Source organism: Hymenobacter crusticola (assembly GCF_002154225.1).
GTDB classification, from domain to species: domain Bacteria; phylum Bacteroidota; class Bacteroidia; order Cytophagales; family Hymenobacteraceae; genus Hymenobacter; species Hymenobacter crusticola.
The window spans coordinates 57,672-288,357 of sequence record NZ_MTSE01000005.1 but is presented as its reverse complement, the minus strand read 5'-3'; the positions used below and the strand labels follow the sequence as shown (position 1 = coordinate 288,357).

Genomic DNA, 230,686 nt, shown 5'->3' with positions numbered 1-230,686 from the left:
GCTGTGCCTTCTGCCTCAACATGCACACCCGCGACGCCCGCAAAATGGGCGAGACCGAACAGCGCCTGTACCTCGTATCGGCCTGGCGCGAAACCACCCTGTTTACGCCCGAAGAGTGCGCCCTGCTTGCCCTCACGGAAGAAGTGACGCTCATTGGCCAGCACCACGTGTCGGATGCTGCGTATGCACAAGCCGCTGCGGTATTCGATGAGCACACGTTGGCACAAGCCATTATGGCCATTGTGGTGATTAATGCTTGGAACCGGATTGCTATTACGACGGAGATGCCCGTTGAGGCCTAGGTCGTCGGTTAACGAAAGACTTGGAAGACTTGGAACACCACAAAAAAGCGCCGCAGCTGACTAGCTACAGCGCTTTTGGGTATTACGCTCTCGGTCTACGGTTTAAAAACCTAGGCCTAGGGCAAAACCGGTGGCTGAGGCGTTGAAGTCACCGACGGCCGTGGCCGCGCCGGTGTTAAGATTAATGCGGTAAAGCTTGGTGCTGCCACCCGACGTGAGCAGCGCATACGGCGTACCGCTGGCGCCACCGATGTCGAAGCCCGTAGCGGCTTCCACGTTCACCCCTAGGTTGCCTACTTCCACCAGCGTGCCGTTGTTCGGCGGGTTCTGGGTGTAGAGCTTGTCGGTGTTCACGTCGAGGTCATACAAGGTCGTGCTGGTGGCGCCCGCAAAGTTGTTGGTATAAGCTGCGCCCGTCACGGCCGGGGTGCCGGGGTTCAGAGCGCCATCGACGGTGGTTACGCCGTCGGCGGGGTTCACGCGCAGGTTTTGGCCGGTGTTGCTCACAATGCGGATGCGGTCAACGGTAGGGTTGAAGTCGACGCCGAAAGAGGTGCCCACCAGCGGTGTGCTCAGCGTGGCCACCACGGCCGCCGCCCCCGACGACGTGTTGAGGGTAAGCACGCGGCTGTTGCTGCTCACGGCGTACAGCTGGCCATTTACGGGGCGGAAGTCGATGCCGACGATGGTTTCGCCAGAAGCTAGGCCCGTGATAGGCTTAGCAATAGCTGTGGCAGGCTTCTCAGGATTGAAGATCAGCAGGTTGTTGGTCGCGCTAACGGCGTAAGCTACTGGCTGCGTCGGGATGGCAATGCCGGTGTACGCTTTGTTGTACACGGAAATGATGCTCGCCTTGCCCGTCGCTAGGTCCACGGAGAAGAGCGTCGCCTTTCCCCCTACGTTATAAAGAGCAAGCGCCTTATCGGTGTCGGGCGCAATATCAAAGCCACCGTCGCCGGAAATAGCTAGGTTCAGCGAGCCAACTTCTACCAGCGTGCCGTCGTTGGGCGGCATTTGCTTGTAGAGCTTTTGCGAGGTGGCATCAATGTCGTAGAGCGTAGTCGTGGTAGACCCCGACACATTGCCGGTGTAGGCAACAGCAGTGATGCTTGCCCCCGCAGCGCCGTTGATGTTGCCATCGGTAGCTGCTACAGTGCCTGTTTCGGGGTTGAGGCGCAGATTCTGGCCAGTGCTCGTTACCAAGCGGATACGGTCAACGGTAGGGTTGAAGTCGAAGCCAGCGAGGGTGCCCGCCAAGGCTGGGGTAAAGGGACCCGCGCCTACTGGGCGGGCCGCACCTGTTTTCGGGTCGAGTACATACAAGCGGCTCGTGCTACCTAGGCCATAGAGCTGGCCCGTAGCCGGGCGGAAGTCAATGGCTAGAATGGTTTCGCCGGTTTGCAAGCCTGTGATGGCAGCAGCGCTAGCCGGCGTCTGTGGATTGCCCGCCGAAAAAGCCGTCAGGCGCACGCCATCTTCCAATGCATAGAAGGGCACGTCGAGGCTGCCATTGTAGCCCGGGAAATCGCCGTCGTCATCGCAGCTCGTTAGCGCGAAGAAAAGTGCAGCGAAGAAAGCTAGCTTTCTGAGGCGAAAAAGATTTTTCATTTAATCTGGTTTTAATGTGAAAAAATCAAGGTGCTCAGGAGCTACGCAGTTACCCCGGCAACTGGATTTGACAGATTTGTGAATTTCTCATGAAGCCAAAATTGTGTTGGTCAGAAGCTTGCCGTTTTGAGCCAGCGAAGCAGCTAGCAAAAGGAAAGAATTGCCTAGCTGGCCGGTTCTGCTGAACTCCGCGAGCCACTTCTTCACAGTGACTAGAGCTGCCTTGGCAGGAGGTATGCTTTGTAGAACTCAGCGAACTGGCCGAAATACCTGACAGCAATTCGACAGGTTGTAATGCCTGCTAGTTGTGCGCTGAGCAGGGAGTACTAATAGGCTAGCAAGAATAGCCTAGCTCAAAATGGAGAAGGGGTGGCTAGGCAAACTGTCGGCAAGCGCGTGGCGCTGCTCAGTACTTCTGCTGACTCTTGAGTATGCGAATGATTTCGCGGCGCATAAAGACCAGGCGGCCGAGCATGACGCCCGCCGTGAAGCTCATGGCAACGACCGAGAGCTCCGTACCAGCAAACCAGTGCCCGAGGATCCAGCGCCGGGAAAAGGCAAACGCTAGGTAGCACACCAACACCAGGATACCTAGCTTATCCATTTTGGCTACTACTTGGCTGGCTTCTTCATGCCATTTGATATTGGCAATGCGCGCCAGCAGCATCCCAACCACAAGGCCACCCAGCCCCGCGCCAATAGCGGGCGGTACCTGCGTATCGAACTTCACCAAATCGTAGGTCACGATGCTGAGCATAACCAGAAATACCAGCGCGAACATGCGCAAGCGCATCTGGAGGCGGCGGTGAACGAATTGACGACGCGCTTTGCGGGTACCGGAGGGACTAAGCATGTAATCTTACGGGTAAATCTAAGATGCGCACTTGTAGAACTTTACGAGGAAAAACTGTGGACTAAACATAGTAATTTAACTATGTTTATATGAAATATAATATTTAAATATTATGATTATTGGATTTATTATTTACATTTGAAGCGAAGTAAGGGGGAGGCTGCTAACAAAAGGTTCTGGCAGGCACGAAACAAGCGCAGGCTACCAACGTGCAACAATATGTGGAGCAGAGTAGAAGCAGGTTGGCTAAATCAGTCAAGTAGAACTACGCCAGCGTGTAAGCTAGGCAGCGCAAGAGGTATATACTAATTCTTTAACACCTAAATAGTACGGCATGATAAAAACACGCTGAAACAGTGAAAGGAAATTTATTGCCTTTACAGTACTGGTATTCATCTATAAAATATAATAGATGCCAATGGCAGTACAGGCAATTAGTTACTGCGCCATACTCGCTTAAAATTGAAGCGAGAAGAAATACCTATGCACTTGCTACAGTATACACGAACGAGCACGCACTATTTATCTGCGTTTGGGCTCCGGGACTAACACACCTACTAAGCGAACTTACATGAAAACTACATCTAAACTAGAGAGAAGTCATCAGCTGGATTTTTTCAGAGGAATTCTTTTGATTCTGATAACAATAGACCACGCGCTAGCTTACAATAACATCATAAAGCGATTTACATACGAGTTCTTTGGCTGGGTATCAGGAGCAGAAGGATTTGTGTTTTTGTCTGGCCTGACGGCTGGACTTATTTACACGTACAAGTTTTTGGAAAAAGGAAATGCCTTTGTGCTCGATACATCATTTCGTAGAGTGCAAAAAATATACACCAATCACATTCTACTGTTGCTGTTTGCTTTTGCAATGGTACTTGCCTTTACGTTTTTCGTTTCCAGCGACTGGATGACGCGGTACTGGATGAGTACCTATCCCTTCTTCTTCGCGGAGCCAGCCAAGGCCATCGTTCTGGGGTTGTTATTGCTCTATCAGCCTACGTATCTGGATATTCTGCCGATGTACGCCGTATTCATTCTGTTTGTACCGTTCCTGGTCAAGTCGTTGCAGAAGAAGGCTATGTGGCTTGTATTACTTGTGTCTTTTTTGCTGTACGTAGTAGGCAGTGCAAGTTCTTTTTACCCGTTCTTAGACAACATAATACAAAGCCCGTTGCTTAAGATGAGGTATTTTAATTTGTTGTGCTGGCAGTTTTTGTTTGTTATAGGATTGGTGTCTGGTTTTTTGTTTTACCATGGCAAAACGAAAGAATGGCAGCGTAACAAATATTTATTCGGGCTGGCTATTTGTGTTAGTGTGTTGTTCTTTGGGTTAAAGAATGCGCACGTAGAAATAGCTGGAATTAATCTTGAATACCTGACGGATAAGGCAAACCTAGGTCCTTTGCGCTTATTAAATTTCTTGGCGCTCTGCTATACGCTTACTTTTATTGCCTCAAAAAAGGGAAACTGGTTTGCTTCTAGGCCGATCTGCTACCTAGGTCGTAACTCGCTGGAAGTATTCACACTGCATATTGCACTGATAATTGTCTTTATGCCGATTTTGTATTACTTGAACAAAGAATCCTCTATTGATGTGTATAACGAGTTCAAGTTCTATCCGCTAGAAACGGCTTTGGTATTTTTTGTAATAATTCCGGCCCTTTTCCTAGCACCATTTCTACTGAACGAGAAATACCGCGTTGCGCTAATCAACAGAAGCTTGCGCGCAATAGAGCCAGAGAAGATAAGAGAGGTTGCGTAGCTCCCGGTAACCCGCCTTGCCTACCTTTTCAGAAGTATCGTCTACACACAACGGGCTGGCCCGAAAGAGCCAGCCCGTTGTGTGTAGACGATAGCGAGAGTGGGCTTTAGTTAGTAGCGGCTGGGTACTTCACGCCCATGTTATAAAACATGAAGGCCCATTTATCCGTCTGCTCGCCGATAACCTGTGCCGTGGAGCGGCCGGCTCCGTGGCCCGCTTTGGTTTCGATGCGGATGAGCACCGGCGCGGCGCCCTGTTGGCTTTCCTGCAAGCGCGTGCCGAACTTGAAGGAGTGTGCAGGCACCACCCGGTCGTCGTGGTCGGCGGTGGTGACGAGGGTGGCGGGGTAGGAGGCCGGCTTGATGGCGTGGTAGGGTGAGTACTTGTAGAGGTACTCAAACATCTCCTTGGAGTCTTCGGCGGTGCCGTAGTCGTAGGCCCAGCCGGCGCCGGCCGTAAACTTATTATAGCGAAGCATGTCCATCACGCCCACCGCTGGGAAAGCCACCTTGAACATCTCGGGATGCTGGGTCATGGTGGCGCCCACAAGCAGGCCGCCATTCGAGCCACCCGAAATAGCTAGGTAGTCTTTTGAGGTGTAGTTGTTTTTTACCAAGTACTCGGCGGCGGCTAGGTAGTCGTCGAACACGTTCTGCTTCTTGAGCTTAGTGCCGGCCAGGTGCCAGGTTTCCCCGTATTCGCCGCCGCCACGCAGGTTCGGCACCGCGTAGATGCCGCCATTTTCCAGCAGCACAATGTTGGAGGTGCTGAAGCTAGGTGTCACGCTCACGCCGAAGCCGCCGTAGGCGTAGAGCAGCGTGGGATTCTTGCCGTTCATCGCCAAGCCTTTCTTGTAGGTGATGATCATCGGAATCTTGGTACCATCCTTCGACGTGTAGAACACCTGCTTCGACTCGAATTTGGTCGGGTCGAACTGCACGTTAGGCTTCTTGAACACCGTTGACTTGCCGGTAGCTAGGTCGTACTTAAAGATGGTAGGCGGGTAGATGTATGACGTAAACGTGTAATACGTCTCCTTCTCGTCTTTTTTTCCACCGAAGCCGCTAGCCGAGCCCACGGAAGGCAGCTCGACAGTGCGCTCTTTCTTGCCGCTCATGTCGTACTGCTCCACCAGCGACGTGGCATCTTTCAGGTATTTAGCGAAAATTTTTCCGCCGACCGTCGACACACTCAGCACGTTCTTCGTTTCCGGAATCAGGTCTTTCCAGTTGGCGGACTTGGGGCTGGCTGCATCCACGGTCACCACCCGAAAGTTGGGCGCGTTCAGGTTGGTGAAGAGGTAGAGCTTGCCGCTGACATTGCTAAACACTTGATTTTCACTGTCAAAATTATCGACCACCTGCGTGATGGCACTGCCGGGCTTGCTTAGGTCTTGCACGTACAGCTCATTGCCGGTTGTGGTGTTAGCCGCCGTAATCACCAGGAAGCGCTGGTCTTCGGTTAGGTAGGCGCCAACGTAACGCCGGGGTGTTTGCTCGCCGCCGAAAATGAGCTTGTCAGCACTCTGTGGTGTACCTAGCTTATGATAATACAGCTTGTGGTGCTGCGTCAGCCCGGCGAGTTGGCTGCCAACCTTAGGCTTATCGTAGCTGCTGTAGTAGAAGCCGTCGTTGCCTTTCCAGGCGATGCCCGAGAACTTCACGTCCTTCAGCGTGTCGCCCACCATGGCCTTATCCGCCGTCTTCAGCACGATGACTTTGCGCCAATCGGAGCCGCCTTCCGAAATCAGGTACGCGGCCATGCTGCCATCCTTGGTGAAGTCGATACCAGCCAGCGAAGTGGTACCGTCTTTCGAGAACGTGTTGGGATCTAGGAACAGCTCAGGCGCCCCGTTGCCTACCTGCCGGTACAAGGCCGACTGGCTCTGCAAGCCGGTGTTTTTGGAGAAGTATGTGTACTTGCCTTCTTTGAAAGGCGCCCCGTACTTTTCGTAGTTCCACAGCGTTTCGAGGCGCTTGCGGATGTTCTCGCGGTACGGAATCTGGGCTAGGTAACCTTGGGTCACTTTGTTTTCTTCCTGCACCCACGCTTTGGTGTCGGCGGCTTGGTCGTTTTCGAGCCAACGATAGGGGTCAGGTACTTTCGTGCCGAAGTAAGTAGTCACGGTGTCTACCTTCTTGGCCTTTGGGTAAGGCAGTGGCTTAATCGCCGTTTGGGTGTACTGAGCGTAGGCTTGGCTGCTCAGCAACAGCGCCGCCAACGCGACAAAGCGTCTTTTCATGTATTTGGTGGTGTAGGGTGACAAGGTAAAGTCTGGGTTAAAGCAAGGAAGTTGCACATAATAACGGCAAAAGCCACTCAAGCGAGAAGTTGAATATAGGACGCCGCAGCTAGCTGTTATCTTTACCCAGGGCCCACCTCGTTGGTAGTAGGCCACACCTAGGTTTGAAATAATGAAAAACGCGCTACGTTTCGGAAGGGGCTGCCCAAATAAAAAGCAGTTGATGCTAGGGTTGGCTCTGGCCAGTGGGTTCTTCCCACAAGCAGCTACTGCCTCAGGGTTCACGCAGGGGCAATCTGTTCGTGAGGAGCCGCCGACCGAAAAGAAGGCGGTGCGGTTTGGAGCCAAGCTAGGGGTGAATTTCGCCAATATGAACTTCAACCAAGGCTTTCCAAAGCCCGTGACTCCCATCGAAACGACGTGGAAGACGGGCGCGGTGGCGGGGTTTTTCCTGCAAATACCGTTGCTTCCGAAGCTGTCTTTGCAGCAGGAATACTTGTTTTCCCAGTTGGGCGCGGCCAGGACGAGCACAGCTACCACGTACCGACTACGGTATTTGTCACTGCCTTTGCTCTTGCAATACAAGGTGCTCCCGAAGCTAGCCTTCGTCGCCGGGCCGCAATTTGACTTACTGCTGCAAGCCACCGCGCGAACCAATGGCGCTACTACCACCATCACGCACGACACGGAGGAGCGTAGCATTGGCGCAACGGCAGGCCTGTCGTTTTACATCACCGACCACATCAGCCTGGATGCCCGCTACCTGCAAGGGCTCAACCACATCGGGATCGGGCAGCGCTCTGACGTACTGGAGTTTAAGCACCAGATGGTGCAGGTAGCTGCCGCCGTGCGCTTTTAAGGCAAGCGGCTCAGCTAGCAAACACAAAGACGGGCATCGATTGCCTAAGTGAGACCTAGGTGCGTAGAAAGGTTCGTACCGCTACGCTTCTCCATTATGCCCACTTACTACATCGGCTGCTCCGGCTTTTCGTACCGCGACTGGAAGGGCGTGCTGTACCCGGAAGGATTGCCGCCGCGCAAATGGTTTGAGTACTACACCCAGCGCTTCAACACGCTGGAAGTAAACGTGACCTTCTACCGCATGCCGGAGTTGAAGGTGTTCGAGGACTGGTACGCCAAAAGCCCCGCCGATTATCGTTTTGCCGTGAAAGCTCCACGCCAAGTCACACACTACAAGAAATTCAACGCGGAAGCTCAAGCTATTCTGGCCGATTTCTACGGCGTGGTGCAAGAAGGCTTGCGCGAAAAGCTAGGTCCAGTGTTGTTCCAGCTGCCGCCCAAAGCCGCTTACACCGACGAACTGCTTCAGCGCATCCTAGGTAGCCTCGACCCCGCCTTCACGAACGTGGTAGAATTTCGCCACCCAAGCTGGTGGGAGGGCGAAGTGTACCGCGAGCTAGCCCGCCAGCACATTAGCTTCGTGGGGCAAAGCCATCCGCAGCCACTCCCCGACGAAGTAGTAGCTAATACCGGCGTATTGTACTATCGTTTTCACGGCGTGCCTGAGCTATACACCACGCCATACACCACCAAGTTCTTACAGCGCGTAGCCGACGAAGTACGGGCTGCGCCGCAGATAAAGGAAGTGTATCTGTACTTTAATAATGGCATTGGCGGAGCCGGCGTCCATAATGCCCGGGAAATGCAGCGGTTGCTGAGCAGGACCTAGGTGCGTGTAACCTAAGTCAAAGAGGCGTCTTTTATTCCGGTTGTACTCGAAAGAAAAGATGACCTAGCGCTGGCGCAAGAAACGCAACACGGAAACGTCACTGGCCGCAGCGAGTAACAAACCAAAATAGAGCGGCTACAAAAGCAATACCTGCAAAACGGATAAGCAGAAAGACCCACGCAGGGAGTTCAGGCTTGTCGGAGTTTTTGATCATACGCTCTATACGAGCTTCTTGACTTTGCAGTAGCTCTTTCTGTGTGAAGCCGAGAGGAAAGAGTACCCCATTGCGGGAACAACAAAGGGCATCCCGAAAGATGCCCTTTGTTACGTATGGAAGGATGTAAAAAGCTAGCTACCAATTGCCACTGGCGCCACCTCCGCCGGAGTTGCCCCCGCCGAAGCCGCCAAAGCCCCCGCCGCCACCTCCGCCGAAGCCACCCCCGCCACCAAACACGCCACGGCCGCCACTGAAGTCGCCGAAGATGATGGGTGGAATAAAGGCGCCTCCGAAACCACGGTTGCGCCGTCCGCCGCCGCCACCGCCGCCGCCCCCGCGTGAGCGCAGCAGCACGAAGAGAATCAGCATGCCGATGATCAGCCAGAACGTCCAGCCGGAGCCGCTGGTGTCGCCGTTGTCGGCAGAGCGCTGCGCTTGCGGCGGCGCTTTATACTCGCCTTTGGCCAGAGCAATTAGCTCGTCGGTGGCGGTATTGAGCCCTTCGTAGTAGCGTTGCTCCCGAAAAGCCGGAACGATGGTACTAGAGATAATGCGCTTCGCCAGCGCATCGGGGATGGCGCCTTCCAGGCCGTAGCCGGTCTGGATGCGGGCCGCCCGCTCTTGCTTCGCCACTAGCACCAAAATGCCGTTGTCTTTGCCTTTTTGCCCAATGCCCCAGCTTTCATAAAGCCGTTGGGCGTAGTCCGCAATTTCGTCGTCGCCGAGTGTGGGCACCGTCACAACGGAAATCTGGGAGGACGTCGAGTCATTATAAGCGACCAGCTTACGCTCCAATGCCTCGGCCTCATCGGGGCGTAGCATGTTGGCTAGGTCATTGACGAGGCGAGGCGGCGAGGGGCGCGGTGGCACATTCTGCGCGCAAACTGGCTGCAATAGGCCAGCGACGAGCAGCAAAAAAGCTAGCAGCGGCCTAAGCCAGCGGTTCGCGGAAGGAGAAAGAAACGTTTTACTGCTCATGCATGTGGCGGCGTGGAGTCGCCAAACGAGATGGAGTCGTCGAGTTCGTTGCGGTCAGTGGCCGCGTCGTATGGGAAATAGCGCCGAAGCTGCTCGCCCACCAGCCGGATGCCTTTGTCCAGCCCATTCACGTAGTCGTGGTTGTGGAAGTAGCTGAGCACGGCTTCTTTGGTTATTTCCCAAAAGTCGTCGGGCACGGCGGAGTTGATACCCGAATCACCGATAACCGCAAACTGACGCGTTTTCCAGGCTAGGTAGAACAGCACGCCGTTGCGCTGGGCCGTGCGGTGCATACCTAGCTCGGCAAACACCTGGGCAGCGCGGTCGAGGGGCTCGGGTGTGGGGCAGGTGTCTTCCAGGTGAACCCGGATTTCCCCAGAGGTAGTGATTTCGGCCTGCCGGATTGCGGCCACAAGCGCAGCCTCTTGTTCCGGCGTAAGAGGGCTTTTCATGGGATAGGGCTTAGTGCTTGATGCTTAGCGCCAAGTGCTTGGCTTCTAGTTTTTGGTAGCTGCTTTTTGGGTCTTAAACAAATTTGTTTTGACGACCAAAAACCAAAAACAACCAACTAAAAACCAAGCACCAGGCACTAAGCACTAGGCACTAAAATTAAAACTGAACGGTAGGCGCTTTCTGGGCACTAGCGTCGGCTTCGAAGTAGGGCTTTTCCTTAAACCCAAACATGCCCGCGAAGATGTTGTTGGGGAACGACTTCACGTAACTGTTGTAGTCGTTGGTCACGTCGTTGAAGCGGTTGCGTTCCACGTTGATGCGGTTTTCGGTGCCCTCAATCTGGGCTTGCAGTTCCTGAAAGTTGGCGTTGGCTTTCAAATCGGGGTAATTTTCCGATACGGCCAGCAAACGACCTAGGCCGGAACTCACTTGGCTTTGAGCCTCCTGGAAGCGCTTGATGTTTTCGGGGGTCAGATCATCACCCGACAGCTGCACGCTGGTGGCTTTGGCGCGGGCATTAACAACGTCGGTTAGGGTGCTTTTTTCGAAATTAGCTGCCCCTTTTACGGTGTTTACTAGGTTCGGAATCAGGTCGTTGCGACGCTGGTAGCTGCTTTGGACTTTGGCCCATTGACCTTTTACAGCTTGGTCGCGCTCGACCATGCCATTGTAGCCGCAAGACGACTGCGTAAGCAGAATCACCAAGCCAAAGAAGTACAGAACGAATCGTTTCATGGAGAGAGAAAAATTAAAAAGTGGAAGAGAGAGAAAGACATTCGAAACCTGAAGCGGGGCAACGTGGTTAGCGTCGGCAGGCACTGGTGCGCTGAAAAGTACGAATTAAGGCGTTGGCGGTTGTGTTAGCGTCCGGCGCTCCGGTGCCGATTCACTATTTTGCGTGCTTACGCCACGCCTTTTATTCATGAAAGCTGTCATTCCCGTTGCCGGCATCGGCTCTCGCCTACGGCCGCATACGCATACTCAGCCCAAGTCGCTGGTTCCTGTGGCTGGTAATACCATCCTGGGGCACATCATTGACCGGCTTCTAAGCGCTGGCGTTCAAGACTTTGTCTTCATTATTGGCTACCTAGGTGAAAAGGTAGAAAGTTATGTACGTCGTCACTACCCGCAAATAAAATCCACCTTCGTGGTGCAGGAGCCCCGCGAGGGTATCGGCCACGCCTTGTGGATTGCGCGGGAAGAGTTTCGCCAAGAATCGCAGGGTATGCTGATTTTACTTGGTGATACTATTGTAGACGTGGACCTAGGTGCCGTGCTGCAAATGCCTGGCACCGTGCTGGGCGTAAAAGAAGTGAAAACGCCGACTCTGTTCGGCTTGGTAGAAACCGCACCGGGTGGCCGCGTCACGAAAGTGATGGAAAAGCCTAAAATCCCGAAGTCGAACTACGCGATGGTGGGTCTGTACAAGATTGCGCATCCCGAGAAGCTGGTGGATGCCCTCGGCCGGCTCATCGAGCAGGACCATCGCACGCACGGCGAGTTTCAGCTGACGGACGCCCTGATGATGCTGATTCAGGAAGGGGAGGAGATGACCACCGTGACGGTGGACAACTGGTTTGACTGCGGCCGCAAAGACACGCTGCTCGAAGCCAACGCGCGTCTGCTAAACCGGCCGGAGTTTTTGAGTGCGTCGTCGCTGCCCGAGTTTCCGAACACGATTATTATTCCGCCCGTCAGCATTGGCAAAAACTGCCAGATTTCGTGCTCCATCATCGGCCCTAACGTGGCCATTGGCGACCGGACCATTGTGGAGAATACGATTCTGGCCGATTCTATTATCGGCTCCTACAGCGAGCTGCGCCAAGCCGTGCTCCACGATTGTATTGTGGGTTCGGATGCGTCGTTCCGTGGCCTGAACCACAGCCTGAACATCGGCGATAACACGGAGATTGATTATAGCTAGGGTAAGACGTCTGCCGGTCGGACGCCTAGGGCGTCCGACCGGTTGCCGCCTGCCAACATCTGCACGGCCGTTGTTTGCACGTTTCGTTCTAGCCACAACTGGTCGGACGCCTAGGGCGTCGGACCGGCAAACGACGCCTTGCGTAAAATATTCCTTCTTCTATATCGTTCCTACACAACCTGCTGGGCACCCCGGCAGTAGGTAAGGTTGCGGCTTCAGCCGTCAACCTGTACATTGGTTCGATGCAACGTTCTCCCTTCTCTCAACTACTGCCAGGGCTATTGGCAGTGGCCTTATTACTTCCCGGCTGCTACTCCCGCGACGACCTCAAATCGGATGCGGGCAACACCAAAGCTGCCGAAACAATCGAAGCTGCCGCAGGAAAAGCGCCTGCTGCTTCGCCAGAAGCCGAACCTAGCGCTACTACGGCCGCAACGGGGCCGCTAAAACAAGTAAACGTGTTTTTAGAAGTATCGGGCTCGATGGAAGGCTTCATGCCTAAAACGGGGGCTGATGCGCAAAACACCCGCTTTCAGCAGCACGTAGCGCAGTTCCTTTCCGATGTGAACCGGAGCGCCAGCGTTCAACGCAAAACGTTCTACCGCATCAAGGACAAGCCCTATCGCGATTCGTATCAGCAGCTAGAAACTACTGTGCGCGAGGGCATTCGGGAGCCAGCTAGCAGCACCAGCATTCCGGCTATTCTGGATACGCTGGTAAGTCACTACTACCAGCCCAACGCCGTGAGCGTGCTGATTTCGGACTTTATCTACGCCCCGCGCAACGCGGGTGCCGTGCCGTACATCAAAACGGACATCACCGACGCCCTGAACGCTGCCGGTCGCTCCGACCTAGCGGTGTCGGTTTATGGGCATACGTCGGATTTCAAAGGCGCTTTTTACCCGGCCATGAAAACGGCTGCCAAGCGCATCAACCGCTGCTGCGACACCGACATACCTTATTATGTGTGGGTAATCGGTCCGGCCGACGCCGTACGGCGCTTTGATGCTGCGTTGCTAAAAAAGGCGCCGGGCGAACAAGCACACTTCGGCGTGAAGTACTCGGCGCCGCCTTCTTCCCTGCTAAACAAGTTTCAGAACCAAGGCGCGTGGTACTATGGCGAGAAAGACGCCAGCAAGCGCGCTGCCGGTGCTACTTATCATACCGTAGCTGTGAGCGAAGTATCCGCACAACAACCTGTGGAGTTCGTGCTCGGGATGAATCTGCAAGCGCTGCCCACTTTGTACCAAGACCTAGGTCACCTGAAAGCGAACTTGCAACTAACTGGGCAAGACACCGATGCGAAGATCGTGAATGTGTTTGGCGCTACCGATCAGACCCGCGCTAGCAGCGGACCCGAGGCGCAATACACGCATTTTGTCAAAATTCGCGTTACCAAGATGGGCAAAGCGGCCCGCCCCTTGCAAGTTATCCTCCAAGACAAGCGCCCGATGTGGATAACTCAGTGGACAACTAAGAATGACAGCAACATCAACCAAGTCGGCGCCAAAACTTTCGCCTTAAGCAGTCTGATCGACGGCGTGGCGGCCGTCACGACGGATGAGCAGAATCAAGCGCCTATCTTTCAGGTTCCGCTCACGCTGCAACCCGCTGACTAACGCTAGCTTTTAGCTGGCACCTTCTTCGTAGTATCCCTATTCCAACGCATTTCGTGTACCGCTCTACCAACTAAACGTTGGCGTTTCCTTTCCTTCTATGCAAAGCTTCTTCCGCTTCCTCTACGAACTCATCGGCACACCTCAGCCCCCGGCCGATACGCCCGTATACCGCCAAATCGTGTTCCCGAATATCGGTCTGCTGAACCTAGGTATCTCGCTGGCCTTGGTGCTGATATTCTACTATGTCATCAATAAGGCCATGGGCGTGGCCACTTTCAACAAGCTGCGCCACTGGACGCTGTTCCTCGTTCTGAACGCTCTCATTGCGTTTATCGTGGTGGTGTGGCAGGCCAAAGCCCAGCAAGTAACTGACCACAGCTACATCTACTGGCTCGCCACGCTGAACGCGGTATATGGCCTCTTGTTTTATTTCCTGTTTTCCGTCATTCTGCGCAAAGGCTCGACTAATGCCAGCACCACACCTTTCTAAAATTAAGACTAAAACTAGTTCCCCTCCTTTTTTCAAGGAGGGGTTAGGGGTGGTTAGACTAGTGTTAAAAAGCTAAAAGCTAGCTTCCAGTATCGTTCAACGATTTTAACCACCCCGCCCTTCGGGCACCCCTCCTTGAAAAAAGGAGGGGAACTTGACTAACAGTAGCAAAGCACATGGCTAAACTCTTTTTATTCGGTATTGGCGGCACTGGTTCCCGCGTTATTCGCTCGCTCACGATGTTGCTGGCGGCGGGCGTGGAGCTTCCTAACTGCGACCGGGTGGTGCCCATCATCATTGACCCCGATGCCCACAACGGCGACATGAACCGTACGGTAGCCCTATTGCAGAGCTACCAGCAGATTTACAAAAAGCTAGGTCCGCGCGAAGAAGGCTTCTTTAAAACCGACATCAGCACGCTCAGCGGCATCAGCCAGGACGTGAATGGCTCGGTGAAGGATACGTTCATCTTCGACTTTGGCGGCATTAACCAGAGCTTCCGCCAATACCTCAGCTACGATGGTCTGTCGGTTGACTCCAAAGGACTGGTGGATTTGCTGTTCACGCAGGATAACCTCGAAAGCCCACTGACCATTGGTTTCCGCGGCTCGCCCAATGTGGGCAGTATTGTACTGAACAAGCTCGTGGAGTCTCCCGAAATCCGCTTTTTCGCCGATAACTTCCAGGAAGGTGACCGGGTATTTTTCGTGTCGAGCATCTTCGGCGGAACGGGCGCGGCGGGTTTCCCGCTTATGCTCAAGAACCTGAAGGACACCAACACGCGCCTGAGCAACGCCCGCTACCTGCGCGACGCGCCCACCGGCGCCGTGACGGTGATGCCGTACTTCGCGCTGCAATCGGAGGACAACTCGGTTATTGACTCCAACAGCTTCCTTACCAAAACCAAGGCGGCGCTCAGCTACTACGAGCACAACTTGCAAGGTCTGAACGCCTTGTACTACCTAGCCGACACGCCCGATACGCCCTACGAAAACCAGCCCGGCGGCACCCAGCAGCGCAACAAAGCGCATCTTATCGAGCTGCTAGCCGCACTTAGCATCGTAGACTTCATGAAGTACTCGGCGGCGGAGCTGCGCACCGGCGGACCGCACTTCCACGAGTACGGCCTTGCTACCGACGCGCCCGAGGTGCAGTTCAACCACCTACCCGACGAGTCGCGCGAGCTGATGGCCAAGCACCTCACGCAGTTGCTCTACTTCACGCGCTACCACCGGCAGTTCCTCGCCACCGACAAGGCGCCGTACCACGACAACCTAAAGCTGGATTACGCCCTGCGCAACGAGCCCATTTTCCGAGAGCTGCAAAATATCCTGCACAGCCCAGAGTTTGGCGTGGATGAATGGCTGAAAGAGCTAGGCCAAAACCGCCGGGCCTTCCGTCCCTTCGATCTAGCCACCGACGACTTCAACGCCATGATTGCCGGCAAACCCGTGGAAAAGAAGTGGACTGATTTCTTTAACAAAGGCATCAACCACAACTACTTCCTCGACTCGCTCAACAAAACCGAGAAGACTATTGCCGAACCCGACAACTTCAAGAAGCTCATCGAGCTGTTCTATGACGTGACGGATAAGGCGTTTGAGGAAAAAGTGAAAGTGGTGTAAGAACAACAGCTCCCCTCCTCAGATGAGGAGGGGACGCGGCAGCTTTAGCGCCGCTGGGGTGGTTGAGGTCGTTGTTTACCGCGCACGATACAATTTGAACAGCCTAGGTCCGCATCGTTCAACGTTAACCACCCCGCCCTTCGGGCACCCCTCCTTAAAAAAGGAGGGGAGTTGATTACCATTCAATAGATACTAAAGGAATGCCTAAAGTCCTTCGCTTACATAACAACGGTTCCCAGCAGGTGCAAGGCTGGCAGAAAACCGCGCCCGTTACCAGCACCGAAATCAACACCGTGACCGACCCGGCGGGGGGCAAGGCCAAGAACGTGGCCGTGTCCATCCCGACGCCGTTTGCGCGAATGCACCTTTTCGAAACCGCCTTTGATTTTCTGGCGCGGGAAGGGCAGCGCAATCCGGGGTCGGTGTACCACGAGCTCGTGACGCACTTCTGGGATTTGTTTGAGTTGCTGTATAACTACCACTTGTATTCGCAGGCGGGGCGTAAAATCACGCTGCGGCGCTGGAATGCGGAAACGGAAATCCGCAAGATGCGGCAGCAGGAAGGCACGCGTCTGCTCGGCGAAACCTTGCAGCTGTTCTTGCAAGACGAACGGTTCCGCGACTTCTCCGATATGTACCTCGTGTACTACGAGTCGCCGGAGCTGCCGGGCGGACCTAGGTTGCTCGGCGGCACCTCGCCGCTCACGCTGCTCTTCACCGGCCCGGAAGTGAAGCCGTTGGACCTAGAGCGCCCTCAAGCGCGCGGCCATTACTTCGACAACCAAACCGTGCTGCTCGAAGACCGCGACCCGCAGTTCCGCGAATTTGTCTACGAGCTGTTCCTGGCCTACCCAGCCTTGCAGCGCCGCGACTTCGCTGGCAGCGTTTTCGCCGGCTTAGATCGGAGCAAGATCAACCAGCTCCAAATGCAGGGCGACCGGACGGCTCAGCAATTCGCCGCTCGTTACCCCGCGCTGCCCGACATTCAGGGCAACCTAGCTAGCGTGAAAAGTGTGCCGCTGCCCGGCCGCGCCGACCAGTCGGCCGTGACTAGCTCCGACCTGTTCATTCAGCCGACCCGCGCCAACGAAAGCGGTCGGCCGCGCCCATTGGTGTTGCGCCCGAACCTTACCATGCAGGGTGCCAACTACCTCAACGGCCAGCCCTGGGACGACCGCACGCCCGTGCCGTATCACGATGAGCTAGCCCTAGAAAACCGCGTGCTGCCCGGCAAAGGCTTTAAGTACCCGTACCTTACCGTCGGCGACTTTCTGGAAGATTCGCTGGTGGAGCTGCCGTACGACTTGAACACCCAGCGCTTCCACACCGGCAAAGTGTCGTTTCAGTACGGCGCCGATGGGCAGGGGCGAGCTAGGTTCCCGTATCTGCTGCCACTGCGCCAGGCCTTCTTCGACTACTTCACCGAGAACGAGCTAGCCGAGCTGCTGCACTTCACCATCGACCTGAACCACGTGCGCGTGACGCTGCGGGTGCCGGTGCAAGCGGGTCGCTTTATCTCGTTTGAACGTAGCTATTACCACAATCCGCAGAACCCGAAGGACGCGCAAGGCCGCGAAATTTTGGAGAAAGGCCGTATTGTGCGGGCCAATGTGGACCTAGGCGTGTTCCCGTTCTACAAAGTGCGCCACCAGCCCCAGTATAACGATTTGTACAAAGTGATGCTGGTGGACGCCGACAACTCGCCCACCATGCTCAGCCGCCGCTACGACCTCACGTTCTTCGTGGGCGGCGAACGACTCACCGAGCAGGGAGCAGCCCGCCGTGCCGTTCGCCACGAGCGCACGCAGAAGAGCATGGCTACCGCGGGTAGCACCTACTACGAAATCACCGGCACGCACTTCGATGTGGCCGAGCTGACGTGTCCGCCCGCTAGCATTGGTGGCGAGCCGGCCCGCGGCCTCTTAGTGCCACGCTGGCGCGAGCTCGACCGCGGCACGCGTCGCTTCACCTTCGCCGTCGACTTCGGCACCACCAATACGCACATCGCTTACGCCGATGGTCCCTCGGCCCACCCGCGTCCGCTCACCATTGGCGAGGCGGATGTGCAAGTGGAATGGCTGCACGCGCCGGTTGCCGATATGGGCTTGTCGGCAGCGCAACGCTACCGCACGGGCGCTGGTCAGATGTGGGATTCGGTAGCGACGCTGCAAAACCGTGAGTTCGTACCTAGCTTCGTCGGAGACGGTGGCTCGGTGTATGAATTCCCGATCCGGACGGCGGTTTGTGAAACGCTGTCGTTTGCCAACGAGCCAGCCAAGGTGCTAAGCAATATCAACATTGGCTTTAGCATCAACACCGAAACGCTAGCCGAGCTGCCGCAGAACCGTTTCGTGACGAACCTGAAATGGTCGGCGGAGCTAGATCCGCAGGGCGTGAGTCGCATTGAAGCATTCTTCCGCGAAATCCTGTTGTTGCTCAAGCACAAAGCGGCGTTGCACGGCGGCATCCTAGAAGATACCCGCGTGGTGTGGTTTGCGCCGCTGAGCTTCGATGGCTTCCTGCGCAACCAGTTCCAGCAGGTGTGGGACGAGGCTTTCCAACAAGTATTCAAGACGCGCCAAAACACGGTTTGCCTCACCGAATCGGTGGCGCCGTACTATTATCTCACGGCCACGAACCAAGTGGTGCCCAACCGCGACGAGAACGTTATCAACATCGACATCGGCGGCGGCACGACCGACTTGCTCATCTTCGCGGAGCAAAAACCGGCCTTTAGTTCGTCCTTCCGCTTCGCCGGCGACGACCTGTGGGGCGATGGCTATGCCCGCGTGCAAGGCGCGCCCAAGCAAAACGGCCTTCTGCGCCTAGGGGTCAACCACGCCGACGCGCTACCCAGCAGCGAGCAAAACCAGGAGTATAAAGGCTACCTGAGCGCCGCCCTGAAAAACGCGGACTTCGGTTCGGCCGACGTAACCAGCTTGCTCTTTAAGTACGACGACGCGCTACGCTTCTCCCAGAGCCTGACCCTAGGCAAGGGCCGACAGTTGCGGGTGCTGTTCTACCTGCACTACACGTCCATCATCTACCACACGGCCCAGCTCGTGCAGCAGCTAGGTCTGAAGACGCCGCGCTACCTGTGCTTCTCGGGCAAAGGCAGCTTGTACCTGCGTTTGCTGGCCGGTGGCAGCAGCTTGGTAGCCATTGAGAAAATTACGAAAGCCGTCTTCAAAGCCGTAACAGGCACTGAGCCGCCACAAAACTTCCGCGTCATTCTGGCCGATAACCCCAAGGAAGCTACCACCAACGGCGGTGTGCTGTTTGAGGAAAAATCGTCCACTTCTGATTACAACCAGATCAAGCACGTGAAGCTCACCGGCACGGCGCAATCGGCGGAAATCGGGACAGCCCGCCTCAAATTGCAGCAGGTAGACGCTGACCTCAAGCAGCAGGTACTCGACAACGTGCGCAACTTCCTAACCCTCGTGTTGGAAGGCGACGAAGTAGCGCCGCTCCTGCGCGAAGTAGGCGTCGACGTAGACCGCCAACGGGTGCGCGACATTCTGCTCCGCGAAATTGAAGACAGCCTGAGTCTAGGTCTGCACCAGCTCCAGCGCCAACTCAGCAACGACGAAACGCTGCCGGAAACGCTGTTCTTCTATCCGCTGAAGCAGGCGTTGTATAACCTGAGCCGGGAATTGCAGGCGTAGACCTAACCTTCCCAGGGTTGAAACCCTGGGCTATTCAGCGGTGAAACAAGGTCCGCTCCGTAGCCCAGGGTTTCAACCCTGGGACGGCTCTTCTTTATTGATGTGCTTCGCTTGATGCCAGATGATGCTTCTGTCGTGTTGTACTCTACCGAAGAAGAAATTTTGAAGGCAATAAAGAAAATGGTTTCATCGGCTACTATTGATCGATCCGAGGTAATCATGCCACTAACAAGCCGAAAAGACCTAATCAGAACGCTTGTTTGTTCTGATGTTCTGCCTCACATAATTCATGTCACCATCCTTAAAGCTGAGAAAGAGTTCTATAATTCTTACGACCGTATGATGGGCTGCTATCTACATAAGCCAGTGTTACTTTCACCTCATTTTATTCAGAAGTACTCCCTACTAGAGTATGAAACCGGATGGGAGTTTTGCGGTGAAGAATGGGATGGTATAGAACAACACGTTCTCCTATTATAGCCGTCGATTTGACACTCGTTCAGCTCTAATTTTTAATTATTGCCCTAACTCATGACCTCTCTCCGCCGCGCAACTTCCTTATTCTTTGGCTTGCTTCTAACTGCCGCTGCCCACGCCCAAACGCCCCTAGGCAAGCCCACGCTCGACGAGCAAAAGGTGCAGATTTGGTGCGCCACGGTGAAATTCGTGTACAACGACAACCACCGGCCAAACCTTAAAAGCAAGCTCAATTGCGGCGGCACGCTGAAGCAGTTTGAAACCAGCATCAAGCCCGACAGTCAGAAGGTGTACAGCTTGCTCTACCAACCCTTGGAAGGCCGTGGCACGATGTACAAAGGCCTAGGTACTGACCAAGCGCGCAGCGAAAAACTTGTAACTGAGATTATCAATCGCCTGAAAGCATCGACGGCTCGCAAGGCGAGCCCCGCCCGGATGCAAGCGGTAGAGGCGCTGAACACGTCGCTCAGAGGCTACGTCGAGAATGGTACGCCGCCCGGCGACATCGGGGCCAATGACGTGGCCAGCGCTGAATTCACCGATACAACCACCTCTACGGATGAAGCTACAGCGTCGGCGTCGCCTGATGCGGGACCGGCTACCATTGGCGATGCTGCCACCACGCGTTCATCGGGGGAAAGCTTCATGAGTAAGTTTTTTAGTCCGTTGGCACTCATTCTGTCCTTATTGAGCTTGGTGCTTTATGCGCTGCTACGCGGTCAGATCGGCAAACTAGTGGAGAAAGTTGACCGCTACGGCCGGGAAACGAAAGGCGTGCGGGGCAATACAAGCGACTTTGCCGCCTCCAGTCCAGCTAGCACCAATAAGCTGACACCTGAGCTGCAACGCGAGGTAGAAAAGCTAGTGCAACAACGCGTTGCGGAAGAACTCCGGAAACAAGCTGCTCCCGCATCCGTTGCAGCGCCGCAGCCCGTAACGCCGGCACCCGTGGCTGCGACACCTGGCCCGAAGCCGATTGTGCCGGCTCCTGTGGCTCCCGCTCCAATAGCTGCGCCTCCTACGTCTCCAGCCCCAGCTGCCCCGCTAGTTGCGGACCCGCCCGTGGCTCCTGCTCCGGCCCCGGTTACCTACGAGGCACCAGCTTCCATGTCGGAGACTTCACCAGTACCGCCGGTTATACCAGCAGGCTCGCCAGCTTCGGCACCTACGGAGGAATTTGATAGCTTGGTACCGCCCGTACAATTTCCAGTTTCTGAAAATCAGGTAACGGAGGAGGCAGGCGATGCACTCGCAACGGATTACACCCGCTACGTGAAGGTGCCCGTGAACGGTGGTTTCAACATCTACGACCTGTCAGAAGAGCCGCAGCACGACAGCATCTACGAAATCATTCTTGACACGCAGTTTCCCGAAGTCGGCATCTTCCAGGTGAATCCCGACCCGGCGGTGCACGCCTACGCCATCCAAAGCGCCCAGTACTCGTTGCGCGAAGCCTGCCGCTACGAGCAGCCTACTGGCCCCGTGTCGCGAATCGTGACGGATGAGGAAGGGACGCTGCGTAAAGTGGGCGGCGTGTGGCAGATTGAGTCGAAAGCGCTGATTCATTTCGAGTAACAACAAGTGCGGTCGGAACGCGCTACGTGTGTTCTCGTTGAGCGAAGCAGAACGTTTCCAGGTGTCTCAACGCATTTAGAGTATGGAACGTCATGCTGAGCTTGCCGAAGCATCTCTATCGCAGTGGTAATTAGATTACTTTGGCGGGAGAGATGCTTCGGCAAGCTCAGCATGACGTTCTTTTATGTTTGCCCTATGTTCGAAATCATTCTTGAAGTACTGGTCGTGACGGTGGTTGTGGGCTTGCAGGTGCGCACGTTCCTGCAAACCCGTGCCCGTACGTTGCGGCTCGCTCAGCTATACCCGCGCAAGGAAGAACTCCGCGTTGAGCGGCGCCTCGTGACGCCCGCCGGGCTCGACATGCCCGACTATGCCGCCGACGCGCCCGCCGATGCTTTCCCGGCCGACATCATCCGGGCCGACGCCACCTCGAAAGACTTTCAAGACATTCTCGTTGACACCAACGCGTACCTGCGCCACAACAAAGGCGCCGCGGCCGACTTCAACATCTTGAAAGACATTGCCGAACGTCAGAGCCAAGTAGTAGCCAACGAAGCGCAGGCCGACGTAGCTACGCCGCTCTACCTAGGTCTGCTCGGCACGTTCCTAGGCGTGATTCTAGGTTTGGTGGGCATCGCCCGCAACGGCGTCTCCGACGATAACGCCCTGACGCCCTTCCTCACCGGCGTGCTCATTGCCATGACGGGCAGCTTCGTGGGGCTGCTGCTCACGCTGCTCGGTAACGGTCTGCTGCGTAGTGCCCGCCAACAGCTCGATGTGCTGCAAAACAGTTACTACACCTTTCTGCAAGCTAGGTTGCTGCCCATTCTGCACAGCGATATGGCCGGCAGCCTGAGCAACCTGAAGTCGGTGCTGGATGCGTTTAATCAGGATTTTGTGGGTAAAGTGACGCTGTTTGAGCCCATTATGGACAAGCTCACCGACAACATTCGGGTGCAGAGCCGTTTCCTGGAAGCACTGGACAAGATCGGCTACGACCAGATGGCGAAGGCTAATATTGCCGTGTTTGAAAAGGTGCGCGAGTCAGCGGACCTATTTGGGCAGTTCACGGGCTACCAGCAGAAGCTGAATCAGATGCTGGAAGCGGGCTACCACTCGGCACAGAGCGTGAACAGCATTTTGGACCGGCTGCGTGGCTTTGAGAAGGGTATCAACGACCTAGGGCAGTACATCGGCAAGAACGACAACGTCATTCAGCACCAGCTCGACTTCTTCCAGCGCCACCAGAAGGAAATGGACGCGCTGCGTTCCCGCACCGAGCAGTACTTCGACCAAGCCAGCCTCTCGCTCACTGACCTCATGCAGAAGCGCCTGCAATTCCACGAGCGCGACGCCCAGCAAGCCTACGAGAAGTGGGGTCAATACTTCCAAAAGCTCAACAACGACAACGTGTTCGAGCGCATCATGCGTCAGCTCGACCCGCTCAAAAACGTGGAGGCCAGCCAGCAAGCCCTGGCCCGCGACGTGACAGCCACCCAGCGCGAGCTACTCCGCAAAATCGAACTCGACTCGCAGATTCAAGCCAAGGTGCTGACGGAGCTAGGTGATCTGAACAAGATCCTAGTGAAAGCTACCGCCAAGAACCGATTGCAGCGAGCGATGGACAGTGTGTTCGGCGGCGTGAAGCCACAGTAGCGCGGACTCTGTAGTCCGCGCCAGGAAGATGAGGAGTAATGCTAACTCAATATTGTTGCTTACTTCTTTGCGATGCGCAGACTACAAAGTCCGCGCTACAGAACGTCCTCGAACTTCTCTTCAACATTCGCTAGAACCTCACAGTCACAATAACCGCCATGATCGCCGAGCCATTCTGTGACTGTCGTTACTGGTAAATTGCGCTTTTGCAGAAACTGTTTAGTCAGTAGCAGCGTGTCATCACAATCCGTTTCACTTAATTCTTCGTCCAGGTAATCGAACAAAGCTTTTAACTCTGTTAAAGGCAATGGTAAGCCGGCTAGCTTTTCGTCACGCTGTTGCTGCTTGAATGAATTTAAGAGGGCTTTGCGTTTCTGCTTTTCGTCTTTAGCGGACATAAAAATTAGCTAGCAATCAGTTAAAAATATCGGTGCAGTAAAATACTTCAAGTTCTAACATTTTTATGCAAACCAACTCTCAAAACCGCGAATCTTCCGACTTCTTCTGGCCTAGCTACGTGGACCTGATGACGTCGCTGTTTGTGGTGATGTTGGTGCTGTTCGTGTATAGCTTCAAGCTGTTTAAGGACAGGGAAGGGGAGCTAAAGCGGGCCAACGGCGAGCTGAAGGTGAAAGCCGCCGAACTAGAGCAGATCACCAAAATTCGGCGCTCTTTGCAGCAGCTCGAAGGCAAGTACTTCAAATATGACCCCGCCAACGAGCGTCACGAGTTGCTGGTACCGGTTCAGTTCAAATCGGGTCGCGACGAAATTCAGGATGCGTACAAACCGGCCTTGCTCCAAGCAGGCCGCCGACTGCGCACGGTGCTCAAAAGCATCAAAACTGATCAGCCGGTGCGCTACTTGGTTATTGTGGAAGGAATGGCGGCGCGCTACCCCCAAGGTGATCCACGCAATGACTACGAGCAGCAGGCCACCTACCAACTCAGCTACCGCCGCGCCCTGAACCTGCTGAACCTCTGGAAGCAGAACAATCTCGACTTTACCCAAGACCGAAGCATTGAGCTAATTATCGGCGGCAGCGGCTTCTTCGGAACCGGGCGCTACGCCGGCTCGCGGGAAGGACAGAACAAGCGGTTTCTAATTCAGGTGATTCCGAAAGTAGGCCGCATAAGCAACAGGTAAGAGCCGTTGGAAGACGCCTGCCGGCCGGCGCCCTAGGCAGGCGTCCGACCGGTTGTTGTTAGAACGAGCTTTGTGCTGTCGTTGCAAGCCTGTCAGGATTATCGAAGAACGTGCACCTAGCTTTTGCCGCTGTCCGCAGCCGACAACCGGTCGGACACCTAGGGCGTTGGACCGGCAGGCGTACACTGGCTTGGAAAATTAGCGTCAGAAGTTAGGTCGAAGCCATAAGCCCCGATGGGCACCCACGTGGAAGCTAGCTTAGCACCTAAACAATCCGGAGGGTACGTCGGATGTATAGAGGTCAGCGCATATCTTCGCTAGTTCGCTGCTCCCACCTATTCTTTTTATGCGCACCTTTTCATTTGCCCTACTGGCGCTGACAGCGCTGGCAGCTTCTTGTCGCTCGGCTGCTTCTGAAGCCGAGCGTGAAACCAGCGCGGCTGGCAACCGTTCTACTTTCTCGACTCGCCGCAACGGCTCCGACTTACCCCGTTTCACTGTGCAATACCCACAAGCTCATAAAGTTGATGTAGTCGACGACTACTTTGGTACTCCCGTCGCCGATCCGTACCGCTGGCTCGAAGACCCTGATTCGCCCGAAACGAAAGCGTGGGTAGAGGAAGAAAACAAGGTGACCTTCGGCTACCTAGAGAAGATTCCGTTCCGCAACCAGATTCGCGACCGGCTCACCAAAATCTGGAACTACGAACGCTACAGCGTGCCCCAACAGGAAGGCAACCAGCTGTACTTCTCCAAAAACGACGGCTTACAAAACCAAGCCGTGCTGTACGTGCAGCCGAACACCGACGGCGCCCAGCCTGAAGTGCTGCTCGACCCCAACAAGTTTTCGGCCGATGGCACGACGGCGTTGGCGGGCACCTATTTCTCCAACGACCACCGCTACCTAGCCTACGCCACCAGCGGCGGCGGCTCCGATTGGCACCAGCTAAAAGTGCTCGACCTCAAAAACCGTCAGCCGCTAAAAGATGAGCTGAATTGGGTGAAAGTGTCGGGCGCTTCGTGGTACAAAGACGGTTTTTTCTACAGCCGCTACGACGCCCCGAAGAAGGGCGAACACAGCCTGGCTGGCAAGAATGAGTTTCACAAAGTCTACTACCACAAGCTAGGTACCGCCCAAAGTGCCGACAAGCTGGTGTACGAAGACAAGAAGATGCCCCTCGGCTTCCGCATGGCGGGCGCTACGGAAGACGAGCGTTTCCTGGTGCTCTACCTCACCGACGGCAAAAACGACGGCAACCGCCTCTCGGTGCGCGACCTCACCGACCCCAAGCAGGAGCACAGCTTCACGACGCTCATCACCAGCTACGCGCACAACAACTCCGTGATTGGCAACGTGGGCGGGCAGCTTTTGGTGATGACCAACTACAAAGCCCCGCGCTACCGCCTCGTGGCCATCGACCCCAAGAAACCGCAGGAAAAGAACTGGAAGACGATTCTGCCCGAATCAGAAAACACGCTGGAAGGCGTGAGCCAGGTAGGAGGGAAGCTCATTGCCAACTACCTCAAGGATGCTAGCTCCTTGGTAAAAGTGTATGATGAGAAAGGCACATTTCTGCACGATGTGGCGCTGCCGGCCATTGGCACGGCGGCCGGCTTCGGCGGGCGGCACGATGCGAAGGAGGTATACTATGCCTTCACCTCGTTCACGTACCCGACCACCATCTACAAGTACGACCTAGCCTCGAACACCAGCACCGTCTTTCGAGCCCCAAAAGTCGATGTGAACCCCGAGGATTACATGACCAATCAGGTGTTCTTCGCCAGCAAAGACGGTACGAAGATTCCGATGTTCATTGTGCGGAAGAAAGGGGTAAAGCTGAACGGCCAAAACCCGACGTACCTCTATGCGTACGGCGGCTTCAACGTATCGTTGACGCCGGGCTTCAGCGTAGCGCGTATGCTGTGGCTGGAAAATGGCGGCATTCTCGCTATTCCAAACCTACGCGGCGGCGGCGAGTATGGCGAAGAGTGGCACAAAGCCGGTATGACCCCGCACAAGCAAAACGTGTTCGACGACTTCATTGCCGCCGCCGAATACCTCACGGTGCAGGAATACACCAACCCCAACCGCCTCGCCATTGCCGGCGGCTCCAACGGCGGCTTGCTCGTGGGCGCCATCATGACCCAGCGCCCCGACCTAGCTCACGTGGCTTTCCCTGCAGTAGGCGTGATGGACATGCTGCGCTACCAAAAGTTCACGATTGGCTGGAACTGGGCCCCCGAGTACGGCACCTCCGACAACTACAACCAATTTCAGAACCTCTACCGGTTCTCGCCCTTGCACAACCTGAAAGCGGGCACGACCTACCCCGCCACCATGATTACCACCGCAGACCACGACGACCGGGTGGTACCGGCGCACTCGTTCAAGTTTGCTGCTACGCTTCAGGAAAAAAATGCTGGTCCGTACCCGCAGCTTATCCGCGTGGATGTGAATGCCGGGCACGGCGCGGGCAAAAGCACCGCCCTTCAGATCCAAGAATGGGCCGACGTGTGGGCTTTTGCGTATTACAACATGGGCCTCAACCCATACAGCAACTGAGGAGGTGAGTAACTGAGTAGCAGCATACCTAGGTAATGCACTCAAGAACGACTTTACTCAATTACTCAGCTACTCAGTTACCAAATTGCCTATCTTGCGGCCCGAAACCCCAATGCCCGTTTATTTCGGCTTACTTATGAAGAAAACGCTTCTGCTCGGTCTGTTCGCCGCTGCTTCGCTGACGCTGTCCTTATCGTCGTGCAACAATCCTGATATCCGCAAGGATGAAGATGTGGCCACCCGGCCGCTGCCACCCATTCCTGCTGCAGCCGATACGACCGGTGGCAAGCCCGATACCAACGTGCCGCGCGAAATCAACGCGGTGAACGCTACCCAGGATATTAAGCAAATGCAGCCGCAGATGTAATTCTGAGGAGCACTTCTCAATGAACAATGAGCAATTGCCCTGCGTGGCGTTGCTCATTGTTCATTTAAGGCCATGCGCTACACCGCTTGCCGCTCTCAACGGCCTATTCATCACTCTTCTTATTCATTGACTGATGCCAACCATTCGTCGCGGCGTTGAAGCCGATCTGCCCCAAGTGCTAGGTCTTATTCAGGAGCTAGCCGAATACGAGCGCGCACCACAAGAAGTCACCAATACGCTAGCTGATATGCAGCGTGACGGTTTCGGACCCGAGTCCATCTTTAAGTTTTTCGTGGCCGAAAGCACGGAGGGCACTATCCTAGGCATCGCACTATACTACACCGCCTATTCTACCTGGAAAGGCCGCATGCTTTACCTCGAAGACTTGGTTGTGACCGAAGCGGCCCGCGGTACAGGCATTGGGAAGTTGCTGTTTGATGCCGTTGTGCACGAAGCACGCACTACCAGCGCCAACCGCATGAAATGGCAAGTGCTCGAATGGAATGAACCTGCCATCGGCTTCTACAAAAAAATAGGCGCCAACCTAGACTCTGAGTGGCACAATGGCAACCTTACCCATGAGCAGCTAGCAGCTTACCGCTGCAACGAAGCCGTGCTGAGCTTATAACAGGCAAAGTGCCAGAAAGAGAAACGCCATGCTGACTTGTGTTCAACATGGCGTTTCTTGCTTCAAGTTAGTACGGAGGTGGAAATCTACTCTACTATTTCCAGCATCGTGCTGAACGACACGTATTGTCCTGGAAAGCGAGTCGTCAGGTTGGCACTCAAACCAGGATCGAAAAGGTTCTGGTAGTCTTCGAGCTGATCTAGGTCGAGGCAGTAGAACTGCGCGGCGTACGTGACGCCGCCTTCCTCCTCGTTGAGGAGACGGCAGAGCTGGCTTTTAACAAAAAAACCCGTGGCCATTACTTCCGGCAAGTGCACGTCGCGCATGTACGCGACCCACTCGTCGGCAATATCCGGGTCGATGCTGCTGGTGATGTTGTACAGAATCATTCAGGTGAAGGTAAAAAACCGGCGGCACGACGCTAGCTAAGCAGGCTTTCAAAGCCAGGCGCCGTGCGCGACAAAGTGAATTCAATAAGATCGTAGTGGGCCACGCCTGCTTCCAGAAAAGGATCTGTAGCGGCCACTGCCTCCAAGCTCGCCCGGTCGGTAGCGCGAGCTAGGATGATGCCGCCCGTGCGCGGCACCCGCCGACCCGAGGCTACGAAAGTACCGTTTTGGTACTGCGCGTCGACCCAGGCCATGTGTGTTGTCATGAAGGGCTCAACCTCCTCCAAGGGTTTAGAATACGTAAGAACAAGCAGAAACATAGCCGCAAAGGTACGCCTCAGACGCGCATCGTGTCGAATTGAAAGTCCTGAATACGCGCCTGAATATCCTTCGGAGCTAGCTTTTCCTGTATAGCGGCTTGCACCAAACCAGGCAACTCTTGGTCGCCAGCAAGGCGCAACGACAGAATTTGCTTTAGGGTGAACTGGTCTTCCAGAGGCCGCAGGCTCTTGCCCGTTATTTCAAAGTAGCGCTGGCGCACCTCTAGGCGGGCAATGCGGTCTTGCAACATCAGCGCGTAGTGCTGCCGCAGCATCACCAAGCCAACGAACACGACGATGGCTAGCACCATAACCGAAAACCAGATCCGTGACACTTCAGAATCATCGCCCGCCACGGAGATGTAGCGACGGATAGCATAAATCGCGATGACAAGCGCAGCAGGTAATACCACGAAGTGATGCAATGGATAATACTTCGTGGTGTTTTTGGTAGGCGTGGTCATGGGGCTTAAGAAAAGAGTGGCAAAAAAGAGAATACAAAAAACTCCAGCCGCCTTGGGCTGGAGTTTTGATGGGTAGGCATAGCGAACTGAGAAAGAGAAGGCTAGCTTTTCGCTGCTTTCTTCTCCATGCGCAGCCGCTGCTTATCAAGTTTTGCCTGCTCCTTGGCCAGTTTGGCTTGCTGCTGCGCTTGCTTGTCGGCTAGCTTCTGTTGCTTCAGCACGTTCTGCTGATTTTTCAGGGCTAGCTTCTGCTGCTTCAACTCGGCCTTGCTGTCCTTAAGCGACCGACGGCTGGCGTCAGCTTGATCCTTTTGAGAATCGTAGAGAGCTTTTGAGTTAGCCGTTTGTTGTTGTACGCTGTCAACTCTCGTCGTTTGGGCACGAGCGATAGTGCTGAGAGAGGTGAGGGCAGCAACTGTCAGTAACAGAGTTATCTTTTTCATGAGTGCAGGTCAAATCTAGGTTATTGGTCCTGATACGGCCTGCTCGGGTATGAGGTTGGGGTGTACTAGTTATAGCTCCTGAAAATCAAGGTCTTTGCCGTAGCTCTCTGACAAAGTACTAGCGCTCCACAGGGCTAGCAGCAGCAACACAGCACCGATAATAACGGCTGCGCCCACGATGCTGAATGAGCCTTGCAAAGCTTTAAAGGTTGGGTTAATCAGCACGATGGCGCCACGGGCAAAGTTGGGGGCCGTGGTAGCAACTGTAGCGCGCAGATTGGTGCCAAACTGCTCGGCCGACACCGTTACGAACAAAGCCCAGAAGCCACCAGCAAGACCTAGCAAAAAGCAGACGGTGTAAAACGTGCTGGTAGTAGCCCCGTGCAGCCCAAACAAATACACCCCCACCATCGTGAGCGACGCCAGAATGAATACCTGGAGCGTACGGTTGCGGCTATGCAGCACTTGGCTCAGGCTACCACTCACAAAGTCGCCGACGGTGAGACCTAGGTAGCACCAGAAGATGCTTAGCCCGCCGGTTACGGGGCCTTGCAGGTTGAAGTGCTTGCCGAACTCCGGCGCCAACGTAATCAAGATGCCGACGATAAACCAAAAGGGTGAGCCAATAAGCAGGCAGCGGACGTACCGCCCGAGCCGTTCGCTGTTGGTGAACAAGCTGAAAAAGTTGCCCCGCGCTACCTCCTCGCGCTTGGCTTGCTCAAACATTCCTGACTCGAATACGCCCACGCGCAACGCCAGCAGTGCTAGACCAAGTCCGCCCCCGATGAAGTAGCTGTTGCGCCAGCCAAATCGCTCACCCACCCAATACGCCACCATCGCCCCCGATACGCCCACAGTCGCCACGATCATGGTTCCGTAGCCACGCTTTTCCTTGGGCAAGCTCTCGGCTACCAGCGTAATACCTGCTCCTAGCTCCCCAGCCAAGCCCACTCCAGCAATAAACCGGAGCCACGCGTACTGGTCAACGGTCTGCACGAAGCCGTTGGCAATATTTGCTAGCGAATACATCAGAATGGAGCCAAATAGCACCGACAGGCGGCCGCGCTTGTCACCCAAGATTCCCCACAGAATACCGCCTATCAGCATGCCTCCCATCTGCATGTCAATCAGGTAAATGCCTTGCTCCGTAACCTGCCCGGGGTCAAGCACTCCTAGCCCATTTAAGCTTTTCACCCGCACGATGCTGAATAGCACTAAGTCGTAGATATCCACGAAATAGCCGAGTGAGGCAACAATAACAACGGCACTCAGCAAAGAGGCTGTTTTGGGTGGCGGAGGGGTAATGGAGGAAGCCATACGCTAGAGCAAAAGGAGGTGAGAGGCATTTGTACGCATATTCGACAGTTTTTGCCTTTTTCAAAATACTAGGACGCAACCTAGCTTCTAGTAAAGCAACAGACCGCACGGAGTAGCATGCGGTCTGTTGCTTTACTAGAAGCTAGGTTGTTTTCTGGCGTACGCGGTATCAGCTACAGCCGCACGACTCCTCTAGTACCGGCGCGCGTTCTTCTATTTGTACGGTGCAATGGCAGATGCTAAACTCTTCTTGCATAATCTTCTGCAGATGCGACAGAAAGTTTTGGTCGCCGTTGTAGCCCGGCCGCACCAGGTGCACCGTGAGGGCAGTATCGCGAGTGCTCATGGGCCACACATGCAGGTCGTGTACTTGGGTCACGCCGGGTTGGGCAAGCAGACGCTGCCGTACTTGTTGCAAATCAATGCTTTCCGGAACGGCGAGCATTGTGAGCTGCACCGTTTCGCGTAGCAGCCCCCAGGAGCTATAGGAAATAATAGCTAGGATGATGAAGCTAATGGCTGGGTCGAGCCACTGCCAGCCCGTCCAGATGACCAAGCCGCCGCCTACCACCACGCCCAACGACACGAGCGCATCGGTAAGCATGTGTAGGTAGGCGCCCCGCAGATTTACGTCGCCGTGCTGCCCTTTTCGGAATAAGTAAGCCGTCAGGCCGTTCACTGCAATGCCAATACCTGCCAGCAGCATCACCAAGAAGCCATTGACTGGGGCCGGGTGGCGTAAGTGCTCAATCGTGTCCCAGAGAATGAAGCCCAGCGCGGCGTAAAGCAAAGCAGCGTTGATAAGCGCTGCCTGAATGGTAGCGCTTTTGAACCCGTACGTGTAGCGCTCCGAGGAAGGCCGGCTGGCTAGTTGCGTAGCGCCCCAAGCTAGGGCTAGGCTCAGCACGTCGCTCAGGTTGTGCCCTGCGTCGGAGAGCAAAGCCGAGGAGTTCGACCAGAAACCGCCGATAGTCTCGGCCACTACAAAAACTAGGTTCAGACCGATGCCTATACCGAACGCCCGCCCAAAATGCATCTCGGAAGCCGCGGCAATGCCATGGTGATGGTCGTGGCTGTGACTATGATCATGGTCATGATGGTCGTGAGAATGCGCCATGAGGTATACAGAAAGTTGCTATGTAAGCTGTAACGACTGGTGAGCGGCGCAGTTCCTTAAAGAGGCAACAACCCCAATAATTTGGGGACTCTAGGTCTGGCCACCAGCTTTGGTCAAGGTACAGAAGAATCGGCCGCGCCCGACAAACTTAGGCTGGTATACAAGAGAAAAACAGCGAGCAGACCTAGGTAGTACTCCAGCGGCGCTAATTAAAACGCAACGGTACCACTACTTTCACGCTTACATTGCGACCCATGTTGAAAATGCCTGTGCGGCCATTGCTAGTATTATAATCTGCGTACTTCAAACGGCTCAAATGACTTTGGTAAGCAACATCAAATAGGTTGTTGCCCGTTAGAAAGATTGAAAAAAGCGTCTGGGCTTTCGCATTTACCCAGTCAGTGCCTATACCTGCGTTGACGAGGGTGTAGCCTGGCGTGCGCGTCTCGGTTTGGTAAGCCGCAAAAAAGCGGTTTTGCGCAAATGTGTGTTCCACATTGATGCGAGCGTACAGGTTCGCTAACCGCGTATTCTTCACCTTCCGGAAGTTGACGCGCAACTCCGATTGCAATCGGTCGGCCGGAATGAAGGGCAAGTTGCGCAGGGAGTCAGTAGGCTGGTTGAGCTGGCGAGCCCGCACCATCGAGAAGCTATTTTCGAAGTGCAACCAATCCAGGGGGTGCGGGTGAATATCAAGGCTGACTTCTCCACCAACGAGGCGGGCGTTGCCTTGGTCGTAGAGAAACACCGGATTGCCAGTCGAGGCAATGGAGTCGGAGCCCGCCGCATTCAGAATATGACGCGGGAAGATGTAGTTCTGGATGCGGTTCTCGAAGGCATCCACATTAAGGCTCACATGGTCTGTCACGTAGCTGATGCCCGCGTCATACTGCAAACTGGTTTCCGCTTTGAGCGTCGGGTCGCCGATTTCGTAGCGGATCGTGCCTTCGTGCTGCCCGTTGGAACCTAGCTCGGAGATATTAGGTGCCCGGAAGCCCCGTGACAGGTTGGCTTTTACTAGTAGCTTCTCCGTGATGCTATAAGCGACGCCGATACTACCCGAAACATTGCGAAATGTAGATTTGAAACCCGCAAATTTCTGCTCTGCTCCTGGCGCAGGCACCGGGCGCTCCTCGGCGTCGAGGTAAAGCGCGTCGGCGTTGATGCGACGAATGTCGTAGCGTAAACCGCCACTCACATCCAGCTTGCCAAAGGTTTTCTTCGTTACCCCAAACACGCCGCCATCAAGTAGGTGGTAGGCTGGTATTAGAAATTCCGCGCCCTTATTGACGTTCTGCTGTTGCATGCCACTCACGCCAAGCGTCGTGTTCCAGCCCTGCATTTCGGGCAGGAAATACCGCACGGCATAGTCGAACGTGCGCAGCTGGAAGTATAGCTCTGGCGTATCTGGGTCGAGTACGTCGCCGAACTCACGGCGTAGGTTTTGCTGCCAGCTAGCATTCACCGTCAGCCGGCTCTGGCCGAAAACGAAGTTGTTTTCGGTGCCAATACGCAAATGGTTAACCCGTTGTCGCGGTACAGCTAAGCTATAGCCCCGTAAGTCAGCGTTAGTCACAGGCACAGCTTCGGTCGCGGTGTCACTCACCGCCACGTCTTTCAAAAACCGGCCTGTTCTTGGGTCTCGGTCACCTTCCGTCAAGCCTAGCTGTTGGTTAAAGGTGTTGAACGTCAGGTGCGAGTAGCCCCAGCTCTTGTTGATGCCTACGTACCCGTTGGCATCTAGCTCGCGGAAGCCGGAGTTGAACACGCGGCCATCGTAGCGGTTCCGGTAGCTACCTGCTAGCTTGCTGCTTCCACGTACCAGCCAGTTGAAGCCATTCTTGTTGCCTGCATTCATTACCGAATAGCCCTGCAACGCATTGTTAGTTTGGTAATTGGCAGCGGCTGAGCCGATGATCTTTCCTTCTTCCACCGGGTCAGGAGCCAGAAAGTTGATTACGCCCGCCATGCCATCGGAGCCGTAAAGCAAGCTGCCAGGGCCTTTGATCACCTCTGCGCGGTCAATCGAATACTCGTCGATTTCGATACCGTGTTCGTCGCCCCACTGCTGGCCTTCTTGCTTAGAGCCGTTGTTGAGGGTAATAACGCGGTTGAAGCCTAGCCCACGAATGATCGGTTTGCTGATGGCTGCGCCTGTGGTAATCTGCGATAAGCCGGGAGTGTGCGCTATGGCATCTATTGCATTCGTTGCGGCGGCTTGCTGCAAGCGAGTGTGGTCGATGACAGTAGTCGGAATAGGCGAACGGCGCATTTCCGTAGCGGCCGATACGCCAGTCACCACGACTTGGCCTATTTCAGTGGCCGTTGAGGTTAGCGCTACATTGATGGGCTGGCCGGTACCCGTGTCGACCGTCCGAGCAACGCTGGTGTAGCCTAGGGAGCGAACTTGCATCAAAAAACGGCCGCGCGGTAGGCTCGCAAAGCGGAAAGTGCCATCAAGACCAGTTGCCGTAGCTTGGCGCAAGTCAGAAAACAAGATAGTGGCTCCCGGAATGGGCTCTTGCGTTAGAGCATCCAGCACGCGCCCTGTAACAGGAGTGCCGGGGGCCACCCGCTGTGTTGTGAGCGACGTAGAGGTGGGAGCGACTTGTGCAAAAGTGCTGACAGTAAGCAGCAGCAAGCCCATCACTAGAAAGTAACGTGACATAGGTTGGAAGCTAGAACCTAGCGAATAAGTCAAAAAGAAAAGGGGGTAAGCTAGCAGCGAAGGCTAGCTTACAGAAGCAATAGCTTCTAAAGTGCAAGCAAATCACCTAGTAACTAGAGAGCATTGCCTGCATCCGTGTGGCCGTCATATGCGCGGCACGGGTAAAAGTCAATAGAATGGCAGAGCGAGTCTAGCTCCTAGGTGGCCCGCGTAAGTATCCGGTAGCTACTACCGCGCGAGGCCACGCTGCGCAAACCCTTTGGCTGACAGCAAGTGAAAAATATGCTGTGACGTTAATCTCCAGTGGCGAAGCTAACTGGAAAGAAGCGTGGCTAAAATGGTCAGTCTGGCAATGTTGGTGTTTGGGCGTGAGCAGTAACTGCGCCTTACCTGGTTTGTGTAACGGTATACTGTGCGCAGGCTCTTCGCTTGTATGCTGGTGCTGGTGCAACGCTAAAATCCAGGTGTCTGGCAGTAGCATCCGCGTGAAGCACAACAGAAGCAAAAACGCCAGATGAAGCCGAAGAGCACGCATTATGCAACAATATGGCGTATATACTTGCCAAATGTATAGGTATTTTACTTAACCAAAATACTTAGGCTATGAGTATATTACTAAAATGCACTTTTAGAATACAAACGACTTTATTAAAATAGTACAAATATTTGTGGCCTGCTGAAAAGTTACTAGATTCTTTTTAAAATGACCTTTCAGCTAAATCCTGGCTGTTTTCAGATTCCGGCGTATAGCTCCGGCGAGTTTTGTGTTCTATTTAGCGAGCAATTTTACAAAGTCAACGTGTATGTACATGTAATTAAAAATATACTATATAGATTTGTAATAGTGTAACGATAAAAATTACCGATTTTAGTATTGTCATTAGTATATGATCTGCTCCCTCCACGAGTCACTCCTACTGCAACACGATCCTCAATTACAATTAGTCCGTTGGCAGTGGAACGGTCCCCTAAGCTTGCTGCGCTTTCAGATGGCCCTGGAGCGACTACTGCTCTTTTCGCGTCAGTACAAAATTCGCCAGTGGCTGGTCGATATATCTCAGATGCCGCCACTCGGTAATGATGAACAAGCCTGGGTAAGTCAGCGCTGGGTAGCGCAGTTTGCTCGCATTGGCGTATCAAACCTCGCCTTAATGCTGCCAGATGATCTGCATAATCAACTGGCAATGGAGCACATACTCGATAGTGGCCGCTGCTACACCCAGCTTAATGTGCAGTTCTTTGCTGATTTTCCAGCCGCACTAGATTGGTTGTCTAAGACGCCCGAAGATGTACAACGCCTAGAAAAAGAGTGGTTTGTCGCTGCCAATACCGCTCCACAGCCGAGCATACAGAATCTATCCTTGGACAAGCTCCTCGACTAGTGGCCACTGGTGCTGTCAAACTGGCAGCGCTGAAGGCGTGGAACACCTTTTGAAACCAACGACCGGACGACGCTATACTGATGAGGGACTAGCGTTTTGTCCGGTTTTTTGTTTCACTGCTTCTGCCAATACGTTATGCAAGAGAAAGGTAGCATCTCGATTCATACCGAGAATATCTTCCCCATTATCAAGAAATTCTTGTACTCTGACCACGAAATCTTCCTGCGGGAATTGGTCTCGAATGCGGTTGACGCCACGCAAAAGCTCAAGAGCCTAGCGCAGTTAGGGGAGTTCAAAGGAGAGCTAGGTGAGCTGAAGGTGCGCGTGACGGTGGATAAGGAAGCGCGCAAAATTACTATCTCCGACCGCGGCCTGGGTATGACGGCTGAGGAGATTAAAAAATACATCAACCAGATTGCCTTCTCTGGCGCCACCGAGTTTGTGGAGCAGTATAAGGAGAAGGATGCCAGCACCAAAGACCAAATTATTGGGCAATTTGGCCTCGGTTTTTACTCTGCTTTTATGGTGGCAGAGCAAGTGGAAATTTGGTCGAAGTCGTACAAGGAGAACACGTTAACGGCTCATTGGACGTGCGACGGTAGCACTGAGTTTACGCTTGATGAGCCCACGGGTGAGCATGAGAAAGCCGAACGTGGTACCGACGTTGTGCTACATGTAGCCGCCGACTCAGACGAATTTCTCGAGGAAGCTAGGTTGCGGAATATCTTAACGAAGTACTGCAAATTCCTGCCCATCGAAATTGAGTTTGAGGGCGAGGTTATCAACCAAACGCAGCCCATCTGGACAAAGCAGCCTGCTGAGCTCACCGACGAGGACTACACCAAGTTTTACCAGGAGTTGTATCCGCTTTCGGAGCCGCCGCTGTTCTGGATTCACCTCAACGTCGATTATCCTTTCAACCTAACGGGTATCTTGTATTTCCCCAAGGTGAAAGACGAGCTGCAACTACAGCGCAATAAGATTCAGCTTTACTCACGGCAGGTGTTCATCACCGACGAAGTGAAGGACGTAGTACCCGAGTTCCTAATGCTGTTGCACGGCGTACTCGATTCCCCCGATATCCCGCTGAACGTGTCGCGCAGCTTCTTGCAAGCTGATGCTAACGTTAAGAAGATCAACACCTATGTTACCCGCAAAGTAGCTGATAAGCTCAGCGAGTTATACAAGAAAGATCGGGCAGGCTACGAGGAGAAATGGTCAGATATCGGCCTGTTTGTGAAGTATGGTATGTTGTCGGACGAGAAGTTCTACGATAAAGCCAAAGACTTTGCGCTTGTACAGAACACGGTCGGCAAATACTTCACTCTGACCGAATACCAAGAGTTTATCCAAGCCAACCAAAAAGATAAGCAGGAACAGCTCGTCGTGCTGTACACGTCTGATCCGGAGGCCCAGCATGCTTATGTGGCTGCTGCCCTCGACCGGGGCTATGATGTGCTGAAGCTTGATGGCGTACTTGACCCGCACTTCATTGGGCAGCTTGAGCAGAAACTCGAAAAGGTAACCTTCAAGCGAGTAGATGCGGATACCGTTGGCAAGCTCATCGAGAAAGATGACGCTACCGAGAGCGTGCTGAGCGACGAAGACAAAACACGTTTGCAAGAGCTGTTCGCGAAGGCCATCAGCAATGAGCACATGCACGTGCAGGTAGAAGCTCTGTCACCGCAAGATTCGCCTGTTATTATCACGTTGCCCGAGTTTATGCGGCGGATGAAGGATATGCAGCGCACGGGAGGTGGCGGTGGCATGGCTTTCATGGGTAGCTTGCCCGATAGCTATACTGTTAGCGTCAATGCCAACCACCCGGTAAGTCAGCGTATTCTTAATGCTGACGAAGAAGCTGGCCGTAAGCTAGCTCGTCAAGCCTTCGACCTAGGTCTGTTGGCGCAAAACATGCTGAAAGGAGAAGCGCTGACTGCTTTCGTGAAGCGTAGCGCTGACCTGCTGACGGCGGAATAGGTTTGTAACTGTGTAAGGAACGCGGACCCCAGCAGCGAAAGTTGTTGGGGTCTTGTCTTTTCGGCAAGGCTTACTTAGGTTCGGCAAGGAAGTCCTGCGTCAGTGGCCTAGGTCGTGGGCACCAAATCACTGTACCTTTACGTTTACTGCTGCGAATTTTGCTTGCTCTTTTATGCCATTCTCTCGTTTGCAATTCTTGCTGTTTGCTTTACTGCTACTAATCGGGGCGTGTTCTAAAAACACCGTTTCCTTCAATAGTAAGCCTGATCAGGTCATAGGAGCGCTAGCCGTCAATGACAGCTTGACGCAGAACAGCGATACCACAAACTTGCTCAAGACGAAGCGAGTGGCGATGACGAAAGAAGAGGAGCAGCAGGCGAAAGACAAAGACAAGAAGTCTAAGCGTAAACCAAAGAAGAAAAAGAACGTCTTCCTCGGCGAGCCTATCAAGAAAGCCTATACCAAATCAGGACCTAAAGGCCGTAACCAAGTGGTAGAGATCTTCTACTACATGCGTAATCCGCAGAAAACAGATCCATTCGCGCCCGTGCGTTATTATTATGATGCCCATAAGCGTCGCATCTTGCAGGATCGGGCTGGCCTAGATCCAGGCGCTAATAAGATCCTGCATGGCCCTTATAAAAAGATGCAGGGTGGAAAAGTCGTTGAAACGGGTTTCTATGCCGTTGGAACACGCCATCTGCGTTGGGAGCGGCTTAGTAAGGATAATATCTTAGTTACTAAAGTGCACTACGAGCGAGGCTTCCCTCGCGACGCCAATGTAACGTACTACGACGGCGAGCAGAAGCAAGTGAAAGAAGTAGTGCCTTACGTTGATGGGAAACTAGAAGGCGAGTACGTACGCTATCTTGAAAATGGCAAACGCGACTGGGATGGGCAGTTTGAAAACGGTAAGAAAGTAGGGTTATGGAACAAGTATTGGGGCTTCCGTAACCTGCCCAACAGACTGCATTACGTCTATCAGTACCCAGAAAGTGGCTATGAGCCCGCCGCAGAACCCATCTTGCTACGGGAATACAACCGTAATGGCGTGCTCGTCTATGAAAAAGATAAGCTTGACCGCCGCGATGCTGTAACGGATCGGCCCGGTACAAATCGGCCTGGTGCGAGCCGGCCAGGAAGTAGAAAATAAGGCAACTAGGGAAAAGTTAGTAGTTAATCAGTAGAAAGCATCCTCAAAGTGTTCAATTTGAAAGCCATTATTAGTTGGGGTAAGGGCTAGAATATCGAAGCGAATGTCGCCTTGCCAGTTGACTTCCTCTTGGTATTGGTCGGCGGCCAAGCGAAAGAGCTGGCGCTTTCGCTCAGTCACAAAAGTCTCCGGGTAGCCGAACTGAGAAGAAGAACGCGTTTTTACTTCAACAAAAATCAGTAATTCGGTACCACACCGTACGATAAGATCTACTTCGGCACGCTGGTAGCGGTAGTTTTGATAGTCTACCGTAAATCCGTGCGCAAGGAAGTAATCAGTAGCAGCGGTTTCGCCCGCGTGACCAAGTTGATGAGCAGCGTAGGACATAGGGTAGAGGCAGTTGCGAGAGGTGGTACAATTGGCTTTGGAGTGAATCTACGTACCTTTGCCATGGCACTGGCAGCAGATACTGGCCCGCTGGAACCTAAATGCTAAAACAGTTGCTATGGTGCACAACTGTTCTGCATCACATATCCCACCACTAGAGCTGTTTATTGATGGATTCCCTATATAGTCAGTGCAGTGTACCTGTTGCCGCAACTTCTGTTGCGGCTCCACTAGCGCCAATTTCAGCGAAGGAAAGTCAGAACCACCGAATAGCAGTACAACGGCTAGGTCTCGTAGATTACGAAACTGCTTGGGCTTATCAAGAAGAACTACTAGCAGCAACGCTCGCCATTAAAGCCCAAAACCGCGAAGCAATTGAGGCTGGTACGCCCGTAGCAGCAACGCCTAATCACCTTTTGCTTTGTCAGCATCCGCACGTTTATACGCTGGGAAAAAGTGGTAAGCCTGAGCATCTATTGCTCGATGCGGCCGCTTTAGTTGAACACCAAGCTACTTTTCACCGCATCAATCGGGGAGGGGATATAACGTACCACGGACCAGGTCAGTTGGTGGGATACCCCATTTTAGATCTTGATAACTTCTTTACCGATATCCACCGGTATCTGCGCGTACTAGAAGAAGCTGTAATCCATACCTTATTAGAGTACGACCTACGAGCCGGGCGCATTCCGGGTCTTACGGGTGTGTGGTTAGATTTCGAAGAAGGAGCAAGTAATCCGCGTAAGATTTGTGCCCTGGGTGTTAAGTGCAGCCGCTGGGTTACTATGCACGGCTTCGCGCTCAACGTCAATACCGATTTGTCTTACTTTGGTCATATTGTGCCGTGTGGTATCAGCGATAAGGCTGTTACTTCTTTGCAGCAGGAGCTAGGTCGGGCTGTGTCGCTCACCGAAGTCGAAGACCGACTGCTAGTGCATCTGGCCGAAATGTTAGCCGCTGAACTTACGTTTGAGGAAGAATGAAAGAGCATATTCCATTTGACCCAGTTGAAGGCGTTTCGATAGCTGTAGTGCCCGACGATAACGCTGCTACGGATGAAGGCAAAGCTGGCTGGCAGGTGTATTTGCTTAACCACAATAATTTCTCCTTGCAGAACGTCATTGTCAGTTCCAACGGTTACGGAACCAAGGAAGATGGTGAGCGGGTGCGTACCTCAACGCTACGTCATGTGTTTGTAGAGGTAGCCCCGCATAGCGCAGTGCCCGTCGAGCCCATCGATCCTGACTTATTTCATCTCAACAATCAGTATTGGGTAAGCTACTATCGTGGCGCACAAATCTTTGATAAGAAGTTCATATTCGTGCCTGACTCTATTATTGAGGCTAACCTGATTTCTATAGCGCTCCTCGGACGGCCAGGAGTGCTGCACAGTTAAATGGATTCTATAGCTAGTTATTGCCTTCAATAGCTAGCTTGTGCTTTTAAGCGTTGAACAGGGGATGAATGCACTCGGTATTTCGTTGAGTTTATCATTTATGTGGGCCTTCTGGGTAGCGCTCTTTGCGGTACCCTCCATTATCTATATTGCTCATCTCAAAAACATGCTGGATACGCCCAATGTGCGAACTGTGCATGAGTCGCTCACACCTAGGTTAGGCGGAGTAGCAGTGTTTGCTGGCTTCATGTCGGCACTTACCATTTTCGCCGACCTGAATAATGGAATTCAGCAGTTGTTGGCGGGTTGTATTGTTCTGTTCTTTGTTGGACTGAAAGATGATCTAGTGACGATATCAGTCACTAAAAAATTTGTTGGACAACTGTTAGCCACAGGCATCGTCATGATTATGGCCCAGCCTGAAATCCGTATCACTAGCTTTCAGGGCATCCTAGGTATTCATGAACTACCAGTTGGTATTAGTTACGCCTTTACCTTTTTGGTAATTGTTGGTATTACAAACGCAATCAACCTCATTGATGGCCTCGATGGTCTAGCAGGTACCATCGTTATTATCATTGCTAGCACGTTTGGCTATTATTTTTACCGTTACGGAGGTACCAGCTACAGTAACTATGTATATGTCTCTGTCTGCGTTGTGGGCGGGATATTGGGTTTTTTACGATACAACTTCCATCGTGCTAGCATCTTCATGGGAGATACCGGCTCATTGGTCTGTGGCTTCATCGTTTCAGTTCTTACTATTCAGTTTATTGAAATGGGGCTGAGAGTAGGGCAACCTTTCGCCTCTTCGGCGCCCTCCGTCGCCGTTGGAATCTTGTTCGTGCCCCTTTTTGATACGGTGCGCGTTTTTCTGGTGCGCATGCTGGCTGGCCGTTCGCCGTTTTCACCCGACAAAAATCATATCCATCACCGCATCCTCGCCATGGGCTTTCAACAAATAAGCACTGTGTTGCTGTTGAGCTTGCTTAATTTGGTAGTCATTCTATTCGTCATCAATTTTGCTGAGCTAGGTAATACGATACTGATTGGAGCATTGGTGGCTTTTTCTGTGCTCCTCAGCGTCTTCCTAGGTGTGTATCGTAGCCGTAGTGCGCAACAACGAGTAGCTTCTTAAGAAGCGAGTATAAGAATAGTGAGAAATATAACTGGGCAGCTAGCGAGTAAGGTAGTTTTATGTATATGGCTGGCGCTGCATACTGTAGCCGGACAGGCGACAGAGTATCGACCATTACCACCAGCGCCGAAAATAGGCATTTCTGATGAGTGGCTCATCTACGATGAAGCTGCAAACCGGTTGATCTTGTACCTACCTGGGTATCATAGTCCTGCCCGAGCTTACTATCAGTGGGTGAGTATTCGGCAAAAGCAAGCATTTCCTATTACGTTCACAGCACGTAAGGATCAAAGCTTATTTCTAGACAACCGGCTCATCTTTACGGCGCCTGGGCCAGCCTCTTACTCACTTGACCTAGCTCAGTTGTTGCCGCCTGGTATGGCTACTGGCTCACATCTCCTATGCGTATGGCATCCTGAAACGGCACCTGATATCTCTTCTTTTGCGAATAGTAGTCTAGTGCTTAAAGTTAAAGTTGGTAAGGCACCTAGTGCGACCCTCTTTGCCGCGCAAACACGTGCACATGGTCATCAGGGTGAAAACGTGTTTTTGTGTTTCTTACTCCTCATTGGGTTGTTTTACGGCGGAATACGGGCCACGTACCAGCCTAGCTTCGCTCGTATTTACCAGTTTGAGAATTGGTGGGGGAAAGGAAAAGATCAAGAGTTTTTAACCAAGCCAACAGCTACGTGGCTGAATATCTTGCTGATACTCGTATTTTCCTTGTCATTGGCGTTGCTGCTTGTTGCTATTCATACCAATATACAGACCATCGTTATCCTACGTCGTTTATTTGATGTGCCTGAATCAGCTATTATGGTACGCGTGCTCCTATACACGGGACTGATAGCAGGATTTGTGCTAGGTAAGTATCTGTTTCTGGAACTGATGGGTTATATCTTCGATGTGACAGAGCTAGTGATGATGCAGTATCGGGAATTCGTCCGTACTTTTCTGTTTATGGGATTGTTTCTCCCCGTAGTAATGGTCTTGTATCTAAGTTTAAATCAAACCTTGCCAGAAGCAGTGTTGTGGGCGTCTAATGGGGTCGTTTCCTTGATGTTGGTTGGTACAGTGGTTCGCATTGCACGCACGTTAAGCCGGCGCGTGTCCCTGCTGAATCTGCATTTGTTTTCGTACCTTTGCGCCACAGAAGTCATCCCCCTTTTGGTGCTTTTGAAGTTGATTGTGTTCACTTATTAGCATCCTGCGACACTGAGCATTTGGCTAGTGTTTTTAAGTCACTTATTTGCTTTAGACTTACCCATTCCTTTTACCTTATGGCCGAGAGCACAGACAAACCGGGGACAGGCCGGCACGCCAAGCGCATCTCCAGCATTCTGGTCACCCAGCCTAAGCCGACGAACGACGTATCTCCTTACTTTGCTATTGCTGAGAAGTACGGTATCAAAGTTGATTTTCGCGAGTTCATCCAGGTGGAACCGGTTTCTTACAAAGATTTCCGGAAAGAGAAGATAAACATTGCTGAGCATACAGCTATTATTTTCACTAGCCGAAATGCTGTAGATCACTTCTTCCGTATTTGTCAGGAAGCTAAGTTAGAAATGCCCGCAGAAATGAAGTATTTCTGCATTTCTGAGCAGACTGCTAACTATTTGCAAAAGTATATCGTATTACGTAAGCGCAAGTTGTTTGTAGGCCAACGTACTGCAGCTGACTTATTTGATGTTATCAAAAAGCACAAGAGTGAAAAGTTCTTGTACCCTTGCTCTGACATCCGCAAAGATGATATTCCTGAATTTATGCGGGCAAATAACTTCAAGTTTACTGAAGCTGTAATTTACCGTACAGTAGCTAGTGACTTATCTGATTTGTCCGACGTGAAGTACGATTGCATCGCTTTCTTCAGTCCATCAGGGATAAGTTCGTTATTCGTCAACTTTCCTGACTTTGAGCAAGACGGCACTCGCATTGCTGCTTTTGGACCTACTACGGCGAAGGCAGTTCTAGATGCGGGCTTAGAACTGGACATCGAAGCGCCTCAACCGAACGCGCCGTCTATGACTGGTGCTATAGAAGCGTACATACGGCTACATTACGGAGCGGATGCAGGGAAAGAGAAGAATAAGAGCGGCAAACAAAATGCCTAACTAGCATAAATGGAAGCAAATAATAACGATTTCCCTTCGTTATTTAGTCTAACTTAGTAGTAGGGCTTGTTGTATAAATCAACAAGCTCTCTCAGTTTATTATTCTTACTCTCAGCCAACACCGTTGCTTCCATGAAGGGAACTTTAATTGCCACTCTCCTGCTGTCGGCAGTTACCGGCACCGCGTTAGCGCAGCAGCAGCCTCAGTTCAGCCATTATGGATTCAATGGCATGTACTTGAACCCAGCGTATGCTGGCATAAAGGGGCAGGGAGAGATTACTACTATTGGTCGTGACCAATATGTTGGCTATAATGCTTCTTTTGATGATGGTGGTTCTCCTTTAACATTTATGCTTAGCGCCTCATTACCGGTGCAAGTTCTTGGTGGGGGAATAGGGGTGGTTGCTTATCGAGATAAGATAGCGCAGTGGAGTACTACAAATACACAACTCTCTTACTCTAAGCATATCAAAGTAGGAGAAGGAAAGCTAGGCATTGGAGTACAGGGTATATTCAACTACATATCTCAAGGGTCTTACCGTCCGAATGAAGAAGGCGATCCTAACGTTCCACAGCAAGGATCAGATCACAAATTCGATGCTGGAGCAGGCGTGTGGTATGAGTCGGATAAGCTTTATGCGGGGCTAAGTGTAAATAATTTGCTTCGTACGGGTTATAGCTTCAACAGCGTCCTGAATACTTCGTCTGCTTCCATCCTCAATGAGAACCATGCTTACTTTACTGCTGGTTACAATATCGAAGCAACTTCTTCCGTTGTAATCACTCCAACTGTGTTGGTGAAAATGGTGATGCCTGGCAAATTTGGGGATGATGGAAAATTTACGTTCAAGAACAACTCCTATGAGGGCGGAGTACGTGCAACATTTAATGATCGTTTTTGGGGCGGTTTAGCATATCGCTATGACGAATCAATCACAGGGTTGGCGGGATTAAGCTTCGCAAAGGACAATGCATTTAGGTTGGGATTAGCTTACGACTTTATTGCATTTAATCAAGATGCTCGTGCTTTGAGCTCATATGAAGTAATGCTTTCTTATCGCCTTCCTAAGCCTGGAATGGCCACACGACCCGCAATTCGTACGCCGCGCTACAGTTTTTAATACTGTAACTAATAATGGCCTGCTTATTGCCTTGAGGTTTTCAAGCAACTAATAAAGTGCTTTTTAAGTACTAACGAGCTGCCCAACATCGTTTAGTAGATTCTTAGTCGTGCACGTAAGTGTATCGTCTAGTTTTGGCAACTCATTTGTGTGCAAGTTGAGGAACCATTAAATTTGCTGACTCAGCGAAATTGTAATCTTTGAATATTGCCGCCTAACAGACTTTTTTTCTTAATATGAACAAGTTTCTCGGATTGCCTCTCGTAGCCCTTTCGGCATTGATATTGGGAGGCTGTGGTTTTGGCAAAGGACCTCAGGGGGACCTAGTCGGGGCGGAGGATCGGCCAGAGTTTAATCCCCAAGAAGTTCCTTTTGGGATGGTGCCTTGTCCAGGTGGAACATTTCACATGGGGCAAACTGACCAGGATATTTCAGCCTCTATGGTTAACATGAACAAGCAGGTAACAATCGCCGGCTTCTACATGGATGAGACTGAAATTACAAATAACGAGTATCGGCAATTCATGAATGCAATTCGCCAAGACTCTATCGATGTATTAGGCGAAGAATATGTGATGACGGAGCTTTATCCAGACACAACAGTTTGGGTACGTGACTTCACTTATCACATGGGTGACCCATTGATGGAGTATTACTATACTCATCCTGCTTTCGACGATTATCCGGTAGTAGGTGTTGACTGGTTTGCCGCCAAATACTTCTGCAATTGGCGTACTAAAAATAAAAATGCTGCTAACGCAGAAGCGGGGCTTGCGCCAACGCCAAACTTTCGTCTGCCTTCTGAAGCTGAATGGGAGTATGCTGCACGCGGTGGCCGCGACCTAGCTACTTATCCTTGGGGTGGGCCTTATCTACGCAACTCTAAAGGGTGTATGCTAGCGAACTTCAAACCAGGTCGTGGAGATTATGCTTCGGATGGGTATGCATATACGTCTCCAGTAGGTGCTTTTTTTCCGAACGACTTCGGATTGTATGATATGTCCGGTAACGTAGCAGAGTGGTGCGATGATGCCTTCATGGAAGCTTCAGTACCAGTTGTATGGGATATGAATCCTACTAATCCTGATGATAATGAACCTCGCAAAGTAGTGCGTGGCGGTTCTTGGAAAGACATAGCTTATTTCCTTGAAACAGGAACTCGTAGTTTCGAATACCAAGACTCTGCACGCTCTTATATAGGCTTCCGTACGTCTATGATTCAAATTGGTATGGGCACAAATAGTAAGTTGAACTAAACAGACTTTACAACACTTTCAATTTTTAACTCTTTTATAATCACTTTCACTTTCCTCTCTTTAAGTAAAATGGCAGCAAAAGGTAACTTCATGTATGACTCAGTAATGCCCAAAGTTTATGGTATTGGGGCAGCTGTAGTAATCATCGGCGCTTTGTTTAAGATTCTACACTGGAATGGCGCTGACGTTATGTTGATGGTAGGTCTAGGTACCGAAGCCTTGATCTTCTTTTTAAGTGCTTTTCAACCTAATGCAAAGGAAGTAGACTGGTCGCTAGTGTATCCAGAACTCAGCGAAGGCTATGATCCTTCAACCAATAGCAACAAACTGACGGCTACTACTAACAACGGCACTGGCTTAACTCGTAAGCTAGACGATATGTTGAAAGATGCCAACGTTACACCTGAAGCTATTGCTTCGTTAGGACAAGGTTTGAACCGTTTGAGCACAACCACGCAACAGCTAGCTGGCTTGGGTGAAGCTACTAACGCTACCGACGAGTATACCACTAAAGTACGCTCAGCTGCTCAGTCACTCGAGCGTATTAACCAGGCATATGCTAATACTGCTCAAGCTATGCAGGCTATGTCAGATGCTACTTCTGATGCCAAAGAATACCACGTGCAGGTTCAAAACGTAACCAAAAATTTGGGCGCGCTGAATGCTGTATATGAAATGGAACTTCAAGATGCTAACACTCATTTGAAGTCTATGAACAAGTTCTACGGTACTTTAAGCCAGGCCATGGAGAACCTGACTGAAGCCGGTAAAGAAACTGACCAGTTTAAGCAAGAAGTAACGAGCTTGACGACGAACCTGAACTCTTTGAACCGTGTGTATGGCAATATGCTAAACGCAATGCGCGCTAGCAGCTAGTAAAGCCGGCACTATTAGAGTTCTGTTCTATAAAACTATTGATTAGATAACATACCACAGCAATGGCAGGAGGAGCAAAGGAGTCTCCACGGCAGAAGATGATTGGCATGATGTACTTGGTACTGACTGCTCTTCTAGCCCTACAAGTAAACTCGGCAATTCTGCTCAAGTTTAAGTTTCTGGATGATAGTCTTTCTACTATCAACCAAAAGGTATCAACGGCAAACGATGGTACAATTAAAGGGATTGCGGCTCAAGTTGAGAAAAACCGCAACACAGCTAGTGATGTAGCTGTACTTAAGCAGAGCGAAGAAATACGTGAGCGTACCAAACAGATGATTGCTTATCTGCAAGGTGTACGTGACAAACTCTTGACGGCCACAGAAAATAAAGGCAAGAATGAGTTCAAGAATATGAGTGCTGAAGATAAAGTCGCCATTACCATGCTAGGTGGTAAAAAGGATGGCGCTGGTTATGCTCTCAAAGATGAGCTAAACAAGTACTCTGGCTACATTCAGAAGTTCGTACCTAATGCCTCTCCTCTTGCTCTTGATGCGAAAGAAGATCCGATGGTTACAGAGAAAGAGCAGAAGAACAAGAATTTTGCTGAGCTCAACTTCGAAAATACTCCTCTAGTAGCAGCTCTAGCTGTGCTGTCACAGAAAGAGGCTGAAGTCTTAAAGTACGAGTCAGATGCACTTGCAGCTCAATCAGCTAAGGTTGGCGGTAACATCATTGTATTCGATAAAGTAGGTGCTTTTGCTAGCGCAGAGTCAAATACAGTAGCTGCTGGTACCAAATACAAAGCTGAACTGTTCCTAACTGCATCAGCAACGGGTCTTCGTCCAACGATGACATTGAACGGTAGCCCTTTGCAAGTAGGAGGCGATGGCAAAGGCAAGATTGAATTCACTGCTACCCCTGGTGGCTTCGACGCTGCTGGTAATGCTAAAAAGCAGTGGACTGGTACGATTCGTTTCAAACAAAATGGCCGTGACACAACCTTCAAGGTAAACGTCCCTTACACGGTCACTAAGCCAGTAATGCAGGTTCAATCTGCTTCGGTACAAGCACTGTACTTCAAGTGTGGTAACAAACTGAACGTACAAGTTCCTGCTCTAGGAGCTCAATACAAACCAGGTTTCTCTGCTTCAGGTGCTTCTGTTATCCCAGGTTCGAAGACGGGTGAAGTGACACTAGTACCTAATTCGAAAGAAGTGACTTTGAACGTAAGCAGCGGTGGCAATGCAATCGGCTCGCAGACTTTCCTAGTTCGTCCAATCCCAAAGCCTGAAATCCACTGTGTGGTAGGCGGCCGCGAGGCTAATGACAAACAAGGTACCCCTATCACTGCCGTTCGTAACATGAGCCTAAAGGCCGTCGCTGATCCTAGCTTCGCCAACTTCCTCCCCGAAGATGCTCGTTACCGGGTAACTCGCTACGAAGTAACGCTAGTACGTGGAAAGCGCCCTGCTATTCCAACGCGTACTATCAGTGGTCCGGATGCTAACCTAAACGATGTTGTGAACTCAGCCCGCGAAGGTGACCGTCTGTTCGTTGAAGTAAAAGAAGTTCAGCGCATGAACTTCCAAGGCAACACAGAGTCAGTGAATGTCTCCAAGACAATCAACATACCGCTGCTCTAAACCATCTTAAATTAACCGCAGCTTTCCAGTACTTCGGTATGAACAAATTCCTTTCCTTAGCCGTGCTAACGGCAGGTCTGACGCTGTCGGTGGCGGCTTCAGCTCAAGAGCAAGCTACCACCGCGAGCAGCAACGGCTCCAACCGTCCGATCCCGAATTCAGATATTATGTTTAGCAAAACGATCTGGCGGGCAGTCGACCTTCGGGAAAAGCAGAACAAGCCTATGTTCTCGGAAGGTAAAGAAATCAGCCGAGTGATTATTGAAGCTGTGAAGCGTGGTGAATTGCAAGCATACAGCAATGATTCTTTGACTCGGACTATTACTCCAGCAGAGATGACTTCTAATATGTCATATGCTGAAGCTTCTGCTGGTCTTTCAGATGAGGAAAAAGCAGCTGGTTTCAGCGAGCAAGATGCCGGTGGTGCATGGGGAGCTGCTAGCGATGATGGCTGGGGAACACCCAAGAAAAAAGCCACTAATAGTAAAACAAAAGGTAAGACGAAAGCAGTTGCTGCGAAGCCAGCCACACCTCCACCTCCGCCTAGCTATGAGTATCGTCCTAAAGACTTATACCAAATGGAGGTGAAAGAAGATATGATCTTCGACAAGAAACGGTCGCGGATGTATCATGACATCAAGTGCATTGGGTTGCTAGTTCCTGCTACATTGTCTGCGAATACTTCAGGCATCGAGAAAACAATTGGTTACTTCAAATACTCGGATCTAGTTCGTGTGTTTCGCAACAATCCTGATAAAGCCATTTGGTTTAACTCGCAGAATGATGCTCAACACAAGAATCTAGCTGATGCCTTTGAGCTGTGGTTATTTAACTCTTACATCGTAAAAGTTTCTAATCCGAACGATGCTCGTCTAGACGAAATATATGGTGGTCAACAGCAAGGGGTACTAGCTTCTCAGCAAGCAGCTTCTGACTTGATCGAGTACGAATACAATCTTTGGAGCTTCTAATCAGTCTCCTCTAATAAAAGAAAGGCCCTCGCTATGTAGCGAGGGCCTTTCTTTTATTAGAGGAGACTAGCCTATTATGCCGTTGTTGCAGGCCCTGTTTGGGTAGCTTGCTGTTCTTGCTGTTCAAAATGATTGAGCAAAATGCGAGCCTTTGCTTTACCAACTTCAGTGATCAATTCTGCTTCAGACAGTTCGCGAATCTTCTTCACAGATTTAAATTTACTTAGTAGCTTTTCAGCCGTTGTTGGTCCTAGGCCTTTAATATCAGTTAGTTCAGTTTTAAGCGTAGACGCATCACGGCGGTTACGGTGAAATGTAATACCAAAGCGATGCGCTTCATCACGCATACGTTGAATCAGACGCAGGGTCTCCGACTTTTTATCAATGTAGAGTGGAAGAGGATCATTAGGAACATAGATCTCCTCTAAGCGCTTAGCAATACCGACCACTGGAATCTTGCCCCACAAGTCAAGGTCGCGTAAGGCTTTGACAGCCATACCTAGCTGCCCTTTCCCTCCATCTACGACAACTAGTTGTGGTAAAGAGGCTCCTTCATCTAGTAAACGACGGTATCGGCGAGTAACAATTTCGTACATCGAGTCAAAATCGTTTGGTCCCACGACTGTCTTAATATGGAAGTGACGATAATCTTTCTTGCTCGGTTTCGCATTACGAAAGCAGACCATCGCAGCAACTGGGTTGTCACCTTGAAAATTCGAGTTATCGAAGCATTCAATGTGTTTAGGTAGTTCAGTCAAGCGTAAGTCGCGCTTTATGCCTTCCATAATGCGAACTTCATTTACGTCTTTTGACCGATCATTCATACTCTCCTTTTCTTTGCGCAAATAGAGGACGTTCTTGATAGAAAGCTCTAGCAACTTACGTTTGTCACCGATTTGCGGTACGGTAAGCACGACTCCTGGCAACGGTAATGGTGATAGTGACACGTTGGTAAGAATCTCTTTGGATTCGCTTTCGAACTCTTCGCGCATCTGCATGATCAACGGAGACAGAATATCTGCATCCACCTCATCAAGTTTTTTCTGTACTTCCAATGACTGAGTTTGGATAATTGCGCCATTCATTACCTTCAAATAGTTGATAAAGGCGCTCTTTTCATTGGATGCTATGCTGAATACGTCAATGTTTGAAAGTGACGCGTTGACAACGGTTGACTTCGCTTGAAAATCATCTAAGCGGTCAAGCTTTTGCTTCAAAGTATGAGCTAGCTCAAATTGTTGCTCTTGAGCTGCCTGCATCATTCGCTCCCGGAAATAAGCTTTAGGGACGGAAAGATTGCCGCTCAGAATATTACGGATCTGCTGGATATATTGCGCGTACGTTTCTTCATCTTGTAGCCCCTCGCATGGTCCTTTGCAGTTACCTAGATGATATTCTAGGCATACTTTAAACTTGCCAGCTTCTATATTATCTGATGATAAATTATAAGTGCAGGTACGAAGCGGGTAAAGCGCCCGAATCAGCTCCAATACGATGTTCATTGCCGTGAGATTCGCATATGGGCCATAGTATTTAGAGCCGTTTTCAATTTTATTACGCGTAGGCAGCAGCCGCGGGAATCGCTCATTTGTCAAGCACAAATACGGATACGTTTTGCCGTCCTTGAGCAAAATATTGTACTTGGGTTGGTGCTGTTTGATTAAGTTATTCTCTAGTAAGAACGCTTCAGATTCATTGTCAACAATTGTGAATTCAATACGCTTAATATTCTTAACTAGCTGCTGAGTCTTCTTGTTGTGGTCTTGCTTAGTAAAGTAACTGCTGACACGTTTGCGAATGTCTATGGCTTTACCAACGTAAATAATGCCCTCATCATCGAAGTATTTATAGATACCTGGGCGATGAGGAAGATGACGAATCTGCTCTTGTAAATGGGCGTTAGCAGCCATACAGCGTAAATTGGAAAAGAAGTAAGCGGTGGAGCATACAATGGTACGCAGAGTGATAACGCAGAGGTTCACGTAGGAATTTCCGCAAGAGCGCTTTATAAACAAAGACGTGACAAATGCTTCGCACTTGCCACGTCTTCGAAAGGATAACAACCAACTACTGGAGGATCTGACAGGCTAGATATCCTTGTCATCTAAGTCATCTAGCTCAGCTTGATTGAGCTTCTGATCGTACGGAATTGTGTCACGCTGTCCGCCATTATAACGACTGCAATCTGTCTCAATCGAAAGATTAGCCGGTTTGGGGAAAGGATTAGTATCAATGCCAACTTTATCCTTGTTCGCGTAAACCTTACGCATGAACAAACCATAGATGGGGAGAGCTAACCGTGCTCCTTGGCCATAGGCTCCTGTGCGGAAGTGGATACTTCGATCTTCCCCACCGACCCACATACCACACACAAGGTTAGGCGTGATGCCCATAAACCAAGCGTCAGAGTAATTGCTGGTAGTACCGGTTTTTGCCCCCATTTCATAAGGAAACTTAAACCCAGTTTTGAGGATAGTAGAAGTGCCACCTTGTTCTGTTGTAGAAGCCTGTAGCATATAAGTCATCAGGTAAGCTGTTTCCTCATTCAAGGCGTCCCGTGTCTGCGGCACGAACTCACGCAAGACGTTACCATTCTTGTCGGCAATGCTTGTTACCATCATTGGTGAGGTCCACACACCTTTGTTCACAAAAGTGCTGTAAGCGCCGCATAGCTCGTAGATACTCACGTCGCTCGAGCCGAAGCCTACGGCTGGTACTGCTTCAATGGGGGAGGTAATGCCTAGTTGTTTAGCATATTTTACTACATCTTCGGGTCCTACTTCCTTTACTAGCCACGCCGTAATGGAGTTCATGGAACGAGCTAAGGCTTGCCGCAGGGTAAAAGTGCGACCAGAAAAGCCACCCTCAAAATTCTTCGGCGTGTATGCTGGCCGGCCAGCGACTGCTGGGAATGTTGTAGCTATGTCTGGCCGTTGGAGACAAGGCGAATAGCCACGGTCGATGGCTACTGTGTACACGATCGGCTTGAACGTTGAGCCAGGTTGACGCTTGCCTTGCTTCACGTGGTCGTATTTAAAAAATTTGAAATTAGTGCCGCCTACCCAAGCTAGAATATGACCATTGAGCGGGTTCATCGCCATAAAGCCAGCGTGTAGGTAGCGTTTATAGTAAGCCAAAGAGTCCATTGGCGACATTACTACTTCTTTCTCCCCTTGCCACGAAAAAACCGTCATCTTATACTTCTTATTCAGATAGTAATTGATGGAGTCCTTGTTGCCCTCAAAACGATTATAAAGCGACTTGTAGCGCTCAGTACGTTTGATAGAGGTTTGCAAAAAGTTGGGAATAACGCGCCCGTTCTCGTCACGCCATGGTAATTGCCCTTTCCAATGCTGGGTAAACCATTTTTGCTGCAGTTGCATATGGTCTGCAACTGCAGACTCCGCATAGCCTTGCATCCTCGAGTCGATGGTTGTATATATTTTTAAGCCATCGGCATAAAGGTCATGATCGGTTTCCTTAGCCCATTTTAATAGAGACTTGGCGATTTCTGTGCGGAAATAAGGAGCAATGCCTTTGTTGGCATTTTCCACATTATAGTGCAAGACAATTGATTTGCCTGTCGCCTTTTCGTAGGTCGGCTGATCAATGTAGCCATACTTGTACATCTGGTTCAAAACCCAATCGCGACGCTTCCTGGATCGTTCGGGGTTGCGTACGGGGTTAAACCACGAGGGCCCATTCACTAGGCCTGCTAGCAAAGCAGATTCCTCTATCGTTAGTGCTTTGGGCTTTTTGTTGAAGAAGGTTTTGGCAGCTACGTTGATGCCGTACGCATTGGAGCCAAACTCAGCAGTGTTGAGATACATGCGCAAAATTTCCCGCTTCGTGTAGTTGCGTTCTAAGCGCACTGACATGATCCACTCCTTCGTCTTGACGATTAGCATTCGTAGGCCTGGTACATGACTCAACACGCCATCATTTAGGTCTTCGCGGGTACGGAAAAGTAGCTTGGCCAGCTGTTGCGTCAAGGTTGAGCCGCCGCCGCCTTTGCTGCCAGTGACGATGCCTGTTACTACCCGGCCCATAGCCTTCAAATCAATACCAGAATGATGCTCAAAGCGCACATCTTCGGTCGCGATAAGCGCATCGATTAAGTTTTGAGGAAGGTCTTCGTAATCGGCTGGCGTACGGTTTTCCCGAAAAAACTTACCCATCAGCACGCCGTCGGCAGAGTAGATCTCAGAAGCTAGCTCACTTTTGGGGTTCTCTAACGTCTTAAGATTCGGCATCCGCCCGAACAGATTCAAAAAGTTGATGCTGACGGCGAAAATGTACAGGATAAATAAGACGAACCCGCCGCCAAACAGCCACCATAGCGCACGTGTAATACGGGCAAAGCGGCCAGAGTGCTGAGGTTTGCGAAGCGAGGGTTTATTTTTAGTGGCAGGATAAGCCATATTTTCTAAAACTGAATTATGGAATCTGACGCCAGAAGAAAGCTAGCTCCTCACCCCTTAAATCCTATAGGGGGAACAGCAGCTTGCCATAGCGTTACAATGACAACAGGTTACTTGGTATAAGTCTGTTGATAGAAACGCTGATACTCTTCTACGTCCTTGCTTTGAAGCAAAAGTGGTAAGTTATCAATACCAACAACCAAGGTTTGGTAACCCACGCCGCGCAAACGACTTAAGGGAGATTGAGGACCGCGTAATTTTAAGGCGTAACTCTGGGCCACTTTCGCATTTGGTAACGGCTGAATAACAACCATGTCTAATGCATCATTCAAACTCGATTCCTGAGTGGTAAGATTGTTAGCTCGGAAAAACCGGCCGTTGTAGGCACCTAGCAAGCTAGGTATGTCTTTTAAAGGAGGATTGCCTTTGGGAAAAGCTAGCACGACAACATGCTGAACATTCGGGTTTGGAATGAAGGCCGTGGCAGGTTTGGTAGGGAGGATTGGCGCTGGAGTTTCTTTGTTATTCGCCAAGGCCGGCGCCGGTGAAGCTGGCGGTGTGCTCGCCGCAGGATTCGATGCAGGGACTGGGGCGGTAGAAGTAGGAGGCGTTGCTGGGGCTGAAGTAACGGCAACGGTCGTCGGATTGGACGAAGAAGCAGGCGTGGGAACAGTTGGTATAGCAGGGCTAGGTGCTGTAGGCGCATCTGCTGGATTGATAATGGGCCGAGGGACTTGCGGCTTACGAGGAAGGGGTTTACCTGAACGAGCAGAAGCGGTAGTAGGTTGATTCTCTGCGTAAATGACGCGAAGCCGGCTTTCCACCTCACCAGGCTTGAATAGTGAAACCACAGGCTTATCAGTAGAGGCTAGGGCACCTGTTATCTTACCAGCTTCGTATTCTTTATACGTGTTCAGCATGGTCAGGGCTTGGCTACTTAGTTGGCTATCGGGGAAGTCCTTATAGAACTTTTCGACCGAAGCTTTTGCCGTAAGTGGCGGCTGGGTTCGGATAGTAAGCAGTGTATTTAGGAAAGCCAACCGATCATTCAGATCGTTTTCAGGATATTGTTGCTTGGTAAGGTCTACCAACTCCGCTGCCTTCTTGAACTCCTGTCTTTTATACAGAGCAAAAGCGGAGTCTATTTGCACAGCTACTTTTGCATTCGCAATGGAAGTGCGGCGCAAGTACTCCGGATCAGCTACCAACTTTGCATACGAAGAGTTCGGAAATTCTTGTCGGAGGCGCTGAGCATACACATCCGCTTTCGGGGCATCAGGCTGCTCTTTGTAGATAAGATAAAGGCTGTAATACGTTTCGGGACGGTGTTTACTTTGCGGAAAACGCGCTACTACTTTCTCGTAGGTTTCGGCAGCTCGCACAGGCTCTCGCAACTGCTGGCTGTAGATGGTACCTAGGGTAAATAATGCTTCTTCCACTTGTTTTTGTGAAGCCTGCATTTGGGCTTCCGTAAGCGGGATGGCCTGCCGGTATTTTGCTACCAATGCTTCTTGCTGAGCTGCCGGATCCGTAGGGGCAGGAGTAGCAGATGCTTCTCCTGGGTTCACGTTCGTGTTGCTAGCGCCGGCAATAGTAACGGGTACATTCCCACCGCGGCTAGTCACGGCTGAGCCGCTAGCTTGACTGGTTACACGCCAGTTATCCTGTAGCTGTCGGTCGCCCCAGCGGCGAATAAATTCGCTACGTGCAGTTGCCAGTGCCGTAGGATTGTCGAAATACCACTGTGCGCCAGTACTAGTTGCCGCAAATGTGTTAGGGTCGATATTGGGGTCTCCTGTCCGCAGGGAGCTGACACCGGAAATAGACTCCTGTTGGCGAGCTTGCTTTTCCTGTTGCGCAAGCAAGCGTTCTTGTTCCTTCTTCTGGGCTTCCAACTCAGCAGTTGCGTAAGTGGTTAAGCGAGTTTGTAAGGTAGAAGGGTCTAGCTTGGCAAGCGCTTGCAGACTATCCTGTGTTTCAACAATCGTGATTTGTTGGGCAAACTCCTTCAAAATAGCGCTTCGCTCCGCCGTTGCTTCATACTCTAGCGCCGTTTTGGGCATGTTCTGCACGGTGCTGTCGTAGTAGGCAGCAGCTAAGCGGTATTTCTGCAAATTCTCGTAATAGATTCGCCCCGCCAGTAAATATGTGTACGACTTCTGCGCCTTGTTGGGTCCAGGTGTCCGAGCCGATTTTTGTAACAGAGCGAGGGCCTGATCATACCGTTGCTGACGGTAATTGAGCCGCGCCATCTCGTAGTAGATCTTGTCGCGATATTCTTTGTTTTTCGCGTCTTTTAACAGCTTCGTAAAGTACTTGTCTAAGCGGGCCCGGTCGGTAGTATTTAAGTCAGATACTTGGCCTAGCATCAGCTTCGAGAAAAAGTCAAGCTCGTACGGCGGATTGCGCTTCAGTATTTTGTTGAGCTCGGCATAGGCTTTCTTGTCTTCATTATTAGCCTGGTACAACTGCGCTAGGATATAGCGAGTGCGCGATTGCTCGTTTTTTTCCTCGATGTAAGGAATCGCCTGCTCTAGCTGCTCGATAGCTAGCTTTTGGTTACCTGTAAGCAAATAGTATTGGGCACGCGTCAGGAACAACTCACGAGCGTTTTGCTCCTGGCCTTGCTCTTTGTCTAAGATATTAGAAACCAAGAGCGCGCTTTCGTAGTCCTTGTCGGCCAAAAAAGCGCGCATAAGCCAAATCAAAGACTCATGCTTTGCATTGGGGTCTTGACTAGTGGTGTTGATGTACTTAAAGGTCTTGATGGCATCTTCTAGCTCAAGCTTATAATAACGAGCCTTTCCAATAAGCACGTAGCTATCATCTGTCCAATCGCTACCAGGCCGGTGTTGAATCGGTAAGGAAGCCTTTTTTACCACGTCGTCTAAGTCAGCCGTGATCTTCGTAACGGTGGCTTCATCGAGCGTCGGAAAAAGAGGTAAGATTTGATTATAATCGTTTACCCGATTTTTATAAAGCGTAGCCTCAAGTGCACGCATCTTCTCCCGTGCAAGAAAATAAGCGTTGTCGCGAGCTACTACATTGTCGTATGCTTTACCAACGACTGAGCGCTCTGACGAACAAGCACTGATGCCTACTGCAATAACCGGTAATGCTACAAAGGCAAGAAGCAGACGAGAAGCTAAAGAATGGATCAAGGTAGATGAGATCGGAACAGTAATGGGCAGAAACAAACGTGTGCCGGGTCTTGGTTCGTTCGAAGGCAAGCACACCTGCTGCACAACGTAGCACGTTGAGTAAAATTACGATTTTCTCGGCGCGGATTTGATTTCACCGCATGAAGCGGGCTTTGATAGACACTGCTACATCGAAAAGTAATACTTTTGCCATTCTAAGTCCAGCGAAGTATGTCCATCCCTCCTGAATCTGATAAAAAATCTGCCAATTCTGGAGCCGACCGTATGCGCAGCTTTGCTCAGTATTCAGGGCTAGCTTTTCAGATGTTAGCTACCATTGGCTTGTGTGCATGGGCAGGGATAAAGCTCGATGCACATTTTCAAAACAAAAATCCGTGGTTTACCATCGGGCTCATGTTGCTTGGAGTATTAGGTGCTATGTATCAAGTTATACGATCTATCACTCGTAAGTCGTGAAGTATAAAGCGACCTTTTAATAAGTATAAGTTCATACGCCCTCAGCCTAGCTATAGCTACAATGAAGCGATTTAGCCGCGACCTTTTTTTATTCTGTATTTTATTGGGAAGTGTAATCTACGCTATCAGTAGTCAATTTGGTCCGCGTATAATCCATCCCCTAACTTTTTACATTCTAGGCTTCTTCGCAATCCTTTCAGCAATAACTTACTGGATCACGGCCCGACTGGTACGTGTCAACCCTAATAATTTCATGGCTGCCTACTTCGGGTCGGTAGTAGCACGATTATTAGTATCCGTAGGATTTGTGCTTGTCTACTTCTATAAAGGTGGCGCTAAAGAAGGTGCAGGCACTTGGGCTTTCCTAGGTAGTTTCTTTCTCCTGTATTTTCTATTTGCTGGGTTTGAAATCTGGAGCGTGCTGAGTAACTTGCGCCCGTTTTCAAAACGGGGTTAATCAAATCTTCATCTTTCCTCTGATAGCCCTATAACATGCTCTTAATGAAGCGTTTATTAATAGCTCTCTTCTGCATTCTTTCGCTTCCTGTTTTCGCAAACGAACCAGCTGCGACCCAGGCTGAAGCTACCGAAAAGGAAGCTTTCAACCCGGGCGAGATGATTCTGCACCACATTGGCGACTCGCATGAGTGGCACTGGTTCTCGACTGATAATAATCATCTAACGACTTACCTGCCGATTATTGCCTACCGGCCAGGACAAGGATTAACGGTTTTCTCGTCCAAGCGAATTGCTGAAGGAGAGGCCTACGAAGGCTTGAAGCTAGAGCACGAACATCTTGTTGCTGAAGACGGCGGCAAGGTATACGATTTCTCACTTACCAAGAATGCCTTTGCGTTACTGCTTAGCAGCATTATGATGCTGGTCGTGTTCAGCATTGTTGCCAACGGCTACAAGAAACGCCAAGGTAGTGCCCCAAAGGGCCTGCAGTCCTTCATGGAACCAATCATTATGTTCATCCGTGATGAAATAGCGAAGAAGTCTATCGGGCCAAAATATGAGCGTTACATGCCGTACTTGCTCACGGTCTTCTTCTTTATCTGGTTCAATAACTTACTAGGTCTTACTCCTGGTGCAGCTAACCTGACAGGTAATATCGCAGTGACCTTAACCCTAGCTATGCTAACACTACTTATCACGCTATTCAGCAGCAATAAGTATTACTGGGGTCACATTTTCGCTACCCCAGGTGTGCCGATGTGGCTGCGACCTATCATGATTCCGGTAGAATTGATTGGTGTTATCACCAAGCCTTTCTCTCTAATGGTTCGTCTTTTCGCCAACATCACAGCAGGTCACATTGTAATTTTAAGCTTCATCAGCCTGATTTTTATCTTCCGTAGCATAGCAGTAGCGCCTGTTTCATTAGCTTTTGGTTTGTTCATCAACGTGCTAGAGCTGTTGGTCGCTATTCTGCAAGCCTATATCTTCACACTACTGACGGCTATGTACATTGGTGGTGCAGTGGAAGAGCATCACGATGCTGACTTGCAAATTGGTGGCGGCGATGGCGCTGCTCCAGCCCACGGCCACGGTCACTAACACGTTTTCACCCAGCTTTTCATTTCATTCTCTTTAAAACTCCCTTTTTATGCTTCTTTCTCTGTTGTTGCAGGTTGCTAATTCCGCTGGTCTGGCCGTATTCGGCGCCGCAATTGGTGCTGGTCTGGTTGCACTAGGCGCTGGTCTAGGCATCGGCCGCATCGGTGGTAGCGCTATGGAGGCTATCGGTCGTCAACCCGAAGCTTCTGGCCGTATTCAAACCGCAATGCTAATTGTTGCTGCGCTTATCGAAGGTCTGGCACTATTCGCAGTCGTAGTCTGCTTGCTTATTTCCTTCAAGCTCTAATAGGGTAGAAGTATCATAGCAGCAGCCCGTTGCGCGTCGCTTCGGCGCACGGCGCAACGGGCTGCTCGTGGTTTTGTGGTACGAGTGTTTTAGCCATTGTTGGCTAACTCGCCCTCTAGGCTGCAACCTTGTCCGCTAACTTATTACCATCAGTACGAACGCTTTACTGACTACCCTCTTATGCAAATCGTAACGCCTGAATTCGGCCTGATTTTCTGGCAACTGGTCATCTTCTTGGTCGTGTTGTTTCTGCTGGCCAAGTTTGCTTGGAAGCCTATCCTCTCCTCTCTTAAAGAACGCGAAGACTCTATCGAAACAGCTCTGCGCATGGCTGACCAAGCTAAGCTAGAGATGCAACTGTTGAAAGCTAGCAATGAGAAGCTTCTTGCTGAGGCACGCCAAGAGCGTGACCGCATGCTGCATGAGGCTACCCAAATGGCTACTCAACTGATAGACCAAGCCAAGAATAAAGCTACCGAAGAAGGTGGCCGCATGATTGTGCAAGCCCGCGAAGCCATTCAGAACGAGAAGAACGCGGCTTTGGCCGAAGTAAAGAACACTGCTGCTCAGCTGTCCATCGACATTGCTGAGCGTATCCTGCGTCGTGAGTTGACAGATAGCGCTGCCCAGCAGCAGCTAGTAGATTCTTACTTAAAGGATGTTAAATTGAATTAGTAGTGAGTATCAAGTATTGAGTAGTGAGTTTCGGGTGACCGATACGATACTAGCTCAATACTCACTACCAACTACTCAATACTAAAATCAATGTCTGAACAACGCGCTGCCTCGCGCTATGCCAAGTCGATGCTCGACTTGGCGCAGGAGCGGGGAAACTTGGAACAAGTGAAAGAGGACATGGATCTGTTCGCCAAAACATTGGAACAGAACCGTGACCTTCGTTTGTTGCTACGTAACCCAATTGTGAAGCACGATAAAAAGCTGTCTATTCTGCGCGCTATCTTCGGAGGCAAGGTGTCGGAAGTGACGGAGAAGTTCTTCACTATTATTACGCAACATAATCGTGAGAGTGCACTCGAATGGGTAGCCATCGAGTTCCAAAGTCAATACGAAGCGCTACGTGGTATCCAAGTAGCTCAGGTAACCACAGCTACGCCTCTCAATGCCATTCTGCGGCATGAAGTCACAAAGCTTGTACGTGAGCAGACTGGCCATCAGAGTGTAACGCTTAGCGAGAAAGTTGATCCAGAACTCATTGGTGGCTTTGTGCTACGTGTGGGTGATCGGCAAATCGACGACTCAGTACGTAGCCGCTTAAACCGGTTGCGCAATACTCTTAAAGAGACCTCCCACCAATCTCAATTATAAAAAAGCATCATGGCAGAAGTACGTCCGGATGAAGTATCCGCCATCCTGCGGGAGCAGTTATCCAACTTCAAAACCGAAGCCGAACTCGAAGAAGTTGGCACGGTGCTACAGGTTGGCGACGGGGTAGCTCGCATCTACGGATTGGGTCAAGCTCAATCGGGGGAGCTGCTCGAATTCGAAAATGGCCTACAAGCGTTGGTGCTCAACCTGGAAGAAGACAACGTAGGCGCCGTAATGCTCGGTGACTACAGCGACATCCGGGAAGGAGCTACTGTACGCCGTACCAATAAGATTGCCTCTATCAAAGTTGGCGACGGCATCATTGGCCGCGTTGTCAATACCCTAGGTCAACCAATTGATGGACGTGGTCCTATCAAAGGGGAAACCTACGATATGCCCTTGGAGCGAAAAGCTCCTGGTGTAATTTATCGTCAGCCAGTAAACGAACCGCTGCAAACGGGTATCAAAGCTATCGACGCTATGATTCCGATTGGCCGTGGTCAGCGTGAATTGATCATTGGTGACCGTCAGACGGGTAAATCGACGGTAGCACTCGATACCATTCTAAACCAGCGTGAGTATTTCGAGCGTGGTGAGCCCGTGTTCTGTATCTACGTAGCCGTAGGGCAGAAAGCTTCTACCGTTGCACAGGTAGTGAATGCCTTGACGCGCGGTGGTGCCATGGACTACACGGTTGTAGTAGCCGCTTCGGCTTCTGATCCAGCGCCAATGCAGTTCTTTGCGCCGTTCACGGGTGCTGCTATCGGTGAGTTCTTCCGCGATACGGGCCGTCCGGCTCTCGTGGTTTATGATGACTTGTCGAAGCAGGCTGTGGCGTATCGTGAAGTGTCGTTGCTGTTGCGTCGTCCTCCAGGACGTGAGGCTTATCCTGGCGACGTATTCTATCTGCACAGCCGTTTGTTGGAGCGTGCCGCGAAGATCAACGCTTCCGACGTAATTGCGCGCGACATGAACGACTTGCCTGATAGCATCAAGCATCTGGTGAAAGGTGGTGGCTCGCTAACGGCACTTCCCCTAATCGAAACGCAGGCAGGTGACGTGTCAGCCTACATTCCGACGAACGTAATTTCGATTACAGATGGTCAGATCTTCCTAGAGACTAACCTGTTTAACTCAGGTGTGCGTCCGGCTATCAACGTGGGTATCTCAGTAAGCCGCGTAGGAGGTAATGCTCAGATCAAGTCGATGAAGAAAGTGGCTGGTACGCTAAAGCTAGACCAGGCACAATTCCGCGAATTGGAAGCGTTTGCTAAGTTTGGCTCTGACCTAGATGCCTCGACTAAGCTGACGATCGAGCGGGGACGTCGCAACCTCGAAATTTTGAAGCAGCCACAGTTCTCACCGGTAAAAGTAGAAGACCAAGTGGCTATCATTTACGCGGCTACCAACGGTTTGCTCGATAAAGTACCCGTTGACAAAGTGCGTACGTTTGAGACTGAATTTCGCCAAGTGATGCAGTCACGCCATCCAGAAGCGCTGAAGGCGCTGAAAGCTGGTAAACTAGATGACAGCATTACAAATGCAATTCGGGAGGTAGCTAAAGATCTTTCGGCTGCTTACACGAAGTAAATGGTCAAATGGCTGAGTAGCTAAACGGTTGATCTTTCTTAACTCAACCAACTAGTTATTCAGCCATTTAACAATTCAACCATTCAATAAATGGCTAGCTTAAAAGAAGTCCGCAACCGCATTACTTCCGTGCAAAGCACGCAGCAAATCACCAAAGCCATGAAAATGGTAGCGGCGGCGAAGCTGCGTCGGGCTCAGGATAACATCCTGCGGATGCGCCCTTACGCGCAGCGCCTCAACAGTATTCTGAGCAACCTGACTAACCTAGCCGGTGACAATCTGGTAAGCGAGTACGGTGCGCAGCGTGAAGTAAACCGGGTGCTCATCATTGCCGTCTCCTCTGATCGGGGCCTCGCAGGAGCATTTAATAGTAATATATTCAAAGGTGTAAACCAGCTCATTGCAGAGCGTTATGCAACGCAAGCTGCTGCTGGCAACATCACGGTATTGGCTATTGGCAAACGGGCACATGATTACTTTTCAAAGCGTGGCCCGCTCTTAGGTGATTACACGCACGTTTTTGGCCAGCTATCTTTCGATACGGTACGCGTTGCCGCTGAACAAGCGATGGAAGGTTTCCGTACGGGCGAGTTCGACGAAGTAACCATGGTTTACAACGAGTTCAAAAACGTTGCAACCCAGATTGTTCGCTTCGAACAGCTGCTGCCCTTGGTGCCTGCTGAAGCTCCTGTCGAAGCTGCTGCGATGTCGAATGTTGACTACATCTTTGAGCCTTCGAAAGAAGAGATTGTGCAGACGCTGATTCCGCAGTCGTTGAAGATTCAGCTGTATAAGGCTGTATTGGAAAGCAATGCTTCGGAGCACGGCGCCCGTATGACGGCGATGGATAAGGCTACCGAGAATGCTGGTGAACTGCTCAAATCGCTTAAGCTTACTTATAACCGCACACGCCAAGCGGCTATCACGACCGAGATTCTCGAAATCGTGGGTGGCGCCGAGGCGTTAGCATCGAGTCGCTAGCACAGCCACCTAGCTTTACAAAAAAGCCCGCTTCTATGCAGAAGCGGGCTTTTTTGTAAAGCTAGGTGGCTGTATTTTACGACAACTTCATATACTGCCGCTGAGCCCGTTGCTTATCGGGTTTGGGTACCGCTGGCTGTTGCTCTAGCAATGTAAAGATGTCTTGGGGCTCTATTTCTGTAAAGTCCTTGATGATTTTCATCGGGCTCTGAAATTTGCTGGCTTCAACTGAAGTAGCTAGACAAACGCAACGCATGCCCGCACGGTAGGCTGCTTGCTCACCAAGTACTGCATCTTCAAAGACCACGCAACGCTCGGGTGGGATGCCTAGCTTTTGCGCCACCACCGTAAATGTATCAGCGTGCGGCTTGCCTTTTTCTACGTCGTCAGCACCTGTAATTATATCAAAGAAAGAGCGTAAGTGTAGATGGTCGATGATGTAGCCGATGGTTTCGGATGCGGAGCCGGTACCAAGCGCAATCTTGAAGCCGGCCTGTCGGGCAGCACGCAAGAAGTCAGTGAGGCCTGCTATTTCTTGGCGCTTTTCCCAATAGATAACGCGGTAGAGGAATTCACGCTGATCGGCGTAGCGTTTGAGGTCTTTCTCGGGTACTGGATGGTGAAAAACCGTTTTTAGAATGGCAGTGGCCGGCATGCCATTCAAGCGCTCAAGTAGGTGACGGGCGTTGGTTGTCAGCCCATGTTCGCGGAATAGTAGTTGGAAGGCTTCTGCTTGGTAGTCCGTATTATCGACAATTACGCCATCCATGTCGAAGATGAGCGCGTGCGGTTGGTCAGTAGGCATTAGAGCTTTGAAGAGCGTGTAACAAAAAAGTAATAGCTCTTACCTACGCAAGACACCTAGCTTTGGCCGCTAGAGTTGAGATTCAACTTGTGAATCTATCTTTGGGAAATTGATTGGGCTAGGCCTAAGCCTGTTTTACTTAATTCTTTGCGTTTGAAAAAGACCCTACTTCTGCTGATGACCGCCGCACTGGCGGGCGCTGCATTTGGTCAAAAGAAAGGGAAACCGCTGGAGCGGCCCAAACTGGTAGTTGGAATTGTGGTAGACCAGATGCGCTACGATTATCTCTACCGGTACTGGGATAAGTTTGGCAGTGGCGGTTTTCGGCGGTTGCTAGGGGAGGGGTTCAGCTACGAGAACACACACTACAACTACGTACCCACGTATACTGGTCCTGGCCACGCTAGCATCTATACTGGCACTACACCGTCGGTGCACGGCATTGTGGGCAACAACTGGTGGGTGCGTGAGGAAGGCAAAGCAACGTACGTCACCGAAGACAAAACTGTGCAGTCGGTAGGAGGTACGGTGGCAGCGGGGCAACAGTCGCCCCGCCACATGCTGACGTCTACCATTACGGATGAGCTGCGCCTCGCCACAAACTTCCAAGCGAAGGTCATTGGCTTAAGCATGAAAGACCGTGGGTCTATTTTGCCGGCTGGGCATGCCGCCAATGCTGCTTATTGGTACGATGGGATAAACGGCGCTTTTATCAGCAGCACCTTCTACCAGCAGGCGTTGCCCGAGTGGGTAACACAGTTCAACAATCGTAAGCTGCCCGAGCAATATCTATCGAAGCCCTGGGAGACGCTGTTGCCCATCGCGCAGTACATAGAAAGCACCGCCGACGATGTGCCGTGGGAAGGAGCGTTCAAAGGTGAGAGTAAGCCCGTTTTTCCGCATAATCTACCGCAGTTGAGTGGCATCGACATTGCGGCCTCACGATCGGGTCAGCGGGCTGGTACGGATGCTTCGGTGGCTACCAAGTCGGCTAACTATGATTTGATTCGCTCCACTCCTTTTGGCAATTCCCTCACGGCGGATTTTGCGCTTGAAGCTGTGCGTGCCGAGCAGCTAGGTCAACGCGGCATCACCGATTTCCTAGCCGTCAGCTTTTCGTGTACCGACTATGTGGGGCACCAATTTGGCCCGAATGCTATAGAGACAGAGGACACATACCTGCGGCTAGACCAAGACTTAGAGCGCCTGCTGGCTTACCTCGACAAAACGCTAGGAAAGGGGCAAGCCCTCGTATTTCTGAGTGCTGACCACGGCGCGGCTCACTCACCCGACTTCTTACGTGATAAGCGCATTCCGGCGGGCTCAGTGGGGCCTACTCTTATGCGTGACTCCTTGCAGCATGAGCTAGTGCGCCGACACGGCGCCGGCAACTGGGTGCTTACGTACGAAAACCAACAGGTGTATTTGAACCGACCCCTGATTGCGCAGAAGAAGCTAGACTTGCACAATTTCCAAGTAGAAGTAGCCGACGTGATGCTGAAGTTCGCGGGCGTCACCCGGGCTATCACCGCCGACGACGTGCAGAAGTCTCATTGGGAAAGCGGCATGCTGATGTACCTGGAAAATGGCTATTTCCCCAAGCGTAGCGGCGACGTATTAGTGGTACTGGAACCCGGCTGGCTGGAATCGTATTCTTTCCCCATCAACCGCGGCACTACGCACGGCAGTGCTTCCGCCTACGATACACACGTTCCGTTGCTATTTTGGGGTTGGCACGTCCGTAAGGGCGAATCATATGTGCCCGCCAAGATTACCGACATTGCCGCAACCGTAGCACGCTTCCTGCATATTCAAGAACCAGACGGCTGCACGGGTACTCCTTTGGTAGAGGTATTAGCTAAGTAAAGGACAATCGGGGCTAGTAGCTAGGCACATACAAATAGTTCAACTTTATGGGGTGCCGCTACGTAGATAGGCATCTACTTTCTTAAGGTTGTGAAGTATAGCAAAAAGCTGATTTTTTCTGGTATTTTTGTAACATTACTGCTCACTCCTTCCTATTTTTGAAGTAACCGCCAGGTCTCGCTTCCTAGGCCAAACCATCTTATTCTCTCAGAAAATGAACCATTTTAACCCCTGGCACGACGTTGAGCGTGGCGAGAAGACGCCAAGCATTGTAAACGGCATCATCGAAATCCCAAAAGGATCGAAAGGTAAATATGAGCTCGACAAAACAAGTGGTCTGCTCAAATTAGATCGAGTACTATTCTCGGCTGTGCACTATCCAGCTGCTTATGGCTTTATTCCCCAAACGTACTGCGACGACAAAGACCCGCTGGATATTCTTGTTATCTGCTCAGTCGACGTGGTACCGATGTGCATTATCGAAGCCAAAGTAATTGGCGTAATGCAGATGGTGGACCAAAACGAAGAAGATGACAAGATCATTGCAGTTGCTGCCAATGACGTGTCGGTAAACCACTTCAACGACATCAGTGATTTGCCGCCGCACACGCTGCTAGAAATGCGCCGCTTCTTTGAAGATTACAAAGCACTAGAGCACAAGCAAGTGACGGTAGAGCGCTTCATGGGGCGGGAAGATGCATACCGCATCATCGAGGAAAGCATTAAGCTTTACAACGAAACGTTCCCGATGGGAAGCGCTACGCCAGAGCCCACAAAACAGGCCGCTAACATCGAGTTATAAGTCACTTGCATACCTCGTGCTGAGCGCCTGCCAGCTACCTAGCAAAAACCTTCTGCGCCAAAGCGCAGAAGGTTTTTGTCGTTTACGGTGTAGTGGCGAGCTATTCGTCTTCATCATCGGTTTATATACCAGAACTTATTTAGCGCTTCTTTAAATAGAGTGTTTGTCACTCACGTATACGCTTCGATATGCGGAACCCCAACCAACCTGCACCTTCCTCCACGACTGCTTCCTTTGCTGGGCTGAAGCGCTGGGTGGATGCTGTTTTGTACAGCAGTGCGTGGTTGTCGGCCGCAGCCGTTGGGCTCATGTGGGCAACGTTCTTATTCTGGCGGGCTGACGTGCCACCTCGCCTCGCCATCATGATTTTCACCGCTACATTGTTTCTCTACAACATTGATAGCGTGTTGCCATACAAATACGGCCAGCGCCTGGTTCTATCGGAGCGCAAGCTATGGATGATCCATCACCGGCGGGAGCTGTTTTTGCTGGCGCTAGGATCTTTGGCCATAGCGGGTGTATTGTTTTGGCTGGATGGCTGGCAGCACTTGCTAGGTTTTCTGGGCCATCTGACTGCCATTTCGTTGCTTTACTCCTTGCCGGTAATACGTATAGGCGGACGATGGCGGGCGTTGCGGGATTTTCCCCTGTTGAAGGTATTCCTCATTGCGTATGTGTGGGCTGCCGTTACCGTCTGGATTCCTGCCTTTTACCTGAATAAGCCATTGCTTTCACCTGTCGTGTTGGTATTATTTAGCCGGCGCTTTCTCTTTATCCTAGCCCTAGCGTTTGTATTTGACATCCGCGACTATACTAAGGACCGACTCACGGGTACGCGCACCTTTCCGGGCGTATTTGGGGTGCGTGCTACGAAGGTGGTGGCACTAGTCGCACTGGTACTTTCAAATTTTCTGATTCCGCAAGGCGCTGCTTTTCAGCATGTGTTCATGCTGTCGTTGCCTACGTTGCTAGCTGGTTCTATTATCTGGTTTGCCGACGAAACGCGCCCCGATTATTACTTTGCACTACTAGCCGATGGCGTGCTGCTGGCGCAGTTTTTCGCCGTATACCTAGCTTCCTAGCCGCAGTTCGAGCAGTAAGCTCCGGACGAGCAATGCAATTCAGAAAGGTTCGGTCGTTGTCAGTTCTTGAAAGGCAGGGCCCAAAAAGCGCGTAATAGCACTAGCACTCAGGCCGGCTTCACCTGTATGCTGGGCAGCAAGGTCGCCGGCGCGGCCATGTGCATACACGCCGAGCAGTGCCGCATCCAGCGCTGACAGGAACGAGTGACCTCGCAAAGCCGTGAGTACTCCCGTGAGCACGTCGCCGCTACCACCGGTGCCCATACCGGGGTTGCCTGTGCTGTTGAAATAGAAGCGGCCATCGGGAGCACCTAGGCAGGTGTAGGCGCCCTTCAGCACGACATAGCACTGGTGCTGCTGACAGAAAGCCCGCAGCAGTTCTAACCGGTGATAATCATCGCGGGCAGGCTCCGTGAGGCGTTCAAATTCTTTGGGGTGGGGCGTCAGAATTGTATCGGGTGGGAGGAGCGCCAGCAGCTCCCGCTGTTGGCCGAGCAGGTTCAGCGCATCCGCATCCAGCACTAGCGGCATTTTCGCTTCGCGGAGCAGTTGGGCCAATACCTCTTGTGTAGCCGTTTGCTGACCAATGCCAGGACCCATGCCGACAGCCGAGTATGATTTCAGGTCGGGTAGCTCCGTCAAGAAATCCTGGTGCGGATCGACCAAGGCCATGGCTTCAGGCACGGCCGTTTGCACCACGTCGTAGCCCACCGCGGGGGTGCGTAGTGTGAGTAGCCCAACGCCACTGTGCAAGCACGCCTTAGTAGCTAATACAGCGGCTCCTATTTTGCCTTTGCTGCCAGCCAAGAGCAGCGCATGCCCATAAGTGCCCTTGTGCCCAAACTTGGCTCGTTTCGGAAGCTTGCCTGCCAAGGTAGGTACGTCCACAAAGTACATAGGCGTCTCTAGTTGCTCAATGACTTCCCGATTCAGGCCAATTGGAAGTAAATGCCAATCACCAATAAATGCGGCATTCTGTGGCAGCAGGAAAGCTAGCTTAGGCAGTTCAAAGCTAATAGTATGACGAGCGTGTACTACCGCGCTATCTTTCGGCTGAGGCGCGTCCGTCAGCAGCCCCGATGGCATATCAATAGCGACTACCCGAGCATGCGCAGCATTGAGATGCTGTACGACACTAGCCGCAATGCCTTCCAAAGGTCGGCTTAGGCCAGTACCAAACAACGCATCGATGACTAAAGTATTGGTAGTAAGAGTTGGTAACTGCTCGGAGGCTAGCTCTGCTACTGGCACAACTGCTGGCAAACGCTGTCGGTTAACCGTAAAATCGGCGGAGTACTTTTCGGCAGGCAACACCCACACCCGCACCGAGTAGCCCCGTTGATGGAGCAGGCGCGCCGCCACCAAACCATCACCGCCATTGTTACCAGGACCGGCTAGCACCAGCACCTCGCCGGCTTCCGCGGGCGACTGCCGAGCAGTGAGCCAATCGGTAAAGGCCGTGGCTGCGCGCTCCATGAGCACATCAGAGCTGCTATTTTCAGCTTGAATAGTGGCTTGGTCTACTTGTTTGGTTTGCGCGGCGGTCAGGATCTTCATAAAACGTATGGCAGGGCGTATGAGTAGGAAAAGCTTGCGTAGGCTTTTTTACGTAGCCTCGGCGCAGTTGGCTGGTCAAGTAGGAGGGAACAACTCTGTGACGGAAGTACTTGACCACAACACGCGAGCTTAAACCGCTGTTGACGATCATTGCGCTAACCTAGGTACGGCACCACGTTCGCGACGCGCAAGCTAGGTCCGGCATACGTTGTTGCGTAGCACCCTACAGTTCTGGTTAAACTTAGCGGCCACCGACTGCGTTTGCAGGTAGAGAATACTTTTGATTTGACTTCGTAACCCGAATACTATGCAAACCTGGAATGATGTCATCCGCCTGGCTAATCACGGCAGTCCCGCGCCCGATCATCGGGTGGAGAAAACCGATGCAGAGTGGAAAGCACAGCTCACTCCCGAGCAATATTACGTAACCCGCCAACACGGCACCGAGCGGGCCTTTACTGGCGAATACTGCGAAGCGCACGAGCCCGGCTTGTACGCGTGCGTGTGCTGCGGCACGCCCCTTTACGACTCGCGCACCAAGTTCGAGTCGGGTACGGGCTGGCCTAGCTTTACGCAGCCCGTGCAGGAAGATGCCGTGAAATACAAGAAAGACACCAGCTATGGCATGACGCGCGTGGAAGTGCTCTGCAACGTCTGCGACGCGCACCAGGGCCACGTTTTCCCCGACGGGCCACCCCCAAGTGGCTTGCGCTTGTGCATCAACTCGGCTTCAATTAAGCTAGTGAAAGCGCAACAAGAAGCGGTATAAGCTGACGCACACCATCCAAACAAAACGAAAAGCGGCTGACCTGATCAGCCGCTTTTCGTTTGTGGAAAAGGCCACTCCTAGGTGGCACCTAGGCTAATGAATACGTGTTCTACGATAGAGCTACCCGCCGCGCAGCACCGGCCTAGCTTGCAGAACGCACCCAATGCTGCCGAACTTACCGTAACTTACTGACTACACGCTAAGCCTTTTTTCTATGTCTCTGCTTTTCACGGATTTTGCTAGCTGGCAAGCGCATTGCGCTCAAACGGGTGAGCCTTTGCACCAGCCAGTGCTCGATTATGAGATTGAGCAGAAAGGTCGTACCGAAGTGGAAATATGGGCGGGCTTGCAACGCGCGTATGATGTGATGCGCGATGCGGTGCACACCGGCCTAACTGAAAATATGACTTCGCGCTCGGGCATGATCAACAACGGCGCGAAGAAGATAGCGGCTTCGCCTGTCACCGTGCTGTCGCCCGAATTCAAGCAGCTTGTCACGCGTGCCCTTGGGGCAAAGGAGGTGAACTCGTGTATGGGTAGGGTGGTAGCGGCCCCGACGGCTGGCGCTTCGGGTATTCTGCCTGGCGTGCTCGTTACGTTGCAAGACCTGCATAAACTCGAAGACCGAACCATCTTGGAGGGGCTGTTGGTAGCAGCGGGCATTGCCCTGATTATTGAACAAAATGCCTCTCTAGCGGGCGCAGTCGGGGGCTGTCAGGCCGAGACCGGTAGTGCTGCCGCTATGGGTAGTGGGGCTATTGTGTACTGCCTAGGAGGTAGTGTGGAGCAAACCTTTGCCGCCGTTGCCATCACCATTCAGTGTATGCTAGGCTTGGTGTGCGACCCCGTAGCCGGGTTGGTAGAAGTGCCGTGTGTGGTACGCAATGCGTCGGCCGCCGCTATTGCTTTTTCCTCGGCGCAAATTGCCATTGCTGGCGTCGACCCTGTTATTCCGGTTGATGAATGCGTCGCTGCCTTGGGCGAAGTAGGGCAAAGCATGGAAACGCGTTACAAGGAAACAGCCCTAGGTGGATTGGCCAATACGCCTAGAGGTCGCCAGATAGAGCAGCGCGTATTGGTGCAAGACATCAACATTCTGCCCGACGAAGCTGCTGAATAGGATGAATAGGGTTGAAGCGATAGGCACACCAAACCATTTAACGGCGCGGTAAAAACAGCAACACTTGAAAACAAAAAAGCCGACCTAGCTAGGTCGGCTTTTTTGTTGTTTAATAGAAGACGTGCTATTGCTTCAACACCTTGAGGCGCTGTACCTGACCGTTTGGCAACGTAAGCTGCATGAAGTACATGCCGCCCTTCAAGCCATCTAGGTTAGACACAGGCAGTGTTGATACTCCTTTGTCGATGCTTAGTGCCTGCTCCCGCACCGTGCGGCCGTTGATGTCAGTGAGGCGGATAGTGGCTGCACCGGCGACGCTAGTTTGCGCGGTGAGCATCACTTCCGAAGTGAATGGGTTAGGCGCGGCCGAAAAAGCTACGGCGGCATCACCGAACTCAACTGCTTGCGGGCCATAAAACGACTCTTTGCCATCTACATCCACCTGCCGCAAGCGGTAGTAGCGGATGCCATTCTTACCTAGCTCCTGGTCAGCATACTTGTAGGTAGAGCCAACAGTACTGTTCGGTGAATTCGGCGTGATGGTCGTGAGCGTACGGAACGACTCTCCGTTTGTTGACACCTGCACATCGAAGCCGGCGTTGTTCTCCTCCTGCGCGGTTGCCCAGGTCAGAATTGCGTCGGAACCTTGGCGTGCGGCAGTGAAGCTAATGAGGGCTACAGGTAGTGGGGCTCTTTGCTGACTTAGAACAAAGAAACCATTACCTGGTACCTGTCCTTTGGTTACAAAGTTAAAGCGTGTGTCTTGACCATCCTTGCCAAGTTGGTCGAATGTTGTCGCGCTATTAGTAGAACGATACATTACCAAGTTATTTTCGTTCTGATTGCTAGTACCTAGCTCATTGTCTAGGTAGTTAATCGTTATCTGAGCCGTAATGTTGTTAGCAGGTGTAATATTGAAAGCGCGTCTAACACTCTGGCCCGTATTGCTAGCGGAAGTGTAAGAGACATTACTACGTGTTACTTGAGTGGTACCAGGATCACCAGAAAAATTCTCATAACGTAAGCCTATGCCTCCGAATGTAGCAACATCACCCATAGTGACTATTTGAACAGCTTTAAGTGTCCCTGATAGATAGGTGTCATTAGATTCGCCTAGCATAACAGCATTGTTAGTCAAATTCACGTAGCTAGTCTTCTCGAGGGTTGGGTCCATATATAGGATACCTCCTTGAAAGCGCAGCTCACCACGCACACTCATGATACCATTCAACTTTTTGATTCCACTTCCGCTAACCTCAAAATTGAAAAAGTCGGAGCCATCAAAAGTCTGATTCCCATTCGCGGCTAGCTGAAACACACCACCGGCTTGATCGAGGTTACCTAGATTGGTAAAATTGCCATAGACTTCCAAACGGCCGTTTGTGAGTTTTATTAATGCTTTTCTCTCAGGGCTATCACCTGCAATTACTAAGTTGCGCACTTGGGCCTGACCCGCGATAATTTCTGGGTACCTAGTAAGGCCTGTGGGAATTATAGCGTCGTTAGTGGTAGTAGGTTTGCTGTTAGTCCAGTTACCATCATCGCCCCATTCGGTACTATTTCTACCGGTCCAAGTAGTGGGTAGCGTACCGCTTACTGCAAATGTAGCTTTGTAGTTCTGAGAAGAGTTGCTATCGTAAATAGAGGGCTTGTCGCTGTTGTTGACGTTACCTTCGAAATATACTTCTAATACATAAGTGCCATTAGTGCCTGCAAGGCTAAGTAAATCGATACCCTGCGTCGTTTGATCCCATAGCTTATTATTGCCGTTCCTGTTGCGATATCCTAGCTCGATGAAACTGAACGCACCAGGCGCTGCGGTTTCCAGATAAACGCGGTAGCCCATCCTGGCCGCTGTAACATCGCTACCATAGTTGTATGTATTAGCTTCCGCACCATTGAGTAAAAGGGTAGAAGAACTGCGTGAGAAGTTACCTAGGTTTCTTCCACCAAATGGCCCATTGGGAACTGGGTCACCAGAGTAAGTCGTATAGTATTGGTTTGAGCTTCCATTTCCATAATTGATAATTACAAAATCCTTGAAGAAGCCAGATTGCGCTTTTACGGACTGTGTAAAACCCGTTACAAATAAAAGTAAACCTGCTAGCAGCAGGGCCCGGTGCAGAAGAGAAAAATCCTTCCTAAGTGCAGCTAGAGATAAGGAAGAATAACGTTGGTGAAAATGTACAGTTTTTTGCATGTTACCACTAACTAATTGGATGAGTGACGGCAAATATACGATAGAAGTAAATTTTAGATTGTTTTTATACCAAAGATCCAACTATGCGCAATATTATTTATATAATAAAATATTGATAAAATTAAACGTCGTTATGGTACTTGAATTGATTTAAATTGAATTGATGAATAGATATTTTTTATTTAATATTTAAATAAGTCAACTAATCGAATTGTGTAAATTCTATTTATAAGCCATAAGATAGGTAACGGCGGAAGGTAATATTACGAGTAGGGTCCGTTGCCTATTGGCCCAGAACGCTCAGGTCGGGGGACATTGTAAGCTTGGCTAGGTAGTCGATAGCCTGCACGTAGCGGCTGCGCAGTTGGTGGTATTCTTGCCAAGCTTTCTCGCGGTCGGGTTTGAGTGTCAAACCTAGGTTGCCGAGCTGCTCAAAAGCGGCAAAAAAGGTTTCCCGGTCAGGATGATCAATGGGATTTTCATCTTCCGGTACATCAGGTGCTTCGGCGTGGGCTTGATGATCAAAGAAGCGGGACACGCGGTTTATGGACAGGCAGCCCGCTTTAAAGCACAGCTGCAGGTGCGGATCGTCTTTTTGATCTACTGTGCTGATGATCAGCGCTGCCGTGTCGAGGATGATGCTAGCTGCCGTTACCCAAGAGCGACCGGGCTGCGGCGAGCGGAAGAAAGACAGAATTGGGAGTGAGGTATGGGTTTCTTCAATCTCGACAAACCATTCTTCCCACTTCTCCCACTGCTCCCGGTCGTCTTGCAAACTGCCGCTACGGTTAAGCCACCCAATGAGCTCCGGGGCTGAGCGGTTGAGCCCCGCCCGCAATTCCAAGCGGGAAACAACCAACTCGCGCCGCGAAAAAGCTTGGTATATCGTTGGCAGGTAGGAAATCAGCAGGGTGATGAGCAACAGGCCTAGGCCAGCTTCGGAGTAGGAAAAGGCACTTATCCAAACTGATTCGGCATTTTCGGCGCCTAGGGTAAGAAGGGCACTGCTGCTCAGGCGGTAGCACTGCACCCAGCTTTCCTCACCTAAGGCCCAGAAAATGAGCATGTATCCGAAGCTCGCCAAGGCCAGCCACACAATGGGCAGCGATACTAAGCTCAACGGCGCATACAAGGCCATGAGCCGGTCGCGCCGCGCGTACGTTTTTTTGGTGGCTGCTAATTGGTTGAAAACAAACCGGATGGACATGAACGTCCAGTTGTTGATCAGCACAGATTCATTGCGCGGCAGCACAAATGAGCGCACCGCAGCCAACACCGAGCTGATGATGAGAACAGAGCCACCTACGAACGCTAGGACATGCAGCAAATAGTACTCGAACATAAACAGCTAACTAGGTGGTGTGTCGCTGTTGTACTAAGCTCTACCTGGAATAGTTAGCTTTAATCTGTTTATTCAAATGCAGCCTCTAGAAAATCAACCCTAAAGTAGCTCCTCAATAAGTCGGCGGAAGCAACACGCAAATCACTTCCGCTCCCGCCACATGCGATTAAACGACTTAGGGGCAACTGCCAGCGTGCCGCGCCGCTTATTCCAGGATAAGTCGAGCAGGCGCGTCAGTACGTAGTTCTTTGCTCGCGCTGGTAGTAGGTTCAGCAATGTGCGGCTGAGCATGGCTCGCATCCAAAGCTTCACGGCTAAGCGCTCTTCTTTGTCGGCGAGGCCTTCTTGTACGCTTTGCTGCCGGTTCTTGAGCAGAATGCCATGAATGTTGATCTTCACTGGGCACACGCTCGTGCAGGCGCCGCACAGCGAGGAGGCGTAGCTTAGGTGCTTGTGCTCGGGTAGGCCCGATAGATGGGGCGTGATGACGGAGCCAATCGGGCCAGAGTAAGTAGCCTCGTAGGTGTGGCCGCCAATGTTTTTGTACACAGGGCACACGTTCAGGCAAGCGCCACAACGAATGCAATGCAGGGCTTCGCGCTTATCAGGCTGAGCGAGCAGGTTCGTGCGGCCGTTATCGAGTAATACCACGTACATCTCATCGGGGCCGTCTTTTTCCAAGGGCTGGCGCGGACCGGTATAAATGGTATTGTAGACGGTGACCTGCTGGCCCGTGCCGCTCGTGCTCAGCAAGGGCCAGAATAACGCGAGGTCTTCCAGCTTCGGAATTACTTTCTCAATGCCGACAATGGCAATATGCGTGCGGGGAAACGTGGCAGACAAACGGGCATTGCCTTCGTTTTCCGTGACGGCTACCGCTCCGGTGTCCGCAATCAGGAAGTTGCCGCCGGTGATGCCAACTTCGGCAGTTGTGTATTTGTCGCGCAGCAGGTGGCGGGCCGTGAGCACAAGCTTCTGCGCGTCATCGGTGTATTCAATACCTAGGTGTTTGACGAAGATGTTGGCAATGTCGTGCTTGTTCAGGTGCATGGCCGGCGTCACAATGTGGTAGGGCCGTTCGCCATTCAGCTGCACAATGTACTCACCTAGGTCGGTTTCGATAGAGTCAATGCCGTTCTGACCGAGGAAATGGTTCAGGTGAATTTCCTCAGTGGTCATACTCTTGGCTTTTACTACAGTGCGAGCTTTGCGCCGCGCCATGATCTTGCCGATTTCCCGCAGCGCATCATTCGCGTCCTGAGCCCAGATCACCTTGCCGCCGCGCGCCGTGAAATTCCGCTCAAATTCCAGCAAGTACTGATCTAGGTTGTTGATCACCTTGGACTTCAGGTACGACGCTCTTTCGCGCGCTAGTTCGTGGTCGTCGTACCAGGTGAGGCCGGTTTGCACGGCCGCGTTGTACTTGCCAATGTTGAAGCGAATCTTGCGTCGGTGCTCTAAGTCAAAGGCCTTTTGTTCGGCATCGGCGAGAAATTGCAGGACTTTGGTCATGAGAGTAACTGAGTGGCGGAGTGGCTGAGCGAGACAAAAGATAAGTTAGTTATTCATACCCAGTCACTCAGCCACTCCGTCGCGCTTTAGGGTTTGTTGGAATCCACTACAATTCGGTTGTCGCGGTTGGTCAGTTCCCAGGCGGTGTGAAACACCAGGCGGGCGCGGGTCTCCATCAGCGGAAACTCAATCTTATCAACCTCGTCGGTTTCTTTGTGGTAATCTTCGTGCTCACCAGTGGTGTAGAAGATTACCGGGATGCCATTCTTCGCAAAGTTGTAGTGGTCGGAGCGGTAGTAGATGCGCTCGGGCTCATTGGGCACGTTGTAGCGGTAGTCGAGGTCCAAGTGCGTGTACTTGGTGTTGTTGGCCTCGTTGATGGCGTGCAGCTCCGACGACAGCTTATCCGACCCTACCAAGCCCACATAGTTGTCGCCCTTCTTGTGGTTGTAGTCGATGCGGCCGATCATGTCAATGTTCAAGTCGGCGATGGTGCTAGCCAGCGGGAACACCGGGTGCTCCGTGTAGTATTCCGAGCCGAGCAGGCCTTTTTCTTCGCCCGTCACGGTGATAAACAGGATGCTGCGCCGCGGGCCGTGACCATCTTTCTTGGCCTGGACAAATGCCTGCGCTAGCTCCAGCACCGAGACTGTGCCCGAGCCATCGTCGTCGGCGCCGTTGTTTACCTTGCCGTCCGTGATACCGATGTGGTCGTAGTGGGCAGAGCACACCAGCAGTTCGTCTTTCTTATCGGTACCCTCCAAGTAGCCCATCACGTTTTCAGTCGTGACGTTCTCCTTGATAACGGGAGCTTTCAACTTAGCTGAGCTAGCTTTCCACTTCACAGCTACCGGCTTGCCAGCTTGCGCAGCATCGGTCTGGTACTGCAGAAGCGCGGCAGGGGTGGTGCCTACCAGCTGGGCACCTAGGGTCGGCGAAACCGAGAAAACCGGGTAGGAGGTAGGACGCGCTTCCGCATTCTCCGCTTTGGGCAAGCCCATTTGCGCCTCTTGCAGATACGGTTTGAGGCGGTTGATATTGGTGGTGAAGAGGGCCGCGTCGGGGTTGATGGTAATCACGCTCCGGGCGCCTTTCTGCATGGCGGCCGTCATTTTGGCGCTGCGGTCGGTGCTCCACTTGCTGGGCTTGCCATCAGCGCCGAGCACGAATTTGCCCTCTTTGGTTTTGGGCTCCCCACCAAGCATTACTACATCTTTGCCCTTCACGTCCTTGCCGGCGTAGTCGGAGTAGCCCTCCTGCTCGATGCCGTAGCCCACAAACACCGGTTGCAAGGTAGTCTCTTCTTGAAAGGGCGTTTTGCCATAAATGAAGAAGTCCTCCAACCACTTAAAGGACTGCTTGCCAACCATGAACGTCACGTCGCCCCAGCGCGTGCGCTCCAGCTGAAAGTGCTGCACGTAGGGGTTGTCGGAGCCTTGTACGGGGCCTGTTAGGCCTAGGTCCTGGAAGTACTTCGCAATGTATTCGGCCGCCATCTTTTGGCCTTTCTCACCCGTCTCACGGCCTTCGTAGGCATCAGAAGCTAGGATGGTGAGGTGCTTACGCAAATCTTCCTGCGTGATGGAATTGGCGTACGTCACCGACAAATCCGGTTCGGGTGCCGTTGCGGCAGCCGTTTTAGCCGCTTTCGATTTCTTTACTTTCTGCGCCGTCGCCGGCGCGGATATACTACAAGCTGCCGCAAAAAGCAGCGCGTAAAAAGAGCGTTTGTTCATCAAAAAGTACCTGAGCAAATGAGTAACGGAGTAGCTGGGTCAGCGTAACGAAGCAAATGAGTAACGAAGTAAAGTCGTTCAACGCTTTACTTCGTTACTCATTTGCTTCGCTGCTCGACGAAGTTACTTTTTATTGTTTGTTTGAATCGACTACAATGCGGGTGTCGCGGTTCGCTAGGTCCCAGGCCGTGTAGAAAATGAGGTGCACCCGTTTCTCCATCTGCGGAAACTCGATTTTGCTTACTTCGTCGCCGGCGCCGTGGTAGTCGGCGTGCACGCCATTAAAGAAGAAAGCCACCGGAATCTTGTGCTTGGCGAAGTTATAGTGGTCGGAGCGGTAGTAGAAGCGATTCGGGTCCTGTGGGTCGTTGAAGCGGAAGTCGAGGTCGATGTTGGTATGCTGCTTGTTCTCGTTTTGCACGATGGTATGCAGTTCCGACGAAAGCTTGTCGGAGCCAATCACGTACACGTAGTCGCCCTTGCCTTCGTGGTCTTTATCGGTGCGGCCCACCATGTCGGTGTTTAAGTCGGCAATGGTTTGAGCCAGCGGTAGCACCGGATGATCGGTGTAGTACTCTGAGCCGAGCAAGCCTTTTTCTTCGCCCGTCACGGTGAGAAACAGGATGCTACGGCGCGGGCCGTGCCCTTCTTTCTTGGCTTTGGCAAATGCCTCGGCCATTTCTAGCACCGAGACCGTGCCCGAGCCATCGTCGTCGGCGCCGTTGTACACCTCGCCTTTGATCACGCCTACGTGGTCGTAGTGGGCCGAGCATACCAAGTACTCGTCCTTTTTGTCGGTGCCTTCCAGCAAGCCCATCACGTTTTCAGTGACAAACTCCTGCTGGTTTTGCGGGGTCTTGATGCGGAAGCTAGCTGGCTTGAATGAGGCCGCTGGCTGGCTGCCACTCTTCGCGGCAGCTAGGTACTTCGTTATGCCGGCTTCGTTGGTGCCGAGCATTTTGTAGCCTACCGCCGGTGTCACGATAAACGCTGCTGCCCGCCCGCCGCTTTGCTGCGGGGCATCCTTGAACATGATAGTCGGCCGGCTCACGTACGCCGCGATGGGTGCGGTAGTAGCTGTGAACGAAGCCCCTGGGGTGAAGTTGACCAGGAAAATGCTGCGCACTCCCTTGCTGCTGGCCGTAGCAATCTTGGAGCGGTACTCGTTCATGCCCGGCTCGCTGATGAGCATGATAACGTCCTTCCCCTTTAGCTCTTTGCCAGCGTAGTCGGCCTCGAGGCCATACCCCACGAACACGGGTTGTACAGTAGTTTCGGTGGCGAAGGGCGTGCGGCCGTAGCCCAGAAAGTCTGTTGTCCACTTGTACGTTTGCTTGCCAATGGCCAGCGTGGCGTCGTTGCCCCAAGTTGAGCGCACCATGGTGAAGTGCTGCACGTAGGGGTTATCAGAGCCTTGCACGGGGCCCACCAGACCTAGGTCTTTGAACTGCTTGGCAATGTATTCGGCGGCCATCTTTTGGCCTTTTTCACCTGTTTCGCGGCCTTCGTACTCGTCGGAGGCAATGATGGAGAGGTGCTTGCGCAAATCTTCCTGCGTGATAGAACTGGCGTACGCAGTAGCTAGGTCTGCCGCCGAAGGTGCCGGCGCTGGCGTCATGGTAGGCTGTACCGGTGAGGTCGTCACGTCGCCTCGTTTCGCTTTGGTTTTGCCCTTGGCCGGCGCCTGTTGCGCCACGGCGGAAGTAGCACAGCACGCCGCCAATAGCAGCGCGTAAAAGGTGTTGTTGTGCATGATGAGAATGAGGGAATGAAATAGCAAGGCAAAGACACAAGCCACGGCAAAAGCTTGCATCGCACCGCCAAAACGTGCGCGAGGGTTGCGCCTTGGCTTATGGCTTGGTGATGAGCACGCTCGCGTAAGCGGCGACGCCCTCCCGCCGGCCGACGAAACCTAGCTTTTCGGTGGTGGTGGCTTTAATAGAAATGTCTTCCGCCGGAATGCGTAGCACAGCCGCCAACGTTTCCTGCATGGCCGGAATGTGCGGATTGACCTTAGGTGCTTCCAGGCAAACCGTCGAGTCGATGTTGGAGATGGCGTAGCCACGCTCTTCTAGCAAGCGCACGACCTCGGCCAGCAAGCGCTTCGAGTCGATGCCTTTGTACTGCGGATCGGTGTCGGGAAAGTGAAAGCCAATGTCGCGCAGGTTGGCGGCGCCCAGCAGCGCATCACAAATAACGTGGATGAGTACATCGGCGTCGGAGTGGCCGAGGGCGCCGTGAGTGTGCGGAATCTGGATACCGCCGAGCCAAAAGGGGAGCCCCTCACGGAGCTGGTGCACGTCGTAGCCGAAGCCGGTGCGGATTTTCATAAAGCGGGAGCTAGGTAAAAAAGACTGCTCCAAGGTACAACACGCTCGGTATTAGTCTGCGCTCAGATTATGGTAAGGTTATTTATCCTGTTGGCTATCAATAAGATGGTCTAATTGCTGTTGCTTAGACACCGCGAAAAAATATTTTCTCAACTGTAAAGTATCGGGTGCGGCTCCTCGTCTTAGAGGGGGAATACACTAGCGGCTATGATGTATCATCAGAAAATTTTAATGGAAACTTTGGAAATGAAAAAAGTTTCCGGTGTATCTTTGTCCCAGAATTATGGAAATCAAAGATCGGATTCTACAATCAGCCAGGACGCTGTTCTCGCAACGAGGCTTGAAAAGCGTCTCCATGGATGATATCGCGGCCCACTTGGCCGTGTCGAAAAAGACATTGTACAAGTGGTTCGAAAACAAAGACCAGATTGTGCAAGCTAGTCTGGAGCAATACCTCACCAATAACCAGTGTGAAGGCCAGCAACTACTCAACGGAGCAGCTAATGCCATTGATGAGTTCTTTCTGATGCTGGAATGGATTCGGAGCCATTTCGCCGACATCGTTCCGGGTATATTCTACGACATGCAGAAGTACTACCCAGGAGCTTGGCAGCTGTGGCTAGAGCACAAGAACACGTTCATTCTAGCGCAGATCAAGGCCAATCTGGAACGCGGAATTGCTGAGGGGCTTTACCGCCCCGAACTGGATGTGGAAGTCATTGCTCGCATGCGCCTAGCCCTGATCGAGCTGCTGCTAAATGCAGAAGTTTATCCGCCCCGGCAGTTTAGTCCGCAACGCGTGCAAACCTGCATTCTAGAGCACTTTATGCTCGGTATTGCGAGCCTCAAAGGGTACAAGCTTATCAATAAATACCGTCATGTGACGGAGGAAGAATAACCTAGCTTATTCCGTACACTCTCCTTTCTATCGTATGAAAAACTCGCTTCGCCTCCTGCTTCTTCTGGCAGCGCTAAGCTTTCTGGGACTGCAAAAGTTGCTCGCCCAGACGCCTTCCACCGGTCAGCCCGTAGCTACCTCGACGCCAATGGCTTTGTCGTTGCAACAAGCTGTTGATTACTCTATTAAGAATAAGTCGACCCTGCAGGCTACGCGCATCAATGAGCAGTTAGCTGCCAGCCAAATTGGGCAGATCAAGTCACAAGGCTTGCCGCAGCTGAATGGTGCTGCAACCGTTACGGATAACTACAAACTACAAAGGTCGCTTGTTGATTTCGGCGCATTTAGTGGTGGACAAGGCCCTTTGCTCGGAGCTACCCTTACTCCGGGAGACATAACCGCCGCCCAAGGTGGGCAACCTGTAACGCTGCAACCTGCGTACGAACCATTTGTGCCAAGTCCGCCACAGCCGTTGGCGTTTGGCTTGCAGTACCAGGGTAATGCTTCAGTTTCGGCTTCGCAACAGTTATTCAACGGTTCGTACTTGCTAGGATTGAAAGCTGCCAAAGTGTACCAGCAGCTCTCAGTGAAGCAAACGGTGCAGAGCGAAATTGATGTTGTAGAGCAAGTTTCGAAGGCTTATTACAGCACATTAGTCGCTCGTGAGCGGCTGAAGCTGCTAGCGCGTAACGTACAACGCCTTGACACACTGCTTTACCAAACCCAGCAGACGTTCAAAGAAGGCTTCGCCGAAAAGCTTGACGTGCAGCGCCTGCAGGTGCAGCGCAATAACCTGAACATAGAGCAGCAGAATGCACAGCGTTTGATTGAGTTGAGCGTGGCCTTGCTTAAGTTTCAGATGGGGCTTGATCAGCGCCAGCCCGTGCAGCTAACCGATTCGCTCAATGTGGCCGTGCTGGATGCTGAACGCTTGAAACAAAGCCTAGGTACCGCTGACGCTAGCTTCAACTACCAGGATCGAATTGAATATTCAGTGCTGGAAACTCAGCGCGACCTGGCGGCTCTCGATGTGCGGAACCAACGGGCTGGCTACCTTCCCACACTTAATTTAGTCGGTGCCTATGGCTTCATCGGTTCGGCTGGCTCGCTGCCGACGTTGCTGAAGTTCCGTGGCCCAAACTCGATAGACGAGCGTACGCGCTTCCCTAACCAGAAATGGTTTGGCTTCGGTAACGTAGGCTTGCAGTTGCAAATCCCGGTTTTCGATGGCTTCCGCAAAAAGTACTTAGTGCAAAGTGCTAAGCTGACATTGGAACAAGTGAACAAAGGCTTTACCACACTTCAGCAGAGCATCGACCTGCAACGGACCCAAAGTCAGACGACGCTGCAGAACGACCTGGATGTGTTAGTTAACCAGAAAGCGAACCTAGACTTAGCTACCGAAGTGGCCCGGGTAGCTAAAGTAAAGTTTCAAGAGGGTGTGGGCTCCAACGTGGAGCTGGTGACGGCGGAAACGGATTTGCGTCAGGCGCAAACCAACTACTACTCCGCGCTTTACGACGCGCTGGTAGCCAAAGTAGACTACGACAAAGCAGCTGGTACACTGTATAAAAAATAAACGGCTCGCGCACCTTCTTCTATGAATTCCTTGAATCGCTTTTTCCCAATGAAACATACTACTTCTACCGCGCTGTTAGCCCTCGCTTTCCTAGCCGCTTGTGGCGACGGCAAGAAAGATCCGGCCGCTGAACTAGCGGCCCTGAAGAAAGAACAGGCAAGCAACCAAGCCAAGATTTCGGAGCTGGAAGCCAAAGTTGGTGGCGGCAAAAGCAACGCCGCGGCTAATGCCGTACCGGTATCGGTGGTCAACGTGCAGCCAGAAGACTTTCGCAGCTACTTGGAAGTACAAGGCCGTGCTGACTTCGATCAGAACGCCAACGTATCGGCACGGGCATCCGGGACCATCACCAACCTGCGGGTGCAGCGCGGCGACCGGGTAAGCCGAGGACAAATCCTGGCCACGCTCGACGCCGCCGTACTGGAATCGGGCATTGCCGAGTTGCGCACTCGCCTTGACCTAGCGCGCGTGCTCTATGACAAGCAGAACCGGTTGTGGCAACAGCAGATCGGCACGGAGGTGCAGTACCTGCAAGCCAAAAACAACTACGAAGCCTTGCAGCGCAACCTCGCCACCCAGCAGCAGCAGCGCGACCTCTATAACGTGCGGGCACCCTTTGCCGGTACCGTTGATGATGTGCCGGCCAAAGTAGGCGAGCTAGCTTCGCCGGGTGTGCCGATCGTGCGCATCCTGAGCGGCTCGGCGGGCAAAATCGTGGCCGACGTTTCGGAAGCATACGCTAATAGCATCAAAGCCGGCGACAAAGCGCTAGTGAGCGTGCCAGACCTAGGCAAAGAAAACATGCCTTCTACCGTCCGCACGGTTAGCCGCATCATCAACCCCACGAGCCGCACCTTCACCATTGAGCTGCGCCTCAACGGAAAAGAAGCTACGCAGCTTCGCCCCAACATGGTAGCCTCAGTACGCATCCAGAACTACAACCGCAACAACGCTACGGTAGTACCCGTGGACATTGTGCAGAAGGATGAGGAAAACAGCTACGTGTTTGTCGTGGAGCAGAAAGGCAATCAGAAAATTGCTGCTAAGCGCGTTATTACAACCGGTGCCACTTACAACGGGAAAGTGGAGGTTACAAAAGGCCTAGCCGCCAACGACCAAGTTATTACAGCCGGCTATCAGAACGTGAACGAAGGGCAAGTCGTGACCTTATAGGTTGAGGCTAGTCGTTGAACGACAACTAAATCGACTATGCAGGACATCGAGAGAGAGTTTAAGCCGACCAGCTGGTCGATCGATAATAAGACCAGCATTTACATCATCACGCTCATTCTGTGCGTGGCGGGGATTTTTGCCTACATCAAGCTAGGCAAAGAGAAATTCCCCGACATCGTGATTCCGCGGATTATCGTGGCCACGATTTACCCCGGTACCTCACCGGCCGACATCGAGAACCTGGTAACGCGCCAGCTCGAAAAGGAAATCAAGTCGGTGAACGGGGTGAAAAAGATCAACTCCACCTCTAACCAGGACTATTGCATTGTCGACGTGGAGTTTAACTCCGGTGTGGATGTGCAGTACGCCAAGCAGCTCATCAAGGACGCCGTCGATAAGGCTAGCTCGGAGCTGCCGAACGACTTGCCCACGCCGCCTACGGTGCAGGAAGTCAACCTGTCGGAGGTGCCGATCATGAACATCAACCTCGCCGGTAACTTGCCCTTGAGCCAGCTCAAGAAGTACGCCGACGACTTCCAAGATCGGATTGAGGCGCTGCCCGAAATCACCCGCGTCGACATCATTGGTGCCCTAGAGCAACAAGTGAACGTAGACGTAGACCTGAACAAGCTCCGCGCCTCGCGCCTAGGTTTCACCGACATTGAAGGCGCCATTGCCCGCGAAAACATCACCATCTCGGGCGGTTCCATCGACGTGGGCCAGCAGAAGCGGGCCGTGCGCGTAGCTGGTCAGTACGCCAACGCCGCCGATATTGCCGACATTCAGGTGAAGAACCTGAACGGTGCTGCCGTGCGCCTAGGCGACATTGCCACGGTGCAAGACGCCTTCAAAGACCGCGAATCGTACGCTCGCCTCGACGGCAAGCAGGCCATTACCCTGAACGTGATTAAGCGCCAGGGCGAAAACCTAATCGACGCTTCCGACAAGATTCAGGCAATCATCAAGGATGCCAAGCAAACCTTACCCAAGGAGCTGACCATCACCGTGACGGGCGACACCTCGAACGACACGCGCGTAACGCTGAATGACCTGATTAACACCATCATCATCGGCTTCGTCCTGGTGACGTTGATCCTGATGTTCTTCATGGGGACCACCAACGCCCTATTCGTGGGTCTGTCGGTGCCGATTTCCATGTTCCTAGCCTTCGTGATGCTGCCCACGCTGGACTTCTCGCTGAACATGATCGTGCTGTTCGCCTTCCTGCTTGCCCTCGGTATTGTGGTCGACGACGCCATTGTGGTTATCGAGAACACCCACCGCTTGCTGCACGAACACCCCAACCTGACCACCGCTCAAGCAGCCAAATACGCTGCTGGCGAGGTGTTCATCCCGGTGCTAGCCGGTACGCTCACCACGGTAGCGCCGTTCGTGCCGCTGATGTTCTGGCCGGGCATTGTGGGTAGCTTTATGTTCTACCTGCCTGTTACGCTGATCCTAACGCTGATGTCGTCACTGCTGGTAGCGTTCATCATGAACCCGGTGTTTGCCGTGTCGTTCATGGAGCGCGAAGATCACCACAGCGGTGAAAAGCCCAAGCTGACCAAAGGCTTCCTCGTTGCCATGGGCGTGCTATTGCTTATTGCCATCATCGGCTACGTGTCTGGCTCGCCGTTCACCGGCAACTTGATGATGTTCGTCATCCTCTTCTGCGTGCTCGATAAGTTTGTATTCGTTCACCTGATTGCGGCCTTCCAGACTAAAGTGCTACCCCGCTTCCAAAACGGCTACGCCCGCTTGGTGGGAGTTGCCGTGGGCGGCTCGCTCTGGCGCCAAGCCGGTATCATGGTGAGCATGCTGGTGCTGTTCGTACTTTCCATCTTCGCGGTGGGTGCTCGTCAGCCCAAGGTTGACTTTTTCCCGAAAGGCGATCCTAAATTCATCTACACCTACCTGAAGATGCCGGTTGGCACGCGGGTGGAAGTAACCGACTCGATAGCTCGGGTGCTGGAGAAACGCGTGTACGGAGTCATTGGTGACCACAACCACGACGTAGAATCGATAATCACCAACGTAGCTATTGGCGCCACCGACCCCGGCGAAGCTACCGCTACGGGTACTTCGCAGTCGAACCTAGCCAAGATTGCCGTGGCCTTCAAGGAAAGCGGCGAGCGGACGGGTAAGCCCACCCGCGAGTACATGGACCAGATCCGCGAAGCGGTGAAGGGCATTCCCGGCGCGGAAATCTCCGTCGACCAAGAAGCTAGTGGCCCGCCCACGGGTAAGGAAATTGCCATCGAAGTAGCCGGCGACGACTACCCAACCCTGGCCAAGCTGTCGAAGAAAGTAACGCGCTACGTCGATTCGCTCAAGATTGGTGGTATCGAGCAGTTGCGTTCTAACCTAGAAGACCGCAACCCCGAAATTGCCGTCAACATCGACCGGGTACGGGCCAACCGCGAAGGCATTAGCACGGCGCAGATTGGTTCGGAAGTACGCACGGCTATCTATGGTTTCGAGGCTAGCAAATTCAAGACGGCTGATGATGAGTACCCGATTCAGGTGCGCTACGCCAAGCCGTACCGCGAAGATGTGGATGCCATCCTGAACTCGCCGCTCACGTTCCGCGACGCTACCGGCCAGGTGCGCCAAGTGCCTATCTCGTCGATTGCCAGCGTGAACTATGGCACGACCTACGGCGGTATCAAGCGCAAGGACACCAAGCGCGTTATCACGATTTCGTCGAACGTGCTCAGTGGCTTCACCGGCCCCGACGTAGTGCGCAACATCGACCAGGCGCTGAAATCCTTCCGCATGCCGCCCGGCTACACCGTGCGCATGGGTGGTGCCCAGGAAGACCAGCAGGAGACTAGCTCCTTCCTTGGGGTGGCAGCCATCGGCGCTATCGGCCTGATCTTCCTCGTACTAGTTACGCAGTTCAACTCGGTGAGCAAGCCGCTTATCATCCTCTCCGAGATTATCTTCTCGGTAATTGGGGTAATGCTAGGTTTGGCCATCACGGGCATGAACATCAGTATCGTAATGACCGGGGTAGGGATTATCGCCCTAGCGGGTATTGTGGTGAAGAACGGTATCCTGCTGGTAGAATTCACCGATATGCTCCGTTCGCAAGGTATGCCGCTCCGCGAAGCCATTGTGCTGGCCGGCCGTACGCGTCTGAACCCGGTAATCCTGACGGCTACGGCCGCCACCCTAGGTCTGATTCCGCTGGCTATCGGCTTGAACATCGACTTCTACGAGCTGTTCAACTCCTTCCATCCGCACTTCTTCATCGGGGGCGAATCGGTAACGTTCTGGGGGCCGCTGGCTTGGACGATTATTTTCGGGTTGGTGTTTGCAACCCTTATCACCCTATTGATAGTCCCAGTAATGTACTTATTGAACGAAACCCTTCGTTCTAAAATCACTGGTGTCCACCCGGACGCTCCGCAGACGCCGCCCGCCGACGCGGAAGAAGTTCGGGCCGCCCGGCCACCAGTGCTAGCCGAAGCGTAAGTCGGCTGCTGTTTCCTGCTTGTCTGTTACTAGTTGCCCGTTGTCTATTACCAAAGTCTGTTGCCGAAACTCGTGTGTTACTTGCTGCCCACAACGATTTCACTTCGGTAAGCAGATCCTGCCTAATAAGACAGCGGGCAGCTAGCTTAAATAGTTGCTTTCCCCTATTTCTCTGTCGTTCCCCTATGATCACCTCAACGACCTCCGTTCCCAAATCAATTGAGCAGCAAGTGCTGCGAATCATCAGCAAGCGCAAGGCTATCAAGCCTCGCCGCCTGCGTATCGGTAGCAACCTAAGCCGCGAGCTAGGTTTTGATACCGTCGATGTGGTCGATATTATTCTCGAGCTTGAGCGTAACTTCCACATCATTATTCCCGATGAGGTGCCCCTAGCAACGGTGGGCGATTTTGTAACCTACGTAGCCTCGCATACGCCCGAGGCGGCGCAAGTCGCATAAACGTTCTACCATTCGCGAGTCACCTACTAAGTTGGGCAGCAAAAAAGCCGCCCGGCGTCATCCTAATGACGCCGGGCGGCTTTTTTATGAACAGTTTTATTGCGGCTGTTTAGCGTACGTTGCCGCCCGCGTCATTGGAACCGTCATTATGGGTGCGGCTACCGTCGGTGTTGTATGTATCGTCGGCGTGCAACTTTGGGTTAGTGGGCGGCTCCGTATCATCTGGCCCCGTGAGGCTAGGGTTTGGGTTGCTGCTGTCGGGCGAAGAAATACCAGAGTCGGTGTTGGATACGGGGCCCTCAGCTGGCTTCAAGTCAGTGGTGCCTGCGCGCTTAGCCGATTCCGAAGATACTTTCCCGTGCGAAGGGCTGTAAAGTGGCGCTGGGCTAGGCTCATGCGGCTGCGGACCCGACGTAGACGTGCTACCGTCTTGACCAGTATTCAACACTACAGCGGCGCTAGGTTGTATGTCACTGGGCTCCATCACCGTCGGACGGGTCTTTTCCCACTCCGCAAATTTGTCGAGCTCCTCTTTGATGGAAGTGCTGAACCAGGCTACCAACGCTACATCATCGAGCAAGCCAAGTACCGGAATAAAGTCCGGAATCAGGTCAATTGGGAACAGGAAGTAGATGGTGACGGCTACCGCGGCCACGACTGTAGACGCCGGCAAACCCGTATACTCCCCCGACGCGGACATTTTGATCAAGCGGAAGAGGGTCTGCATCGTCTCCCAGGCTTCCTGGGCGATGGTGCCCACGTCCTTTTTTTCGCTGGCCTTCTCATAGGCGTCGCTCAGGAGTTGCTTAATGCGCGTTGGTTTCTTAAGGTATTCTTCCGCTTTGCCCAAGAACTTCTTGAATAGCGGTGAAGAAGCAATGTGTTCGCCTTTAGGGTTTTGCGTAGCCATATGAAAGAGGAGAGAGTGGTGAATAAAATGGAATAAGCAGCCGGCTAAAAAAGGAGAAGCGAGCTACTAAACTAGGCGCGAAAACGCAACTATAGCCTGCCTGCTATACTGCTTTAGAGCAAAATAGTTTTCTGCGTAATTGTCTTTGCCAGTCCTTCTCAAGGCATAAAAAAAGCCCCGCTCGGTTGGAACGGGGCTTGTGCGTAGCAAGGGGCAGATTACTCGTTTTCGATACGACCGGCCGCGTAGAAATTACGGTGGTAGTATGGCTGATTAAGCGAGCTAATCATGACGCCACCATTGGTAGCGGAGTGGGCAAACTTACCATCTTTAATGTAGATGCCCACGTGATAAATAGGCTGACCCGGACCGCGACGGAAGAATACCAAGTCGCCGGCCTCCATTTGGTCTTTGTTCACGCGCTTCACGTTCTCGAACATGGAGCGGGAACTGCGCTTGAGCGTAATGCCATATACCTCCTGAAACACGCGCGTCACGAAGCCGGAGCAGTCAGTGCCTTTTTTGGAGTTGCTGCCGTAGCGGTAGGGGGTCCCGATCCAGTCGGTGACGGTGCGCAGCAGGTCTTTGTTTTCGTTGAAAGCTAGGTCTACGCCGAGTGTTTGGGCGTAGTAGTGGTAAGCTAGCGAGTCGCGGGAAGCCGTGGTGGCGTCAGCCGGCGTGCTGCCGTCTAGGAAGCTCGGCAGCAGGGAGGCTTCCGCTATAACGGGAGCCGAAGAAGAGGTAGTAGCGTCAGGTGTGCGCTCGAAGAAAAAGGAAAGCGTAGTGGAAGCAGCGGCGAGGCAATACAGGATGGTGTTTTTCATTGTCCGTCGTAGGGTGGCAAAATCGGATTCCTAGGTGGCTGGTGAGCCAGAGCGTACGTTCTTTTACTCGATAATTCAGTTGCTAAAAGCAGTAGAAAACAAGCCGTAAATGAGCCGCGCAAGACGGCAAAACGAGCGGATATTTCTTCCGCCGATGTCTAAAGCTAAACCATAATTTCGGTGACATCCAAATTTGGCGTATCAAAACGGAGAAATTTCTTGATTTAGGAATACTTTTTTCCTGAATATCCCTGCCCGGAAGAAAACCTAAATGCGTCGCTTGGCGTATATGGCGCCTGCTGTTTTTTACCTATGAAGCCTCCTCGTATTATCACCAACTCACCCTTGGCGCGCGTCGCGCGCCAGGTACTCGGCTCCTCGAGCGTAGCGATGGTGCTCGGCAACACCATTCACTTGAGCGGCGCCACGCAAGAGGAGTTTTTGCGCGACCCTTACTGGGTTGCGCACGAGATGTGTCATATCCGACAATTCCGGGAGCATGGCTACCTGCCTTTTCTCTGGAAATACTTAGTGGAGTCGGCGCGGGTAGGCTACTACAACAATAAGTATGAGGCGGAAGCCCGCGTGGCTGGTCAGCGCGATGCTTCGCTCTACGCGCGCAATGGGGTGCTACCCGACCCCGCTACCATGCACCGTGGCGCTGGCGAACCTAGCTAGGTGTCATAGTCAACCCTAGAACTAGCCCCCACGACAAAGGCCGCTCCTGAGATCAGGAGCGGCCTTTGTCGTGGGGGCTAGTTCTAGGGTTGACTTTACTCAGCAGGCTCGAAGCTTTTCTTGCTGCTAGCAGCCAGCCAGCTGTCCGGAATGATGTTGGTTAGCGTGGCCAGCAACTTATTGTTGATACCAGAGATAACGCGGGGCTCGCCATTCATGAGCGCCTCGTAGCCGTCCTTGGCTACATCTTTCGGGTCGGCCTTCTTGCTCTGGCCTTCTTTGGTGTCTTGGGCACCAGCCGTTTCGAAGAACTCCGTCTCGGTGGCACCGGGGCAAAGCGCCGTTACCGTTACGCCCGAATCCTTCAGCTCTTCAATGATGGCTTCCGTGAAAGACAAAACGAATGCCTTGGAGGCGCCATACACCGCTAGGTTAGCATTGGGTTGAAACGAAGCCAGAGAAGCTAGCTGCAAAATGCGGCCCTTACCGCGCTGCTTCATGTCGCGTCCGAAAAGGTAAGTTAGCTCCGTCAAGGCCGTAATGTTGGTGTTGATCAGGGCCACGTTGCGGTTTAGATCAGCCTCCAGAAACGGTCCTGCCACGCCAAAACCGGCGTCGTTGATGAGAATGTCGACTTGCAGGCCTTTGCTCTGTACCTCATCGTACACCTTTTGGGCCGCGCCGGGCTCACCTAGGTCTTGGGTAATAAGCGTGGGGGTGATATGGTGCACACTCTGTAAGTGATCGGCAAAGCCTTGCAGGCCACCAGGGTTTTGGTCGACGAGAATGAGCTGATATTGGTCTTTCGCCAACAAGTGGGCTAGCTCTTGACCAATGCCACTAGCGGCGCCTGTTACAAGAGCAACGGAAAGATTTGAATCACGTGCCATGGGAATAGTTGCGTTAGGATGGGGGTGAGGGGAGGGCAATAAACTGCCTTATCGTACTGACTACCTGAACAGAAGGTTACGGGCGGTGAATAAAAAGCCGAAGTCAACTGCAACCTCATTCCGCTGGTTTACGAATAGACGGAAGCCACCTGGCTTCCCACGCGGCTATCACTTTGCACCCAAACCCTTTGAAACTCATGGAAAGCAAAAAAAACCAACCCGCCCAAGATCCGGACCTAGCTTCTACGAATACCACTGACTCCACCTCGGGGGCAACTGATTTAGGCTCAGCCGCTACCGCTGATAGCAGCTACGATAATCCTTCGCTCAACCTAGGAGATGAAAGCGCGCAGCCAGCACCACAGGCCGCGCAAGCTGATCAGCAGCCAGGCAACTTGTTTGATAGCGCCATTGACGCTCTTAACCTAGGTACGGTAGGTGATACGGCTAAGAAGCTGCTGGACCAATCGAACCTGAAAAGCACAGTAAATCAGCTACCCCAAAACTTAAAAGACCTCGGTACGAAAGCTACCGCCCAAGTAAATAAGCTGACCACAACACAGAAAATTGTGGGTGGGGCTCTGCTACTAGGCGGCATCGGCTGGTTGTCTCTGCGCTCAAAGGGCGGCAAAAAGTCTTTTAGCAAGAGCTCTAAGGAAGCGTACCGGGGCAGCTCGGCAGGCTACTCCACAGCCGGCAAGTATACCACCGGCGACAGCTACGGCTCCCGCTATGGCTCTACCAGCAGCTATTCGTCGCCGGGTTCGGTGAACGAAGCTAGCTACCGTGGCACCTCGCAGAAGGGCTCTAGCACTGGTCACACTTTGTAAAACAAGTTGATAAGAATAAACGCAAAAGGACCGAAGCTCATGCTTCGGTCCTTTTGCGTTTGGTAGCTAGCTTATTATAAGTTGCTTAGTTAGCATCCGATGCGCGAAATTTAGCTAGGAAGAAATCCTGGTTGAAATTTAGGTACACGCCTAAAGAGAAATCGAGCAGGTGGGCGTTAAAATCATATACCGGCTCCAGGCGCGTGGTGAGCACCACGTGGCCTGGCAGGCGAAAGTCGCGTAAGAAGCGCACGATCAGAAGCTGGCGGTTGGGGTCTGTAAACTGCGGATTGGCAACCGTAGTCGACACAGATTGGTAGAGCCGGCCACCTAGGGGCGCGATGAAGTGGTGCCCTTGCCAGTAGCTGACCAGCACGTTCAAGAAGCGCGTATCGGCGCCGACGTTTGCGTACAGGCCAGTGCCTTGGCTGTAAGGATAGACTTTCGTAAACGAACGATCATTGAAGAAGGTCCCATGCACTTCGGCGCGGAGGCGTGGCACCGTGCGGGAAGCGAGCTGCCGGGCTACACGCAACCCTAGGCTGTAGTTGAACAGCGTTTGCAGGGGCTTGTCCAGCGTATCGATTTGGCCACCGTAATGTTGCGCCGTGAACTGAGCGGGGATGCTCAAGCGCCAGTTGCGGGTGGAGTCGGGGGTAAGAATAAACTCAGAAGCTAGGCCGCCCGTGATTTGCTCCTGGTAATTGCTGTAGCGGTATTGTTGCCGCTGCCAGTCGACCCATGTATCAAGGCGCACGCGGCGGGTTTGGAGTTGGTACTGCAAGCCTTCTTCCAGCCGCTTCAGCATCACCCGCTCGAAGTCGAACAGCGGCTCGATATAGCCGTGGTGCAGGTGGCTTTCGATGTTGCCGAACAGCACACGATGACGACCGTTGGGGCTCTGGTACACGCCCGTGAACGTCGGGCGTACTTGTTGTAAGCGCGGATTGCCGTAGTCCTTCCACAAGAAAATGCCGGCTTCCAGGCGCAGGTTTGGGCTAGGGTAGTATGTCAGGCGCGGGTTGAACTGCGTACCAAACAGCGTATATCCGTCGGCAATCTTGTTGAAGTACTCGTTGTCTTTAAAAAACTGAAAGGCATTAACGCTCAACCGCAACTGGTGGTCGTAGGCGGGCCGCACGGTGAGCGGGTACAGAAAAGCGCGGTTGTCGAGCTGGGCCTGGGCGGCAGGCGCGGCGCCCAGCGCTAAGCACAGACTGATTAAAAAGCTAGCACGGGTAACGAAAGGGGCCACGAGCGGGAGGCTATAATTGAGTTTCCCAAACCTAGGCAATCAAGTTGTTATTCCGTGCTGAGCACGCCAGCTAACCGGCCGCACCAGTCAATTTAGTAACCTGCTTCAGCTACCAGCTACCTTAAAAGGCAACGTGCGCCCGCACGGCTACCACATGCACCGGGCCACGGTCACGGTTGTAGCCTGGGTCGACCACAAATTGATAATCAGGGCTGATGGTGAGGAAGTACTTCGGGATGTTGAAGCTGTAGTAGACCTCGCCAATTAGCTCGGGCGCGTATTTCAAGTAGCCGTCGCCGATGATAAAGCCGTGCCCGCCCGCCGCCAGAAAGTCGCGGTGCGGTTGTGAGATGCCATTGCCCACAAACGCCAAACCTAGGCGGTCGTCGGGGCGGTGCCAACGGGTACCGCCGCTGCTCGCGCCCACACTCACCGACTGATCAATTTCGGTGAACGCCCACGTCTCGTGCCGGCCGTCGTTGAAGCTAGCCCGTGCAAATACCCCCAGCTGATCGGTAAGGGCCTGCTCTACGTTCGCCGAAAGGCCATACTTAGTGCGCCCCAGCGCCCGAGTAGCGGTTAGGTCTAGGTCGGGGCGTTGGGTTGCTAAGCGGTAGTCGCCCATATTGGCGTGCGTAATGAACCCTAACAGGCGTACGGCACCCGGTCGGCTGTGCAGAGACGTCGTCTTCGTAAGCTCCAGCGTTTCGGAGTGCGAGCGACCATAGTTCTTTTCTAGGGTTGGCCCGTTGGCTTCACGCGGCACCAACGTGCTAGCCACACGCAAGGCAAAAGCGGGCGTTACGTACTCGCCCACCGCACCTACGGTGTAGCCGCGGGTATTGGCCGGGTAGTCCCAGGCTCCCGTGCTCATCAAGCTCCAATTGAAAAACTGGGTGCGTGGGTCGTGGCTATAGCTGTTTAAATCGAAGTAGTCGGAGAGGCTAAACTTGCCCACATTAAGCGCCACGTAGTGCGTGGGCGCGGGGCCGCTTAGTTGGTTTGGCGCATCGGCGGCCGTTGTTTGCTCAGTACCTAGGTTCCACACCTGCCGCAGGAACAAGCGGGCTAGGTAGAGCTGCGGCGCCGGGTTCCCGATGCGAAACGTTTCGCCGTTCACGAATCCAGCTATGCCGCGGGCCCCGCTCAGGCCGCTGCCGCCCGCTACCTCTGGGTTGAAGTACAGCGAGGCGCCGTGCCACAAACGTCGGCCGACGAACAGGGTAGTCGTAAGAGAAAGTTTGGCTTTCTCCACCGGCTGCAAACTGTAGCTCCCCGTGCGTGGGGCCGCAAACTTGTTGTGCCACTGCTGAATGACAGTCTGCTGGAAATGCAGGCTCCAGGGTTGCAGTGTTGTTGTATCGGGGGGCAGCGGCTGCGTAGGAGGCGTGGCGGGCGCTGCCGCAGGCGTTGAAACAGGCGGCGCCGGCTGCGGCGACGCTGGTGAGGTTTGAGCCCGCGCAGCAACGGCGCTAATCATGCCGAGTAATACGAAGGCAGCGTGCCTAGGGCGCGTAACAAAACGCATCAGAGAAGTGAATTGAGCAGTAGGGGAGAGAGGAATACCAGCTAGGTGGGGGTACTGGTCAGGGGAAGAGCTACGTGTCGCTAAGCAATGGCGCGTCGAGCAACCGACTAATTTTTACCGTTGCTCAAACTAAATTCGACAACTTAGGCTTCTACTAGGGCTCAGTACCCAGACCGCAGCCCGGCACAAGAATGGCTTGCAAGCTAGCGGGCGCCTCATGAAGAAATCATGTTGAACGTATTATTTGCTCAACGACAAAAAATAGGTGGCTTTTTTTAAAGGAATTGCCTTATTCTTGTCGGCCCAATTTGTTATCACCCCCTCATCTATCTGGCACCATGCCTTCTCAGTCTGCTACATTCACGCTTGTCAACACGCTTGAGCCGCACCGAGGACGCGGTCGGCAGCTCCTCAAGACGCACCCCGAAGCCCGGCGCCTGATTACCAAGGAGCCTAAAACATTCGCCATTATCTTGGCCTGTGTGGGCGCCCAAGTATTCTTGGCGTATCTGGTGGCCGACCTAGCTTGGTACTGGAGCCTGCTGGTGGCGTACTTCGTGGGGGCGTTTTTTTCGCACACACTTTTTGTCACCATTCACGAAGCGGCGCACAACCTGATCTTTAAGAAAACGTGGCAGAACACGGCCGCTGGCATTTTCGCCAATTTCCCAACGGTGGTGCCGACGGCTATTTCTTTCAAAAACTTTCACCTGCAACACCACGTGCACCAAGGCGTGCACGAGTTGGATGCCGATTTGCCTGATTGGTATGAAGCCAAACTGATCCGCAATTACTCCATCGGCAAGGCGATTTGGCTGTTTTTCTTTCCGTTGTTTCAAGTGATTCGCACGCTGCGCTGCCGCGAAGTAGCTGCCGTCGACCGTTTTGTGGTAGCTAATATTGTAGCACAGCTCGCCTTCGATGCGGTAATTGTTTACTTCTTTGGCTGGACGGCGCTGCTGTATCTGTTCATGAGCTTCTGGTTCTCCGTTGGTTTTCACCCGCTGGGCGCCCGCTGGATTCAGGAGCACTACCTAACCCTCGACCCGGAGCAGGAAACCTACAGCTACTATGGTCGCCTAAATGGTATCAACCTCAACGTAGGCTTTCACAACGAGCACCACGATCTGCCTTCTGTGCCGTGGACGAAGCTGCCAGAATTAAAAGCATTGGCCCCCGAGTTTTACGAGCCGCTGCTGCATCATACATCTTACACGCGGCTATTTTTCCGCTTTCTGTTTGATCAGGAAATCAGTTTGTTCTCCCGCGTCACGCGTCCTCGGCGCGAGCAGCGCGAGCCAACGTCAGCTGCTCACTAGAGACCTAGGTTGGTAATTTCAAAAGCCTCGTCAGCTCACGCTGGGGAGGCTTTTTTCATAAATAGCACCAGGCTGCTTGCAACGAACAAACACCTAAAAGCGGCGCTCGTGCTTTGCGCGTCGGACTGTAGCAGCCTCTATCGCGGAAAGCACTTAGCGTCCTGACTGATTGATTTGAGCAAGCGCGACCGAAGTAAGAGGATTGTGGCTATATTTAGTTATTCCTCAACTACTTATTGTCCACCCAAACCTACTTCCTATGAGTCATGCTGATTCCTTGATGGCGCCTATGCTGGGCACTGAGCACCGCGAAGTTGGTGGCGTGCAGTTGGATTTTATGCGCGCTGGTGCGGCTCGTATCAAGCGCGTTGTATACCCAGCCGACTTTCGTTGGTCACGCAACATGAAGCCGCTCGTTGGGACGGAGTACTGCCAGCATGCACATGTTGGTTTCCTCGCCCAGGGCCAGTTGCACATTCAATACGCTGACGGGACCAGCGAAACGTTCACGGCCCCTCAGATGGTCGTGATCACGCCGGGGCACGACGGTTGGGTGCTTGGCAACGAACCCGCCGTGATGATTGAGTTTGACTTTGAAGGCGAAACTATGCAGCGTTTAGGGTTAAACAACCTACGCCAGCAGGCCTAGGGCCATTAACTTTAAACGCAAAAAGGCCCGAAAAACGCGTTTGCGTTATCGGGCCTTTTTGAGCCTTCTACGGGACTCGAACCTGCGACCTGCTCATTACGAATGAGCTGCTCTACCAACTGAGCTAAGAAGGCTACTAGCTAAGCAGCCGGCGCTACTTAGGGCTGCAAAGATAGAAAAGCTAGATAAACCAGCACAAGCTTACCCCCTAAAAATTTCGGGCGAGTTATTCCGCTACTACGCGCAACGCCATGCCGCGCTTGCTCGTTTGGGAACCTAGGCCCGACGAACAAGCGGCCTTACGCATCATTACTCATGGGAAAAAAATCATCGACCAAGTTACCGCAAGCCTTATTTAGTGGTTTCGCGGGCTCTGTTGTCCTCACCCTTTTGCACGAAAATGCCCGGCGCATTGCCCCCGAGGTAGCTCCGCGTATGGATGTGCTCGGCATGCGGGCGCTGCGCAAAATGCTGAACACCGCAGAGGCTCCTCAGCCCGACCACGATACCTTGTTCAACGTGACAATGGCGGGTGATATTTTAGTCAATGGGTTGTATTACAGCTTTGTAGGCAAAGGCAAGAAGGCGTGGGGACGTGGCGCTTTGCTAGGCCTAGCGGCTGGCGTGGGAGGCGTGGTGCTGCCAGGTCCGTTGGGGCTAGGAAAAGCGCCAAGTAATCGCACTCCCCAAACGAAGCTCATGACGGTGGCCTGGTACCTCGTAGGTGGCCTAGCGGCGGCGGGCGCTTCACGGCTGTGGAGCAAAGCGCGCAAGTAGCACGTCGTTGGCCCGGTTCGGCGTATTACCTTTGGGGCTACCATGAAAGAACTCCGCAAACTGCTGGTCCGGGCACTTGGCTTCGAACGTTACATCCGCTTAGTGAGCCGTGTGTACTTGCGCTTGGTGGGGGCAGGTTGGGGTAAGGACAAATACCCGGAGTTGTTTTTTCTGGCTAAGCTCGTCAAGCCGGGTTTTGTGTGTCTGGATATCGGCGCCAACCTAGGGTATTACTCCGTGGCGCTGTCGCGGCTGGCTGGGCCACAGGGCAAAGTGCTGGCGGTGGAGCCCATCCCCATATTCCAGAATATTTGGAAAGACAACGTACGCCTGAGTGGCTACAACAACGTACAATTGTTGCCTTACGCCCTAGGTGGTGAGAATACTACTGTGCAGATGGGCACACCCGAACGCAACGGCCTGCTCCACCACGGCATGACCAAAATTGCGGCCAGCAATACCCAAGAACATTACGCCCGCACCTACGACGTGCCCATGCGCGTGCCGGACGAACTGCTAACTGACCTAGCTCGCCTCGACTTCGTGAAGTGTGACGTCGAAGGATTTGAGTACGAAGTGTTTCGGCACATGCAACTCACCTTGCGCCGTTTTCGGCCGCTCATCCAAACGGAGCTCAATGGCCTGGAGAACCGACGGAACGTGGTTGAGCTATTAGAAAAGCTAGGTTACAAACCATTTGTGCTGTCGGAGCGTTCTGAACTTGTGCCGTGTACTATGGCGCAGCTGGAAAGTGCCGTCACGGCCGATTTTTATTTTCAACCTATTACTGCCCCCCTTCCTGTCAACTGATGGTCAAATTCCTGCTCACGCTCCTTGTCATTTCGTTTATCATTCGCTTTGTAGTGCCGGTGGTGCTGCGGCTGCTTGTGGGGAACCTTGTGCAAAAGCACACGCGTCGCTTTGAGCAGCAGTTTGGCGGGTCGCCTTTTAATCCACCACCTACGTCGCCTCCCCCCGGCGAAGTACGCGTTGAGTACGTGCCCCCCAAGCAAAAGCCAACGCCGTCGAAGGAATTCAGAGGTGGGGAGTACGTTGACTATGAAGAAGTGAAGTAGTGTATCGCTTCTGTGTATTATAACGAAAAGCCTGTTGCTGCCCAGCAACAGGCTTTTTTAATTTTTAATGACACTATTTGAATACAGCATGAAGCACCCAGCACCAGCACAAGCTAGGCTTTGTGAGCAGAACGCTTCGAGCAGCTAGAAAATAGAGTCCGGTATCCTATATTTTGACATGTTTATGGGATTGCGCTGTGCAGCAGTCCTCCTCAATTTTGAACCTGCTTAGCCCTGTGGTGCTGGCCAGCCTAGCTAGCACCTCGCTTGTCCACGCTATTTGTATCTTCTATTGTTGATTGTTGTTGCTTATGGAGCCGTTCTACCAAGTTCGTACTGCCGAGTTCACAGATAATTGCCAAACTACGCTGCACCAACAGACCGGCTTGATGCATGCTACGACTACTTGGCAAAGTGGGGGCAACGAAGCCACTTTCTCAGATTACTTTTTAGAGGGATTTCAGCTTACCACGTTGACCGGGCACCTAGCTCAGCCGCTGCAGCTTGAGCTAGCCGTCGAGAAGCCGTGGCTAGCTATGCTGTATCAACTGGACGGGCAGATCGACTCGAAAGCCTGCGCGCTGAGCCCTTTGCGCTTCGAGCGAGGCCATCAGAATATGATGGCAGACGAAGCGCCCGTGAACTTCTACACTTTTCAGGGACGGCAGCATACGAGCTTCTCTATCCACCTCACCCGAAATCTGTTTGAGCAGCTAGTGACCAGTAACGAAGAGTGGCTAGGCTTACACGGACAACAGCTAAATCGCCCCAAACCCTTCGTGATGCTGCCAGAGGGCATGGCTATTTCTCCTCAGCAACGCACGCTCATCCAACAGATTATCAACTGCCCGTATAGCGGTTCCCTGAAAAAGATGTTTCTGGAAGCCCGCTTTCTGGACCTATTTATTGAGCAACAAACGCAGCTTATGCAGTTGCGCGTCCGTGGCACCTCTCGCGACCGAGAAATGTTGCACGCCGTTCGCGACTTTTTAGATAGTAACTACGCCGAACCACCGAGCCTGCTTGCCTTGGCGCGCCAGTTCGGCACGAACGACTTCAAACTCAAAAAGGGTTTCCGCGAGCTATTTGGTACCACTGTGTTTGGGTACATTGCCGAGCGCCGCCTGACTGTGGCGCACCAGTTGCTCTCCCTCACCGATCAGCCCGTGCAGGAGGTAGCGGAGGTCGTTGGCTTTGCAAATCCAGCGCACTTTTCCACGGTCTTCCGGCGCAAGTTTGGCCTGCGGCCTACCCAAGTACGTCGCGCCCCCCAACGGCTCCAAGCCGGTGCACTGCTCTCCGCAATAGCTGCCTGATTAATAAGCGCTTCCAACAACAGTAGATGCAGTTGACCAAGCTCGATGACGACTAAGTCATTAAGCTTGTCTGTTGGTGGCAGCCTGCGTAGAAATGTTATTTGTCCTGGTTGCCTTGGCTCACCAAGTACTACCTAAGGTGCACAAAGGCCGCTGTAAGAATCCGGATTAGACAAGTAGAAATCCGTTTCACAAAAACGCTTGGCATAGGCGCCCGCTAGTTTTGCAAGACCAATCCTTCGTAAGGATAATCGCTTGATCAGCAAGGAGAAGCTAGGTGCCTAGCTTTGCTACAGCTAAGCTAGCGGTGGCATCCGAGCGGGTTATTCTACTTCCTACCGACATGTTTCATTCTGTTATTAGGCGGCTGCTGTGCTCAACGGGTATCACACTGCTCATGCATTCTGCCGCCATAGGGCAAACCGCGCCGCTTGTGGCAGCGGATAGCTCTTCCCGCGTTTTGCTCAAAGGCAGCACGGGCTTCGCGCGAGGCTTCACCATCGGCGCACCAGCGGGTTTGGCGCTACCTCTTATCCTTGGTGCTGAGCTTCAACTAGCACCTCACTGGACCGTTTACACGGACGGATTCAGTGGAATGCTCCTAAAAGTCAACCGGCAGGAAGAACACGACATCACCAAGTACATCAACTTGTACAATGTGGGGGCCGACTTTGGTATCCGACATTACTATAACCAAAGCAAACGCCAGCGGCGCGGCCTAGCAACGGGCGCTTTCGTTGGCAACTACCTAGCCCTACAATCGACGAGCAGCTGGTGGAATCCGCGCAACGCTGGCCGGCACTTGCGTTACGATTTCACTACTGTGGCGGTGCTCTGGGGACTGCAACGCCGGTTCGGCAACCACGGCCTCGTAGAAGCCTACGCTGGCCTAGGCTTATCCAACGATATTCGAGCGCGGTACACCGATACCGGATATGAACTCCAACGCCGCTTTGCCACGGTAAAGCCAGAAGCCGGTATCAAGCTAGGGTTTGTCTTATAAGCTCCTCCCGAGTAGTCTAAGTCTTTTCGTAGCTGAAAGCCGGCGTGAATTATATCGTATCTCGCTATTCCTCGTCCGACAATTCTGGCGATAAAACCCAAGCTAGCCGGAGCGGTGCCGATTATTGGGTGGTCAAGCTGGACGGGCAAGGTACCAAGCAATGGGACCGTACGCTCGGCGGCGACGCCAACGACCACTGCCGCGAGTTGCATCTCCCCGCCGATGGGAGCGCACTGCTGGCAGGTTCTTCCCTCTCAGGCGCTAGCGGTGATAAAAGCCAGCCAAACCTAGGCTTGCGCGACTACTGGCTCGTGCAGATAGATGCGCAAGGCAATAAAGAGTGGGACCGATCGTACGGCACGGTCAAGGAAGAACAGCTGGCAAGCGTGGTGCTTACCCCAGATGATGGCTGCCTGGTAGGAGGAGATAACATTAACACGTACGCGGTTCTCAAGCTCGATGCGCGCGGGACCAAGCAATGGGAGCAGACGCTCCACGCAGGTGATGGCTACACGCAGCTCGTGCAGATGCGTAGCGCAGCCGATGGTGGCTATCTGCTCGCCGGAATGTCTACGGGCGATGCCGTGGGCGATAAGAGTGAACCGAGCCGCGGCGGCGAGCTTTATGGAGATTACTGGCTGGTTTGGCTCACAAGTACCGTGTTAGCCAATCATCCACCAGCCGTCCCTATTGCTTGGCAAGTATACCCCAACCCGCTCAAGGTTCTTTCACGGTGCAATTGCCCGCCGATGCACCGGCAGCTGGCTTGCAGCTACAACGCATAGATGCGCTAGGCCGCTCGGTGTGGCATCAAGAACGGCCCGCCGCCTTGGTAAACGTGTCAGCGAGGGGAGTGCCAGCGGGACTGTACTGGCTGCATATAAGCGGGCCGGCGAATTATAAGTCTACTAAACGGATTGCGCTGGAATAAGCTAAAGTGCTGGTGGGGTAGCTAGGTCATTGCCTTATACAGGCAACGCAGTTAATACTGCCTTTATCATTGATGTGGTAACTCTTATGAAGGTGCTAGTAGCCCGAGCTTGCCTCAAGAAAAGCTCGAGCTACTAACCACGGTTACGGCATAGCGTTCTGTATTTTGAACACGTACGCGAACGGGGAAGGGATCTGCGCTGGGGTAAGGGCAGGTGGCTGAATGGTAAGCTGGCCTTTGCGACGAGTATACTTGACGGGCACTTGGCTACCTAGCAGCGTCACTGTCAGGTTGCTTGTGGCACGGAGGCCGTCCACCACAAAGGGCGTCGTGGGCCAACTTGTGGCTAGCACGTACACGTCGCGGCCTTTGGCGGTATAATAGCGCGTCTTCGGCTGCTGACTCGGTGCTTGGGCTGGCGCCCAAGCTGTCGTGCCATAAATAGCTTCTCCGTTGATGGCCAGCCACTTTCCGATATCCACGAGCCGCTCTTGCATGAGCACAGGAATGGTACCGTCGGCGGCTGGTCCGATGTTGAGCAGTAGGTTGCCGCCCCGACTAACGATGTCGATAAGTTGATGCACGAGTTGAGCGGAGGAGCTGTAGTCTTCTAGGTTTTCGGCGCGGTTAAAGCCGTAGGATTGCCCCATGCCGCGGCTTTCCTCCCACGGATGTTGCGTCCCTACTTTGTCGTTGTCGCTGGCGTACTCACTGGTGTAGTAGCCACCATGCTGCCCCCGAGTTCCTTGGCCCCAACGGTCATTCACCACGACTTCCTCCTTATTAGGCGCGTGATTATACAACCAGGCCAGAAACGCAGGGCTTTTCCAGTACGTGGCCGTTCGGTCCCACTCGCCATCGGCAAAAAGTAGCGCGGGCTGGTAGCGGTTTACTAGCTCTTTCAATTGCCACAGCGAGTTCTGCTCCACATACGCCGAGTCGGGAATCCGGTACTTGTTGATGTCAGCCAGCGGTAAATAGTAGCCGCTAGGTCGGCTTGGAGTGCTCGTGCTTTCCCACTCCATCAACGAGTAATAGAACCCCATCTTAAGCCCTCGGGCGCGTACCGCCTGGGCTAGCTCGCCAACTAAGTCGCGCTTGGGGCCAACCGCGCCACTATTCCACTGCTGCTTGTAGGGTGCGGTGGTAGGCCACAGGCAGTAGCCGTCATGGTGCTTGGTTGTGAGCACCACATAGCGGGCGCCAGCGCGGACAAACAAGTCTGCCCAGCGCACGGGGTCGAATAGCTCGGCCCGAAACAGCGGCCCAAAGTCGCGGTACGTGAAGGTGGGCCCGTAGTTTTTATTGTGGAAGCTCTGACGCAGCGCGGGGTTGCCATACATATCGGCCCCGTACCACTCGGCGTAGGTTTCGTACATCCGAGGACTAACGGGCCGGTAAGCTGGCACCGAATACACGCCCCAGTGAATAAAAATGCCAAACTTAGCGTCAGTAAACCACTGCGGTACGGGGCGCTGGTCGAGCGAGGACCAGGTAGGCTCGTAGGAGGGTTGGGCCTGCGCCCGTAGTCCGGCGGCTAAACCAGCCAGTAACAGCAGCCGACTCATACAGTGTGTAAACAACATGCGGTACCAGCTTACGGGGACTTGGCAAAGCTAAGATTTCTCCTCATACGGCTTGAGCACCCGCCGCAAACGGCGCTTATGGGCGAACCCTAGAAGCCTAGACCAACTCGGAAGCCAGAATCCAACTTGCGCCCAGACTGCAAAGCCGTATAAAAATCGACGCGCAGCAAGGTGAAGATGTGTTCAATACCGACCCCTAGCTCCACGTAATGACCAGCAACGGGGGTATGCAAGTAATTGAACGAAGCCACTTCCTGCCACTTTAGGCGACGCAGCAACGGAATATTGTTCAGGAAAAAGCCGTTGAAATGGTGATTATAGTGCGCTTCCACGTACCGTTGCCGCGTGCTGAATCGGTAATAGTCGAGCAGTTGAAACTGAGCAAAATTGCTGGCAAATAGCGTTTGGTTGCCGGAGAAGTGGCGGTAATCCATGAAGGACAGTCGGGACTGCCCGAGGAAGCCACCAACGGCCACGTTGTAACTACCATTGCCCAGCAACCCCATGCTGATGTTCTGATTTAAGCCCGCGGCAAGCAGGGCGTACCGTACGTCGGAGCCGAATACGTCGGGAATGCCTTGGCGGTATGTAAAGCGAAGCGTCGGGTACTTAGAGCGGAAATTATACTTACCTGTGGGGCGCGTTATGTAGCGCTGACCAGGTGTGAACGAGCTAGTTAGCTCAAACGCAAGCGCCTGGTTCCGGCCAAAGCTGGTAGTAGGCGCCTCGTCGTTTAGGGGCTGATTAGGAGTAAAAGCTCGGCCCGAAACATCGCGCAGCAAATCGATGGTGGCATTTTGTAATTCGCGGCGGTCATAATAGCTGAGGTTGCCTTGCAGCGTCAACCCATTAACAACTTCGCGGCTGTAGCCAACTGTAGCCCCATCGCGACGGTAGTACTTGGCGTAGTTGCGGTTATCGAGCAGCGTATACACCGTGTTGATGAATGGCGTGAGCTGGCTGGCACGGTCGAAATTCTCGATGGTGCGACCGGCGCTAAACGTCACGCGTGCTAGCTTCACCGGATCGTGCTGCCAGCTAGCTACCAAGCTAGGGCTGAGTAGCTTATTCGCAAAGCCGTAGCGCACAGTAGGTGTAATGGAAAACGTACGCCGATCGTCCGTATCCTTGGTGTACGTGGCGTGCGGATTAGCGACAATGCCCTCTACTGTGTTGTATTGTAGGATGTTAAAGATGGGCGCCACGTACCACTGCTGCTTGCGGAAGGTGTTGGAGTAGGTATAACCACCTAGCAGTAGCTTTTGGGGCTCAAATACATTGCGCTTGCGGTCCAGCGAATCTTGGTAGGCGCGCGAGTTGCGGATAGTTTCAGTGCTGTCTTTTACATGGTAATCTACCTTTTCCTCGGCCGTAAGCGGAATGGGACGTACTTCGGTCCAGTAGCTGGAGTCGCGCTCATTCACGCCTTTGTCCACCCGCATCACCTCGCCCCGCCGCAAGCCAATGGCGTTGCTGCTCAGGCTGTCTTGCTCGGCGCGCCGAATGCCTTTGCGCACTTGCTTGGCCAAACCACGCAAGCTAGGTTTGGGCTTCTTCACGTCTGCTACGGGCTCGGCAGCAATAGCAGGAGCAGTAGGCTGCGTAGCGGGAGCAGCTGGCGCGGCCGTAGGGGCCGGCCGATTAGGAAAGGTAGGTGTCACTTGGTAGTTCGAGAGCACCGCTGTGATGTAGCCATTGCCTTTAAAACCTAGGCCCGAAAGCGCCAGTGTGGCTTTCTGCGATTGCATCACCCATACGTCGGAGGGGCCTGGAGCAGGGGCGAAGATTTGCTCCAAGTGAAAGCTATCTAGGTAATCAAGCTGGGCATCTTTGGTGAGGTCGAGGGCCAGTGAGTGCAGCCGCCAGGTGCCGTCTACGATGTAGATATAACCAGAAAAAACGGGGTCAGTGCGCCGGCGCGGAATCACCCGAATTTTGTGCACCAGTACGCCACCTTGTTGGCTGCTACCCGTGAGCTCAAACTTATAGTAAAACAGGGCGTTGGCCGCAATCGGCGACACAAAGCGCCGTTCCGAAAATCCACTGTTGACTACGTTGTTATAAAAGTTTAGGTCGCGGGCCGAACCCGCCCGGTTGAAGCTGATGCCTCGGGAGTCGCCGCTCACACGCGACGAAATCATCCGCTCTCGTATCACATTTGGCTGCTGAAACGTCATTTCCGACACCGATTCTGATAAATAGAAAATGCCGGGCTTCAGGTCAGGACCTACTTTCACCAAACCCAAGATCTTGCCGGGCACATCGGTGAGCCGACCTAGGGCTTTGATGTACACGCGGGCTTTGAAGGCAGCTACTTCGCGCTGGTGGTAGCGGCGCCACTGAATAGCTTGTTGCACAATGGCATACGCCGGGTCGCGGTCGGTGGCGCGCACCACTACTTCGTTCAGCTGGTAGCTTTCGGGCTTCAAGGCTACGTTGAGCACGGTGGCCGTGTCGCCGCCCGCTACTTGCACCGTTTCGGTGTGCGGCCGGTACCCTACGTATTGAAACACCAACTCGTACCGGCCTGGGCTGAGGCGGAGCTGGTAGTTGCCCTGCTCGTTGGTGGCGGTGCTAGAGGATGTAGCGCGCACGGCCACGTTCGCGAAAGCCAGGCCTTCGCCATCAGGGTTCGTGATCCGGCCCCGTACGATACCGGCCTGCGCCGTCGAGGCAGCTAGCAACAGTAGAAAATAGAGTAAGCAAATACGCGGCATACGGATAATAAAATAAACGAACTCAAGCTTCGTGAAGGTAAAGAGAAACAGCAAGCTGATGTTTGCTAACCTAAGTGCTTTCTGGTGGGTAAAGGCCCCTTTTTTCTGAGAATTGCCTACCGAAAGGCCCTGCGATAGAAGCACAACGTTAGAACCTAGGTTCTGAGTCTTGGTGAGTTGTTTGGGAGCACGCTCGTTGCATAGGTTTCTTGAGAAAAATAGTGTAGGCGCTCAACACACGCGTCGCCTAGGTAAGGCTTGTTACTCACCTTATGTAGATGCTACGCAAACAAAAAAGGCAGCCCACGGGCTGCCTTTTTTGTTTGTGCAACTAGCGACTCTTAGGTGAACAGTGTAGAGCTAGCCGCAACGAAGTTGCGCGCAATGGTTTTAACAGTAGCCGCATCCAGGGGCTCATCAAACGCTTCGGAGGCGGCAGCATCGTTGATGCCGCTATCAGTGGTGATGGTCCGACCGGCTTGGGCTATGTTGTTTTCAGCTGGATAATCGGTGGCTGGAGCGCCAGCGCCGTAAATAGGCGTTGTGGAAACCGAAGTGGTCGGTGAAGCGCCGCCGTTGTCGGTGCCGGAAATCCAGCTTTTGGGAGCCGTGTTGAGTGAGCCAACCGTAGCTTGTGCCGCAGGCGGACCATCTACGCCCGCTGCTTTGCCACGTCGCAGCGTGCGCAAGTGCGATGAGTGCCGGGCTTCTACGGAGTGAATATTTAAAGCAGCCTCTAGTAGATCTTTGTTGTTGAACAAAACAGGCGCGCCACCTTTATAAGCCCGCACGCCTGTATCAACGAATGACTGCGCCACTCTATAAAAGGTAGCAGAGCTAGTGAATACGTCAGCGAATGGACCTTTGAAGCCACCTTTGCCGCCGCTGTAGTCAAAAACAGCACGCGCTGGCTCCGGAATAGCCGCCGGACCTAGGGCGGCCCGTAGGGTTTTGATGTGGCCTTCCTCGTCGTTGCGAATCAGGACGATGCCTTGGCGCTCACTGGTAGCTGCGGCGGGAGTCGTCGTAAATAAAGAAGCACTAGTAGGCAAACCGTAAGTGGGGCGGTTCAGGGCCGTATCGTAGAAGTAGAACTCTAAGTACTCTAGGCTCAGAGCTAGGTTCAGCACGTTTACCACATCGGCAGGCAGCGTGGTGGTTTGTCCGTAGGCTTTGCTGAATAGGCCACTTACCAGCCCTGGCATTGCGGCAGCCGTCAGCTTTTTGCCCATGGTGCCAAAGTGCTTGAACACGCGCCGACGCGCGTCGAAACGCTCGTAGACTTCGGGGTCTACTTTTTCGATATCAGAAAGGAGTTGAAAAAAATCCATAGAAAACGGAGTGTAGGGAAGACAAGAAACCGGAGCGACCTAGCTAGACGAACTTGCTGACGTTGAGCTTCGAGCCCTCTTTCAAGTATTGATTAACAGCGTTGACCACAAGCGCCGGGCGCATCGACTTTTCCAAGCCAGAGCCCGCACCAGCTCCGATAGCGCCACCTGTGAGCGGCGTGTACAGATCCACGACATCCGCGGCAACGAATGCATTGAAGGTGATAATATCGCGGATGAGGGCTGCGTGCCTAGCTTCCACCGACACGATTTTGCCAGCTAACGGCAAGTAAGTGGGGGTTTCGAGGTAGCGGGCGGCCCCATTGTAAGCAGCAACGCCTGTGTCTTCGAACGTCTTAGCCGTGCCGAGCACAATGGCTCGATCATCAAAGTTGATCGTGGAAAAGTCTGGCTCCAAATCCTTAATGGCATTAGAGCCCAGCGCGTTCCGGAACAAATCGACGTGAGCTTTCTCATGGACTAGCAAGTCGTCCAGAATTTGTTTTTCGGCGCTGGTAGGTGCTAGTCCCTTGTAGTAAGCGCCACCCTGAACCTGCGAGTAAAAGGCGTACTCCAACTGCTCTAGGGCGTAGGCGTAGTTGAGCACCCCTAGGTCGCCACTGCCTACGTCCACGAAGGCGCTGTTGTTGGAGCTCTCATCGTCGTCGTCGCAGCCCGTTAGTAGCAAGCCGGTTAGGGCTAGGCCAGCACCTGAGTAGCGTAAAAAGTTGCGTCGCTGGATGGAATGAGTGGGTAAAGGGGTAGTCGTATGATCAGAATTCAACGCTGAAGGTGGTTGTTGGCTCATTGCTAGCTAGGCGTAAATTGAGTGGGAAAGCAGAATGCTAGGATGAGGACAATGTAGCCGAGCGATTTAGAAATATACACCTGTACTCACCTGCTTAGTTTAGTGAAATAAGCAGACCTAGGCTGAGGCTTTTACTACGCAAGAACTCGCCTCGCCTTGCTAGCGCTGAATAATGGTCGCGCGCAGGTACCACAGGCCTCACCCCAATAGCTGCGCAGCGCGTAGCTTGCTAAAAGGGAACGAAACGGCGACCAGCAACGTCGTTTCTTTGCTACTCATTACACCTCAGAACGCACGTCGCGGACGATGAATCAACCTCCCAAAAAATTCTATACCCCGCCCGAAGCGCTGCAAAAAATAGCTGCTTTTTGCGCTTATCAGGACCGCAACCAGAAAGAAGTAGAGGAGAAGCTGCGCAGCTATGGCCTCGACGAAGACGAAGCAGGCGAAATTATCATTCGGCTGAGTCGGGAGAAGCTGCTCGACGAGGAGCGCTACGCGAAGAGTTTTGTACGGGGAAAGTACCGGCTCAAGAAGTGGGGGCGTCGGCGCATTGTGCAGGACCTCAAGTTCAAGGGCATTTCGGAGTACTGCATCAAACAGGGCTTAAAAGAAATCGACGGCGACGAGTACTACCAAAACTTGGTGGAGCTGCTGGAGAAAAAAGATCGGCAGGAAAAGGAGAAGAACCCGCGTGCCCGGCGTCAGAAACTCCAGCTCTTTCTCACGGCCAAAGGCTACGAAGCTGACCTCATCAAGATAGCCCTCGACGACCTAGGCAAAGTGCCTGAGGAAGAAGACTAACCTAGCGCTTCGCGGGTAGTTGGGGCGGGGTCATTTGGCGCGTCAGGACCACACGCCGTCCGGTCATTGTTTCGAGCATCGGCCGCAGGATTTGCTGGGCATTTTGTTCTGTTTGGGCCAATATGCCTGATTGCAGCGCCGCTCGGCGCACATTTTTCTCGGCGTACTTGTAGCTTTCGTCGACTAAGGCTGCATCCTGAAAAAAGCCGTTTTCCACGCTATACACGCGGCTTTGCCGGTGGTCGACTTGCCAAGTGCAGAGCTCGGCAGCGGGTAATGCAATGCGCATGACAGAGTCGCCTTCAAAGACCACGTCTTGCTCCCGAACTTTGCGTAAGTCCAGGCAGCCGATGGCGTCGCCGGCTACGATGAGGGCTACTTTAGAATCAGGTAAAAAGCGGTAGGTACTTTTCTTGTACTCCACAATGTCCTTGAAATGATAGCGCACCAGCTCCAGCCGACCTAGCCCTTCTATTTTGGTCAGCACAGTGTTGTGGCTTACGGTAATACGTGGTTCAGCCCGTAGCGGGTTATCCAGCTCAGATAGAGTAGGTTGTATTTTCTTCCAAAGAAACCAACCTAGCCCAACCAGAAAAAGCAGGGGCAACAGGCGACGTAGCAAGCGAGCAAGGGGCATACATAAAGCAGGAATAGACCTGTATTGGGCAAGTACGAACCGGAACAAAGTTTGGCTAAACTCAACCTTACTGCTGTGCCGCACGAGTTGTAAGTAGAAGCAAGCTAGAGCAAGTGCATTCCATAGGGCTTGGCTAGGGAAGCACTGGCCACCAATTACTTCGGGTCTCATAGCGCTGCCGAAAGCCCTGCCAGCCTTGCAAACCGCCGGTGTGCACTGCTACTACCGTGCTACCAGCGGCAAAGTAGCCCTGTTCGATCAACGTCAAAACGCCAAACAGCAGCTTGCTCGTGTACAGCGGGTCTAGCAGCACGCCGTGCCTCGCCTGGAACTGGCGGATGAACAGTAGAAGCTCCGGCGAGAAGCTAGCATAGCCCCCAAAATGATAGTCAGTCTGCAACGACCAATTGGAGTAGAGGGTGCCCGTGGCTGCCTGAGTCAGAGCATCAATATCTTGCTGCAAAAAGCTACCTCCTTTTAGCACGGCGATGCCTACTGCATGGCGGGTGCCGGCGAGGCCAGTGAGCAAGCCGGCTAGTGTGCCGCCAGTGCCGCAAGCCACACAAAGCGCATCGAAATTAGTTTGGGTAGCTAGCTCAGTCACTAGTTCCGCGCAGCCAGGTAGAGCTAAGGTGTTGGAGCCACCTTCGGGCACTACGTAGGCCGGTCCGGTTGCGCGTTGTAGCGTCGCGAGGAAGGCGGGCTCCTGCTTGCGGCGGTACGCGTCGCGGTCGAGGTAGCGCAGCTCCATGCCATCGGCGGCAGCTTGGGCTAGGGTAGAGTTAAGCGGCGAATGTTCTTCCCCGCGCACTACCCCAATCGTACGGAAGCCATAAAGCCGGCCGGTGGCGGCCACGGCTGCCAAGTGATTAGAGTAAGCGCCGCCAAACGTGAGCAACGTGGTATGACCTTGCGCACGAGCCGCTAACAAGTTGTACTTGAGTTTACGCCACTTATTGCCGGGTAGCTCAGGGTGCGCTAGGTCGTCGCGCAGGAGAAGCAGCCGAACGCCACGCTGGCGGGCAACGGGTTCAGCTAGTTCTTGCAAAAGGGGAGGAGGCATCATAAAAAAGCTGCCTGCCATCCTGCGCTGGGCACAGAATAGCAGGCAGATGAAAGCTAGGTTTCAGGCTTGGTTACGCTGCCAGCTTAACTTCTTCCGCTTGCACCGGCTCAGGCTTGCGCTTAGCTGCATAATATAAGGCAGCAAGAAGCGCCAATATCAGCACCACAGAAGAAACCAGCGACACGGTATTTCCCACGGCGTATTCCTTCGGCTCAAATTTGAAGTCGATGGTGTGTTGGCCAGTCGGCACAGGCAACGCGCGCAGCACATAGTCGGCGCGCATATGCGGCGTCAGCTTCCCATCGATGTAGGCATTCCAGCCATCTTGGTAGAAGATTTCGGAGAACACCACGAAGCCATCCTGAGCGGCGTCGACTTGGTACTTTAGCTCATCGGGCGCGTAGTTGCTGAGGCGCACTGTGGAGCCGGCCACGTTGTAGGTGGTTTTAGCAACCGGAAACTTCGAGGCATCAACAACGGCTGTTGTAGCCGGGTTGAGTTTACTCAGCGCAGCCATTTCCTGATCTGGGCTTTGTACCTTCTCAATTTCGCTCACAAACCACGCATTGCCAAGCGCGCCGGGGTTACGCTGCACCGGCTGCTTCGGGTCGCCGGTGATGATATAGCGCGTGTTGAGCATGTTCAGCACCTGCGTATTGTTGTTGGCAATTTGCCGGTCAATTAGGTCTTGGTAGCGTCGCAGCTTGGCGCCGTGGTAGCCCCCAATGCTTTTGTGAAAATAGGAGGTGTTGGCTTCGTTGAACGGATTCTGGATGTTCAGCACCCGGTAGCTCAGGTCTTTATCCTGCAAGATTTGCTCATCGGCCGGGGTAGGCACAAATTGCTGCGCTACCGTTTCCCGCTGAAAATTTGCTTCGTTGAGGTAACGTTTGTCCACGCCCCATAAGTCTACCAAGGTTAGCACGCCAATAAGCAGCACTGTTGTGGTAGCTGTCAGCTTGCGCAACAAAAAGGCATAGAGTGCCCCTGCGGCTAGCAGGATGAAGACCAATGAGCGGAATACATCGGTGTGCATGAGGCTAGCCCGGTCTTGGCGCAACGCATCCAGGGGGAAGCCTTGCTGCTGCATCTGCGCATCTACAGGGCCAGCAAAGTCAGCCCCTAGACCAGCCAAAAACGCCAGTACGCAAATACCTGCTACAATACCCACAGCGTAGAGAAGTTTGCGCTTAAGGTCCACCATTTCAGGCGAGTCGGCGGGCTTAGCTGTCAGAGCTGGGTATCCGACAGTAGTCGTAGCGAGTGGTTGCGCACGCAAGACACGCGCCAGCGCCAGCACCGCCAGCAGCGGCATGGCTAGCTGCGCAATAACGAGCGCCATTGACACCGAGCGAAACTTGTTGTAGCCGGGGAAATAGTCAAACATCAAGTAGTTGAACGTCTCGAAATTTTTGCCCCAAGCTAGCACGATGGACAGGATCGTACCAATCAGCAGCCAGTTGCGCGTACGACGGTCGGCTACAAACAACCCGAGCACAAACAGCAGGCACACCACCGCCCCCATGTAAACGGGTCCGCTCGTGGAGGGCTGCGCCCCCCAATACAGCGGTAGCTGCGCTAGGAAGTCGCGCAGTTGTACGGGTGGCACCCCAAGTGAAGCTAGTGCTTTTGCTGTTTCCGACGTCTCGCTTAGCTTTCCCTGTGAAGCCCCACCGTAATAGTTAGGAATGAGCAGGGTAATGGATTCGCCCACACCGTAGCTCCAGCCGAACGCATAATCTCGGTCGAGGCCAGAACCACCAACGGCATCGTCGCCGGCGGGTTGGGGCGTAGCACCAGGCGCCGTAGGCGGCGGAGTCTTCAGCTCGGAGCGGCCCCGAATCGAATACTTGCCATATTCCAGCGTAGTGTAAAGGCGGCCAAAACTCACGCCTACTGCCAGCAGTGCCGCTACCGCCAATAGCACCGCACGTCCGAAGAATTCAGGCAAGCGCTTGGCCCGTACCGCCGCAACCAGTTCCACGATACCAAAAATCAAGACGAGCAGCAACAAATAGTAGGTTATTTGCAGGTGGTTAGACCGCACGTTCATGGTGAGCCCCAAGGCAAAAAGCGCTGCCCCTAGCCACCTATTGCGCCGGAACGTGACCAGCAGCCCGCCGAGTACCAGTGGGGCATACGCCAGTGCCAACGACTTCGTGTTGTGGCCAGCAGCTAGGATAATGAGATTATAACTCGTAAAACCTAGAGCTATTGCTCCCACGGCCGCTACCAACGGCTGCAAGCCAAGCGCCACAAACAAGATGTAACCGCATAGCAGCGTCAGAAAGAGATTGGCCACTACCGCCGGCAGCCCTAGGGTGAACGCCTTATGTAAATACCCCGACAGATCGCCCGGAAAGCGCGTGCTGATGAGGTAAGTAGGCATGCCCGAGAACATCGAGTTAGTCCACAGGGCTTCCTTGCCCGTAGCGTCACGATATTGAGCGGCTTCGTGCGCGCCGCCATTGAACTGCACAATATCGTGCTGCGCAAGTGTCTTACCCTCAAACAAGATGGGCGAAAAGTACACGGCAGCTAGCACCAAAAAGAATACCACCGCAAGCAGGTGGGGCAACGCCCGCCGCCAGAGGGGCGCGGGAGCAGAAGTAACAGTAGTCATTGAGCGCAATGAGGTTCAGAAAGCAGCCCGAAGATAGTAGAATGGGCCGGGAGTGAAGGTAAGAAGAGTAGGCATATCTGGATAGGCGGTGCTCTTACCGTAACAGGCCTAAGATTCCGTTCGCGTGAGGCAGAAGCACTTCTTTACATTAAGCACCGTAAGTAACGCTCTGACAAGATGCTACTTATCAGATTAGCTTCTGAAATGGTGTGTTAAGGTTGGGCAATCGGCAATGTTTTTGTATTTAGATTAATCTATATAGGCTTGGCTTTGGGAAGGCGAACAGCAGAGTTTTGCCGCCAAATAAAACAACAGCCTAACTATCTACCCCAGCTGCTTTATGATCAAACGCTACTCAACCTTTTTATTGGCGTTGCCTTTCCTTACCCTAGCTGCCTCATCTTTGCAGGCGCAAAACTACAGCAAGCACGACCGCTACCGGAGTGTCGGACTTAGCCTGAATGGCTTGAGTTATTTCGGAGATGTAACGCCCAACAATGGTATGAGCGGCTTGCGGCTTGGCTCCACCCGGCCGGGCGTAGCCCTGAGTGTTACCCAACGCTTCACGGAGCGCATTTCGGCACGGGCAGCTCTATCCTATGGGCGCATCACGGGACAAGATACCAAAGCTATCGATGACCACGACGCTGGCGCTCAGATGCGTTATGCGCGGAATATCAACTTTCGCAACGATCTGGTAGAACTCTCGGCCACTGGCGTTTTCGATTTGATTGAAAATTGGAATGACTACCTGCGCCGGCCTGACTTCGTACCTTACGTGTTTGCTGGGGTTGCCGTTTTTCACCATAACCCAAAAGGCTTGGTAGAAGGAGGCACAGTTCCCGAAGGGCTAGATCAGGGTAGCTACCTCGCTTTGCAGCCGCTACATACGGAGGGACAGAACACCGGCTACCGGCGTACGCAGTTTGCGCTACCCTTTGGCGGCGGCGTACGCTACCGCCTCAACAAGGACCTAGATCTAGGGTTAGAAGTGGGCTGGCGCAAAACCTTCACCGACTACTTAGATGACGTGAGCGGCACCTACACCGAAGTTAATAACCTTGCCAGCCCCGAAGCGCTGTATTTCGGTCATGATATCACCCGTAATGACGCGAATAGTGTGGCTCTACCTGGTCAGGCACGCGGTAATGGGCAACGCCATGATTGGTACATGGTAACGGGCGTAACGGTGCAGTACGTTGTGCCGCAGTTCAAAAATGCCTTTAAGCTTCGCTAAGGTTTTTGACATCTGCGCAATTCAATCATAAGCCGCCGCTTCCAACAATAATGCACAAGAGGCTCAAGCATAGTTGAGGCTCTTGTGCATTATTGTTGGAAGCGGCGGCTATCAAATAGAGTCGTAGTAGTTGGCACTGCGTAACCATTAGGCTATGGCACCAAGCGCAAGTAGGCTGCTGAACCGTGCAGTAGCAAACCTAGCATAAGACGCAACAGTTCTACCTTTGTCGTAGTTGTTACTGGTTCTATGCTTACTTTTTCCGACCTACCAGCCCTTACCGGCGGTAATTTGCTGCAAGCCGACTCTACGGGCGTTGCCATTCATCAACTTTTACTCGATAGTCGTCGGGTAGGCCAACCCGGGGGCGCTTTATTCTTTGCCATCCGTGGTGCTCAGCACAATGGGCATCGGTACCTAGCCGATTTATATCGGCGGGGAGTGCGTCTGTTCGTAATAGACCGGGTGGAAGAAGTGCTTGGCGGAATCGAGTCTTACCCAGAAGCTAGCTTTTTACTGGTCGCCGACAGTCTAGCAGCCCTGCAGACAGTAGCGGCGCAACACCGGCGCCAGTTCCGTATCCCGGTGGTTGGGATTACGGGCTCCAACGGGAAGACCATTGTAAAAGAGTGGCTGGCGCAGCTCCTGAGCCCCGATGAGCTGATTTGCAAAAGCCCGCGCAGTTACAATTCTCAAGTGGGGGTGCCCTTAAGCGTGTGGGAATTGAATAGCACGCATACGCTTGGCATCTTTGAAGCGGGTATTTCGGAGCGTGGCGAAATGGCTCGTTTGGCGCGAGTAATCCAGCCTACCCTAGGTGTTTTCACAAACCTAGGTACCGCCCACGATGCTGGTTTCACTTCCCCTCAAGAAAAAGTGGCGGAGAAGATGCAACTCTTTACGCAAGTAGATACTCTGTTCTATTGTCGCGACCAAGAGGCCGTGCACCTAGCTGCTCGCGAACTACTTCCCGAGCACCGTACGTTTACGTGGAGCCGTTTCCACCCGCACGATGCCCATGTGGCTGTAAACATAGCCGAAGCTAGCGCCGACCGCACGGTGGTACATATTGCTATTGCGAAGCCACTGCCGCAAGAGCACACCTTTACTTTGCCATTTGCGGATGAGCCTTCGGTAGAGAATGCCCTCCATTGCCTTGCTGTCTTGTTGTGGCGGCAAGTACCGGCGGCGGAAATTCAACGGCGCCTTGATCGCCTCGTGCCAGTTGCAATGCGTCTGGAAATGAAGCAGGCGCTCAACGACTGCTACGTACTTGATGACACGTACAACAACGACCTTGCTGGCCTAGCCCTGGCGCTCGACGCACTTACTCGCCAGCCCCGGCGTGGTCGTCGTACGCTTATTTTGTCTGACGTGCTAGAATCAGGCTTGCCCGCGCCTGAGCTGTATGCGCGCGTCGCAGCCCAACTAGCAGTTCATAAAGTGGAGCGGTTGATTGGCGTTGGCCCAGAAATCAGTCAGCATCAAGCACTGTTTAATGGTGTCGAGCGGGCCTTCTTCGCTACGACGGAAGACTTTTTGGCCAACTTCCACCCCGATCAATTTCAACACGAAATTCTGCTGGTGAAGGGCGCTCGCCGGTTTGGCTTTGAACGTATTGTGGCCGCTTTTCAGCAGAAGATTCACGGTACAGTGCTGGAAGTGAACCTTGATGCTTTGGTGCACAACCTAAATTATTACCGCGTCCGCTTGGCTCCTGATACCAAGCTGATGGTGATGGTAAAAGCGTTTGCTTACGGTAGTGGTAGCTATGAGGTAGCCAATCTGTTGCAGTTTCACCGCGTCGATTACCTAGCCGTGGCCTATGCCGACGAAGGAGTAGAGCTGCGCCAGCATGGCATTAGTCTGCCCATCATGGTGATGAACCCCTCACCCGATAGTTTTCAGAAGATGCAGCAGTATCATCTGGAGCCGGAGATTTACTCATTTGAGCGGCTCCGTGAATACCTGCGCGCCGCTCATGACCACCCACTGCCTGCCATTCACCTCAAGCTCGATACAGGGATGCGGCGCCTAGGTTTCGCGGAAGAAGATGTGGCCGAGCTAGGGGTTGTATTGCAAGAAAATGCCTCGCGCTTACGAGTAGCAAGTATGCTCACGCACCTAGCCGGCGCCGACGAAGCGCAGCACAACGACTTCTCTCGTCAGCAGCTAGCTGCTTTCCAACGCATGGCACCGCTCTTGGAAACCGCGTTAGGGTATACCGTGCTGAAGCATGCCCTGAATTCTGCGGGCATTTTGCGCTTTCCCGAAGCTCATTTTGACATGGTGAGGTTAGGAATTGGGCTCTATGGTGTAGAAGCCACTGGCGAGAACCAGGGTGCTTTGCGACCTGTGAGTAGCTTGCGTACCACCATCTCGCAGATCAAGAAGCTTCCAGCTGGCGAAACGGTTGGCTATGGCCGTCGGGGGCAGGCGGTTGATCATGAGCGCCGTATCGCCACCATTGCCATCGGCTACGCCGACGGTTATGATCGTCGCTTTAGTAATGGCGTGGGAATAGTAGCGGTACGAGGACAACGAGCGCCCATCGTCGGCAATATTTGCATGGATATGTGTATGATCGACGTGACAGCTATTTCCGAAACACAAGCCGGTGATTTCGTCACTATTTTCGGGGAGCAAGTGCCATTGACGGAGCTAGCCCAGCGCATAGGTACAATACCGTATGAGCTGCTAACCAGTGTAAGCGAACGGGTGAAAAGAGTGTTTTTTGCCGAATAAGCAATACTGTGAGAGCCTTCCTATTTCAATGCTGATCCAGCCTTGGTGGATTAGTACTGAAGTAGCATAGGTATGTTATAAAGGTGTAGTGAGAGGACAATTCGTTGAAAGTGAAGAATTATAATAATTATATTTTAATGGCATGGTTATTAAGCTGCTTTTTCACACGCAGAACGGAGGTTGCTCAGCAAGCTTTGCTAGTTAAATAGCCTTTAAGCAGCGTGAACAGTTAATTTTGCCGGATGAAAATCCGGTAGTTGCTAAATATCGTTTTTATTTTCAGCAATAAATAGGATTGTAGTGCTAGAAATAATTCAAAATATTGTTATCCAAGTACAGGAATTTTCGCTCACATCATGAAGAGAAACGTCTACTCTAGTCTTCGCTTTTGGGTTATGCTAGTATTTCTGATAAGCGTTGCGGCTATTCAGAATGCTTCAGCAGCAGCTCCACCACTGGAAGGCCGTTGGAAAGGGAAATTAAAGGTTCCGGGGGGCGAGTTGGAAATAGTATTTCGGTTAGTGAGCCTCACGAGCGGGGGGTATTTTGCTGCCCTCGACGTACCGCAGCAGCGAATTGGCAATCTAATGGTTCAGGTTGCCATGCAAGGAGATACTGTAATGTTTCTGGCTGAAGAAGCAGATAGTCGATTTAAGGGGAAGCTAGCCTCTGATGGCCATCAGCTACAGGGTACCTGGAAGCAGCCCGGCTACACCGCTCCCTTGGTGTTACAGTACGTTCCATTGATGATCAGCCCCAAAACTACTCGTCTTACGCCTCCTTACCGGGAAGAAGAAGTATCGTATACGAATACCTCTGCAAACCTGAAGCTAGGAGGAATGCTTACGGTACCCGCCGGACCAGGTCCTTTTCCTGCAGTAGTAATCATGTCCGACGCCGGTGCCCACGACCGAGATGGTTCGCTTGGCGATTATCACCCCTTAGGTTCCTTGGCCGATTATCTTACTCGCCGTGGTATTGCAGTATTACGCTTCGATGACCGAGGAATTGGCCAATCGGGCGGCAAGCCAGCCAGCAGCACGACCACCGAATTAGTGACCGATGTACAGGCTGGCATCTCGTTCCTGAAGTCGCGACCCGAAATTCAAGCTGCCCATGTTGGCGTTATCGGGCACGGGGAAGGCGGCAATGTAGCTTTATTAACGGCTGCCCAATCTCAGGGAGCTGCCTTTGTTGTTACCCTAGCCGCCTACGGCGTATCTGGCAGCGACCTAGTGTATCAGCAACAAGTGACTATGCTACACTCGCTGGGTATGTATAACGAGCAGGTTCAAGCGTCGGTACGCAATGAGCAGGAACTGTTAAATATTGTACGGCATACCCCCGATGATGAGCGGGCGCGTTCTATTATTGTTTCTGTGTTGCAAAAACAAGATGGTTCTGTTGACGAGATTGCCGCGTTAGCTAGAGCTGCTCAGTTAACCACGCCTCAGTACCGTGCCTTCTTGTCGTTCGACCCGTTGGCAAAACTACCCGCAGTTAAGTGCCCAGTGCTACTACTAAATGGTACTGCTGATCACTATACTACTGCCGATACAAACATCAATGCTTTGTCTAAAGGTCTGAAAACCAATCCAAATGTGACAGCCTATAAGTTGCCGAAAGTAAATCACCTGTTCCAGTCAGATCCGGACGAGTGGCCGGTAGTAAACGGCCAACGGAAGGAAACCTTTTCGCCCGAAGCCAAGGAGATTATTCGGGAATGGATTATGAAACAGGTGCAGTAAGTAGGAGTAACGAGTAGCAAAAACGAAAACACCTACGGCAAGAGACGCGGTAACTGTATCGCATCTCTTGCCGTAGGTGCTTTCGTATCAACTCTCCTCCTATTACCATGAAAAAGCACTTGTTATCTATTGTTGCGGTGGCTGCTATGTTGGCCTCCTGCAACGACTTAAAAAAGCCTGAAACGAAAGACCAACTCAGCGAAGCAACGTCAGATACCGCTGTGGTGGCCCGCACAGGCCAAACCGCAGCTGACGCTACTGCCGATGCCGGAGCAAAAACCGCAGCAGCAGTTACGGATGCTGGTGGTATTGTGGCTGATGCCTGGGACGTAACTAAAGAGAAGCTAGCTGATGTTAAGTTGCCAGAAATCAACTTGCCAGATATCAACGTACGGGGTAGTGAAAACTACAACGTGTACGGCTTAGAAGAAAAGGTGCTCTTCGATACTGACAAAGCGGAAGTTAAGTCAACAGCTACGAAAGCACTGCAACAGATTTCGGCTTCTATCGCCCAGCGCTACGGTAAAAACCAAGTACGCATCATGGGTTTTGCCGACTCTCGTGGTGACAAAGATTACAACAGAGAGCTGAGTGAAAAGCGCGCTGAAGCCGTGAAAAATTGGTTTGTGCAAAATGGCAAGGTAGATGCCTCGCGCATCAGTGTCGAACCTATGGGTGAAGAACAGCCAGTTGCTTCTAATGCTACTCCAAGTGGTCGTCAGCAAAACCGGCGGGTAGAAATCGCTGTGCGGACGAAGTAAGTTGGAAAGCTAGGCACTGCCTGGCATGATAAACGGAAAAAGGCCGGCTATTAAGCCGGCCTTTTTCCGTTTGATTTGATAATCATTCTATTCTGTAACTATTGCAGCACCTATGTACGTCAACGAGTAACCTAGCTTATTTAATTATTTATAAACGTCCACTTCCGCCTTGATCATGGCATTCCAGCGCTGCCCGTTGCTGGCTAGCGTCAGCAAGCTCCAGCCTTTACCAATGGTATAGCTCCACGTACGGCTCTCTTTGAACTCAAAGGTCGGGCGCATGATCTGACCATAAGGGGTGTAAGAGTCCATGAAGTTGGTTGTGTAGAAGTTGTCGCCGCTGACAATCCATTCCATCGCTACGAAGAACCCTTCGTCAGGTGCGGGAATGTTGTAGGGCGTAAGATCAATTGTATACCATTGACCGCCCTTAGGAGCCGATACCACAACGTTGTCGTTGAGAATGTCCGTGTTTGGCGAATTGTAGTTGCCATCGGCCTTATAAATACGCACGCGGAACGGCTCCCGCGGAAAGCCATTTTCTCCAATATAGAAGGAGGCCGAACGAATGTTACCTAGCTTTTTGCCTTTCTCGTTTTTCACGTAAAAGGCGTATTGCTGCCCCGGTAAGCCTTGCATCATGCCTTCACCAGGCGTATTTGATCTAGCCCCTAAGCCTAGGTTTTTTACCTTACTAGCTTCTACCGTTACGTTACCAAGTAGGATCTGGCGCTTTGGCACCTCGATGATCATATCTTTCTGGCTAACGCCGCGTTTTACTAGAACGGCTTTGCGAGCGTAACCGAGAGCGAGCACCACGAGCGAGTCTTGGGCATTCTTTTCAGGCCCAGACATTTGGAAGAAGCCGTATTCGTTCGTGAGAGCGCCAGACTGCTCATCACGCAGGCCGAGTGAGGCAAAAGGAATGGGTTCTTTGGTTTGTTGATCTACGATACGGCCCGAGATGCGATTTTCCTGAGCCCAGCTCACTATGGGTAATACTAGAGCAAAAGAGACGAGAGGGAGTATGCGTTTGAACATAGAGTATAATCTTGACATATACCGAAACTGCAATGAGTGTGCCAATCGAATACAACCCATAGCATAATAGTCATAGACCGAGTTGAGGATAGGTTATGATCTGCAGATCAGATAGTTAAGTATTTAACGTAAAATTTACTAGTCGTATGATAGGAGTTGGGCGAAACCTAAATGGGTAGTACCTTTGTTTGAATAGAATCTAAATAAAAGTATTCGCCTGTGCTTATTCGTCCCAAATCTCCCAAGCCTGCCGAACAGCGCCGCGTGACCGATCTTCGTCTTGGTGAGACCGGCACGATCTGTTGCCTGAAAGACCCTGAGATGGCGCTGAAGCTGCTGGAGATGGGATGCATACCGGGAACACAGGTGCGGCTAAATAGCCGGGCACCCCTCGGCTGTCCGATTACGCTAGTTCTTGGCGACGATGATTATACGTTGTCGTTGCGCGTGAGCGAGGCAGCTACTATTTTTTTGAAGGATTAAGTTTTGGAGCATGGCCGGCGGAGAAATTACAATTGACCGAACTGCTTCGGCAGCCTCGGCAGCCGCTTTGGAAGCTGTAGCAGCACACTTGCCGCGCAATCCTAAAGGCTTGACGCGAATTGCCCTCGTTGGTAACCCTAATTCCGGTAAATCGTCGCTATTCAACCAGCTCACGGGGCTCAACCAAAAGGTAGGTAATTTTCCCGGGGTAACGGTAGACCGTAAGACGGGTGTGAGTCAGCTCACGCCCCAGCACCGCGCCGAAATTATTGACTTACCAGGTACGTACTCGCTCTATCCGAAAAGCCTGGATGAAAAGGTAATTACCGATCTGCTCTACGATCGGACATCTGAGCAGTATCCGGACTTTGTGGTCGTAACGGCAGATGCTTCCAATCTGCGCCGTAATCTGTTGCTCTTCACGCAACTCGCCGACCTAGGTCTGCCCGCAGTGCTGGCGCTGAACATGATGGACGTAGCAGAGCAGCACGGCGTACACATTGATGTGGCCCAGTTGCAGCAGGAGCTAGGTGTCCCAATTATTCCGATGAACGCCCGCAAGGGCATTGGCGTAGCTGCGCTCAAAATTGTGATAGCACAGACGCTAGATGCACCTAGCGTGTCGTTTTATACGCCCTCAGACGAGATGTTGCCGATGATCCGGCAGATCCGTTATTACTTCAACCTGCATAACGATTATCTAGCGCTGCATTACGCGCACCAGTTCCGGCATATTAGCTTTCTTTCGGCCGACGATAGAGCTTACATCCAGGAGCTAACGGAGCAGTACGATTTTCAGCCAACGCCCCGGCAGGCCCAGGAAACCATTGACCGCTATGCGCGCATCAATGAGATTCTGTTGAACACCGTCGCTGTAACGCGCACAGAACGGAATGAGCCGTATAGCAACCGCCTCGACCGGGTTCTGACTCATAAAGTATGGGGCTACCTGATTTTCTTCGGCGTCTTATTTATGCTGTTTCAGGCGGTGTTTGCCTGGGCTAGCTATCCGATGGAGCTTATTGATGAGGGAGTTGCATGGATCAATAAGCTCATCCAGACCAACTTCCACGGGCCCCTTATCAACTTGTTGACGGAAGGGGTGCTGGCAGGGCTAGGGGGCGTCCTCATCTTTATTCCTCAGATTGCGCTGCTGTTCGCTTTCATTGCGGTGCTGGAAGAAACCGGCTACATGGCTAGGGTAACGTTCATGATGGACCGCATCATGCGCAAGTTTGGCTTGAATGGTAAAAGCGTTGTACCACTGATTTCTGGGGTGGCGTGCGCTGTGCCAGCTATTATGAGTGCCCGTACCATTGAGAACTGGAAGGACCGTATCATCACCATTTTCGTGACGCCGCTTATGAGTTGCTCGGCGCGCATACCGGTGTATACGGTGCTTATTGCCCTAGTAGTGCCTGATCAGAAGGTGCTAGGCTTCTTCAACTTACAAGGTATTGCCCTGATGGGGCTGTATCTGCTAGGGTTCTTTGCTGCCATTTTTTCGGCTTTAGCACTCAAGATTTTGCTGCGGCGCAAGGAGCGGAGCTACTTCATCATGGAGTTTCCCGTCTACCGCTGGCCACGCTGGAAGAACGTAGGTATCACCATCATTGAGAAGGTGAAAACTTTCGTGTTTCAGGCCGGCAAAGTAATCGTTGCTATATCAGTTATATTGTGGGTGCTAGCTTCTTACGGCCCCGGCAATGCTTTGGAACAAGCGGAAGCGCAAGTACGCGCGACAGCCACCCAGCAGCACCTAACCCCTGAAGAAACCGATAACCGTATTGCTTCGGAGAAACTCGAAAATTCCTATGCAGGTCTGTTTGGCCGGACGTTGGAGCCAGCTATTCGGCCGCTAGGGTTCGATTGGAAAGTAGGCATTGCGCTTATCACCTCGTTTGCAGCGCGGGAAGTTTTTGTCGGTACTATTTCTACGATCTACAGCGTTGGGCAAGATGCCGATATGCGCACGGTACAGCAGAAGCTAGCTGCTGAAAAAGATGACCAAGGCCAGCCATTCTTCACGCCGGCGCGTGCTTTTTCGCTACTCGTATTCTACGTATTTGCGATGCAATGTATGAGCACCTTGGCAGTTGTATACCGTGAAACAAAGGGCTGGAAGTGGCCCATTCTGCAACTCTTGTACATGACGGGCTTAGCTTACGTAGCTTCGCTAACAGTGTATCAGTTAATGAAATAACGCAACAAAGGCCGATGTACTCGGCCTTTGTTGCGTTAGCGCCCAATCACAAATACGGCCGGTTGCTTGTGAATATCGGGTAGTTTACCTTTCCAGCCAGCTACTGTGTTCGTCTGCACAAACTCATTCTCAGCAGTGAGATTAGCCGCAATACATAAGCGCGTAGAAGGCTGTAACTGGCCAATTAAGTCCTCTAACATTTGCATGTTTCGGTAGGGCGTTTCAATGAAAAGCTGCGTCTGATTCTGCGTGAGCGCCAGGCGCTCCAAGTTCTTAACCGCCGCAATGCGTTTAGGCTTCTCGATAGGTAAATAGCCATGAAAGGAGAAACTCTGCCCGTTCATGCCGGACGCCATCAGCGCGAGCAGCAGCGACGAAGGCCCTACCAACGGCACCACCCGAATACCTAGCTGGTGAGCAGCGCGAGCTAGCTCCGCGCCCGGGTCGGCAATACCTGGGCAGCCCGCCTCTGAAAGCACGCCGGCATCTAGTCCACTCTGCATGGGTTTTAATGCCGTACTGATGTCAGTTGGCGTTGCGTCTTTGTCGATTACGACAATGCGTAGCTCCTCAATAACTTGAGCAGGCGCTACGCTTTTGATGAAGCGCCGGGCCGTGCGAGCATTCTCCACGAGAAAATAGGAGAGGGCTGCTACGCGGGCTGCTATCTGGGCAGGTAGTACTTGCGCGGCAGTGTCGTCAGCGAGTACCGTTGGGATGAGGTAGAGAGTGCCGGGCTTCAAGTGAAAAAGGTAAAAGAGGTGAGCAGCCGTTTAGCTCTGCATAAAACGGTGCACCAACTCAAACACCCGGTCTGGGTTTTCGGCGTGCACCCAGTGCCCAGCATCCGGAATCGTTTCGACCTGGGAGTTTGGGAAAAGAGCCGGAATGCTGTGCAACTTATCATCGGCCGTGATATAGTCTGACAGACCACCGCGGATGAAAAGGGCTTGCTTCAAGAAAGGCTGCACACTCGTAATCGCGGCACCAATATCAGCGATGTGCATGGTCAGCGCATCAAGGTTCTGACGCCAGGCAAAGGAGTTATCGTCGAGACGATAGAGGTTTTTGAGCAGGAACTGGCGGATGCTGAACTGCGGGATGTGCTGAGCCAATGCTTCATCCGCCTGCTGCCGCGTTTGCAGCTTACCTAGGTCAACGGCGTGTAAGCCCGCCAAGATCTCATCTTGGTGCCGCATGTCTGAGAAGCTTGGCGCAATGTCCACGACTACCAAGCGCGCCAATCGCTCCGGATGATCGAGGGCGAAGCGCATGGCCACTTTGCCACCCATGCTGTGTCCGAGTAGCGTTACGTCTTGCAGTTGAAGCGCATCGAAAAGCTCCAATACATCGGCACTCATGACGTCGTAGGTGTGTTCAGAAGCATGGGGCGAGCGGCCATGGTTGCGCAGATCCGCCACTATAACTCGGTGACCGGTTTCTGCCCACCGTTTGGCTAGCGTTTGCCAGTTGTCAGAAGTGCCAAACAGGCCGTGCAAAATGAGCAGTGGCTTGCCTTGGCCTAGCTCGCGGTAGTGTAGTTGCATAATGGCAAAGGTAGTGCAGCCGAGCTATACGCCACGCTGCACCATAGGTAGGGAGTCAAACAAAGCAAAACCAACGCTGCCGTGTTTCCAGGTTGGAATTGCGCAGAAACTCCGCCACAGGTTCGAGGTTAGTAAGCAAGGAGGTTAGTGTCATGGTTTCGCCGGTGGCCAAGTGCAAACGCAAAAAGCTGTAGTTGCTCCAGAATAGGCGGCGAGAGATACAGGTGACGTACTCCACGCGCTGCAAATCGCGGCGGGCAAACGGAATACGGAAGTTGCCTTCGTATACTTCCAGCTTGTTTTGCTTGGGGTCGAACACCAACGTGGTGTGCAAGTTGCGCGCATAATACTGCGCGTGCAGCACCAGCGCAGGCACCGAAAAACCAAGGACAATGGCCGCCAGCGCCATTAGCAAGATTAATTCGTACGTGGAAAGCGTACCTAGGTACACAAAGGAACCCAGGAAGGGTAAGCCCACACACAAGCACAGCAAAGGCCAGAACAGCAAGTAGAATTGCCGCAGGAACGTAGGGCGGAACACTTTCCCCCGCGTACTGAAAAAGCTCGTGATGAAGCGTAAGCCTACCACAATGGTCATAACGGCAAAGCTAAACTCTAGCAGTGGCCGCAGAAACGCAAGTAGCTTCACCCGTTAGTGCACCAAAATCCAAGGTTCGTTCGCTTGGTGCGCGCGCAAATGGCCAAACGGCTGTAAGTCTAACCCATGCTGCTCAAACACCGCTTGCACCGCTGCCCGGCCTTCCGGGGCAACGCACACAAGTAAGCCACCACTAGTTTGGGGGTCGCAAAGCCACTGCTGTTGCTCGGCGGTGACAGGGCCAATCTTATGGCCGTAACTATCCCAGTTACGCATCGTGCCACCCGGTACTGCTTTCTGCTGCCGATATTCCTCGGCTTCCGCTAACAGCGGCACTTGGGCGAAAGTAACTTCCGCAGTTAAATTGCTACCCTCGCACACCTCCGACAAGTGACCTAGCAAACCGAACCCAGTGACATCCGTCATAGCGTGCACAGCTGCCAGTTGACCTAGGTCATAACCGATTTTGTTCAGTTGCATCATTTGATGCGGGGCAACGGCTTCGTGTTCGGGCCGCAGGATGCCGCGTTTTTGAGCTGTCGTCAACATGCCCACCCCAAGAGGCTTCGTGAGGTAAAGCTCGCAGCCAGCGGTGGCCGTGTCGTTTTGCTTCAAGTTCTTGATATCGAGCATTCCCGTGACGGCCAAGCCAAAAATAGGCTCCGGCGAATCGATGCTGTGGCCACCCGCCAGCGGAATGCCCGCTTCTTGGCAAATGCTACGGCTGCCTTCAATCACGCGGCGAGCAACTTCAGGGGCTAGCTTATCTACGGGCCAGCCGAGCACCGCAATAGCCATTACTGGCCGGCCACCCATCGCATACACATCACTGATGGCATTGGCCGAGGCAATGCGGCCAAAGTCATATGCATCATCCACGATGGGCATGAAAAAATCGGTGGTGCTAATCAGCGCTTGGCCCCCGCCGATGTCATACACGGCAGCGTCATCGCGGCTACTGTTGCCTACCAGCAACTTGTCGTCGTGGGGTTGGGGTAAGCTAGTATGTAGAATCTGGTCGAGAACCTTCGGCGCAATCTTGCAGCCGCAGCCCGCCCCGTGGCTGTACTGGGTGAGGCGAATGGTATCGGTAGTGCTTGAATCGGGAGTCATAAACAAAGGCTATTGTGTATTAACAAAGAAAGCCACTCCTAGGTGCAGAAACGACCAATTATTGACTCCAGGGTGTATCATCTGCCACTTCTTTGGAGCTAGGTGCTGGCGAAGTTAGCTCAACGGCCAGCTGCTTGGCTAGTTGCTGTAAGCCCTCTTGTTTTGCTAGCGCTAGCACGCGCGCTGCATTCTCCATTGCATCACAAGTGTCCGACTCGACGCGTACCACCCGAACGTTCTGCTTACTAGCCAGCCCATAGCTATAAGTCTTATCGTAGTAATTCAGGGCAATGGCTACCATTTTTTCCATATCTCCCACCTCGATGGCTGCTAGCGCTTCTTTCGTAGCTAAGCCACCTAGCCGTTTGCTGATGCGTCGAATAGCCTCAGCGAGCTGAGTGGGGTCTTCGCGGCCGTACTCAGCAGCTAGCTTACGAATGCGTACTGGCTGCGGAATATCCAGAACAAGTAGCGGTGCGTGGCGCATTTGCTCGAAAAAAGGCTTTGGAAGGCCAATTCCTCCGATGGTAAGGCTTTCGTCCTCCACCCACGAGACGGCATCAGCTGGCAGTTGGCTAAGAAACAAGGCTAGGTCGTTTTCAAACTGCTCGGGCGTAGGTTGCGGTGGCAGTCCGATGGCCCCGAATGAGGAGCCTTTGTGGTTTGCTAGCCCTTCCAAATCGACAACGGCTTCGTGCTGCCTTGCTAGCTCGTGCAACACATCTGTTTTGCCAGAGCCAGTGAGCCCGCCCAGCACCAACAAGGGGCGTCGCTGGGCAAATTGTGTTAGCGTCCAACGACGGTAGTCTTTGTAGCCTTTGTCGAGCAGATGCACCCGGAAGCCAGCTAGCTCCAGCAGCCATTGCACGGCGCCACTACGCATGCCACCCCGCCAGCAGTGCAGCCGCACTTCCTTGTTGGGAGCAATTTTTTGTGCTTGCTTCACCATACGGCTCATTTTCGGCCCGAAAAAGTCAAGGCCTACTAACACGGCTTTCTCCTGACTTACCTGCTTATAGGTGGTGCCGATGCGCGCACGTTCCTCATCAGAGAACAGCGGAAAGCTCACCGCCCCTGGGATGTGCCCCTGTGCGTGCTCCACAGGGGCGCGCGCATCAAGAATTGGTGCAGCGGCAGAAACCTGCAGAAAGTCGGGAAGGGGGAGGCGAGGCATACTTGTCAATTAATAATCACCAGTTAGCAATCACCAACTTGGTACGGAGTACGACAGAACGGCCGTACCTAGGTTGCTGACTAGTAACAGTTAGATGATAGAGGTGAGTTGTCGGCGGTACAGCTGGATGGTGTTTTCTAGACCTAGGTAGAGCGCGTCACAAATCAGCGCGTGGCCAATGCTGACTTCCGCCAGGGCCGGTAGATTCTGGTGCAGATAAGCTAAGTTCTCCAGATCCAGGTCATGACCAGCATTTACACCTAGGCCTAGCTGCTGGGCGAGCTCGGCGGCCGCACGATACGGAGCAATAGCCGCGGCCGGATCGGCTTTGTACTGCTGGGCGTAAGCTTCCGTGTATAGTTCGATGCGGTCGGCGCCGGTGCCCACGGCTGCCTTCACCATAGCTAGGTCGGGGTCGAGGAAGATGGATACGCGGCAGCCCAGCGCCTTCAGCTCCGTCACGATACCGAGCAGGTACACTTGGTGCTTTACGGTATCCCAACCGGCGTTGGAGGTAATAGCGTCGGGCGCATCAGGCACGAGCGTTACCTGCTCCGGTCGCACTTCGCGCACTAGCTCCAGAAAATCTGGGGTCGGGTTGCCTTCTATATTAAACTCCGTCGTCACGATATTTTTCAAATCGCGCGCATCCTGGTAGCGAATATGGCGCTCATCGGGGCGCGGGTGCACGGTAATGCCTTCGGCGCCGAACCGCTCACAATCGCGGGCAGCTTGGAGGAGGTCAGGGCGGTTGTGCCCGCGTGCATTCCGCAGCGTGGCTATTTTATTTATGTTTACGCTTAGCTTTGTCATCAGATTTACGCCTGAGTATAGTTTCCTCATACGGGCAGTGTGCTCCAAAAGTACACGGCTCATTGAAACTGCCATTGGAATTTAACCTCATTCTTCACGGCAGTTCTCCACTAAACCACTCCCTCCCATGGCTCTGAAAGAAACCATCGACGCAGATATTAAGAAGGCAATGCTGGCCAAAGACAAAGTGCGGCTTCAAGCCTTGCGCAGCATTAAGTCACAGATTCTGCTAGCCGAAACCGCCGAAGGTGCTCACGGCGCGGCTCTCGCGCCCGACGCCGAAATAAAACTCCTAACCAAAGCCGCCAAGCAGCGCCGCGAAGCTGCTGAAACGTACCAAAAGCAGTTTCGCTCCGACCTCGAAGAAGTAGAGCTAGCCGAGCTGGCCGTTATCGAAGAATATCTGCCCAAACAGCTGTCGGAAGCTGATCTAGTAGAAAAGCTCGTCGGCATTATCCAGCGTGTAGGTGCCACCGGCCCTTCCGACCTAGGTAAGGTAATGGGCGCTGCGGCCCGCGAACTGTCTGGCCAAGCGGACGGGCGCGTGATTTCACAGGTAGTGAGCAACTTGCTTAATAACACGAACGTGTAAAAGCACAAGGAGCAATGCATCATGAGTGGTGAGGTTTATCATTGCTACATGGGAAATTGCTCCTTGTTTACTGCTCCTTGGCAATGTCTGGCTTCGATATTCTACTGTTGTTGCTTCTAGCAGTCGGCGCCGTCAAAGGCTTTCGGCGCGGCTTAGTCATTGAGCTAGCTTCGTTGCTGGCGTTTGTGCTGGGCGTAATCGGTGGGCTGGCCTTACTCAACGATGCTGTTCCTTTTATGCGCAACTACATCGGCGAAGCTTTTGGGTTCCTGCCGCTCGTGTCGTTCGTCTTCGTATTCGTGCTGATTGGGTGGGGCGTGCACCTGCTAGGTGGGGTCATCAAAACGGCTATCCACCTGACGCCGCTCGGGGTGTTCGATAACGTGTTAGGCGGTATGTTAGGCGGGGTCAAATGGCTACTTGGCATGAGTTTACTGCTTTACGGCATTGGGCTAGCCGACTTGCCACTGATTTCGCCCAAGCTAGCTGCCGAGTCACAGGTGCTGCCATTGGTGAAAGAAGCTACACCAGTAGCGTTGCAAGTAGTAAGCCTCATCATGCCCTTTGCTGGTACACTCTTAACCCAGCTACGATCTGTATTTTAAAGTAGCCAACCGCAGTAGAGTGGAGCAAGTGCATTGAACATCTTGCTCTATCCTGCTGTTGCTGCTATTCTTACCTAGTTGCCTGTCCGTGCATATTCTGCTGCTGGATAATTTTGATTCTTTCACTTATAACCTGCTCGACTATCTCCAGCAAGCAGGCGTTACGGTAACGGTGCGCCGTAACAATGTGTCGGTCGAAGAATTGAAGAAACAGCATTTTGATGGCATTGTGCTGTCACCAGGGCCTGGTACACCTAGCCAGGCAGGTTGTCTGATGCAGGCTATTGCGGAGTATCACCAGGAAGTACCGATGCTAGGAGTGTGTCTAGGCCACCAGGCTATAGGTCAGTTCTTTGGGGCCAATGTGGTGCGCGCTACCCGGCCTATGCACGGCAAAGTGTCAGAGATACGGTGCGCAGCCGATGACCCTTTGTTCACCGATTTGCCTCGGCAGTTCATCGTCACGCGGTATCATTCACTCACATTAAGCGGCTTGCCCCCAGAGCTAGTACCGCTAGCTTATACTAACGACGAACACAGGGAACTCATGGCGTTGCGGCATCGTACGCAGCCACTTTACGGGGTGCAGTTTCATCCAGAAGCCCTGCTCACCACCCAAGGGCTAGCTTTACTTCGTAATTGGGTTAACTATTGTATCATTGCAAAGGATGCTCGGGTGGCATCAGCTGACCCCATGCTCTCTGTCATATAGTTATGGAATTTCAGATCAAGGAACGCGGCGAGTACCAGTACATCGATGAAGGGCAGGGGGAAATACTGCTGCTCTTACACGGTCTGTTTGGCGCCCTGAGCAACTGGGAAGAAGTGATTGCGGCATTCAGTCCTGAATACCGCGTTATTATTCCGCTGCTCCCCATCTACGAGATGCCACTCACCAAGGCCGGCGTACCAGGATTGGTTTCGTTCGTGGCAGGCTTCGTCAAAGAGCTAAAAATTGATGAGCCGGTAACGGCACTCGGTAATTCGCTCGGGGGGCATGTGGCGCTAGAATATGCCTTGCGTTACCCCACGCAAGTACAGCGCTTAGTACTGACGGGCAGCAGCGGCTTGTTCGAAGATTCCATGGGTGGCTCCTTTCCGAAGCGAGGCAACTATAGCTTCGTACAGGAGCGTGTAGCCTATACCTTCTACGACCCTTCGGTGGCGACCAAGGAACTAGTCGACGAAGTGTTTGGAGTGACGAATTCCAATGCGAAATGTTTGCGTATTATCAGCATCGCGCGCTCCGCGCAGCGTCACAACCTCAGCAAGGACCTAGGTCGGATTACGGCGCCAACGCTGCTGGTATGGGGGTTGAATGATACGATTACGCCGCCTATGGTGGCACACGAATTCAACCGATTGCTCGTTAACTCGGAGCTATACTTCCTAGACCATTGTGGCCACGCGCCCATGATGGAGCGCCCACACGAATTTAATATCCTGTTGGACAGGTTTTTGCGGCGCACTGTTACGCAGATAGTGACAAGTCGATAAACAATCGGCGCTACTGTTTGCTAATAAGGGGAGCGTACGCTTTATTGCTTACGTAACTATTGCTACGCGTAGTGAAATTTTGCTGCGTTTCCTGTTTCTCGCCGATAGACCGCATGATTGCCGAAGACTTGCTCAATCAAATGATTCCGCCGCTTAAGGTGTCGGATTCGGTCGGCAAAGCGGCCCGGTGGCTCGAAGAGTTTCACGTTGGTCAATTGCCGGTAATTAATAACCGCGAATACCGTGGCTTGGTCACCGAAGCTGATTTGCTCGACCACGCAAATCCGGAGGAGTTGCTGGCCACTGTTCCGATTGGCTACGCCAATCTACATGTGCAATACAACCAACATTTCTACAGCGTCATGGAGCTAGCTATTCAGAACAGAGTGCAAGTAGTACCTGTACTCAGCGAAGAGCGCGAGTATCTAGGCATCGTATCCGTGGGCGACACAGTGGCTGCCTTTGGGCAAATGCCTATTGCTGCCGGACAGGGCGGTATTTTGGTGCTGTCGATGGATGAGCGTGATTACTCCCTGACGCAGATTAGCCGCTATGTGGAGGAAAACAACGCCAAGATTCTAAGCGCGCACGTCGCGCAGGATGAACAAAACCCGTACAAGATTCGCTTGACCCTGAAGCTCAACACGCCGAGCCTCACGCGCATCATTGCTACACTAGAGCGCTTTGGCTATGTCATTACGGCGCAGTTCAATGGCGCCACCGAAGCCAGTGAAGACGAGCAAGACCGCTTTGATGCGCTGCTGAAGTATTTAAGCTTGTAGGGCATTGGTAAATTGAGTGAGCTATAGAACAGAGGCAAGCTTCTTGCTCGAGAAAAGCGCAACAGTTGCTATCCATTCTAACGCAAGACGACTTATCCGAAGTTTAATACTCATTCTGTCGCTTGCGTTGCTGAGCCGGGTAGCCGCGGCTTCAACTCTATCCGATTCTCTGCGCCGTGCCCCACTCGATAGTCTGATGCAGGCCCAGTGCCCAGGCTATACAGTTGTGCGGGTAGCCACAGTGCTATTCGTTGGAAACGGGAAAACGAAAGAACGAATTCTGCGCGCCGAGCTTGATTTTCAGGAGGGTGATACCCTAGTCGTCCGCAGGCTAGGTCAAAGGCTGGAGGAAAATCGCCGCCGCATTTTCAACCTACAGTTATTCCACTCCGTTGCCGTACAGACGGTGTGCCGCGACGGAGAAATTACTGTATTGTTTGGGGTGCAGGAACGGTGGTACACGTTTCCAATCCCCATCTTTTCACTCGCCGACCGCAATTTTCGGTCGTGGCTTGATCGTCCGGACCGCTGGAAGCGAGTCGACTACGGTGTGCACTTGGTGCGGCGTAACTTTCGCGGCCGAAATGAGCAGGTCATCGCCAATGTGCAGTTAGGTTTCAACCGCAAATATGAGCTGTTCTACGAAGCACCTGGCTATGGTCGGCGCCGACGTATTGGCTTCGGTGCGGGAGCTTCCTACTACCGTAGCCATGCACTCGATTACGCTACGGTTCGCGACCGGCTTGCCAACTTCCGGGAAGATGAAGGCTTTCCGATCGAGCGACAATACATAACGGCTGGCTTACGGTGGCGTCGTACGGTGCAACATCTATCGGCTTTCGATGTATCGTACCATCACGAACGAATTTCGGATTCTGTTCAGCAGCGTAATCCTGCTTATTTCCTAGGTAGAACCCGGCGTGAGTTTCTGGATTTTAGTCTGACAACTACTCTTAATCAGCGCAACACATTCGCTTATCCGCTAACGGGGCGCTTTGTACAGCTAGGTCTTGTGCAACGGATGTTTTTGACGCCAGGCAGCTCTCCTGTCACTACTGCTCGTGCTCGTTACGTGCAGTACATTGACCTAGGTCGTCAGTTTTACTACAACATCGGGTTGCAAAGCCAGTTACGATTTAGCCGACGAGTAGCTTATGCTGATAATAGAGCCTTTGGCTACGATGCTCTCGTGCGAGGCTACGATGCCTACGTGATAGATGGTCGGCACTATGCACTAGTTCAGCAGAGTGTCTCGTATCAGTTGTTTGATGCGGCCCGTATTCAACTAGGAGGCATTCAAAACCCTAAAGTCAACACGATTCCATTGGTGCTTTATGCGAACCTTTTCACAGATGCTGGTTATGTTGGGGCCCCCACGCCCTGGCCAAACAATCGTTTACCCAATCAATTATTAGCTTCGGTAGGCGTCGGTTTGCATTTAGTTACGTACTACGACCGAGTCTTAACCGTTGAGTACACGCGGAATGCACGTGGTCAAGGCGGTTTTTTCTTCCGATCGGAGTTTCCTATTTGACTTTTACACCCTGCCACGGCAGGTTATATTCCTTATGAGAATAGCTATCCTGGGTAAGCCTTTCAGCGAAGCTGCGCAACCCTTCGTACAGGCACTTCTCGAAGATTTAGTGGCACGCCAAACCGAAGTACTCATCGCGGAATCTTTTCGCACGTACCTCGATAATAGCCTCCGCCTACCGGAAGGCATTGGGAGCTTTCGCCGTGGTGACTCGCTACGCGGAGTGCAGTTCGTGTTTAGCATTGGGGGCGATGGAACGTTGCTGGACACGGTTACCTACGTTGGCAACTTGCAGATCCCAATCCTAGGTATCAATGCTGGTCGGCTAGGCTTCTTGGCTACCGTTACCCCCGCGCATTTATCGCAGGCTATCGATAGCTTATTCAAAGGCCACTTCGTTATTGAAGAGCGAAGCCTGATTAGGGTTGATACAGATCCCGATGTATTCGGAGACATCAACTTCGGGCTAAATGAATTCTCTATCTTGAAGCGTGATACCTCATCAATGATCGTTGTGCACACCTACATCGATGGTGAGTATTTGAATTCTTACTGGGCCGATGGTCTAATTGTGTCAACCCCAACCGGTTCTACGGGCTATTCTTTGAGTTGTGGCGGCCCTGTAATGCTACCGCAAACCAACAATTTTATCATTGCGCCCGTATGTCCGCACAATTTAAATGTTCGGCCACTTATTGTTTCCGACCGCAGTGTCATCTCTTTCGAAATTGAAGGGCGCAGCAACAATTTTTTACTGTCACTCGATTCCCGATCGATGCCTGTGGATGCTGGCGTACAAATTGCAGTCCGGCGAGAGACCTTTACTGCTCGGTTAGTAAAGCTTAATCACGTCAACTTTTTAAGCACTTTAAGAAGCAAGTTAAACTGGGGATTAGACCGACGAAATCCGGCTGGTATACCATTGTGAAACATACACATTTTTTAATCATTTGTTTTTAAAGTTCTCAGCAACTTCTACTTTTGTCATTGATTACAATCGTGGCGCTACCATTTTTTGAATAATTTGATTTAGCATTTTCTTAACAACCCGCTTATATGAAGCAAATTTTCACTCATACTTTAGGTCTGCTTCTAGCAGTTACGCTAGTCGCGACCGAGGCTAATGCGCAACAGTTTACTAAGCGGAAACAGTACAATTCCGTGGGCATAACGCTGAATGCTATGAACTACTTCGGCGATATTGTCCCCAAAGCTAGCTTTGCGAGCTTCCGGGTAGCAGCTTCACGTCCCAACGTGGGCATTAACGTTACGCGTCGCTTCGCGCCACGGCTCTCAGGTCGTGCATCCTTTGCTTATGGCCGCATCACGGCAGAAGATTCTAAAGCAGCTGACCAAAACGATCCGGATGCGCGTTACCGCTACAACCGGAATATGAACGTTCGGAACGATATATTTGAACTATCTGCCGTCGGGGTCTTTGACTTGATCGAGAACCGAAATAACTATCTCAAGCGTCCAGACTTCGTTCCTTACGTGTTTGCTGGTGTAGCTGTGTTCCACCACGCGCCCAAAGGTCTAGTTGAAGGTGGCAATACTGGCGGTTTAACTACAGGTAGCTACATCGATTTACAGCCGTTACAGACAGAGGGCGTATCGTACAGCAAGACCCAAATCTCAATTCCTTTTGGTGGGGGTGTGCGCTATAAACTGAACAAAAGCTTTGACATCGGTTTAGAAATCGGCTGGCGTAAGACTTTTACCGACTATCTAGATGACGTGAGCAAGAACTACATCGAGCGCAGCCGTTTGGTTACGCCCGCCGCTCAATACTTTGGTCATGACAATGTTCGTAATACCACCGACTTCACAAACTTCAACGAGCCTGGCCAAATGCGCGGCAAAGGCAATGAGAAAGACTGGTACATCGTTACCGGTTTAACGCTCAACTATATTCTTGCTCCGCGCGTTAAGAGCCCGAAATTCCGCTAGGCAGTCTTATCTTGGCTGTCTCATTCCATCAACAGCCAGTATAATGACAAAGTTGGTTCTCCGTTCAGCACTCCTTGCTTGCTTCGTGCAAGCAGGGAGTGTTTTTTTTGCTTCTTCGGCATCTGCTCAAAATACTAGCGAACTAGGGCTAGGCTTAGGCGGGCTGACCTATAAGGGCGAACTGTCTCCTAACTATCAGTTTAAGAACAACCGACCAGCCTTTACCATCTTTTACCGGAAGGATGTGTCAGCGCCTATTACGTTGCGCGGTGCGCTATTGGGAGGGCTATTGAGGGCCGACGACGGCAATGTGAAAGGCGAAGGCGGAACTACGCCTCCGCTGCCGGCTTACCGGCAAGCCAACATGAAAGGAAGCCTGCTGGAGCTATCAGGAGCACTTGAGTATAATTTCTTTGATTATCACAACCGGCGCGATAAGGTTCACTTCACTCCGTATGTATTTATTGGTATAGCAGGCTTCTATGCCAACACAGAAACCAAAACCAACAATGGCGCATTAGCCAGCGAACTGAATAAAAAGGGCAGTATGCTTGGAATCTCCGTGCCAGCAGGCATCGGCTTCAAGTATGCCATGTCACGGCGCTGGAACCTAGGGTTAGAGGTTGGTGCTCGTAAAGCCTTTACGGACAATTTGGATCATATCAGCAAGCAGAGTCCTTTAATTGCCAACAAGCACGATCAAGATTGGTATTTCTACAATGGGGTGAGCATCTCTTATACCTTCTATAAGATTCGTTGCCCCGAGGATGCACCAACCGCTAAGAAGTAATTGAGGCACAGAGTGTCATATTCGGAAAGAGGGAATGCAACCATTTGCGTAACTTGCGGCCTCTTTACTAAAAAATACCGATGGCCTCCCGGTCCGAAATTGACTCCCATAATATTCCTGCCCATGTTGCCGTTATTATGGACGGCAACGGCCGTTGGGCGAAGCAAAAAGGTGGATTACGCATCTTCGGGCACCAAAGTGCGATAACCGCCGTTCGAGAAACAGTGGAATCTGCTGCAGAGCTAGGGGTTCGATTCCTGACGCTGTATGCTTTCTCAACTGAGAACTGGAACCGGCCGAAGCATGAGGTAATGGCATTAATGCAGCTTTTGGTTCATACCATTCGCCAAGAAACGCCAACACTACTTAAAAATAGTATTCGCTTGCAGGCAATCGGTCAGATCAGCAGTCTGCCTAACTCCTGCCAACAGGAGTTAGCCGAAGCTATTGAATTGACAAAAGCTGGCACGCGCATGACGCTTGTGCTAGCACTCAGCTACAGTGGCCGATGGGATTTAACGCAAGCGGCCCAGCGTATGGCTGCAGATGCAGCTGCTGGTAGATTGCAAGCAAGTGAGATAAATGAACAAACGATTGGTCAATACCTAGCTACTGCTGGTATGCCCGACCCAGAATTATTAATTCGCACTAGCGGTGAACAGCGCATCAGTAACTTTCTGCTTTGGCAGCTAGCTTATACTGAATTGTACATTACAGACTTGCTGTGGCCGGATTTCCGAAAAGAGCATTTCTACGACGCCATCCAGGCGTACCAACGCCGGGAGCGGCGCTTTGGCAAAACCAGTGAACAGCTAACCGTTTCGTAAGCTTTCGAATGAGTTCTTCTTTTAATACGCTTTTGCGGCTGTTGCCAATGGCGCTGGTGCTAGGCTTAAATGCTGGCACGGCGCAAGCGCAAACAGCTCCTGTGACCTCACCAGCCCCGGCCGGTGAAGAAGCCCAGCGCTATGAGCTAGGGGGTATCACCATTAGTGGTACACGCTACTTAGACCCTAATACGCTTATTGGGCTAACAGGTTTAAAAATTGGTGACCCAATTACGATTCCAGGCGAAGAAATTGGTAGAGCCATTCGCAAGCTGTGGGATCAGGGCATCTTGGGCGACGTAAGCGTGAGCATTACGCGTACTGAAGGGCGGCGTATCTTCTTAGATTTCAATCTGAAAGAACGGCCACGTCTGTCGAATTTTGTGTTCACGGGTATCAGCAAAGGACAAGCTGATGAACTCAAGAATAAGATCAAGCTGATTCGTGGCAAAGTGGTAACGGACGCGCTACTGAATAATACGCGCACGCAGGTACGGAAGTACTATACCAACAAAAGCTTTCTTGACGCAAAAGTTACGATCACGCAGGTGCCCGATTCTGCTTTGTCGAACAGCGTCGTGCTGCGGATTAACGTTGATAAAGGTGAAAAAATCCGGATTCGTGATATCGCTTTCGAAGGAAACGAAGCCTTCTCGGAAGGTAAGCTGCAGAAGAAGTTAAAGAAGACGAAAGCCAAAAAACCTTATAAGTTACTGACTTCCGGGAAGTTTCAGCAGAAGGAGTACGACGAAGACAAAACCAAGCTGCTTGACTTTTACAACGCGCAAGGTTACCGGGACGCCGTTATTGTGTCCGACACGCTGATACGGCAGAAGGACGGCCTAGCGTTGCGCATCCGGGTAGATGAAGGCCCGAAATACTATTTCCGCAATATTACCTGGAGCGGTAATTACCTGTATGATGACAAGACGTTGGCTTCGGTACTAGGTATCAAATCGGGTAGCGTATACAGCAAGGAAACGCTAGACAAGCGCCTAAACTACAACCCAACAGGTCAGGATATTACGTCGCTCTACATGAACGACGGTTATTTGTTCTTTCAAATTGATCCGGTAGAAACCAAAGTAGAAGGCGATTCTATCGATATCGAAATGCGCCTAAGCGAAGGCGTGCAGGCGCGCATCAAAGATGTGAACATTGCTGGTAACACCAAGACCAGCGACCATGTACTGCGTCGGGAACTGCGTACTCTCCCTGGCGATAAGTTCAACCGGGAGCTGCTGATCCGCTCACAGCGAGAGATTTCGACCCTAGGTTATTTTGACCCAGAAAAAGTAGGTATCAATCCTGTTCCTAACCCCGCGGATGGTACGGTAGATATCAACTATACCGTTGTGGAGAAACCCTCTGACCAGATCACCCTGTCAGGTGGTTGGGGTGGCTATGCGGGCTTTATTGGTACCGTAGGTTTGGTGTTCAACAACTTCTCGCTACGCAAAGCTGGTGACTTCCATAACTGGACGCCGGTGCCAGCGGGTGATGGCCAGCGTTTATCCCTGAACGTGCAGGCAAACGGCTTGCAGTACCAAGCCTACTCCATGTCTTTCACGGAGCCGTGGCTAGGTGGTCGCAAACCTAACTCCCTTTCCTTCAGCCTGAATAGAAGTATTAGCCGCATCACCTACGGCAGTACGTTTGACGTAAGCACTGGTAGCTATATTAAGTCAACTAGTGCTTCGCTAGGGCTAGGTCGCCGTTTGCGTATTCCGGATGATTATTTTACACTGAGCAACTCTCTGTCGTTCACACAGTACGACTTCCAAAAGTACGGTCAGTACCTAGGCGGCGGGCTACCTGAGACGGGCAAAGCGAACAACATCACCTTTAACACAACGTTGTCTCGTAATAGTATTGACAACCCAACTTTCACGCGGCGCGGGTCTTCTTTGTCACTGAGCTTAAGTTTAACGCCACCTTATTCTGTGTTCAAGGGCTCACACCCTGACCCAATCGAATGGATTGAGTTCCATAAGTGGATGTTTGATGCTTCATGGTTTACACCTCTTGTGGGTAAACTGGTACTGAACACACGGGCGCACTTCGGCTTTATCGGTACATATAACGGCAACCGTACTCCTGGACCCTTTGAACGCTTCAAAATGGGTGGCGCAGGCCTAGGTTATGGCGGATCAGCAAACTTCTTGGTTGGTACCGAATACATTGGCTTACGTGGTTACGCTGACCCCAATGATGCAAACGCTATTCCGACGGCACAATCTAACCAGAGCGGAGGTATCGTGTACAACAAGTATGTGATGGAGATGCGTTATCCGGTGAGTTTGAACCCGGCTGCTACGGTCTATGTCTTAGGGTTTGCGGAGGCTGGCAACTCTTTCGATCAGTACACGAACTACAACCCATATAAGCTCTACCGTTCGGCGGGCGTAGGTGCGCGTATCTTTATGTCAGCCTTCGGCTTGCTAGGCTTCGACTATGGTATTCCGTTCGACGAAATTCCACGGAATGCCAACAATGCTGGTACACCTGCCAAAAACGGCATTTTTCACTTCATCATTGGTCAGCAAATTCGCTAAATCGCGCTTCTCACCCCATAGCGTTATACACTTATGAAGAAGTCACTTCTGCTATTTCTACTGGTACTGCTGCTATGCGCCACCGCGCAAGTGGCGCAGGCCCAAAAGTTCGGCTACATAGATTCGGAGTATGTGCTGAGCAAGATCCCGGCTTATTCAACGGCTCAACAAGAGCTCAATACCCTGTCTGGTAACTGGCAGAAGGATATTGAGAACCAAAAGAAGGATCTTGATAAGATGTACCGCACCTACCAAGCTGAAGAAGTACTACTCACCGAGCCAATGAAAAAAAAGCGTCAGGAAGAGATAGTAAAGAAGGAGCAGGAAATCAAAACCTATCAAAACAAGATATTTGGTTTTGAAGGCCAACTCTTCAAGAAGCGGCAGGAGTTGACGAAGCCAATTCAAGATCAAGTGTTTGAAGCCGTCGAGAAGGTAGCTAAGAAGAAACAGCTAGCTATTGTGTTCGACAAATCGGGTGACTTGACCATGTTGTACACCAACCCGGTACACGATTACACGGAGTTTGTGTTGGAAGAGCTAGGTTTGGCAAACGAAGAGCGGAACCAACCCGGTCAGAAAGGAGCAGTACGAACGGTAGAAACTCCCAAAACTCCTACGGGCGATACCGCCGATTCGGAGCCGGAACCTACTCCAAGAGCTACGCGTTCCAACAATGGACAGCGTTCGACTGGCGGAAAAAATTAACTTTGTATTCTAAATCAACTCTTTGACTGTTTTTCTTTTAATGACACCTATGAACAAAATCCGCCTTGCCCTAGCCGCGGCTGCTCTCACTTTCGCTACGTCTACTGCTGCACTGGCTCAAGCTCCGTTGAAAATCGGATACACCAGCGTAGAGTACGTGCTCAGCCAGATGCCCGAGAGCAAGCAGATTGAGTCGCAACTGAAAACGTATAGCGGCCAGCTGGAAAACCAGTTGAAAAGCAAATACAGCGATTACCAGGCAAAAGCTGAAGCTTACCAGAAAGGTGCAGCAGCAATGACCGAGGTAGTACGCGCCGATAAAGAAAAAGAATTGACTGGGCTGCAAACTTCTATTCAAGAGTTTCAGCGTAGCGCTGACCAAAGCCTCCAGCAAAAGCAACAGGCTTTGCTAAAGCCTGCTCTCGACAAGCTTCAGAAGACTATTGACCAAGTAGCTGATGAAAATGGCTACACGTACGTACTGAATTCGGATGGTGCTAGCCCAGTATTGCTACACGGCCCTAAGGATGGCGATATCTCAGATCTGGTACTAAAGAAAATGGGTATTACCCCTGGTGCCGCTGCTGCTGCTAGCGCTACACCTGCTGCTCCGTCAATAGCAGCGCCGGCTGTTCCGACCAGCAGCAATAGTGCTAGCAAGACGAAAACCAAGAAAAAATAGGTAGTTCGTATTTTTCAATCAGACAAGCCGGGGCCCTGTGTCCCGGCTTTCTTGTTTCAACCCACTGCTATCTTTATGTCTGACACAGACCTGCTTTCTACCGCCGATGACCTGCCCGAAGACGACGACATAGACGGCGGTGATGAACTCTATGAACATCACCGAATTCGTGTGGATAAGGGGCAAGAATTGCTGCGCCTCGATAAGTTTCTATTTAACCGGCTTCCCAACGCTTCTCGTACTAAAATTCAGAATGCTATTGAAGCAGAAGCGGTACAGGTTAACGACAAGGCTGTAAAGCCTAACTATCGAGTCAAACCCTTCGATGTTATTACCATTACGCTGCCTGAACCGCCGCGTGAGGTTAAAGTAGTACCGGAGCCCATGGAGTTGGATATCCGTTATGAAGATGAATCATTACTACTCGTAAATAAGCCTGCGGGCCTAGTTGTGCATCCCGCTTTCGGGAATTGGAACGGGACGCTGGTAAATGGGCTAGCTTACCACCTCAGTAATTTGCCAACTGGCCGCAACGGTGAAATCCGGCCTGGCTTGGTACACCGCATCGACAAGGATACATCAGGCCTGTTGGTGATTGGCAAAACGGAGTGGGCAATGACGCACCTTTCGCAGCAGTTCTTTCACCATACCATCGAGCGTACCTATCTAGCATTGGTGTGGGGCGTACCCAAAGAGCCACAAGGCACTATCCGTGGTCATATTGGACGCAGTCTTAAAGATCGTAAGGTGCAGGCCGTTTTTCCCGATGGGGAACAAGGAAAACCTGCCGTCACGCATTATAAAGTGCTTCGTTCTTTTCAGCACGTATCATTATTGCAATGCAACCTAGAGACGGGGCGTACGCACCAGATTCGGGCTCATATGAAATTCATTGGCCATCCACTGTTCTCCGATGCTACTTACGGCGGTGACCGAATCGTATATGGGCAGCCCGTTGGTTCTTACAAAGCGTTTGTTGAAAACGCATTTAAACTCATGCCACGCCAAGCATTGCATGCGAAGTCACTCGGCTTTGTGCATCCGGTTACAGGGGAGCAGATTCATTTTGAGGCCGAGCTACCCGCTGATTTCGAAGCAGTGCTAGCTAAGTGGGAGGTGTATGCTCCGTAGTAAAAGCTGCCTATTATACAACAAAAAGCCCGCTACCTAGGTAACGGGCTTTTTTGTTATTAGACTAGGCCAACTTATTTGCGAGCTGAAGTAGTCGTCTTTTTACCTTGGATCGATTCAATTCCTGCTTTTGCTCTTGCGTTGCTAGGATCTAGGGCAAGCAATTGTTGGTAATAGGGTAGGGCAGTGGCCTTATCACCTTTCTGGAAGTAATAATAACCTAGGTACTCGTAAGCTGTTGTCAAGCCATCCTTGTATTTCGCAGGATCAGCTTTGGCTAGCTCTACGTACTTCTCCCAGTAGGGTCTTGCTGTGCCTTGCTTGGAGTCCGGATCCATGTAGTAGGCATTGCTAGCTCGCATCTGATAACCCGGTGCATACGTTGGCCGAGCTGTTAGTACCAAATTATAGAGGCTGTCTGCCTGCTGGTACTGCTTATTACCACTGTAAGCAGTAGCTAGCAGTACTTGGTCAGTGAGCAGAGGCGTACCGGTGCCAATTTTAGCTTTATAAGCTGCAACGGCCTTGGCGTAATCTTTCTTCTGCATGTACGTTTGAGCCAAGGCGCCCTGAATTTCACTAGCGTCCTTAGGAGATGCTTGAGCGGCTTTCTGCAGGAGCGCTAACGCTTCGTCATCACGTCCGGCTTTCGACAGCATCTTACCATAGTACAGGTTGTCGTCTTTGATGAGCTTGTCGGCAGGTACCATTTTCATGTACTTATCCATTGCCGCCATCGCCTGATCATTCTGGCCCGTTTCGTACAAGGAATAAGCTAGCAGACGGTTCATCGCAATGTTGTTCGGCTCCTTCTGCAGCACCTTCTGAATTTCAGTTAGTGCCTCTGGGTACTTTTTCGTCAAGAATAAGAAAGAAGCGTACTCTGCATCCGTCTCCGACGAACGCTCAGCAACTTCTTGGTACTTCTTGAAGGTATCAAGGGCCAACTGATACTGATTAGCGAAATAATACATCTCGGCTAGATCGCGGTATGCAGGCGCATATTTCGGATCGAGGCTGATAGCCTTTTCGAAGTTAGTACGAGCTTCGTTGTAGTTCCGTGAACGGAAGTTCAACTCACCTTTCTTGTAATAAGCCTCTACGTTATTCGGGTCAGCCATGCTAGCACGTTCGTAGCTGTTCATGGCTTCACCACCACCCGCATCCGTTTTCTGGTAGATGTCGCCGCGGGCAATCATGAGCGCCGGCTCATCTTTTCCTTTATTAGCCTTCTGACCAGCATCGACATAGGTCGTAGCCTTTGTGATGTCTTTTACATCTGATTCAGCATAAGCTTGTGCAATCAGCGTAAAGATCTTGGCGTCTTTGCCTTTGCTAGCTTTTACGGCGTTGTCAAACTGCGCTTCAGCCTCAGCAGTTTTTCCTTGGGCTAGTGCAGCACGACCAGCAGCCACTAGGCTGAAAGCATCCTTGGGGTTTACCGGAACACGGTTAAAATAGTAAGCAGCTGAATCAGGTACTTCACGCAGTTGGTAAAGACGACCTAGCTCATATGCAGCTTCAGGTGAAGATCCTTGTTTCAGCAGCGAGGCACGAGCTTGACCAAACTGTTCAAGTTCGATGGCCTTTCGTGCGCTTTGTACGTCCTGAGCAACTACAGCAGAAGCTGAAACAGACAAGACAGCGAGGAGAGAAAGCTTCCAGGGCTTGGAGTTCATGAGCAAAAGGTTTGGTTTAAAAGCAGAAAAAAGCGTGTGAAAGGGAGAAAGAATTACAATTTATTGGTGTTTACAACCCTCATTTGACCAATGGCAGGCAGCAAACCGGCTTTCAAGATAATGAGTTGTCCTTGATTACCGGCAACGAACGAGGTAAAACCCGTTCCTAAACCTGCACGGGCCTCCCGACTAATGATGTACACCGTGCGAGTTAACGGGTACGTTTTCAGCGCTAAATAAGCTTGGTAAGGCTGCACATAGTCGTCTTGCTTCGATGGATTATTTTTAGTGCTTACACTTACTACTTGCACCTTTTTTAGGAAGGTTTGCACAGCAGCATCATCCCGGTCACTAATCCAGTTGGCACCTACAACGCCAATTGCATTTGGATGACTAGCAACATAATCGAGCAAGGCTGAGTTCGATTTTGCGGCAAAGGCGCGCGGTGTAAGAGCTGTTCCACGCGTCACCGAGTCCTGAATATAGCGTGTCGTGCTAGAGCGGTTGGCATCAAATACCACATTGATAGTAGCTAGGGCTTTCTTACCACTCACTTGCGACCACTGTTGCACCTTGCCCGTAAATATGTCACGCAACTGGGGCACACTCAACAGAGAATCAGGATTGCTAGGATGCACGATAATAGCTAAGCCATCCGTTGCAATTTTCGTAGCACGTGGCACTAGCTTCAGCCGATCAAACTCAGCGCGCTCTGCTGCGTTAAGCTCGCGCGTCAGAACAGCTAGTCTAACCTTATCATCAAGTAAATCCTGAAGTGCTTCTTGCTCAGGCTTGTAATAAGCTGTGACCTTGGCGCTCTGATAAAGCTTCTGGAAAGTATCCACTTCCGACTTAATGATAGGCGCAAAAGTTTCGTCTACGCTAATGGCAATACTACCACCAGTAGGTGTATCTGTCGCAGTAGCGGCGTTGCCATTCTGACCTTGATTACAAGCTGTGAACAGCGATACAGCCAATGTTAGGGCAACTCCAGTTTTGAGCAAATCAGCGTGCATTGTCGTATTATTTTGAAAACATCTGGCGGTAAGCCCGGACAAATCTAATGATTCCGTAAAATATGAATACGACTCCTAAAATGTGCCGGACCGTAGGCTGCAAGGGAAGCATTGTTGCTGGAGCTACCCACATAAACACTCCCAGCCCACAGTAGAGTACCGCCATAAACATGACGAAGTAGCGAATTAACCGCTGGGGTGATTGCCGGCCTAGGCGCTCCTCTGTGGAAAGACGATTAGACATGTAAGAAGAATGAAAAACAGGTGAGTTTACTATATAACGTGCGAATGCCGATAGATTGTTCGCCAAGCATGCGGAATAAACAAGGCTACTCATTCTATATGCTTCAAAACAGCAAAAAACAGCCGACTTATCACCAAGTCGGCTGTTTTGTTTTTCTAGGTGAGAGACCTTAAAGCTTCCTATTCTTATACTTCACTACTCATATTTGAAAGTGATAGGTAGGGTGTAACGCACAGAAACAGCATGGTTATTCTGACGACCAGGTTTCCAGGCAGGCATGCTACGTATTACTCTGATGGCTTCTTCGTCAGTGCCATAACCTAGGCCTTTCAATACTTCTACATCTGAGATAGAGCCATCAGCACTCACGACAAACGATACGAAAACTTTGCCTGCAATGCTATTAGCTAGGGCCGTGCTAGGATAATGCAAGTTGCGCTGCATATAGCGACGTAGTGCTTCTGGCCCACCCGTAAACTCAGGCATTACTTCCACGAAAGTGAAAGTGCCTGATGGTGCCACTTCTGTTGTTGTACTGCCGTTAGCTGTACCGGTTGTGTTAGTCGTGGTACTGTTAGTCGCTGTTGGGTCACCAGGTAATTCTTCTGCGCCAATTACGGCTCCAGGCTGTATGGTGGGAGGCGCTACATCAAGCTTCTTTACTTCCGGTTTTATTTTGTTATCTGCCACTACTTTAGGTGCGCTAGGCTGGGGATGAGCCTTCACCATTGGTGGATGGATTGCTTTGGGTTGTGCTATTGCTGGCTTCGCCTGCTGAGCCGGTAAAATAACGTGAAGAAGATCGATAACTTCTTTTTTAGGTGCAGCCACTGGTAGGGCTGCGGCAGGCCATAGTTGTTGTACTAACATAGGTATGGCGACTAACAAAAACGCTAAGGCGGAAGCGATAGTAACTGCTGTAGCTAAGTGCCGGTTGTAGAGCTTACGAAGTAAAAAGGCTCCGTAGGCTTTGTTCCGTCTTTCAAAGACGATGTCGTCAAGCGTGGCGGTGAGCAAGTTCAAAAAGGTCATGAGCTGTATGGGATTAAGGTGAATGGAAATTCGTACTCCGCATTACTCAAGCCTTACCTACTTCCACGATGCATCTGCTCCGGCTTTCAATACACTAACGTGCTATATTCTCGAAATAGTATGGTTGCTGCAGAAAAATAAAATGCAAAAAGCCCGAATTGAGCATCGCTCAGTCCGGGCTTTTTTAAATCACACTATGACAAGTTTGCTGTAAAGCTTACTTGATAGCAAATGTTACAGGTACTGTAAACGATACACTTACAGCACGTCCGTTTTGCTTACCAGGGGTGAAGCGAGGCAACGTCTTCACTGCTGCTACGGCAGCTTCGTCGCAACCTGACCCGATACCTTTCTGAACAGTTACGCCAGAAACTGCACCATCTGGACCTACAACGAAAGTAATGAATACTTTACCTTCAACCTGGTTACGTAAAGCGAGTGGTGGATACTTTGTGTTCTTCTGGATAGCAGCGAGAAGTGCATCGTTGCCGCCTGGGAACACTGGCATTTGCTCTACATAGGTGTAGACTTTGTTTTCTACAACCTCTTTTACAGGTTCAGCGCCAGTACCACCTTCGATACCGCTCAAGTCGGGGGGAGGTGGCGCATCCGTATTACCTTTTACGGTTTCGGTTGCAATCTGCTTACCCTCTAGTTCGTCTTGGTCTGGTACCTTTTCCTCTTTACGTACCTCTTCGTCACGCTTCACAACCGGAGGTGTAAATTTGATAGTTGATACTACCGGTGGCGGGGGTGGTGGTGCAGAGGGCGGCGGTGGCGGTGGCGGTGGCGGTGGGGGAGTAGCCGGATCCAAGGGTGGTGGCTGCATGAGCTCATTCACCTTCAGATTTTTTGGCTTTTCAACGATCTTTTCCTCGGGCTTTAGCATAGCCGCAATCAGCGGGAAGCTTACTCCGATAGCGAAAAGAGCCACTGCGATGAGCAATGCACGCGAGACGTTTTTGCCGTACAGGCGCCGGAGTACATACGCTCCATAGGCTTTGTTACGGCCCTCGAAGACGATGTCATCGAGGCTCGCTTTGGCTATTTGTGCGTTATCCATCATAGCCCTGAGCTTTTGATTAGGTCCGTGTCTTCTTTGCCTATGTTCACCAGCGCATACTTCTTTTGGTTCGTGATGTTCATCTCGTCAAGGATGTCCACCATGTTCTTGTAAGAAGCTTTTTCGGCTGGTTTGATCAGCACTACCAGATCAGGATTGCTTTTGTGTGCTAGTAAGATCTGGCGAATGCCATTCGCAGCATAATTGGTGAGTTTCAACTCAGGTTTGGAAGTTGCATCCACCAAACCATCGTAATAATATACTTTGTTGTTCTCTCCCAGTAACACGGTAAAAGCATTAGATGCCTTGATTTCCGATTGCTGCTCATTTTCTTTGGGCTTAACTGGCATGTTAAGCTGCATGACCGTCGGCTTGCTGAAGGTGGTTGTCAGCATGAAGAAGGTGAGGAGAAGAAAAGCTAGGTCCACCATCGGTGTCATGTCGATTTTGGTCGACATCTTCTTGGCTCGCTTCTTCCCACCTCCGCCGGAGTCGGCTTGTTGTTGGATTTCTGCCATTGTCTGCGGTCGGTTTAGTTTACTTCCCTGCTACACCTGGCTTGCCTTCCAGGTCCGTAATCAGGTTGAAACGGTTGATGTTCTTGTCCTGCAGAAGCTTGATGACCTTCTGTACCGTTGGTACGTCAGCAGCACCATCGCCACGAATGGCGATAAATGCGGGTTTTCCAAAAGCCTTGTAAGAGGCGCCCTGAGCGGCAACTACCCATTCCGTCAACTGGTTATTTACCGAGTCAATCGGAATACCTGGTTGTTTGATGGATTTGCGCTGCTCAGTGTCCCGGCTTAAGAAGTCGGGGAGCTGCTGTACGGGTACGCCAAAGCTGGCAATATTGGAGAAGTTTTTGGCCATGTTGGCATCAAATGAAACCCCAAACTTTGTTCCTACCCGTGCTAGCATATCAGCCTTTGGCTTAGCGTCGTCCATACCAAAGAATACCCGCTTATCCTTGTCAATGGAAATAATAATGACGTGGCTTTCGGGTAAGCGTATTTCGGACGTTGATGCTGGCGTGTCAACCACCACTTCCTCTTGCGGAGCAAATTTGGTGGTGAGCATGAAGAAGGTCACCAGCAGGAATGCCAAGTCCACCATCGGAGTCATATCCAACGAAGGGGACGTTCTGTGCGGTTTTACTTTAGGCATTTCTGGCGTGGTTAAATTGATTATTCAGAAACGTAGAGAAACAAGGTTTTAGTGCGTAAACCGCAACTTATGCCTTATAAGTTTCCGTTTCGCCGTGCTGAGCAGCAAACGTCTGAATGATGCTGAAACCTGCTTCGTCGATGCTGTAAGTGAGAGCGTCGATTTTGCTAGTGAAATAGTTGTAGGCAATGATGGCCAGAGCTGAAGTACCGATACCGAAAGCTGTATTGATCAAAGCTTCCGAAATACCAGTTGAAAGAGCAGCAGCATCAGGAGCACCAGCGTTTGCAAGAGCCGAGAAAGCGCGGATCATACCGAATACCGTACCTAGCAGACCGATAAGCGTTGCTACTGAAGCGATAGTCGACAGGATAACCAAGTTCTTCTCCAACATTGGAAGCTCCAATGCCGTTGATTCTTCGATTTCTTTTTGGATGGCCAGTACTTTCTGGTCTTTTTCCATTACACGGTCTTGCTCCATTTCTTTGTACTTGAGCAAGCCTGCTTTTACCACGTTAGCGACAGATCCCTTTTGCTGATCGCATACAGCAATAGCACCGTTGACGTCGTTGCTGTTCAGCTTTTGACGAATAGAACGGACGAAGCTTTCGATGCTCTTCGATCCTTTCGCTTTGCCAATCGTTAGCAGACGCTCAATAGTGAACGTAATTACCAGAATAAGAAGCGTGAGCAGGATCGGTACAATAAACCCTCCAGCGTAAATGGTACCCAAGATATTGCCGGGCAACGGCAAGTTCTCGTTGTTGCCGCCTTGGAAATTGGCGCCGTTACCTAAAACAAACTTGTAAAGTACAAGGGCAACTACAAAGGCCAGCGGAATAACGATGGCGGCGAATGCACCTCCACCGCCTTTTTCTTCGCTCTTAGGAGCTGAGGCAGCAGCGGGCCGTGCATTCTTGTTGATGGCATTCTTTTGTTCCATTGTTCCGGAGAATTAGGGTTTGGTGGTGAAAGGTGAATGAACTTGAACTGGGTAGAAAAAAGTGAATGAAAATGTGCTAAGCTTGAAAATTAACGTCTTTACTCACCCATACGCATGCCACTAGAGAGAAGCAAAAAACGTAGGTCTGCTCGTGTGCAAGGGACGCTTCAAAACAAGGCTAGCCTTGGCAAACCTAAATAAAATCAGAGTGCCCGCCAAATGAAATATGGGTTTAAACGCCGTAAAACAATAAACGACTTCAAAAAAATCTACTTCTCGGAAGGTGAATTGTTGGTGATCAGCGTGACACGTTTAGCTTGATCCCAATACTTATCCATTTCTGCAAGGGACAAGTCTGCTAGTTGGTGACCATCGCGGGCTGCTGCGGTTTCAATATACTGAAAACGCTGAATAAATTTTCGATTTGTACGTTCGAGTGCCTCTTCTGGGTTAATACCGGCGAAGCGCGCGAAGTTTACTAGTGAGAAAAGCAGGTCCCCAAATTCAGCGGCGGCGCGCTCTTGCGTTTCGGCCGTGGGGTTAATTTGAGAAAATTCTTCTCCAAACTCTTGCAGTTCTTCTTGCACCTTTTCCCACACCTGCTCAGGACGTTCCCAATCAAACCCAGCGCCTCTCGCTTTCTCCTGAATACGCATGGCTTTAACCAATGCTGGCAATGAGGTAGGCACTCCTCCTAAGACAGAAGTGTTTCCTTTTTCTTTTAGTTTGATCTGTTCCCAATTGCGCTTTACGTCTTCTTCCGTCTGCACCTTCGTGTCACCGTATATGTGCGGGTGCCGGAAAATGAGTTTATCACTTTGTGCATTTAAGACGTCAGCAATGTCAAATTGACCTGTTTCGGAGGCTATTTTCGCATAAAAGGTCAAGTGCAACATTACGTCACCTAATTCCTTTTTTACGTCTGTGAGATCATCGCGCAAAATGGCGTCCGAAAGCTCGTACGTTTCTTCAATGGTCAGGTGGCGCAGACTAGCCATGGTCTGTTTTTGGTCCCAGGGACACTCAGCACGCAAACGATCCAAGACGTCAAGCAACCGGCCGAACGCAGCTAGTTGTTGCGCCCGACGATTAGGCAACGTATTTTCCATTGAGCCAAATATACACATTCACTGTCCACAAAGCGTAGCTAGTACCTAGCAATTAGGTTGTAAATTCGCTGAAAGCAGCAGTTGCCTGATTTGATCAGGCCCTTTGTCGTGGGGAAGAATCATGTTTCGCTTACTTTTGCGCTTTCAAAAACAACCTTCCTTGTGGCACTGATCAAATCTATATCGGGTATTCGGGGTACTATTGGAGGCGCAGCCGGTGAAGGACTGACGCCTATTGACGTAGTTAAGTACGCAGCTGCCTTTGGGACATGGGTACTCACTACTACCCAAAACAATACAATTATCATCGGAAGGGATGCTCGCTTGTCGGGCGAGATGGTTAGCAAACTGGTTGCTGCTACGCTACAAGGATTAGGGATTAATGTTATCGACCTAGGTCTAAGTACTACCCCCACCGTAGAGCTAGCGGTACCAGCTAAGCAGGCCGGCGGCGGAATTATTCTCACTGCTTCTCATAATCCTAAGCAATGGAATGCTCTGAAACTGCTCAATAGTCAGGGAGAATTTATTTCCGATTCGGAAGGAAAACAAGTGTTAGCCCTTGGTGATACAGAAGCATTTTCTTTCGCCCCTGTAACCAAGCTAGGAAAATATAGCACCGATGACACGTTTCTAGAGAAGCATGTTCAGGCAATTCTCGCGTTGCCGTTGGTAGACGTAGACGCTATTAAAGCAAAAAACTTTCGAGTAGTAATTGACTGCGTCAACTCAAGTGGCGGTTTAGCGGTACCCTTGTTGTTAGAAGCATTGGGTGTGGAGCGCGTCGAAAAACTGTACTGCGAGCCAACGGGTGATTTTGCCCACAACCCAGAGCCGTTACCGGAAAATCTGCGTGACATTGCACGCATACTGGACAAGGGCAGCTATGACCTAGGTATCGTAGTAGATCCGGATGTAGACCGACTAGCGTTAGTAAGCGAAGATGGATCTATGTTCGGCGAGGAGTACACGCTGGTTGCTGTGGCTGATTATGTGCTTAAGCAGTACGGGGGAGGCAACACAGTAAGCAACCTGAGTAGCACGCGTGCGTTGCGTGATGTTACTGAAAAGCACGGAGGGCAGTATGCGGCGGCGGCTGTAGGAGAGGTGAACGTAGTGAATAAGATGAAGGAGACGGCAGCCGTTATTGGAGGCGAAGGAAATGGAGGAATTATTTTTCCTGAACTGCATTATGGGCGCGATGCTTTAGTCGGTATTGCTTTGTTCCTTACTCATCTGGCTAAATCTGGGCTGACGATGACCCGTCTGCGGTCAACTTACCCGAGCTACTACATATCGAAAAATAAGATTGAGCTAACGCCAGAAATTAATACAGACCAAGTATTAATCCAGATGCAACAGCGTTACGCTAAGCAGCCCATCAACACGATTGACGGGGTCAAAATAGAATTTGATAAAGAGTGGGTGCATCTGCGGCGGTCAAATACAGAGCCTATCATCCGCATCTATGCCGAATCAGATTCGAATGCCACTGCAGACCATTTGGCTAATAAGATCATTGCCGATATCAAAGAAATCATTTCGGTGAAAGCTTAGGTCATAGCCTATAGGTTTCGCTATGAGTAAAGCTAGGTGCCAAAACCAATAACCCTAAGCGAAACAGGACAGTGGCTTCGGTGCTTATAGAAAAGGATTCGGGCATGTGTGCTTGAATCCTTTTATTTTTGTATGAACCTTGTTATGTCTGACTAACAACAGGTTGCCTTTAACTTTTTGCCTATGACTGCTCTGGCTGGTTCTGCCATACCTACTGCGCCAAAAATGGTGTATTTCGACAATGCGGCTTCTACTCCGCTTGATCCGCAAGTGCTAGAGGCCATGTTACCCTTCATGCTGGAGCATGTTGGTAACCCCAGTAGCATTCATAGCCACGGCCGTAAGCTGCGCGCAGCTATCGAAAATGCCCGCAAAACTATTGCGCACCTAATCAATGCTGCGCCTGCCGAAGTGTTTTTTACTTCTGGTGGAACAGAAGGGGATAATTACGCTGCTGTTGGTAGCATTCGTACTCTAGGTTTACAGCACGCTATTACCTCACCACTGGAGCATCATGCCGTGTTGCATACGCTGGAATCGTTGGCAAAAGCAGGTGCTATTAAGCTAAGCTATGTGCGGCATGATGAGCGTGGACAGCTCGACCTAAGCCACCTAGAGGAATTATTGGCAACTCATCCTCGCTCTTTTGTGAGCCTGATGCATGCCAATAATGAAATTGGGAACCTCAACGATATCCAAACTATTGGGGAGGTCTGCCAGCGGCATGATGCCATTTTTCATACAGATACAGTGCAGACAATGGGGCATTACCCACACGATCTGCAGCAGTTGAAAGCACATTTTCTAGTTGGCTCAGCGCACAAACTGCACGGCCCTAAAGGTATCGGGTTTGTGTACAACCGTGCTGGAATTCATGTTGAACCGCTGCTACACGGTGGTTCGCAGGAGCGCAATGTGCGCGCAGGCACGGAGAATGTAGCGGGCATTGTTGGCCTCGCCAAAGCCCTAGAAATTGCCTATGCTGGTATGAACGACCATCAGCAACATATTCAAGGGCTAAAAGATCGATTCATCACAAAGCTCACGGCTGAAATAGAAGATGTGCAGTTTAATGGCACTTCTGCCGAAGCCGATAAAAGCTTGTATACGGTATTGAACGTGAGCTTACCGCCTTCTGAAATAAGCGAAATGCTGCTGTTCAATCTAGATATAAATAAAGTGTCGGTCTCGGGAGGCTCGGCCTGTACAAGTGGAGCTAACGCTGGGTCGCATGTGCTGACGGCTTTGGGAGCCGACCCGATGCGAGGAGCCATCCGTTTCTCAATGAGCAAGTATAACACAGCAGAAGAAGTAGATTTCGCCGTTGCACAGCTAGCTAAACTTTATCGCAAAATACCTGCGTAAAGTAAAGCCTCTTACAATTTGCATTTATAAAAAAGCTCCTCTTTTTCAGCATAAGAAAGAGGAGCTTTTTTATGCTAGTAGGTAGTGAAAGAATACCCATTTTTGATGGCGTTCGTACTTCGTAGCAAACTTCCTGGTCCGATGAGTTATGGCTGAGATAAATATTCAACGTAAAAAGTCTGCTCCTAGCCCATGGGTGCTAGTACTACTGTTGCTGCTTGTGCTAGGTATAATAGGTTATTTCCTCTTCCGGTCTAGCCCAAATAATCTGGAACAGTCTGTTACTCCATCTGCGACGAGTACAACTCCACCTTTAGATACAGTAGCCTCCACCAATATTACGCCGCCCACCGACGAAAGTGTGGCTGCTATGGCCGCTGAGGAGCCAACCGCTACCGCCGATGGCCTAGCTTCATTTGCTACCACACAAATCAATAACCCAGAGTATGGTCGTCGGGGCTTACGCATGCTTAGTGGATTGTTAATAAACCTAACTGACCGTGAAGATTTGCAGGACAGTGGGGTAAGCGAGAAGCGTGATAATTTAACTAGTGCAACTAGTCGCCTGGAAGAAACCGCGATGAGTCTAAGGCCTGGTTGTGTAGCGGCCGCGGCGCTTATTCAAGCCATACAGCAAAAAGCTTATCCGCAACTAGAGCGTCCGGTAGCTGAGCTTAATGAGCAGGCGCTGCAGCTAACGGGCCGAGCAGAAGCTACTGATAAAGAGCTGCTGCGAGACTTTTTCTTGAAAGCTGCCGAAATAACCAAGGTGGTAAGTCAGTCTGCCTCCTGAGATTATTCACAGAAAATCTATTGACTCGTAATTTAAGTCAAGCTAAGTAGAAGTATGGAGACTAGCACCAACTTTCCATCCGGACAAGGAATGCACTTACGTCGGTTACGTGATCTGTCTGATTTCGAAGTCGCGAGCAATAACCCTGATGTACGCGGATGGAGTGTACGAGGTAGTGACGGCAAAAAGTTTGGCGAAGTATACGAACTGATTGTAGAAGTAGAGGAGCTAAAGGTTCGCTACCTAGATATAGAGTTGGATCCGTCGTTGAATATCAATGAACGTGATCGGCATATCCTATTACCTATTGGGGTAGCTGCCTTGGATGAAGAGAGCGACAATGTATTTGTGCCTTCACTAACTAGTGAGTCAGTGTTGAATTATCCTCCTTTTGTAGAAATACAAATCACACGCGAGTATGAGCAAGCAATGCTCAAATCACTCAATCTGCCTCTACCATCTCACACAAGCACTAAGTTCTATAATCAGGCTTCTTTCGATGAGCAAGGGTTTTATCGGCGCAAACGGTCTGCTGGATAAAAACGGAATGACAGTGTATTTAGTCCGTAAGTACAACCAAGCTGGGATAAGAGCTTATAAAATATATAAAGTAACTATTGACAACTTGGTTGGCGATAAAGGATAAGATGAGTAGCCTATATATGCTACTTTCCTGCATTTAGCATTACTCTAATGCACAGCGTTGCTAGGTTTCATTTCTCAGAAGGAATGAATAAGTAACTGTAAGATAATGATTGGCAATTGTATTTTTTAAGTATATATTTTAATTAATGCTATTTAATAGCTAGAAGTTAATGTGTTTAGCTCATAAGTCAAGGTATCGTGTATTAGGCATCATTATCTAATTAGCAAGTCTAACTCAGCCTAGAAAAAGGTATTCGGTTAGCATAGGAGCTCATTTCAAGCACGTAGTACTAGCAATTACTAGCTAGGAGCTTTTCCAAGTAAAAGATCTGAAAGTGAACAAGCAGGCTTCTGTTTGCAATATGCTACGGCTTTGCCCACTGGCATAATAGTTGAACTTATTGAGTATTATTAAAAAATTTATATGTATTAATACATAATGTGTCTAGCTCGACGCTTGTCTTAAGCACGAAGTAGCTTGAGAACCTCTGGCTAGAGCGCATTGCTGTGTTGAGACCTGCAAACAGTTGAGCTTAAAACGATGAATGAATCTGCTGATACCTATACGAGTGTACAGGAGGGTGAGGAAGGAGTGTTTGTCCAACAGTTAGTTGAAGCAGGTGCTGCCAACTATCAAGAATTAATTGCTGTTGTAAGCCACGAAAAGAAAATAACCTATCGAGAGTTAAATGCCGCTGCTGATAAACTAAGTCACGCTATTTTATCTACTAACTACCATGATGAAATAATCGGCATCAGTAGTTCGCGTGGAGTAGAAATGATTATCGGAATACTGGCGATTCTGAAGGCCGGTAAAGCGTATCTCCCACTTGATCCTAGTTATCCTCAACAGCGTCTTGCTCAAATAATAGGCAATTCTAAAATCACGGCGTGCGTAGCTACAGCAAAAGATAATACCGTATTTGAATCAGCAGGTTTACAGGTAATAGCCTCCGATAAAGAGCATGCAACCCCTGCGCAAATTGTAGCGAGTAGAAGTGAAGTAGCTTACGTCTTATATACGTCTGGTTCTACAGGAACGCCTAAAGGTGTTTGCATGGGTCATAAGCCCCTTGTAAATCTGATTAGGTGGCAAAATAAAAATTCGACGGCGGCACGAAGCGCCCGAACTTTACAATTCGCACCTATAAGTTTTGACGTCTCTTTTCAGGAGATATTCGCCACGTTAAGCACTGGTGGAACGTTGTTTTTGATTGATGAAGAGACACGAGTAGATTTAGATAAACTCGTGTCTTTTATAGAAGATAAATCAATTAATAGAATATTTCTGCCATTTGTAGCGCTGCAGTACATGGCAGAAGCTGCAGTAAGTGCTCAACGCTTCCCGGCTTGCTTAAAAGAAGTAATGACAGCAGGGGAGCAGCTGAAAATAACGCCACAGCTAGTTGAGTTTTTTTCAAAATTACCAGGCTGTATTTTATACAACCAATACGGGCCAACGGAGTGCCACGTCGTTACGCAGCTAGTATTAGAGGGTGATGCTACAACATGGCCGTCGTTGCCAACAATTGGTAGCGCTATTGATAATACCACCCTTTTTATAGTCGATGATAAGCTAGCACTACTACCAGACGGAGAAGTAGGGGAGATTTGTATTAGCGGTGTTTGTTTGGCAGAAGGCTATCTAAACCAGCCAGCCTTAACCAAAGAAAAGTTCTGCTATTGGCGCAAGACCCCTGACGAGTTACTACGCATCTACCGTACGGGCGACCTAGGTCGTTTCTTGCCTGATGGTACTATCGAGTTTTTAGGTCGTAGAGATGATCAAGTTAAAATAAGAGGTTATCGGATTGAGCTAGCAGAAGTTGAAGTTGCTATAACTGAGCTAGGTGGTGTCAAGCAGGCAGTTGTGGTGGCACAAGAAACTGCAAGTGGTCAGAAACAACTGGTGGCGTATCTGGTAGCTTCTGCCACACAGCAAGATACGCCGGCTATCCGCAAGGCACTAGCAGCTAAGTTGCCCGATTATATGGTCCCATCTGCATTCATGTGGATGGATGATTTTCCGAAAACGAGTAGCGGAAAAGTCGATAAAAAGTTATTGCCTAAACTGGAGGGTAGACGACCAGAGTTAGCTACGTTATACCGGAAGCCAACGACACTTGTTGAGAAAAATATAGCCAGTACATTAAGTGAGCTTCTGGGTATAGATAAGGTTGGGCTAGATGATAATTTCTTTGAGCTAGGTGGAAATTCCCTATTAGCGCAAAGAACTGTTGCCGTCTTGAAGGGGCAGCATAATTACATTCTACCGGTTACTAAACTGTATCAATATCCTACTATTGAGAAGATAGTAACTTATTTATCGCAGCATTTATCTGTAAAAAATAAATTTGCTAAGAACAATATAAAACAGACAACTGATCGTGGTGATATTGCTGTGATTGGTATGTCTGGGCGATTCCCTGGTGCAGCTTCAATAGAAGAGTTGTGGGAAGTTTTGAAGCAAGGAAAAGAAACGACTAGCTTTTTCACAGATGCTGAATTAGATTCAACATTATCTCAGCGGCTTACTAGCGATCCGCTTTATGTAAAAGCACGAGGTGTACTTGATTCTGCTGATCAGTTTGATGCTTCCTTCTTTGGGATAAATGCAAAGCTAGCGGAAGCAATGGATCCGCAGCAACGTGTGTTTCTCGAAATTGCTTGGGAGGCGCTAGAGCAGACAGGTTATTTGCCAGCGCAATATGACGGACGAATAGGTGTATTCGCCGGTTGCGGAAATAATACTTATTACTGGCACAACATAGCGGGCAACCAAGAAGTAATAAATCGGGTTGGGAACTTTCAAATAATGACCGTTAATGAGAAGGATTACATTGCCTCTCGAACGGCCTATACACTGAATCTGAAAGGGCCAGCCGTAAGCGTTTATTCGGCTTGTTCCACTTCCTTGCTGGCCATTACACAGGCTGTACAAAGCATTCGTGATGGGCATTGTGACGCTGCCCTAGCTGGTGGGGCTAGCATTACGTCGCCCATTCGGAGTGGGCACCTGTATGAGGAAGGTGCCATGCTGAGCCCAGATGGTCATTGTCGCTCGTTTGATGCTGATGCGCAAGGAACTGTTTTCAGTGATGGCGCTGGAGTAGTATTATTGAAGAGTTTAGAGGCTGCCAAACGAGACGGTGATACCATTTATGCTATCATCAAAGGGGTAGGCGTGAACAATGATGGAAGCAACAAAGGCAGTTTTACAGCTCCCAATGCCGAAGGCCAAGCCGGCGCAATAGCAATGGCCATTGCTGATGCGCAGATTGAGCCTAGCTCAATTGGATATGTAGAAGCACACGGCACGGCGACCCCCCTTGGCGATCCAATCGAGATTGAAGGCTTATCGATGGCTTTTGGGGAGCAGGTACCAAAGCAATTTTGCGCCATTGGTTCCATCAAAAGCAATATGGGCCACCTGACGGCAGCCGCGGGAGTAGCAGGATTCATCAAAACGGTGCTTACGCTGCACCATAAGCAACTGCTACCATCATTAGGATTTGTAAAGCCAAATCCTGCTATTGATTTCTCTGCTAGTCCTTTCTTCGTCAACACAAGACTCTCAGCTTGGCAATCGCAGAGCGTGCGCCGAGCAGGAGTAAGTTCGTTTGGTGTGGGTGGCACGAATGTGCACGTAATACTGGAAGAGTGTGAAGAAGACAGCGCGCCGACAACGATGAGCCGGCCACTTCAGTTGGTCACGTGGTCTGCCAAGTCAACTGCTAGTCGCGACACTTATGGAAAGCTGTTGGCTAAGCATATCCGGCAAACGCCAGCGGTAGATCTGGCGGACCTATCATACACCTTGCATACTACCCGGCCTGCATTCAACCATCGGCGGTTCGCCCTAATTGCTAATCAGGAAGAGCTAGCTGAAGCACTGCTGACCACGAATGTGCCATCTGCTGAAATCAGCACTCTCAAAGCTAGGCCTGGTGAAACGGTATTCTTGTTCCCCGGACAAGGTTCACAGTACCTGCATATGGGCCGCGCCCTGTATGAGAACGAAGCAGTTTATCGGCAAGCAGTTGATGAGTGTGCGGAGCTGTTGCAAGTACACATTGGCACAGACATACGGCAGATTATCTTTCCTGAAACAAATAGCTCGGAAGCAGAAGAGCGCCTGAAAAATACACGCTATACGCAACCTGCTTTGTTCGTGACAGAGTATGCCGTAGCCAAGCTGTGGATGAGTTGGGGCGTTACACCTTCTATTTTCTGCGGGCATAGTATCGGTGAGTTTGTGGCAGCTCACTTGGCAGGCATCTTCACCTTGGCCGATGCCTTATTCCTTATTGCCACGCGCGGCCAGATGGTTAGCGAGCTTCCGCGGGGCAGTATGCTTTCGGTGCGAATGGAGGTAGAAAAAGTCATTGCACTTTTACCGCAGACCCTATCTATTGCTGCTATTAATGGTACGAAGCTCTGCGTAGTGGCCGGTCGCGATGAAGACGTTGCGACGTTTGCTAGAGTGCTCGATGGCCGTTCCATTCCGAACCGGGTGCTAGCTACTAGTCACGCCTTCCATTCTGCCATGATGGATCCGATCGTTGACGATTTCAAGCAGGTGGTGGCAAAAGTTTCACTGCATCAGCCCCAAAAGCCCATTGTTTCGGCGGTAAGCGGTACTTGGCTCACCGAAGCACAAGCAACCGATCCTAGCTATTGGGCCACACACCTGCGCGCAACTGTGCGGTTTGCCGACGCTCTAGAAACTGTGTTGGCACAAGAAGCGCCACTGCTGCTGGAGGTAGGGCCAGGCAATGTGACCGCTACACTGGCGCGCCAACAAGCAGGTAGTAGACCGGTGATAGTACTCGCTAGCCTAGCTGCTCCAAAAGATACGCAGGCCGAATACCAAGCCATTCTGAAGACCCTAGGGCAGCTATGGTTGAATGGCGTAGAGCCGAATTGGCATGCTTTCTATGCCGATCAAACAAGAAGAAAGATACTGCTACCTACCTACGCTTTCGACCGCAAACGCTGCTGGATCGATCCGCCGCAACAGCTTACCACAGCTAACAGCACCTCCGAACTGCTCATCCAAGAATTTGCATCTATCACGGAGACACACCTGCCAATTACAATGCGAAAAAGTATATTATTAACAAGAGTTAAAACTATACTGGAAGATGCTTCCGGTATTGAAATGGAAGGCGTAACGCCAGAAATGAGCTTTCTAGAAATCGGGCTCGATTCGCTCCTGTTGACGCAGGTGGTGCTAACGCTAAAAAGAGAATTTGGACTGCCTATTACCTTCCGGCAGCTCAACGAAGAGTATGCAACGCTTGACCTGCTGACTTCATATCTGGACAGTAGACTACCGGCAGATGCTTACCAGCCAGTACCTACCGTACCATCAACTACCTCAGCGGTTGCGCCAGTAGCTGTTAGCTTGCAGCCTATTGCTACGCAAATGGCACCAGTAACAATTACGCAGCTAGCTGCGCCGATTACGATACTGCCGAGCCCAGCTAGCTTGCCCGCCAGCAACGATTCACCTCTAGGTCTAATTGCCCAGCAGCTAAGCATTTTGGCTAAGCAGGTGAATATGCTCCAAGGCAGTGCACAAGTGGCGCCGGCAACAGCCCCCACTATAGTACCGACGGCTAGTGTGCCGGCTGAGTCAGTTATTGCAATACCTAGCCCTGCAGCAAAACCAAGTACGGCATTAACCGCGGATTTGACTCCCGAAGAAGCCGTCGAAATTAAAAAGCCTTTCGGGGCAGCTGCTCGCATCGAGCGTCAAACCATCGAGCTAAGCCCAGCGCAACAGAATTTTCTGCAGCAGCTTACGTTCCGTTATAATCAGAAGACGGCAGGTAGCAAAATCTACGCTCAGCAGCACCGTTCTTACATGGCTGACCCTCGAGTCGTGACGGGTTTCAAGCCGCTTACCAAGGAGATAGTTTACCCGATTGTGGTACACCGGTCGCGGGGTAGCCGCTTATGGGATGTGGATGGCAACGAGTACATTGACGTACTGAGCGGCTTTGGATCCAACCTGCTAGGCTACCAACCTAATATCATCAAGGATGCGCTTGCCGACCAGATTGAAAAGGGCTTTGAAGTTGGTCCGCAGCATGAACTCGCGGGTGAAGTAAGTCAACTTATTTGTGCTTTCACAGGCTTGGAGCGCGCTGCATTGTGCAATACTGGCTCCGAGGCGGTGCTAGGAGCTATGCGCATTGCGCGCACCGTTACAGGCCGCTCATTGATTGTTGCTTTTTCAGGTTCTTACCATGGGATCAATGACGAAGTGCTGATCCGAGGAACCAAGAAACTAAAGTCGTTTCCGGCGGCACCGGGTATTATGCCGGAGGCTGTGCAGAACATGCTGATTCTGGATTATGGCACGGAGGAAAGCCTACGCATTATTAGCGAGCGGGCCTCGGAGCTGGCAGCAGTGATGGTAGAGCCTGTGCAAAGCCGGCGTCCGGAGTTCCAGCCGATAGAGTTCTTAAAGAAGCTTCGGGCTATCACTGCTGCTGCGGGAACCGCCTTGGTCTTCGACGAAGTAATTACCGGTTTCCGAATGCATCCAGGTGGGGCGCAGGCTCTATTTGGTATCAAAGCTGACCTAGCTACCTACGGCAAAGTAATTGGCGGTGGGCTTCCCATTGGTGCAATTGCAGGCAAGAAAGAGTTTATGGATGCTCTGGATGGTGGCTTCTGGCAATACGGTGACGCCTCAGTTCCAGAAGCAGGAGTCACTTATTTTGCGGGCACATTCGTTCGGCACCCGCTGGCACTGGCCGCTGCTAAGGTATCGTTGAATTACATGAAGGAGCGTGGTGCCGCCTTGCAGCGCAGCCTAACCAACAAAGCGGAACGACTAGCGGAAACGCTAAACCGAGAGTTTGAGCGCCAAGCTTTACCCTTCTTCGTCGCTCAATTTGGCTCACTCTGGAAGATTAAGTTCAAGGAGGAAATACCATACAGTGAGTTGCTCTTCACGCTAATGCGCGAAAGAGGTGTTCACGTGTGGGATGGATTCCCGTGCTTCATGACCGAGGCACACACCGAAAAGGAAGTCGATACAATCATTGATTTATTCCTCGAGTGCGTAAATCAGATGATTGCGGTGGGCTTTTTCAAAGGAAACGGAGCGCCTACGCTAGCTGCCCCAACGACCAGCGGACTAGCTACTGCCACGAGCCAGCCACCGGTGCCGGGAGCAAAGCTAGGGCGTGATAAAGACGGCAATCCTGCTTGGTTTATCTCCGACCCAGAGCAGCCTGGCAAATACTTCCAAATCAAATCGTACTAAGCCATGCTGGTAAAGGAATTCGAAAACCTAGACCTCACAGCGGTTGAGTTCGATCCATTTGCTGGACCAGAAATCGTGTGTGTGGCGCCTTCTACGGAAGCGCAACAAGAAATATGGCTTGCCTGCCTCTTTGGTGGCGACGACGCCAACCGGGCGTTCAACGAATCAATTTCGTTACGGTTACGCGGTAAGTTAGACAAAGTCGCCATGGAAAAGGCGCTGCAAGCCTTAGTGAAGCGACACGAAGCATTGCATTCAGCGTTTGGTGCTAATGGGCGCGAAATCTGCGTCTTCAAAGACCTAGCTGCCGACTTTGCCTATCAGGATATAACAAGCAAGTCGCAGGAGGAGCAAGAGCAGTTTATAGCCAGATACACGCAGCAAAATGCGCTGCTGCCATTTAATTTGCTGTATGGTCCACTATTCCGGTCTAGCTTAATTAAGCTGTCGAACGAAGAGCATCATCTTACCCTGACGGCGCACCACATCGTGTGCGATGGCTGGTCATTAGGGATTATGATGCAAGACCTAGGTAAGCTGTATTCTGCCTTAGTGCAAGACGTTTATCCAGAACTGACCAAAGCCATCAATTTCAGTCAGTTTGCTAGCGAGCAGCTTACGTTTGCAAAAAGCGACGAGTATCGAGCTGTGGAGCAATTCTGGCTTGAGCAATACAAGAACAACACGCCAGTTGTGACACTGCCGACCGATTTTCCGCGGCCGGCGCTACGAACATTTAAGAGTAACCGCCTCGATTATGCGTTGAAGCCTGGTTTGGTGCCTGCTGTTAAAAAGATGGGCTTGAAGGCGGGTTGTAGCTTCGTCACCACCTTGATGGCTGGTTTTGATGTGCTATTGCATCGCCTGACTGGACAACCGGATATTGTTGTGGGGTTACCCACGGCCGGGCAGTCGGCAACTGGCAACCACTGGCTGGTGGGACATTGCGTGAACCTTCTACCGTTACGCAGCACGTTGACCCCTGAAATTAGCTTCGTTGACTTCCTTAAGCAGCGTAAAGTTTCTCTGTTTGATGCCTACGAGCACCAGCAACTCACCTTTGGTAGCTTGCTCAAGAAGTTGAGCATCTCAAGAGATGCTTCGCGCATACCGCTTGTGCCAGTGGTGTTCAATGTAGATATGGGCTTAGCCGATGGGGTTGAGTTTCGCGAGCTTGCGTACGAGTTGATTAGCAATCCGCGTGAGTATGAGAGCTTTGAGCTATTTCTTAATGCCAGTGGCTCCGAGAAAGCAGTAGTGTTGGAGTGCTCCTATAACAGTGCCTTGTTTAAGCCCGCTACCATCAAGCAGATGATGGCTGACTTCGAGCAACTGCTGGAGCAAGTAGTAGCAAATCCAACAATCAAAGTCGCGGATATTCAGCTAGGTACCTCCGCAAACCTGACAGAGGCCTACACCGAGCTGAATAGCACTACACAACCTTATCCAGTCGGCAAAACGCTACACCAGCTGATCAGCGAACAAGCACAACGCGCGCCTAGTAGCTTGGCAATTAAGTTTGGGACACTCGCTCTCTCTTATCAAGAGCTGGAAACAAGATCCAACCAACTAGCGGCCTATCTGATGGCTAGTCGAGTGCAGCCAGGCGACGTAGTAGGCTTATTGCTAGAACGCTCCCCCGACCTAGTGGTTGCGCTGCTGGCCATTATGAAGTGTGGCGCAGCGTACGTGCCACTCGATCCGATTTATCCAGAGGAGCGCATCGCTTTCATGTTGGCCGACTCGGGCGCAAAGTTCCTCTTTACGTCGGAGAAACTAGGTGCTGCGTTCCCCACCAATGCTACCAAATTATACGCTGATACAGCTTTCCAAGCTGCGCAAGGCTACCCAAATATCGCCCGTGTAATAGAGCAAGAAAGCAGTGAATTGCTGTACGTACTATACACCTCTGGCTCAACCGGCAAACCCAAGGGGGTAAAAATTACGCACCGCAACGTGGTCAACTTTCTGTGCAGCATGCAGCAGGAACCAGGTATCGCGGTAACCGATAAGCTGCTTGCTGTAACAACGGTCTCCTTTGATATTGCAGGGCTAGAATTGTTCCTGCCCTTAGTTAGTGGCGCTGCCATTGTGCTAGCCGACACGATGACGGCTAAAGATGGAAAGCAGCTTTTGCAGTTGATGCAGCAAGAGAACGTCACGATACTGCAGGCGACACCTGCTACGTGGCGGATGCTGTTGGACGCCGGCTGGACGGCGAAACTCCCACTGAAGGCCCTTTGTGGCGGAGAAGCACTGCCTACTGAGCTAGCTGCACGGTTAGTAACTAAGTGTGATTCCGTCTGGAATATGTACGGACCAACTGAAACCACCATCTGGTCTTCCGTTAAGCACGTGTCCGACACTGGGGAGACTATTACCGTTGGTAAACCCATTGCCAACACGCAGTTCTATATCCTAGATGAGCGGTTGAAGCTCGTTGAGCCTGGTGTAGTGGGCGAGATAATCATTGCTGGGGATGGCGTGGCCCAAGGTTACCTGAACCGTGCCGAGCTAACTGCGGAGAAATTTGTGACGAACCCGTTCACGGTAGAGGGTGGGGCCACTATGTACCGTACCGGCGACCTAGGTAAGCTACTTCCTTCGGGCGAAGTACAATGCCTAGGCCGGGTAGACCAGCAGGTGAAAGTGCGGGGCTATCGTATCGAACCCGGCGAGATAGAACAAGTGCTTATCGCGTTCGACGACCTGAAAGAGGCTGTAGTACTTGCCCGCGATGAACGGTTGGTGGCCTTCGTGGTGCCTGCCGCTGCTGTGTCGTTGGCAACAGCTCAGCAGAAGATTGCGGGGTGGAAGAAAGCATTGGCTAGGCTGCTACCTGCCTATATGGTGCCTAGCGAGGTAGTGGTGCTGTCTGCTTTGCCAATGACACTCAACGGAAAAGTAGACCGTAAAGTGCTCTTAGAGCAGCCAACAGAAGCAACGCCCAAACCAGCAGTTGAGGAATACGTAGCCCCCCGCAGTGAAGCCCAGAAGCTGGTAGCCAGCATTTGGTGCGATTGTCTTGGCCTCGATCAAGTAAGTCTCTACGACAACTTCTTCGAGCTAGGTGGTCACTCCTTGATAGCCGTGCAGGTGATGGCGCGGGTGGAGCAAGAAACCGGTAAGCGGCTGCCGCTCTCCACGCTGTTTGAATACTCAACGGTGGAAAAGCTAGCTTCGGTGATACAAGCTAATGAGGAAACCATCACGTGGGATTCGCTGTGGGACTCATTGGTGCCTATCCAACCCTGCGGGAGCAAGACGCCTCTGTATATTGTGCATGGTGCGGGAATGAACGTGCTGTTGTTCAATACGCTCGCCAAAAAGATGCATCCCGACCAACCTGTGTATGGACTGCAGGCCAAAGGACTCAACGGTATTGACGAGCCCCTAGGTACGATTGAGGAAATAGCTGCGCACTACGTAGATGCTATTACCACTGCTAACCCGAGTGGTCCTTATGCGTTGGCTGGCTACTCTTTCGGCGGCGTTATCGCCTATGAAATGGCTAGGCAACTATTAAAAGCTGGGAAGGTGGTTAAGTCGCTGATCATGTTTGATACGTATGCGTATCAGGCGTATAGTGCTAAACCTGGCAAGGCCAAGCGATTAGCAAAGGCAAAGTATCGCTTGCAGAAAGCAGCTTACACGTTCGTGTTGTTGATGAAGCGCCCCGGCCGGACGTTGTTCTACAAGGCCGATACCGTAAAACGTATGTTCTTGCGGCCCTATCTAACGCTGAAGCATGGCAAGGAGCGGCAGTACGAAATCTTGAACGGTCATCCGTATCAACTAGGCGTGAAAAATGGCCTCGCTGAGCAAGTATACGAGCTAACGCCGCAACCATTGGCCATCGAGTTGTTCCGGGTGGATACGCCGACGTACTATATGCACGATGCTGAGTTTCTCGGATGGAAGACTTTCGCGCTAGAAGGTATTACTATCCACGAAGTGCATGGCGAGCATGGATGCATTTTTGATGCTCCGAATGACCAGAAAATAGCAGAGACATTGCAGCGTATTCTGAATAAAAGCTAGGGCTAGGTACCCAGCGTCCCAACAAAGAGCGCCTATCCATTATGGATAGGCGCTCTTTGTTAGAGCAAATAGTTACTAAACGCTTTGCACGCGAACTTTCTCCAACGTGTGCGTAAGCTTTTCGGCAAGCTCAACAGCGCCTGGCTCTTTGAAAATGCTGATATGGTCACCAGTAACCGTAAGGACTTCGATTTCGCCGGTTACGTGCTGCGCCCAACCACCTTGCGGATCATCAATCAAACCGGGGGTAAGCACACTGGACCTGAACAGGACAACTTTACCGGGGTAAGCTTTCAAATTGTATCCCTCTCGCTTCTCGCCCGCTATCTTACGTTGAATAAAGTTTAGTTTGATAGCTGCTTCGTCGGCCAGGTATTTTACAGTTTCGGCAAGCGTTTTCTTGCGTAACTCCTCGTAGTAAATACCCATTCGCTGCCTGAGATAGGTCGCCGACTTCTTGGAAAGCAAGGCGTTTGACGGGTACGCTTCGAATAAGGCTAACACAGGCACTTCATCTCCTTGGGCCAGCAGTGTGTGCGCCACTTCGAAGATGATGGGGTAGTAGCCGCAGAACGCACCTAGGAAATAAGGGCCCTGTGGTTGCACTTGCTTCATCTCCCGGATGAAGTGTTGAGCTAGCTCTCCAACGCGCTCATTGGGTGGGAGTTCATCGATGCGCTCATAGAATGGCAACTCCAAACCATAGAAAGGCTGATCTGGGCCGATGTGAGCCACAACGTGTCGGTAAAGCAAAAAGCCGGGAATAGCGAAGAAAGGAGGCTTAGAACCATCTTTCTGCAAAGCCACCAGTGGGTTAACGTCTTTGTCAATACTGGCTGGCTGGTCTGTCAAGGGTTCTTCTAGCAGGCTGGCCTCCAAGCGGGCTGCTACCACTTCTGCCAGCTTTGCCACCGTCTGGTGCACAAACAAATCGCGGGGCTGGGTACTGTAGCCTGCCTGCCGGAGTCGGCTGACGATTTGAATGGTGATGATAGAGTCGCCACCTAGCTCAAAGAAGTTGTCGTGGATGCCGATAGTATCCTTTCTTAAAACTTCCTGCCAGATGCGCACCAACGTTTGTTCGGCTTGGGTAGTAGGCGCTTCGTACGCTTCGGTTGCTAGCTTGCTGGCGTTGGGAACTGGTAGTGCTGGCTTGTTTACCTTGCCATTGGTAGTCAAAGGCAGCGCGGCTAGCTCCACCCATAGGGTCGGCACCATGTAGTCGGGCAGCTTGCTTCGTAGATAGGCCGTGACCTGGTCCCGCTCGAAAGTGGCTTCTGGAACTACGTATCCAACGAGCCGCTTGGGGCTGCCTTGATCTGCGCGCACCATCACAACAGCCTGCTTGACGAGGCCGCTTTGCTGGAGTACGGCTTCGATTTCGCCAAGCTCAATGCGGAAGCCGCGGAGCTTAACCTGTTCATCCAATCGACCTAGGTACTCCAGGCTGCCATCAGCACGCCAGCGGCCTAGGTCGCCGGTGCGGTATAGGCGCGTGCCTTCCGCAGCAGCAAAGGGCGGGGGCACAAACTTTTCAGTAGTCAGCGCTGGTTGGTTCAGATAAGCACGGGCTACACCTGCTCCACCCACGTACACTTCGCCTGCTACACCAACGGGCGCTAGTTGTTGCCGCTCATCAAGGACATACGCGGTGCGATTAGAGAGCGGCCGGCCGATGGGAAGGGCAACAGGAGCGCTCAAGTCAGCGCTGGTAATGGGGTGCGTAAGGGAGAAGGTGGTGTTCTCCGTTGGGCCGTAGCCGTTGATGATGCGCAAGGACGGATAGCGTTCTTGCAATTGCCGCACGTGTAGCTCAGAGAGCTTTTCGCCGCCTACAAGCACTGTATCCAGTTCCGCAAAAACCTGCGGGTTAACATCAACCAGCTGATTAAACCAACTCGCCGTAAACCACATCTTCGTTACCCCACGGCTCTGAATTTCCTCCTGTAGCAGGGTGCTGTTGAGCAAACGATCTTCGGCGCACAGCACCAACTGACCACCGTTGAGCAGCATGCTCCAATACTCAAACGTGGTGGCATCGAAGGAGGGCGAGCCGGTAGATAAGACGATGTCGTTGCTGCTTAACGCAACGTAGTCCACGTCCTGCACCAAGCTGACCACGTTACCGTGTTCTACCAATACGCCTTTGGGGCGGCCCGTGCTGCCGGAGGTGTAAATTACGTACGCCAGATGCTGCGCCGTCGCAACGGCGGGCGGGTTGGTCGTCGGCTCCTGGGCAATGGTCGAGGCTACTTCTCCATCAACTTCCAGCACGGCTAAGGCAGGAGCTGCGCTTCGGAGAGCGACAGTTGTGGCGCGGCTGCTTAAAGCTAGCTGGGCCCCCGTATCCTGAATCATGTACTGCAAGCGCTCCGAGGGGTAACTAGCATCCAGGGGGACGTACGCCCCGCCCGCTTTTAAAATACCAAGGATGCCGACGAGCAGCTCAACGGAACGTTCCAAACACAGCGGCACCAAGGTCTCGGCTCGTACACCTTGACCGCGCAGGTAGTGCGCCAGCTGGTTGGCGCGGGTATTAAGCTCCTGATACGTAATCTGTTGTTGTTCGAACGCTATAGCTAGGGCATGCGGCGTGCTAGCTACCTGAGCCTCAAACAGCGCGACAATGCTCTGAGAGGGGGTTGGCATCACAGGGGGCGTATTGAATACGTTTAGCAGTTCATGCTCTTCGGTAGCCGTAAGCATGGGCAGCGTCGCGATGCTGAGATGCGGCTGTTGCACCACCGAATGTAGCAGCGCCAAGAAGTGCCCTACCATGCGGGTAACCGTCGCCGCTTGGTAAAGGTCGGTGCTGTACTCAACGAATCCTTGCAGGCCTAGTGCATCTTCCGTAAGGGTAAACGTGAAGTCGAACTGAGCAGTGGCGTGCTCATAGCCTTCCCGCGTGACTTGCACCGCGCCCAAACTCAGATCTGGTACGTCTGGGGTGTTTTGCAGTACGAACATTACCTGAAACAGTGGGCTACGGCTCAGGTCACGCTCACTCACTACTAAGTCCACCACTTTTTCGAAGGGCGCCTGCTGGTGCTCGTATGCTTCGAGCGTGGTGGTTTTTACCTGCTGCAACAACTCGGTGAAGCTAGCTTCCCCTTTTACTTGACTCCGTAAGGCCAAGGTGTTGACGAAGAACCCGATCAGGCCTTCTATCTCGTGCTGCTGCCGGCCGGCAATAGCGCTGCCGACGCAAATATCTTGCTGGCCGCTGTAGCGATAAAGTAGACTTTTGAACGTAGACAGCAGCGTCATGAACAGCGTGACGCCCTGCTGCTGGCTAAGTACCTGTAGCTTCGTCACGAGGTCTTGCTCCAAGCGGAACGCAGCGCTAGCGCCTTTGGTGCTTTGCACGGCAGGCCGTGGGAAATCGGTGGGGAGCTGGAGCTGTGCGACGTCGGCTAGCTTTTCCTTCCAGTAAGTGAGAGGTTTTTCGAGCCGCGTCGCGTTTAAGTTTTGCCGCTGCCACAGCGCGAAATCGGCGTACTGCACCGGCAACGGCGCAAATGGCGCTACCTGGCCGGCTACCTGGGCTTCATAAAGCGCGACCAACTCCCGGAAAAAGACCGACAAGGACCATCCATCCGAGGCAATGTGGTGCATCGTTATCACGAGCAAGTGCTCTTCGGGGTTCGCTAAGCCAATCAGGGCGGCCCGTAGCATAGGGTCGTTGGCTAGGTCGAAGGGCTTGCTAATGCATTGCTGGACCTGTAGTTGCACCGCCTCGGGGTCGGCTTGATACACGCAGCCGTCTAGACGGGTTAGTTGCCAATCGTCATGCGGGAGTACTTGCTGATAGGCTTGACCATCTTGCTCGCGCAGTACAGTCCGCAATACTTCGTGCCGTTGTAGAATGCCGAACAACGCGGCCGACAAGGCGCCCTGATCTAGTTTGCCGCGGAGCCGCAGCACAATGGGCACGTGGTATTGCACGCTGCCTTCTAGCTGGTCGATAAACCATAACCGCTCCTGGCTGAAAGACAGCGGAATGCGCCCCGGTCGAGATTGGGCCACAATGGGCGGTAGCACCAAATCCTTGTTGTACGCCTGCAAATACTCAGACAAGTCGGCAACGGTCGGGTGCACGAACAAATCCTTGATAACCAGCTCCACAGCCAGCTGCTTGCGCACTGCCGACACAACGCGCGTAGCGAGCAGCGAATGCCCACCTAGCTCGAAAAAGTTGTCGTAAATGCCAATCTTATCTAACACCAGCAACTCCTGCCAAATGGTAGCTAGCTTCTGTTCCAGCTCGTTGCGTGGCGCTTGGTAGTTGAACTTGTTGATCACGCCGCGGTCTTCGCGCTGCGTTAGAAAACGCCGATCTACTTTGCCATTGCTGGTCAGCGGCAGGTAGCCCAGCGGAATAAACTCGGCCGGTACCATGTACTCCGGCAAGCGGCGTAGCAGCAGGGTCCGAATATCCTTCTGCAACAGTGCGCTAATGTCGTTGAAAAGCGAAATGTTGGTAGTATGGGTGCTTAGGCGGTAGTCCTTGTTGCTGTACACCGAGGCCACAAAGCGGTCCGAAAAGGCCTTTTCCAGTACCACGTTCATCTTCAGTGGGTCTTCGTCGAGCAGCCGCCGCACGTGGTAACCAGCCGCTTGGGCTTCGTCGAGCAGCTGGGCAACAGCTATACTTTCGGCATCTTCCGTATCCAAGCTAGGTAGCACATCACCTAGCGTATTTTCTGGGTACTCGTGCAAAAGTTGGCTTAGGCGCCGCTCACGCCACAAGCGCGGATTAGGCACATCTTGCAGCGCGATAACCGGTACGCCTTGCTGAAGCTGCTCGCTGATAGTCAGATGGCCAGGTAAGTTCGTCCAGTTCTGCCATTCCGGCTTCAGCACTTCAGGTTCGTCGCCTACGTGCAAGATCACAGTGTAGCGATACAGGGTCAGCTCGTTGATGTAGTCGCCCTGCTTCCACTGAATTTCTACGTGCGTGATCTGCGGGTAGAGCGCCTGAAGCCGGTAGAAGTACTCCGGCGCAAAGCAGAGTTCTTCTTCCTTGAGAACTTCTTGCTCGACCAGCCATTTAAACTCTCGAATGCTTTCTGTCGCCGGTGCTTTCTGGGCGTGCAGACGGCCCTTAAAGAGGGGCAACAGTCGGTTGTCGCGCACGTCGCCGAGGATGATGCGGCCTTTGCCGTTTAGCAGCGAAATGCTTTTCGCAATGACTTCGCTCAAGTAGTCTTCGCCGGGAAAATACTGGATAATAGAGTTGAGCAGAATGGTGTCTACCTGCTCGCCGGGGCGCAGAGCTAGTTCGTGGGCGGCGCAGACCTGAAGCTCCGTGGGGCCGTAGTCGCGCTGACCCTTACCGATGTGCTGGGTAATCTGATTGACGCAGGAACGCGAAAAGTCGGTGCCGATGTACTTCTGCACTTTGCCCGCGAGCTGGTAATATATCAGACCGGTACCACAGCCGATTTCCAGCACGTGTTCCGGCTTCCCTGACAAGATCACGCCCACAATATCCTGCAGCCACTTCTGCATCTGCTCGGCCGGAATAGGGGAGCCGGTGAAGCTGTCGTTCCAGCCAATAATATTAAACTCCTGATCTACTGTTGCTTCGTCTTCCGTCTTGGCATACTCTGTTTCGTAAAGCTCTTTCCAGCTCGCTACTTGCCGGTGATAAAGCTCCCGCTCTTTCACTTTCACTACTTGCCAATCGGGCACGTAGTAGCTCACGAGGCGCTTCACGGCATGGGCATCCTGGCGTACCACTACGCAGCTGTTGCTGACCGGTTCTAGGGCATTTAGCGCGTTTTCCACTTCCCCTAGCTCGATGCGGTAGCCGCGCACCTTCACCTGATCGTCGAGGCGACCTAGGTATTCCACGTTGCCGTCGGGTAAGACGCGGGCTAGGTCGCCGGTTTTGTACAGCTGAGCGCCTTCGTCCTCGCTGAACGGATCGGGGAGGAAGCGCTCAGCAGTGAGTTCCGGCTGGTTGAGGTATCCGCGCGCCACCCCTGCGCCGCCCACGTACAATTCGCCCGTTTCGCCCGCAGGTACGGGTTGCAGGTGCTCATCTAGCACGTACGCCGTGCGGTTGGTGAGCGGCTGGCCAATCGGAATGGGGCTAGGTACCTCTACACCCGACATGGAATACGTAAGCGAAAACGTGGTGTTTTCGGTCGGACCGTATCCATTAACGACGTTTAGAGCAGGATAAGCTTCCTTGATTTTCTGAATGTGCGGCTCCGATAACTTTTCGCCGCCAACCAGGATGGTATCCAGCCCGTTGAAAAGGCTAGGGTCACTGTCGACGAGCTGGTTGAACCAGCTAGAGGTGAACCACATTTTACCCACCCCACGCACGCGTATTTCCTCCTTTAGCAGGTCGTTGTTGAGCAGTAGGTTTTCGGGAGCTAGCACCAACTGACCGCCATTGAGCAGCATGCCCCAATACTCGAAGGTGGTAGCATCGAAGGACGGCGAACCGGTCGACAGCAGGATATCGTTTGGGGTGAGCGTTACATACCCGGCTTCTCGCACCAGGCTGACCACGTTGCGATGCTCCACCAGTACGCCCTTCGGCGTGCCCGTCGAGCCCGACGTGTAAATTACGTAAGCTAGGTCGTGCGCGGTGCTGAGCAGTGGCAGGTTGCTGGTGGGCTGCTGAGCGATAACGCTAGCGTCGGGGCCATCTAACGCTAGCAGGGCCAAGCCAGGAGTTGCGGCCGGCAGCAGCTTGGACTTGAGCGCCTCGGTGGTAAGCACCAGCGGCGCCGCCGTATCATGCAGCATGTAGCGTAGGCGCTCGAGCGGGTAGCTAGGGTCGAGCGGTACATAGGCCGCCCCTGCTTTGAGCACAGCCAGCAAGCTGACGATAAGCTGCACGGAGCGGTCGAAGCAGATGGGCACCAGAGTATGCGGGGCTAGCCCGGTTTGGCGCAGGTAAGAGGCTAATTGATTTGCCTGATCGTTAAGCTGTTGGTAGCTGAGCGTTTCAAATTGGAATCGGAGCGCCGCAGCGTGCGGCGTACGAGTCACTTGTTGCTCAAACAGACCAACAATGCTTTGCGAAGAAGGAAAAGAGTAGAGTTTAGCCGGTAGTGCGTGAGATGTAGGTTGGGGCAGCATAAGTCATGTTCATCCCTACTCTTTGAGCCTGTAGGTAGACAAGAATTGTATAATTCTCCTATGCAATATAAAAAATAAAACCCATGCTAAAATTTAGCGCTAGTTTATTTTTTAATGATATTTTGATATGCTGCTATTTACTAAATGCTGCTTGTTGGATAAATCCAAGGTCAGGGCACTATTGCTTTACGCCATGGTAAGTTCGTAAACAACAGTATTTAAGAAAGCTTGCCAGCTGACGAGGTTGCTGTTTTATTTGGCATAGTGCTTTCCGTACATGCATCCATGCAACGGATACACTATAATCGTAGCTTTAGGAAGCGCAGAGCGGCTTGCGTAGCTAGTTTATAATAGGCTATTTGAAAATGATCTATCTGTTTTACACGAGCTTTTACCAACAGCTGCAAGCGACACAACTTGAATTGGTGTTGCAGCAGCTGCCTTTTGCTGCCCAAGAAAAAATAATACGCTTCAAAAATTGGCAGGACGCGCAGCGTAGTTTGCTCGGGAATATGCTTCTGCTAAAAGGGCTGCAATTAATTGGCGCGCATACTTATTCCCTGGCCGATATGAAATACACGAATTATAAAAAGCCTTATTTCGGCGAAGAGGTTAGTTTTAATATTTCACATTCGGGAGCTTACGTAGTTTGTGCGCTTAGCACAACTTGTGAAGTAGGGGTTGATATAGAAGAAGTTAAGGGGATTGACTTGCGAGATATGCAGAGCCATTTCTCGGTACAGGAGTGGTCGGATATTATGCAGGCAAAAGATAGTATCCGCACATTCTACCAGCATTGGACGCAAAAGGAGGCCTTTCTAAAAGCAATAGGATTAGGACTTAGTTATTCGCCTGAAAAAGTAAATTTTGCTGCCAATACTATCACTTGGGGAGACAAAAAATGGTACTGCAAGGAGGTGCTGTTGGACCCCGCGTATTGCTGCCATGTAGTTACCACGGCACAAAGCAGCGAGCTAGTAGTTGAACAGATCTATTTCAGCTAACGCTTCTCGGCGCGCTTATTTATCGTCCGCGAGAAAGCTAGGGGCCGTACCTAGGATACCTCAGGAGAGTGAGGCGCCGAAGAATTGGTAGCTAGGACAAGCAAGCTGAAAGTCGGTGCGCAAGATTACCTGGCTACATGAAAAAACTACTTATACTGAGCGCCGTGCTCGTGGGCATATGGCATAGTGGCAATGCGCAAATGCCGCAAGCAGCTTCACAAGTGGCAGCATCGAACCGGCTGCAGCCACTGCCCGGCACCATAATTATTCCGGCATCCGACTTTTTGCAAGAAATACCCAAAGGCGACATCGTTGCTGATGCTGGGGCGCTAAATGTGCCTTGGCTTTTCAATAATACGGCGTTAGTGCTCAGGTCGGAAACCAATCTGATGACCCAGATGCAGGTGCCAGAAGCAGGCACGTACACGCTGTTTGTGCGCAGCCAGGGCGAGAAAAATACCTCGTTTAAAGTGGCCGTGAACGATAAGGTCACGGCAGCTAGCTTCGGGGCAGGAAAGCTGAGTTGGCAAGCTGGTGGCACGTTTGAGCTAACGCCTGGTACAACGAACATCAAAATAACCCGCATCGATGCCGGACCCGTTTTCGATGTGCTTGTCCTGACCAAGAATCCTAGCTTGCGTGAGGAGGATATCCGACCGTATCAGCTCAACGAAGACGTAAAGCTGCTGAAGGAGTACGCAATACCGCCGTCGAATGCCGTGAAATTTGGGGACGTGAATGGCGATAATCAAACCGATTTTATGGTGCTAGAGCCCGACTTCTCAGCGCACGTGTTCGACAATAGTGGCAAGGAGTTGTGGAGCTACAAAGCGCCTAGCGAGTACACCAAGGAGCGCTCGGAGTTTGAAGCGCCCGGCGTGCTCTGGGATTTTGACCACGATGGCAAAGCCGAAGTAATGCACTGGCGCTTTATCGAGGGGCAAGAGTGGTTAGTGATGGCCGATGGGCGCACCGGCAAAATCAAGCGCAAAGTGGCGTGGCCCACAAAACCGCTGCCGCACGTGTACAATAATTTCCGGCTAGCTATCGGCAAGCTGCACCCCGGCACGCCCAACGATTTGGTCGTTTTCACGGATATGGGCGGCACCATCAATGTGCAAGCGTACGATACCAAGCTGAACTCCTTGTGGAGCCACACCGAGCAGCGAAAAAAAGACAACCTAGGTCACTACGTGTACCCCGTTGACTTAAACCAGGATGGGCTCGATGAGGTGCTGGTCGGGACGCTGTTGCTGGATACAAAGGGGAAGAAGATCTGGGACCGGTTCGACTTGCTGCCCGATAACCACGACCACGCCGACAGCTACAAATTCGCCGACGTGGACGGCGACGGCCGCCTCGATATTGTAACGGCCAACAGCGAAGCAGGCGTGTTCGTCTACCAGGGCATGACCGGCAAGATCATCTGGCAAAACACCGCCGAACACAGCCAGCAGATTCAGGTGGGCAACTTTCTGCGCAACGTGCCGGGGCTGCAAGTAGTAGTAGGAGGGCGCACCTACGGCAATCGGCAGATCGGGGAGCCGTATTTGTCGAGCCAGCTTTACTGGTTTGACAGCAAAGGCGACCTAGTGAAAAAGTGGCCCGGCAACCCAATAAATGGCAACCCCGACTTTGTGCGTGGCAACTGGCGCGGTGACGGGAGCACGAGCTTATTCTGGTATAAATTCCGGCTGAACGACCTAGGTACCGGCGAGCTATTCTTTCCCGACCCTGTCTTTCACCTGTTCGACTTTGCAGGCAAAGGCGCCGAAGAAGTGGTTACGCTGAATCGCGGCGTGCTGCGGATATATGGCTATAGCAAAGCAACTTATAGTAACAAAGACAGCAAGAAAAATTTGGATTATCTGAAAAGCACCGTGGTCAACCACACGCACTACTAGTGCGCTAGGTTCGTTGCCTAGCCCCGGTCCGACGCCCCAGGCGTCCGACCGGTTGTCGTCAGAACGAAGCTTGGGCGGTCGTTACAACCCTGACAGTGGCTTTAAGCCCTGTCAGGGTTGTCGCCGGATGTGCAGCTAGCTCGTGCAGCCGTCCGCAGGCGAGAACCGGTCGGACGCCCTAGGGCGTCCGACCAGGGCGTCAAATTTCCAGCCTCACGTCGTTACCGACAGGATAGCCGGTGCACGTTAGCACGAGGCCTTTGGCTAAGTCGCGGTCGGTGAGGACTTCGTTGGTGGCCATCCAAACCTGGCCCGAGGTACAACGCGCTACGCAGCTGCCACACACGCCGTTGCCGCAGCTGTAGGGAAGCGCTACACCTTGTTTCTTGGCGGCTTGCAGAATCGAAACGGGGTACTGCGTTTCAAAAGTGTGCGTGGCACCGGCGAGTTGTACCGCAACGTTGTGCGGCTCTGTATCGGGTGGCGTGGTGAAAGTGGGATGCGCCGTCTCAGGGTTGAAGTTTTCGCGCCGGATGTTTGCCAGTGGAATACCGATTTCCCGCAAGCCATACATGCACATTCGCATGTAGTTAAGCGGGCCGCATAAGAAAGCTAGGGTACGCTCAGGCGTGGTTAGACTGTATTGTTTGACAAAGATTTCCAGCAGGTCGCGGTACAAGCGGGCGCGGGCTAGCACCGGGTGGTTGCTGAATAAGAATTCCACCTTCAGCCGGTCAGCAAACTGGGAAGCTAGGTGCTGAAGCGCTGGGTAAAACACCACATCCTCGGGTGTGCGGTTGCTGTAAACTAGGACGGCGTGTAAACTAGGGTGCTGGTGCAATACGCTTTTTAGCAGCGCATAAATAGGCGTGATACCGCTGCCCGCGGCAAAGAAAAATACCTGTTGATACTCGGCATCGAGGTTCTCAGGCAAAGTGAAGAACCCGCCGGCGCCAATCGTCAGCAGCGTATCGCCTTCGTGCACTTTGTCGACTAAGTAGCGTGAGAAAAGCCCGTTTGCCACTCGCTTCACCGTTACGGCCAGCGGCTCACCTAGGCCCGGTGCCGACGAAATCGAGTAGGAGCGGCGCAGTTCCTCGTTATGCGGATGTACGAACGTGAGGTACTGCCCCGCTTGGTAGGAAAGTGCTGGTGCATCAAGGAAGAGCGTCTTTACCTCCGGCGTTTCTTGGCGAACGGCACTGACGATAACAGGTTTGATCATGCGAAACTAGAGCTAGGTTGAGCTGACATTAACTTTCTTCCGAATGTCATTTCGACCGGCAGGAGAAATCTTGCACGCTCCATTGAGTTATAATCCGACGGCAGCACGCGAGATTTCTCCCGCCAGTCGAAATGACAGAAAAGAGGTTTCAGCAGGGTAGTTCGCTATTCTACGCGCCTAACATTTAGCCTTGTGGGTGTTGCACTAGCTTTTCGGCCCGGAACAGGTCGTCGGAAGCCTGCAATATCTTGGCGCGCAGCTTGGGATTGTACGTTGGGCGAGCTTGCAAAAACGTGCGTACCGTGCGCGCCGCCGTTGGCGTTTGATAGCTGCCGAAAGTGGCTTGGAGCCAAGAGTAAGGAAAGAAAATGTCGCCCGTCAGCTGAATCTCTTCCAATAAGGCGAGGCTTTCCGGCAAGTATTTCTCGGAAGTAGCTGCGCGCAGCGGGTGGTGCAGATACCCTAGGGCCGTCACAACCCACGCTTCCTTCTCCCGGTTCTTATCCTCTTTCAGGGAAGCAAAAAACGCATCCCGCGCCCGCACATCCGACGACAAAGCTGGCATCAGAAACTGCAGACGCTTCTGGCGGTCGGCGTTCTTGATACGAGTTAGTTGTTTTTCCAGAATGGGCGACTCGGCGGGGTAGTCGCGCACAGCTAGGGCTTGGGCGAGGGCTGTGTAGTCGTCCTCGGTGAGCTTCACGCCCGCTGGGGCTTGTTCCTTGGCCCAGACTTGGTAGAGCTGATCTTGCGCCGGCTTGGTTAAGGCTACCGACTGATAGGCTTTGAATAGCAGCTTTTTAGCATTCGGAGCAGCGTTTTGCTGCATGGCCTGCCAGAGGTCTTTTTCCAGTGCCAAAGCTAGGGCTGTGCGCTCCTGTGTGGGCAAAAACTTCCAGTAAATTTCACTCACTTGTCCGGTCAGGAGCTTCAGGTTTAGCTCTTCGGGCTCCTTTGTTAGTAGCTGGCGATACACGTCTAAGAGCTGCTTAGGTGCTATTACCCGCCCATTGAGCATGTTCTCGTAGAGGTTTACGTAGGCCGAGGCTCGCGCCACTGGGTTTTGCAGCGAAGCCAGGCCTGCCGTCATCTGCTTCTCAACCGGGAACACGCCGTAGCCTAGGCCCGAAGAATTAAACAGGATAAAGCTAGGTGCTGCTTGCCCTTCGGCATCGGGCAAGCGCACTTGCCGTTCGCTCATATTTACAGTCAGCTCTTTCACCGCATTGGGGTACACCAGCAGCACCTCAAAAAGCTGTGGCCAAATGCGGTTCGAGCCGTCTTCGGCTTGCTGCTTCACCAGGAGCTGCGTGATCTTGCCGTCCTTGGTTTGCAGGTCAAAATCAAAGATGGGGCGGCCGGGCTCGTTTACCCATACCTCGTTCCAGGCGTGTAGGTCGGCCGGGGTGCGGGCATCCAGAATGGCAATGAGGTCGGGCCAGGTGGCGTTGCCGTGAGCATACTTCTTTAAGTACTCGCGCAAGCCTTGCTGAAATGCCTCGGGGCCCATCAGCCGCTCCAGCTGCCGCATCATAATGGGCGCTTTGTGGTAAATGATGTTGCCGTAGAGCGAGCCCGCATCCTGCAAATTGGCCAGGGGTTGCCGGATGGGATTGGCCCCGCTAGTGCGGTCAATGCCGTAGGCGGCAGGGTAATGGTCGAGCACGAACTTGAGGTCGTAGTTGGAATTGGCCACGGCCACTTGCGAGATTTTATCGGCCATGAAGTTGGCAAACACCTCCTTCATCCACACGTCGTTGAACCACTGCATCGTGACTAAGTCGCCGAACCACATATGGGCCGTTTCGTGCGAGATGAGGTTGGCGCGGGCTAGCTTTTGGTCTTGCGTGGCGCCTTCGTCCAAGAACAGCGAGGCCGCTTTGTAGTCGATGGCGCCCACGTGCTCCATGCCGCCGTACTGGAAGTCGGGAATGGCGACGAAGTCGAACTTGCGGAACGGATACGGAATCTGGGTGTACTCCTGCATGAAGGCCAGCGCATCCGCATGAATCTGGAAGATGGGGCCTAGGCTCAGGCGCAGTTTATCCGGATCGGTTTCGCGGTGCAGCAGGTTCATCGTGCGCCCGTTCAGCGTCTGGGCGATGGGCGTGAACTTGCCCGCCGCAAAGGAGAACAAGTAGGTGCTGATGGTATCGGAGGGTGCAAAGCGGTACGTTTTGCTGGCGCCCGTCACGACGGAATCCTGCAGCGGGCCATTTGCCACGGCTTGCCATGCCGTCGGGAGCGATAAGGAAAGGGTAAAGGACGCTTTCAAATTGGGCTGATCGAACACCGGAAATACGGTGCGCGCCCGCTCTGGCACTAGCAGCGTGTAGAGATAGTCGTCGCTGCGGTTCAGGGATAAATTGCCCGCGGTAAATTCGATTTTCACCTCGTTGGCACCCTGGCGCAAAGCCGAGGCGGGCAGCACCAAGTGCTCATTGCGGTGGTCAATCGGGACGACTTTTTTATTGACCAGTACCCGTTTCAGATGGTCATTTTTCTCCTTGAAATCGAGCTGAAGCAACTGCTTGTTGTCCTTCAGGTGAAAGAAAACCGACTCGGAAGCCGTAATAGGCATTGCTTTTTGAGCCGGAATGGTGAAAGCTAGGTTATAGGCTACCTGGCTCACGTTCTTTTTTCGAAAGCTAGCTAGGGCTTCCGAAACGCCTTTCTCGACGGGTACGCTGTTGTCCGCTACCATCCTTTTCTGACTGTAAGCACCAAGATTCACGGCCAGCACCAGCAAGCCCGTTTGAGAGAAAGTTTTAAGCAAGTGATTCATGCAGGCGAACGTTCGAAGAAAAAGCAAGGAGAGGAGCAACGGTTAGATAACAGGATAGTCTACTTTAGCTGCCCGACGTTGCACAATGCGCATCTGCTGGCATAGCGTCCGCGGTGTCTGGTTGGTTGTCGTGGAACGAACTTGCCAGCACGACCCGCGTGGACCTAGCTCGTAAACCTTTCGGGCGACGATACTGGTGCGGCGCCCCAGAGGTTGGGTCGACGAACGACATGCGCAATTCTGCGAAACGACTGTATATTCCACCGAAAGTAGCACGGAGCGAGCTGCCAAGATACAGGGCTGGCTTCTGAAGCTAGCCTAAAAAACGCAAGTAATAACGCATGGAAAACCTTTACCCAGCACCGGCCACGCGTGCTGAGGTCCAGCTCTACTCGTTGGGCGAATCGGCCGTGGTGGTGCAGTTTGGCGATGCCATCAAGCGCCATACGCACCACGAAGTGCAAGCGTTAAGCGCATATTTGGATGCGCATCCGTTCCCCGGTTTCGTCGAATATGTGCCTGCTTTCACGACGGTTACCGTGTATTACAACCCGTTGGAAATAACTCGTTCCCCGGAAGCTAGCCCCTACGAGAGCGTAGCAGAAACGCTGCGCCATATGTTGTGGCAAGCGGTGACGGAGGCGGAGCCGTCGGCCTCACACGTCATAGAAGTGCCTGTGTGCTACGGTGGTAAGTTTGGTCCCGACCTAGCTTTTGTGGCCAGCCACGCCCACCTCAGCCCCGAGGAAGTCGTGGCCCTGCACACCCAGCCCGAGTACCTCGTGTACATGATTGGCTTTGCGCCCGGCTTTCCGTACTTGGGGGGCATGAGCGAGCAGCTGGTGGTGCCCCGCAAAGACAAGCCGCGCCTGAAAGTGCCGGCGGGCTCGGTCGGCATTGCGGGCAAGCAAACCGGCGTGTACTCCATCCAAACCCCTGGCGGCTGGCAGCTTATTGGCCGTACGCCCCTGAACCTTTTTACGCCGCACGGCGAAACGCCTAGCCTGCTGAAGGCAGGCGACTATATCCGCTTTGTTTCCATTACAGAACGCGAATACGAGCGCACCCAGCAGCATGAGTCTTAGCATCATTAGTCCTGGCCTCCTGACCACCATTCAGGACCTAGGCCGTCGTGGCTACCGGAAAGAAGGTGTGCCCACCAGCGGCGCGATGGATACCGTTGCCTTGCGCGTTGCCAACCTGCTGGTGGGTAACGCGGAGAGCACAGCGGGCATCGAAATCACGTTTTTGGGGCCCAAAATCCGGTTTGAAACGGATCATCTGTTGGCGCTTACTGGTGCCGACTTGCGCCCTACGCTCAATGGCGAGGCTGTAAAAATGAACCGCCCCATTGCCGTGCGCAAAGGGAGCGTGTTAGCTTTCAGTGGCCTGCGGATTGGGTCGCGAGCGTACCTTGCGTTGTCGGGCGGCTTGGCGACGCCGCTGGTGTTGGGCAGCCAAGCGACCTACTTGCGCGCTAGCATTGGCGGGCTAGGTGGGCGAGCATTCAAGACCGGTGATGTGGTGCCAGTTGCCGGGATGACGGAATGGGGACGTCAGATCTGGCAGGCATTGCTCGCTACGCATCCTGGCCGTGCGTGGGCGCAGGCTGCCTGGACGCCCGACCCTCGGCTGTATCCGACGCCCCACGATACCCCGCACGTGCGCGCTATTCGGGGGCAAGAGTACGACCTGTTTTCGGAGCAAAGCCAACGCGACTTCTGGCAGCAGGAGTTCATCGTTACGTCGGATTCCGACCGCATGGGTTACCGCCTGCAAGGCCCCATGCTTGTGCAGCGGGAGCCTAGCGAAGTGCTTTCCAGCGCCGTGGCATTTGGCACTATCCAGGTCCCAAACGAAGGGCACCCGATTGCGCTGCTCGCCGACCACCAAACCACGGGTGGCTACCCGCGCATTGCCCAGGTAATAGCAGCCGATTTCTCGTGCTTGGCCCAAGTGCCGCTCGGAAGAAAAATTCGTTTCCGGGAAATCTCGCTAAGCGAAGCCCAGGACCTGTACTTCCGCCAGGAACAGCGCATGACCGAAATCAAACAAGCCTTACAGTTCAAGCTACACCACTTATGACAGAGTCGTTTTCCGTTGACTTGAACTGCGACCTAGGAGAAAGCTACGGCGCCTACCAACTTGGGCACGACGAAGCCATTTTACCCTTTGTGACGTCGGCCAACATTGCCTGTGGCTTCCACGCTGGCGACCCCACCGTGATGAAGAAAACCGTGCGCCTCGCTTTGCAGCACCAAGTGGCCATCGGTGCTCACCCCGGCCTGCCCGACTTGGTCGGCTTTGGTCGCCGCGAAATGGCTGTTTCGCCGGAAGAAGCCTACGACATGACCCTGTACCAGATTGGAGCGCTGGCCGGCTTTGTGAAAGCGGAAGGGGGTAGGCTACACCACGTAAAGCCCCACGGCGCCCTCTACAACATGGCCGCCGTGACGCCCGCGCTGGCCGACGCTATTGCCGAAGCCGTGTATCGCTTCAACCCGGAGCTAGTGCTATATGGCCTAGCCGGCAGCGCCCTCATTCGCGCGGGCCAGAAGCTAGGGTTGCGCACCGCCAACGAAGTCTTTGCCGACCGCACCTACCAACCTGACGGCACGCTTACCTCGCGCCGCTTGCCCAACGCCCTGCTTTCCGACCCGCAAGAAGCCATTCGGCAAGTGGTGCGCATGGTGAAGGAAGGCAACGTGCGCTCCCAATCCGGGCCGGAGGTTACCATCCAAGCCGATACCGTCTGCATTCACGGCGACGGGGCACACGCCGTAGCATTTGCCCAACAAATCAGTCAGGTGTTGAAAAACGAAGGAGTACTCATGCAAACAGTGCGGCCCACGCCATGAAGCAGCCCCGGAACCTAGGTGTGCTGCTCGGGGCGGGCTTCCTGATGGCAACGTCTGCCGTTGGGCCTGGCTTTCTCACCCAAACAACCGTTTTCACCGAGTCGCTCGGAGCTAGCTTCGGCTTTGTTATCCTAGCCTCTATCCTCGTCGATTTGGGCGTGCAGCTGAATATTTGGCGAGTTATTGCTGTAGCCGAAAAGCGCGCCCCCGACATTGCCAATGCGGTTTTACCTGGGCTCGGTGGCTTCATTTCTTTTCTGATTGTGCTCGGCGGCCTCGCTTTCAACATCGGCAATGTGGCCGGTGCTGGCCTAGGTCTGCAAGCGCTGGTGGGACTATCCGTCGAGGCTGGCGCTTTGCTAACAGCCGCGTTGGCCATTGCCATCTTCCTCGTGAAAGAGGCGGGCAAAGTGATGGACCGCTTCGCGCAGCTCATGGGACTGCTCATGATTGGTATCATCATTTACGTGGCGTTCACCTCGGCGCCCCCCGTGGGCGAAGCGGCACTACGCACCTTCGCCCCGACCAAAATTGACTTCATGGCCATCATCACGCTAGTCGGGGGGACGGTGGGGGGCTACATCACCTTCTCCGGTGGCCACCGCCTGCTCGATGCTGGGGTGAAAGGCCAAGCGGCTCTGGGCCAAGTGACATCCAGTGCAGCTTCAGGTATTACGGTTGCTTCATTGGTGCGCGTGTTTCTGTTTCTGGCGTCGCTGGGTGTTGTTAGCCAAGGCTTGAAAATTGACGCGGCCAATCCGCCCGCTTCCGTGTTCCGACTAGCAGCCGGCGAGCTAGGCTATAAGTTGTTTGGAGTGGTCATGTTTTCGGCGGCCATCACGTCTGTTATCGGTTCGGCCTACACGTCGGTGTCCTTCCTGAAGTCTTTTAGCCAAAAGGTCAGCCGATACGAAAACGGGGTAATCATTGCCTTCATCCTGTTGTCAACGCTGATCTTCGTGACCATTGGCAAACCCGTCAGCCTGCTTATTCTGGCTGGTGCGCTCAACGGCTTCATTCTGCCGATTACCCTGGCTACCATGCTCGTAGCTGCTTACCGGCGCAACATTGTGGGCGACTACCGGCACCCCCTTGGCCTAGCTATACTCGGCGCCGTTATGGTGCTCGTGATGACGGTGTTGAGCGCGAAAGTCTTTGCCGAGCAAATAGCGTCCTTGTTTGCCTGATAGGCTAAACCCGTCGAGAAAGCAAAAGAGCCGCGCTGAATCAACTCAGCGCGGCTCTTTTGCTTAACCTAGGTTTGCTACCTGTAACGTAACTAGCTTTTCGCCCGGTCGCAAACCCGGTGGATGAACGCCATCTTCTGCATCACTTCTGGGTAAATAATGAACGGATATGGATCGTGCAGGCCCATGCTGCGATTCAAACTGTTCATCGTGAAGGTGAGCGGCAGCCACATGTTCATAATAGTCGTAAAGTCACTGAGCTTGTAAGGATCTTCTGTGAGGTCGGCCTCCAAATGGTCGGCTTCCTTCGCTACTTCCGGATGGATGCTCAGACGGAAAGCCGACGCGGTCTGTAGCGTATCCATGATGTGCAAGTAATGCGCCCAGGTTTCAGCCCAGTCTTCCCAGGGGTGCGAGGTAGCGTAAGCGCTGATATAGTGCTGGTTCCAGTCGGCGGGCGGACCTTGGGCGTAGTGTTTCTTAAGTGCTTCGCCGTAATCTTCCTGCTCATCTCCGAATAGTTGGCGAAATTCCTCTAGGTGCTCCGTGTTATCAATCAGCCGATCCCAATAGTAATGGCCCACCTCGTGGCGGAAATGACCGAGTACCGTTCGGTAAAGCTCATCCATGGCTTTACGAGCCATTTCGCGCTCAATATCATCGGCTTCCGCAATATTGAGGGTAATCAGGCCATTAGCGTGCCCAGTCAGAATTCGTTTGCTCTTGTCTTCGTTTTCGTCGGCGACAAAGTCAAAGGACAAGCCGGTTTCCTGATCAACGGCCTTGCTAAACACGGGCAGCTTCATCTGTAGCAAGCTAAAAACTAGGCGGTGTTTCGCAACTTCAATAGCTTTCCATCGCTCTACATATGATGGCTTGCTCAAATCCGGAATTGTTCGATTGAGCGAACAAGCCACGCAAAAGGGAGAATCATTATCAGCTGGCACCAACCAATTGCATACGTCATGCGCATGATTAGCGCAATATTTATACTGCGTTGATTTTGGCTTGTTATAAATCGTGAATAGTTCTTCTTCCTGCTTGACGAGTGGTAAAAGCTTTAATTCTTGTATTTCAAAACCAAGCGGGTATTTACATTTTTCGCAAACATTATTTTCAAAAAATAAGGTTTGCCCACAGTGGTTGCATTTAAAGAGTTTCATTAAGGCGCAAGGATTACAAGAATTAACAAGAGAAGATTATTGTGACAAGCCCCTATAAAACGAGAATTGCTAGGCTAGGTTATGCTTTCTGCTGATTCAGAGTATAATACGTTGTTTAATGCTCTGACCTGGCTAGGTTGTCTTATTTGAGTGGTTGGCTCGTAATCGGGCTGCTTAGCTGGCTAACCCACCTGTAGTTGAAAGGGTATAGAGGAAGAAAAAAGTATCTTGGCTTCGATAGCCCCTAGCAAATAGGGGTAGTTTTTCATACTTATTCTCTTTTAAGAAGGTGACAGATCTGCTACGTAGCTGATGCTTGTTAGTGATCTGACTTTGCTAGGATTGCTATGTAAGTAGTTATCGATCAGTTATATTAGGTGATATAACGCTTGATGATAACATACCTGTCTACTAGCGTTGCCTAAGAAACAAACTAACTTGTATTTTGAACAGTGTTATTTAATTGATAGCATTACTACTGAGCATCCGTAAATAAAGATGCATAAGCGGCTATTTGCTTGATTTTGTTGAAAAGTACTCGCTCTATTTTATATATAGTAAATGCACCTAGGCCATGAATGAGAATGCGTTGCTACGGTCTTACCAAGAACAGCCAAATGTTTGGGACGAAATGTTCAATTTGGAAGGTATAAGGCCCGAATACAAGAAGTTCGTTGCTGCGATTGAAAATCTTGCGAGTGCAGAAATGACTCGTAAAGATGAGCTGGCCAAAAAGCTTTTCATGAGCCAAGGGATTACCTTTACGGTATACAGCAGCGGTGAGGGTATTGAGAAAATATTTCCATTCGATATTATCCCCCGTATTATTAAGAATGAAGAGTGGAAGCATATTGAGTCAGGTATTAAACAACGCCTGAAAGCGCTTAATATATTTCTGAAGGACATCTATCATCAGCAGTTTATAATAAAAGACGGTATTATACCTGCTTCGTTGATTTATTCCTGTCCGCAGTTTCTGCGAGAGATGGTTAACGTTGATGTACCGTTCGACGTGTATACACATGTTGCCGGTGTCGATTTAATACGTGACCAAGATGGCGATTTTTACGTATTAGAAGATAATTTGCGCACTCCCTCCGGAGTTTCGTACATGTTGGAAAATAGGAGCATAACATATCGAATTTTTCCAGATTTGTTGCCCAAAAATAATGTACAACCGGTAAAAGATTACCCAGATATTCTCTTCAGAAATCTGCGGGCGCTTGCGGATGGGCGCAGCAGCGATCCAACGGTGGTGCTGTTGTCACCAGGTATTTATAATTCTGCTTACTTCGAGCACACTACGCTCGCTAGGTTAATGGGTATACGCCTCGTGGAAGGACGCGACCTGATTGTACATAATAATTTTGTGTACATGAAAACAACCAAAGGCCTAAAGCAAGTAGACGTAATTTATAGAAGAGTTGATGATGAATTTTTAGATCCGCTCGTGTTCAGACCGGATAGCGCGTTGGGGGTGCCCGGCATATATTCGGCGTACCGCAAAGGCAACGTAGCTATTGTCAACGCCATGGGCAACGGCGTCGCCGACGACAAAGCAGTATATGCTTATGTGCCGGACATGATTCGTTATTATTTAAACGAAGAGCCGATATTAAAAAATGTTCCAACGTACCAAATGGCTGATGCTGATAAAAGGAAGCTAGTATTTGATAATATGGACAAAATGGTAATTAAGCGCACCAACGAATCGGGCGGCTACGGCATGCTGATTGGGAGTAGCGCCACGGAGGAGCAAATGGAGTCGTTTAAGAAAGCCATTACAGAAGATCCGCGTAGCTTCATTGCCCAGCCTATTATTAGCTTGTCTTCTACGCCCTGTTACATCAATGGCGTACTGCAGCCACGTCGCGTCGATCTGCGCCCCTTTGCTCTGTGTGGGCCTTCTGGCATCGATATCGTGCCGGGTGGCCTTACCCGTGTAGCTCTCAAAGAGGGCTCCTTGGTCGTGAACTCTTCGCAAGGAGGAGGGAGCAAAGATACATGGGTGCTAGGTGCCGACTAAGAAATAGGTAGTAGTGGAGCTAGGTCACTTAGCATGTGCGCCTAGCTCTAGAGAAGTAAACTCGTAATAAAATAAAAATGCTGAGTCGCGTTGCAGATACCATTTATTGGCTGGCCCGCTACATGGAAAGAACACAGTCCATGTTGCAGGTAATTCGTACTAATTACATCGCGTCTCAGGATGAAATTCGGTATTTCAGCTGGCGCCCATTGCTATATGCTTATGGTGAACTTACTTCCACTGAAGTAAACGAAATTGAACGAGACACACCTAGGGTACTTGAGCACTTAGTGCTGGATAAGTTGAATAGTGCCTCAGCGTACAGTAATATTATGCAAGGCCGGGAAAATGCGCGTGCTGTGCAAGATCATATTACGAAAGAAGTGTGGCAATGCTTGAACGACTATTACCATTACGTTCGCGATAATGAAGTTGCGCAGCAAGTAAAGTTAGGTGACCCCGTTTCTGGTATCGACTTTCTAATGAGGAATAGCCTATTGTTTACGGGAACTGTAAAAAATACGATGCCGCGTGATGAAAGCTATGCTTACATTAATATTGGCAAGTTCTTGGAGCGGGCTATTCAAACGGCGGATATTATCCGTATAAAATGGTCAGGCGTGTCGTATGATATTCAACAAAGTATTGAAACGCCCGAGCTTCGTTATTTATTGTATTCGTTATTTGGTTACGAATTGTTTGTGAAAACATATAAAGGAAACTTTAGCCCCAACAACGTTTTGCAAATGATTTTATACAATACTTATTTTCCACATTCTCTGCTGTATAGTTTAAACCAAATAAGCAGGTATTTTGAACGGTTGAAAGAAGCTAGCTTGCCGGAGAGCTACGAGCAACTAGAGTTTCTGATTGGTAAAGTAAAGAACGAAGTGAAATACAGTCATTTTACGGCCGATGACCCGGAGCAGCTGAATAACTTCTTATTGCAGATGCGAGATGAGCTGTACGGTGTAGCAACTGCTTTTAGTAAATATTACTTTGGAAACAGCTAATAGTAGCGTGCCATGCCTTCCTACAACATCAAACATATAACGCGGTATTCGTACGCGTCGCCGGTAATAGATTGTACAAACCAGATCATGGTGTATCCGCTTGAGGATATCCATCTGGAAGTGAAAAGACATGAAATAAATGTTTCGCACCATCCAATAATTGAAACGTATACCGATTACTTTGGGAATACGATTGGTGTGTTCACCGTTATACAACCCCATACGGAGCTAGTTATTGAGTCAGTTGCTGATATTGTGACGCAACCAATTCAGTTTCCGATGGATGAACAGTCAGCAGAAGAGCAATGGCAGCAGTTGACTGCGGTGAAAGATGACGTGGAGTATATGGATTTTCTGACGCAAGAAAGAAATACATCTTATGATACGATAAAAAATACGCTCAGCGCTCTGATTAATTATTCGGACAAGCCACTGAAAAATGCGCTGGTGTTGTCAGAATACGTGTTCGATAATTTCGCCTATAAAACCGGCGTAACGAATATTGAAACTCCGGTCGAAGAAATTTGGGAGTTAAAAGCTGGTGTTTGCCAGGATTTTGCGCATCTGCTTTTGTTTATGCTGCGCACGTTTGGGTTTCCGGCTCGCTATGTAAGTGGGTACATCTGTCCCAAAACAGAAGGCGTGCGGGGCGAGGGTGCTACGCACGCGTGGGTGGAGGTGTACATTCCTTTCTACGGCTGGCTAGGGCTCGATCCTACAAACAACTGCATCGTCAACGACGGCCATGTGCGCATTGCCGTCGGCCGTAATTTCTCCGATTGTACTCCTGTGAAAGGCACCTACAAAGGTACTGGTGCGCACAAGCTGGAGGTGTCGGTGCACATCGAGAACGGCACACCGAGGAACCTAGAAAAAGTGCCGACCCAGCCCACGTATACCTTCGAGGTGAAGGATCCGGAAGTGCCAGTCAACTCATATCGACGCTTCCTGGAAATGCAACAACAGCAGCAACAGCAATAAAGCTAGGTAGCAGCAAAGCAAAAGCCCCGGTACCTAAGGTTACCGGGGCTTTTGCTTTGCTGAACGTAAGGAAGTTAGTTCTGCTGGATCATATTTACCACGCCTTCCACCCACTGGGGATGCGAGTTGAGGGAGGGGACTAGCTGCCAGTGTTCACCGCCAGCTTCCTCAAACATTTCCTTGAATTCCATGCCTACTTCCACCGTCGTTTCGAGGCAGTCGGCGACGAAAGCAGGGGAGAAGGCTAGCACCTTTTTGTAGCCTTTCGCGGGGAAGCCCTTCAGCACTTCGTCGGCGTAGGGCTGTAGCCACGGGTCGCGCAGGCGGCTTTGCAGGCGGCTTTGGAAGGCTACCGTATACTGGTCGTCGCGCAGACCTAGGCCCTGAGCCAGCTGCCGCGACGTTTCGAAGCACTGAGCGCGGTAGCAGTAGCGGTTGTTTTTGTTATAGGTGTTGCAGCATTTACCTAGCTGGCAATAGCCTTTGAAGCTGCCTTTCAGCACGTGGCGCTCAGGAATGCCGTGGTAGCTGAACAGCACGTGGTCGTAGTCGTGCTTAGCCATTTCGGCTTTACCAAGCGTAACAAAAGTGCCGATGAAGCCTGGGTCGTCGGTGAAGGTGCTGATAAAGCTGATGGTAGGCACTATCCACCACTTACCCACAATCTCCATTACTTTTTCCTGCACTGAGCCCGTGCTGGCCGCGGCGTACTGCGGAAACAGCGGCAGCACAATGATGCGGTCGACGGCCGCGTCACGCAGTTCTTCGAGGGCTTTTTCGATGCTCGGGTTTTGGTAGCGCATACCGAAGGCCACCACGTACTCAGGACCTAGCTTTTCTTGGACCAAACGCTGCAAGTCGAGGCCGTGGTAGAGCAGAGGGGAGCCACGGTCAGCGTCCCAGAGCTGCTGATAGATTTTGGCCGATTTAGGAGCCCGCAAGGGCACGACGATGCCCTTGAACAGCGGGTAACGCACGGCGGCAGGCATATCGATTACGCGCGCGTCGGTGAGAAACTCATTGAGGTAGCGGCGCACGTCGGGCGTTTGGGGCGAGTCGGGTGTACCTAGGTTCACCAGTAGCACGCCCACGCGGCGCTTAGCAGAAGTGGGTGTTGACATAAGAAGAGACGAGCTATCCGTCAGTAGACAAAGGTATGGCCTCCTGGGTTTGCGAAGAAGGCCGTATTTTTAGTTATAGTTCTATCGACTCCGTTTATAGAACGACGGGAGTTCTCTGGATAAGCAATTGATTTTCACCTACCGCATGCTAGCGTCGCTGCAAAGTCGTACCTTTGCAGGCTAATTTTGAAAACACCGTGAACCCCGAACCTAATCCGCACCGCGCTGGCTTTGTGAGCATTATCGGCAAGCCCAATGTGGGCAAGTCGACGCTAATGAACGCGCTAGTGGGCGAGCGGCTCAGCATCGTCACCAGCAAAGCCCAAACCACGCGTCACCGTATCCTAGGTATCTTGAACGGCGACGATTTTCAGCTTGTGTACTCCGATACACCCGGCATCATTCAGCCCAAATACGAACTGCACAACGCCATGATGAGCTTCGTGTACTCGTCCTTGGAAGATGCTGACGTGATTCTGTTTGTGACGGATATCTATGAGAAGCACGACGAGGAGCCGATCGTGGAGCGCCTGCGCAAAACGGACGTGCCGATTATCTTGCTAGTCAATAAAATAGACCAGGCTGAGCAGGCCGAAGTGGAGGAGAAGCTAGCTTACTGGAAGCTGCACCTACCCAATGCCACCGAAGTGCTGCCGATTTCGGCGCTCGAAAAGTTTAACACCGAGCAGGTGTTGCAAATGGTGCTAGAGCGCTTGCCTATACATCCGCCGTACTATCCAAAAGATGAACTAACCGATAAGCCGGAGCGTTTCTTCGCCGCCGAGATGATTCGGGAAAAGATCTTTAAGTTATACAAGAAGGAAGTTCCGTACAGCTGTGAGGTGGCCATCGACGAGTTTAAGGAAGAAGAAACCATCATCCGGATGCGTTCTACCATCTACGTAGAGCGCAGCAGCCAGAAAGGAATCATCATTGGCCAAAAAGGTGAGGCACTGAAAAAAGTAGGCACTTGGGCGCGTGAGGAAATGGAGAAGTTCTTCTTGAAGAAAGTTTTCCTCGAAATCCACGTCAAAGTCAACGAAAACTGGCGCACCGACCCTAAAGCACTAAATCGCTTCGGGTATAGTAATTAGTAGCGTGGGCGTTATAGTCCGCACCTGAATAACTAGTACACGCGGATTCCAAAGTCCGCACTACCTCCGACCTCACTTCACTTAACTACTCCGGGCACTGCCGAACCTGGTCGGGCCGGCGGCTGGAGTCGACATCATGAGCAATACTATTGCTATTGTGGGACGCCCCAATGTGGGCAAATCCACCCTTTTTAACCGCTTGGTGGGCCAGCGTAAGGCCATCATGGACAACCAGAGCGGCGTGACCCGCGACCGGCACTACGGCTACGGCGAGTGGATCGGTAAGTACTACACCGTCATCGACACGGGTGGGTACGTACACAACTCCGAAGACATCTTCGAAGGTGAAATCAACAAGCAAGTAAAGCTAGCTATTGAGGAGGCCGACGTAGTCCTGTTCATGGTCGACGTGGATGCGGGCATGCACCCGCTCGATGAAGAATTTGCTAACGTGCTGCGCCGTTACGAAGGCCAGAAGCCGATTTACTTAGTAGCTAACAAGGCCGATACCAACGCCCGTGCTCATGCTGCTGGCGAGTTCTACGCCCTCGGCCTGGGTATCGGTGACATCTTCTCGATCAGCAGCCAAAGCGGCTCTGGGACCGGCGACTTGCTGGATGCCGTAGTAAGCCACTTTGAGGAAGAAGGTGTTGAAGAACCCGACGCTGGCGTGCCCAAGATTGCCGTCGTAGGTCGCCCAAACGCGGGTAAGTCGTCGTTTGTGAACCTGCTCCTCGGTACCGACCGCAGCATTGTGACGGATATTGCCGGTACCACCCGCGACTCCATTCAGGCGCGTTACAACGCGTTTGGCAACGAGTTTATTCTGGTGGATACGGCCGGCTTGCGCCGCAAAAGCAAAGTCAACGAGGACATCGAATTTTACTCGGTGTTGCGCGCCATCCGTGCTATGGAGGAATCCGACGTGTGCGTGGTAATGCTGGATGCTACCCGCGGCATTGAGGCCCAAGATGTGAACATCATCAGCCTCGCCGATAAGAACCGCAAGGGCATCGTGATTCTGGTGAACAAGTGGGACCTCATCGAGGACAAGCAAACCAACACGGCTAAGGAGTTTGAAGAGAAAATTCGGGAGAAGATTGCGCCTATCAGCTATCCACCCATCGTCTTCATTTCGGTGCTGAACAAACAGCGGGTGCACAAGGCCATCGAAACGGCTATCGAGGTGTACAACAACAAGATGAAGAAGGTGCCTACTTCGCAGCTGAACGAGGTAATGCTCCAGGAAATCGAGAAGTATCCGCCGCCTGCCACCAAAGGCAAGCTGGTGCGCATCAAATACGCTACACAGCTCCCAACGCACAATCCGGTGTTTGCCTTCTTCTGCAACTTGCCCCAGTACGTGAAGGAAAGCTACACGCGTTACTTGGAGAACCGCTTACGTGAGAATTTTGACTTCACGGGCGTGCCAATTGGCATTATCTTCCGCAAAAAGTAAAGCCTGAGCGTAAGCTCTTTACAGTAAAAATGACTGACTCCACCAAGGACAACCCTAGGTCGAGAGCCAGTCATTTTTATGTGAAAGGAAAAAAATCTTAAAAAATTTTCGGCGCGTCGGGGTTACCTTCTTCCAATGCGGGTATAAAGCCACAGATTCCGTTGTTTGCTAGTTCTCCTCTGGCGGTCGGAATCACGAAAACTAGAAACCCAACTCTCTCAAAACTCTTACAACATGAAAAAGGTATTGTTCCTCGCTCTGGCTGCTGCTTCGTTCTCTTTCGCTTCTTGCGACAGCAAAAAAGAAGACACCACCGAGCAAGCTGCTGACAACGTAGAAGCATCTGGCGAAGCTAAGGCTGACGCTATGGAAGAGAAAGCTGACGCCGTACGTGACTCAGCTGATGCCACTGCCGACAAAATGGAAGACACTGCTGACTCGACCGACGCTAAGTAGTCGTAGTCGCACTAAGTGCAACAAAAGGGCTGCTCCGAATAGGAGCAGCCCTTTTACTTTTCTGTGCCACTCTAAGTAGCGCTAGGAGTTGCACCTGCCAGGGCAACGAAGTAAGCGAGGTGCTTTCTGTGCCGGCTGGAAATTCTTGAATACAAGAGGTAATGCAGTTAACCTAGTCGGCGCTGAATCAACTTGTCTACCACATCGAACAGCTTGCGTGGGGCGTACGTACGCCAAGGCAATTCATCAAGCTGACCACCAAAATTGACGTAGTTATCAATGTTATACTGGTGCATCTCGCGGATGACGTGTTCCTGAAAGTTGATACCTGCAATCCAACCATCTTCTACGTCTTCAAACCACTCTTCGTAGTAGCTATCGTCGGAGCCGTGAAAGTTGAATACGTTTTCGCCAATCAGGATAAACTTGCGAATGCCCTCGTGCGTCATCAGGTCGATGATGTTGCGCTTGAGCTGCATGATGTCGTTTTCAATGGCGTCGTTCCACTCGCCAATAAATTCGATAACGCCAATACCTAGGTCGTAGTCAACAAAGAGAATTTTCAGGAATAGCGTGTCCGACTCCAAACTATCCCACTGCGGGTGAATGTAGTAGCCGTAGATGGTATTGGTGAAGGTGTCAAGGCTGTTTTCCGTTTCGAAGAGGGGCGAGCGAGGATCTTCTGAGGCAGAATACTGCTCAATCCAGTTATAGTGCGGCTCGATGGTATGCACAAGGGAAGCGGTTGGTTGTACTGATAAAAACGCGCGGCTCTGCGTTCTGTTCCACCTAGCCAAAGAAAAATAAACGCACAGCCACTGGTAACAACAGCAGACCTGGTAAACTCAGTAGGATGGTGGCAGCGGCTAGAAACCAACGTTTGCTCTTACACGCCAAGATCGTCGCCAATGCTAGCAAAAGGCTAATCGGAATGATATAGATGGCCCCACCTAGCATCGTGAATAAGCCTTCGCCTTGCACAAGAGCCAACCAGTAGAAGCCTAACTGAAGAAAAACCAAGCCCCAAGCGACGAGGCCGAAGCTAGGATGCTGGCTCCATGTCTGCATTTTAATGAGGTCTACTGTCTCGCATCGAGAGCCGCCCGCACCGAGCCATGTTGCTTGAGCAAAGCCGCCGCTTCAGGTTGCTCGATACCTAGCTCCTCCATCAGCATCCGCTCGCCGCGGTCGACGAGCTTGTGGTTGGAGAGCTGCATGTCTACCATTTTGTTGCCTTTCACCCGGCCTAGCCGAATCATGGTAGCGGTGGTAAGCATGTTGAGCACCAGCTTCTGCGCGGTACCAGCTTTCATGCGCGTGCTGCCGGTTAGGAACTCTGGTCCGGTTACGACCTCCACTGGAAACTCCGCGGCCGCTGCCACCGCCGACCCCGCATTGCACACAATACAACCTGTAGCAATACCTTGCTGCCGAGCTTGTTGTAATCCACCTATCACGTAAGGCGTGCGCCCCGACGCAGCAATACCGACGAGCATATCTTTCTCAGTGATGTCGTAGGCCTGCAAATCGCGCCAGGCCTGCTCGGTATCATCTTCGGCGTTTTCGACGGCTTTGCGAATGGCCGTATCGCCCCCAGCAATGATGCCGATAACCAAGCCCTGGGGCACGCCAAATGTAGGCGGGCACTCCGAGGCATCCAGAATACCTAGCCTCCCACTTGTGCCTGCCCCGATGTAAAAAAGTCGCCCGCCTTCGCGCAGCCGGGCGACTGTGGTTTCTACCAACGCCTCAATCTGGGGCAATGCTTTGGCCACAGCCAGCGGCACAGTCTGGTCGACGCTGTTGATGCCGGTAAGCAACTCGTGCGTGGAAAGCGTTTCGAGGTTCTGGAAGAGGGACGGACTTTCGGTAGTACTCACGAGCAGTAAAATGGTAAAATGATGAGCTAAGATAAGCGGGAGCCTAGCTGCTAGCTGGCACAGCATCTTTCAGCCGACCAATAACTGGAAAATTATCAAATACGTGTTCCGTATGCGGTGCATCTTGCCGCAATTCTTTCGTAAGATCCTGCCCTGCCCAATGTTCGTAGTGGTTGCCGCGGCGCCAAAGGCGGGAGCGGCTCACGTCGTAAATCAACCCTAGGTACGCCACCCAGATTTCGTCCCGGTCTTGGCCATTGCGCAAGGCAAGCTGCGCTTTCGTGTACTCGGGTAACGCTTCGGATTTCATCTACGGTAGCAGTTATCCTAACAACGCTTGGGTGAGGTACCAGCGACTGGGTAAAATGCCTTGCACGGCTTCTTGGTATTCTTCGTAGGTGCAAGGTACCAAGCGCTTAAGGGTACTATTAGCCATGCTTTCTACTTCTACCCACCACTTCTCCCCGTAGTTGGCTTTGTAGAATACAACCGTTTCGGGAGTGTCGGAGAGGCTAACTAGGTAACGTGTGAAATGGGGACTCTGAAAGTCTTTGTCTTTGCTCCGGTGATAAAATCCTTCGATGAAGTACCAGAGCATCGTGGCTAGCGTCATGGCGGCTAGGCCGTGGTCGTCGTGGTCGGGGCGGTAGCCGTAGAGGCCGAAGCTGCTGAGCTGGTCGCTGTGGCCGGCATACCAAGCAAGCTGCGCGGCTTCTTCGCCTGTTAGGCCGAACGGGTTGGCGGGCTGGTAAGCTGGCGCGCTGAGCCACCGCAACGCCGCTACGTCAAAGCTCACAAAATCGGCTTGGCGCAACAGCAGCTCGGCTTGGCGCACATCCGCGTGAATCTCTCCTAGGCGCAGCTTTTCGAAATGCAGTTTTTCTAGCGCCACCAATACATCCGGGGCAACTAAGTACTGCTGATAAGCTAGCTGCACGAAATTAAACAGGAAGTTGGGCTCGTACATGAGCATGCGCCGCAAGTGGGCTTCTTCCTGCGGGGCAGATGCGTGCTCGGCCATGTCAACCCGCGAGTCGACGGCAGCAAAGCTGATGGGGCGTTCCAGGGTTTCGTAAGCCAGAAACTGCCCATAGTCGAGGTCAGGGCTGCCACCCAACAACAATGGTATAGTATTATGCTCCAAAAGCATCGCCACAATCTCGCGCAGCCGCAGATACGTGTCTTCGAGCGTGAGGCCGGGACGCAGGTTACCTAGGTCTACTAGGCGGATTGAGCTAGTGCCTTTTTGGAGTTGATAAAAACGACGGCGCACCTCATCGGCGCCTTGTATTACCGGGGTACCGAGTGCGCTGCCACGCCATTCATCTAAGCCAATGATAGCTAGGTCCGCATTGCGCCAGTCCGGAAAGTTATCTACGAACGGCGAGGCGCAAATAGCGAGCGTAGAAAGGGTAGAACCAGACGCGATGAGTTCCTCGCGAAGCGGATCAAAAAAAAGGGCCAGGTTCATGGAAGGAAAAAACAGGTAAGCAAAACTACACAAAACCCTGCAGCGCTGTCGTTGCTTTGGTATTCTTCCGCTGACCGATCGGGGACTAAATACGCTTTTCCAGTAAAAAACCATTACTTTAAACAGTAATTCCCACCCTTGTGCCTTTTGTATGGAAGTGCGCCGCACATTTGATATCCTGCCCAATCAGCTCACCAATTTCCCCAAGTCTGATTGCCTTACTGCTAAAATAGACGGCAATTGGCAGACAATGAGTACCCAACAGGTTCAAGACTCCGCAAATCAGGTAAGCCTAGGTTTGCTAAAGCTAGGAGTACAAAAAGATGATAAAGTGGCCATCATCTCTATGAATCGGCCCGAATGGATGCTGGCCGACTTCGGTATTGCCCAAATCGGGGCCGTGAGCGTGCCGATGTACCCAAGTATTACCGTAGAAGATTATAAGTACATCTTCCGAGATGCTGGTGTAAAAGCCGTGTTTGTGGCCGACCAAAAGCTGTACGACAAGGTACAGGAAGCCACCGCTGAACTGCCCGAAGTAGAGCACATTTTCACCTTTGACAAACTGCCCAATGCCCGTCACTTCAGCGAACTATTGGAGCTAGGTAAGCAGGACAACGCGCAAGCTCTGGAGCCGTTACGCGCTGCCGTGCAGCCCAGCGATCTGCTTACGCTCATCTATACGAGCGGGACCACGGGTAGCCCGAAAGGGGTGATGCTCACCCATAATAATATTCTGAGCAACTGCCGTAGCGCCCAACCGTACGTGCCCGTTACGGAGGCCGATAAAGCCTTGAGCTTTCTCCCGCTTTGCCACATTTTCGAGCGCATGGTGACGTATATCTACATGATCAATGGCGTAAGTATTTATTACGCCGAGACCATGGAAAGTATTGCCGAGAATCTGCGCGAGGTAAAGCCACAGATATTCACGACCGTGCCGCGCTTGCTGGAAAAAGTGTACGACAAGATTGTAGCAAAAGGCCACGAGCTGGAAGGAGCGAAGAAAAGCTTGTTTTTCTGGGCTCTAAACCTAGGCTTGAAATACGATACGCAGCAAAGCCAAGGGTTTTTCTACAACACGCAGCTAGCTCTAGCCAACAAGCTCATTTTCAATAAGTGGCGTGAAGCGCTAGGTGGTGAGTTGCGGTGTATCGTATCGGGTGGCGGAGCCCTGCAGCCGCGGCTGGCGCGGGTGTTCTGGGCGGCTGGCATTCGGGTGATGGAAGGTTACGGCCTCACCGAAACTTCCCCGGTTATTGCCGTGGGTGGCTACGAGCCCGAAAACAACATGATCGGCACCGTTGGCCCATTGATCGATAATGTAGAAGCGAAGATTGCGCCCGACGGCGAAATTCTGACTCGCTCGGCTTCCGTGATGAAAGGTTACTACAACCGCCCCGATCTTACCGCCGAAGCCATCGATGCCGACGGCTGGTTCCACACCGGCGACATCGGGGAATTTGTAAACGGCCGTTTTTTGAAAATCACGGACCGCAAAAAGGAAATGTTCAAAACCTCGGGCGGAAAATACATTGCCCCGCAGGTTATTGAAGGAAAGCTCAAAGAGTCGCCGTTGGTAGAGCAAGTAATGGTTGTTGGCGCCGACGAGAAATTCCCTGCCGCACTCGTTATACCATCCTTTGATGACTTGCGCGGCTGGTGCAAGCGTAACAACGTGGAGTGCAGCGGCTCGCCGGAAGAGTTAGTGAAGAACGAACGGGTCGTGAAGCTCTACGATGATTTGGTGAAGAAGTACAACCAGGACTTTGCGCACTGGGAGCAGGTGAAAAAGATTGTACTGCTGCCCCGCCTCTGGACGGTGGAAAGCGGCGAAATGACGCCTACTATGAAGGTGAAGCGCAAAGTGATTACCGAGAACAACAAGGAACTGATCAACCGATTGTACCACCACAACGAAGTGCGCGAGCAGCATTAGTAAGCTAAACAGTTAGTCGAATTACAAAATAGGCCAGGAGCTAGCTTCTGGCTTATTTTTGTTTATAGTTTTGAGCATGAAAACAACTGCTCCCACCCGTCTGGTTGTAAGTCTTTTGGTTTGTCTTTCAATCCTGGTAAGCTGCGGCAAGCGCGACAATGACCAGCCAACGCCCACTGTTACTACTACCACTATTTCCGGTGTAGTACTAGCCCAAGACGAAGTGCTACAACCCATCAGCAAGGCCGGTGCCCTCGTTACCTTGGAAGGCACCGAAATCAAAGCCACAACTGATGCCAATGGTACCTACCGACTCGAAAAAGTGCCGCTTGGCCAGCATGTGCTGAACGTCAGCCGCGCGGGGATGGGCACCATGCGCTACGAAGCCGACGTGAAGAACCTGGATGCTGTTATGTTCCCCACCATTACCCTGGACCAGCAAACCTCCACGCAAGTGAAGAGCTTGGACTTCGTGGGAAAAACCATGTATTCGTTGCCTGATGAAGTAGCTGCTTATCAGTGCAGTATAACCTACAATCCGCAGCTGTATCCAGCGCCAAAGCTATACAGCATCATGGTGTACGTGGGCAAAAATGATAAGGTCAGCAATGCTAGCTACTTAGGAGCTACCCAGATAAGTGAATCCGAGAATACGCCAGCGCCGACCGTGCGTGGGGTGGCGAAGATGCGAATTGCTTTCTATCAATCGAGCCTGAAGCAGCTAGGTTTTGCCTCCGGCGATAAAGTGTACCTAGCCGTTTACGGGGCGCCCAAGAACGTCTCGGATGGAGGTATCGGCAATGAGGCGTACTACATCGAGCCGTACTCGCTTGATCCGGTAACCAAAAGAGTGCAGCAAGTGAGAGCCAACCTGAATCCGAACCCGGTGAAGGTGAGCTTCACCATGCCTTAAGGTAATTTGAAAAGTAAGGGTAAGCAGGGCTTTCATCATAATCCGTAAGCTTTGCCTACAACTTTTTTCTCTTAAAGTAGTATGCAAGCATACTATATTCTTTGTAAGTTTACCGGACTTCGCCCCTCTTATGAAACCGGAAGAAACCGTCGATTATAATATTAAAGTAGCTTGGCACGCCATTTCGCGCATGTATAACGCGCAGGCTGCTAAGTACGACATCACCACGAGTATCGGCTTCGTGCTGCTGAATATCGATCAGGAAAAAGGCACGCCGGCCACCAAGATTGCGCCGCTATTAGGCCTCGAAACGCGTAGCCTCACACGCATTTTGCGTAGCATGGAGGAGAAGGGCCTAATCTACAAACAAGCCGACCAGCAAGATAAACGCTCGGTGCGCATCTTCTTGACATCGGAAGGCTTGCAGAAAAAGGAGATTTCGCGGCAAACAGTGCGTCATTTCAACCAGAAGGTTCGGGAGAAGGTGTCGCAAACGCAGCTCGATGTGTTCTTCAAAGTAGTTGGGCAGATCAACAGCATGATCGAAGGCAAGACGCTCTTCGATGATTTCACTCTCAAGCCTTACCACCCCGAGAAGACGTCTGCCTAACCTAGGTAGAGGCTTCCTCGCTATTTATTCGCTCATTCTCTCACCCACTTCCTTTCTGGAATGAACCGAACCATCAAGAAAGTTGCCGTGCTCGGCTCCGGCGTTATGGGGTCGCGCATTGCGTGCCACTTCGCCAACATCGGCGTGCAAGTGCTGTTGCTTGACATTGTGCCCCGCGAACTGACGGCCGATGAGCAAGCCAAAGGCCTAACCTTGGAAAAGCCTGCCGTACGCAACCGCATCGTGAACAGCTCGTTGCAGGCGGCTATTGCCAGCAACCCGTCGCCGCTCTACCGCAAGTCGGATGCCTCGCGCATCAAGACCGGCAACTTCGACGACAACCTGCAAGATATTGCCACATGCGACTGGACGATTGAGGTCGTGGTTGAGCGCCTTGACCTCAAGCAGAGCCTGTACGAGAAAGTAGAGAAGGTGCGCAAACCCGGCACGCTCATTACCTCGAACACCTCGGGCATTCCGATTCACCTGCTGGCCGAAGGCCGCTCCGATGACTTCAAGAAGAACTTCTGCGGTACCCACTTCTTCAACCCACCGCGCTACCTGAAGCTGCTCGAAATCATCCCGACGCCGGAAACTGATCCGGCGGTGGTAGATTTTCTGATGCACTACGGCGACCTATACCTAGGTAAGACCACCGTGCTGGCCAAAGACACCCAAGGCTTTATCGCTAACCGCGTGGGCGTGTTTGCCATGCTCGACGTGATGCAGAACATGCAAAAGCTAGGTCTGACGGTAGAGGAAGTGGACAAGCTGACGGGACCCGTAATCGGTCACGCAAAGTCGGCTACGCTGCGCACCTCCGATGTGGTAGGCTTGGACACAACTATCAACGTGACCAACGGGTTAGCCCAGGGCTTGCCCAACGACGAAGCCAAAGACGTATTTCAACTGCCTGACTTCGTGCAGAAGATGGGCGAGAACAAATGGCTGGGCGACAAAACCGGCCAGGGTTTCTACAAGAAAATGAAAGGGGAGGGTGGCAAGTCCGAAATCTACGCCCTCGACCTCGCCACGATGGAGTACAAGCCCAGCCAGAAGGTGAAATTCCCCACGCTGGAAGCGACCAAGCTCATCGAAAAGCTCTCAGACCGCTATAAAGTGCTGGTGGGCGGCAAAGACAAGGCCGGTGAGTTTTACCGAAAGATGTTTGCCGGCTTGTTTGCGTACGTGAGCAACCGCATCCCCGAAATTACCGACGCGCTGTACAAGATCGACGACGCGTTGCGGGCTGGCTTTGGTTGGGAGCAAGGGCCGTTTGAAACCTGGGATGCCCTAGGTGTGCAGAAAGGGCTAGAGCTAGCGCAGGCGGAAGGCAAAACCGTGGCGCCGTGGGTAGAGGAAATGCTAGCCGCTGGCAATGCTACCTTCTATAAAGTGTCGGAGCAGGGCGTGAAGCAGTTTTACGACCCCGAGTCGAAGAGCTACCAGGCTATTCCGGGCGTTGAGAACTTCATCATCCTTGACAACCTACGCTCGGCTGGCAAAGTGCTGTGGAAGAACTCGGGTGCCAGCGTCATCGACCTAGGTGACGGCATCCTGAACGTAGAGTTCCACAGCAAGATGAACGCCATGGGCTCCGACGTTATTCAGGGCCTGATGAAAGGCGTTGACATGGCTGAGCAAGGTTACCGCGGCCTAGTGGTCGGCAACGATGCGCCGAACTTCTCGGCGGGCGCCAACCTAGGTCTGGTGTACATGTTTGCGCTGGAGCAAGACTACGACGAGCTAAACCTGATGATCCGGCAGTTTCAACAGGCCATGATGCGTATGCGCTACAGCAGCATCCCGGTAGTGGGCACGCCGCATGGCCTGACCCTAGGCGGTGGCTGCGAGCTGAACCTGCATTGCGACAAAGTTGTTGCCGCGGCCGAAACATACATGGGCCTCGTGGAATTTGGCGTTGGCCTGATTCCCGGCGGTGGTGGCACCAAGGAAATGACCTTGCGCACCGCGGCCAAGTACGAGGAAGGTGAGCCAGAATTCAACCTCCTGCGCAACACCTACATGACCATCAGCACGGCGAAAGTTTCAACGTCGGCCGCGGAAGCGTTTGACCTAGGCTTCATGCGCCGCGGCGACGAAGTGGTGGTAAATAGCAACCGCGTCATTGCCCAAGCGAAAGCTGCTGCGCTGGAACTGGCTGAGGCTGGCTACACCCAGCCCACGCAGAAAACCAACATCAAGGTACACGGCCGGGGCGCCCTCGCCATGTTCCAGACCGGCGTATTCGCCATGAAGGAAGGCAACTACATTTCCGCCCACGACCAGAAGATTGCCAACAAGCTAGCTTACGTGATGTGCGGTGGCGACTTGTCGGCCCCCACGGAGGTGAGCGAGCAATACCTGCTGGATTTGGAGCGCGAAGCTTTCTTAAGCCTCTGCGGCGAGCGGAAAACGCTAGAGCGTATCCAAAGCATCTTAACAACAGGCAAGCCGCTAAGAAACTAGGTAGCCCAATTACAAGGATGCTGGAAGCAGTTGCCCATCGAATTAACTACTAGTGCCGGTTGTTCTCAAACTGGAAGTCACCTGCTTTTAGCTCCTAAGTCAAGCAAGGCTAGCCTCATAGTGGCGTTGATTCCCACCATATCTAAGACATCATTAAAATGGAAGCATATATCGTAGCCGGTTACCGCACCGCAGTGGGCAAGGCGCCCCGCGGTGGTTTCCGCTTCACTCGTCCCGACGACTTAGCTGCTGAAGTAATTAAGCATCTGGTAGCTGCCGTGCCGCAGCTTGATCCAACGCGCATCGACGATGTGATAGTCGGTAATGCCGTGCCGGAAGCGGAGCAGGGTTTGCAAATGGGCCGGCTTATCTCGTTGCTCGCGTTGCCGATCAACGTACCCGGCCTCATCGTGAACCGCTACTGCGGCTCGGGCGTGGAAACTATTGCCATGGCCGTGGGTAAAATCAAAGCGGGCATGGCCGACGTAATTATTGCCGGCGGCACCGAAAGCATGAGCATGGTGCCAACAGTGGGGTGGAAAACGGTTCCTAACTACAAGCTAGCCCTAGAGCACCCCGACTACTATATGGGCATGGGTCTCACGGCGGAAGCCGTGGCCAAAGACTATAGTATCAGCCGCGAAGACCAAGATCAGTTTTCGTATAACTCCCACCAGAAGGCTATCAAGGCTATCAAAGAGGGTAAGTTTAAGAAGCAAATTGTGCCGATTAAGGTGGAAGAAACTTTCCTAGATCCGGCAAGTGACAAGAAGCAAACCCGCTCTTACGTAGTCGATACCGACGAAGGACCACGCGCCGATACGTCGCTAGAAGCGCTGGCAAAGCTGCGCCCAGTGTTTGCCGCTAATGGTACTGTTACAGCTGGTAACTCTTCCCAAACCTCTGACGGCGCTGCCTTCGTGCTTGTGATGTCGGAGCGCCTGGTGAAGGAGTTGAACCTAGAACCTGTTGCGCGCATGGTAAATTACGCTTCTGAAGGCGTAGACCCACGCATTATGGGCATGGGCCCCATCAAAGCGGTGCCGAAAGTGCTGAAGCAAGCCGGCATGCAGCTCAACGACATCGACTTGATCGAGTTGAACGAAGCCTTTGCTTCACAATCCATTGCCGTAACGCGCGAGCTAGGTATCGACCCAGAGAAGCTTAACGTAAACGGTGGCGCCATTGCCCTAGGTCACCCACTGGGCTGCTCGGGTGCTAAGCTAACCATTCAGCTGTTTGATGAGTTGCGCGAGCGAGGCCAGAAGTACGGCATGGTGACGGCCTGCGTAGGTGGCGGCCAGGGTGTGGCTGGTATTTATGAGCTGCTGAAATAGCGGCTACATAGGTCTGTATCTCCTCTTTTCATACGTAGGCATAGAAAATAAAGAAGCCCCGGAAGCGGGGTTTTCTTTCACCAAAATAGGCTGCAAGCCTAACAAATTCCATAACTTAGAATCTCCTTCCCTTTCATATTCAACGCTCACCCAAGCCATGGAAGTATCAAATAAAGCAGTCATCAAAGGCGGCGAGTTTATCATTAAAGAAACCGACGCCCAAGACGTTTTTACCCCAGCCGAATTCTCGGAAGAGCAGCGCCTGATGTATCAGACCTGCTTGGATTTTGTGACCAACGAAGTAAATCCGCTGCTGGAACGCCTCGACAACCACGAAGAAGGTTTGATGGAGGACCTGATGAAAAAAGCTGGTGAGCTAGGTCTGTTTGGCGTGAGCATCCCAGCCGAGTACGGTGGCTTCGATATGGACTTCAACACAGCCCTGCTCGTGACAGAAGGTGTAGGTGGTGGCCACTCGTTTCCGGTAGCTTTTGCTGCGCACACCGGCATTGGCATGCTGCCTATTCTGTACTTCGGTACGGAGGAGCAGAAGCAGAAATACATTCCAAAGCTGACTACCGGCGAGTGGATCGGCGCTTACTGCCTCACTGAGCCCGGTTCAGGCTCCGATGCCCTAGGTGCCCGCAGCAAAGCTGTGCTGAGCGAAGATGGCGAGAGCTACGTGCTAAATGGCCAGAAGATGTGGATTACTAACGCCGGCTTCGCACACGTGTTCATTGTATTTGCACAGGTAGATGGCGACAAGTTTACCGGCTTTATTGTGGAACGCGATACGCCCGGCCTAACCTTCGGCAACGAGGAGCACAAGATGGGTATTCGTGGTTCTTCTACCCGCCAAGTATTCCTGTCGGATGTGAAGGTGCCGAAAGAGAACGTGCTGGGTGAAATTGGTAAAGGCCACCTAATTGCTTTCAACATCCTGAATATTGGCCGCATCAAGCTAGCGGCTGCTTGCCTAGGTGCTACGAAGCGCGTGGTGACTACTAGCGTGAAATATGCCAATGAGCGAGTGCAGTTCAAGCTACCAATTTCCAAGTTCGGCGCTATTCGCCATAAGCTAGCCGAGCAAGCCATCCGTACATACGCCGTAGAATCGGCTATTTATCGTGCTGGAATGGACATTCATCGTATGGAGCAAGAGCTTATTGCCCAAGGCAAGAGCTACAGCGAAGCCCTACTAGGTGCCGCTCGCGAGTTTGCCGTGGAGTGCGCTATGCTGAAAGTAGAAGGGTCGGAAGTACTTGACTTTGTAGTAGATGAAGGCGTGCAAATCTTCGGCGGATATGGCTTCTCGGCCGACTATCCCATGGACCGTGCCTACCGTGACTCACGCATTAACCGCATCTTCGAAGGCACCAACGAAATCAACCGGATGCTAGCCGTCGACATGATCCTGAAAAAAGGTCTGAAAGGCGAGCTAGACCTGATGGGCCCTGCGCAGGCTGTACAACAGGAATTGATGGCTATTCCGGATTTTGGTGCAGAGGAACCTACCGGTCTGTTTGCCGCTGAGCACAAGACCATTAAGAACCTGAAGAAGGCCATCCTGATGGTGGCGGGCACAGCCGTGCAAAAGTACATGAATTCGTTGGCCAAAGAACAAGAGGTGCTGATGAACATTGCCGACATGGCCATCAAGGTATATACCGCCGAAAGCACCGTGCTCCGCGTGGAGAGGGAAGCCGGTGAGAAAGGCGAAGAAGCGCTGGCGAACCAGATCGATATTGCCCGCGTGTATCTTTCGGACGCTGTAGACCTTGTGAACAAGTACGGCAAAGATGCCATTGCCTCGATGACCGAAGGCGATGAGCAACGCCTACTTGCCCTAGGGTTGAAGCGCTTCACCAAAGCCGAATTGTTCAACGCCAAAGAAGCCCGTCGGCGCATTGCCGCTGCTATGATCGAGGCAAACGAGTACGTATATTAGGTCATCAGGACCACGGATTCGATAGATTTTTCGGATTCCGCGGATTTTGTGGATGTTTAGTAACTTAAGTCTAGTAAAAAGCCTCTCCACTACTGGAGAGGCTTTTTATTAGACTTAGGCATAAGAATTAGAGGAGAAGTATTTACAAAATCCGCGGAATCCGAAAAATCCGTGGTCCTACTTCACTACAATCTTATTCAACATCAACGCTGCCGACTTCTTGCTAGGTCGGCTCACACCAATGAGCGTTTGTGCATCAAGCCAAGCTGTGAAGTCTTTGACGTAAGCAAGTTGCTGATCGTTTGCTACTTTCAGCCCAAGCCCTTTTGTGGGTTGTACAACACCCGTTTGGGCATTCACCGAACGCACGTATAAGTCTGATTTGCCTTTAATCGTCTCCTGCGTAAGAAATTGAATGTTAGAGCCAAACACCGCCGCCTTATACCCAATGCCAGTAAAAGACTCAGCTGGCGGTGCTACTTGGTTTTTGGCGATGATGGTGTGCCAGGTAGGGGCTTCAAATTCATTGTAGCCAAACAAATGCAATTCCTTGGTTCGCACCGGTGACTCGTCACCACCTTCCTCATATTTCTTCTCCGCTACCACTACAAGCTGCTTTTCCGGTGTAAGTAGTATGTCTGAGAGGTAAATATCTTCTAAGCGCTTGCTAGTACCTTGCGTAGCTTTATTTACTTCAGCTAGGTATTCAGGCGTAAACCGGAATTCGTCTGCAAACTTCATGGTGCCTTCGCCATTGAAGTCAAACTTCACGAGCTTCAAACTATAATATTGGCCAGTCAGCCGTTCCGTACAGATAGCTGCAGCGTACAAGGTGTTATCCGCTTGCATCGAAACTTTTGTGTCGAATACTGTTACTGTTTTCCCCCCGAAGCTGCCGCCTACAGCCACCGACATTACTTTTACGTCTTGGTTATCATTGCGGTAGCGGCGCACGCTGAGCTTCTTCATTTCATCGCTGATGAGCGTAACGTATTGTGTACCATCATTACTTAGTGAAACAGTAGGAGAGAAGAAGGAACCTAGGTCATGGAAATCGTAGGTGCGGTCCTTGAGCTTGGTAAGTTGCTCATCGTACACACTAGCGGTGATAGCGCGAATCTGCTCTTCGCGACTTGCGTAGCTCCACGCTACTAGCTTAGTACCGTCGGGTGAGAAAGCCACGCCCGGATGCCGGTCGCGGGTACCGGTTTCAACTAGTTTCTTTAGAGGCGCTTTCTGGCCAGTAGCTAGGTCAATTGCTTGCGCGGATAAAGTTTGGCCTGCATTCGTTTTGCCATAAACAACAACGAGTGCCTGCCGAGTACCGCACGCGAAGCCGTCGATACGCTGGGCCTCCGAAACGGGCAAAGTAGCCGACCAAGTCTTTTGAAAATCGGCGCTATAGCGTTCAACTGTATACTCGGTCGCCGATTTATGAGCCAAGATGAGGAAGCTACCACCAGTAAGCGGTACTGTTTTCTGCGGTACGCGCTGGTTGTAGCGGTCATCTGACCGTTCGGGCAAATAGCTAAACGGAACAGACTTTACTTTCTGCGCTTGGGTTGCGCAAGGCAACAGGTTAAGGCATGCCAAGCAGCTAAATAAGAAAACAGTAAATCGCACAACAATAATAAGTTAAGTGAAACAGTTTAAGAAAAAGAGAAAAGGAGCTTGCTAAATGCTGAAACCAAGCGGAGCCTGCTAACGTAAAATGCGTCGTTTGAGCTGGTATATTAGAGGACGCATATTTATTTACACTTCCTTAATAGCAGCGCAACAAATCGTTAGATGCAGAGCCTTTATCTTAGCAGCAGTTAAGAGAACAGTTGAAATTCCGGCGAAATTTATAAAATCTAGCTTTTTTACAGCTTATAGCTGTGCAACCTAGGTTACAAAATGGAGAGCTGACTGATAACGTGTTGACAACGCACTGACTTTTTCACTCTTACGCCTGTTTGTTGTGTAGTTCAACACTTTGGCCTTAACTTTGCCCCACTATAGGCATAATCCAAGTAGTTAAGTATTATGAAATCTTTACTTCGTTTTGTTTTGCTATTCGCGCTTATCGTTATTGGTAAGCTCACAAAGCAGTCAGCTACAGCCCGAGATACTGCAAAATTGTTGCACCGTAACAGTTCATTATTGATGCCAGCCACTTCTTTCTTTACGCGGCAGGTGTCATTGCCAATAGCTCCCGTTGGATCCGAGCAATTTTGGCACACCACCAATAAGGCAGAACAGCAAGTACAGTTTGAATAAGCGACTTCTAGTCGCTTTTTTTATGTTTGTTACAAGCTGAGCTGCCAAAGCTTAGCTGATGCGACTCCAGTTCACAGCCGTTGCTGGCAATGACTCTATGTGTCGCCGGATATTGAAGTTTTCGGGCTTTGTTAAGTCCGGATCATCGTCTAGTAGCTGCTGGGCCGCCGCCCTTGACTCAGATAGGATGCGCCCGTCCTTGGCTAGGTCGGCAATGAGTAAGTCGAGTACGCCGCTTTGTTGGGTACCCATTAAGTCGCCAGGGCCACGCAGCTTAAGGTCGATATCCGCTATTTCAAAACCATTGTTGGTTCGCACCATAGTTTCGAGGCGGATACGGCTGTCTTTGCTGAGTTTATAACCCGACATTAGGATGCAATAGCTTTGCTCAGCGCCCCGCCCAACCCGGCCACGAAGCTGATGAAGCTGAGAAAGCCCGAAGCGCTCGGCACTTTCAATGACCATTACCGAGGCGTTGGGGACGTTAACTCCTACTTCTATCACGGTAGTAGCTACCATGATCTGCGTCTCGCGCTTCAAGAAGCGCTGCATTTCGAAATCCTTCTCCTCGGCCCGCATCCGGCCGTGCACAACGCTGATTTGAAACTCAGGGAAGGCCCGCGCTACGCTCTCGTACCCGTCGGTGAGGTCTTTGTAGTCCATAGTTTCGCTCTCCTCAATGAGCGGATACACAATGTACACCTGCCGACCTAGGTTGATTTGGTCGCGCAAAAACTGGAACACTTTCAGGCGGTTAGCATCGTAGCGGTGCACCGTCACGATGGGCTTGCGACCTGCCGGCAGCTCATCAATGACTGACACATCGAGGTCGCCATATAGCGTCATAGCCAAAGTACGCGGAATGGGTGTGGCCGTCATTACCAGCACGTGCGGGATAATGTTCGGGTTTTTCTGCCACAGCTTCGAGCGTTGCGCCACCCCAAAGCGGTGTTGCTCATCCATAATGGTCAGGCCTAGGTTGCGGAACTGCACCACATCTTCCAGCAAGGCATGCGTACCTACCAGCATATGCATCTCCCCGCTCCGTAATTGTTCATGCAGTACGCGCCGCTCACTAGTACGCGAAGAGCCGGTAAGCTTCCCTAGGTTGATGCCGAGCTGATCAGCATACTGCTTCAATCCAACATAATGTTGGTCAGCTAGAATCTCAGTGGGGGCCATCAAGCAGCTCTGTGCCCCATTATCGGCGGCCATCAGCATAGAGATGAAAGCCACGATGGTTTTGCCAGAGCCCACGTCGCCTTGCAGCAGCCGGTTCATCTGTTTGCCCGCACAGAAATCCTTGTAGATGTCGTGGATAACCCGTTTTTGAGCGCCGGTCAGGTCGAAGGTTAGATGGTTTTTGTAGAAGTCAACTAGCGAAGGAACCTCCTTGAAAATCTGCCCAGCCAGTGCCACCTTGCGTTGCGTTCTTTGGCGCAATAGCTTGAGTTGAACGTAAAACAACTCCTCAAACTTAAGGCGGAACCTAGCTGCTTGTAGCAATTCCGTGCTCTGGGGGAAATGTATTTGCTGAAGTGCATCAGCCTTGCTCATCAGCCCATAGTGACGAACTAATTCTGGCGACAAGGACTCCTGAATATGCGGTACAGCAATCTTGAGCAAATCGGCTACCATGCGCATAATAGCCTTGCTATCAACGCGATGATAGTTTTTTAACTTTTCAGTAGTGTTGTAAACAGGTTGGAGAAAACTTTGACCTGCTTTGGCTTCTGTTACTTCCTCCAACTCAGGGTGCGACATCTGGGGTTTACCATTGAAGAAAGTAGGCTTACCAAAAACGATGTACTCCTGATGGTTCTTAACGATGTTCTGGAGCCACTTTATGCCCTTAAACCACACGAGCTCCAACTCACCGCTGGCGTCCGCTACTTTCGCCACAAGACGTTGTTTAGGCCCTTCGCCTAGGATTTCACGCCCCCGCAGGATTCCCTTTACTTGCACGTAAGGCAGGTCGTCGTGCAGGTCGACAATGTTGTAAAACTGCGTGCGGTCGAGGTAGCGAAAAGGGTAACGTTGAATGAGGTCGCCGTAGGTGAAGATTTCTAGCTCCTTCTGTAACAGCTGAGCACGTTGAGTGCCCACGCCTCGCAAATTCTCAATCTTGGTGTTGAAAAAACTCATATTTTCAGTCAACAGCTACCAGTTAACACTTCCCTTAGGACGGACCCAAAACAGCGAATGGTAGAAACTACCATTGAACTTGCCTCTGCTTGGCTATTTGTTGGTAGGCGTTAAATGGTAAGGGTTACTTGTATTGTAACGTATTGAGCATCCGTACAATATCTTTCTTAACGTAGTTGATGACGGGTGCTAGCGAATCGTTAGAAGTAGCCGTCGGGAAATACAACGCACCGCGAAAGAAATGCCGTGTGCTATCAGTGGTATAAAACTGAAACTGGCTGGGCACTTCACCCGATAGCTCAAACACTGCTACACGCATACCGTTCGGCGTTTGCAACACATCCTCATCAATAGCCGAAGCCTTAATTTGGTGCTTACTGGTGAGCTTACGAGCGTCCTCTAGCAGCTTGTTGAAGACTTTTGAACTGCGATTAACGTCGGTATAGGTAATCTGCACGCTGGCGTGGTACTGCGGGTAGTACAGATTAATCCAGTGTGGCTGAGCTAGGTAAGAGGAGTCGCGGAGCACCCGTGCGTAGCGCGAGTATTCAAAAGTATAAGGGTGCCCCGGTGCTAATTGCTGGTAGCTATGCGGAGGCAAATCAATTCGATTATAGCCCTTTGGCTTCGGCGTATAGTCAGACGTGGACGTGCAAGCACCAAGTAGCAACCAGCTCAGCGCGAAGCATGCAAAACGCAAGGATGGGGATGTTAGCATTCGAAAAATGCGAATTTACTTCTCAAAGGTAGCCTGAAACTACTGGCTCTCGCACCAATAACACAAAAAGCCCCAGCTGCGTGCCGGGGCTTTGTCAAAGAAAAATCTATGCCCTTTAGGAGGGTAGATTAAAAAGGAAGTTGATCAAGCTCCGGTTCTTGCCGGAAAGTTTGGGTCTCTGGAACTGCGGTTTGACTAGCGGGTTCTGTTGACTGATCGGTTGTAGGCCGTCCCCCTAGCATCGTTAGTTCGTCGGCCACTATTTCAGTGATGTAGCGCGTCTGGTTATCCTTGTCTTGGTATTGACGCGTTCTAATGCGGCCTTCGATGTACACCTGCTGGCCTTTGCGCAAATACTTTTCGGCTACCTCAGCTAGGTCACGCCATAAAGCGATGTTGTGCCACTCCGTTCGCTCAACGCGGTTGCCACTTTTGTCTTTGTAGTAATCATTGGTTGCGAGCGTAAAACGGGCTACTGTAGTGCCACCTTCCAAGTGACGAACCTCCGGATCTTTGCCCAAATTTCCGACCAAAATTACTTTGTTAACTCCTGCTGCCATGTTTACTAAAAGCTACTGTTAAAGAAGAGAAATAGGGATATTTTCTTCTTTAAAGATACCAAAATAGCACTAGTTGTCCAAGCTCAAAACCCCCTAAATACCCGTTTTTTGCAGGTAATTAGCAATAAGAATAGGCTTCGGCAATTGCTCTATTTCAATGGCCGTAAAGGGTGCTAACCCCGACGCAACAAGTGCTTCCTGAGGTAACGGTTCGCTTAACCAAATGAGGTGAAACTTAGCTTCCACTTTCTGATGACTGAGTACGTGGCGGTAAGTGCCAGTTGGCTCTGCCACTCGATTGGGAGCTACAATGCCACCTAGCTTTTCAACGGCCTCTAGTACTTCTACCGCGGGCAGGGTAGGCGCTGCGGTTTCCGTTAGAGCGAAATCATAAAGTCCTTGCCAGATGTCCTTGCCTGTGCGCTTACGCAGATAGGTTGTGTCGCCATGGCGAAGCACTAAGTAATGAAAATAACGTGTGCGCCCGGCCTTGGCTTTGCTCTTTACGGGCAACTCGTTTACCATTCCGTGCTGAAAAGCGAAACACTGACTCTGCAACGGACAAAACAAGCAATCTGGATTGACGGGCGTGCATTGGATGGCGCCGAACTCCATGATAGCCTGGTTGAACTGATCGGGTGCGTCAGCTGAAATCAAGGAATCAGCTAGCTGCTGAAACTGCTTGCGCGTGGCCGGTGCCGCAATGTCGGCCGTGATGCCAAACACCCGCGCTAACACCCGGTACACGTTGCCATCGAGCACAGCTACCCGTTCGCCAAAAGCAAAAGAGGCAATAGCCGCCGCCGTGTACTGTCCTACACCACGCAGCTTGAGTAACTCAGCGTACGTCTGCGGAAACTGACCGCCGTACTCGCGTACTACTTGCTGGGCAGTATGATGCATGTTGCGTGCCCGCGAGTAGTATCCTAGGCCTTGCCAGTGGCGAAGCACTTCATCTTCAGACGCTGCGGCTAGGTCATGAACCGTGGGATAAGTGGTGATGAAATCGTGGTAATAAGGAAGCCCTTGGCGAACACGGGTCTGTTGCAAAATGACTTCTGAAAGCCAAATGGCATAGGGGTCGCGGGTATGGCGCCAAGGCAAATCGCGCTGGTGGCGTGGGTACCAATCCAATAAAACTGGCGCGAAATATGAATGAGCGGGAACGGAATGATTAGTGGTCAAGTTTTTGAGTAAGAAAGGCTTGTCGGAAGGTCGACAGCTAAAGTTGGTTTAGCGTAGAAGTATTGTAAAACCAAAAAAGGGGGCTACCTTTGTGGCCCTAATTCCAAAGCGAACAGCTTACCGGGCAAGGGCTTACGTTTCAGAATGACATTTTTTGCCCAACACATTTTTTTCACTACATAGTACACTTACCAGCGTGACTAAAGCAGAAGTAATCGCCGAAATCGCCGACAAGACCGGCATTGAGAAAGCAGACGTTTCGGCTACCGTAGAGGCCTTTTTCAAAGTTGTGAAGGATTCAATGGCCGATGGCAGCAACATCTACGTGCGCGGCTTTGGAAGCTTCGTAAACAAGAAACGGGCAAAGAAAGTCGCCCGTAACATCTCGAAAAATACGTCGATTATCATCGACGAGCACTTCATTCCTAGCTTCAAGCCTTCTAAAACCTTCATCAGCAAGATTAAGAATAGCAAGAAGATCAAGGAAGAAGCGCAAGCCTAAAATCGTTTCTTCGTAACATTGCCGGCCGAGCCGCCGGGCATTCCACAACTGGGAGCCCGGCGGCCTGCTTTTTCCTTATGGCTCGTTCTTCTTCGCATCAATTTCTCGTTTTGACTGTTGCTGTTGCTTTAACAGCGGGTTTATTCCTGTTGCCGAAGGTAATCGTTAAGCCTAAGGAAGGAAAAGGAGAGATTACGCAAGATGCGGCTCGCACAGCTACTCGTGATGGTGGCGGACCCGCAGTGAATGGCTCGAAGGCTGTTGCATCGTCGGGAGAACAGCCTACTGTGATGGCTGGCGCAACGCCCGAACAGCCTCATATGGCTGTTGGTGCTAACCAGCGACGCGAGCTTAACCAATTGCTTCGTAAATATAATGCCGAAGCGGACCCTATGGCTAAACTACGTTTGGCTACCGATTTGGCGGTCAAATACAAGGCTGTTGAGAAGTTCGATAGTTCCGGCTATTATTACGAGCAAGTAGCCCAGGCTCGCCCTGGCGAACAAGCATGGAAGCGAGCGGCCGACGAATATTTTGAGGCATTTAGCTTCGCGGCAACTGAAGAGCGTGCGAAGCTTTTAGGCGCTAAAGCTCGGGAACTGTATGATCGGGTGTTGAAAAATAACCCTGATAACCTCGACGCTAAGACCAACCTAGGTATGGCTTACATGGCCAGCGACAACCCAGTACAAGGTGTCACTTTGCTACGAGAAGTACTTGCTACTGATCCTCGCAATGAGAAAGCACTGTATAACCTAGGTGTACTCGCTATCCAGAGTAACCAATACGACCGGGCCGTAGAACGATTCCGCGAATTGATCAAAGTAAATCCGGAAAACGTAAACGGACAATTTTACTTAGGTGTCGCGCTGGCTCAGACAGGTGCGAAAGAAGATGCAAAAGGAGCTTTCCTGAAAGCAAAAAGTTTGAGCACAGATCCTAGCCTTGCCGCTTCGGTCGATGAGCAGCTTCAAAAACTACAGTAGAAAAATATTGTTCTATGGTTTAGTTATCAAGTGTGTAGCATCTAGGTCAATTCTCCGAGAGAGATTTTGCTACTTTGCAACCGCTTTGCTTACTACAGCCAGCTGACAATTTAAGTCATTCAACAATCAACCATTTAACCTCAAAAACACATGCCCTGCGGTAAAAAAAGAAAGCGTCATAAGATTGCTACTCACAAACGGAAAAAGCGTCTGCGTAAGAACCGTCATAAGAAGAAGTAAACCCTCAGGGGTATGCTGGCGGGGCTTTCACATTGAGTTGGTATCCCGCTTATCTCTCATTTAGTATCCCCGAGAGTGGCTATAAGTTTACTTTCCTGTTGCTTAGAAGGGAAGCTGGCACATTGTGCTGGCTTCCCTTTATGGGTTACAGGCAGCAAGCAAAGCTACTCCAAGGGGAAATACTATAACTACCGATACATTGAGTAACGAATTAGTCATTAATTCTACTCAGGAAGGAGAACGAATTGCCCTGCTTCAGGATAAGCGGCTAATCGAATATCATTTCGACCGCAACGACACCAATTATTCTGTTGGTGACATTTTCCTGGGTACGGTCAAGAAAGTTATGCCCGGTCTGAACGCAGCGTTTATCGACATAGGGTATCAGAAGGACGCTTTTCTACATTATGGCGACCTAGGGGAGCAATTTCCCTCGCTTACTAAATGGGTGAAGGGCGTTCAATCGCAGAAAATAACCGTTGGGGCTCTGAAAAACTTCCAGTTGGAAGGGCCGCTCGACAAAGTTGGTAAGGCTGCCGACGTGCTCAAGAAGGGTCAGCAAATGCTGGTTCAAATTGTCAAAGAGCCTATCTCGACGAAAGGTCCGCGCCTTTCAACAGATATTTCAATGGCGGGTCGTTATCTCGTACTCGTTCCATTCTCCAATACCATCAGCATCTCCAAAAAAATTGTGAGTAAGACGGAGCGTGAGCGCCTCAAGCGCTTAATCGCCTCTATCAAGCCCGATAATTTCGGAGTCATTATCCGCACCGTAGCCGAGGGCCGCGAAGTGGCGGAACTCGACAAGGACATGCAAAGCATGGTGGCCAACTGGGAACAACTCTTCCAGACCCTGCGCACCGCGAAGGAGCGCGATAAAATACTGGGAGAGCTGGGCCGCACTAGCTCCATGCTGCGCGACATGCTCAACGAATCGTTCGATGCCATTACCGTGGATTCGACGCCGATGTACGAGGAAATGCGTGGGTATTTGGAAAAGATTGCACCCGATAAGGTGAGCCTGTTGCGCCACTACACCGGTAAGGTGAAGTTGTTCGAACAGGTTAATATCGAGAAGCAGCTTAAAACGCTTTTTGGCAAGACCGTTACGGTGCCAGGTGGAGGTTACCTCGTCATTGAGCATACGGAAGCATTGCACGTAATTGACGTAAACTCTGGCAACAAGAGCAACCAAGAAAACGACCAGGAAGCTACAGCCCTAGCGGTGAATATAGCAGCGGCTAAGGAAGTAGCACGTCAGTTGCGCCTGCGGGATATGGGCGGTATTATCGTCGTCGACTTCATTGATATGAAGTCGCCTGAAAGCCGCAAGAAAGTGGAGGATGCCGTAAAAGACATCATGAAAAATGACAAGGCTCGCTTCACGATTCTGCCTATCACCAAATTTGGTTTGTTACAAATTACGCGGCAGCGGGTACGCCCTGCCGAAAATATAATAACCGGTGAAGTGTGCCCGACTTGCGGAGGTACGGGCAAAATATCGGCTTCTATCTTGGTAACTGACGAAATTGACAACAGCATTGAAGATTTGCTGGTGACACAAAATCAGTCGGGTATCACGTTGTTTGTTCACCCATTCTTGCATGCTTATTACACCAAAGGCTTGGTGTCGAAGCAGATGAAGTGGTACTTGAAGTACTATAAGTGGGTGAAGGTGATGAAAGATACAAGCTTAGGCCTCACCGATTACCGGATTGAAGACGAACGTGGCGAAGAGATTGAACTACATTCTTCGGCTGCTGCTATGGCTCGTCTGCAAGACCGCGAGGTAGAGATTACAGATTAACGGTTTTTCTGCGAAAACCTTCCTGAATAAGAAGAAAGCCCGTGTTGCTCTGGAATGAGCAGCACGGGCTTCTTCGTGGGGATCTAGGTTAGCAAATAAATCTTAGAACTTAATACCTAGGTCTAAGGCAAACTCGTTGTTCTTGATAGTTACGCCATTGAATTTGCGTGTGTTATCGAAATAACGGTCGATGTTGACTAGGCCCCGGTGATAAGAGATGCCGGCCAAAAGCTTAGTGCTCTGTCCTACTTGGTACTCAACCCCAAAAGCTCCTAACAGCGAAGCATCAGGAAAGATGACATATTTCAGGGCTTTCGTTTCTCCGGCGGCAGTGCCGGGGTCATCGAAGAACTTCTTGTCGTTGATTTTGCCTGAGATACCAACGTTCGCTGAGCCACCCACCTGGAAATAAAGCTTGGTATCGGGGGCAATATCGTTCGTGTACAGCTTCACAGTGAGAGGCAACTCCAGATATTGGACACTATATTCCCGCTCTTGTTTTGTGCCAAGCGCGTCGTCTTGGTAAGATAAGGTGCCTCCTTTACCTGTTAGCATCAGGCCCGTGCTAAAGGCATAGTTCTCACCAAAGAAATAATCAACAATTACCCCACCACCTAATCGCAACTTAGAACCCTCTGATTGAAAGTTAGTAGCTGAGGGAGAGTTAGCACTCAAGTGCGCTAAGCTAGGGGATACCTTCAAGCCAATTTCAACCTGGGCTGAGGCAAGGGTGGCAGAAGCTCCTACGAAGAGCAAGCTGAGAAGTGTTTTTTTTAAAGTCATATAGTACTAAATGCAAAGAATATTACTTGAGGGAGTTTCTTTGGCTATTTTCGCCTCAAAGATAAAAGCGTGCACCTATAAGAAAGCTCGAATGCGCCTACGCCTAATTACGTTGTTTAGTTCTTGGTTATTACTAGTTAGTTGTAATAAATCAAATACATGTGAGCTTAACCCGGAGGTGGCGAAAGTGCACGCGCCTGTTCAGATAGAACGGTTGGAAGGTCCATTCTTTCGCATCCGCAACCAAACGGATGCCAAAGAATTTTTGCAGCAACATCAATTGTTTGCTGATCAGTTTTTGCAGCAGCGTCAATACCCCTCGCAGGAGGTGCTAGCTGGCGCGCTGGTGAAGCTTGCTACGAATACGGGCTTGCAAAAGCTAGGTAAGGAGGCAGAAAACGAATTCAAGGATACAGAGAAACTGAAGGGCGAGCTGAAGCTGCTGTTTCAGCATGTACGCTATTATTTTCCGTCGTTCCACGTGCCACCCGTGAAGACGTTTGTGAGCGGCCTCAGCCAGGACTTATTCGTGAACGACAGCCTCATGGTTGTTAGCCTCGATTTTTTTGTGGGCCCTACAGCTAGCTACCGCCCAAATGTGCCGGCATATATTCTACGGCGCTACACACCAGCGCACTTGCTACCAACGGTGGCGTTGGCCATATCGAGCAAGTATAACAAGCATGAGCTTACCAATCAGACCATGCTCAGCGAGATGGTACAGTTTGGAAAGTCGCTTTACTTTGCCGAGAAGGTACTACCCTGCACGCCGGATTCCGTTATCATTGGGTTTACGGCCAAAGAACTTACCGGTGTAGCGTTTAACGAAGGCAAGGTGTGGGCACACTTTCTAGAGAAGAACCTACTGTATAATACTAGCCCCTTCGTTATCCAGAAATATGTGGGCGAGCGGCCCGATGTTCCTGAAATCGATAAGACGGCGCCAGGACGCATCGGCGCGTGGGTAGGCTGGCAAATTGTGCGTAAATACATGACGGAGCACCCTAGCGTGACCCTAGCGCAACTAATGGCTGATAAAAACGCGCAACACATTCTGAACGAGTCACGGTACCGGCCTAAGCGGCGGCAGTAGTCTGGGAGGTGTTGAATGCTTTGGGTCACGTAAAGGGCACTTCGCCACTTAACCTTCAACAACTAACCTTCCCTACTATTGCATATTGCCGTTTTCAGCCAGTATCATACTAATCCTGATTGCCCGGCTACTAGCCGGCACTACTCCCTGCTGAGGCATATTGCGCGTACGCACCGCGTTACCCTCCTCACAACGCGCACCTGGGAGCAGCAACGCCTGACGCAGCACTATACTTGGTTGCCAGAAGGAGTGGAAATGCGGGCTGCGCAGGTACCTTACCGCAACACGATGGGCGTGGCACAACGGGGGCTAGCTTTTGCGCACTATGCAGCCTATGCGGTACGGGAAGGCCTGCGCATCGACAAACCTGATGTGATTTGGGGCATTAGCACACCTCTGACGGCGGCGTGGGCGGCAGCCCAAGTAGCGCGATGGCGCCGCGTACCGTGGGTGTTTGAAGTGCAAGACTTATGGCCAGCTTTTCCAATTGCCATGGGAGCGGTACCTAGGTTTGCCTGGTCCGAGCTCCACAAGATGGAACACAAGTTGTACCATCAGGCGCAAGCCATCATGACACTTTCACCCGACATGACGGACTACGTGAAAGCGCTGGGAAACATAGCGAAATCTCCGTGGCCATTCAACACGAGCAAAGTGCATACCTCCCTCAACGGGACTGACCTCGACTTGGCGGCTTTCGCAACCGAAGACGCGGTTATGAAATTACGTCAAGAGCTAGGTCTGACTAAGCAACGGGTTGTTTTGTACGCAGGCACGTTTGGGAGGGCAAATGCCATTCCGATGCTGGTACAAGCAGCTGAGCAGCTTGCCGCCATTGACGCTAACACCGTATGGCTTTTTATGGGGCATGGCTTCTACGAGCCGCTCGTTCGCGCGGCAGCCGCTCGTTGCGCAGCTATTCGCCTGGTGGCACCCCAGCCACGGTATGCAGTGTTTGCATGGTTCCGCTTGGCTGACGTGTCTGTGGTATCGTTTCTGAATCTACCTGTGTTGGACTCCAACTCGCCTGCCAAACTATACGATAGCCTAGCGGTAAGTACCCCCGTGATTGTGACCAATGAAGGCTGGACGAAGCGCCTAGTAGAGCAGCATGCATGTGGTTGGTATGTACCCGCAGATGATACACAGGCGCTAGTAACACAGCTAACGCAACTATTTGCCCAGCCAGAGCAACTGCTACAAGCAGGAGAAAGGGGCCGTGCGTTGGCAATCGAACAATTTGATCGAGGAAAGATAGCCACTGCTGTTCAGGTTACCTTAGAACAAGCAGCACGTTCAGCATAGAACCTGCCTAGGCTACGTTGCACCAACTAACAGCCGCCTAACTTACAGCAGGTCGTTGGCTGCCGGGGGCGGCAGAGGCCGGCTAGGTGCTGTAGCAAAGTTGACTTCGTAATAGCGACAGCAATCTGTGAGTGGGCAAATACCGCATTTGGGCTGCCGCGCCACGCAGATGTAACGGCCGTGCAGAATGAGCCAATGGTGTGCTTTGGCTACCACTTCTTCCGGGGTGTAGCGCAACAACTCTTTTTCTACAGCTAGTGGTGTTGTTGCAGTCCGGTTGACCAGACCTAGCCGGTGGGATACGCGAAAGACGTGTGTATCCACGGCCATGGCAGGTTGATTATAAATAACCGACACCACCACGTTGGCCGTTTTGCGGCCCACACCTGGCAAACGCTGGAGCTCCTCAATGGTGCTCGGTACCTCGCCGCCGAAATCGTTGACAAGCATCCGACCTAGGCCCGCTAGGTGCTTGGCCTTATTGTTCGGGTACGATACGCTACGGATAAAGGGAAATATCTCTTCTGCTGAGGCTGCTGCTAGCTGATAAGGAGTCGGAAATTGCTCTAGCAACGCTGGCATCACGAGATTCACGCGCTTGTCGGTGCACTGGGCGCTGAGTACCACTGCCACGATAAGTTCGTACGGGTTGCCATACTGCAACTCGGTTTTAGGTTCTGGAAAATTGTTGATGAAATAATCCAGAAAGCGGCGGAACCGCTCGGGCTTACGCATAAAGCAAAATGATGAAGTAGTGAGATTGTGAGTACAAAGATGCTACCTAGGTAGTTCTCCAACGCACAATCTCACCACTTCACCACTTCTGGTTCTATGGTCTCAGAAAATTACGAGAATACTGTAAAATAGAGTCTGTGACTTCTTTACTGGGAGCGGTGCGCAAGTCGTTCAGACAGCGCTGGGCCAACAGCAAATCGGCACAATGACTCGCTAGCTTTGGGTCATGAAGCAGGGATTGCTCAATCTCCTGCTGTTCTTCAGCCGGCAATTCGTTGTATAGGTACCGGATCAGTTTCTCGTGGGTAAACGTTTTGATCATAGAAAATAGGTTGCGCGGCCATCTTCTTCCGCAAGTTGATCAATGCGTAGCGCATACGCCCTAACGCTGTATTGATGCTTACCCCAGTTGCATCGGCGATTTCCTGAAAGCTCATCTCGCCATAGTGGCGCATGATGAGCACTTCCTTCTGCGCCGCGGGCAGATCTTGGATTAGCTCTCGAAGACGGGCGTGGGTTTCCTCACGGGTGATGGTAGCCTCCGCACCCTCTTCTGCCAATGACAACGAATTAAACGCATGGCTTGTTGTATCGAGATTCAACAAAGGGTTGCGTTTTTCGCGCCGGAAGAAGTCGATGGCTAGGTTATGTGCAATGCGGCAGATCCAGGAAGAGAATTTACCCTCTTCGTTGTAACGGCCTCCTTTCATCGTATGAATGGCCTTGATGAAAGTATCTTGTAGCAGATCTTCGGCTACGGCCTCATCGCGCACAATCAGCATGATTGTGGTAAAAACGCGGCTTTTATGCCGCTCCAGCAGGAGCTCGAAAGCTTCTTCCTTGCCGGCAATATAGAGCGAGATCAAAGCGGAATCGCTCGGCTGCATGGTTTCCATAAAAGCTACGGGTTTAAGAGAACGTAGAGCTTTAAACCATAGAATGCAGTTTGCCTGTGAACTGGATAAAATTCGGGTGAGGAAGAAAAGAAAGATGAAGATCAAATGTAGAAAACAGATGCCTCAAACACAATGCCTCTTCACTAGCAAAATGAAAAAATAACAAAAAAATGAAAACAATTTATTAAGTATTGTATATCAATAATATACGCGTGCATTTCGGCAGCTTTAAGATAAAAGAAAAAGACAAAGCTAACAGTATAAGGCGTAAATTTTTTTGTGACAGACAGGAGAGTTAGCGACTAGCACCAAGCAAGAAGAATCGACTCCGAGGAAGTAAATGAGATTACGGTCAGCTAAATCAGAATACCCTGGTAAGCGCTGAGAGGAAAACTCTCAGCTAAAAGATGAGCTAAGTCAAACTAAATGCCGCAGATAACTGCTTTATGCATAAAGGTTATTTCGCGTCTTCACGACGGAGGATGTTTACTTAAACTACCTTCGCTGTTTGTCACTCGCTTGTTTAAGCATGAATTTACCTGTCTCTGGGCCACATGATCCGTATGCCGCCCTTCGCTTGCCAGAGTTTCGTCGGTTGATCTTGGCTAGGGTTTTTTATACAATAGCCACGCGTATCCAGGGCCTTGTTGTGAGCTGGCAAATATTCAAGCTGACAAACGATCCACTAGCGCTCGGCTTAATCGGCTTGTCGGAGGCTATTCCCAGCATTGCAGTGTCACTCTACGCAGGCCACGTAGCCGATACAATCCGACGTAAAAATATTATTGTAGCGGGCGTAACGGTGCTGCTGCTTTGCGCGGCCCTGCTTTGGTTTTTTGCTTCGCCACTGGGCTTGGGCTTTTTGGCGCGTGGTTCTTTCTACACTCTGCCACTCTACGGGGTAATTTTCCTAAGCGGTATCGCACGTGGTTTCCTCGGGCCAGCTTTGTTCTCCTTTATGCCTCAGCTGTTACCTAGCCGGGAGCGGCTAGCAAATGCCATCACCTGGAATAGCACCACCTACCAAGCTGCCGCGGTAATAGGGCCCGCTATTGGGGGATATTTGATTGCGCATTTGGGAGTGAGCAACTCGTATGCGGTGGCCACAGGGTTGATGCTAGTAGCATTGTTGCACTTTCTATCTATTGCCTCTAGGCCACTGCCGCCAATTGAGGGCGAAAAGCTAAGCTTACAGGATAGTGTGCTGAGTGGGCTTCGATTTATTTGGCAAAACCAACTGGTGCTAGCAGCCTTGTCGCTCGATTTGTTCGCGGTACTTTTTGGCGGCGCAGTAGCGTTGTTACCCGTATTCGCCGCCGATATCCTGAAGGTAGGAGCGACAGGCCTAGGTCATTTGGAAACTGCGCCAGCGGTTGGCTCGGTCCTGATGGCTGCGCTGCTCACCTATTTTCCTTTGCACCGCCGGGCGGGGCGTAAGCTGCTGTGGGCCGTAGCGGGCTTCGGTGTGGCTACTATTTTCTTTGCCTTATCCACCAACATCTGGCTCTCACTTTTCCTGCTGTTCCTGACGGGTGTCTTTGATGCGGTATCAGTGATTGTGCGCCAAACGCTGATCCATACTTTTACACCCGAATACATGAAAGGACGGGTAGCGGCGGTAAACAACATTTTTATTGGCTCCAGTAATGAAATTGGTTCTTTTGAGTCGGGGGCCATGGCTAGGTTCCTTGGAACGGTGCCGTCAGTGGTGTTCGGGGGGCTGATGACCATTGCCGTCGTCGGCATTACTGCTTGGCGCGCCGATAAGCTGCGCCGTTTAGATATGACGCCCGAAAAAGCAACCGCTGGCGCCTAGGTGCTACGCTTACTGCTATCATGGCGTACCAACCTTAAAAAGGTCGTCCGGTGCTGTTCCTAGTTGGAAACAGCACCGGACGACCTTTTTAAGGCTAGGTAAAATCAGCTTGGTTAGCTAGCCGTTTTCTGAAAAGCAGTTCTGCTAACTTTCTTGCTCGCCGCTTTTGCTGGCGCTGGTCGTTTCACGGTAACAGGCACAGCTTGTGGCTGCCCAGTGCGCTTAACGATCCAGGCGCGGATAGTTTCGAGCGCTTTCGGAGAAAAGTTTGGCTGCTGTTGCCCGTTCACTAGAGGCCAATCTTTCTCTTCTGGTTGAAACAAGTGATTCACACCAGCTAGCTTCTGAACGGTGACATCATCGTTGCTTTTTAAACCCTTTTGCAAAATGCTCAGGTTCGTACTAGCAGCTACTTCCAAATCGGCCGTGCCATTTAGGGCTAGTACAGGGCACTGAACGTCAGATAGTTTGTTCTTGGGGTCAAAATCGAGGTAGTAGCGCGACCAGGGAGAAGTAAGATGCGCGGCCCGGGCGCGGGCCATACCAGCGTCGATGTTGCTATTATTTTGCCGAATAAGCGTAGCCACTTTAGTACGAGCCTGCACGTCATTCGGCGTTTGCCGAATGATATCTACCATATGCTCATTCAAGGCCAAAGCGGCTTTCACTTGCGCCGGATCAGCGCCAATCAGACGCATAATTTCGCCTTGTTGCTGCATGAGAACGTCGCGGCCCGGTAGCCCGTACCCAGCCAATGACACCACGAAGGCAGTGGTTTGGGGGCTTTGTGCTGCGGCTAACAGGGCAATGTTGGCACCTTCTCCGTGGCCAATAAATCCGATGTGCTGTGGATCAATGAGGGAGCGGGAGCGTAAAAAAGCTAGGCCTGCTTGCGCGTCCGTTACCAACTCGGCGGTAGTAGCGCTGGAATAGTTGCCACTGGATTTACCAACGCCTCGGTCGTCGAAGCGTAGTACGGCGATACCACGGCGCGTGAGATAATCGGCTAGGCTACCGAACATGCGGTATTCCTGCACCGTCACGTCGCGGTCCTGCGGGCCGGTGTCTGATACGAGCACCACTGCCGGAAACGGACCCGCGCCAGCTGGGATAGTGAGCATGCCCCCTAGCCGGAGCTTGTCTTGCGAATTGGTAAAGAAGACGTCTTCCTCGCGGTAGGGTGGTGTCAGGCGAGATCGGCGGGCGGTAGCAGCCGATGCCGTCGCTCGCTGTAGCACTAGCGGAGCCTTTAAGCCTGGTTGCTGCCAAGTGCCGGTGAAGCGTGCGCCGCCATCTTCTATCTTGCCTGTGAAGCTGCTACCTGCTTGCTCAATCTTCAGGGTGATTTCGTTTCCTTTGGTTTCGGCTTCTACTGGCATGCGGCTGATACGTTGCTGAGGCACATCAAGAGCGGCGTAGTAGGTGCCGTTGCTCAACGGCACCAGCGTAATAATTAGGTCTAAAGTACCACCAGGCACTTTCAATGGGCCTTTCCATTGCCCATTTAGGGTAGGCGCGTCGCCGGCTTTAACCGGGATGGTACAAAATAGATAGAGGATAAATAATAGATTGAAGATTATAGGTGGGGTACTCTTCATAACAAAAAGCGGAACTACTGATAAATCTTTTTAAAAGTCAATCTATCCAAATAGAGTACCAGATATATAGTGTATTTTAAATTATTTGCGCAGACCTAGGTAGTTTCGCATGAATGCTTCTCTAAACGCGACGAAAGGCATTCATTACAGCGCAAAGAGGCTATCTAAGCCCTCAAACAGCTTCGCTGTGGCACAAGTAACGAGGTACATATTCGCGGGGACCGGTGGGGCGCTAATAAAACAGCCTGCAACTCCTCTAGATTGTTAGAGCAGCTGCAGGCCGGTAAGTTAGGGAGCTAAGTGGCCTAGCGTTTCGTACGTTGGGTTAGCCAGTCGCCAATGCTTTGCAAGGCAATAGGAGAAAAGGTCTCCTCGATTTGGCCGTATTCGGTTGTCGCGCCCGTGGAGGCAGTTTGAAACATGTGGTTCAGGCCAGCTAGTTCTTGTGTCGTCACGTCGCGGTTGCCGGAGCCTTTCAAGGTCTTTTCGATGGCTGGTAAGTTGACCGCGGAAGCGACTTGTAAGTCCTTGGAGCCATTCAGCGCCAGAACGGGGCACTTCACTGCGGGCAAGGTTTTCTGCGGGTTGTCGGCGAGAATGTGACGGAAAGCGGGCGATGTGGCCATCACAGCTTGGGCCTCAGCCGCTTTATGAATTTGCTCGGCCATATCGGGAGGCAACGCAACCGACGGCGTGAGCACCTTGATGATCTGTTGCTGCGCCTGCACGTTGTTCTGCGTTTGCTGCACAATCATGAGCATGTTGCGCTGCCGCTGCTCCGTTGAAGCTAATACCTTGGGGTCTTTGGTTTTGAGACGAGCTTGATCCATCGCTTGGCGCGAAAGCACATCGATGCCAGGAACACCGGGCGTGGCGAGGAGCACCAAGAACGCAGGGCCTTGCGCTTGTCCGGCCGCGGCAATAGCCGCCGTGCCACCTTCGCTGTGCCCAATCAGACCTAGCTGCTTCGGATTGAGACCCGGCCGGCTACGCAGGAACGCCAAGGCTCCTTGGGCATCTTTGGCGTAGTCGGCAGCCGTTGCGGTGGTTGCATTTCCGCCCGACTGGCCTACACCTCGGTCGTCAAAACGCAGCACGGCGATACCGCGGCGCGTGAGATAGTCGGCGACCACGCGAAACGGGTGATGGCCAAAGATGCTCTCGTCCCGGTCTTGCGCGCCGGAGCCTGATAGGAGCACCACGGCTGGGAATGGACCCGCACCGGTTGGTAGAGTCAGAGTTCCGGCCAGCTGCACGCCTGGGTCTTTGCTAGCAAAGCGCACTTGTTCTTCCCGGTAGGGGAAGGGAGGTGCCGGCTCCTGTGGGCGCTTTGGGCCGGCAGTGGTAGTAGAGGTGGCTCGTTGAAATACCAATGGGAGCTTCGCGCCATTCTGCTGCCAGCGGCCGTCAATCTGCCGGCCGTCGCCGGTTAAGCGACCCGCGAACGATGCTTTGATCTGAGAAGCAGTCAGCAGCACGCTGTCGGCGCGTACGTCTACGCGGTCGACGAGCACACCTTGCGCGTTCTGGGTGGGCACGTCCAGCGTAGCGGTGCGGCGACCTGCATTATTGTCTTTGATGTTGACAATAAGCGTTAACTGGGTACCACTTGGCAAACGCAAGTTGCCTGCCCAGCGGCCTCCAACGTTGGGGCTGGCAGGCGGTGCCAGTAGCGTGGCGCTGGCGCAGAAAGGAAGCAAGTAAGAGAGAAGACCGGCGAGAACTGTACGCATAGAAAAAAGCAAGAGGAGACGACCACTATAGACGCAAAACGTCTGCCATTAGCGGAATACTATATCCTTCTATAACGACCAAGGTACTCACTTCCGTGCCTTCGGGAATAAAAAGTAGACTTTTACCAGTACTGGCTAGGTTTAAACCGTAATAAAGAAGCCGGCGGACCAGGAATGTTACCCTAGGTCTGCCGGCTTTCGTCTTGTTTTTAGCTAAATTTTACTTAGAGTCAAAGCTAGGTCAGGAGCCGCTAGTTCTTCGCATAGGGGAAGTTGCGCGACACTTTACGCATCATGCGTTCCACTAGATCATCGGTGGAAGAAGTGATGCCGTCGTCCATGGTTTTGAAGAAACGCCACAGCAGCTCGCCGTCGTTGCCGTCGTTTAGCGTCAGGAATAAGGAGCCCGTACCGGTTTTGCCACCTAGGCCACCAAAAAGTACAGCCGAGGCAATAGCCGCTCCTTCCGTTTTGGTTTGCTCCGTTTCGAAGCGACCCCCTAGCACGGCATCGACGCCGAGGGCTTTGGCTACTTCATCGCGGGTAGCTTGGTCGAGCTTGCCATACAGCCCAGCTTTCTTGAGTAAGATATTGGTTTTGTCAACATCCTGGAAGCTAACACTATAGTTGTCGGCTTTGCGTAGTAGGAAGGTGTACAAGCTAGCTTGGATAGACTTCGACATCGTTTCTTCCTGGTCGCGGTTGGCTTCGGCATTAAAGCCCTTGGGCTGTTTGCGATAGGTGATCTTCGCGTCGAAGGGCAAAATGGCTACGGTGCGGTGGCCGGTAATGGCCGTTTTCAACTTCGGACTTTCGAAGATCTGCTTGGCGCTTTCAAATCCTTGGGCGAAAGCTAGGTTGCTACCTAGCAGCAAGACGAGGACGAAGGCGAGGCGCTTTAGCAAGTTGGTTGTGCCCTGAGCGTAGTTACGAGGAGTGCGGGAGTGGTTCATTGTATGAAGGAGGTTGAGTGAGTAGTGGTTGTTTGATGAAGCAAAATTATTTCGCTACTCACTCAATAGCAGTATTTTACCTTGACATGATCATGTGATTGAATTTGCTTGAACGGCGCTGCTTACGCATTTATTTACTGCCACGCATCACATACACATGTGGGATAATAGCGCCTGGATAGCTAGGCTACGTACTAGGATGAACCATTAAAAACCACGTATTGAGCAATGCCTAGGCTATAAATCTGGCTACTTTGCCTTCCCTCACGTCTGATTTTCATGGAGCAACCCACCTGCATCTATTCAAAGCAGCAGCTTAGTATTACCGTCAGCCCAACGGCTAGCTCGGCGGCAGTGACTTTGCTGCAGAACACGACTTATGGTACCAACGGACCGAAATACAGCCACACAGGTCAGCAGAAAAAAGTAAACCACATCACAGGCCCCTACTTTTTTGAGTTGCGGGTGGGGGAGGAGGTAGTCGGTATGTACTGCCTTTCGGAGCGGGTAGTGCAGATGCCGGTTGGAAAAGTGACCGGGTTCTACGGCCGGTACCTAGCTATTGCTCCGGCGCATAGCGGCAAGGGCTACGGCAGTTTGCTCAAGACAGAAGCGGTGCGTTATATCGAACGCACCACGCCCGCGCCACACGTTTTTTACTCGTACATCGAGGAAGCCAATGCGCGCTCTATGCAGATTTCGGTCAAGGAAGGATTTACGTCACTGGCTCAGCTTGAAGCGCTGGTATTCGGGCGGTTGTATCCGAAGCAAGACCCACGTGTTGAGCGCTTGCCTATCAACGATCGGAATGCCCTACTCGCTTTGTTGACCACTGCGTATCAGTCGTATTCTTTCGTGCAGTTCAATCACGTATACGCGGGGCAGAACTATTTCGTGCTACGCGAAAACGGAGAAATCATTGCCGGGGTACAGGCTAATCCGGTCGTATGGCGCATTGTGGATATGCCCGGAATAAGCGGCAAAATCATGCTCAACATGCTACCCCATTTGCCTATCCTGAAAAGAATTATTAACCCGAAGGAGTATGCGTTTGCCGCCTTGGAAGCCGTCTACACAAAGCCCGGACGAGAGCAGGAGCTGTTTCCGCTGCTAGAAAGTGTACTGGCCCATTTTCAAATCACGTCGGCACTGCTCCTGCTGGATGTGAATGCTCCCTTGCGCCAACTGTTGAAAAGCTCTGGCAAGCTAGGTATCCTCAACTCCCTGAAAAAGAACATTTACACGGAAGTGATGGTCAAACTCAATGGGTTGCGGCTGGAAGAGGTGAAACAGTCGCCGGACCAGCCGCTGTACACGTCGGCATTTGATTATACCTAGCGGTGGCGTAGGTTCTGTCGGCCGCGCAGGGCCGCTTACGGCACGGCCACGTCCCACACTTTCGCCATCCTGGCTTTGCCCGCCGGGCCTTCCACCCACAGCACCACCACATATTTGCCGGCTTCCTTGTAGGTGTGCAAAGGGTGCTGCTCCGTGGACGTAGCTCCGTCGCCAAAATCCCACTGCCAGGAGGTAATGTTGCCTTCCGACTTATCAGTAAAGGCTACGAGTCGGCGCTTTGGATCAACGACGTCGAACGACCACTGCGCCGTAAGCGGCTTACGAAAGCTAGGTTCCAATGGCATGAGCGTGAACGGCAGCAGAAACGAGGCATTGCCGTACATCTTGTGCTCGCGCGACAAATTCCAGAAGTCCTGCTTTTTCACGTCGTTCACGTCGTCGTAGTCGAGCACGGCCCAGCACAGGCCCACTTTGTTGTTTTCTTCGAGCTTGGTTTCCACGGCGCGAGCGGGGCCTTCGGGGCCGGCGTAGTCGAAGGGGGTAATCCAGAACTCCAGCGTGAACTTACCCGCTTTGCCAGGACGGAAGTTGTAGTGATACGCCGCATTGGCGTACGGCAAGTCCTTGATCCACGGCTGGCTACCCCAGGCTAGGGCCCAGTCTTTGCCCTCGGCGGGGGTGAAGATGTGGTAGTTCTGGGCGTGTACACCGTGGAAGGAAAAGTACGCCTCCGACCAACTCAAGTCCTTGTTGGGGTGCTGCTCGGCGATGAGCGGACCACCCGACCGGTCGCCATCCACGACCACCTCGAAGATGTCGTTGTGCAAGTCGGGGTGGGTGAAATCCCAGTAGTTGTCGTAGGCTTCGTAGAGAAAGTACAGGCGGTTCAGGCCCTTCACCCAACCCACTTTCACCTTCACATCCATGTTCTTGGGGTCAGGCTTGTCGGTGGGGTGCTTGTCATTTACCAGCTGATCCATGCCCACGGTGTAGCTGTCGGGCACCATTTTCCAGTCGTCGGCGTCGCCATC

184 protein-coding genes and 1 tRNA gene (2 of these 185 only partly in view) are annotated in these 230,686 nt (G+C 52.0%); 108 read left to right on the top strand and 77 right to left on the bottom strand.

What is annotated here, in order from left to right:
* Positions 1 to 302 carry the 3' portion of a carboxymuconolactone decarboxylase family protein gene (locus BXP70_RS12535; protein ID WP_086594418.1) on the top strand. Its footprint begins 133 nt before the window's first position, so only the last 302 of its 435 coding nucleotides appear in the window; the start codon falls outside the window, past its left edge; it ends in the stop codon at positions 300 to 302.
* A gap of 102 nt (positions 303 to 404) precedes the next feature.
* Here BXP70_RS12535 and BXP70_RS12530 read toward each other — a convergent pair whose 3' ends face one another.
* Together BXP70_RS12530 and BXP70_RS12525 are read right to left on the bottom strand one after the other, a co-directional pair.
* On the bottom strand, positions 405 to 1,910 hold the full coding sequence (locus BXP70_RS12530; protein ID WP_086594417.1) for a DUF4394 domain-containing protein: 1,506 nt from the start codon (positions 1,908 to 1,910) through the stop codon (positions 405 to 407).
* A gap of 406 nt (positions 1,911 to 2,316) precedes the next feature.
* Complete coding sequence (locus BXP70_RS12525; RefSeq protein WP_143436479.1) at positions 2,317 to 2,763, bottom strand: hypothetical protein; 447 nt, start codon at positions 2,761 to 2,763, stop codon at positions 2,317 to 2,319.
* A 571-nt stretch (positions 2,764 to 3,334) separates the two neighbouring features.
* Here BXP70_RS12525 and BXP70_RS12520 point away from each other — a divergent pair.
* The gene (locus BXP70_RS12520; protein ID WP_086594415.1) at positions 3,335 to 4,531 is read left to right on the top strand and encodes an OpgC family protein; all 1,197 of its coding nucleotides are present in this window, start codon (positions 3,335 to 3,337) and stop codon (positions 4,529 to 4,531) included.
* Between the two features lie 106 nt (positions 4,532 to 4,637).
* Here the strand turns inward: BXP70_RS12520 and BXP70_RS12515 are convergent, their stop codons facing one another.
* Positions 4,638 to 6,773 carry a prolyl oligopeptidase family serine peptidase gene (locus BXP70_RS12515; protein ID WP_086594414.1) on the bottom strand — a complete coding sequence of 712 codons (2,136 nt, stop codon included), beginning with the start codon at positions 6,771 to 6,773 and terminating at the stop codon, positions 4,638 to 4,640.
* Positions 6,774 to 6,945: 172 nt separating this feature from the next.
* Here BXP70_RS12515 and BXP70_RS12510 point away from each other — a divergent pair, with 172 nt between their 5' ends.
* Positions 6,946 to 7,632: a porin family protein gene (locus tag BXP70_RS12510; RefSeq protein ID WP_086594413.1), complete on the top strand. Its 687-nt coding sequence runs from the start codon at positions 6,946 to 6,948 to the stop codon at positions 7,630 to 7,632.
* A 96-nt stretch (positions 7,633 to 7,728) separates the two neighbouring features.
* Positions 7,729 to 8,463 carry a DUF72 domain-containing protein gene (locus tag BXP70_RS12505; RefSeq protein WP_086594412.1) on the top strand — a complete coding sequence of 245 codons (735 nt, stop codon included), beginning with the start codon at positions 7,729 to 7,731 and terminating at the stop codon, positions 8,461 to 8,463.
* A 352-nt stretch (positions 8,464 to 8,815) separates the two neighbouring features.
* Here BXP70_RS12505 and BXP70_RS12500 read toward each other — a convergent pair whose 3' ends face one another.
* The 3 genes from BXP70_RS12500 to BXP70_RS12490 form a co-directional block, all read right to left on the bottom strand.
* Positions 8,816 to 9,658 carry a TPM domain-containing protein gene (locus BXP70_RS12500; protein WP_086594411.1) on the bottom strand — a complete coding sequence of 281 codons (843 nt, stop codon included), beginning with the start codon at positions 9,656 to 9,658 and terminating at the stop codon, positions 8,816 to 8,818.
* Positions 9,655 to 10,110 (bottom strand): TPM domain-containing protein, encoded by a 456-nt coding sequence (locus tag BXP70_RS12495; protein WP_086594410.1) that lies wholly within the window; start codon positions 10,108 to 10,110, stop codon positions 9,655 to 9,657. The genes BXP70_RS12500 and BXP70_RS12495 overlap by 4 nt, the downstream gene beginning before the upstream one ends.
* Positions 10,111 to 10,267: 157 nt before the next feature.
* Positions 10,268 to 10,846 (bottom strand): LemA family protein, encoded by a 579-nt coding sequence (locus tag BXP70_RS12490; protein ID WP_086594409.1) that lies wholly within the window; start codon positions 10,844 to 10,846, stop codon positions 10,268 to 10,270.
* A gap of 187 nt (positions 10,847 to 11,033) precedes the next feature.
* Here BXP70_RS12490 and BXP70_RS12485 point away from each other — a divergent pair, with 187 nt between their 5' ends.
* The 7 genes from BXP70_RS12485 to BXP70_RS12450 all read left to right on the top strand — a co-directional run bounded on the left by BXP70_RS12485 (position 11,034) and on the right by BXP70_RS12450 (position 23,145).
* Positions 11,034 to 12,035, top strand: coding sequence for a sugar phosphate nucleotidyltransferase (locus tag BXP70_RS12485; protein ID WP_086594408.1), 1,002 nt, complete (start codon positions 11,034 to 11,036; stop codon positions 12,033 to 12,035).
* A gap of 242 nt (positions 12,036 to 12,277) precedes the next feature.
* On the top strand, positions 12,278 to 13,654 hold the full coding sequence (locus BXP70_RS12480; protein ID WP_143436478.1) for a hypothetical protein: 1,377 nt from the start codon (positions 12,278 to 12,280) through the stop codon (positions 13,652 to 13,654).
* Positions 13,655 to 13,751: 97 nt separating this feature from the next.
* Positions 13,752 to 14,144: a hypothetical protein gene (locus BXP70_RS12475; protein ID WP_086594406.1), complete on the top strand. Its 393-nt coding sequence runs from the start codon at positions 13,752 to 13,754 to the stop codon at positions 14,142 to 14,144.
* 176 nt (positions 14,145 to 14,320) lie between these two features.
* Positions 14,321 to 15,769 (top strand): hypothetical protein, encoded by a 1,449-nt coding sequence (locus BXP70_RS12470; RefSeq protein ID WP_086594405.1) that lies wholly within the window; start codon positions 14,321 to 14,323, stop codon positions 15,767 to 15,769.
* Positions 15,770 to 15,969: 200 nt separating this feature from the next.
* Entirely contained in the window at positions 15,970 to 19,437 is a 3,468-nt protein-coding gene (locus BXP70_RS12465; protein WP_086594404.1) for a hypothetical protein, read from the top strand.
* A gap of 531 nt (positions 19,438 to 19,968) precedes the next feature.
* Positions 19,969 to 21,489, top strand: a complete 1,521-nt coding sequence (locus BXP70_RS12455; protein WP_086594402.1) for a hypothetical protein — start codon at positions 19,969 to 19,971, stop codon at positions 21,487 to 21,489.
* Between the two features lie 195 nt (positions 21,490 to 21,684).
* Positions 21,685 to 23,145: a hypothetical protein gene (locus BXP70_RS12450; protein WP_086594401.1), complete on the top strand. Its 1,461-nt coding sequence runs from the start codon at positions 21,685 to 21,687 to the stop codon at positions 23,143 to 23,145.
* A 95-nt stretch (positions 23,146 to 23,240) separates the two neighbouring features.
* Here BXP70_RS12450 and BXP70_RS12445 read toward each other — a convergent pair whose 3' ends face one another.
* Entirely contained in the window at positions 23,241 to 23,543 is a 303-nt protein-coding gene (locus BXP70_RS12445; RefSeq protein ID WP_086594400.1) for a DUF2695 domain-containing protein, read from the bottom strand.
* 65 nt (positions 23,544 to 23,608) lie between these two features.
* Here BXP70_RS12445 and BXP70_RS12440 point away from each other — a divergent pair, with 65 nt between their 5' ends.
* The 4 genes from BXP70_RS12440 to BXP70_RS12425 all read left to right on the top strand — a co-directional run bounded on the left by BXP70_RS12440 (position 23,609) and on the right by BXP70_RS12425 (position 27,847).
* Entirely contained in the window at positions 23,609 to 24,289 is a 681-nt protein-coding gene (locus BXP70_RS12440; RefSeq protein WP_086594399.1) for a hypothetical protein, read from the top strand.
* Positions 24,290 to 24,635: 346 nt separating this feature from the next.
* Positions 24,636 to 26,852 carry a prolyl oligopeptidase family serine peptidase gene (locus BXP70_RS12435; protein WP_086594398.1) on the top strand — a complete coding sequence of 739 codons (2,217 nt, stop codon included), beginning with the start codon at positions 24,636 to 24,638 and terminating at the stop codon, positions 26,850 to 26,852.
* A 136-nt stretch (positions 26,853 to 26,988) separates the two neighbouring features.
* The gene (locus BXP70_RS12430) at positions 26,989 to 27,219 is read left to right on the top strand and encodes a hypothetical protein (RefSeq protein WP_086594397.1); all 231 of its coding nucleotides are present in this window, start codon (positions 26,989 to 26,991) and stop codon (positions 27,217 to 27,219) included.
* 133 nt (positions 27,220 to 27,352) lie between these two features.
* On the top strand, positions 27,353 to 27,847 hold the full coding sequence (locus tag BXP70_RS12425) for a GNAT family N-acetyltransferase (RefSeq protein ID WP_086594396.1): 495 nt from the start codon (positions 27,353 to 27,355) through the stop codon (positions 27,845 to 27,847).
* 86 nt (positions 27,848 to 27,933) lie between these two features.
* Here BXP70_RS12425 and BXP70_RS12420 read toward each other — a convergent pair whose 3' ends face one another.
* The 7 genes from BXP70_RS12420 to BXP70_RS12390 form a co-directional block, all read right to left on the bottom strand.
* Positions 27,934 to 28,236, bottom strand: coding sequence for a DUF4286 family protein (locus BXP70_RS12420; RefSeq protein WP_086594395.1), 303 nt, complete (start codon positions 28,234 to 28,236; stop codon positions 27,934 to 27,936).
* A 32-nt stretch (positions 28,237 to 28,268) separates the two neighbouring features.
* On the bottom strand, positions 28,269 to 28,556 hold the full coding sequence (locus BXP70_RS12415) for a YciI family protein (RefSeq protein WP_086594394.1): 288 nt from the start codon (positions 28,554 to 28,556) through the stop codon (positions 28,269 to 28,271).
* Positions 28,557 to 28,573: 17 nt separating this feature from the next.
* Positions 28,574 to 29,020 carry a DUF6526 family protein gene (locus BXP70_RS12410; RefSeq protein WP_086594393.1) on the bottom strand — a complete coding sequence of 149 codons (447 nt, stop codon included), beginning with the start codon at positions 29,018 to 29,020 and terminating at the stop codon, positions 28,574 to 28,576.
* Between the two features lie 101 nt (positions 29,021 to 29,121).
* Positions 29,122 to 29,463, bottom strand: coding sequence for a hypothetical protein (locus tag BXP70_RS12405; protein WP_086594392.1), 342 nt, complete (start codon positions 29,461 to 29,463; stop codon positions 29,122 to 29,124).
* A gap of 69 nt (positions 29,464 to 29,532) precedes the next feature.
* Positions 29,533 to 30,780 (bottom strand): MFS transporter, encoded by a 1,248-nt coding sequence (locus BXP70_RS12400; RefSeq protein WP_086594391.1) that lies wholly within the window; start codon positions 30,778 to 30,780, stop codon positions 29,533 to 29,535.
* A 169-nt stretch (positions 30,781 to 30,949) separates the two neighbouring features.
* A complete protein-coding gene (locus tag BXP70_RS12395; protein ID WP_086594390.1) occupies positions 30,950 to 31,897 on the bottom strand; it encodes a cation diffusion facilitator family transporter in 948 nt (315 codons plus the stop codon).
* A 205-nt stretch (positions 31,898 to 32,102) separates the two neighbouring features.
* Entirely contained in the window at positions 32,103 to 34,565 is a 2,463-nt protein-coding gene (locus BXP70_RS12390; RefSeq protein ID WP_086594389.1) for a TonB-dependent receptor, read from the bottom strand.
* A gap of 887 nt (positions 34,566 to 35,452) precedes the next feature.
* Here BXP70_RS12390 and BXP70_RS12385 point away from each other — a divergent pair.
* From BXP70_RS12385 to BXP70_RS12375, 3 genes are all read left to right on the top strand, one after another.
* On the top strand, positions 35,453 to 35,947 hold the full coding sequence (locus BXP70_RS12385; protein WP_086594388.1) for a hypothetical protein: 495 nt from the start codon (positions 35,453 to 35,455) through the stop codon (positions 35,945 to 35,947).
* Between the two features lie 135 nt (positions 35,948 to 36,082).
* Positions 36,083 to 37,927, top strand: coding sequence for a molecular chaperone HtpG (gene htpG / locus BXP70_RS12380; protein ID WP_086594518.1), 1,845 nt, complete (start codon positions 36,083 to 36,085; stop codon positions 37,925 to 37,927).
* Positions 37,928 to 38,099: 172 nt separating this feature from the next.
* Complete coding sequence (locus BXP70_RS12375) at positions 38,100 to 39,080, top strand: toxin-antitoxin system YwqK family antitoxin (RefSeq protein ID WP_086594387.1); 981 nt, start codon at positions 38,100 to 38,102, stop codon at positions 39,078 to 39,080.
* Positions 39,081 to 39,107: 27 nt separating this feature from the next.
* Here BXP70_RS12375 and BXP70_RS12370 read toward each other — a convergent pair whose 3' ends face one another.
* Complete coding sequence (locus BXP70_RS12370) at positions 39,108 to 39,467, bottom strand: YraN family protein (RefSeq protein WP_086594386.1); 360 nt, start codon at positions 39,465 to 39,467, stop codon at positions 39,108 to 39,110.
* A gap of 170 nt (positions 39,468 to 39,637) precedes the next feature.
* On the opposite strand from BXP70_RS12370, the gene lipB reads away from it, so the two are divergent.
* From lipB to porN, 10 genes are all read left to right on the top strand, one after another.
* A complete protein-coding gene (gene lipB / locus BXP70_RS12365; RefSeq protein WP_086594385.1) occupies positions 39,638 to 40,450 on the top strand; it encodes a lipoyl(octanoyl) transferase LipB in 813 nt (270 codons plus the stop codon).
* The gene (locus BXP70_RS12360; RefSeq protein ID WP_086594384.1) at positions 40,447 to 40,863 is read left to right on the top strand and encodes a hypothetical protein; all 417 of its coding nucleotides are present in this window, start codon (positions 40,447 to 40,449) and stop codon (positions 40,861 to 40,863) included. Before lipB ends, BXP70_RS12360 begins: the two co-directional genes overlap by 4 nt.
* 40 nt (positions 40,864 to 40,903) lie before the next feature.
* Entirely contained in the window at positions 40,904 to 42,001 is a 1,098-nt protein-coding gene (locus BXP70_RS12355; RefSeq protein WP_245849619.1) for an MraY family glycosyltransferase, read from the top strand.
* Positions 42,002 to 42,379: 378 nt separating this feature from the next.
* Positions 42,380 to 43,204 carry a DUF4271 domain-containing protein gene (locus tag BXP70_RS12350; protein WP_143436477.1) on the top strand — a complete coding sequence of 275 codons (825 nt, stop codon included), beginning with the start codon at positions 42,380 to 42,382 and terminating at the stop codon, positions 43,202 to 43,204.
* Between the two features lie 77 nt (positions 43,205 to 43,281).
* On the top strand, positions 43,282 to 44,112 hold the full coding sequence (locus BXP70_RS12345) for a uroporphyrinogen-III synthase (RefSeq protein WP_086594382.1): 831 nt from the start codon (positions 43,282 to 43,284) through the stop codon (positions 44,110 to 44,112).
* Between the two features lie 132 nt (positions 44,113 to 44,244).
* Positions 44,245 to 45,234, top strand: coding sequence for a PorP/SprF family type IX secretion system membrane protein (locus tag BXP70_RS12340; protein ID WP_086594381.1), 990 nt, complete (start codon positions 44,245 to 44,247; stop codon positions 45,232 to 45,234).
* A 236-nt stretch (positions 45,235 to 45,470) separates the two neighbouring features.
* On the top strand, positions 45,471 to 46,490 hold the full coding sequence (porK, locus tag BXP70_RS12335) for a T9SS ring complex lipoprotein PorK/GldK (RefSeq protein ID WP_143436476.1): 1,020 nt from the start codon (positions 45,471 to 45,473) through the stop codon (positions 46,488 to 46,490).
* Positions 46,491 to 46,559: 69 nt separating this feature from the next.
* The gene (gene porL, locus BXP70_RS12330; RefSeq protein WP_086594380.1) at positions 46,560 to 47,366 is read left to right on the top strand and encodes a type IX secretion system motor protein PorL/GldL; all 807 of its coding nucleotides are present in this window, start codon (positions 46,560 to 46,562) and stop codon (positions 47,364 to 47,366) included.
* 62 nt (positions 47,367 to 47,428) lie between these two features.
* Positions 47,429 to 49,012 (top strand): type IX secretion system motor protein PorM/GldM, encoded by a 1,584-nt coding sequence (porM, locus tag BXP70_RS12325; protein ID WP_086594379.1) that lies wholly within the window; start codon positions 47,429 to 47,431, stop codon positions 49,010 to 49,012.
* Between the two features lie 38 nt (positions 49,013 to 49,050).
* On the top strand, positions 49,051 to 49,983 hold the full coding sequence (gene porN, locus BXP70_RS12320) for a type IX secretion system ring subunit PorN/GldN (RefSeq protein WP_086594378.1): 933 nt from the start codon (positions 49,051 to 49,053) through the stop codon (positions 49,981 to 49,983).
* A 74-nt stretch (positions 49,984 to 50,057) separates the two neighbouring features.
* On the opposite strand, the gene uvrC is transcribed toward porN, so the two are convergent.
* The 3 genes from uvrC to porW all read right to left on the bottom strand — a co-directional run bounded on the left by uvrC (position 50,058) and on the right by porW (position 57,640).
* Positions 50,058 to 51,893, bottom strand: a complete 1,836-nt coding sequence (uvrC, locus tag BXP70_RS12315) for an excinuclease ABC subunit UvrC (RefSeq protein WP_086594377.1) — start codon at positions 51,891 to 51,893, stop codon at positions 50,058 to 50,060.
* Positions 51,894 to 52,070: 177 nt separating this feature from the next.
* Positions 52,071 to 54,404, bottom strand: coding sequence for a transglycosylase domain-containing protein (locus BXP70_RS12310; protein ID WP_086594376.1), 2,334 nt, complete (start codon positions 54,402 to 54,404; stop codon positions 52,071 to 52,073).
* Positions 54,405 to 54,514: 110 nt separating this feature from the next.
* Complete coding sequence (gene porW, locus BXP70_RS12305) at positions 54,515 to 57,640, bottom strand: type IX secretion system periplasmic lipoprotein PorW/SprE (RefSeq protein WP_449404447.1); 3,126 nt, start codon at positions 57,638 to 57,640, stop codon at positions 54,515 to 54,517.
* Between the two features lie 135 nt (positions 57,641 to 57,775).
* Between porW and BXP70_RS12300 the strand changes: the two genes are divergently transcribed.
* The 7 genes from BXP70_RS12300 to atpG all read left to right on the top strand — a co-directional run bounded on the left by BXP70_RS12300 (position 57,776) and on the right by atpG (position 63,785).
* On the top strand, positions 57,776 to 58,021 hold the full coding sequence (locus tag BXP70_RS12300; RefSeq protein ID WP_086594374.1) for an AtpZ/AtpI family protein: 246 nt from the start codon (positions 57,776 to 57,778) through the stop codon (positions 58,019 to 58,021).
* 501 nt (positions 58,022 to 58,522) lie between these two features.
* Positions 58,523 to 59,581 (top strand): F0F1 ATP synthase subunit A, encoded by a 1,059-nt coding sequence (atpB, locus tag BXP70_RS12290; RefSeq protein ID WP_086594372.1) that lies wholly within the window; start codon positions 58,523 to 58,525, stop codon positions 59,579 to 59,581.
* Positions 59,582 to 59,630: 49 nt separating this feature from the next.
* Complete coding sequence (gene atpE, locus BXP70_RS12285) at positions 59,631 to 59,888, top strand: ATP synthase F0 subunit C (RefSeq protein ID WP_086594371.1); 258 nt, start codon at positions 59,631 to 59,633, stop codon at positions 59,886 to 59,888.
* Between the two features lie 180 nt (positions 59,889 to 60,068).
* Positions 60,069 to 60,563, top strand: a complete 495-nt coding sequence (locus tag BXP70_RS12280; RefSeq protein ID WP_086594370.1) for a F0F1 ATP synthase subunit B — start codon at positions 60,069 to 60,071, stop codon at positions 60,561 to 60,563.
* 90 nt (positions 60,564 to 60,653) lie between these two features.
* On the top strand, positions 60,654 to 61,214 hold the full coding sequence (gene atpH, locus BXP70_RS12275) for an ATP synthase F1 subunit delta (protein ID WP_086594369.1): 561 nt from the start codon (positions 60,654 to 60,656) through the stop codon (positions 61,212 to 61,214).
* Between the two features lie 9 nt (positions 61,215 to 61,223).
* Positions 61,224 to 62,804 (top strand): F0F1 ATP synthase subunit alpha, encoded by a 1,581-nt coding sequence (gene atpA / locus BXP70_RS12270; protein ID WP_086594368.1) that lies wholly within the window; start codon positions 61,224 to 61,226, stop codon positions 62,802 to 62,804.
* Positions 62,805 to 62,894: 90 nt separating this feature from the next.
* The gene (gene atpG / locus BXP70_RS12265; protein WP_086594367.1) at positions 62,895 to 63,785 is read left to right on the top strand and encodes an ATP synthase F1 subunit gamma; all 891 of its coding nucleotides are present in this window, start codon (positions 62,895 to 62,897) and stop codon (positions 63,783 to 63,785) included.
* 76 nt (positions 63,786 to 63,861) lie between these two features.
* Here atpG and BXP70_RS12260 read toward each other — a convergent pair whose 3' ends face one another.
* Positions 63,862 to 64,590, bottom strand: a complete 729-nt coding sequence (locus tag BXP70_RS12260) for an HAD family hydrolase (RefSeq protein WP_086594366.1) — start codon at positions 64,588 to 64,590, stop codon at positions 63,862 to 63,864.
* A gap of 153 nt (positions 64,591 to 64,743) precedes the next feature.
* On the opposite strand from BXP70_RS12260, the gene pafA reads away from it, so the two are divergent.
* The 3 genes from pafA to BXP70_RS12245 all read left to right on the top strand — a co-directional run bounded on the left by pafA (position 64,744) and on the right by BXP70_RS12245 (position 68,340).
* Entirely contained in the window at positions 64,744 to 66,456 is a 1,713-nt protein-coding gene (gene pafA, locus BXP70_RS12255) for an alkaline phosphatase PafA (protein ID WP_245849617.1), read from the top strand.
* Positions 66,457 to 66,670: 214 nt separating this feature from the next.
* Entirely contained in the window at positions 66,671 to 67,258 is a 588-nt protein-coding gene (locus tag BXP70_RS12250; protein ID WP_086594364.1) for an inorganic diphosphatase, read from the top strand.
* Between the two features lie 188 nt (positions 67,259 to 67,446).
* Positions 67,447 to 68,340 carry a UbiA prenyltransferase family protein gene (locus BXP70_RS12245; RefSeq protein WP_086594363.1) on the top strand — a complete coding sequence of 298 codons (894 nt, stop codon included), beginning with the start codon at positions 67,447 to 67,449 and terminating at the stop codon, positions 68,338 to 68,340.
* Positions 68,341 to 68,379: 39 nt separating this feature from the next.
* On the opposite strand, the gene BXP70_RS12240 is transcribed toward BXP70_RS12245, so the two are convergent.
* On the bottom strand, positions 68,380 to 69,897 hold the full coding sequence (locus BXP70_RS12240) for an NAD(P)H-hydrate dehydratase (protein WP_086594362.1): 1,518 nt from the start codon (positions 69,895 to 69,897) through the stop codon (positions 68,380 to 68,382).
* A gap of 307 nt (positions 69,898 to 70,204) precedes the next feature.
* Between BXP70_RS12240 and msrB the strand changes: the two genes are divergently transcribed.
* Positions 70,205 to 70,666 (top strand): peptide-methionine (R)-S-oxide reductase MsrB, encoded by a 462-nt coding sequence (gene msrB / locus BXP70_RS12235; protein WP_086594361.1) that lies wholly within the window; start codon positions 70,205 to 70,207, stop codon positions 70,664 to 70,666.
* 214 nt (positions 70,667 to 70,880) lie between these two features.
* Complete coding sequence (gene sdaAA, locus BXP70_RS12230; protein ID WP_086594360.1) at positions 70,881 to 71,786, top strand: L-serine ammonia-lyase, iron-sulfur-dependent, subunit alpha; 906 nt, start codon at positions 70,881 to 70,883, stop codon at positions 71,784 to 71,786.
* Positions 71,787 to 71,910: 124 nt separating this feature from the next.
* On the opposite strand, the gene BXP70_RS12225 is transcribed toward sdaAA, so the two are convergent.
* The 6 genes from BXP70_RS12225 to ispF form a co-directional block, all read right to left on the bottom strand.
* Positions 71,911 to 73,986: a T9SS type A sorting domain-containing protein gene (locus BXP70_RS12225; protein WP_086594359.1), complete on the bottom strand. Its 2,076-nt coding sequence runs from the start codon at positions 73,984 to 73,986 to the stop codon at positions 71,911 to 71,913.
* Positions 73,987 to 74,269: 283 nt separating this feature from the next.
* On the bottom strand, positions 74,270 to 75,328 hold the full coding sequence (locus tag BXP70_RS12220; protein WP_086594358.1) for a hypothetical protein: 1,059 nt from the start codon (positions 75,326 to 75,328) through the stop codon (positions 74,270 to 74,272).
* Between the two features lie 141 nt (positions 75,329 to 75,469).
* A complete protein-coding gene (locus tag BXP70_RS12215; protein WP_086594357.1) occupies positions 75,470 to 76,840 on the bottom strand; it encodes a LutB/LldF family L-lactate oxidation iron-sulfur protein in 1,371 nt (456 codons plus the stop codon).
* Positions 76,841 to 76,926: 86 nt separating this feature from the next.
* A complete protein-coding gene (locus BXP70_RS12210; RefSeq protein WP_086594356.1) occupies positions 76,927 to 78,576 on the bottom strand; it encodes a M28 family peptidase in 1,650 nt (549 codons plus the stop codon).
* A 130-nt stretch (positions 78,577 to 78,706) separates the two neighbouring features.
* Positions 78,707 to 80,329: a M28 family peptidase gene (locus tag BXP70_RS12205; RefSeq protein WP_086594515.1), complete on the bottom strand. Its 1,623-nt coding sequence runs from the start codon at positions 80,327 to 80,329 to the stop codon at positions 78,707 to 78,709.
* A gap of 97 nt (positions 80,330 to 80,426) precedes the next feature.
* Positions 80,427 to 80,906: a 2-C-methyl-D-erythritol 2,4-cyclodiphosphate synthase gene (gene ispF, locus BXP70_RS12200; RefSeq protein WP_086594355.1), complete on the bottom strand. Its 480-nt coding sequence runs from the start codon at positions 80,904 to 80,906 to the stop codon at positions 80,427 to 80,429.
* Between the two features lie 283 nt (positions 80,907 to 81,189).
* Here ispF and BXP70_RS12195 point away from each other — a divergent pair, with 283 nt between their 5' ends.
* The 5 genes from BXP70_RS12195 to BXP70_RS12175 all read left to right on the top strand — a co-directional run bounded on the left by BXP70_RS12195 (position 81,190) and on the right by BXP70_RS12175 (position 88,491).
* Positions 81,190 to 81,804, top strand: a complete 615-nt coding sequence (locus BXP70_RS12195; protein ID WP_086594354.1) for a TetR/AcrR family transcriptional regulator — start codon at positions 81,190 to 81,192, stop codon at positions 81,802 to 81,804.
* Between the two features lie 34 nt (positions 81,805 to 81,838).
* A complete protein-coding gene (locus BXP70_RS12190) occupies positions 81,839 to 83,383 on the top strand; it encodes a TolC family protein (protein ID WP_086594353.1) in 1,545 nt (514 codons plus the stop codon).
* Positions 83,384 to 83,431: 48 nt separating this feature from the next.
* Positions 83,432 to 84,556, top strand: a complete 1,125-nt coding sequence (locus BXP70_RS12185) for an efflux RND transporter periplasmic adaptor subunit (protein ID WP_086594514.1) — start codon at positions 83,432 to 83,434, stop codon at positions 84,554 to 84,556.
* Positions 84,557 to 84,592: 36 nt separating this feature from the next.
* Positions 84,593 to 88,033: an efflux RND transporter permease subunit gene (locus tag BXP70_RS12180; RefSeq protein ID WP_086594352.1), complete on the top strand. Its 3,441-nt coding sequence runs from the start codon at positions 84,593 to 84,595 to the stop codon at positions 88,031 to 88,033.
* Between the two features lie 185 nt (positions 88,034 to 88,218).
* Positions 88,219 to 88,491, top strand: coding sequence for an acyl carrier protein (locus BXP70_RS12175; RefSeq protein WP_086594351.1), 273 nt, complete (start codon positions 88,219 to 88,221; stop codon positions 88,489 to 88,491).
* Between the two features lie 109 nt (positions 88,492 to 88,600).
* On the opposite strand, the gene BXP70_RS31040 is transcribed toward BXP70_RS12175, so the two are convergent.
* Together BXP70_RS31040 and BXP70_RS12165 are read right to left on the bottom strand one after the other, a co-directional pair.
* Entirely contained in the window at positions 88,601 to 89,401 is an 801-nt protein-coding gene (locus BXP70_RS31040) for a YkvA family protein (protein WP_086594350.1), read from the bottom strand.
* Between the two features lie 218 nt (positions 89,402 to 89,619).
* Positions 89,620 to 90,225 (bottom strand): C40 family peptidase, encoded by a 606-nt coding sequence (locus BXP70_RS12165; RefSeq protein ID WP_086594349.1) that lies wholly within the window; start codon positions 90,223 to 90,225, stop codon positions 89,620 to 89,622.
* A 312-nt stretch (positions 90,226 to 90,537) separates the two neighbouring features.
* Between BXP70_RS12165 and BXP70_RS12160 the strand changes: the two genes are divergently transcribed.
* The gene (locus BXP70_RS12160) at positions 90,538 to 90,903 is read left to right on the top strand and encodes a hypothetical protein (RefSeq protein WP_086594348.1); all 366 of its coding nucleotides are present in this window, start codon (positions 90,538 to 90,540) and stop codon (positions 90,901 to 90,903) included.
* Positions 90,904 to 90,998: 95 nt separating this feature from the next.
* On the opposite strand, the gene BXP70_RS12155 is transcribed toward BXP70_RS12160, so the two are convergent.
* Entirely contained in the window at positions 90,999 to 91,793 is a 795-nt protein-coding gene (locus BXP70_RS12155; protein WP_086594347.1) for an SDR family NAD(P)-dependent oxidoreductase, read from the bottom strand.
* Between the two features lie 197 nt (positions 91,794 to 91,990).
* On the opposite strand from BXP70_RS12155, the gene BXP70_RS12150 reads away from it, so the two are divergent.
* Positions 91,991 to 92,623 carry a hypothetical protein gene (locus tag BXP70_RS12150; RefSeq protein ID WP_086594346.1) on the top strand — a complete coding sequence of 211 codons (633 nt, stop codon included), beginning with the start codon at positions 91,991 to 91,993 and terminating at the stop codon, positions 92,621 to 92,623.
* A gap of 85 nt (positions 92,624 to 92,708) precedes the next feature.
* Here BXP70_RS12150 and BXP70_RS12145 read toward each other — a convergent pair whose 3' ends face one another.
* Complete coding sequence (locus BXP70_RS12145) at positions 92,709 to 93,878, bottom strand: hypothetical protein (RefSeq protein WP_086594345.1); 1,170 nt, start codon at positions 93,876 to 93,878, stop codon at positions 92,709 to 92,711.
* Between the two features lie 121 nt (positions 93,879 to 93,999).
* A complete protein-coding gene (locus tag BXP70_RS12140) occupies positions 94,000 to 95,406 on the bottom strand; it encodes a carbohydrate porin (RefSeq protein WP_218779780.1) in 1,407 nt (468 codons plus the stop codon).
* 338 nt (positions 95,407 to 95,744) lie between these two features.
* On the opposite strand from BXP70_RS12140, the gene BXP70_RS12135 reads away from it, so the two are divergent.
* Together BXP70_RS12135 and BXP70_RS12130 are read left to right on the top strand one after the other, a co-directional pair.
* The gene (locus BXP70_RS12135) at positions 95,745 to 96,725 is read left to right on the top strand and encodes a fatty acid desaturase (RefSeq protein ID WP_086594343.1); all 981 of its coding nucleotides are present in this window, start codon (positions 95,745 to 95,747) and stop codon (positions 96,723 to 96,725) included.
* Between the two features lie 259 nt (positions 96,726 to 96,984).
* Entirely contained in the window at positions 96,985 to 97,374 is a 390-nt protein-coding gene (locus BXP70_RS12130) for a cupin domain-containing protein (protein ID WP_086594342.1), read from the top strand.
* Between the two features lie 61 nt (positions 97,375 to 97,435).
* Here the strand turns inward: BXP70_RS12130 and BXP70_RS12125 are convergent.
* A tRNA-Thr gene (locus tag BXP70_RS12125) sits at positions 97,436 to 97,508 on the bottom strand.
* Between the two features lie 181 nt (positions 97,509 to 97,689).
* Between BXP70_RS12125 and BXP70_RS12120 the strand changes: the two genes are divergently transcribed.
* The 6 genes from BXP70_RS12120 to BXP70_RS12095 all read left to right on the top strand — a co-directional run bounded on the left by BXP70_RS12120 (position 97,690) and on the right by BXP70_RS12095 (position 102,331).
* Positions 97,690 to 98,151 (top strand): hypothetical protein, encoded by a 462-nt coding sequence (locus BXP70_RS12120; RefSeq protein ID WP_086594341.1) that lies wholly within the window; start codon positions 97,690 to 97,692, stop codon positions 98,149 to 98,151.
* 42 nt (positions 98,152 to 98,193) lie between these two features.
* Positions 98,194 to 98,961, top strand: coding sequence for an FkbM family methyltransferase (locus BXP70_RS12115; protein ID WP_086594340.1), 768 nt, complete (start codon positions 98,194 to 98,196; stop codon positions 98,959 to 98,961).
* Positions 98,961 to 99,227 carry a DUF4834 family protein gene (locus BXP70_RS12110; RefSeq protein ID WP_086594339.1) on the top strand — a complete coding sequence of 89 codons (267 nt, stop codon included), beginning with the start codon at positions 98,961 to 98,963 and terminating at the stop codon, positions 99,225 to 99,227. The genes BXP70_RS12115 and BXP70_RS12110 overlap by 1 nt, the downstream gene beginning before the upstream one ends.
* 311 nt (positions 99,228 to 99,538) lie before the next feature.
* Positions 99,539 to 100,543, top strand: coding sequence for a helix-turn-helix transcriptional regulator (locus BXP70_RS12105; protein ID WP_086594338.1), 1,005 nt, complete (start codon positions 99,539 to 99,541; stop codon positions 100,541 to 100,543).
* 343 nt (positions 100,544 to 100,886) lie between these two features.
* Positions 100,887 to 101,546: a hypothetical protein gene (locus tag BXP70_RS12100; protein ID WP_143436475.1), complete on the top strand. Its 660-nt coding sequence runs from the start codon at positions 100,887 to 100,889 to the stop codon at positions 101,544 to 101,546.
* A 44-nt stretch (positions 101,547 to 101,590) separates the two neighbouring features.
* Positions 101,591 to 102,331, top strand: a complete 741-nt coding sequence (locus BXP70_RS12095; protein ID WP_086594336.1) for a hypothetical protein — start codon at positions 101,591 to 101,593, stop codon at positions 102,329 to 102,331.
* 289 nt (positions 102,332 to 102,620) lie between these two features.
* On the opposite strand, the gene BXP70_RS12090 is transcribed toward BXP70_RS12095, so the two are convergent.
* The 4 genes from BXP70_RS12090 to BXP70_RS12075 form a co-directional block, all read right to left on the bottom strand.
* Positions 102,621 to 104,045: an alpha-L-fucosidase gene (locus BXP70_RS12090; RefSeq protein ID WP_086594335.1), complete on the bottom strand. Its 1,425-nt coding sequence runs from the start codon at positions 104,043 to 104,045 to the stop codon at positions 102,621 to 102,623.
* 107 nt (positions 104,046 to 104,152) lie between these two features.
* On the bottom strand, positions 104,153 to 106,780 hold the full coding sequence (locus BXP70_RS12085; protein WP_143436474.1) for a DUF5686 and carboxypeptidase regulatory-like domain-containing protein: 2,628 nt from the start codon (positions 106,778 to 106,780) through the stop codon (positions 104,153 to 104,155).
* Between the two features lie 341 nt (positions 106,781 to 107,121).
* Positions 107,122 to 108,111: a ferritin-like domain-containing protein gene (locus BXP70_RS12080; protein ID WP_086594333.1), complete on the bottom strand. Its 990-nt coding sequence runs from the start codon at positions 108,109 to 108,111 to the stop codon at positions 107,122 to 107,124.
* A 43-nt stretch (positions 108,112 to 108,154) separates the two neighbouring features.
* Positions 108,155 to 108,895 carry a ferritin-like domain-containing protein gene (locus BXP70_RS12075; RefSeq protein WP_245849616.1) on the bottom strand — a complete coding sequence of 247 codons (741 nt, stop codon included), beginning with the start codon at positions 108,893 to 108,895 and terminating at the stop codon, positions 108,155 to 108,157.
* Between the two features lie 330 nt (positions 108,896 to 109,225).
* Between BXP70_RS12075 and BXP70_RS12070 the strand changes: the two genes are divergently transcribed.
* A complete protein-coding gene (locus BXP70_RS12070) occupies positions 109,226 to 109,723 on the top strand; it encodes a regulatory protein RecX (RefSeq protein WP_086594331.1) in 498 nt (165 codons plus the stop codon).
* A gap of 1 nt (position 109,724) precedes the next feature.
* On the opposite strand, the gene BXP70_RS12065 is transcribed toward BXP70_RS12070, so the two are convergent.
* From BXP70_RS12065 to BXP70_RS12055, 3 genes are all read right to left on the bottom strand, one after another.
* Positions 109,725 to 110,360, bottom strand: a complete 636-nt coding sequence (locus BXP70_RS12065; RefSeq protein ID WP_086594330.1) for a DUF4230 domain-containing protein — start codon at positions 110,358 to 110,360, stop codon at positions 109,725 to 109,727.
* 133 nt (positions 110,361 to 110,493) lie between these two features.
* Positions 110,494 to 111,426, bottom strand: coding sequence for a 1-aminocyclopropane-1-carboxylate deaminase/D-cysteine desulfhydrase (locus BXP70_RS12060; protein WP_317044466.1), 933 nt, complete (start codon positions 111,424 to 111,426; stop codon positions 110,494 to 110,496).
* A 70-nt stretch (positions 111,427 to 111,496) separates the two neighbouring features.
* Positions 111,497 to 114,049, bottom strand: coding sequence for a YfhO family protein (locus tag BXP70_RS12055; protein WP_086594329.1), 2,553 nt, complete (start codon positions 114,047 to 114,049; stop codon positions 111,497 to 111,499).
* Positions 114,050 to 114,389: 340 nt separating this feature from the next.
* Here BXP70_RS12055 and BXP70_RS12050 point away from each other — a divergent pair, with 340 nt between their 5' ends.
* The 4 genes from BXP70_RS12050 to BXP70_RS12035 all read left to right on the top strand — a co-directional run bounded on the left by BXP70_RS12050 (position 114,390) and on the right by BXP70_RS12035 (position 120,540).
* A complete protein-coding gene (locus tag BXP70_RS12050; protein ID WP_086594328.1) occupies positions 114,390 to 115,286 on the top strand; it encodes a DUF6089 family protein in 897 nt (298 codons plus the stop codon).
* Positions 115,287 to 115,535: 249 nt separating this feature from the next.
* Positions 115,536 to 118,031, top strand: coding sequence for a bifunctional UDP-N-acetylmuramoyl-tripeptide:D-alanyl-D-alanine ligase/alanine racemase (locus BXP70_RS12045; protein WP_086594327.1), 2,496 nt, complete (start codon positions 115,536 to 115,538; stop codon positions 118,029 to 118,031).
* A gap of 395 nt (positions 118,032 to 118,426) precedes the next feature.
* Positions 118,427 to 119,779: an alpha/beta hydrolase family protein gene (locus BXP70_RS12040; RefSeq protein WP_179197674.1), complete on the top strand. Its 1,353-nt coding sequence runs from the start codon at positions 118,427 to 118,429 to the stop codon at positions 119,777 to 119,779.
* Between the two features lie 107 nt (positions 119,780 to 119,886).
* Entirely contained in the window at positions 119,887 to 120,540 is a 654-nt protein-coding gene (locus tag BXP70_RS12035) for an OmpA family protein (RefSeq protein WP_086594325.1), read from the top strand.
* Positions 120,541 to 120,684: 144 nt separating this feature from the next.
* Here the strand turns inward: BXP70_RS12035 and BXP70_RS12030 are convergent, their stop codons facing one another.
* The gene (locus tag BXP70_RS12030; RefSeq protein ID WP_179197673.1) at positions 120,685 to 121,530 is read right to left on the bottom strand and encodes a carboxypeptidase-like regulatory domain-containing protein; all 846 of its coding nucleotides are present in this window, start codon (positions 121,528 to 121,530) and stop codon (positions 120,685 to 120,687) included.
* A gap of 270 nt (positions 121,531 to 121,800) precedes the next feature.
* On the opposite strand from BXP70_RS12030, the gene BXP70_RS12025 reads away from it, so the two are divergent.
* Both BXP70_RS12025 and feoB read left to right on the top strand, forming a co-directional pair.
* Positions 121,801 to 122,064, top strand: coding sequence for a FeoA family protein (locus BXP70_RS12025; RefSeq protein WP_317044465.1), 264 nt, complete (start codon positions 121,801 to 121,803; stop codon positions 122,062 to 122,064).
* 10 nt (positions 122,065 to 122,074) lie between these two features.
* Entirely contained in the window at positions 122,075 to 124,267 is a 2,193-nt protein-coding gene (gene feoB / locus BXP70_RS12020; RefSeq protein ID WP_086594323.1) for a ferrous iron transport protein B, read from the top strand.
* A 35-nt stretch (positions 124,268 to 124,302) separates the two neighbouring features.
* Here the strand turns inward: feoB and BXP70_RS12015 are convergent, their stop codons facing one another.
* From BXP70_RS12015 to BXP70_RS11990, 6 genes are all read right to left on the bottom strand, one after another.
* Positions 124,303 to 125,010: an SAM-dependent methyltransferase gene (locus tag BXP70_RS12015; protein ID WP_086594322.1), complete on the bottom strand. Its 708-nt coding sequence runs from the start codon at positions 125,008 to 125,010 to the stop codon at positions 124,303 to 124,305.
* Positions 125,011 to 125,040: 30 nt separating this feature from the next.
* Complete coding sequence (locus BXP70_RS12010) at positions 125,041 to 125,814, bottom strand: alpha/beta fold hydrolase (RefSeq protein WP_245849615.1); 774 nt, start codon at positions 125,812 to 125,814, stop codon at positions 125,041 to 125,043.
* 55 nt (positions 125,815 to 125,869) lie between these two features.
* Entirely contained in the window at positions 125,870 to 126,463 is a 594-nt protein-coding gene (locus BXP70_RS12005) for a hypothetical protein (protein WP_086594320.1), read from the bottom strand.
* Between the two features lie 3 nt (positions 126,464 to 126,466).
* Positions 126,467 to 127,525 carry a selenide, water dikinase SelD gene (gene selD, locus BXP70_RS12000; RefSeq protein ID WP_086594319.1) on the bottom strand — a complete coding sequence of 353 codons (1,059 nt, stop codon included), beginning with the start codon at positions 127,523 to 127,525 and terminating at the stop codon, positions 126,467 to 126,469.
* Positions 127,526 to 127,583: 58 nt separating this feature from the next.
* Positions 127,584 to 128,699, bottom strand: a complete 1,116-nt coding sequence (gene mnmH / locus BXP70_RS11995; RefSeq protein WP_086594318.1) for a tRNA 2-selenouridine(34) synthase MnmH — start codon at positions 128,697 to 128,699, stop codon at positions 127,584 to 127,586.
* 90 nt (positions 128,700 to 128,789) lie between these two features.
* Positions 128,790 to 129,512, bottom strand: a complete 723-nt coding sequence (locus BXP70_RS11990) for a pyridoxine 5'-phosphate synthase (RefSeq protein WP_086594317.1) — start codon at positions 129,510 to 129,512, stop codon at positions 128,790 to 128,792.
* Between the two features lie 127 nt (positions 129,513 to 129,639).
* Between BXP70_RS11990 and BXP70_RS11985 the strand changes: the two genes are divergently transcribed.
* The 14 genes from BXP70_RS11985 (at position 129,640) to BXP70_RS11920 (ending at position 143,165) form a co-directional block, all read left to right on the top strand.
* Complete coding sequence (locus BXP70_RS11985) at positions 129,640 to 130,104, top strand: GatB/YqeY domain-containing protein (protein ID WP_086594316.1); 465 nt, start codon at positions 129,640 to 129,642, stop codon at positions 130,102 to 130,104.
* 83 nt (positions 130,105 to 130,187) lie between these two features.
* Positions 130,188 to 130,709 (top strand): CvpA family protein, encoded by a 522-nt coding sequence (locus tag BXP70_RS11980; RefSeq protein WP_086594315.1) that lies wholly within the window; start codon positions 130,188 to 130,190, stop codon positions 130,707 to 130,709.
* An 88-nt stretch (positions 130,710 to 130,797) separates the two neighbouring features.
* Positions 130,798 to 131,421, top strand: coding sequence for an anthranilate synthase component II (locus BXP70_RS11975; protein ID WP_086594314.1), 624 nt, complete (start codon positions 130,798 to 130,800; stop codon positions 131,419 to 131,421).
* A 2-nt stretch (positions 131,422 to 131,423) separates the two neighbouring features.
* Positions 131,424 to 132,206, top strand: coding sequence for an alpha/beta fold hydrolase (locus tag BXP70_RS11970; RefSeq protein WP_086594313.1), 783 nt, complete (start codon positions 131,424 to 131,426; stop codon positions 132,204 to 132,206).
* 113 nt (positions 132,207 to 132,319) lie between these two features.
* The gene (locus BXP70_RS11965; protein ID WP_179197672.1) at positions 132,320 to 132,988 is read left to right on the top strand and encodes a CBS domain-containing protein; all 669 of its coding nucleotides are present in this window, start codon (positions 132,320 to 132,322) and stop codon (positions 132,986 to 132,988) included.
* Positions 132,989 to 133,115: 127 nt separating this feature from the next.
* Complete coding sequence (locus BXP70_RS11960; RefSeq protein WP_143436472.1) at positions 133,116 to 134,522, top strand: BamA/TamA family outer membrane protein; 1,407 nt, start codon at positions 133,116 to 133,118, stop codon at positions 134,520 to 134,522.
* A gap of 34 nt (positions 134,523 to 134,556) precedes the next feature.
* Entirely contained in the window at positions 134,557 to 135,450 is an 894-nt protein-coding gene (locus BXP70_RS11955; protein WP_086594311.1) for an NAD kinase, read from the top strand.
* Positions 135,451 to 135,578: 128 nt separating this feature from the next.
* Positions 135,579 to 136,472 carry a DUF6089 family protein gene (locus tag BXP70_RS11950; protein ID WP_086594310.1) on the top strand — a complete coding sequence of 298 codons (894 nt, stop codon included), beginning with the start codon at positions 135,579 to 135,581 and terminating at the stop codon, positions 136,470 to 136,472.
* The gene (porG, locus tag BXP70_RS11945) at positions 136,438 to 137,262 is read left to right on the top strand and encodes a type IX secretion system protein PorG (RefSeq protein WP_143436471.1); all 825 of its coding nucleotides are present in this window, start codon (positions 136,438 to 136,440) and stop codon (positions 137,260 to 137,262) included. Before BXP70_RS11950 ends, porG begins: the two co-directional genes overlap by 35 nt.
* Before the next feature lie 80 nt (positions 137,263 to 137,342).
* The gene (locus BXP70_RS11940) at positions 137,343 to 138,089 is read left to right on the top strand and encodes an isoprenyl transferase (protein ID WP_086594308.1); all 747 of its coding nucleotides are present in this window, start codon (positions 137,343 to 137,345) and stop codon (positions 138,087 to 138,089) included.
* An 8-nt stretch (positions 138,090 to 138,097) separates the two neighbouring features.
* A complete protein-coding gene (bamA, locus tag BXP70_RS11935; protein WP_086594307.1) occupies positions 138,098 to 140,644 on the top strand; it encodes an outer membrane protein assembly factor BamA in 2,547 nt (848 codons plus the stop codon).
* Between the two features lie 33 nt (positions 140,645 to 140,677).
* Positions 140,678 to 141,352 carry an OmpH family outer membrane protein gene (locus BXP70_RS11930; RefSeq protein ID WP_086594306.1) on the top strand — a complete coding sequence of 225 codons (675 nt, stop codon included), beginning with the start codon at positions 140,678 to 140,680 and terminating at the stop codon, positions 141,350 to 141,352.
* Between the two features lie 49 nt (positions 141,353 to 141,401).
* Positions 141,402 to 142,034 (top strand): OmpH family outer membrane protein, encoded by a 633-nt coding sequence (locus BXP70_RS11925; RefSeq protein WP_086594305.1) that lies wholly within the window; start codon positions 141,402 to 141,404, stop codon positions 142,032 to 142,034.
* Positions 142,035 to 142,109: 75 nt separating this feature from the next.
* The gene (locus tag BXP70_RS11920) at positions 142,110 to 143,165 is read left to right on the top strand and encodes an RluA family pseudouridine synthase (protein WP_086594510.1); all 1,056 of its coding nucleotides are present in this window, start codon (positions 142,110 to 142,112) and stop codon (positions 143,163 to 143,165) included.
* A 74-nt stretch (positions 143,166 to 143,239) separates the two neighbouring features.
* Here BXP70_RS11920 and BXP70_RS11915 read toward each other — a convergent pair whose 3' ends face one another.
* The 8 genes from BXP70_RS11915 to mazG all read right to left on the bottom strand — a co-directional run bounded on the left by BXP70_RS11915 (position 143,240) and on the right by mazG (position 151,415).
* Positions 143,240 to 144,844 carry a tetratricopeptide repeat protein gene (locus tag BXP70_RS11915; RefSeq protein WP_086594304.1) on the bottom strand — a complete coding sequence of 535 codons (1,605 nt, stop codon included), beginning with the start codon at positions 144,842 to 144,844 and terminating at the stop codon, positions 143,240 to 143,242.
* 53 nt (positions 144,845 to 144,897) lie between these two features.
* Positions 144,898 to 145,860 (bottom strand): PstS family phosphate ABC transporter substrate-binding protein, encoded by a 963-nt coding sequence (locus BXP70_RS11910; protein WP_086594303.1) that lies wholly within the window; start codon positions 145,858 to 145,860, stop codon positions 144,898 to 144,900.
* Positions 145,861 to 146,299: 439 nt separating this feature from the next.
* A complete protein-coding gene (locus tag BXP70_RS11905) occupies positions 146,300 to 147,136 on the bottom strand; it encodes an energy transducer TonB (protein ID WP_086594302.1) in 837 nt (278 codons plus the stop codon).
* 217 nt (positions 147,137 to 147,353) lie between these two features.
* Positions 147,354 to 148,202, bottom strand: a complete 849-nt coding sequence (locus BXP70_RS11900) for an energy transducer TonB (RefSeq protein ID WP_245849614.1) — start codon at positions 148,200 to 148,202, stop codon at positions 147,354 to 147,356.
* Positions 148,199 to 148,717 carry an ExbD/TolR family protein gene (locus BXP70_RS11895; protein WP_086594300.1) on the bottom strand — a complete coding sequence of 173 codons (519 nt, stop codon included), beginning with the start codon at positions 148,715 to 148,717 and terminating at the stop codon, positions 148,199 to 148,201. Before BXP70_RS11895 ends, BXP70_RS11900 begins: the two co-directional genes overlap by 4 nt.
* A gap of 19 nt (positions 148,718 to 148,736) precedes the next feature.
* Positions 148,737 to 149,363, bottom strand: a complete 627-nt coding sequence (locus tag BXP70_RS11890) for an ExbD/TolR family protein (RefSeq protein WP_086594299.1) — start codon at positions 149,361 to 149,363, stop codon at positions 148,737 to 148,739.
* Positions 149,364 to 149,430: 67 nt separating this feature from the next.
* Positions 149,431 to 150,306, bottom strand: coding sequence for a MotA/TolQ/ExbB proton channel family protein (locus BXP70_RS11885; protein ID WP_086594298.1), 876 nt, complete (start codon positions 150,304 to 150,306; stop codon positions 149,431 to 149,433).
* Positions 150,307 to 150,575: 269 nt separating this feature from the next.
* Positions 150,576 to 151,415 carry a nucleoside triphosphate pyrophosphohydrolase gene (mazG, locus tag BXP70_RS11880; RefSeq protein WP_086594509.1) on the bottom strand — a complete coding sequence of 280 codons (840 nt, stop codon included), beginning with the start codon at positions 151,413 to 151,415 and terminating at the stop codon, positions 150,576 to 150,578.
* A gap of 162 nt (positions 151,416 to 151,577) precedes the next feature.
* Between mazG and glmM the strand changes: the two genes are divergently transcribed.
* The 6 genes from glmM to BXP70_RS11850 all read left to right on the top strand — a co-directional run bounded on the left by glmM (position 151,578) and on the right by BXP70_RS11850 (position 167,098).
* On the top strand, positions 151,578 to 152,972 hold the full coding sequence (gene glmM, locus BXP70_RS11875; protein ID WP_086594508.1) for a phosphoglucosamine mutase: 1,395 nt from the start codon (positions 151,578 to 151,580) through the stop codon (positions 152,970 to 152,972).
* Between the two features lie 183 nt (positions 152,973 to 153,155).
* Entirely contained in the window at positions 153,156 to 154,337 is a 1,182-nt protein-coding gene (locus tag BXP70_RS11870) for a cysteine desulfurase family protein (protein WP_245849613.1), read from the top strand.
* Positions 154,338 to 154,485: 148 nt separating this feature from the next.
* Entirely contained in the window at positions 154,486 to 155,130 is a 645-nt protein-coding gene (locus BXP70_RS11865) for a hypothetical protein (protein WP_143436470.1), read from the top strand.
* A 54-nt stretch (positions 155,131 to 155,184) separates the two neighbouring features.
* A complete protein-coding gene (locus tag BXP70_RS11860; protein ID WP_086594295.1) occupies positions 155,185 to 155,670 on the top strand; it encodes a PRC-barrel domain-containing protein in 486 nt (161 codons plus the stop codon).
* A 646-nt stretch (positions 155,671 to 156,316) separates the two neighbouring features.
* On the top strand, positions 156,317 to 163,057 hold the full coding sequence (locus BXP70_RS11855) for a type I polyketide synthase (protein WP_086594294.1): 6,741 nt from the start codon (positions 156,317 to 156,319) through the stop codon (positions 163,055 to 163,057).
* A 3-nt stretch (positions 163,058 to 163,060) separates the two neighbouring features.
* Positions 163,061 to 167,098 (top strand): non-ribosomal peptide synthetase, encoded by a 4,038-nt coding sequence (locus BXP70_RS11850; RefSeq protein WP_086594293.1) that lies wholly within the window; start codon positions 163,061 to 163,063, stop codon positions 167,096 to 167,098.
* 75 nt (positions 167,099 to 167,173) lie between these two features.
* Here the strand turns inward: BXP70_RS11850 and BXP70_RS11845 are convergent, their stop codons facing one another.
* A complete protein-coding gene (locus BXP70_RS11845) occupies positions 167,174 to 174,199 on the bottom strand; it encodes a non-ribosomal peptide synthetase (RefSeq protein ID WP_086594292.1) in 7,026 nt (2,341 codons plus the stop codon).
* A gap of 365 nt (positions 174,200 to 174,564) precedes the next feature.
* Here BXP70_RS11845 and BXP70_RS11840 point away from each other — a divergent pair, with 365 nt between their 5' ends.
* Positions 174,565 to 175,203, top strand: coding sequence for a 4'-phosphopantetheinyl transferase family protein (locus BXP70_RS11840; RefSeq protein WP_086594291.1), 639 nt, complete (start codon positions 174,565 to 174,567; stop codon positions 175,201 to 175,203).
* Positions 175,204 to 175,340: 137 nt separating this feature from the next.
* Complete coding sequence (locus BXP70_RS11835) at positions 175,341 to 177,107, top strand: hypothetical protein (protein ID WP_086594290.1); 1,767 nt, start codon at positions 175,341 to 175,343, stop codon at positions 177,105 to 177,107.
* 199 nt (positions 177,108 to 177,306) lie between these two features.
* On the opposite strand, the gene BXP70_RS11830 is transcribed toward BXP70_RS11835, so the two are convergent.
* The 3 genes from BXP70_RS11830 to BXP70_RS29915 all read right to left on the bottom strand — a co-directional run bounded on the left by BXP70_RS11830 (position 177,307) and on the right by BXP70_RS29915 (position 181,349).
* Positions 177,307 to 178,332: a ferredoxin--NADP reductase gene (locus BXP70_RS11830; RefSeq protein WP_086594289.1), complete on the bottom strand. Its 1,026-nt coding sequence runs from the start codon at positions 178,330 to 178,332 to the stop codon at positions 177,307 to 177,309.
* A gap of 184 nt (positions 178,333 to 178,516) precedes the next feature.
* Complete coding sequence (locus BXP70_RS11825; RefSeq protein ID WP_086594288.1) at positions 178,517 to 181,117, bottom strand: M1 family aminopeptidase; 2,601 nt, start codon at positions 181,115 to 181,117, stop codon at positions 178,517 to 178,519.
* Between the two features lie 64 nt (positions 181,118 to 181,181).
* Positions 181,182 to 181,349 (bottom strand): hypothetical protein, encoded by a 168-nt coding sequence (locus BXP70_RS29915; protein WP_179197671.1) that lies wholly within the window; start codon positions 181,347 to 181,349, stop codon positions 181,182 to 181,184.
* 109 nt (positions 181,350 to 181,458) lie between these two features.
* On the opposite strand from BXP70_RS29915, the gene pxpB reads away from it, so the two are divergent.
* The 4 genes from pxpB to BXP70_RS11805 are packed head-to-tail and all read left to right on the top strand — an operon-like array spanning position 181,459 to position 185,162.
* Positions 181,459 to 182,202 (top strand): 5-oxoprolinase subunit PxpB, encoded by a 744-nt coding sequence (gene pxpB, locus BXP70_RS11820; protein WP_086594287.1) that lies wholly within the window; start codon positions 181,459 to 181,461, stop codon positions 182,200 to 182,202.
* Complete coding sequence (locus tag BXP70_RS11815) at positions 182,192 to 183,202, top strand: 5-oxoprolinase subunit C family protein (protein WP_086594286.1); 1,011 nt, start codon at positions 182,192 to 182,194, stop codon at positions 183,200 to 183,202. Before pxpB ends, BXP70_RS11815 begins: the two co-directional genes overlap by 11 nt.
* Positions 183,199 to 183,975, top strand: a complete 777-nt coding sequence (gene pxpA, locus BXP70_RS11810; RefSeq protein ID WP_086594285.1) for a 5-oxoprolinase subunit PxpA — start codon at positions 183,199 to 183,201, stop codon at positions 183,973 to 183,975. The genes BXP70_RS11815 and pxpA overlap by 4 nt, the downstream gene beginning before the upstream one ends.
* Positions 183,972 to 185,162, top strand: a complete 1,191-nt coding sequence (locus BXP70_RS11805) for an NRAMP family divalent metal transporter (protein WP_086594284.1) — start codon at positions 183,972 to 183,974, stop codon at positions 185,160 to 185,162. Before pxpA ends, BXP70_RS11805 begins: the two co-directional genes overlap by 4 nt.
* A 92-nt stretch (positions 185,163 to 185,254) precedes the next feature.
* Here BXP70_RS11805 and BXP70_RS11800 read toward each other — a convergent pair whose 3' ends face one another.
* Positions 185,255 to 186,325 carry a zinc-binding metallopeptidase family protein gene (locus BXP70_RS11800; RefSeq protein ID WP_086594283.1) on the bottom strand — a complete coding sequence of 357 codons (1,071 nt, stop codon included), beginning with the start codon at positions 186,323 to 186,325 and terminating at the stop codon, positions 185,255 to 185,257.
* Positions 186,326 to 186,899: 574 nt separating this feature from the next.
* On the opposite strand from BXP70_RS11800, the gene BXP70_RS11795 reads away from it, so the two are divergent.
* The 3 genes from BXP70_RS11795 to BXP70_RS11785 all read left to right on the top strand — a co-directional run bounded on the left by BXP70_RS11795 (position 186,900) and on the right by BXP70_RS11785 (position 190,345).
* Entirely contained in the window at positions 186,900 to 188,351 is a 1,452-nt protein-coding gene (locus BXP70_RS11795; protein ID WP_086594282.1) for a circularly permuted type 2 ATP-grasp protein, read from the top strand.
* A 77-nt stretch (positions 188,352 to 188,428) separates the two neighbouring features.
* Positions 188,429 to 189,364, top strand: coding sequence for an alpha-E domain-containing protein (locus BXP70_RS11790; protein WP_086594281.1), 936 nt, complete (start codon positions 188,429 to 188,431; stop codon positions 189,362 to 189,364).
* Between the two features lie 12 nt (positions 189,365 to 189,376).
* Positions 189,377 to 190,345, top strand: a complete 969-nt coding sequence (locus BXP70_RS11785) for a transglutaminase family protein (RefSeq protein WP_086594280.1) — start codon at positions 189,377 to 189,379, stop codon at positions 190,343 to 190,345.
* Positions 190,346 to 190,419: 74 nt separating this feature from the next.
* Here BXP70_RS11785 and hemH read toward each other — a convergent pair whose 3' ends face one another.
* The gene (gene hemH, locus BXP70_RS11780) at positions 190,420 to 191,466 is read right to left on the bottom strand and encodes a ferrochelatase (protein WP_086594279.1); all 1,047 of its coding nucleotides are present in this window, start codon (positions 191,464 to 191,466) and stop codon (positions 190,420 to 190,422) included.
* Between the two features lie 173 nt (positions 191,467 to 191,639).
* On the opposite strand from hemH, the gene era reads away from it, so the two are divergent.
* The 3 genes from era (at position 191,640) to BXP70_RS11765 (ending at position 194,475) form a co-directional block, all read left to right on the top strand.
* A complete protein-coding gene (era, locus tag BXP70_RS11775) occupies positions 191,640 to 192,560 on the top strand; it encodes a GTPase Era (protein WP_245849612.1) in 921 nt (306 codons plus the stop codon).
* 136 nt (positions 192,561 to 192,696) lie between these two features.
* Positions 192,697 to 194,019: a ribosome biogenesis GTPase Der gene (gene der, locus BXP70_RS11770; protein ID WP_179197670.1), complete on the top strand. Its 1,323-nt coding sequence runs from the start codon at positions 192,697 to 192,699 to the stop codon at positions 194,017 to 194,019.
* A 234-nt stretch (positions 194,020 to 194,253) separates the two neighbouring features.
* Positions 194,254 to 194,475 (top strand): hypothetical protein, encoded by a 222-nt coding sequence (locus tag BXP70_RS11765; RefSeq protein WP_086594277.1) that lies wholly within the window; start codon positions 194,254 to 194,256, stop codon positions 194,473 to 194,475.
* Positions 194,476 to 194,642: 167 nt separating this feature from the next.
* On the opposite strand, the gene BXP70_RS11760 is transcribed toward BXP70_RS11765, so the two are convergent.
* The 5 genes from BXP70_RS11760 to BXP70_RS11740 are packed head-to-tail and all read right to left on the bottom strand — an operon-like array spanning position 194,643 to position 197,826.
* Positions 194,643 to 195,209, bottom strand: coding sequence for a hypothetical protein (locus BXP70_RS11760; RefSeq protein WP_086594276.1), 567 nt, complete (start codon positions 195,207 to 195,209; stop codon positions 194,643 to 194,645).
* A 55-nt stretch (positions 195,210 to 195,264) separates the two neighbouring features.
* On the bottom strand, positions 195,265 to 195,543 hold the full coding sequence (locus BXP70_RS11755) for a hypothetical protein (RefSeq protein ID WP_143436469.1): 279 nt from the start codon (positions 195,541 to 195,543) through the stop codon (positions 195,265 to 195,267).
* An 11-nt stretch (positions 195,544 to 195,554) separates the two neighbouring features.
* Positions 195,555 to 196,355 (bottom strand): N-acetylmuramic acid 6-phosphate etherase, encoded by an 801-nt coding sequence (gene murQ, locus BXP70_RS11750; RefSeq protein WP_245849611.1) that lies wholly within the window; start codon positions 196,353 to 196,355, stop codon positions 195,555 to 195,557.
* Between the two features lie 43 nt (positions 196,356 to 196,398).
* Positions 196,399 to 196,665 (bottom strand): cytochrome b5 domain-containing protein, encoded by a 267-nt coding sequence (locus BXP70_RS11745; RefSeq protein ID WP_086594274.1) that lies wholly within the window; start codon positions 196,663 to 196,665, stop codon positions 196,399 to 196,401.
* A gap of 12 nt (positions 196,666 to 196,677) precedes the next feature.
* On the bottom strand, positions 196,678 to 197,826 hold the full coding sequence (locus tag BXP70_RS11740; protein WP_086594273.1) for a formimidoylglutamase: 1,149 nt from the start codon (positions 197,824 to 197,826) through the stop codon (positions 196,678 to 196,680).
* Positions 197,827 to 197,977: 151 nt separating this feature from the next.
* On the opposite strand from BXP70_RS11740, the gene BXP70_RS11735 reads away from it, so the two are divergent.
* The 6 genes from BXP70_RS11735 to BXP70_RS11710 all read left to right on the top strand — a co-directional run bounded on the left by BXP70_RS11735 (position 197,978) and on the right by BXP70_RS11710 (position 207,042).
* Complete coding sequence (locus BXP70_RS11735) at positions 197,978 to 199,765, top strand: AMP-dependent synthetase/ligase (RefSeq protein WP_086594272.1); 1,788 nt, start codon at positions 197,978 to 197,980, stop codon at positions 199,763 to 199,765.
* 76 nt (positions 199,766 to 199,841) lie between these two features.
* Positions 199,842 to 200,678, top strand: a complete 837-nt coding sequence (locus BXP70_RS11730) for a carboxypeptidase regulatory-like domain-containing protein (protein WP_086594271.1) — start codon at positions 199,842 to 199,844, stop codon at positions 200,676 to 200,678.
* A 130-nt stretch (positions 200,679 to 200,808) separates the two neighbouring features.
* Positions 200,809 to 201,288: a MarR family winged helix-turn-helix transcriptional regulator gene (locus BXP70_RS11725; protein ID WP_086594270.1), complete on the top strand. Its 480-nt coding sequence runs from the start codon at positions 200,809 to 200,811 to the stop codon at positions 201,286 to 201,288.
* Between the two features lie 60 nt (positions 201,289 to 201,348).
* Complete coding sequence (locus BXP70_RS11720; protein WP_086594269.1) at positions 201,349 to 203,757, top strand: 3-hydroxyacyl-CoA dehydrogenase/enoyl-CoA hydratase family protein; 2,409 nt, start codon at positions 201,349 to 201,351, stop codon at positions 203,755 to 203,757.
* Positions 203,758 to 203,915: 158 nt separating this feature from the next.
* Positions 203,916 to 205,094: a thiolase family protein gene (locus BXP70_RS11715; RefSeq protein WP_086594268.1), complete on the top strand. Its 1,179-nt coding sequence runs from the start codon at positions 203,916 to 203,918 to the stop codon at positions 205,092 to 205,094.
* Between the two features lie 157 nt (positions 205,095 to 205,251).
* Positions 205,252 to 207,042: an acyl-CoA dehydrogenase family protein gene (locus tag BXP70_RS11710; RefSeq protein WP_086594267.1), complete on the top strand. Its 1,791-nt coding sequence runs from the start codon at positions 205,252 to 205,254 to the stop codon at positions 207,040 to 207,042.
* A 177-nt stretch (positions 207,043 to 207,219) separates the two neighbouring features.
* Here BXP70_RS11710 and BXP70_RS11705 read toward each other — a convergent pair whose 3' ends face one another.
* Positions 207,220 to 208,566 (bottom strand): hypothetical protein, encoded by a 1,347-nt coding sequence (locus BXP70_RS11705; RefSeq protein ID WP_086594266.1) that lies wholly within the window; start codon positions 208,564 to 208,566, stop codon positions 207,220 to 207,222.
* Between the two features lie 501 nt (positions 208,567 to 209,067).
* On the opposite strand from BXP70_RS11705, the gene BXP70_RS29470 reads away from it, so the two are divergent.
* Entirely contained in the window at positions 209,068 to 209,301 is a 234-nt protein-coding gene (locus tag BXP70_RS29470) for a hypothetical protein (RefSeq protein ID WP_143436468.1), read from the top strand.
* A gap of 51 nt (positions 209,302 to 209,352) precedes the next feature.
* On the opposite strand, the gene recG is transcribed toward BXP70_RS29470, so the two are convergent.
* From recG to mutY, 4 genes are all read right to left on the bottom strand, one after another.
* The gene (gene recG / locus BXP70_RS11700; protein ID WP_086594265.1) at positions 209,353 to 211,446 is read right to left on the bottom strand and encodes an ATP-dependent DNA helicase RecG; all 2,094 of its coding nucleotides are present in this window, start codon (positions 211,444 to 211,446) and stop codon (positions 209,353 to 209,355) included.
* Positions 211,447 to 211,570: 124 nt separating this feature from the next.
* Positions 211,571 to 212,164 carry a gliding motility lipoprotein GldD gene (gene gldD, locus BXP70_RS11695; protein ID WP_086594264.1) on the bottom strand — a complete coding sequence of 198 codons (594 nt, stop codon included), beginning with the start codon at positions 212,162 to 212,164 and terminating at the stop codon, positions 211,571 to 211,573.
* 128 nt (positions 212,165 to 212,292) lie between these two features.
* Positions 212,293 to 212,724, bottom strand: a complete 432-nt coding sequence (locus BXP70_RS11690; RefSeq protein ID WP_086594263.1) for a single-stranded DNA-binding protein — start codon at positions 212,722 to 212,724, stop codon at positions 212,293 to 212,295.
* Positions 212,725 to 212,817: 93 nt separating this feature from the next.
* The gene (gene mutY, locus BXP70_RS11685) at positions 212,818 to 213,909 is read right to left on the bottom strand and encodes an A/G-specific adenine glycosylase (RefSeq protein ID WP_086594262.1); all 1,092 of its coding nucleotides are present in this window, start codon (positions 213,907 to 213,909) and stop codon (positions 212,818 to 212,820) included.
* A gap of 196 nt (positions 213,910 to 214,105) precedes the next feature.
* On the opposite strand from mutY, the gene BXP70_RS11680 reads away from it, so the two are divergent.
* From BXP70_RS11680 to BXP70_RS11670, 3 genes are all read left to right on the top strand, one after another.
* Positions 214,106 to 214,411: an HU family DNA-binding protein gene (locus BXP70_RS11680; RefSeq protein ID WP_086594261.1), complete on the top strand. Its 306-nt coding sequence runs from the start codon at positions 214,106 to 214,108 to the stop codon at positions 214,409 to 214,411.
* A 77-nt stretch (positions 214,412 to 214,488) separates the two neighbouring features.
* Positions 214,489 to 215,397: a tetratricopeptide repeat protein gene (locus BXP70_RS11675; RefSeq protein ID WP_086594260.1), complete on the top strand. Its 909-nt coding sequence runs from the start codon at positions 214,489 to 214,491 to the stop codon at positions 215,395 to 215,397.
* Positions 215,398 to 215,836: 439 nt separating this feature from the next.
* The gene (locus tag BXP70_RS11670; protein ID WP_179197668.1) at positions 215,837 to 217,444 is read left to right on the top strand and encodes an Rne/Rng family ribonuclease; all 1,608 of its coding nucleotides are present in this window, start codon (positions 215,837 to 215,839) and stop codon (positions 217,442 to 217,444) included.
* A gap of 102 nt (positions 217,445 to 217,546) precedes the next feature.
* On the opposite strand, the gene BXP70_RS11665 is transcribed toward BXP70_RS11670, so the two are convergent.
* A complete protein-coding gene (locus tag BXP70_RS11665; protein WP_086594259.1) occupies positions 217,547 to 218,227 on the bottom strand; it encodes a porin family protein in 681 nt (226 codons plus the stop codon).
* A gap of 91 nt (positions 218,228 to 218,318) precedes the next feature.
* Here BXP70_RS11665 and gldB point away from each other — a divergent pair, with 91 nt between their 5' ends.
* Positions 218,319 to 219,320 (top strand): gliding motility lipoprotein GldB, encoded by a 1,002-nt coding sequence (gldB, locus tag BXP70_RS11660; RefSeq protein WP_086594258.1) that lies wholly within the window; start codon positions 218,319 to 218,321, stop codon positions 219,318 to 219,320.
* 78 nt (positions 219,321 to 219,398) lie between these two features.
* A complete protein-coding gene (locus BXP70_RS11655; RefSeq protein WP_086594257.1) occupies positions 219,399 to 220,625 on the top strand; it encodes a glycosyltransferase family 4 protein in 1,227 nt (408 codons plus the stop codon).
* A gap of 42 nt (positions 220,626 to 220,667) precedes the next feature.
* Here BXP70_RS11655 and nth read toward each other — a convergent pair whose 3' ends face one another.
* Positions 220,668 to 221,360: an endonuclease III gene (nth, locus tag BXP70_RS11650; protein WP_086594256.1), complete on the bottom strand. Its 693-nt coding sequence runs from the start codon at positions 221,358 to 221,360 to the stop codon at positions 220,668 to 220,670.
* A 260-nt stretch (positions 221,361 to 221,620) separates the two neighbouring features.
* Positions 221,621 to 222,256, bottom strand: coding sequence for an RNA polymerase sigma factor (locus tag BXP70_RS11640; RefSeq protein WP_086594254.1), 636 nt, complete (start codon positions 222,254 to 222,256; stop codon positions 221,621 to 221,623).
* Between the two features lie 529 nt (positions 222,257 to 222,785).
* On the opposite strand from BXP70_RS11640, the gene BXP70_RS11635 reads away from it, so the two are divergent.
* A complete protein-coding gene (locus BXP70_RS11635; RefSeq protein WP_086594253.1) occupies positions 222,786 to 224,072 on the top strand; it encodes an MFS transporter in 1,287 nt (428 codons plus the stop codon).
* Positions 224,073 to 224,185: 113 nt separating this feature from the next.
* On the opposite strand, the gene BXP70_RS11630 is transcribed toward BXP70_RS11635, so the two are convergent.
* The 3 genes from BXP70_RS11630 to BXP70_RS11620 form a co-directional block, all read right to left on the bottom strand.
* Positions 224,186 to 225,670: an alpha/beta hydrolase family protein gene (locus BXP70_RS11630; RefSeq protein ID WP_086594252.1), complete on the bottom strand. Its 1,485-nt coding sequence runs from the start codon at positions 225,668 to 225,670 to the stop codon at positions 224,186 to 224,188.
* Positions 225,671 to 225,975: 305 nt separating this feature from the next.
* Positions 225,976 to 227,403 (bottom strand): alpha/beta hydrolase family protein, encoded by a 1,428-nt coding sequence (locus BXP70_RS11625; RefSeq protein WP_086594251.1) that lies wholly within the window; start codon positions 227,401 to 227,403, stop codon positions 225,976 to 225,978.
* A 251-nt stretch (positions 227,404 to 227,654) separates the two neighbouring features.
* Positions 227,655 to 228,356, bottom strand: coding sequence for a hypothetical protein (locus BXP70_RS11620; RefSeq protein WP_086594250.1), 702 nt, complete (start codon positions 228,354 to 228,356; stop codon positions 227,655 to 227,657).
* Between the two features lie 279 nt (positions 228,357 to 228,635).
* On the opposite strand from BXP70_RS11620, the gene BXP70_RS11615 reads away from it, so the two are divergent.
* Entirely contained in the window at positions 228,636 to 229,694 is a 1,059-nt protein-coding gene (locus tag BXP70_RS11615) for a GNAT family N-acetyltransferase (protein ID WP_086594249.1), read from the top strand.
* Positions 229,695 to 229,729: 35 nt separating this feature from the next.
* Here BXP70_RS11615 and BXP70_RS11610 read toward each other — a convergent pair whose 3' ends face one another.
* Positions 229,730 to 230,686: the 3' portion of a PKD domain-containing protein gene (locus BXP70_RS11610; protein ID WP_245849609.1), read on the bottom strand. It continues 180 nt past the right edge of the window; the window shows 957 of its 1,137 coding nt (coding positions 181-1,137); its start codon lies off the right edge, out of view; its stop codon occupies positions 229,730 to 229,732.

Bases quoted from the DNA above. Each gene is read 5' to 3' on its own strand.
- BXP70_RS12530 (WP_086594417.1), bottom strand. From the start codon at position 1,910: ATGAAAAATCTTTTTCGCCTCAGAAAGCTAGCTTTCTTCGCTGCACTT.
- BXP70_RS12525 (WP_143436479.1), bottom strand. From the start codon at position 2,763: ATGCTTAGTCCCTCCGGTACCCGCAAAGCGCGTCGTCAATTCGTTCAC.
- BXP70_RS12520 (WP_086594415.1), top strand. From the start codon at position 3,335: ATGAAAACTACATCTAAACTAGAGAGAAGTCATCAGCTGGATTTTTTC.
- BXP70_RS12515 (WP_086594414.1), bottom strand. From the start codon at position 6,773: ATGAAAAGACGCTTTGTCGCGTTGGCGGCGCTGTTGCTGAGCAGCCAA.
- BXP70_RS12510 (WP_086594413.1), top strand. From the start codon at position 6,946: ATGAAAAACGCGCTACGTTTCGGAAGGGGCTGCCCAAATAAAAAGCAG.
- BXP70_RS12505 (WP_086594412.1), top strand. From the start codon at position 7,729: ATGCCCACTTACTACATCGGCTGCTCCGGCTTTTCGTACCGCGACTGG.
- BXP70_RS12500 (WP_086594411.1), bottom strand. From the start codon at position 9,658: ATGAGCAGTAAAACGTTTCTTTCTCCTTCCGCGAACCGCTGGCTTAGG.
- BXP70_RS12495 (WP_086594410.1), bottom strand. From the start codon at position 10,110: ATGAAAAGCCCTCTTACGCCGGAACAAGAGGCTGCGCTTGTGGCCGCA.
- BXP70_RS12490 (WP_086594409.1), bottom strand. From the start codon at position 10,846: ATGAAACGATTCGTTCTGTACTTCTTTGGCTTGGTGATTCTGCTTACG.
- BXP70_RS12485 (WP_086594408.1), top strand. From the start codon at position 11,034: ATGAAAGCTGTCATTCCCGTTGCCGGCATCGGCTCTCGCCTACGGCCG.
- BXP70_RS12480 (WP_143436478.1), top strand. From the start codon at position 12,278: ATGCAACGTTCTCCCTTCTCTCAACTACTGCCAGGGCTATTGGCAGTG.
- BXP70_RS12475 (WP_086594406.1), top strand. From the start codon at position 13,752: ATGCAAAGCTTCTTCCGCTTCCTCTACGAACTCATCGGCACACCTCAG.
- BXP70_RS12470 (WP_086594405.1), top strand. From the start codon at position 14,321: ATGGCTAAACTCTTTTTATTCGGTATTGGCGGCACTGGTTCCCGCGTT.
- BXP70_RS12465 (WP_086594404.1), top strand. From the start codon at position 15,970: ATGCCTAAAGTCCTTCGCTTACATAACAACGGTTCCCAGCAGGTGCAA.
- BXP70_RS12455 (WP_086594402.1), top strand. From the start codon at position 19,969: ATGACCTCTCTCCGCCGCGCAACTTCCTTATTCTTTGGCTTGCTTCTA.
- BXP70_RS12450 (WP_086594401.1), top strand. From the start codon at position 21,685: ATGTTCGAAATCATTCTTGAAGTACTGGTCGTGACGGTGGTTGTGGGC.
- BXP70_RS12445 (WP_086594400.1), bottom strand. From the start codon at position 23,543: ATGTCCGCTAAAGACGAAAAGCAGAAACGCAAAGCCCTCTTAAATTCA.
- BXP70_RS12440 (WP_086594399.1), top strand. From the start codon at position 23,609: ATGCAAACCAACTCTCAAAACCGCGAATCTTCCGACTTCTTCTGGCCT.
- BXP70_RS12435 (WP_086594398.1), top strand. From the start codon at position 24,636: ATGCGCACCTTTTCATTTGCCCTACTGGCGCTGACAGCGCTGGCAGCT.
- BXP70_RS12430 (WP_086594397.1), top strand. From the start codon at position 26,989: ATGAAGAAAACGCTTCTGCTCGGTCTGTTCGCCGCTGCTTCGCTGACG.
- BXP70_RS12425 (WP_086594396.1), top strand. From the start codon at position 27,353: ATGCCAACCATTCGTCGCGGCGTTGAAGCCGATCTGCCCCAAGTGCTA.
- BXP70_RS12420 (WP_086594395.1), bottom strand. From the start codon at position 28,236: ATGATTCTGTACAACATCACCAGCAGCATCGACCCGGATATTGCCGAC.
- BXP70_RS12415 (WP_086594394.1), bottom strand. From the start codon at position 28,556: ATGTTTCTGCTTGTTCTTACGTATTCTAAACCCTTGGAGGAGGTTGAG.
- BXP70_RS12410 (WP_086594393.1), bottom strand. From the start codon at position 29,020: ATGACCACGCCTACCAAAAACACCACGAAGTATTATCCATTGCATCAC.
- BXP70_RS12405 (WP_086594392.1), bottom strand. From the start codon at position 29,463: ATGAAAAAGATAACTCTGTTACTGACAGTTGCTGCCCTCACCTCTCTC.
- BXP70_RS12400 (WP_086594391.1), bottom strand. From the start codon at position 30,780: ATGGCTTCCTCCATTACCCCTCCGCCACCCAAAACAGCCTCTTTGCTG.
- BXP70_RS12395 (WP_086594390.1), bottom strand. From the start codon at position 31,897: ATGGCGCATTCTCACGACCATCATGACCATGATCATAGTCACAGCCAC.
- BXP70_RS12390 (WP_086594389.1), bottom strand. From the start codon at position 34,565: ATGTCACGTTACTTTCTAGTGATGGGCTTGCTGCTGCTTACTGTCAGC.
- BXP70_RS12385 (WP_086594388.1), top strand. From the start codon at position 35,453: ATGATCTGCTCCCTCCACGAGTCACTCCTACTGCAACACGATCCTCAA.
- htpG (WP_086594518.1), top strand. From the start codon at position 36,083: ATGCAAGAGAAAGGTAGCATCTCGATTCATACCGAGAATATCTTCCCC.
- BXP70_RS12375 (WP_086594387.1), top strand. From the start codon at position 38,100: ATGCCATTCTCTCGTTTGCAATTCTTGCTGTTTGCTTTACTGCTACTA.
- BXP70_RS12370 (WP_086594386.1), bottom strand. From the start codon at position 39,467: ATGTCCTACGCTGCTCATCAACTTGGTCACGCGGGCGAAACCGCTGCT.
- lipB (WP_086594385.1), top strand. From the start codon at position 39,638: ATGGATTCCCTATATAGTCAGTGCAGTGTACCTGTTGCCGCAACTTCT.
- BXP70_RS12360 (WP_086594384.1), top strand. From the start codon at position 40,447: ATGAAAGAGCATATTCCATTTGACCCAGTTGAAGGCGTTTCGATAGCT.
- BXP70_RS12350 (WP_143436477.1), top strand. From the start codon at position 42,380: ATGGCTACTGGCTCACATCTCCTATGCGTATGGCATCCTGAAACGGCA.
- BXP70_RS12345 (WP_086594382.1), top strand. From the start codon at position 43,282: ATGGCCGAGAGCACAGACAAACCGGGGACAGGCCGGCACGCCAAGCGC.
- BXP70_RS12340 (WP_086594381.1), top strand. From the start codon at position 44,245: ATGAAGGGAACTTTAATTGCCACTCTCCTGCTGTCGGCAGTTACCGGC.
- porK (WP_143436476.1), top strand. From the start codon at position 45,471: ATGAACAAGTTTCTCGGATTGCCTCTCGTAGCCCTTTCGGCATTGATA.
- porL (WP_086594380.1), top strand. From the start codon at position 46,560: ATGGCAGCAAAAGGTAACTTCATGTATGACTCAGTAATGCCCAAAGTT.
- porM (WP_086594379.1), top strand. From the start codon at position 47,429: ATGGCAGGAGGAGCAAAGGAGTCTCCACGGCAGAAGATGATTGGCATG.
- porN (WP_086594378.1), top strand. From the start codon at position 49,051: ATGAACAAATTCCTTTCCTTAGCCGTGCTAACGGCAGGTCTGACGCTG.
- uvrC (WP_086594377.1), bottom strand. From the start codon at position 51,893: ATGGCTGCTAACGCCCATTTACAAGAGCAGATTCGTCATCTTCCTCAT.
- BXP70_RS12310 (WP_086594376.1), bottom strand. From the start codon at position 54,404: ATGGCTTATCCTGCCACTAAAAATAAACCCTCGCTTCGCAAACCTCAG.
- BXP70_RS12300 (WP_086594374.1), top strand. From the start codon at position 57,776: ATGTCCATCCCTCCTGAATCTGATAAAAAATCTGCCAATTCTGGAGCC.
- atpB (WP_086594372.1), top strand. From the start codon at position 58,523: ATGAAGCGTTTATTAATAGCTCTCTTCTGCATTCTTTCGCTTCCTGTT.
- atpE (WP_086594371.1), top strand. From the start codon at position 59,631: ATGCTTCTTTCTCTGTTGTTGCAGGTTGCTAATTCCGCTGGTCTGGCC.
- BXP70_RS12280 (WP_086594370.1), top strand. From the start codon at position 60,069: ATGCAAATCGTAACGCCTGAATTCGGCCTGATTTTCTGGCAACTGGTC.
- atpH (WP_086594369.1), top strand. From the start codon at position 60,654: ATGTCTGAACAACGCGCTGCCTCGCGCTATGCCAAGTCGATGCTCGAC.
- atpA (WP_086594368.1), top strand. From the start codon at position 61,224: ATGGCAGAAGTACGTCCGGATGAAGTATCCGCCATCCTGCGGGAGCAG.
- atpG (WP_086594367.1), top strand. From the start codon at position 62,895: ATGGCTAGCTTAAAAGAAGTCCGCAACCGCATTACTTCCGTGCAAAGC.
- BXP70_RS12260 (WP_086594366.1), bottom strand. From the start codon at position 64,590: ATGCCTACTGACCAACCGCACGCGCTCATCTTCGACATGGATGGCGTA.
- BXP70_RS12250 (WP_086594364.1), top strand. From the start codon at position 66,671: ATGAACCATTTTAACCCCTGGCACGACGTTGAGCGTGGCGAGAAGACG.
- BXP70_RS12245 (WP_086594363.1), top strand. From the start codon at position 67,447: ATGCGGAACCCCAACCAACCTGCACCTTCCTCCACGACTGCTTCCTTT.
- BXP70_RS12240 (WP_086594362.1), bottom strand. From the start codon at position 69,897: ATGAAGATCCTGACCGCCGCGCAAACCAAACAAGTAGACCAAGCCACT.
- msrB (WP_086594361.1), top strand. From the start codon at position 70,205: ATGCAAACCTGGAATGATGTCATCCGCCTGGCTAATCACGGCAGTCCC.
- sdaAA (WP_086594360.1), top strand. From the start codon at position 70,881: ATGTCTCTGCTTTTCACGGATTTTGCTAGCTGGCAAGCGCATTGCGCT.
- BXP70_RS12225 (WP_086594359.1), bottom strand. From the start codon at position 73,986: ATGCAAAAAACTGTACATTTTCACCAACGTTATTCTTCCTTATCTCTA.
- BXP70_RS12220 (WP_086594358.1), bottom strand. From the start codon at position 75,328: ATGTTCGAGTACTATTTGCTGCATGTCCTAGCGTTCGTAGGTGGCTCT.
- BXP70_RS12215 (WP_086594357.1), bottom strand. From the start codon at position 76,840: ATGACCAAAGTCCTGCAATTTCTCGCCGATGCCGAACAAAAGGCCTTT.
- BXP70_RS12210 (WP_086594356.1), bottom strand. From the start codon at position 78,576: ATGAACAAACGCTCTTTTTACGCGCTGCTTTTTGCGGCAGCTTGTAGT.
- BXP70_RS12205 (WP_086594515.1), bottom strand. From the start codon at position 80,329: ATGCACAACAACACCTTTTACGCGCTGCTATTGGCGGCGTGCTGTGCT.
- ispF (WP_086594355.1), bottom strand. From the start codon at position 80,906: ATGAAAATCCGCACCGGCTTCGGCTACGACGTGCACCAGCTCCGTGAG.
- BXP70_RS12195 (WP_086594354.1), top strand. From the start codon at position 81,190: ATGGAAATCAAAGATCGGATTCTACAATCAGCCAGGACGCTGTTCTCG.
- BXP70_RS12190 (WP_086594353.1), top strand. From the start codon at position 81,839: ATGAAAAACTCGCTTCGCCTCCTGCTTCTTCTGGCAGCGCTAAGCTTT.
- BXP70_RS12185 (WP_086594514.1), top strand. From the start codon at position 83,432: ATGAAACATACTACTTCTACCGCGCTGTTAGCCCTCGCTTTCCTAGCC.
- BXP70_RS12180 (WP_086594352.1), top strand. From the start codon at position 84,593: ATGCAGGACATCGAGAGAGAGTTTAAGCCGACCAGCTGGTCGATCGAT.
- BXP70_RS12175 (WP_086594351.1), top strand. From the start codon at position 88,219: ATGATCACCTCAACGACCTCCGTTCCCAAATCAATTGAGCAGCAAGTG.
- BXP70_RS31040 (WP_086594350.1), bottom strand. From the start codon at position 89,401: ATGGCTACGCAAAACCCTAAAGGCGAACACATTGCTTCTTCACCGCTA.
- BXP70_RS12165 (WP_086594349.1), bottom strand. From the start codon at position 90,225: ATGAAAAACACCATCCTGTATTGCCTCGCCGCTGCTTCCACTACGCTT.
- BXP70_RS12160 (WP_086594348.1), top strand. From the start codon at position 90,538: ATGAAGCCTCCTCGTATTATCACCAACTCACCCTTGGCGCGCGTCGCG.
- BXP70_RS12155 (WP_086594347.1), bottom strand. From the start codon at position 91,793: ATGGCACGTGATTCAAATCTTTCCGTTGCTCTTGTAACAGGCGCCGCT.
- BXP70_RS12150 (WP_086594346.1), top strand. From the start codon at position 91,991: ATGGAAAGCAAAAAAAACCAACCCGCCCAAGATCCGGACCTAGCTTCT.
- BXP70_RS12140 (WP_218779780.1), bottom strand. From the start codon at position 95,406: ATGCGTTTTGTTACGCGCCCTAGGCACGCTGCCTTCGTATTACTCGGC.
- BXP70_RS12135 (WP_086594343.1), top strand. From the start codon at position 95,745: ATGCCTTCTCAGTCTGCTACATTCACGCTTGTCAACACGCTTGAGCCG.
- BXP70_RS12130 (WP_086594342.1), top strand. From the start codon at position 96,985: ATGAGTCATGCTGATTCCTTGATGGCGCCTATGCTGGGCACTGAGCAC.
- BXP70_RS12120 (WP_086594341.1), top strand. From the start codon at position 97,690: ATGGGAAAAAAATCATCGACCAAGTTACCGCAAGCCTTATTTAGTGGT.
- BXP70_RS12115 (WP_086594340.1), top strand. From the start codon at position 98,194: ATGAAAGAACTCCGCAAACTGCTGGTCCGGGCACTTGGCTTCGAACGT.
- BXP70_RS12110 (WP_086594339.1), top strand. From the start codon at position 98,961: ATGGTCAAATTCCTGCTCACGCTCCTTGTCATTTCGTTTATCATTCGC.
- BXP70_RS12105 (WP_086594338.1), top strand. From the start codon at position 99,539: ATGGAGCCGTTCTACCAAGTTCGTACTGCCGAGTTCACAGATAATTGC.
- BXP70_RS12100 (WP_143436475.1), top strand. From the start codon at position 100,887: ATGTTTCATTCTGTTATTAGGCGGCTGCTGTGCTCAACGGGTATCACA.
- BXP70_RS12090 (WP_086594335.1), bottom strand. From the start codon at position 104,045: ATGAGTCGGCTGCTGTTACTGGCTGGTTTAGCCGCCGGACTACGGGCG.
- BXP70_RS12085 (WP_143436474.1), bottom strand. From the start codon at position 106,780: ATGCCGCGTATTTGCTTACTCTATTTTCTACTGTTGCTAGCTGCCTCG.
- BXP70_RS12080 (WP_086594333.1), bottom strand. From the start codon at position 108,111: ATGGATTTTTTTCAACTCCTTTCTGATATCGAAAAAGTAGACCCCGAA.
- BXP70_RS12070 (WP_086594331.1), top strand. From the start codon at position 109,226: ATGAATCAACCTCCCAAAAAATTCTATACCCCGCCCGAAGCGCTGCAA.
- BXP70_RS12065 (WP_086594330.1), bottom strand. From the start codon at position 110,360: ATGCCCCTTGCTCGCTTGCTACGTCGCCTGTTGCCCCTGCTTTTTCTG.
- BXP70_RS12060 (WP_317044466.1), bottom strand. From the start codon at position 111,426: ATGATGCCTCCTCCCCTTTTGCAAGAACTAGCTGAACCCGTTGCCCGC.
- BXP70_RS12055 (WP_086594329.1), bottom strand. From the start codon at position 114,049: ATGACTACTGTTACTTCTGCTCCCGCGCCCCTCTGGCGGCGGGCGTTG.
- BXP70_RS12050 (WP_086594328.1), top strand. From the start codon at position 114,390: ATGATCAAACGCTACTCAACCTTTTTATTGGCGTTGCCTTTCCTTACC.
- BXP70_RS12045 (WP_086594327.1), top strand. From the start codon at position 115,536: ATGCTTACTTTTTCCGACCTACCAGCCCTTACCGGCGGTAATTTGCTG.
- BXP70_RS12040 (WP_179197674.1), top strand. From the start codon at position 118,427: ATGCTAGTATTTCTGATAAGCGTTGCGGCTATTCAGAATGCTTCAGCA.
- BXP70_RS12035 (WP_086594325.1), top strand. From the start codon at position 119,887: ATGAAAAAGCACTTGTTATCTATTGTTGCGGTGGCTGCTATGTTGGCC.
- feoB (WP_086594323.1), top strand. From the start codon at position 122,075: ATGGCCGGCGGAGAAATTACAATTGACCGAACTGCTTCGGCAGCCTCG.
- BXP70_RS12010 (WP_245849615.1), bottom strand. From the start codon at position 125,814: ATGCAACTACACTACCGCGAGCTAGGCCAAGGCAAGCCACTGCTCATT.
- selD (WP_086594319.1), bottom strand. From the start codon at position 127,525: ATGACTCCCGATTCAAGCACTACCGATACCATTCGCCTCACCCAGTAC.
- mnmH (WP_086594318.1), bottom strand. From the start codon at position 128,699: ATGCCTCGCCTCCCCCTTCCCGACTTTCTGCAGGTTTCTGCCGCTGCA.
- BXP70_RS11990 (WP_086594317.1), bottom strand. From the start codon at position 129,512: ATGACAAAGCTAAGCGTAAACATAAATAAAATAGCCACGCTGCGGAAT.
- BXP70_RS11985 (WP_086594316.1), top strand. From the start codon at position 129,640: ATGGCTCTGAAAGAAACCATCGACGCAGATATTAAGAAGGCAATGCTG.
- BXP70_RS11980 (WP_086594315.1), top strand. From the start codon at position 130,188: ATGTCTGGCTTCGATATTCTACTGTTGTTGCTTCTAGCAGTCGGCGCC.
- BXP70_RS11970 (WP_086594313.1), top strand. From the start codon at position 131,424: ATGGAATTTCAGATCAAGGAACGCGGCGAGTACCAGTACATCGATGAA.
- BXP70_RS11965 (WP_179197672.1), top strand. From the start codon at position 132,320: ATGATTGCCGAAGACTTGCTCAATCAAATGATTCCGCCGCTTAAGGTG.
- BXP70_RS11955 (WP_086594311.1), top strand. From the start codon at position 134,557: ATGAGAATAGCTATCCTGGGTAAGCCTTTCAGCGAAGCTGCGCAACCC.
- BXP70_RS11950 (WP_086594310.1), top strand. From the start codon at position 135,579: ATGAAGCAAATTTTCACTCATACTTTAGGTCTGCTTCTAGCAGTTACG.
- BXP70_RS11940 (WP_086594308.1), top strand. From the start codon at position 137,343: ATGGCCTCCCGGTCCGAAATTGACTCCCATAATATTCCTGCCCATGTT.
- bamA (WP_086594307.1), top strand. From the start codon at position 138,098: ATGAGTTCTTCTTTTAATACGCTTTTGCGGCTGTTGCCAATGGCGCTG.
- BXP70_RS11930 (WP_086594306.1), top strand. From the start codon at position 140,678: ATGAAGAAGTCACTTCTGCTATTTCTACTGGTACTGCTGCTATGCGCC.
- BXP70_RS11925 (WP_086594305.1), top strand. From the start codon at position 141,402: ATGAACAAAATCCGCCTTGCCCTAGCCGCGGCTGCTCTCACTTTCGCT.
- BXP70_RS11920 (WP_086594510.1), top strand. From the start codon at position 142,110: ATGTCTGACACAGACCTGCTTTCTACCGCCGATGACCTGCCCGAAGAC.
- BXP70_RS11915 (WP_086594304.1), bottom strand. From the start codon at position 144,844: ATGAACTCCAAGCCCTGGAAGCTTTCTCTCCTCGCTGTCTTGTCTGTT.
- BXP70_RS11910 (WP_086594303.1), bottom strand. From the start codon at position 145,860: ATGCACGCTGATTTGCTCAAAACTGGAGTTGCCCTAACATTGGCTGTA.
- BXP70_RS11905 (WP_086594302.1), bottom strand. From the start codon at position 147,136: ATGACCTTTTTGAACTTGCTCACCGCCACGCTTGACGACATCGTCTTT.
- BXP70_RS11900 (WP_245849614.1), bottom strand. From the start codon at position 148,202: ATGATGGATAACGCACAAATAGCCAAAGCGAGCCTCGATGACATCGTC.
- BXP70_RS11895 (WP_086594300.1), bottom strand. From the start codon at position 148,717: ATGGCAGAAATCCAACAACAAGCCGACTCCGGCGGAGGTGGGAAGAAG.
- BXP70_RS11890 (WP_086594299.1), bottom strand. From the start codon at position 149,363: ATGCCTAAAGTAAAACCGCACAGAACGTCCCCTTCGTTGGATATGACT.
- BXP70_RS11885 (WP_086594298.1), bottom strand. From the start codon at position 150,306: ATGGAACAAAAGAATGCCATCAACAAGAATGCACGGCCCGCTGCTGCC.
- mazG (WP_086594509.1), bottom strand. From the start codon at position 151,415: ATGGAAAATACGTTGCCTAATCGTCGGGCGCAACAACTAGCTGCGTTC.
- BXP70_RS11870 (WP_245849613.1), top strand. From the start codon at position 153,156: ATGACTGCTCTGGCTGGTTCTGCCATACCTACTGCGCCAAAAATGGTG.
- BXP70_RS11865 (WP_143436470.1), top strand. From the start codon at position 154,486: ATGGCTGAGATAAATATTCAACGTAAAAAGTCTGCTCCTAGCCCATGG.
- BXP70_RS11860 (WP_086594295.1), top strand. From the start codon at position 155,185: ATGGAGACTAGCACCAACTTTCCATCCGGACAAGGAATGCACTTACGT.
- BXP70_RS11855 (WP_086594294.1), top strand. From the start codon at position 156,317: ATGAATGAATCTGCTGATACCTATACGAGTGTACAGGAGGGTGAGGAA.
- BXP70_RS11850 (WP_086594293.1), top strand. From the start codon at position 163,061: ATGCTGGTAAAGGAATTCGAAAACCTAGACCTCACAGCGGTTGAGTTC.
- BXP70_RS11845 (WP_086594292.1), bottom strand. From the start codon at position 174,199: ATGCTGCCCCAACCTACATCTCACGCACTACCGGCTAAACTCTACTCT.
- BXP70_RS11840 (WP_086594291.1), top strand. From the start codon at position 174,565: ATGATCTATCTGTTTTACACGAGCTTTTACCAACAGCTGCAAGCGACA.
- BXP70_RS11835 (WP_086594290.1), top strand. From the start codon at position 175,341: ATGAAAAAACTACTTATACTGAGCGCCGTGCTCGTGGGCATATGGCAT.
- BXP70_RS11830 (WP_086594289.1), bottom strand. From the start codon at position 178,332: ATGATCAAACCTGTTATCGTCAGTGCCGTTCGCCAAGAAACGCCGGAG.
- BXP70_RS11825 (WP_086594288.1), bottom strand. From the start codon at position 181,117: ATGAATCACTTGCTTAAAACTTTCTCTCAAACGGGCTTGCTGGTGCTG.
- BXP70_RS29915 (WP_179197671.1), bottom strand. From the start codon at position 181,349: ATGTCGTTCGTCGACCCAACCTCTGGGGCGCCGCACCAGTATCGTCGC.
- pxpB (WP_086594287.1), top strand. From the start codon at position 181,459: ATGGAAAACCTTTACCCAGCACCGGCCACGCGTGCTGAGGTCCAGCTC.
- BXP70_RS11815 (WP_086594286.1), top strand. From the start codon at position 182,192: ATGAGTCTTAGCATCATTAGTCCTGGCCTCCTGACCACCATTCAGGAC.
- pxpA (WP_086594285.1), top strand. From the start codon at position 183,199: ATGACAGAGTCGTTTTCCGTTGACTTGAACTGCGACCTAGGAGAAAGC.
- BXP70_RS11805 (WP_086594284.1), top strand. From the start codon at position 183,972: ATGAAGCAGCCCCGGAACCTAGGTGTGCTGCTCGGGGCGGGCTTCCTG.
- BXP70_RS11800 (WP_086594283.1), bottom strand. From the start codon at position 186,325: ATGAAACTCTTTAAATGCAACCACTGTGGGCAAACCTTATTTTTTGAA.
- BXP70_RS11795 (WP_086594282.1), top strand. From the start codon at position 186,900: ATGAATGAGAATGCGTTGCTACGGTCTTACCAAGAACAGCCAAATGTT.
- BXP70_RS11790 (WP_086594281.1), top strand. From the start codon at position 188,429: ATGCTGAGTCGCGTTGCAGATACCATTTATTGGCTGGCCCGCTACATG.
- BXP70_RS11785 (WP_086594280.1), top strand. From the start codon at position 189,377: ATGCCTTCCTACAACATCAAACATATAACGCGGTATTCGTACGCGTCG.
- hemH (WP_086594279.1), bottom strand. From the start codon at position 191,466: ATGTCAACACCCACTTCTGCTAAGCGCCGCGTGGGCGTGCTACTGGTG.
- der (WP_179197670.1), top strand. From the start codon at position 192,697: ATGAGCAATACTATTGCTATTGTGGGACGCCCCAATGTGGGCAAATCC.
- BXP70_RS11765 (WP_086594277.1), top strand. From the start codon at position 194,254: ATGAAAAAGGTATTGTTCCTCGCTCTGGCTGCTGCTTCGTTCTCTTTC.
- BXP70_RS11755 (WP_143436469.1), bottom strand. From the start codon at position 195,543: ATGCAGACATGGAGCCAGCATCCTAGCTTCGGCCTCGTCGCTTGGGGC.
- BXP70_RS11745 (WP_086594274.1), bottom strand. From the start codon at position 196,665: ATGAAATCCGAAGCGTTACCCGAGTACACGAAAGCGCAGCTTGCCTTG.
- BXP70_RS11740 (WP_086594273.1), bottom strand. From the start codon at position 197,826: ATGAACCTGGCCCTTTTTTTTGATCCGCTTCGCGAGGAACTCATCGCG.
- BXP70_RS11735 (WP_086594272.1), top strand. From the start codon at position 197,978: ATGGAAGTGCGCCGCACATTTGATATCCTGCCCAATCAGCTCACCAAT.
- BXP70_RS11730 (WP_086594271.1), top strand. From the start codon at position 199,842: ATGAAAACAACTGCTCCCACCCGTCTGGTTGTAAGTCTTTTGGTTTGT.
- BXP70_RS11725 (WP_086594270.1), top strand. From the start codon at position 200,809: ATGAAACCGGAAGAAACCGTCGATTATAATATTAAAGTAGCTTGGCAC.
- BXP70_RS11720 (WP_086594269.1), top strand. From the start codon at position 201,349: ATGAACCGAACCATCAAGAAAGTTGCCGTGCTCGGCTCCGGCGTTATG.
- BXP70_RS11715 (WP_086594268.1), top strand. From the start codon at position 203,916: ATGGAAGCATATATCGTAGCCGGTTACCGCACCGCAGTGGGCAAGGCG.
- BXP70_RS11710 (WP_086594267.1), top strand. From the start codon at position 205,252: ATGGAAGTATCAAATAAAGCAGTCATCAAAGGCGGCGAGTTTATCATT.
- BXP70_RS29470 (WP_143436468.1), top strand. From the start codon at position 209,068: ATGAAATCTTTACTTCGTTTTGTTTTGCTATTCGCGCTTATCGTTATT.
- recG (WP_086594265.1), bottom strand. From the start codon at position 211,446: ATGAGTTTTTTCAACACCAAGATTGAGAATTTGCGAGGCGTGGGCACT.
- gldD (WP_086594264.1), bottom strand. From the start codon at position 212,164: ATGCTAACATCCCCATCCTTGCGTTTTGCATGCTTCGCGCTGAGCTGG.
- BXP70_RS11690 (WP_086594263.1), bottom strand. From the start codon at position 212,724: ATGGCAGCAGGAGTTAACAAAGTAATTTTGGTCGGAAATTTGGGCAAA.
- BXP70_RS11675 (WP_086594260.1), top strand. From the start codon at position 214,489: ATGGCTCGTTCTTCTTCGCATCAATTTCTCGTTTTGACTGTTGCTGTT.
- BXP70_RS11665 (WP_086594259.1), bottom strand. From the start codon at position 218,227: ATGACTTTAAAAAAAACACTTCTCAGCTTGCTCTTCGTAGGAGCTTCT.
- gldB (WP_086594258.1), top strand. From the start codon at position 218,319: ATGCGCCTACGCCTAATTACGTTGTTTAGTTCTTGGTTATTACTAGTT.
- nth (WP_086594256.1), bottom strand. From the start codon at position 221,360: ATGCGTAAGCCCGAGCGGTTCCGCCGCTTTCTGGATTATTTCATCAAC.
- BXP70_RS11640 (WP_086594254.1), bottom strand. From the start codon at position 222,256: ATGGAAACCATGCAGCCGAGCGATTCCGCTTTGATCTCGCTCTATATT.
- BXP70_RS11635 (WP_086594253.1), top strand. From the start codon at position 222,786: ATGAATTTACCTGTCTCTGGGCCACATGATCCGTATGCCGCCCTTCGC.
- BXP70_RS11630 (WP_086594252.1), bottom strand. From the start codon at position 225,670: ATGAAGAGTACCCCACCTATAATCTTCAATCTATTATTTATCCTCTAT.
- BXP70_RS11625 (WP_086594251.1), bottom strand. From the start codon at position 227,403: ATGCGTACAGTTCTCGCCGGTCTTCTCTCTTACTTGCTTCCTTTCTGC.
- BXP70_RS11620 (WP_086594250.1), bottom strand. From the start codon at position 228,356: ATGAACCACTCCCGCACTCCTCGTAACTACGCTCAGGGCACAACCAAC.
- BXP70_RS11615 (WP_086594249.1), top strand. From the start codon at position 228,636: ATGGAGCAACCCACCTGCATCTATTCAAAGCAGCAGCTTAGTATTACC.